Below are 230,686 nucleotides of genomic sequence, written 5' to 3' on the forward strand. Positions count from 1 at the left end.
CAGGCATGTTGCGCTCCAGAGAGCTGTTGTCCATGCAGAGTGAGATTGAAGAGGGCACAGAGGAGCAATTGCCGGAAGGACCTCTTGGTCTGGAATTCAGTCAGGTGCACTTCAGTTATAACCAGGATAAACCGGTATTGCAGGACATTACTTTTGCCATTAAGCCTGGTGAACGTCTAGGAATCATCGGTCGCACAGGTAGCGGTAAATCGAGTCTTAGTCGTGTTCTTCTCCGGCTGTACAATCTGGATCGGGGTACGATCCGTGTGGGTGGAACGGATATCACAAAGCTTTCATTACAAGCGCTCTATCGCAGGGTGGGAATGGTGACACAGGATGTGCAGTTGTTTGATGGCACACTGCGTGATAACCTGACCCTGTTCAATGGAGATGTATCGGATCAGATGATCAAGGAGACGACGGATCGCCTTGGACTTAGCCAATGGATTAATTCACAACCAGAAGGACTTAATACGTATTTGGCTGCAGGCGGAGCTTCATTGTCGGCAGGGGAAGCACAGTTATTTGCCTTAACCCGCGTATTCCTGACCGAACCGAGTCTGGTTATTCTGGATGAGCCTTCATCGCGTCTAGATGCTGCGACCGAAGGTATGTTGCAATCTGCAATTGACCAGTTAATGAAACAATCCACAGGAGTGATTATTGCTCACCGACTGGCTACGCTGGAGAAAGTTGACCGGATTATGGTGCTCGGTGATGGGAAGGTACTGGAGTTTGGAGCGAGAGAAGAACTTGCCAGTAACCCTGCATCTCACTATGCCAGACTGCTGATTACAGGCAGAGAGGAGGAATTGGCATGACTGTAGCAGGATTTATAGGCCGTTTGTTTCGATTCAGGCCTTTGTTATTTGTAATCAACGGAATGTTATGGTGTATATTTCATTCCTTGCCGCTAGCCATTGGTATTGGAATGCAATGGTTTTTTGATCGCACAACAGTGGGCTCCAATGACTACATGTGGCTTGCTGTGCCGCTTATCTTTATTGCTTTGGTCCGAATGGCACGGGTGGGCACATTTTTTGTAGCCTTCTATGCATGGGTTACGTATCTGTATCATGTTCAGGCGATTTTACGAACCAACATGCTCGCAGCGATCATGCGCTGGCCTGGGCGTAATCTTCCGGCTTCACCAGGGGAGGCGATGAGTCGCTTTCGGGATGATGTCGATGAAGTCGTCGAGTATGTAGAATCATGGGTGGACTTCTGGGGACGGCTCGTATTTGCTGTTGTGTCCATCGTCATTATGGCGAACATTAATTGGCAGATCACATTGGTTGCCGTGCTGCCATTGGTGGTCGTTACCTTACTTAACAACCTGTCCGGAAATCGGGCTCGGAAGTATGCACAGGTTAATCGTGAAGCGACTGGGCGAATTACCAGTTTTATTGCGGAAACGTTTGGAGCAGTGCAAGCCCTGAAACTGGGTCAGGCCGAAGAGAATGTCTCTTCACGTTTCAACCAGTTGAATGAAGATCGTCGCCAGGCTGCACTTCGAGACAATCTGTTCAAGCAGTGGATGAGATCGATGAATCAGCATGTTCTAAGTATCTGTACCGGATTGATTCTACTGATGTGTGCAGCTGAGATGAAAGCAGGGAATTTTACCGTAGGTGATTTTGCCTTATTCACCAGTTATCTGGCCAATATCGGATTTAGCATTTCACTGTTTGGTTATATGGTGTTTCAGCACAAAAGGCTCAAGGTATCCTATGATCGTATGCGTAAGCTATTCCGCCCAGGGGAAGAAGACCAGATCATGGATTCGAGGGAAATCTATCTGTATGAAGATCCGCCGGAACTTGTAAGTGAACAGAGGGACCCTAAGGAGAAGTTGCAATCTCTTGAGGTGAATAAGCTGACTTATCAATATCCGAATTCTGAAAATGGCATAGAAGAGATCAGTTTTCGTCTGAAACGCGGACAATTTCTTGTGATTACGGGACGGATCGGATCAGGTAAATCAACGCTTGTACGAACACTTCTTGGACTGTTACCCAAACAAAAAGGGGACATTCACTGGAATGGAGCGGCTGTTGATCCAGCCACATTCCTGATGCCGCCTAGAGCCGCGTATACCCCTCAAGTGCCAAGATTGTTCAGTGATACGTTGAAAGAAAATATCGTCCAGGGCAAACAGGGTAACACCGAGCAAGCCCTTGAAAAAGCCATTCGTCTGGCTGTGATGGAGAAGGATATCAAACATCTGGATCAGGGGCTTGAGACCCCGGTTGGTCCCAGAGGGGTGATGCTGTCAGGCGGGCAGATTCAGCGCGCGGCCACAGGACGCATGTTAATGACGGAGGCGGACCTGTTTATCTTTGATGACCTGTCCAGTGCACTGGATGTGGAGACAGAACAACAAGTATGGGAAGGGCTGTTCCAAGAGCCGGATGTCACCTGCATCGCAGTTTCTCACCGCAGGGCAGCACTTTCCAAAGCAGATCACATTATCGTGATGAAAGATGGACGCATTGAAGCCGAGGGAAGTTTGGCCGAATTGCTTGCCACCAATGAAGAGATGCAGCTGCTGTGGCAAGGGGAACAAACCCCCGCCAAAGTTGGATAGCTTTGAAAATTTAGAAAAGATAATAAAAAAACAAAAAAGCCTTACAGACGCTCCTTGAAAGAGGACAGTCTGTAAGGCTTTTTATCGTTATAACGAGTGGAAAGATGGAATATTTTTATCTCATCATCTGAGCAATCAAGGAATACGCAATGATGACCAGGAAGATAATAGTGATATGGTTAATGGAGAAGATAAACATCCGTTTGGACCATTTCTCTGTTTCTTTCTTGTCAAAGGTAGCCACACTGAGAATGAGCCAAGCCAAGCTAACCAGAAATGCCACAATAGCGACAAATGGACTCATCGGCCAGAATAAAAAGCTGGAGATCAGTAACAGTACCAGATACACATTTGTCTGAATGTATGTCCGTCTGATGCCTTTAACAACGGGTAGCATGGGAACACCAGCAGCTTTGTATTCGTCAAAACGACGAATCGCAATCCCGTAGAAGTGAGGCATTTGCCATAAGAGCATCGTAACGACCAATGCCCAGATCTCAAAATGACCCAGTTCCGGTGAAATGGCTGCCCAACCGATGAGTGGAGGCACAGCACCCGAAAGACTTCCCACTTCCGTGTTGTAGATCGTTGTACGTTTGGTCCACATCGTGTAAGGGAACACGTAAAGCAACAGACCCAAAATACCAAATACAGCAGCGGATGGGGAAGCGATGTACAACATGATGCCCCCGATGATGGTGATTGCAATACCGAGAATTAGACCCGACTTGGTATCTACGCGTCCCGTAACGGTAGGACGTTTCTTCGTACGTTCCATGATCGCATCAATATCACGATCATACAAGTTGTTAAACACCCCTGCAGCTCCAATAATGAGAGAAGATCCAATAAAGGAAAGGATGATTGGTACAATATTAGCTAAGATTGAAGCATCAAATACATATAAAGCCAAACTTAAACCCGCAAACATGGCGATCAGGTTGGACTTGATGATTCCGATTTTGATCGTATCGAAGAATACTTTCGGAATCGAGCTATACTCCAGGCTGATATTGGTCTGTGAACCATTGTTCAATGTTTTCAAGAACTCACTTCCTATATCTATACTTGTATATTATGTCGCTATTATACCATTCAATACACTATGTGATTTAATTAACGTTTTAGTATTTAAAATAATGTCATTTGATTGTGAACAATTTAAAAACAAGGTTGTTTTTAATTGTTAAATAATTATTTCTGTGTTACAGGAGAGAAATCAAAAATCCGAGTATAACAGTGATCCAAAGTTTGTTCTGTCATTGTAGTGTAAGTGTAAATAATCTTTTATTCAACTCACACAGGCTGGATTGAAGAAGGTAGTTAAAGATATATGTTGCAAAATGGTTAGGTTTTGTTTATTGTAGATATAAGATATCTTTAATAGTCTTGTTTAAAATGTGTTCTTGTAAATCTCCGATATTACTTTCTTAAGAGAAAGCGGAGGTTATTTTTAAAACTTAATTAGAGATATTAAATGTCTGGAAAGGGTGTATAGTATGAGTAATATGAATCAACTCTTGGATGTACTTATTATTGGTGGAGGACCAGCGGGGCTTAATGCAGCTCTAGTACTTGGCAGGGCCCGCAAGAACGTTGTGGTCATTGATGATGAGACACCGCGTAACTGGGTTACAAGGGAGACTCATGGGTTTGTGACAAGAGATGGGGCAAGTCCACGTGAATTCCGGAAAGCTGCCAAAGATCAGATTGCAGCGTATCCCTCAGTTCAATTTGCATCCGATACGGCAACTGCGATAACAGGTAGCGATGGTGATTTTGTAGTTAAGACTACTCAGGGGGCAAGTTATCGCACGAAAAAGATTTTGTTTGCGGTAGGCAAGAAAGACCTTCCCTTGGATATTAACGGATTAACAGAAGTTTACGGTAAAAGTGCGTTTGTGTGTCCATATTGTGATGGATGGGAGTTAAGAGACCAAGCGCTGGTCATCATCGTTAGTGGAGTTAACGCATTACATATGGCAAAAGTCATATCCGGCTGGACAGAACGTTATACGATCTGTACGAATGGATCAGATTCCTTAACCGATGAGCACCGTGAAGAGCTGAAGCAGCATCATGTTACTGTATTCGATGCACCGATTCAATCCATTAATTCTGAAGAAGGGATGGTACAGCAAGTTGTACTAAATGACGGTACAGCGATTCCTTGCACAGGAGTTTTCTTCCAACCGAAACTGTTTACCGGATCAGAACTGCCAAAGGCCATCGGTTGTGAAATTACAGAATCAGGAACGGTTATAGTTGATGCTTCAGGCAAAACATCTGTAGCGGGTGTATACAGTGCTGGTGATGTAGCATCCGAGATATATCAGGCAATCACGGCTGCGTCTCTGGGGGCATTGTCTGCGGTAAGCATTAATAATGAATTGAATTTCGAGAAGTGGGATGAGTCAAGACATCATTAGAATACATTAAAAAGCGTCATAGAATCATAACGTCATTGGTTCATACAGTAGGGGATTGCATATGCATTCCTCTATTTGTTGTTATTCAATTTAAACGTTGAACGGTTCAATTAAAAGTAATTCAGCCGGAAGAAAATTTGATATTAAATCAATTATGGTTTATTGTATTATCAAATGATACATATTACTATCATTTATATAATCTTCAAAGGAGAGATCACTTATGAATGAAAGCAGAGCAGCCATCATATGGCTAACGAATACCTTGCTCCACGGCGTAGAGATAAGAGGTGATCATCATGAGTGATGCAACTTACATTCCACAGCCCAAAATGTATGGGCCACTTGGCAATCTGCCCTTAATTGATAAAGATAAACCCACGCTGTCGCTAGGCGTTCTGGCTGAACAGCATGGACCGATATATCGACTTACCGTTCCCGGTTATTCCGGTTTAATCGTATCTGGACCAGATCTTGTCGCTGAGTTGTGCGATGTGTCCCGGTTTGACAAATATGTATACAATGAACTCGAAAATGTACGTGCCTTTGGAGGCGATGGTTTATTTACAAGCAGAACATCGGAGCCCAATTGGAAAAAGGCCCACAACATTCTGCTTCCCACCTTCAGCAAACAGGCCATGAAAGGTTATCATCCGATGATGGTTGATATTGCCGAACAGTTGATCAACAAATGGGCACGCCTCAATTCCAACGATACGATTGATGTTGCGGACGATATGACACGCCTTACGTTGGATACCATTGGACTATGTGGATTCAATTATCGATTTAACAGTTTTTACAGACAGGATCACAGTCCTTTTATTGAAAGCATGGTTCGGGCATTAAATGAAGCTATGCAAAAGAGCTCACGTTTGAAAATTCAGAATCTGCTTATGGTGAAAACCAAACGACAGTTCCAAGCGGATATTCAGACGATGTTCTCTCTGGTAGATCAGATTATAGAGGAACGTAAAGCGAGTTCAGCACCCGAAGAGGTCGACTTGCTCGCACGTATGTTGAATGGCAAAGATCCGGAGACTGGCGAAATGTTGGATGATGAGAACATCCGTTATCAGATTATTACGTTTCTCATTGCCGGACATGAAACCACGAGTGGTCTATTATCTTTTGCTCTTTACTTTCTACTGAAAAATCCGGAATCGCTTCAAAAGGCGTATGACGAGGTGGATCAGATATTGGTCAGTGACTCACCGCAGTACGAGGAAATTCTTCAGCTTCCATACATTCGCATGATTCTCAGTGAATCGTTACGTCTCTGGCCAACCGCTCCGGGATTTGACGTATATGCGAAAGAAGACACCGTCATAGGTGGCAAATACCCCTTGAAGAAAGGCGAAAGTTGCAGTATTCTCCTGCCCCAGCTACACCGTGACAGAGAGGCATGGGGAGAGGATGCAGAGCTTTTCCGTCCAGAGCGATTTGAAGATACGGCGAAAGTGCCTCATCATGCGTATAAACCTTTTGGTAATGGGGAGAGAGCGTGTATCGGGATGCAGTTTGCTTTATATGAAGCAACACTTGTGCTTGGCATGGTCCTTAAACATTTTGAACTGATCGATTATAGCAACTATGAGTTGGATGTTAAACAGACGCTGACATTGAAGCCGGGAGACTTCCGGATTCAGGTGAAAGCCCGCGTGGCTTCGCAAACAAGGAATAAGTCGACGGTATCTGCGAAAGAGAAACCTGCTCCTGTTGTTCATAAAAATGTAGCAAGTGATAGCCAGACGAGAGAAATGTTGTCCGTTGAAGCAGACGGTAACCCATCGCTCCTGGTGTTATATGGTTCCAATCTGGGAACGGCAGAAGGCATTGCCCGAGAGCTTGCGGAGAAAGGCCATTCTTATGGAATCCCAAGTGAAGCAGCCCCTCTGAATGAGTGGGTTGGCCGCATTCCCCGCCAAGGTGTCGTTCTCATCGTCACTGCTTCGTATAACGGAAAACCTCCGCAAAATGCTACGGCATTTGTAGAATGGTTAAAGGGAGCAGAGTCAGAGGAAGCAAGGGATGTAAATTATACCGTTCTGGGCTGTGGAGATCGGAGTTGGTCCGGGACGTACCAGAGCATTCCTCGATTAATAGATGAGAGGCTTGAAGAATTGGGAGGTAAAAGACTGTTATCCCGTGGAGAAGCCGATGCTGGAGGTGATATGGAGAAACAAGTCGAGGCGTGGCAGCAGATGTTGTGGCCACAGGTGTTGAGTGTCTTGGGGATTAGCGAGGAAGCAATCAAATCCTCCAAGCCAAGCGCCAGCAGACTTCAAATGGAGTTTGTCCGCGAGAAAACGGATAGGCCACTTGCACGAACTTATGATGCCAGCTATGCCACGGTTGTAGTTAATAAAGAGCTTCAGGCGCTGGGAAGTGGAAGAAGCACACGTCACATCGAAGTGTTATTGCCTGAAGGCATGAGTTATAGAGAAGGTGACCATCTCGGCGTGTTGCCTAGTAATCAGAAGCAGAATGTGGATCGGATACTCAGTCGGTTCGGACTACGTGGGGATACTCCGATCCAATTAACTTCGGACGTCAGCCATCTTACACACCTACCACTGAACAGACCCGTCAAGATTCATGAGTTGCTCGCTTATTGTGTGGAATTGCAGACACCAGTCTCCAGAACACAGTTGCAGGAGTTAGCTAATCATACGGTATGTCCACCTCATAAGCGTGAACTGGAAGGTATGTTGGACGAAAACAGCTACAGGGATGATATTCTTGCCAATCGTATCACCATGTTGGACCTGCTAGAAAAGTATGAGGCGTGTGAGCTGCCATTCGAAAGGTTCCTTGAACTATTGCCTCCGCTTAAGCCCAGATATTATTCAATATCCAGCTCGCCAAGCCTGAATTTCGAGCAAGCGAGTATAACCGTATCGGTAGTAAGAGAACCTGCATGGAGTGGTAAGGGCGAATATCTGGGAGTTGCTTCATCGTACCTTGCCGGTTGTCCATCCGGAGAACGTATTCTGATGTTTGTACGTACGCCGGAATCCGAATTTTGTTTGCCGAAAGAGGCTGACGTACCCATGATCATGGTGGGACCGGGGACGGGTGTTGCGCCGTTCAGAGGTTTCCTTCAGGCGAGAGCGGTCATGAAACAGAGAGGTTTGCCACTGAGTGATGCGCATTTGTTCTTTGGTTGCAGGAATGATTCAGATTTCATATATCGTCAAGAGCTTGAACAATACGAGCGAGAAGGGATCGTTAAACTACACACTGCTTTTTCTCGTGCGGATGGCAAGCCCAAAACGTATGTACAGCATCTGATGAAGGAGAATTCCGAACAGTTGATTCACATGCTGATGAGCAAAGGAAAACTCTACGTATGCGGGGATGGAAGCCAGATGGCCCCTGCGGTAGAAGAGACTTTGCAACAAGCGTATCAGAAGGTGCAGGGAGCAACGGTGCAGCAAGCGAAGGACTGGCTCATTCAGCTTCAGGCCGAAGGACGCTACGTGCAAGACGTGTGGGCAGGTAATAAACGAACAGGTGAAACTCCTAAAACTGTGCATGAGGAGGTACATTAAGACGGAGATGACTCCAATATCTACTAATATACAGTCCTTAATATACTCAAGCTAACAAACAGCCGCTTAATCTGGAGCTTTGTCTCCAAATTAGCGGCTGTTATCATGATCTGACCATGAGCCGTCGCTCGGTTCATTTTCTCACTCCTGAACTGTTAGCGTTTACATTAAAATTTGAAATAAAAATGATTGACAGTCCTTATCTGAACGAGTTTAATTATATAGACCGATTGTTATAATTATTTGAAGGAAGTGGCTTTCGTTGAGTGAAAAGTCTAATGCTAGAGAGTCTATTGTCAGCACAGCAGCGAGACTGTTTTTTTCACAAGGATATCATGCGACCGGTCTGAATCAGATCATCAAAGAGAGTAGTACGCCGAAAGGGTCGTTGTATCATTATTTCCCGCAAGGCAAGGAAGAGCTCGCGCACGAGTGTATTCAAAAAGCCAATGAACATATCTTGCAGACATTTGAGAAAACATTTGCAGCCCACGACAATACGGGGGATGCCATTCAGAGATTTATTCATGATTTGGCTCATGAAACAGAAGCAGCCGGGTTTACCGGATTTCTGCCATTCAGCTTCTGGGCAGCTGTGGAGACATCGTGTATTAGTCAGCAGTTGCGTATTGCATGTCAGGGTGTATTTGCAGATTGGCAGGATGTCATTAAGAAACATCTGATTCTGGATGGCGTTGGTGAAGAGAAGGCGCGGGAGACGGCACTTCTGATCATTTCTTTGATGGAGGGAGCACTGATTATCAGCCTGACGAATCAGGATAAACAGCCTCTGCTGACGGCTGCTGAGTATTTGTCGGTTGTGACGAAGAACGCCAAACAGATTCAATAATTTATACCAAGAGACAGAGAAAAAGAAAGTTTGATACGTTTGAGGAGGATGGGATCGTGGAGGTTTCCATGAAGGCTGATTCTGCACAGAATCAACAAGAAACAAAGCAATACAAGGTATTTCCGATTTTGTTCGCAATGCTGCTGAGCGGCTTTATTGGTCTGTTTGGAGAAACGGCATTAAACGTGGCATTGACGCCACTTATGGCTCTACTGGAAGTAGGTCCTACAACGATTCAATGGTTAACTACAGGTTACTTGCTTGTGTTGGGAATCCTGGTACCGGTATCCGGTATGCTGTTGCAGTGGTTTACCACAAGACAGTTGTTTACAACATCTTTGATTTTCTCGATTGCAGGAACATTTGTTGCTGCACTTGCACCTAGCTTCGAAATTCTGTTAGTGGCACGGGTACTGCAGGCGATAGGTACAGCGCTCTTGTTGCCACTGATGTTTAACACCATATTGGTTATTTTCCCGATTGAAAAACGTGGTGCTGCCATGGGATTGATTGGTTTGGTTATCATGTTTGCACCAGCAAGTGGTCCGAGTATCTCCGGTCTGATTCTGGCTAATCTGAGCTGGCATTGGATTTTCTGGATCTCCTTGCCGTTCTTCATTATCTCACTGGTATGCGGCTTGTTGTTCTTGCCAAATATTTCGAAATTGACCAAGCCCAAAATTGACGTACTGTCCATTATCCTTTCTACCCTTGGTTTTGGTGGTATCGTATACGGCTTCAGTAGTGCAGGGGGACATGGAGAAACTGGCGGAGGCTGGACGAGTCCGGTCGTTGTTGCCACTCTCGTTATTGGTGTGTTGTCCTTGCTGTTATTCAGTATCCGTCAGTTGAGAATGAAACAGCCAATGATGGATTTGCGAGCGTTCAAATATCCGATGTTTACGATTGGCTTGATCCTGATATTCATCTGTATGATGATGATGCTGTCATCCATGCTGATCCTGCCAATGTATCTGCAACAAGGTATGGCCGTTACAGCGTTAACTGCCGGACTGGTTCTATTGCCGGGTAGTCTGCTGAATGGTTTACTGTCTCCGGTCATGGGCCGACTGTTTGACAAGTTTGGTCCGAAGTGGCTTGTGATTATTGGTCTGGCTGTCGTAACGGTTGTACTCTTCATGTACACTGGAATTACACCTACAACAACACTGGCCAAAATTATTACGCTGCATGTGTTCATGATGGTCGGAATCTCGATGATTATGATGCCTGCACAGACGAATGGTCTGAACCAATTGCCACGTGAGTATTATCCTCACGGTACTGCTATCATGAATACGTTGCAACAGGTATCCGGAGCGATCGGTACGGCTGTTGCGGTAAGTATACTGAGCGCAGGACAATCCCGCTTTTTGAGCGGAGTGGCGAACCCGGAAAGTCCAGAAAATCAACTGGCAGGTTTCACGTCAGGTGTACAGAATGCGTTTGTATTCGCATTAGTTCTGTCGATTATCGGTCTGATTACTTCACTCTTCGTGAAACGGGTCAAAGTAGGATCAACGCCAGGACAACAAGGTCCTATGCATTAATCCATTAACTAACAATAATAATTAGATATTGTATAAGAGCGATGTATCCTTAACTTTAGGGACGCATCGCTTTTTTGCGTATTTATTCTATCTTTTTTGGTGTTGACGTGAAACGGGTTACAGCCTTTAGAGTAAAAATGTAGCCGGAATACAGTGGTTCAAAGAATGAATTTCAGAGCAAATACTTCATGTTCCGGCAAAATTGTATATGTTCATACTAATATAAAAGGGTAATATAGAATGTAATAGTACAATTTTTAACCAATTCGAAAACGGTTTATATTTTATTTTTAATCAAGGAGACTTCATTATGATCATCATCAATCCCATTGGTAATAACATTGAACAGATGCTGTTGCACTACGAAAAAAACGGCCATCTCACTCTACAGGCATCGCTTATTAGTAATAGCTCGGTTGTATATAGATTGCAAGACTATTGTCTCAAGGTATATGCTTCACGGGCAAGATTGGATGGGGAGATGGAAAGTGAGGCACTTAGGGCATTGCAGAGTAATCCTTATGCACCCAAATTGTATGCGTATTCACCAGGTGAGTACACCCTGACAGAGTGGATTGAAGCATTCAAACTGAAAGAGTACCGTGTAACCTATGGACACATTCCTCCCAACTTGATATACGATATGTTTACGACGGAACTTCAGCAGATTCATGCTGGATATTGGGACTGGGATGTCATCCGATATGAGAATTTGCTCTGGACCAAGACAGGTGATGTGAAGAGAACGAACTTTTGGTTGTGTGAGCCTGTAAACTCCAGACGTGAGAACTTATATAACCAGGTCATTCGAAGAATTGATAACATCTACAATGGCGATCGAACCGAAATGGAGGCGATGAAACAATACTTTTATCGTCACCAGTTGACTTCATTAGAGATCGAACAAGCTTTCAGCGATTTCAGGTCCCAACGGCCAAGACTGGCGATAGCACAATAAATCACATAAAAGAAACCCAAAAGATATTAGAGAATCTTTGGGGTTTCTTTTATGATATAACATAGCCTTACTTTAGCAGGGTGTACGTTACTTCTTCACCAGGGCCAATATCTCATCCGCAACGAGGTCAGGGCGATATTGATGGATGTAATGATCGGTATCTTTAATGGTTACCTGTTTAGAATCATCTGACCAAGATTTGAATTCTACTTGGGATTTATCCCATTCGGGTTCACTTGCACCAAGGTAATCAGCCGTCAGTATGGTGAGTGGAAACGGTAAGGTTTGCTTGTGATCTACAACCACTTTGGCATTGGCAGCTATTTCACGTAATTCATCCAACGTGTTCACATTACCATAGTTGTGCAACAACGCAGTTGTATCCAATTTTTTCAGATCATCGGGTACAAGTTTCAGTTCATTACGATTGGCATTAGAAGTTTTGACAACCATGTCAGATTGCATGGAGAGGCGGAATAGTCCGGTTTGGATACGGAATTTATTCGCAAAACCACCAATTGTGTCTGCCAAAGAGTCATCGTCATTCGAATAATATTCGGGGCTTCCGCCATCAATCATGACGATACCCTTGACGAGATCCGGGTATTTTTGTGCGAAACGGATGGTTTCCAGCGAGCCGAGCGAATGTCCAACTAATACATAAGGTGGTTTCTGTCCGGATACCTGCAACAACTCGTGTAATTCTTCAGCTACGGTATCGACATCACGTTTTTTATCGGTCTGATCACTATACCCATAGCCAAATCGGTCATATATAGCGAATTTTGTGTTTGGAGCAAGCTTTTCATATAATGGATAATAATCTACATAGGGATTAGCGGTCCCCCAGCCAGAGGCGAGTACGACTGTTACATCGCCTTCTCCACCAGTATATAGATGCATATTGTCTCCATGGACTTCGTACAGCTTACCAGGGGGGACGAGTGTTTTGGCATCCTGCCTTAAACCCACTTGTTGGTAGATCACGCCAGTACCCAGAAGCAACAGAACTATCGCCAGGTCAAATATCAAAAACTTAACTAATCTTTTGCGCCATTTCTTCATGTTCTCTCACATACTCTCCATGTATTTTCTCTATCATATGTGCCCAATCTTATAGGAGAGAAAACAGAGTCTTAATTCTATCTTAATTAGCCGAAAATTGAATATCAACGGCCAATGAATTAATATATAGCTACGATATGAATAGTTCTCATTCAAATATTGAACCTAGATTGATTATATAGAACAGAAGGTATGTATAATGACAAAATACGAAAATCAGCTCCCGACATCAGCAGGCATGAACTTCAAGTCCCTGATCAGCATATTGAGAGATTCCATGCGTGGCAATGTAGAGCGGAGGCCAGTGGGCGTAATGCCTATGGAGATATGTGAACCTGCTGAAACCTTCAGTGCATCCGATAATCCACAGGTTACATGGTTCGGACATTCGGCTTTTTTACTCGAAATTGAAGGGCACAGATTGCTCTTTGATCCGATGCTGGGCAATCGTCCATCACCCGTATCCTGGGTGGGTACCAAACGTTACAGCACCAATCTACCGATTCAACCGGAGGATTTCCCAACGCTGGATGCAATCATTATATCGCATGACCATTATGATCATCTGGATTATGACTCCATTCGCAGATTGAAGGATAAAACAAAGCGATTTATCGTACCGTTTGGGGTACGTCGTCGTCTGATTCAACTGGGTGTGCCTTCGGAACAGATTACCGAACATAACTGGTGGGATGAGTTATCGTTCAAAGGTTTAACATTCGCTTGCACGCCAGCAAGACATTTCTCTGGCAGAGGATTATTCGACCGTAATTCTACCTTGTGGTGTTCGTGGGTTATCGCTGGACAACATACGAAGGTGTTCTTTAGTGGGGACAGCGGATACGGTCCTCATTTCAAGGAAATTGGCAGTAAATATGGTCCATTTGACCTGACCTTGATGGAGTGTGGGCAATATGACGAGCGTTGGTCCAATATTCACATGATGCCGGAAGAAACAGTGCAAGCACACTTGGATGTAGGGGGTAAGTTGCTTATTCCGATTCATTGGGCCGCATTTACGCTTGCCTATCATGCCTGGAATGAACCAGTCGAACGGATTACGAAGGCTGCACATGCTTTGAACGTAAAGATTGCAACTCCCAAAATCGGCGAGAAGGTTGTGCTTCATACGGAGGATTATCCTACACATCCATGGTGGAGACCGGAATTAGGATAAAAAAATAAAAGCGTTCAGCTCATTGAATGAGTGGACGCTTTTTCTATTGCATTTTACATCAGTATTGATAGTGCACTGTAAATTAACAACATACCCATGACGATATTAACAGGACGCTCGTATCTTAATAAAAAGCTCTGGAATAACATGCCACCGAACGCCCAGGTCATATTGGCACTAATACCGATGAAGGTGAGTAGCAAGGAAAATACAATTAAATGAACATGGGACTGCCCAAGAGGCAGAACAAAAACGGATATGGCAGTAAGCCCATACAGAATGACTTTGGGATTGATGAATTGCAGGGTGAACCCAAATAGAAATGAATAATGATTAACCTTGTTTTCTTGCGAATCTGCAGGTTTACTTCGCATGATTTTGAGAGCCAGATAGAGCATATACACACACCCTAACACGTTCAATACGGGTGCGATCCTGGGAATATATTGATGAAGAATAAGGTTGAAATAACTGGACAGAAACATAATAAGCAGGCAACCGGTTGCAACTCCACTAATAAAAGGAAGGGTCTTGAGGAACCCCTGATTTCTGGCATGCGTCATGGAAATGATGTTGTTGGGTCCGGGTGTAAATGAAGCAATGATGGCATAGGTCACTAAAGGTATAATGTTCATGGTTCCTCCACGTCTTCTTAGTTGTGTGATATAATGACCTGAAATGTACGTTATAGCGTACGGTCTTTATTATTGTACAACATGTGCGTTATATAGCACAACAAAATTATGAAATGAGGAGGATGGATTTTTGAAAAACATTAATAGTATTCTTGCTCAGAACCTGAAACAGCTTAGGGAACAAAGAAAACTCAGTCTGGACAAGGTCGCCGAAATGTCTGGTATTAGCAAGACTATGCTTGGTCAGATTGAACGTGGTGAATCCAATCCATCCATTGCAACCGTATGGAAGATTGCTAATGGCCTGAAAACTTCCTTTACTGCTTTGATTCACGAGCCGAAGTCAGATACAACCGTTGTAACGGGGGATGATATTCAAGTATTGATGGAGGATGAGGGAAGGGTTCGGATTTATCCGCATTTTCCTTTTGAAGAAGGACGCCGCTTTGAAATATATATGATGGAGATGGACCCCAAGTCTGAGTTGAAAGCTGAACCGCATATCGAAGGTACGGAAGAGTTTATTACGGTCTTTGAAGGTGAAGTTACGATTAGAGTAGGGGCGGAAGATTATACGGTGAGTTCAGGGGAGTCGATCCGTTTTGGAGCGGACAAGCCTCACGCCTACGTTAACTCCGGTGCTAAGACGAACAAATTCAACATGGTCATTCATTATTCGAAGTGAGATGCAAAGATCCATCTGTGAATGTAACGAACGATGAACGAATAAATGCATACATTATTCGAAGTGAAAATAAAGCAGCCTGATGTAACGAACTGCAACTCCCATGTTAGTCGTGTCTCACAAAGGGTTCAGTTCAAAACATTGGCTGCTTTATTGATGTGTGCACTATGGAGCCCCCAACCTCTAGCGAAGGGGACTCTAACTTATGGTTTTTCTTTGGCCTGACGCTGTATTTCCTTGGCTGTTAATGCTTTATCATACACTCTTACGTTATCCAGACTGCCTTTGTAGAACGGATCAGACGCATAACGACTCTTGCCTACATAAGCTTCCGTTACCTGCAGATCTTTCGGGTTAAAAGTCATCTCAGAGCTGCTTGCAACCGATGTACCATTCACATACAGAGTACCCAAATCACCCTGAAGTGTTACAGCGACATGAACCCACTCTTTGGAAGGCAGTGGATTTGCTGCAATCAGGCTCTGATCCCGTCCCTCATTATGAATGGTGAATTGTAATGCTTCATTATGCTGGGAGGGCGTGAGGAACATATGTCTCGTTAAACCATTTCCAAAGTCGAAAATACGCTGCCAGGACCCGCCGCCATCCCAATTGACCCAGGCGCTAAACGTGAAATCCGTGGTATCTGTAATGAGTCCAGGTAACTGAATGTAACTGTCTACCCCATTGAATGTAGCAGCCTGATTTTTGCCACTTGCAGCAGAACTGACCACGTTAAAGGCTTGTCCGTGATATCCATTTTTACTGGAATCCTTTGCGACTTTGGCAAGTTTTTTGTGTTCAAAAGTATACTCCCCGAGCAACGGGCTTACCGCTTGCTGTGGAATGATAACGTTAAACGTTTTGGAGTTTACCGCAGTTCCTTTACGAATCGTTGCGGTTAATTTCACTTTGGCATCACCCTTACCAGCGCGTGGTCGCTGCACTACACCTGTAGAGGATAGAGCCGAAGTGTTGGAGCTTTTCCACGTAATGTCTGCATCACTTGTTCCCTTTACAGGCAGAGACAGATTGAAGAACACGTGATCCGTATTGCTAATGCTCAGGTCCTTTTTCACCGCATCTACAATGTCCTGATCACTCCGTTCAACACCTTGACTTCCCCAGATGGCTATCCCGGTGGAGGAGAGGGCGCTAAAGGTCAGAACCGTACTTTGAGATTCCGAATTCCATTCATGTGTGAAAACGCCTTTGTACACAACGTTATTCGATGTGATCTGAACCTTGTTGTCTGCGCCAAGACTCCATGTTCCTGTCACGGCACCATGAATCTGCCCATCTGCCGTGAACTGAACGGTCTGGGATGGCTTGATGTCCGCCGTGATGTCCTTACCATGATTCACCCATTGGTACTGACCAGCGATCTCCTGAGTTGTCAGTTGCGTGGTATCCTCTCCCAAAGCCGCATAGCGATATGGAGAAACAACGGGCCAACCATCTGCATTCATATGCATCTCATGCACGCGAACTTCGTGCTCTTCGCCACGCCCTGGAAAGCGGGTATGGAAGATGAGAAATTGTTTGCCAGTCTCCGGATCAACATAAGCAGAGTTATGCCCTGGCGATACATAGCCGCTACCTAGGCCTGTGCCCGGATCACCGATCTGTCTCTCGAACAGGAAGTTCCCCATCAATTTGACTCCGAATGGCTCAATAGAACGATCATCAAACAACGGTTTATCCTTGTCCGCTTTAACGTTGATCATATCGTTTCCTTCCGCATCGAGGAAAGGTCCATCCGGTGTTTGGGAGCGGGCTACGCGAATGTTATATCCTCCATCAGCACCTAGTCCACCGTAAGACAGGTACAGATAATAATAATCGGTTTCGGGACTGTAGAGCATATAAGGGGCTTCAATACGACTATGATTGCCTCCGGTCAGCTTCTTGCCGTAACCTTGATTCGGCAGTGGTTTACCTGTCGTTGCATCCATCTCCAGAATGAAAATCCCTCCGGAATAAGAGCCATACACCATCCATAACTTGCCGTTTTTATCATAAAAGACATCCGGATCGACCACATTGGGATGAATCGTTGCATCGTAAATGGTACCATCCTCACTGATCTGATCCCACATGCCGGATTTCAACAGAATGCCTTGATCCTTATAAGGGCCTTCGATATTGTCTGCGACAGCAATGCCGAGCGCTGATCGCGGAGAGTCCCCTTTACAAGCATTGTAGTACATATAAAATTTGCCGTCCGCCAATTGAATGACATCTGCTGCCCATAACGTATCCGTCTGCGCCCACTCCAACGCTTCAGCGAATTCCTTGGTTACATTGGGGACAACAGGATTGTTATCTGTAACGCCGGAGGCGACCAGATCCCAGTTCAAAAAGTCTTTGGACTTAGCTACTTGCAGGTGTGAACCAAAAATATAAAACGTATCATCCACCTTAATGACAGAAGGGTCATGAACGGAAACATTTTTAAATGTTGGAGCAGGATTAGCGATAGGTGTGGTGGAACTCTGCGAGTTACCCACGGTTGCCCCTGAACCATTTGCGAACACCGAGACTGGCGCCAAAGTTGTTGCAGTAAGTAAAGTGGTGCTTAGTACAGAAATGTTAAGTACGCGAACCCAATAACGTTTCATACGTTTCCCCTTTCCTATTTCCCGGAATGAAAAATCAACCGATACTTGGCAACACACGATAAAAGGTTCGGCAGACCTCCTTTGAGTATTTCATTATATCAAGCGCTTTCATTTGTTATATTATCAATTGATTTATATGTTTGTAAACCATAAATGTAATGTTTATAAGACTAAAATGAATAAATAAAGAGAGACGGGAAGAGCCAATAAAGGTCATTACATTTAAATAAACCAGTTGTCTTTCTCAAATTTAGGATTGAAATGGGGAGCGATGATGCGATATTATTACGTTTAAGAAATGTATTTAACTATTTATCAATCATTTTATATTAATGCGAATTAAAAGCGTGAACCGACAATTCTCAACTACATAGGAGGTAAGAACATGAGCACATATCGAAATCAATTAATTGCACAATACACGTTTGAAGATAACGTTAAGATCGGGAAGGACAGCTCCGGTAAGGGCCATGATGGTATAACCAAAGGCGAGATCCCGCCTGTGATATCCGAATTGAAAGGCAGAACGGCGGTGACTTTCAACGGGGGAGCGAATGGAACTTCTTATCTGCAATTACCCTCGAATCTGCTTCGTGATGTAAGCGATAACACGGGAATCACGATTGCCACATGGGTGTTTCTCGGCAAGGGGGCTAATGTGTGGGAACGCATTTTTGACTTTGGTAAAGGGGAGAAGGGGCCGTATTTGTTTCTGACACGTCAGCTCTTGGGAACGTTATATGCCGGCGATAATCTGGTTGTCCACCCAAGTGGAGGAGTTGCAAGTGGAGAATGGCTGCATATTGCGCTCTCCGTGGCAGGTAGCCAAGGGGGAACGTTGAGCAGTGCGGGTCCAATTGTGTATGTGAACGGGGAGAAGGCCGCAGACGGCTCGATCAGTCAGACGTCGAGTGGCAATTATGCCAAACTGCGCGAATGGTTTGATTCGTTCACTGATCCTGAGAATTATAGCCAGAATTATATTGGACGCTCCCAGTATGCAGCGGATGTGGATTTTGCAGGTTCTTTATCCGACTTTCGGATCTATGGGTCAGCGCTCACCATGGATGAAGTCATTGAAGTGATGTGTGAATCGCTGACAGATGAAGCGATTGTGAAGCTTGCGGCGGACAAGTACTTGTCCTTCCCCAACCGAATCATCACCAAGGATGTATCATTACCTGCAGACTTGCTGGGTGGTAAAGTGTCTGTTGAATGGAGCTCCAGTAAGCCGGAAGTCTTGTCCGAGAGCGGAGAAGTTCAGGTGATCACATCGGCACAAGAGGTTACGCTCCGTGCGCTTCTGAACAGAGGTGATCGTAAGCTGAGCCAAAGCTTTGACGTGTCTGTTGTGCCAGCCCATCTCCCGCCTTATACGGTCACCATCCATGGAGATCAGAAGGTGGCTGACATCAGTGAAGTCATGTATGGGCTTTTCTATGAGGATATTAACAACGCGGCAGATGGCGGAATCTATGCAGAGCTTGTTCAGAATCGATCATTTGAGTCTTTTGCATTTGATACATACTCGCATGACTCTGGAGAATGTGGCTGTTCGACAGGACGAAATCGTGAACCTTTGTTTGCCTGGTCAGGCGACACCGAGAAAATGCGCGTACAGCATACGGATGGACTAAACGTTCACTTTAACGTGGAAGACCCTGAAGTAAATGCTTATTATGTAACGGTTCAGGATGGGGCTACGATTCGGAATCGTGGATTCTCAGACTCCAACCAGCATTGTGCCATGTCCATCAAGCAGGGTGAATCATATGACTTTACCGTATGGGCAAAAGCAGAATTGGCAGGAACGATCACTGTTCAATTGCAGGATGGAAGTGACACTTCCATCAGTGATTCGGTAACGCTGCATGTTGAAGGCGGGAACACATGGAAGAAATACGGTTTGTCTCTGATCGGAACGGAGACTGTACTTGGTCAACTGGCACTTACGTTTGCAGGTGACATCTCCATCGATATGGTGTCCCTAGTCCCTCAGAATGTATGGGGAGCTGATCCGACAGAAGAGGGAATATCGGCTACGGCACATGCTAACTACACAGGTAACCCGAACTATCGATTGAGAAAAGATCTAATCCAGGCACTCGCAGATCTGCATCCGAAGTTCTTGCGTTTTCCGGGAGGATGTATCTCGGAGGGATCTTTTATCTGGGATAACGTATATGACTGGAAGGATTCTGTGGGTCCGGTTGAGCTCCGCAAAGAGAATTATAATGTCTGGGGTTACATGATGACGATGGGCCTCGGTTATATGGAGTACTTCCAACTGGCGGAAGATCTGAATGCCGCTCCAGTTCCAGTCATGGCTTGCGGTGTGTTGTGTCAGGCACGCTCGGATTATGCTCACCCTGCGGGTGGCGCTTTAAGAGATTATTATATCCGCAACTTTACAGATCTGATTGACTTTGCGCTCAGTACAGACTTTGAACACAACGAATGGGCAGCGGTACGAAGCGAGATGGGACATCCTGAACCGTTTGATCTTCGTTATCTGGGCGTAGGCAATGAGAACTGGGGCACTGAATTTTTTGCCAACTTTGAAGTATTCAAACGTTCAATAGATGACTACATGAAACGGAACTATCCTGATCATGAGTTGCACATTATCTCGACGGTTGGTGCTCAGGCGGATGATGATGCGTACCAGGAAGGATGGAAATTCCTCAGCGGAAACCTCACCGGATCAGCTCAGGTTGCTTTTGCAGATGGTGCTGAGGTGATTGAGGAGACCGTAACCTGGTATGAGAATCAGGACAATTATATGGACACCATTGCAGATGAGCACTACTACCGCTCCAATGAATATTTACTGAATAACGTAGATCGCTACAACTATTATGACCGGGCTTATCTTGAAGACGGAAGTATCGATTGGAAAGAAACATCCAAAGTATTTGTTGGAGAATATGCTTCCACGGACAAAAACACGCTGGCAGGAGCGGTCGCAGAAGCTGCGATCATGACTGGATTTGAAAATAACGCGGACGTTGTGCGTTTGGCTGCCTATGCGCCATTGTTCAACAAAGTACTAACGGACGGTACTTACCGCTGGACGCCAGACTGCATCTGGTTTGATGATGAAACCGTGTGGTATACACCGAATTACTATGTACAGCAGCTTTTTGCAAAATATGTAGGGGATCAGGTGCTTGAGACTTCATTCTCCACCTATAGCAAAGGCAAACCGTTGAATCTCATTCCTCGTGGAGGTATCGAGATTGCAACGGGTCATGCAGACATCGTGGTGAAACGAGTTACAGTGACGTCCAATGTGGATGGCAGTTTGATGTTTGATGAAGATTTCAGGGAACGTACAGAGCCTAGTGAGGCATGGAGACAGATTCCCGGATCGGAAGGATATGCGTTAACCGCAGGAAAAGGACTCATTTTGAAGGCACAATCAAGTGGATTGAATGGATTGTATCTGCTGAATGACGAATGGACCAATTACAAAGTTCACGTTGAGGCTGAAAGAATTTCAGGTGAGGATGGTTTTTACATCGGTGTGGGACTGACGGATATCTCGCCTGAGAACAAGGATGTCATTGAGTACGCAATTAGTTACGGCGGGAACGCAACAGGCGTGAAGGTGTACAAACAAGGGATTGAGGGTTATACACTGGGAGACTATTCATCCAGCTCGGCAGCAGGTAACCTGAGAGCGGCCAACTATGAACCACTCGAGAATGGAACCCATTATACAATCACGGTTAACTATGGTGGAGATACAGGAAAGAATCTGGTTTGCTCCTATACAGACGGACGTAATACCAGCAAGGTTCTGGATTACAAGCTGGAAGCTTACAACCGGGAAGTATTCCACTCTGTTACGAAGGACGCAGGGCATGTGTATGTGAAACTGGTCAATGCAGATGGTGTGGATAAATCAACCCGGATTTGCCTTCAGGATCTGAAGGTTAATGCTTCAGCCAGACTGATCACACTTACTGGAGAAGATCATTTGGTGCATATTCCGAATGTGAATCAGAAGAATGATGAGAAAGTGGTTCCCCAAGAACAGGAGATTACACTGTCGGATACATCGGTGGTCGTTAACTTAACAGCTCATTCAGTGAATGTATTGGTGATGGATATTCTGAATTAAATTCATATCGTGAACAAGAGACCGCGTTTATCGCGGTTTTTTGGCGTTCCAGGGGTGAGAGTCAACAAAAGATACCCAAAGTAAATAGCCCACACTATTGCCGTGATCTGGCTGCTCCTATAATAAATGTTGAAGGAGGAGTCAGCTTATGCGTTCCAACTACAAACAATTTATCCGAAACGTTCCGCTTCATCTCATGATTCTGCCTGGCCTGCTCATTATTATTGTATTCGGTTACATTCCGATGGCGGGGCTCTCTATTGCCTTTCAGAATTTCTCTCCCATTGCCGGATTCAAAAATATGAATTGGGTGGGTTTGGACAATTTCAGGTACCTGTTCGATCTGCCGGGGTTCTCGCAGGTTGTATGGAATACGGTATTTATATCAACGATGAAAATTGTGTCCGGCTTGGTAATTCCCGTACTTGTGGCCTTATTGCTCAATGAGGTTCGCAAGACAGGATTTAAACGAACGATCCAGACCGTGATCTATATGCCTCATTTTTTCTCCTGGGTTATTCTGGCGGGAATCATCGTGGATGTGTTATCTCCAAGCACCGGTATCGTTAATATGTTGCTGAAAGCCGTAGGGATTGACCCAATTCAATTCCTGGCCAGTAACGAGTGGTTCCCTTACATACTTGTCATCACAGACCAATGGAAAGAGTTCGGATTCGGGACCATTATCTATCTGGCTGCCCTCACGAATATTGATAAATCTCTGTATGAGGCCTCTGTTATGGATGGTGCGGGAAGATGGAAACAGACATGGCATATTACACTGCCAGGCATTCGCCCGATCGTGATTTTGATGGTAACGCTTAGTCTGGGAAACGTACTTAATGGTGGCTTTGACCAAGTGTTCAACCTCTATAACCCATTGGTATATGAATCAGGAGATATCCTGGATACGATGATCTACCGGATCGGATTGCAGGATGCACAGTATTCCGTATCGACAGCGTTGGGTCTAATCAAATCCGTCGTGTCTTTCATTTTTATCGGACTTGGTTATTTCTTGGCCTATCGGTTCGCGAATTATCGGATATTCTAGAAAGGAGGCAGAGTCATGCACCATGCTTCAAGAGCCTATCGGTGGTTCCTAGGGTTTAACTACGTCATCCTGACGATTCTTGCCTTGTTGTGCCTGTTCCCGATTGTGAATATATTAGCGATTTCATTTAGTTCGAGTGATGCGGTCAAAGCGGGCAGTGTCACATTCTGGCCTGTGGATTTCACATTGTCTTCTTATCAATACATTCTGGAAAATCAGCAATTCCTGAACTCATTCGGTACAAGCCTTCTTCGTGTAGTTCTGGGAGTTACGACCAATCTGATCTTTACCATTCTCGTAGCTTATCCGCTCTCCAAAGAGGCTGCCAAATTCCGTTCAAGAACGTTCTATGCCTGGATATTCGTATTCACCATGTTATTCAGTGGAGGACTGATTCCGGGTTATCTGGTGGTTAAGGAAGCGGGGTTGCTGGATTCCATCTGGGCTTTGATACTGCCAGGCGCTGTTCCGATCTTTAATGTACTTTTAATGCTTAACTTCTTCCGAGGACTGCCGAAGGAGCTTGAAGAAGCTTCCTGGATGGATGGGGCGGGACATTTTCGCACCCTATGCAGCATTTATCTTCCGATCTCTCTGCCAAGTATCGCGACCATTACGTTGTTCGCCATGGTGGGTCACTGGAATGCCTGGTTCGATGGCATGATCTACATGAAGAGTCCGGAAGGTTATCCGCTGGCCACATATCTTCAGTCCATGTTACAGCAGGTGACGATGATTCAGAGCGAGATGATGACGCTGGAGGATGCGACGCTCTTAAGTCAGGTATCGGATAGAACCACTCAAGCTTCCCAGATCTTTTTGTCCGTTATTCCGATCCTGCTTGTGTATCCGTTCCTGCAGCGGTATTTCGTTCATGGGCTTGTCGTTGGAAGTGTAAAGGGATAAGATCGGTAGGAGGAAAACCGATCGATGGAAGGAGCCGATTTCTGGCTCCTTTTTTGCTATTGAGGAGAGAGCGTGAGGAGAGGAGGAGGGGAATATTGCGAATCATCCGGGGGAGATGGAGAGAGTCATCCATTGTTGTCAAACTGATGATTGCTTTTGTACTGGTCATTCTACCCTTGTATGGGATAAGCATTATGATTACGCAACTTAGCTCCAAACAAATGCAGACGGAGGTGGAGAAGGCACATGAGTCCAAATTGTACTTCTACCATAATCATCTGCAATTCGAATTGGAACGAATGAGTGCGCTGGTTACCGAGTTTTCATTTGATGAAACCATGTCCACGCTAAGTACACGAGCCGCGATTATGAGCAGGTATGAAGTCATGTCCAGTCTGAACAATATCCACAATAAGCTGGGTCAGATCATGGTGACAAGTCCCTACATTAGTGATGTGGTGTACTATGTTCCTGCTCTGCACAAACGGGTCAGTGCTGCGGACGGGATTCGGGACGTAGAGGATAACGAGTGGCAGAATCTGCTCGCCACGATGGGGAATCTAAATGGCGAATTATCACATTTCAATAACGATCTCTATTTCCTGAAAAGTAATCCATATAACATGAACCATGAGGAACCACCCAATTTCATATTAGGGATACGCTTGTCTGCTGAAGAACTGAAACATCGTTTGCAGCAGCTATCGGAAACGGGCGAAAGTGAGATTACACTGAGTTTTGGTGAACAACAACATGTAGTGATCTCTTCTTCAGACCAGCCAGCACCTGTTAAACCGATTCGAACTGTTTCGCCTGAACCGTCCGAGTCCATGCAAGTTACGAAGTTTCAATCTGATCCATATCTCTATTATTCATTACATGATAAGGATCACTCGTTCACGCTGATAGCCACTATACCGCAAGATGTGCTGAGGGCACCGCTGGAACAATACAACGTATGGTTATGGATGGTGACCTTCATGTCGGTTGTGATCATTGTTGTCTTCTCGTTTTCAATCTACAGATCGATTCACCAACCGCTAGCGGTACTCATTCGAGGATTCAGGATGGCAGAGCAGGGCCAGACAAGCGTACATATTCCTTCATCCAGAAGGGATGAATTCGGCTATTTGTACTCTCGATTCAACCATATGATAGAGCGCTTACATATTTTGATCGATGAGAATTATGTTGCACGGATTCGAACAAGTGAAGCGGAACTTAAACATCTACAATCCCAGATTCAACCTCATTTTTTATACAACAGTCTGTTCAGCATCAAGCAGATGGCAGAGGTGGAGAATGTGGAGCTCATTCAGGAATTCACCGACTACCTGGGTCAATATTTCAGGTATATGTCTCGGGATTCTCATACGGAGGTATCGTTGGGGGCTGAGATTGACCATGCGCTGGTCTATGCATCAATTCAGAAAATCCGATTTGGTTCGAGGATTCAATTGGAATTAGAGGATCTGGATGCGAGGTACAAAATGATTTCGATTCCCAGAGTTATTATCCAGCCGATCGTGGAAAATGTGTTCGAGCATGCACTAGCCAAGCGTAGTCAGGGAGGCATTTTACAGCTTTCATACCAACAGGAGCAGGGTTACTTGTCCATTCGTATTGAGGATGATGGGGATCAGTTATCAGACGAAACCTTGAATTACCTGCAATCTGCCTTTGAGGAAATTGAGCGGAAACATGGAAACGAAGAGATAACCGGACTCATGAATGTGAATCAGCGATTAAGAATCAAATTCGGGGCCGCCTATGGTCTTACAGCGCAGCGAAGTGAGTTCGGTGGGTTGTGCATTATAGTGAAGATTCCATGGAAAGGGGAGTAGTGTTATGCAGCGGATGCTTATTGTAGATGATGAACCCGTTATTTTAGATGGACTGTATGCTTTCTTTCAAAAGGCGAACTTTCAGGATATGGAGATTATTAAAGCATACTCTGCCTTTGAAGCCATCGATTGGCTGAACTCGGTCAAGATTGATATTGTACTCAGTGACATCTGTATGCCTGGTATGGATGGCATGCAATTGATTGAGCAGATTATGGATCGGTGGCCACGATGCAAAGTTCTCTTGCTGACCGGTCATAACGAATTCGATTATGCACACCAAGCCATCCGAAATCCGTGCGTTGTTGATTACCTGTTAAAAACAGAGGGAATGAATCACATTCGGGCTGCGGTAGAACGGGCGTTAACACAGATCTCGGAAGAGAATGATTTTCGCTACCAAGCTGCCTGGTTTCGCAGTAAATTGCCACGAGCACTGCCCCAGTTACAGCGTCAATTGCTACTGGATGTGCTTAAGCGAACGGATAGACATGATATTGTTTCACTTCAAGAAGAGCTGGATGCTGTGCAGTTACCTTTCGAATCCGATCAACTCGTTATTCCTGTGATCATCCGGGTAGAGGAGTGGAACAACTATCAATCTCAGGCGGATCGCAGTCTCATCCGTTATGCCGTTGCCAATGTTGCGGAGGAGCTGCTGCAAGACAAGGCTAAGGTGAGGGCGATTGATCTGGACACTCAGGTCATCGCGTGTTTTATTCAATCGCAAGAGACATATCCGTCACACGTATCTGATACACAAGGGGAACGAGGGAGTCAGCTGGATAACTGCCTTCGTTTTGTCTATGGCACTTTGGAGTCTGTGCAGCAATCCTGTGCGGACTGCTTGAACCTGTCTGTATCCATCATGGTCAGCGAGCAGGCGGTAGAGTGGAGCAGGGTTAATCAGGCAATCGGGCAGTTACGCCTGTCGATTCATGAGAGTCCCGGGCTTGGGATGGAGAAGCTGCTGCGTGTAAATATCCAGGATGAATTGCCCGACACCCCTAGCATTATGAATCAACAGGGTGTGGTAACACTGCATCTGGATCAGATCAAACAGCGAATAACCGCCGGGGATCGGGAATGGATGGAGCCTTTCCATAAATGGACCGAGGCTGCGAAGGAGGGACTTCCAGATCCGTTCTTCCGCATGAAAACGTATACGGGTGCAGCCAATGTGCTCATTGAAGTTCTGCACGAACTGGGATTGTATGAGTCAGCAATGGAAGAAATATCGTTGTCTCGAATGCTGCATTTTGACATCCATACCGCATGGACCGATCTGGTCATCTTTTATCAATCGGCATACGAATGGATGATCTCCAAACGAAGCGATGCCCGCCTGAATGACCAATCACAGATTCTGATCACGATCCATCATTATATCAAGCACCATCTCGAGGACGACCTCTCACTCACACGGATCGCACAGGAAGTTTCTCTTAACCCTTCTTATCTGTCGCGTTGGTACAAACGGATTACCGGCAAAGGCATATCCGACTATATCCATGACCGTAGAGTGGAGCGAAGCAAAGAGTTGCTTCTGGGTTCTTCCTGCAAGATGCATGAAATATCGGCGAAAGTTGGATTTAGTGATCAGCATTATTTTTATCGTTTCTTCAAAAAAGCGACAGGTTGCACCCCTCAAGAGTATCGGGATCAGAAAAGTTAGATGATATCTCAAATGGTAAATCAAAGATACCAGATGTCAACGGGATACACTCGAAGTGATAGCGCTTTCTTTATAAAATGAAATTATACCTCACGGGAGGAGAAAAAAGGGGGATTCGCATGAATATATCATTCAAGAAGTTCTCATTATTAACATTAACCATGGTACTGGCCACCACACTTGCTGCCTGTTCATCCGGTGCGGGAAGTGCCGATAATGAAGCTGAGTCGAACACACAGCAGGATGCGGGAGGACCACTTACGAAATATGACCCACCCATTAAATTGACTTCCACCATGAATGAAACGGGGAAAGAATCGCTTGCCCAAGGAGATACACACGCCAATAACATCTGGACCAGAGGTTACAAGGATGAACTTGGTATTGATGTAACGTACGAATGGATTGTTCCTGATGCTAATTATAACGATAAGATGAATGTCACGCTGGCGAGTGGTGATCTGCCGGATGTACTGAAAGTGAGTGCTGTTCAATTCGAACAACTGCATGAAGCGGGAATGCTGGAGGATCTGACCGAAGTATATGACAAGTATGCATCCGAACTGGTGAAGGAGTTCATGTCTGCTGAAGATGGAGCAGGTCTGAAGCCGGTAACGAAGGATGGCAAAATATACGCCATGGTGAGTTTCCCAGGCTCGCTGGATTCCTCGGATATGATCTGGATTCGTCAGGATTGGTTAAAAAAGGTTGGTCTTGAAGCGCCCAAATCCATGCAGGATGTCATCCAGATTGCGGAAGCCTTTACCTTCGAAGATCCAGACGGAAATGGCAAAGATGATACGTATGGCATTGCCTTGAACAAGGATTTGCCTATCAATGCGTTCTTGCTCGGCTATCATGGTTATCTCGAAACCTGGATTAAGGATGCTTCAGGTCAAGTCGTGAACGGAACGATCCAAGCGGAAGTGAAAGAAGGATTGCGTGAGCTTCAGACTCTGTATCAGAAGGGTGTGCTTGATCCCGAATTTGGCGTGAAGGATTTTGCTAAAATGATGGAGGATGTGAATGCGGGCAAATCAGGCATGTTTTTCCTGCCACAATGGGCACCTTTTCAGGTTAGCAGCATGATTAAAAAAGACAAAAACATCGACTGGATGGCTTACCCGGTTCAATCAATTGATGATCAACCAGCCAAAACACAGAATCATCTTAGTCTGGGCGGTATATTTGCCGTTCGTAAAGGCTACGAGCACCCGGAAGCGCTAATCAAGTTGCTCAATTTCCAGGCTGAAAAAATGTTCGGTGAGTCTGCCAAGGAAGAACGGGCTGCTTATTTGAATGGACTGACAGGTCTTGGTTTTCATAATGCAACGGTCTCCAACCTGCCAGCCAACAAAAATGTGAAGGCACAGGATGAAGTAGAGCAGGCGCTCAAAACAGGAGATACGTCCGGATTGGAACTTGAAGCGAAGCTGTTCTATGACGATATTATGGATTATCGAAATGGGAATCTCGACAAGTGGCATATGGAGCGTATCTTTGGCCCAGAGAGTTCACAAGGTGTGATTAAATATTATCGAGATAATGACCTCATTGTCATGAATGAATTCATCTATGCACCGACGAGAACAATGAATACGAAGCAAGCTACACTGGATAAACTGAGAGCCGAGACATTTCTGAAAATCATCTATGGTAACTTGTCGATTGACGAGTTTGATAATTTCGTAGCCAATTGGAAGAAACTTGGCGGGGATCAGATCACACAAGAAGTGAATGATACCATCGCAGCTAACCAATAGAAGATTGATTATATAATCAAGAATGAAAAATGAAAAAATGGTGCGCTCTCTAAAGGGAGGCACCATTTTTTGATGCTGATCATTTGCGTTTCAATAACAGAACTCCGCTGATTTCTGACGTTTTGTAGCGGTATACCACTTTGAATCCAATATCATTGTCCAGCAAGCAGTTCAGTGCATTGATCAACCGTGCACCAGGAACCAGTGTGAAAGTACATGGAGACGTATTACCAATTACACGTACACTTTGGATTCTGCGCGCAGAACCGGGAATGAGCGGATTTCTAGACCAATAGATTAATACCAGATCCGGTTGTGGAACAGCATTGACACGAGCCATACTAATCATCTCTTTTCTATTAAAGGTTCTTAATAGTAGATGAAAAGTAGGGGAAAGGGTGTTAGACGGAAGACATGATGTTTAATAAATAGACTCTACTTATTCGTTGAGTGCTGTTTGGAAGGCAACTTGTCCCCTGGCGTTCCCTTGCCGTTGTTTTTATTGTGACGGGCTTTTTCGGCATTTTCGTTAACTTTTTTCACAAAATCTTGAGTACTTTCCATTTTAAATTACAGCTCCTTCCACAAGCAAAATGTGTATTCACGATTGTTAATATAACCACTGGAAAGTGATTTTATTTTGGGGACATCGCTAAATTTAATTTTGATTCCACATTCCTAGGTCAGTTGGGACATACTGGACATGGGAAGTTCATGCGTCTAAACTAGATAGATCAGACACACTAAGAAGGGATGCGCCGATCCAAACCATGTTGCAGAAATTCGGATTTACACAATATGAAAGTCAGGTATACGAGGCTATATTTGCCCAGGATGAACCGCTTGATGCCACATCGATTGTAAATTACTCCAACGTTCCCAAAGCCAAAATCTATGAAGTGCTCAATCGCCTGATCGACAAGGGAACGGTGCTGACAACGATGGATGGGAAGAAAAAACTATATATGGCTGTGGATCTTCAGTCCATTATTCATAAGATTAAAGCTGATTTTGAGAAAGATATTGAGGAATTGAAGAGTTACAAAATCAAACGTACATTCACCGATGAACATATCTGGACGTTAAAAGATGAGTCGTCCATCGCATCGAATATCGAACAGCTGATCGAGGAAGCAGATTCATCGATTCTTTTTCTGGCCTGGAATGAGCGAATGGAGAAATATCGTGAACTGCTGGAGCAGAAGGAAAAGCAGGGCGTGTACGTTGAAGTGCTTGCCGTTGGGGGAATGGAGACATCCTTAAACCGGATATACTCGTTGATTCCATTGCTTGATGCGCCAGAACCTTCACAGCTGCTTATTGTGGATCATGCGTATTTGCTGTTTGCCGGTGTGGAGCACGATTCATGGCGAGCGATCAAGACGATGTCCAAACCGATTGTCAAAGCGATGACTGATTATTTCTACCATGATGTTGCCCTTACTCAGATTACCAAAAAATACGGTGACCAACTGTTACAGGATGCTGAAATCGAGAAACTGCTCACCAGGTTGATCTATTAAAACTATTCTCTCGGAGGATAGTTTTTTTTGTTATATCTTTGTTTGAAAACAATCATGAAAATAACTATTGAAACTTTCATTCTTATGGGTTACTATCGTAGTTGTAACTTTTTGAGGAGGATTCAAAAATGAATAAGAAAGTATATGTGCTCGCTATCGCAGCATTTGTGGTCGGAACCGTTGAACTGATCTTGGGCGGAATTCTGGACCTGATTGCTACGGATCTTCATCTTTCCCTGGCCAAAGCGGGGTATTTAATCTCTATTTTCTCACTTGTCTATGCGTTGTCTGCACCGATTTTATTAAATATGACGGCCAGATTCGAGCGTAAAAAGGTATATATGTGTACGCTGTTTGTTTTTCTGATCAGTAATCTGATCTCTGCATTTAGTTCCAGTTTTTATATGCTGATGGCGGGCAGAGCGCTCGGAGCCGCCACAGGCTCACTTATTTTTGTACTCTCCCTGACCCTTGCAGCTCGCATTGTGGAACCACAATATAAAGGGCGCGCCGTGGGGATCATTACGATGGGAGGCAGTGCCTCACTCATCTTGGGCGTGCCTCTTGGCATTTTTGTAGGTAACTTGGCAGGCTGGCGTGAGGTGTTTATGTTGATCGCTATTCTCACAGCAGTGGTCATGGTAGCCATTTGGATTGCGATGGATCGTGTGCAGCCTATTCCTGCTGTATCCCTGAAGAAACAGCTTACGGCTCTGTGGAATCCAAAAATGTTGGCAATCCATGCTACGACTTTGCTTGTGCTTGCGGGTCATTTGACTTTATATGCGTATTTCACGCCATTCTTGCAAGAAACGCTGGGTGCCAGTGCGACGATGGTCACCTTTATCTATATGATGTTTGGAATCGCCGCTGTTGCAGGTGGAGGAATCGGGGGCATGTTATCCGATCGTCTGCATCCTGCTAAAGCCATTATCATTGTGCTGATTCCCTTTATCGTGAGTATGGCTGTCATTCCGTTCAGTGTGGGATTGCCTTTGATCGCCTTCTTGTTATTGTTAAGCATCTGGAGTGCACTGAGTTGGACCGTTACGCCTGTGCAGAATAGTCTCATTATCAAAACTTCGCCGGAAACAGCCGAAACGCTAATCAGCACCAACTCAGGTATTGCACATGCAGGTATTGCACTGGGTACTTATATCGGTGGCATGGTAATTGATCATTCATCGATTCTGAACACCGGATGGGTTGGTTCTGTTCTGATTCTGCTTGGTTTGGTGTCTGCCATCTATGCCATTAGCGTTAAGGAAAAAACCGTTCAGGCGGTTGCTTAGAATAAAGAAACTAGACAAAAAGCTTGAACCTCTGCATTCCCATAGTCTAATGGGTGTAGAGGTTTTTTTATTGTTGATACGCTAGAGTATGGTCAGTAGAATGAACTATTTTTATATCGAGCAAAACTTGCTTTATTCATCCTAATCTATATAATTAAAAGAGTTTTTAAAAGTATTATTTAATGTTGAATTACATGATGTGTATTGAGGGAGCGGTGATCATGACTACGAAGACGGAAAAACAAAAAATGCTGGATGGCGAGCTGTACATGGCTTCGGATCTTCAATTGTCTGAGGACAGAGAGTATGCAAGGAAAATGACGCGGACGTTCAATCAAACGACGGAAACGGACGGTGAGCTTCGCACCAAGTTATTGAAGGAACTGTTGGGATCTACAGGTGAACATCTGGGCATGGAACCTAATATTCATGTGGATTATGGATATAACATTCATGTAGGCAATCATTTTTATAGCAATTTTAACTGTACGATATTAGATGTGTGTGAAGTTCGTATTGGAGACCATTGCTTAATGGGGCCAGATGTACATATCTATACGGCTACTCATCCACTCCATCCGCATGAACGCAATACGGGTGCAGAATACGGCAAGCCAGTCACGATTGGCAATAATGTATGGATTGGTGGCAGAGCCGTTATTAACCCGGGGGTTACCATTGGAGACAACGTGGTCATTGCTTCCGGGTCTGTGGTTACAAAGGATGTTCCGGATAATATGATTGTGGGCGGTAATCCTGCTAGAATTATTAGAGAGATTGAGCTTTAATTTATTTTAGATAGAAGATGGGAAGTGCTTACGAAATGATGACTGAAAAAGAAAAATCCCAATTGGGGCTCTTGTATAACGCCAATTATGATCAAGAGTTAATTGAAGAGCGTTTACATGCCAAAGGACTTTGTTACGATTATAACCAGCTCCATCCAGGCAAGATCAATGAAAGAGAAGCGTTAATCAAGAAACTGCTGGGAAAAACGACCGACCGTTTCCTGATTGAACAGCCATTTGTATGTGATTACGGCTATAATATTGAAATTGGTGAGAACTTCTATAGCAATCATAATATTGTCATGCTGGATGGAGGCAAAATCAGTTTTGGAGATAACGTTTTTGTTGCGCCAAATTGCGGATTTTATACAGCAGGCCACCCTTATGATGTTGAGCAGCGCAATGAAGGTCTGGAGATCGTTGGACCCATCACGGTGGGCAATAATGTGTGGATCGGTGGCGGTGTGACAGTTCTTGCCGGTGTGACGATTGGAGATAATACGATCATCGGTGCAGGGAGCGTAGTGACCAAGAGTATACCGTCTGGTGTGATTGCTGCGGGTAATCCTTGCAGGGTCATTCGCAAGATAACGGAAGAAGACAAAACAAAGTACAGCAGAGATGTAGTAAAGTGTCGAGGGACAAGAACATATTCCCATTGAAGTCGCTATTTTAGCGGCTTTTTTTATGTTATCGGTACAAGAACATGTTCCTATTTCCGATTAGACATATAACTAATCTTTATTTTCCCCTTAATTCATTAAACTAACGGAATCGATAGCGTTATAAAACAAAAAAAGCAGTCGATTTACGAGATCGGTTGCTTTTTTCAACTAACGGCCATTTCTCGTGAAAAGATCGGGTACATAGAAGGAGCACTTATTTTCTTAAATGGAAACGATGGTATGCGTTATGTTAATCTGTCTAATAGTGGACACCATTCAGAGAGAGGGATGTTACTTGAGAAGAAACTTATTATACATCGAAGATAATGAGAAGATAGGCAAATTGGTAAAGGAGGAATTAGAACAGCGAGGCTTTTCGGTTCAATGGTTACTTAGTGGTGAGGGAGCTGAAAAAGATGTACATCAGTATGAAGTCGTTATTTTGGATATCATGTTACCTGGCTTAGACGGATTTACTGTGGGAAAACGATTAAAAAAGGCAGCTCCTGATGTTCCGATATTGCTGTTGTCTGCTCGAACATCGATTGATGATAAGGTAGATGGTTTACAATTTGCCGATGACTATGTAACGAAACCATTCCATACAGATGAATTAGTTGCAAGATTAGAAGTACTGATCCGGCGAAGTGGCGGAATACATTCCAAACGCATTTCATTAGGAAATCATATTGAAGTAGATCTAGGAGTCAAAATGATATTTGATAAACGCACAGGTGAAGAAATTATATTGACAGGGAAACAACATCGAATATTAATGTACTTCTTACGCCACCCTAATCAAGTTCTGCCAAAAGAACAAATCTATGAGGCTATTTGGGAAGAAGCTTATATTACTGGTGATAAAACATTAATGGTACATATCCGTCGGCTGCGTCAGAAGTTGGAACGTAATCCAAATTCCCCGGAGATTATAGAAACGTTGAAGGGAATAGGATATCGGGTGAAAATATGAGACAGAATAGGTCATTATTTCGCCGTTTTCTAAAAGTACATTTTCTATTTATCTTTTTTCCTCCCATAGTGCTTATTTTCTTCAGTGCGTTTGTTGGGTTTGCGGGTAGTATCCATGAAGAAGATCTGAATACGTTGAATTTATTTTATATCACTGTTCTATTATTTAGTTTTATCATGGTTGCATTTGTTGTTTTGTCTTGGTTGTTCTTCTTGAAACTTCGCAAACGTCTCACCTACTTACAAGAATTCATGTCGTTTTCAGCTACAAATCACTCATTTCCTAAACCAATATCGGTTCAGAGTGATCGCATGGATGAAATAGACCAGTTAGGGAGTTCCTTTAATTGGATGATTCAGCAGCTTGAGGACAGCCGCAAGCGGGAAAATGAAGAGGAATCATTAAGACATCGGCTCATCGCGAATTTATCTCACGACTTACGAACGCCACTTACTATTTTGAGAGGACATGTCACCAGGTTAAATGAGGAATCAATTAGTTTGGAAGGACAAAACTCATTAACGGAAATGAACCATACAATTACAAGAGTCGGAGAGCTAATGGATGATTTACTTTCTTATACCTTGATTACATCAGGGAAACATCCTTTTCATCCGACTTCAACAGATATTGGACGCTTAGTAAGAGCATCAGTTGCTGCGTGGTATCCTGCATTTGAAGAACAAGCAATTCGGATCGATGTTGATTTACCGGCAGAGAAGACTTTTTATTGGGAAGTAGATCCTAAATGGATGACACGAGTTCTGGATAACTTATTTCAGAATGTTCTTCGGCATGCAGCAAAGGGGGAATATGCAAACATTGTAGTTGATATAGAAAATGAACAGATTATTATTGAAGACAGAGGTCCGGGTATGAATAACTCATCCGATGAGCGCGGAGTGGGGATTGGCTTATCGGCTTCAAAATATATGTTGAAAAAAATGAAGTTGAAAGCTGTCTTTACATCCAATAAAAATGGCACAAGAATAGCTATTGGCAGGGCTTAACCTAAAGTTAACCCAGAAGTAAACAACATGATATCCGAGATGCAACTTTGCTTCTTTATAATTACAACCATAACAGAAGGGATGTGTTATGGTTGATTACCATTAATAACTTAGTCAAACACCGAGGAACCCAAAAAATCTTATCAGGTATCAGTTTCAAAGCCAGACCAGGTAGAGTCACCGGTTTTTTAGGTCCAAATGGGGCAGGGAAAAGTTCTACACTTCGTATCCTGCTTGGATTAGATCGTGCCTCCTCAGGGAGTGCACTAATTAATGAAAAGCCATTTGCAGAATTACATAATCCTTTAGTAACTGTAGGCGCTGCAATGGATGGATCGGGAGCTCATGGCATGCGAACAGGACGGGCGCACTTACGTTGGATTGCTCGTGCCGCAGGCTTGCCTCTCTCACGTGTCGAGGAAGTTTTGGAAATAGTAGGTCTTACTACTGCGGCGGGCAAAAGAGTCGGGAGTTATTCACTTGGTATGGGGAAAAGACTTGGGATGGCAGCTGCACTACTTGGCGATCCAAAAATATTGATTTTGGACGAACCCGTAAACGGGCTCGACCCGGAAGGGATTCGCTGGATTCGGACATTTTTACGTGAACGTGCCGCGTCTGGAAACACCGTGTTACTATCCAGTCATCTAATGGGAGAGCTTGCAGAGACGGTTGATGATGTGGTGATTATTAAGCATGGGAAAATCGTTGCAGATGGAACATTGGAAGAAGTCATAGGTACCCATTCCACGCTAGAGGAATCCTTTTTTGCCCTGACATCTGAACGTGCAGGGAATGCTCTATGAGAGCAATCAACGCTGAACTGTCTAAATTACTTTCCCTGCCGGGCATTTGGCTTGCTCTTTTTATTGGAGCATTTGCTCCAGCGATCTTTGCTGCATTGGATAGTCTAACACAAAAAGCGGACATTATAGCTGGAATCAGCACACGCCTAGCGGAAGTCGGCTATATTGGATTAGGTTTTGGGGTACAAGGAGTCATCATCCTTGGTGTGCTTGCTGTAAGCAGTGAGTATTTGACAGAGAGCAGTGAATCTGGTGGAGGACAACAGATGACAACCAGTTTATCTGTTGTTTCATCCCGACTTTATGTTTTGTTGGCAAAAGGAGGCGCCGTGACAGTAATTAGCGCATTGCTTTGTATGGTTGCTATTATAATAATGGTGCCAACAACGCATCTTATTCTTGATGAATATGCTCCTGCATTTGAATGGTCCAGACTGTTCGGTGCCCTTTGTTACTGGATATTTACCGCTCTTTTAGCAGTTGGGTTCACTGTTCTAACTAAAAATAGCGTTATACCTCTTGCTGTGCTCATGATCAACTCATCCATCGTATCATTTAGTGTTCTGCTTTCTAAGATTACGACGTTGGCGATGTACTTACCCGATCGGGCTGGCATTGATATGTTTATGTCTATGAGTGACAGATTCCACACTCCGTTCATAGGCGGTTTAGTCATGTTTGCTTGGGTATTTGTTCTCTTCATTATTGCAGCTATTGTATTCTATAGGAGGGACGTTGCAGCATGAGTGTCTCTTCTAGTAAAAAGATAACACCAATTCTCAGTGCTGAACTGGGCAAACTCGTTACATTACCATGGATATGGTTCACTCTTACGGGAGCGTTCATTATCAATTTAGTTCTAGCTGTAGCGTTTACTTCTATTGGCCAACAAGGGGCTGCAGGAACTCAAAGGATGGTGGATACAGGACTTGCGTCTATGGGATATCTTCAAGCAGGGTTCATTATTCTTGGAATCTTAACAACTTGTTCGGAGTATACCGGCGGACAGATTCGAACCACTTTAACTGTGACACCTTGGCGTGGGTTTCAATTATCCGCGAAGCTTCTGGCATTGGCTATTATAGCTATTCCCGCGGCGTTTATTATGGTTGCATCAGGTGTGCTATATGCTTTTGTTATGACGAGAGACACAAAAGTGATTGAGATGAACACATTAATTAAAACATTAGTAGGTGCAACAGGCTATTTAACAATGACTAGTCTTCTCAGTGCAGCTATAGGTGCTTTAATTAGACGAACGACTCCTGTACTAGTCATTCTGCTTGGGTATTATTTTGTTGTCAGTCCATTGGCAAGAAATTATCTGCCAGGTATTAAACATGTTTTTCCGGATACGGCAGGATATTATATGTATAGGTCGCTTTCCTCTGATGAAATGAATGTCCTTACACCAATGCAAGGGACAGGCATTTCAATGTTATGGACACTGATCTTTATTATATTTTCTGTTGTATTATACCGTAAGCGAGATGCCTAAGCGATCAATGGTCAGAGATAATCATAAAACAAAGGTAACCAAAAACTTGTTGTTGTATAATCATGGTAAACACAGATATGTGAGGAGAGAGTTTGCACAGAAAAAGGTTTTTTTAAGGATGCTGAAGAGGTCATAGCAAGAATAAGTAATTATGTAACTTTTGCTGCGTTTGGTATCGTGTGTTTTTACAAGAGGAATGGAAGTCAAGAATCAAAATGAAGAATGATTTAAGCAATAATCGAGATGGAGGTGAAATTGTCCAGTAGCTACCGTTCGAATTAATCATAGCCCAAAAACTAGACGTTAAAGATAGCACGATGAATGTGTCAACAGTAAATCATTACGCTAACGGGAAACGATAGCTCTATAATACAAAGAAAGCAGCTGATTAATGTGATCAGCTGCTTTTGTACAGAATAGTTAAGTACCCATCACGACACAGTTGGAAATCGAAGGATATTTAAAGTCGATTTCAATTGTCCAAGGCAAGAACATTGTGTCATCGCGGATTAAATTGTTATCTAAATATTATCTTGAGATAAATTATGTGGTGGGATGAGGCTCAAATCATTCTCTGAAGGCAAAATCTCCGTTCCACTTCTGAATAGAGTGGGAACTTCAAACTGTCGAGTGGGATATTTAATCTGTTTCATTAAGCTAATAGCAGGTTAGCTTACCTAAATGTAAGTCAAGAGGGAACAGAACTTGTTCTCTTTATCGATTAGATAAATGTCAAAACAAAAAAATCATTTACTTAAAAAAACATATAGTGAAGAATATCATTATCATATTAGCCATTGAGAATACCCGATGTTTATCATCGGGTATTTTTAATAAAATCCCCAGACAGAAAACATGCCAAGGTATCGTATAACCGACACTTTTCATGTGATATGTCTGAGGGATAGAAGAAGGTATCTGTTACATTTGCTTAAAAAACCTTAACGCTGCAAACTTTTCCCGTTACTGCTGATCACTTCTTTGTACCAATGGAAGGATTTCTTGCGATAACGTTCGAGTGTTCCTGATCCATCGTCATGACGATCAACATAGATATAGCCATAACGTTTTTTCAACTGGGCAGAAGACGCACTGACAACATCAATACAACCCCATGATGTATAACCCATAATTTCAACGCCATCTTCAATAGCTTCACCAACTTGAACCAGATGATCATTCAGATACTGGATTCGGTAGTCATCTTCAACTGTTTTCTCGCCGTCCGCACCCGTGATCAACTCATCAACAGCACCAAGACCATTCTCTACAATAAACAGTGGTTTTTGATAACGGTCATAGAACATGTTAAGCACATAACGCAATCCTTGCGGGTCAATCTGCCATCCCCATTCACTTGCTGGTAAGTAAGGGTTAGGTATACCCCCAAGAAGGTTACCTTCACCTGCGATTTGTTTCTCCGGGTCTGCTGTCTGACAGATACTCATGTAATAACTGAAAGAGATAAAGTCTACTGTATTCAGCAACATTTCCTCGTCGCCAGCTTCCATCTGAATCTCGATTCCATTTTCACGGAAGTAACGTTTCATATAACCAGGGTAGCGACCTCTTACGTGTACATCACCGAAGAAATAGTTGCTATGTTCGAATTCCATGACTTTGATCATATCGTCTGGATTTGGTGTCAGCGGATAGGTAGGCATACTGAGCATCATACAACCAATCTGTGCCGTAGGAATGATCTCATGACAGAGTTTCACAGCGGAAGCACTGGCTACAAACTCATGATGGATCGCTTGATACAGATCTTGCTTGCTAAGCTTCTCCTTAGGCGTGTAGATGCCTCCACTCATGAAGGGTGCTTCAAGAATCGAATTGATTTCGTTAAAGGTAAGCCAGTATTTTACTTTATTCTTATAACGTTTAAATACGGCAGTTACATAACGCTCATAGAATCCAACCATTTTTCGGTTAACCCAGCCGTCGTATTCTTTGGACAAGTGAAGAGGTGTCTCATAGTGGGATAGTGTAACCAGTGGTTCGATCCCGTATTTGTGACACTCGTCAAACAGATCATCGTAGAATTGAAGACCTTCTTCATTTGGTTCCAGCTCGTCCCCTTTTGGGAAAATCCGGGACCAGGCGATGGAAGTACGGAATACCTTGAAGCCCATCTCGGCAAACAGTTTCACATCTTCCTTGTAGCGATGATACAGATCGATACCGATCAGTTTCATGTTATCTTCGGTTGGTTCTTCCGTGATTGGTCCCATGATACCTTTGGGAGCTACATCCTGAGTAGATAATCCTTTGCCGCCTTGATTGTATGCACCTTCAGCCTGGTTGGCTGCAATTGCGCCACCCCACAGGAAATTTTCCGGGAATTGATAAGTATGATTTTGAGAGTTGCTCATGTGTATCGCTCCATTCATCAAATTGATATTAAGAGGTTGTTCATATATGACATAAAAAAAGCTTAAACGTTGTAACGGGTTACACGTCAAGTTTTACTTTTGACCCAGATTTGATGCATACTATTATTCTATAGTTCGTTAGCAAGAAGGGAGCCTCCGATGTCCAAGTTTGATGAAATTATGAAGCGGTCCGGTTACTCAAAAGCGACAGTGTCACGAGTGATTAATCATTCTCCGCATGTTAGTGATGAAGCAAGACAGATCATAACGGATATTATGAAACAGTTGAATTATATTCCCAACCGGAATGCGATATCGTTATCTACAGGGCAAACAAAGCAGATTGGAATTGTGACCTCTACCACAGGTGAGATCATTCTTACATTCATGAATCAATTCATTGATACAGCCATGGATTTTGGGTTTCAGACGATTATCTATACATCCCGTGGAGATCCGGAGATTGAATTGCAGGCGTTCGAAGATCTGCGCAGTAAACGAGTCGATGGGCTAGTTATTATTGCTTGTGTCAATGATCCTCGGAAATTAAAAGCTTATATGGAGTATGGGCCCATTGTCTCCTGGCAGCGAATGGGAAATGACGAGATTCCGTCTGTTGCGATGGATCAGGCAGAAGGGTATAAGTTAGCTCTGGAGCATCTGGTATCAAGAGGATACACTCGAATTGCGAATGCATTTGGCAGGGCTGAAAGTTTGAATACCCAGAGCCGACGTGAAGCCTATGAATCTTTCATGAAGAGCAGAGGGTTGCATGTGTGGACTGAAGCATATCAATATTCCGTATTTAGCTCCTCCAATGGCGAAGAAGCGATGGGAAGAATGGCTGAGGGGCCAGAACTTCCACAGGCCGTATTATGTTCAAATGATTATGCAGCCATCGGCATTCTGAGTGAAGCACGCAGACGGAATATTCAGGTACCGGAACAACTCGCCATTGTAGGGTTTGATGATATCGAGCTTTCCCGTGTCCTCGGGATCACGACCATACACAATCCGATTGCGGAGCAAGCCACCCAGGCTTTCCATCACTTGTGGGCTGTATTGGGTAAAACAGAGTTGAAGACAGAGCAGCTGACATACCAGCTGATTGAGCGTGAGACAACTTGAATCCATAAGACCTGATGTGGGAATCTGATTTTATGGATTCAATAATTATTCAAATCTGAAGCATCTTCAAATCGGAGTCATACGTTATACTAAATATGAGCTTCAGAACGACATATTTGTAGGGAGATGTGGCGTGAGGTTTTTGTATCATGTTACAAGTTACATATTTCACAAATGATTAGCAGGAAAGGTGAGAATGGACTTTATGAAAACAGTGACAGGCCGATTCAGAATTGCGGGCATATGGGAGGGCGTATCCTTACTTTTATTGATTTTTATTGCTATGCCTCTGAAATATTTTGCAGATATCTCTTCCGCTGTAGCCGTAATGGGCATGATTCATGGTATTTTATTTCCTTTGTATCTTATTGCACTAGTGCATTTGGCTCTGGTCAAAAAGTGGAAGATAACACGCTGGTTAATGGGTGGACTCGCCGGTCTACTGCCGTTTGGAACTTTTGTATTCGAATCTTATCTTCGAAAGAGAGATTGGAAATAAAAATCAATAAGAATAAATGAAAGCAGGCGACTAATTCAGATGTTATCCGAATTGTCGCCTGTTACTTTCTGTACAAGTTCTACTTTACTGTACCTTGCTGACGATCGGACAATAAGCTGACTCCAATATCGCCTGAGGCATTCGACACAGGTGTATACGCCGAGAAGGAAGTAACAACAACCAGGGCAGTGAACAGAAATAAGAATGATTTTTTCATACCATAACCTCTTTCATATGGGGATATATTCCATTTTATTCTAACGCACATAGGCTATACTTGAAAAGAAAAAGTTTAAATGAGCAAGCTATTGAATGATCGAAAGGGTTGAGCTTCTATGAAAGATATTCATGAGTTAACATCCATAGAAATGGTTGAAGAAGTTATTCAACAACATGAATTGGTTTTTTTGTATGTATCTCGTCCAGAGTGCAGTGTATGTCACGCTTTACTCCCCAAGATCAGGGCGTTGCTGGAACCTTATCCATCAATATACCTCGGTCACATTAATGCTAACGACGTGGAAGAAGTTGCATCCAAGTTTCTTATTTTTACCGTTCCAACAATGATCATGCTTGTGGAGCAGAAGGAATATATTCGAGCAGATCGTTTTGTTCGCTTGGAACGTCTGGAAGAGCAGCTGCAACAGATTCACTCCATGTATATCCAGGATGAGGAATAGAAAGCTAAAGCTTCATGAACGGCGGCTCATACATGAGCCGTTTTTTTGCGCCCGCAGTGGCCTATAGCTATGAATAAAGTACATGATGCCTGAACTCGCAAATTAAAGTGTTGCCATGAAAACGGTTTTATGATAATTTAAACATTATAAAAACGTTTTTATAGTAAAGGAACAAAACTTATGGCAAAGATAACGATTAAAGATGTAGCAAGGGAAGCGGGCGTATCCATATCTACGGTCTCCAACGCCTTGAATGGTGTGGATGTCTTGAACCCGGAGACAAAATCACATGTTCTTAAGGTGGCAGAACGTTTAAATTATGTGCCCAATCTGAATGGCAAGCTGTTGAAGTCCGGTCAAACCAAAATGCTCGGTTTTTTCACTACAAGTGTATCGGGTCCGTATTTCTATAAGCTGGTTGAGTCAATGTCTCGCGAATGTGATCGTCTTGGGTATGGTTTGAATGTATTTGTGACCAAGGATAAACACGTTATTATGAGTAATATTTTGGGTCGGCGGGTGGATGGTGTCATTATCTACGAAGAGCTTCGGATTGATGAGCAAGATATTATCGCCATGGAGAAAGACAAGATCAAGGCGGTTTTTCTGGATCGGGTCTATCAGAGCGATACGATGGGAAGTGTCATTTTTGACTCGTACGTGGCGGCTTATGAAGCTACCAAGTATTTAATTGGGCTGGGGCACAAGAAAATTGCTTATATTTCGGGCGTGGACACGATGTTTGACAGTGTGCAGCGTAGAGACGGCTATCTGGTTGCCTTGCGTGAATACCAGCTTCCAGTCGATGAAGATTACATTATACAAGGGTATTTTGAGGAGGAGAGCACGTATAGTGCGATAAAATCTTTTCTTCATTTACACCCCGGCAAGCGGCCTGATGCATTCCTTGCAGGGAATGACTTGAGTGCAATTGGCTGTATGCATGCGTTGAAGTCTGAGGGTTTTGAAGTGCCTCAAGATGTTAGTGTCGTGGGTTTTGACGATATTGATATCGCACAGTATTTTTCTCCACCGCTTACAACGGTAAGAAATCAAATTGCAAGACAGGGTATCCTGGCAATCAATCAACTGGTGGGTATGATTAAGGAGAAAGAACAAGGGGCTGCACAGAAATTGGCGGGTGAGCTGGTGGTTAGAGGTTCAAGCCATGTGAAGATCGACCGGAAAGACTACCGTACATAAGTTGACTCAGCTTCTTCTCCGGTCTTTTTTTTACATAAATAAAAACAAAGGGGTTTTTTATGTCGAAAAATAAAAACGTTTTTATAAACATGTATGCATGATGGAGGGGAGTAAAAAACGTGGATAAATTAGCCGTAGAGACTTCAACCGGTAAAAATGCGATCAGTCCCAATGGGAAAAAGCCCATCGGACAACGGATTAAAGAATTCATAGTCGATTATCGGAGACAATGGGAGATTCAATCGATGATTATCCCTGGCATTATCTTTATGATTATTTTCTGTTATATTCCGATTTACGGTTTGACGATTGCCTTCAAAAATTACACGGTCATTGATACGCTCGCTACCGCTCCTTGGGTAGGGCTGGATAATTTCAGAATCATTTTGTCAGACAAATACTTCTGGGATGCGGTCGTGAATACGCTGGGGATCAGTTTTTTGAAATTAGGTATCGGGTTTGTCATTCCCATCATTCTCGCAATCATGATCTACGAGTTAAACAGCGGACGATTCAAGAAGTTTGTGCAAACGGTTTCATATTTACCTCACTTTTTGTCCTGGATCGTACTTGGGGGAATGCTGATTACCTGGTTTTCGACAACGGGCTTATTTAATCAGTTGTTACTTAGCCTGGGAGTGATCTCGCAACCGCAGAACATCTTGCTGGATGCAGGAAAGTATTGGTGGATTGCTACGTTATCGGATATTTGGAAAGAAGCAGGTTGGGGAACGATTCTGTATCTGGCGATCATGGCAAAGATTGATCCTACGTATTATGAAGCGGCCAAAATTGATGGTGCAAGCCGTCTCAGACAGATCTGGAATATCACATTGCCTAATATGAGATCAATCATCAGCCTAAATCTGATTCTAACTGTAAGCGGTTTATTGGGGTCGAATCTGGATCAGACCCTGGTTCTCATGAACTCTCAGAACCGCGACAAAGCGGAAGTCATCAATTCGTACGTCTATCGTATGGGGATGTCTCAGGGTGACTTTTCATATGCAACGGCCGTTGGCTTGGGTGTCTCAATCATCTCTGTCATTCTACTCGTCACGGCGAACAAAATCACAAGCAAATTAAACGATAATCAATCTGTGTTGTAGAAGGAGGCATCCCGCGTGAATGGAAAGGTGGCAAAAGAAGATCTCGATAGTCGGATCTTTGATACCTTAAATATGATTTTGTTAATCATCTGTACGATCGTTATTCTGGTTCCGCTCTGGAATGTCATCATCTCTTCCTTTAGCTCAGGCAAAGCGTTGGCGGAAGGTGGGTTCATCTTCTGGTCACCGGAATTCTCGCTGGAGAATTACAGAGCTGTATTCAATGATCAGGGCATCTGGCAGGCCTTCTTCATATCGGTGTCCAAAACAACAATCGGCGTTGTTACACATGTGTTCTTTTGTGCCATGGTTGGTTATGGTCTGAGCAAAAAGTACATAAGAGGCCGTAAATTATACGTTGCCATGGGTGTTATTACCATGTTCTTCTCGGGCGGCATGATCCCGACATATCTGTTAATCAAATCACTTGGCCTGCTTAACAGCTTCTGGGTGTACATTATCCCGGCGTTGTTCAGCTTCTATGATGTCGTGATTCTGATGAATTTCTTCCGGAATGTCCCGGATTCTCTGGAAGAATCGGCCAAGATTGACGGCGCAGGGGATTGGCATATTTTCCTGAAAATATTCATTCCACTCTCCATGCCTGCCATGGCTACAATTGCGCTATTTAATGGGGTGGGGCAATGGAACGACTTCATGACAACCAAGTTATATATTACCGATCAGTCACTGTATCCACTCCAGATGATGTTGTACGAGATTATCGTACAGTCACAGACACAATCCATGCAAAATGTCGGGGGTTCAGCTGTTATTGAAACAACGACCAAAGGCGTGCAGTTAGCCACCATTGTCATTACAACACTCCCTATCGTGCTGATCTATCCCATCGTTCAGAGATACTTTATCTCGGGAATGATGCTCGGAGCAGTCAAGGAATAGGAGCAACAAATACCCCATTTTGAGGAGGAACAAAAATATGTTGAAGTTGAACAAGACATCAGGCAAAAAAGGGATTAAATTGCTCGCAACACTGCTCACAGCCGTAATTATGATTACAGGTTGCAGCGGTGGATCGGGGGGCTCCAGTGAAGGGAACTGGGTATCCATTGAAGATCGTTATACGGTTGACCCGGAAAAGCCAGCTTGGCAGTTGGATAAAAAGGAAGAGGCTACCGACCTGACCTGGTACGTCAATGCAGACTGGTGGAACACTGATTTTGGCAAGGACATTGTTACCAAGAAAATCAAAGAGGATCTGAACATCAATATCAAATTCATTACGGGTGATGATACCAAGTTAAATACCTTTTTCGCCGGTGGAGATATGCCTGACTTGTTGACGGTCTTTGACTCGAATTCTCCAGTGGTGCAAAAAGCTGCAACCTGGGCGATGCCGCTGAACGATCTGGCGGAAAAATATGATCCTTACTTCAATAAAGTTGCGGCTGCCGATACATTGAACTGGTTCCAATTGGCGGATGGTAAAACCTATGGTTACCCGAACTATTCCAATACACAAGAGGATTATGATAGCGGTAACATTCCTGCCAAAACAGCATTTATCATTCGTAAAGATGTGTACGAAGCTTTGGGTAGTCCGGTCATTGGAACGCCAGAAGAATTCCAGAGTGTGATGAAACGAATTAAGCAAGAGTTCCCTGCGCTGATTCCGTTTGGATTCAACTCCATTGGTGAAGGAACAGGTTCACTAGGGGATACGTTACAAGATTTCATCGGCGTTCCGTTGGAGACCGAATCAGGAGAATTCTATGATCGTAATCTGGATGAAGATTACCTCACGTGGTTGAAAACATTGAACACCGTGTATAGAGACGGCAATATCAGTGATGACAGTTTTGCCGATGATGGAACCGCTTTTGAAGAAAAAGTGAAGTCCGGTAAATATGCGACGATGCTGCTTGACGGTACACCTCAACAAGGAGGAAACCTGCAAATCTACATGAGTGCGAATCCAGGCAAAGAATATGTTGCTATCGATGGACCGCAGAGCACCAAAGGTAATGCACCAACATTGAATCAATCCGGAATAACCGGGTGGATGATCAATTTCATTTCCAAGGATTGTAAAGATCCGGCTAAGGCCATTCAGATATTCACATACTTGCTGAGTGAAGAGGGACAGACGCTTATGAATTACGGGATCGAGGGGGAAACCTACCAAACCAAAGCCGACGGTAGTGTAGAATTGCTGCCAGCAGTGAAAGACATGCAACTGAATAACGCAGATCAATTCAAAAAGGATTATCGGATGGGCGAGTTTATGTTCTTCGGTCATGACCGCCACAAAGCACTCAGTGCAGATGCTTTTCCGGAAGCGATTAAACAGATGCAGGAGTGGGGCAAAGGCAAGCTGAAACCACACTTCATTCTGGAGAATATTAGCCCGGATCAAGGTACACCTGAAGCTCGTGCGTTGTCAGCAATCAATACGAAGTGGAATACAACATTGGTCAGTATGGTACGTTCCAAAGATGATGCCTCGTATGACAATGCACTGGCTTCTTACAAGTCATTTTTAGGTGAGAACCGTTGGGAAGAGATTGTGAAGGTACGCAGTGAAAAGATGAAATTGAACAAAGAGAAATTAGGAATTCAATAATAGAAATACAAAGGAGAATCCTATGACTACATTTAAAATGTACAAATCTACGGGTGAAGAAGATTTATTCGTATCTCTATCCCAAGAGCAATTGAAACCACTGGATGCTGATAAGGAAACAACGACCATCCATCTGGATGATCAGCTAACGTATCAGGAGATGGACGGATTTGGTGCTTCTTTTACCGATTCTTCCGCCTATCTGATTAATCAAATCTTGAATGAGGAACAGCGGGATGAGGTCATGACCCGGCTGTTCCATCCAGAGAAAGGGATTGGGCTGTCAGTCATCCGTAATCCGATGGGCGCTTCGGACTATGCGAGAACGGTATATAGTTATAACGATATGCCCGAACAGCAGACGGACCCGGAATTAACCCAATTTAGTATTGCACATGATGAAGGGGACGTTATTCCTTTAACGCAAAAGGCGTTGGCATTGAACCCTGAACTGAAGCTATTTGCTTCACCATGGAGTGCACCGGGATGGATGAAAACGAGCGGATCCATGATCACCGGACAGCTGAAGGCTGAATGGTATTCCGTTTATGCTGAATATTTCGTGAAATACATTCAAGCATATGGCAAGCATGGATTACCGATCCATGCCATTACACCACAGAATGAGGCCCTCTATGAACCCGGGCACTATCCTGGTATGTTGATGCCAGCCGAGGCCCAAGCAGATTTTATCAAAAATCATCTCAAACCAGCCTTTGTGCAAAACGATATTCAAACCAAGATTCTCTGTTACGATCACAACTGGGATCAACCGGACTATCCCCTGACTGTACTTGAACAAGCGGGAGAGGAAGTGGATGGCGTAGCCTGGCATTGGTACGGGGGCGATGCTTCTGCTCAAACGAAGGTTTATGAAGCTTTTGCAGGTAAAGAAGTGCATTTCACTGAAGGTTCGGGTGGAGAGTGGATCCCGCCATTTGAGCAAGCCTTCTCGAATGTGATGCGAACGGGAATTCAGATTCTTCGCAATTACAGCAAGTCCTTTGTACTTTGGAATATGGCACTTGATGAGAACAACGGGCCGACCGTTCCGGGATTTGGCCGCAGTACGTGTCGTGGGATCGTACAGGTGAATCAGCAAACAAAGGAACTTACGTATACACTTGATTATTATGCTCTGGCTCATTTCAGTGTTGTGATCCGCCCGAAGGCTGTTCGGATCGAATCAACATCCAGTGATGATGGAATTTGTTCTGTGGCTTTTAAAAATGCCGATGGTTCCGTAGCTTTAGTCCTCTTCAATGATGGGGAGAAAACGGGCAACATACAGGTTAAGCTGCGCGACGATGTATTGATGAAGTTCCAGCTGGAAAGCAAGAGTGTCTTGTCCGTATTGATCACAGATTTATAAAAGGATGGAGTTATAACCAGGCTTCATCAGAAAAGAAACCAAAAGAAGCGATATCCGGAGTGTACACGGATATCGCTTCTTTTGGTGAAACTCATCTGATTCAGGGTTATCTTATACGGGTTGAATGGCGAGATGGGGTGTTCCGCTACTTTCATCAACGAACAGTATATATTGATTGCCAGCAGTCCCTGTTAAGACCAGGCCAGGTTGACCTGCAACACCAGGATTGTAATATCTGAGTTGTTGCAAAACGGGTAGGGAGAGTGGAAGAGTAGGTTGATTGAGTGCCATTAATTGTGTAGCGGCCTTAACACTATCTCCAGCTTCAATCACTCCGCCTACACCCAAATGGTTGACAATCGAGGAGCTGGCGTTGATTTGAAGGCTGCCTGTTATGGTCTGACTGCCATTGACGTTTAGATCGACACCAACGGTTTGATTACCATTAACTTGCAGATCTTGGTTAATGGTCTGATTACCGGTTACAAGGATGCTATCAAAAGTTGGCAAAGATATCATCTCCTATATAGTATTCTTATATTCTATGAGGACAAGATCTGGAATGATCCGGGTGGCCACACATTATATAGCTGGGATAAAGCCCCTTTTGCAAAAAAAGAGTTAGCGAAACACTATTTCGTGCATATTGTAGGCAGAGAATGTTTTCGCATGGAACAGGAGGGTTTGTTATCCGAAAGAAGTCAAGAACGCAGGTTAAGTCCGCGAAAAAGAAACGTTCAGTTCATGATACGAACCGTTTATTCCTGAGACAGATGAATGTGGTTCTGAACAGGAAACTCAAATCCATGCGTAAACATATGGAAGTACAGCATTTGGAACTGAATCAGCAATGGCTGAAAATGATGCAGGTGGGAAGCATACCCGCCCGAGAAGTGCCAAAAGTGATCTATAAGGAGTTAAATGTGCTTCTTATTACTCCTTGTAATGACCGAGAAATGTCATCACATTGTGTCCTGATCGAACAGAGTCTGAAACATCTCGTGAGAAATGTGAATGAGATTAAATATATCGAATCCGTGTCAGCCTGTTTGTCTTCCTATGATGTTGACCTGATTATGGTTATCGGAAGCGGAGAAAACTTGCCGGATGAGAATATTACAGCATTAAGGACATCCACCGTGAAAAAGGCCATCTGGTTGTCTGCCGATCAACAAGTGAACCAAAGCGAAACTATTCTACCGATTTTTGATCACGTGTTTACACAACAATCAACCCAAATAAGCGATGATCAGCATCATATGGGAAGCACTGGTAGTCATGAACTGTTCATGCCGCCTGATCCACATATATTCTGTCCGCAAGCTGTTCCCCCGGAGTACGAATCGGATGTTTATATCATCGGGGATGCAGAACCGGATGACATCGTCACCGCTGTTGCCAAATCGGGTCTTTTGGATAACAAAAAGGTTCGGGTAGATGGAAAGGGTTGGGCACAGATCGGGGATTTCGATCCTGTTCATACGAATGAAGCTCGTCAGATGTTATATAACGGAAGCAAACTGGTTATTCATCGTGGCGAATCAATCAAAAACGTGATGGAAATTGCCGCATGTGGGACGTTTCAACTCATAGGACCATCTGTGAATCAGAGCAACGTGATTGACCTTAGTAATTTTCAACAATACAACTCTTGTGAAGAACTCACTCAGAAGTTTGAACATTACTGGCAGAGTGTTGATGCAAGGAGACTGGCCGCTAGCCATGCTCTGGCATACATGAAATATAATCAATCCCATCTACAAAAAACATTGCGACTGCTGGATATCATTTTCATATAAATCATCCCAAAAATCACAGGAGCGTAGGCTGCATCATGTTGCTGCATTGGAGGAGTTCTGATTGAAGGTAATTGCTCTGCATCTGCCCCAATTTCACCGGATTGAGGAGAACGACCGATGGTGGGGGGACGGTTTTACCGAATGGACGAATGTAAAAAAAGCCGCGCCTTTATATTCGGGTCATCATCAGCCTAAACAGCCATTTCAGGGGAAATATTATGACCTTTCCGATCCAGATGTACGAAAGTGGCAAGCGGAAACGGCTAAACAGCATGGCATTTATGGATTTTGTTATTATCATTATTGGTTCAAAGGCAAGCGTTTGCTGGAAAAACCAGTGAATGAAATTTTGGATAGTGGGGAGCCTGATTTTCCTTTTTGCTTGTCCTGGGCCAATGAGACATGGACAAGAAAATGGGATGGGCAAGAATCCGATATTCTCATGGCCCAGAACTATGGGGATCGAGAGGATTGGGAAGAACATTTTAATTATCTGGTAAAAGTATTTAAGGACAAACGATATATTCGAGTGGAAGGTAAGCCATTATTTCTGATCTATCGACCAGCCAGTATTCCGCAATGTGAGGAAATGATTCAGTTTTGGCGTGAATTGGCTTTGAAACATGGCCTGAAAGGGATTCAATTTGTGCAGACCATTGGTGGATTCCCTACATTTAATGGTCAGATCTTTGATGCGAGTATGGAATTTGAACCGCATTATACGTTTGCACATGGACATATGAATGGAATATGGATCGAAATGAACATCAAGGGACAGCAGCATATTGCTGTGAATTACGACAAGGTATGGTCCTCCATTCTCGAACGAACACCACACCGTAACGGAGAAATTGTCTATCCAGGTGCTTTTGTCAATTGGGATAATACACCGCGGAGAGGTGTTGACGGACAGAGTACGCTCGGGGCCACCCCAGAGAAGTTTGGGCTGTATCTATCCAGACAGATGGAACGAGCGAGGACGCTGTACAAAAGTGAATATCTTTTTGTTAATGCCTGGAATGAGTGGGCGGAAGGGGCATATCTTGAGCCGGATCAAAACTATGGTTATGCTTATTTGAGCGAACTCAAGAAAGTAACTCAGCATGAATCGAACAGAAACAAGTCTATAGGAGGGAGTTCCGAATGAGGGAACTCTCTCTCTGCTTTGAGCTTATTTATAGACCATGTTTCGTTGTAAGTACCGTTTTTTGTTTGCGGTACTCCGTTGGAGTTAACCCTGTATGCTTTTTGAACTGTCTGGAGAAATAATACAAATCACTGAAACCGAGATGCTCGGCGATGGCAGTTATTGTGTTTGGGGTACAGGCCAGCAACTCCTTGGCCTTATCAATTTTTTTGCCAGTAATATAGAGGATCGGAGGAACTCCGATCTGCTGCTTGAAGAATCGAATGAAATAATTTGGATGCATATAGGCGATCTGGGCCAGATCCTGAACCGAAATATTCTCTTCGATGTTGGAATCAATATAAGCCAGAATGGTGGACAGTTTCTCCATGACAGGCACGTTAATAAAAGAGATCTGATCCAGATCCAGATTCATTAGATAGTGGGATAGTAACTCGGTCAGTTTGCTCTTGGCCATCATATGGGCATAGACTTCATCGGATTTTGCATATGTAAGGATACTGCTGAAGATTGCTTGAATCAACTCAGGTTGATCTATCGTACAGATGTGTGGGAATTTCAGAATTTGGAACAGATTGATTCCCCCAACCTTTGCGCTAAAGTGACACCAATATTTGAGAAAAGGACGGTCATTAATGGCAGAGTAAGACTGTTTGATCCCCTCTGGCATTAAAATAAGCTGATTAGGTGTAGGGTAATACTCCTCATCCCCAATTTTGAGCCAACCTTCACCTTCGCATATGAAATAAAACTTGCTGTAATCGGGCGTGTAATCCAGATCCCGCCAATCCGTATCGCACCGATTGTAATTGACCATAAATAATTCGACTTGGAGATTGGACAGGTAGTTCGTAAGCAAAGTTTGGTGATTCATACTTTTCATCTCCATACAAGGTTATTATTGTCCATCTAAAAGTTAGTGTTCTGCATGTCTATCCTTCGGTCGTAGCACTACAATACAACTACAGACAATAACAGAAGGGATGAGAACATCTCATGGACAAAAACGAATATTTGCAACATATTGAAGCAACGATTGAGAGCGGTAAATTCAAGGACAACTGGAGTTCGCTTAGCACCTTCCAAGTACCCGAATGGTACCCAAAAGCGAAATTCGGCATATTCATTCACTGGGGGCTATATTCTGTACCAGCCTATGATAGCGAATGGTATTCGCGAAATATGTACATACAAGGGACCAAAGCTTATGAACATCACCTTGAGGTGTATGGACCTCATAAGGACTTTGGATATAAAGACTTCATTCCGATGTTTCGTGCAGAGAAGTTTGATGCAGATGAATGGGCAACATTATTCAAACAGGCTGGAGCCAGATATGTTATGCCTGTGGCTGAGCACCATGATGGTTTTCAGATGTATAAAAGCTCTATCTCTCACTATAACACATATGAAATGGGCCCCAAACGGGATCTTCTGGGTGAGATGAAGGTTGCATACGAGAAGCAGGGGCTAACATTATGCGTGTCGTCTCACCGCGCCGAGCACTGGTTCTTCATGTCTCACGGGAAGGAGTTTGATTCAGATATTAAGGAACCCCTGGAGCGTGGGGATTTCTATTGGCCTGCCATGCCTGAACCCAAGGATCACTTCGACTTGTATGACTCACCTCCAACCGAGGAGTATCTGGAGGACTGGTTGATTCGCTGCTGTGAACTGGTTGATCAATACCAGCCAAAGGTCTTTTATTTTGATTGGTGGATTCAAACGGTTGCGTTCAAACCCTATCTTAAAAAATTTGCTGCCTATTATTATAACAAAGGCGAAGAATGGGGTGTGCCTGTAGCTATCAATTATAAACATGAGGCCTACATGTTTGGTAGTGCCGTTCCGGATGTGGAGCGGGGACAGTTCGCTGAGCTCAAGCCCTATTTTTGGCAAACGGATACAGCTGTCGCTAAAAACTCATGGTGTTATACGGAAAATAATAACTATAAAACGGCTGAGGAGATCATTCGGGATCTCGTCGATATTGTAAGCAAAAACGGAAACTTACTGCTGAACATTGGACCCAAAGCAGACGGCAGCATACCGAATGAAGATCGCGACATTTTGCTGAGCATCGGCAAGTGGCTGGAAGTGAATGGGGAAGCGATCTATGACACGTCATTCTGGCGTACGTTTGGCGAGGGTCCGACAGAGGTGAAGGAAGGGCAATTCACGGATGGGGATACGAAGATATTTACGAGTGAAGATATACGGTTTACGTTAAAAGAAAGCAGTCTGTATGCCACGGTTCTTGCCTATCCAGATAACGGGGTGGTGCAGATTAAATCCCTGAAGGAAAATTCTCATCATTTTCAAGGGGTCATTCAAGATATTCAGGTACTTGGCTATGAAGAACAGCCAAAATGGGAGAGAACAGCGGACGCACTGACGATCACAACGACAACTGTGAAAAGTAATGCGCCTATTGTTTTCAAAATTAAATTGGACTAATCAACAAAGATAAATAAATACTGTAAATATAAAAAGGGCGCATCCAGGGGTATTGTACTCATCGGATAGCGCTCTTTTGGTTGGGCTATACATAGGGCTGACTTCCATGCAAAATCCTCTCCATGATAATGGAGGTTCCTCCAAGCTGAAAACTGTAATTCGGAAATTTACTTATATAATAATCACGAAATTCTTGCTTGCTAATATACTGATATCATCAAACCAGTGATGTTCGCCTGTAATGGATTGATTGAGACTCACTAAGGAGGATCTGCAAAAAGATGAAACCAAAGAAACGCATCAGATATGGTTGGAGCGGATTTAAGAAAAAAAAAGCTGAGGACTGTGACCATCCCCAAGAGCAGCACAAAGAACACCATCACGAGCACCATCATAACCACCACAATCATCATCACAATAACCACCATCATAAGTGTTTTGACAAAGAAGCCGAATTCCTTCTCAAATTAATTGGTGAGTTGAAGGGAGCAATTGTACAGGTTTTTGCCAATCCCACGCCTCACAATGTTTCACTTCTGATTGAGGTACTGCGTAAATTACTGGCTCTGGTTCATTGCTCGGATTTGAAAAAGGGAACCAAGGCAGATCTCGAAGCGATCTTGGAGCTTACCATTGTATCTGCAGAGGCCGTTCCATTTTCTCCGATCAGTGTGGGAACCAATTTGCAACAATTGCTGGATGTGCTCCTATCTGTCATTTTACAGGGGAATATCGATTCGGCTGAGAAAGATCAACTGGTCATTTTGATCCGGGCGACCGAATTGGCAATCACAACAGGGCTTAGAAACATAGGCAGTCAAGGTCCGGCAGGACCTGCAGGACCAGCGGGTCCTCAGGGCGTACCTGGTCCACAAGGCCCGGCTGGCGCTGCTGGTGCTCAGGGTGGTGTAGGTCCAGCTGGTACACCGGGAGCTGCTGGTGCCCAGGGACCAGCAGGTGCAATAGGTGTTACTGGAGCAACGGGTGCGGCAGGCCCAGCAGGTGGCGCAACAGGAGCGACAGGTGCAACGGGGAGTACAGGAGCTGTTGGGGCAGCTGGCGTTACAGGAGCAACAGGTGATCCTGGCGTAGCAGGAGCCACCGGAGTCACAGGGAATACGGGTGTAGCTGGACTTGCGGGAGTCACCGGGGCTACCGGGGCAACGGGTGTGACAGGAGATACGGGTGCAGCCGGAATTGCAGGGGTAACCGGGGCTACCGGCGCAACTGGGATTGCGGGAGTAACTGGCAGCACTGGTGTTACTGGGGCTACGGGTTCAGGAGCCATTATACCGTTTGCTTCTGGCGGACCCGCCATATTAACAACGATTCTTGGTGGACTGGTCGGAACGACAAGCCTTATCGGTTTCGGCAGCTCGGCAACAGGAGTCAGCATTCTGGGTGGCACGATTGATTTAACAGGAACGATTGTCGGACCACTCATTAACTTTGCGTTCTCTGTTCCACGGGATGGCGTTATAACTTCGATTGCTGCCTATTTCAGTACCACAGCAGCCTTGGCCTTGGTTGGTTCAACGGTGACCATCACTGCGCAATTATTCAGTTCACCTACTCCTGATAATGCATTTACTGCGGTTCCGGGGGCGGTCGTTACACTGGCACCTCCACTCACCGGTATTATTGCATTGGGTAGTATCTCCAATGGCATAACAACCGGATTGACTATACCTGTGACTGCACAGACACGTCTGCTGCTGGTGTTCTCGGCAACGGCAGCCGGACTCACACTTGTGAATACGGTTGTCGGGTATGCAAGTGGCGGTGTGAACATTACATGATGAGATATAAATTTTGATCTGAGGCCGACTCAATCGTTTCTATAAAAATCACAAAGTAACCCCATGACTCATATGAGCCATGGGGTTAGAACTTTTTATAAATAATTGTGATATCTATTACTACCAATCATTAGTAGTAAATGTCATAGCTTCCACCATAACCATTGGGTGAGTAAGCTACAATTTTATGATAACCATACAAGTTCTCAAGAGTGATGCTTTTCGTTCCATAATCAGACACGATTACTCTTCCATCTCCCTTCAGGGTTCCACTCATATCTTCAACTTTAAACACATATTCCCCTGTTGTAAGAGGGTTAAACCTAAAGGTGACTTTTCCACTCAAGTAAATATCGGTACTATATCCACCATTGAAATATTCTCTTAAGGGATTTGGGGCAAAAATATTAATTTCTTGTGCTTGGGACTGTTGTTGTGTCTGAACTTCCTGGGAGGAAGGGTTAGTTAGCGTAAGAGCTTCATCAGCGAATACCGCTGGAACAGATGCTAAAAGCATCGCCATGGAAGAAAGAGCTGCAATTGCTGTTTTTGATATTTTTTCACAATCAAACATCTCCTTTTGGTATATAAAATTTAAATTAGATTAGAGTTCGTACTGTTCACAAAAAGACAAAAGATCAATAGAGCAGTAGCTTTCCTCACAGTCATTTCCTAGGATGAGAGTGAGGTTGATCTGGCGCCAAATGTATGTTACAAGATAATCCTACATTTAATTCCAAATATATACAATACAGTTTTCATGATTTTCTGTACTATTTTTGTTAAATATATACTTTATTCATATATAGTTCACAAATTAACATTTATAAGCTCAGACGATTACGGAGAGGGAATACACGATTCGAACACGCCATAAACGAAAATTGACACAGTAGGATGAGCCTCTGCTTTGCCACTTTGTTTGAATAGTAACCTTGAACATCAAGTCGTAGTTTCATAGAACTACTACATTTGTTCATTAAGCGAAATGAAATACATAAATGCGAAATGAGAGTATGAATACGTAAGCGACATGAGACACATAAAAGCATTAAATAGACTTATTTTCTATATTTTTCAATAAAGTGCTTGTATATATCGAATAATGATTTTATACTATACCAATAAAATCCAATTAAATTCCTAATCGACTATTATATGTAATTAAAATGTTTAACTACTCACTCGAATCACGATCGAAAGTCATATCCACCACTCCTTAGCAAGCGTTCTGCTAACGCTCCAGATTACCCTTCCACATGAATGCTTATAGACATTCACTCTCATTGCATTATTCAAACACCCAAACTATTCACTCACATGGTTTAATCCGATTCAATCAATCTCCTAAACTTCCAAGTAAAAAATCATAGACTGATCTGTTATCTCTTCTGACTCATATTGTTCCCTAACCAGACCTGTAAAGGAGGTGAGGCTTTATGTGAAATCCAGGGTATCTATTTCGTACGCAATAAAGGTTATTATACCGTTTTATTCTGCAGAGAAGGGCACATGTACCAGACTAAATTAAAAAACCGGGTAAAAGGAGTGGAAAAGTTTGATAAAGATTAATCGGTTACGCAAGCCCATCTCCATGGGGCTCTCGCTTCTCCTTGCATTTTCGATCATTCATCCGGTTTCAGCTGAAAACTCCACATCATCCAAATTGGATATGAAATCTGGACTTGCCAAAGTTACGGAGTCCAAAGTAAACGCCAAGCTGACCAAAGAATTTGATGGTAGTGAATATGTGACCTATCTGGTGAAAATGAAGGAACAGGTGGATACAGCAGCAGTCTCCAAACAGGCCCTTGAAAAGGCGACCATCGCCAAACAAACGGCTTCAGCCACAAAGCTGTCCGTTCGTAATTCGGTCGTCAGCTCTCTGCGAGAAACGGCCTCGCGTACACAATATCCATTGGAAACTTATCTGGAAAAGGAAGTTGACCTGGGTAAGGTCAAAGAATATAAAAGCTATTTTATTGTCAATTCATTGGCAGTAACGAGTACCAAAGAAGTCATGGAACAGATTGCGCTGCTGCCTGAGGTGGAGAAGATTCTACCGAATGAGACACGATACTTACAGAAAGCCGAAGTGAGTAAAGAACCGGTGAATGCGGCATCAGGCAAAGATGTTGTCCAAACGCCAACTAAAGACTCTTCAGTCGGAGTCAAAGACAAAGAGCCTGCTGCAAAGGACAAGCTTGCAACAGAGAACGTGGAATGGAACTTGGATTACATCAATGCGCCAGCGGTGTGGGATCGGGGCATCGATGGAACAGGGATTGTTGTTGCCAATCTGGACAGTGGTGTGGATTATACCCACCCGGCGCTTCGCAGCAAATGGCGGGGACTGGATGCTTCAGGCAATATCGTTGATCCCGAACTAAGCTGGTATGACCCGCACAGTAATGCTTCCCTCCCTGCGGACGGAGACGGGCATGGTACGCACACGATGGGTACGATGGTTGGCTCGGAAGCAGATGGCACCAATCAGATCGGGGTTGCTCCCGGTGCGAAATGGATTGGTGTGCGGATATTCAATCCGGAAACAACGGATGCCATTATTCTCGATGGCGGACAATGGTTGATCGCTCCGGTGGATGCGGAAGGTAATCTGCATCCTGAACTTGCACCGGATGTCGTTAACAACTCGTGGGGCGGAGGCGCAGGATTGGATGAATGGTTCCGTCCTATGGTCCAAGCTTGGCGTGATGCTCAGATTTTCCCGGAATTCTCCGCAGGAAATGTGAGACTGGGTAACCCGGGCGGACCTGGTTCTGTTGCTAACCCAGCCAACTATCCTGAAAGTTTTGCTACAGGAGCAACCGATATCAACGGAAATCTGGCTTCGTTCTCCCTGCTGGGCCCATCCCCGTATGGTGAGATCAAACCGGAAGTATCTGCACCTGGTGTGAATATCCGTTCATCAGTTCCGGGCGGAGTATATGAGGGAGGCTGGAACGGAACATCCATGGCAGGCCCGCATACAACTGCCCTTGCTGCACTGCTGCTTCAGGCCAATCATTCCCTTACGGTGGATCAGCTGGAGCAGATCATTACAGATACAGCCACGCCGAGAACGGATAGTCAGTATCCGACATCTCCTAATAACGGCTACGGTCACGGCATTATTAATGCCCTTGATGCTGTGGGTTCTGTACTCGAAGGGATCGGCACAGTATCCGGCAGAGTGGTTACGGCCGGAGATGATCTGGAAGAGCCAGTACTGGCACATACCCCTGTTAATTCTGCCTTTACAGGCATCGATATACCATTAACCGCTCATGTGACAGATAACGTCGCAGTAGTCTCCGTCGAGGCTTTTGCCAAAACGACAGGCACCAACCAGTACGTCTATCTGCCGATGAACCGGATTGCTGGAGATAACAAAGATGGGACATATACAGCGACAATCCCTGCTTTTCTTATTGAACCGCAAGGTGTGGAGTATTATATCCGCGTGAACGACTACGGCAACAACGGATTCGAAAGTCAGGTATATAAAGTGGCTGTCTCCAATGGTGTTCAGCCAGGATATCTTCAGGATTTTGAAGAAGATCAACTGGGCTTCACCACTGGTGGGACCGGAAGTACTTGGGTATGGGGAGCACCAACCAGTGGTCCTGGAAGTGCATACTCCGGTGACAAGGTGATTGCAACCAATCTGCAAGGAACTTATGTGGCGAATAGCAATGCATATCTGCTTGCGCCGCCTATTGATCTAACCGAGAGTCCAGAAGGGGCGTTATTATCCTTCAAGCACTGGTATGACCTGGAGAATAACATCGACTTCGGCAAGGTATACATCGCTTCCGAGGATAGCGATTATGTGTTCCAAGAACTGTTAACCTTCACGGGTACAGGTGGCAATTGGAAGACACAATATGTGGATCTTCGCGAATACGCGGGACAGCAGGTGTTCATCAAATTCAATCTGACGAGCGATAATTCATTGCAAAAGGCTGGCTGGTACATTGATGATTTCGCTGTAGAAGAACTGGATGAGATTGCTCCGGGCGCTCCTGCCGGATTGTCTGCGACGGCCGATATTCTTGGTAATGTAGCCTTGAGCTGGACGGGTCCGAGCGATGAGGATCTCGAATCCTATGTGGTATATCGCTCCACAACCGCAGGTGCAGGTTATGAATCGATTGGAACTGCAACAGGAACAACGTTTACAGATACGGCTACGGTGACAGATTCGACGTATTACTATACCGTTGCCGCACTTGATTATAGTGGCAATGAAAGCGACAAATCGAATGAGGTCTCCATTACAGTAGAGGTGCCTCAGGATATCTACATCGATCATTTCGATGGCAGTGATGATAATGGCTGGACTCATTCAGGAACCAAAGATGAGTGGGAACGCGGTATTCCGGTAACGGGACCTGCCAGCGCGGTTTCTCCACCGAATGTTTGGGCGACTGATCTCGACAATACGTACGAGAGTGGCTCCAACTATTCACTCGTATCTCCGGTCATTGATTTGACGGATGTGTCCGAAGGAACACTCACGTTTAATCATTGGTACGAGATTGAGAGTGGATACGACTACGGCTATGTGGAAGTCACCAAGGATGGTGGAACCACATGGTCAGAACTGGGCAAATTCTCACATAGTACAAACGGTAAACAATGGACACCGGTATTTTATGATCTGGATGCACTTACCGGTAATGAAGTTCAATTCCGATTCCGCCTGACCTCAGATAACAGTGTTGTGAAGACAGGCTGGTTCATTGATGATTTCCGTGTACTGGGAGTTGCTGCGGAGACGGTAACGGAGGACAGTGCGGTTGTGCTTAACAATGACAAACCAAAACCGTCCTATGATAATCCATGGTACAAAATTTCGCGGACAGACAAAGCGGAATTTAACAAAACGAAACAGCAATTACCGGAGGTTGAAAAACCAGGAACAGGTTCGGTTAATCCACAAAGCCTGCCTGCAAGTGCAACGGTTACCGTACTGGAAACCGGACGTTCGGTGAAGACAGATCCAGCTACAGGCAAGTATACTTTCACACACGTAGCAGGTGATTACACGTTAAAAGCTGAAGCATATGGATATTATCCTCGAACTCAGCAGGTAACGATCACGGATGGCAATGGTGCCAAAGCCAACTTTAATCTGGAGGCAATCCCGCATGGACAGATTGAAGGTGTAGTAACGGATGAGCGGACAGGACAACCACTGGCTGATGCTTCTGTTCTCGTGGTGGAAGATGCCAATGTAGGTGAAATTCGCACAGGTTCAGATGGCAGCTTCGATATTCAGGTATTGGAAGGAAGTTATACCCTGTCCATCCGGGCTACTGATTATTACAGTAAAACCGTTACTGTTACTGTCCCTGGTAATGGTACGGCTGAGGCAAATGTTGCCTTGAAACCATTCATCGGTTTCCCTGGGGAAATTGCTTATGATGATGGAACAGCAGAGAACGCACGAGCTTTTAACGCTGCGGATAACGCTTGGGCGGTTCGAATGACACCAGAGCTGGAGACCGCTCAACTGACAGGTGCATCGTTCCGATTCTGGAACACCGAATGGCCTGTACCTGGAGGTACAGCGTTCCAATATGCCGTATATGATGCATCGGGTGCGGGTGGAGCTCCAGGACGACAGCTGGCTGGACCATTTGACGGTACTGCACTTCGTAACGATCAATGGACAACCGTTGAATTCCCAGAACCGGTCATTGTAACGGGTGACTTCTATATCGTGTATGTGCAGAGTGTAGCCGGAACAAGTGCTCCGGGACTCGCTACCGATGAGAATGGTACGAATGCTGGTCGAAGCTGGCAGCGTGTAAGCGGAGCATGGAGTACTTCACCGGTAGAAGAAGGCAATTACATGATTCGTGCAGTCGTGAGATATCCGGTAAATGCACCTGTGCTCACAGTACCTGCAAACACGTATACGAATCAATCGACCTTCACTGTGTCGGGAACGTCTCCGGCATCTGGAGCTCAGATCAAGATCTACAACGGCAAGGATCTGGCTGGCACTACAACGGTGGTAAATGGGAAGTTCTCATACGGTGTGAAGCTCCGTTCTGGCATTAATGCGATTACTGCGGAGGCAGTGGTAGACGGTAAAACAACGGACCGTTCACTCCCCGTAGTCATTATTCTGGATCAGACCAAACCACAATTGACGATTCTCACGCCAGCTCAAGGGGATCGCATCAATGCAGAAGTGGTTCATGTAACGGGTAATGTCGTAGAACAATTCCTCGATAAGGTAACCGTTAACGGACAAACCGTACAAGTGGGTAAAGACAGAAGTTTCAGTCACCGTGTATTGGTCAATGAAGGCGAGAACACAATTACCATTACAGCAACCGATATCGCTGGTAACAAAACAACCGTAACCCGCACCGTCTATGTGGAAACGGCGTTGCCAGAACTTACGAATATTACTCCGGCTGAGGATGTTCGAATCACATCAGGGGAGAGTGTTACCGTTTCATTTGATAGTAAACCTGGTCTGCAAGCATCTTTCCGTATTCAGTTACCTTTGAATCTGAATGCCCAAGGGGCAGGAGAGATTCCATTGGTGGAGACTGAACCTGGTCGTTATACGGGTACGTACACAACACCTTTGTCCCTTGTTCTGGATGGTGGAGTCATTGTGATTCGCGCTCAGGATGCAGCAGGCAACAAAGTAGAGGCGGAAGCAGCTGGACGATTGTTCGTCAGCGCAGCACAAGAACAATCCGTTCCAGAACCAGATTCGAGCCCTGAAGAGACTGAAACAGAAGTAGGTCCACCGTCCGCTGAGGGTCTGCAACCTTAATTATGCAAAGTGTGACATTGACGATAACTTCATTTTGACCATCTAAGCAAGAAGCCGATAAGCGGAGGTATCCGGGCTTGTCGGCTTTTTGTTGTCTTGATTCACATCTGACGCCTAAGATTACTCGGCTATGGTTATTTACACCAAATAAATTTAATAATAAACTTTTGGAAATGAAGCATCCATTGGAATGCTTTTTATTTTGCTCTCACATGTCAGCAGGTGAGTTGTCTCCTTTCTTCACATTAATGATATAACATGATATATTAGGATGTAGAACATGAGAAGTATGGGTATTTATGGAGGTGCTTGTATTGGGGAAAGACTCGGCATCCAAGCCGATGTATGAACAGATCTTTGAATCCTTGCGCGAACGGATACAGCTTCATCAATATCAAGTGGGTGAGCGTGTTCCTTCCGAGAAAGAATTATGTGATGAATTCGGAGTTAGCCGGATTACAACTAAAAAAGCACTTGAGATGCTGGCGAGTGAACAATTAATTGTTCGTCAGCCGGGACGGGGTTCTTTTGTAGCCGACACAGCAGATATGTTACAAGAAAGACCTAACAGACCTGCTCCACGTGCTGCGATCAAAGATCCAGAAAAGAAGCTGCTCATTGGTCTGGTCATCACTAACTTCAGTGACATGTATGGTACAGAACTGTTATATGGGATGGAAGAAGCTTCGCGAGAGCATGATTGTTTTCTCGTACTTAGACGTTCCTTCGGGATTCCCGAGCAGGAGGAACAGAGCATTCAGGAACTGCTGGAACTGGGTGTGGACGGATTGATTATTTTCCCGGCACAGGGTGAATATTTCAGCGATGAGATTCTTAAACTGGTCGTTAACAAATTCCCGTTTGTCCTGATTGACCGGTACTTGAAAGGCATTCCGGCTTCATCTGTCAGTACGGATAATGTAGGCGCGGCGCGAGAAGGGACGAATTATCTGTTCGATCTCGGTCACCGACACATCGCTTTTCTGACGCAGCCTCCAGCGAACACTACACCGATCGAAGAACGAATTGAAGGCATTATTGAGGCTCACAATGATCAAGGAGTTCTGGTGAACAGGGAACTGTGGTTAGAATCTTTTCTTTCGACACTGCCAAGTGTGTTCGATCCTCAAGTCGAGGTCCGTGATGTGGAGACATTGGTGGAACATTTACAGAAATATCCCCAGATTACTGCACTCTTTGCTGCGGAGTATCATATTGCTTTACTTGCAGAACAGGCAGCGGATCGGCTTGGTCTGAGAATCCCGGAAGATATGTCCATCATTTGCTTTGACAGTCCAAACGCTGCCGAAGGAAGCCGTGTAACCCATATGAGACAAAGCCAGTTTGATATGGGAAAACAGGCATTCGAGATGGTGCTTCAAAGTATGCAGAACAACGAAATGACAGTGAACAGAGTTGTTTTACCTGCCCGATTGGTGAAGGGTAAGTCAACGAGTATGGTGAAACAAAAGGGTTAATTATAACAACTTAATATTCATTGTGTTCAATCAGGGGCTTCGTATAAACGAGGCCTCTTTTTGGTGCGGATAAAATGGGGAGAATTGCTTTAAATGGTATATTATTTGGTGTCGTTAAATTAAAATAACATGCTAATATACAAATAAATATATTGACATAACATTATATTCGTTTTAGGATGATGAAAGCGGTTAACAAACTGGATTACATAAGGAGGACAACATGCTGACACCCAGAGATGATCAAGAAATTTCCCCCTCGATATACGACATGATTGATCAGGTTAACAAACGTATGCCGGACCATCCGGAACTCAACCAAATGTTCAAAAATTGTTTTACCAATACGATGGCAACCACAATTCAGCGCAAAGAAGATGGAACAACTTTTGTGATTACGGGAGATATTCCTGCCATGTGGTTACGTGATTCTGCCGCTCAGGTCAGACCTTATCTGCTTCTCGCTTCAGAGGATGAAGATATTGCCGACATGATCGCTGGACTGGTTGAACGTCAACTGAAATATATTCTCCTAGACCCTTATGCAAACGCTTTTAATGAGACGGAGAGTGGAAAAGGACATCAGGAAGACCTGACGCAGATGAATGATTGGATCTGGGAACGGAAGTATGAGATCGACTCACTGGCTTATCCGATTCAGCTCAGTTATCTCTTGTGGAAGAACACGGGAAGAACAACTCAATTCAATGATACGTTCCGTAAAGCAACCCAGATCATCATGCAGTTATGGCAAGTGGAGCAACATCATGAGACGAAATCACCCTACACGTTCCAACGTCTGGATGCTCCCGAAACCGATACGCTCAGCCGAGAAGGGCGAGGTACTGAAACAGCTTACACAGGCATGACCTGGTCGGGATTCCGTCCCAGTGACGATCGTTGTGAATATGGTTATCTGATTCCTTCCAATATGTTCGCTGTTGTGGCGCTTCGATATGTACAGGAAATTGCTGAAGCTGTGTTCGAGGATGAAACGCTGGCAACGAATGCTCAGCAGTTGGAGGGACAGATCAACAAAGGTATTCAGGATTATGGCACCGTTGAACATCCGGAATATGGAACCATATATGCGTACGAAACGGATGGGAAAGGCAATCACAATCTGATGGATGATGCCAATGTGCCTAGTCTGCTGTCTTTACCTTATCTCGGATATGTGGAGGAGAACGACGAGGTGTATCAGAATACACGCCGTTTCATTTTATCCACGCACAACCCGTATTTTTATGAGGGAACAGCAGCAGCGGGAATCGGTAGTCCGCATACACCGGAAGGGTACATCTGGCATATCGCTTTATCGATGCAGGGGCTGACTACAGAGGATCGCAATGAAAAACTACGATTGCTTCAGCTCATCCATAAGACGGATGCGGATACCGGACTGACCCATGAAGGTTTTTCGGCCAACAATCCACATGAATATACACGTCCATGGTTTTCATGGTCCAACATGCTCTTTAGTGAACTGATTATGGATTATTGCGGATTCCGCGTACAGAAATAGATAGGGAAGCAAGAGATAACCTGCGAGTACATCATAACGTTCGGAGTTCGTTGAATTCCGACAAGAGGAGAGCGAATCATGAGAAAAATATCATTGAAAATGCCGGTAGCAGCAGTTATGACATCCTTGCTCATTCTTACTACAGCCTGTTCGGGCGGAAGCTCAAGCACAGGCACGACCAGTGACGGCAAGAAGGAAGTAACTGTATCGTTCCGTTCTTCAGGATCTGAAGATACACTTACGAAATTCTTCCAATCAGGTTTGGTGGATCAATTCGAGAAAGAAAACCCGGATATCAAAATCAACATTGCGCCTGTACTGGCAAGTGAAGGCGATTATACGTCCAAAATGGTTCTGCAAATGAAATCCCCGGATACGGCACCAGATGTCATTGCCGAAGATACGTCCATTATCAAATCCGATGCTGCTGCGGGATATCTGGAGCCGCTGGATTCACAGGTTCAGGGATGGTCCGATTGGGAAGAACACATCATCGACAACCTGAAGGCAGGAGTTACAGGTGAAGACGGCAAGGTGTACGGCGTTCCGGCTACCTCGGATACACGCGGAATCTGGTACAACAAGGAACTGTTTCAACAGGCGGGACTTGAAGTTCCGTTCAAACCTGCAAGTTGGGCAGAAGTACTTGAAGCAGCACGTACGATCAAGCAAAAACTGCCGGGTGTGACGCCACTTAATATGATCGTGGGCAAAGCAAACGGTGAAGGTGTCACCATGCAAACACTGGAAATGTTGCTCTATGGTACGACGGACACGCTGTATAACGACACCAGCAAGAAATGGGTCGTGAACAGCCCGGGGCTGCTGGATTCCTTCAAATTCATAGATCAAGTTTTTAACACGGATAAAACAGGTCCAACCATGCAGGTTGCCCTGAATGGACAAGCTGGCAGTATTGCATTCCAGCAACAGTTCCCGCAAGACAAACTGGCGATGGCTGTAGATGGTAGCTGGGCAGGTTCGACATGGGCCGAGAACGGTGCTGCTCCAATCGCCAACGTTGAAGAAAAAATAGGTTTTGCACCATTCCCGACACAAAATGGGGAAGAACCTGGAGCAACTACGATGTCTGGAGGATGGGCTTGGTCTGTTCCTGCACAAGCGAAAAACAAGGAAGAAGCTTGGAAATTTATCGAGTTTCTGATGAATAAGGAAAATGCGACTGCTCGTGTAGTGGCGGAAGGCAGCCTCAGCCCACGTAATGATTCCACAGAAGTTGAGGGTTATACGGATCGTCCATATACCAAAGAAGCACAGGAACTTTTGAATGTGGCCCACTTCCGTCCAGCGAACGATCAATATGCAGCGGTATCCGCACAATTGCAAAGCATTGTTGAGAGTATTGCCTCTGGCAAGCTGACGCCGGAAGAGGGAGTTACGCAATTGAAGGACAACGTATCCCGTTCCCTTGGCGCGGACAGCATCGAAGAGAAATAAGGATATCGATATATTCGGAGGGGGAGGCACAATCTCCCCTTTTTCCGGTTCGAATGGAGAGTGACTTATGAAAAGGAAAGCACCAGGCTCATTTCTATTTCTAATGCCTTCCGTACTGTTATTGCTTGTGTTTTTCATTGTTCCCATCATTCTGACGATCTGTTTTGCCTTTACGAATATGGCTCTGACCGGGGCGGCAGCCAAGAGTTTGGAGTTTGTCGGATTCCAGAATTTCATTAATATGTTCCATGATCCGGACTTCCGGATTAGTGTTTGGCGCACGCTGGTTTTTCTCATCTTCTCCGCAGTGATTGGTCAGGTATTGCTTGGGTTCATTCTGGCTCTTCTAATGAAGGAGAAAAATGTGACCTTCCGCCGGGTCATTGGCATCATCGTCATTGCCGGTTGGGTGACACCCGAGATTGTTGTGGCATTCTGTATGGTCGCCTTTTTCAGTGACAATGGTTCATTGAATCAGATCCTCGGCTGGTTTGGAGCGAATCCAGTCTCCTGGTTGTTCAGTTTCCCTATGGTGAGTGTCATTATCGCGAATATCTGGCACGGCACAGCCTTTTCAATGATGGTCTATCAGTCGGCACTGGATGATATCCCGAAGGAAGTTGAAGAAGCTGCGATTATTGACAGTGCCACCGGGTTCCAGATTGTCAGACACATTACGATTCCAATGGTAAAAGGGTCCATCGTGACCAACATGATGTTGGTTACTCTACAGACACTGGGTGTTTTCACGCTGATCTATACGATGACCGGTGGTGGCCCGGGTACTTCGACACAAACCTTGCCGATCTTCATGTACAATCAGGCCTTTGTGAACTATCAGTTTGGATACGGCACAGCCATATCTCTGGTTCTGTTGTTCATCGGTATTGTCGCCAGCCTGTTCTACATGCGATCCATGAAAGTGAAAGTGTAACCATGAAGGAGGTTCGATCCCTATGGTCAAACATGGGCTTCAACGCAAAATCCAGTACGGGATTCTAGTTTTTCTAGGGCTCTGTTTTTTATTGCCGCTGCTCTGGATCATTCTGGCTTCATTTGACCCGAACGCGCAACAGGGTATCAAAATGCCCAGTACCTGGACCATTCAAAATTTCAAGGATGTACTCGGGGATTCGAGCAATCTTCGTTCATTCGGTGTAGGCCTGATTCTGTCGGGAGGGCAAGCGATATTGGTTGTTCTGGTATCGGTTCTTGCTGCTTATCCATTATCCCGTTATGAAATGAGATTCAAAAAAAGCTTCCTGTTATCCATTTTGTTCATGACAGCTCTTCCGATTACTGCCGTGATGGTTCCGGTATTTCAAATGTTTCTGTTCTTCAAAATGCAAAATAGCATCATTGCCACGATGCTGTTCCTGACTGCATCCTCACTTCCTTACGGCATCTGGATGATGAAAAACTTCATGGATTCGGTGCCAATCGATTTGGAAGAATCGGCATGGATTGACGGAGCGTCCGTGTGGAGTAGTTTGAGACGAATCGTGGCGCCATTGATGTTGCCTGGTATTGCAACGATAGCGATATTTACGTTTTCGGGAAGTTGGGGCAACTTCTTCGTGCCATACATCCTGCTCCAGACACCGGAGAAACTTCCGGCATCGGTCACGATTTATCAATTTTTCGGCAGCCACGGTATGGTTGAATACGGCAGGTTGGCTGCATTTTCACTACTTTATACAATGCCTTCGGTTGTGCTATATATCTTCTCCCAGCGTTACATGTCCAAAGGATTCAGCATGGGCGGAGCAACCAAAGGTTAATGACAGGAGGTACGCAACATGACAACCAAAAAGACGGCACATCTCATCTCGCATACCCATTGGGACCGCGAATGGTATATGCCTTATGAACACCATCATGTACTGCTTATTGAGCTGATGGATAAACTGCTGGATACGCTCGATCAGGACCCGGAATATCGCTATTTCCATCTGGATGGGCAGACGATTATTCGTGAAGATTATTTGCAGGTTCGGCCCGAACAACAGGAGAGGCTCGATCGTTATATTCGTGAAGGACGCATTCATTTTGGTCCATGGTATGTGTTACAGGATGAGTTTCTGACCAGCAGCGAGGCCAACTTGCGTAATCTGCTCATCGGTCATCGTGATGCTCGACCCTTGGGTGTGGTATCCAAGACGGGATACTTCCCAGACTCGTTTGGAAATATGGGACAAGCACCGCAGATTCTGCAACAGGCGGATATTCATAACGCGATCTTTGGACGCGGGGTAAAGCCTACCGGATTCAATAATGCCGTGGTTGATGCGGATAGTTACGAATCTCCCTATTCCGAGATGATCTGGCGTTCGCCGGATGGTTCGGAAGTGCTCGGCATTTTGTTCGCGAATTGGTACTGCAATGGGATGGAGGTTCCGGTTGATTCGGAGAAAGCCCGAGCCTATTGGGATAAAAATCTGGCGGATGCCGAGAAGTTTGCCTCGACTCCACATCTGTTGTTCATGAATGGTTGTGATCATCAGCCGATCCAGACGGATCTGCCCGAGGCTTTACGTACGGCGGCTGCGTTGTATCCTGATGTAGAATTTATCCACTCCAATTTTGACGATTACATTGAGGCGGTTACGAAGGAAGTGCCTGAGCATCTGGCGACCATTGAGGGCGAGCTTCGCAGTCAGCATACGGATGGTTGGGGAACACTGGTGAATACGGCATCTGCCAGGGTTTATCTGAAACAGTTGAATCAGCAGGGGCAGATGTTGCTTGAAAAAGTAGCCGAACCACTCGCCGCCATGGCCCATATAGCCGGGGTAAAGGATTATCCGCACCATCTGTTGTCACATGCATGGAAGATGCTGATGCAGAACCACCCGCATGATAGCATCTGTGGGTGCAGTGTCGATGGAGTTCACCGTGAGATGGTGACCCGCTTTGCCAAGAGCAGACAACTTGCAGAGAAGTTGGTTTCCCAGAGTGCGCAGGCGATTGCTGAGTCCATTCATGTGCAACCTGCTGAGGCTTGGGGAGAGGAAGCGGTGCCGTTTACCGTGTTCAACACGAGTGGTTGGAATCGAAATGGAATCATTGAGATGGACCTGATTGTGGACAAAGCATTTTTCCCGGAAGGTCCTAACCCTCAGGCGCTTGCGCAGAAGGTGGAGAAAGATGCACTGCCAGTGTATCAGCTGGTCGATTCGGATGGACGCACATACTCGGCAGAAATCAAGGATCTGGGTGCGCATTTTGGCTATGAACTTCCGAAGGATCGTTTCCGACAGCCTTATATGGCTCGTAAAGTAAGAGTGACTTTCCAGGTGGTGGATGTACCTTCGCTGGGATATAAGACGTATGCTCTCATTCCAGTCGAGAAGCAAGCAGAGATTGCTGAAGTGCCCGATAAGAGTGAACTCATCCAGGTTCAGGGAATGATGATGGAGAACGGTCAATTGCGGGTGACGGTTGAAGAGAATGGTACGGCAACGATTGAAGATAAGGTCTCAGGTGCTGTATACCAGGGATTGAATTCATATGAGAATACCGGTGATATCGGCAATGAATATGTCTACCGTCAACCCGAGGGAGAGACAACGCTGACCACGGAGCATCTGAAGGCGGACCTGCGGATTGTGGAGCAGTCTCCGTATCGGGCAGTTATGCAAAGTGTATTACGCTGGGATATTCCTGCTGGAGCAGATGAACTGTTCGAGCTGGAGAAGCGCCAAATGGTTCCTTTTACAGAACGGAAGGCACAGCGAGTCGAGAACACTGTTCCCTTGGTGATTACGACAACGTATACGTTGGAAGCGGGCAGTAATATAGTCAAGGTAAAATCTGACTTTAACAATCAGGCCAAGGATCATCGACTGCGTGCATTATTTCCATCCGGACTGGTGACAGAGGAGCATTATGCAGATTCCATCTTTGAAATTGCCAAACGTTCCAATACACCGGCAAAGGAATGGGTGAATCCAAGTAATGCACAGCATCAGCAAGCGTTTGTACATGTGACCGATGGTGATCATGGCTTGATGATTGCAAACAAAGGGCTGAATGAATACGAGATTTTACAGCATGAAGAGGGCAGTACGATTGCAGTTACGCTGCTGCGTGCCTCTTCGGAACTGGGAGATTGGGGTGTGTTTGAAACACCGGAAGCCCAATGTCTGGGACCTCAGAGTGTGGAATATGCGATTATTCCATTTGCGGGCGATGCTGCACAGTCAGGTGCATGTGCATCCGCATACGTGTATCCGATTCCGTGGACGACTGTACAGCAAGGGGCACTTGCGTATACATTTGAGCGAGAAAGTCATGCCGGTGCCGATGGGAAAAAGGTTGAACTGCCTCTGTCGAAGCAATGGCTGGCATGGAATGCACAAGGTTCGTCACTAGCCTTCTCCACATTGAAGATCGCAGAGGAAACCGGAGATTTGATTGCTCGCTGGTATAATCTAAACTCCGAACCCGTTGAGTTGAACGTGCAAACTGGATTCGAAACTGCCTCCGTTTATGAGAGCGATGTGCTGGAACGGGTTAAGGGCAAGTTGGAGGGGCATAGCCAGACGGTATCGGGGTACAAGATTGTTACACAAGGGTATACGTTACGTTGAGTTGATTATTGAACATCATAACTATAGAAACCTCCTGTTCACGGTAGCGTGGACAGGGGGTTTTTGTTAGTCAAACATTGTCTTATTGAAGGCTATAGTAACTTTATTGCACGGTACAAGTTCTTTTTATCCAATAAAATAATTAATTTCCAATATAGAAAAATGTGGTATTATTGTGCTAGTTTGTTGTAATGGAGGTAGACCTAATGATCTATATTTTATTTGTATTCATCGTTGTAGTGATTATTACACTTAGCCTTTGGGTTCTGAGTTTAGCACGTAAACAAAAGAAATCAGTGCTGCTTTTTGAGGAGAATTACGACTTAAAAGCCATTACTATCGCAGATATAGACAGGATGGAGGATGGCTCTGGCTTCGAGATGTACTTGTACAGATTGTTAATTGAGTTGGGTTATTCAGGGGTCTATAAAACGTTAGGAAGTCGCGATTTTGGTGCTGACGTAGTTTTCACTGATCGGGAAGGTGTTAGAAATGTCATTCAAGCAAAACGATACTCAACAGAGTATCCAGTTGGCATCAGCGCTGTACAAGAGGTGTTTTCTTGCATGAGATATTATAAGGCTAAGAAAGCAATCGTAATTACTTCATCCCACTTCACAGAGTCGTGTGAGACATTAGCTGGTATTAACTTTGTAAAGTTGATTGATCGAACTGACTTAATTCATGTGATTGAGGCTTTTAGAGACGGTGATATGATTGAGGCGCGTGATATTATTGAAGCGGAACCGAGGATGATCCTTGAATCCTGGTCGGAAGCGAATAGCAATACGCTACATGAGGTTCGAAAAGATTACAAGGCAGAAAAGTATGTGAAAAAAGTGATGAGTAAGTGAAAACAGATAGCATAGTATTCAGTAGAAAAATGATTGATTCCGTTGACTGTTCATACATAACCTAAGTGGGAAGAGGGGGTTCAATTTTAGTGAAAAAAATGAGCTGGATTGCTTTGATTTTAGTCCTGATTTTGTACTTTGTTTCGATGTACTCACTATATTCTCATATGAATAATAAATGGCTAGTTAGTCCTCCTAACTATGTAATTCTAATTCTTTCTATTTTAGGACTTGCTCTAGCCATACTCGGTTTTAAAGATACATCGAACAAGTCTACGAAGGTAAGAAGTTGGATCTCAACGGTTCTATCCTTAGCATTGATCTTCATCCTTTTGGGTGCTTTGTCATTTACATCGATATTTTCTGGGTACAAACAATTACTTACGACTACACATTCACCAGATAAGCACTATACTATAAGTTTCTATAAAACTGATGCTGGAGCCATGGGATCGTTTGGCGTTATGGGGGAATTAAAAGGCCCACTTTGGTTTAAAAGAGTATTTTATTATGAGGGAAAGACGGATCAGGTAGACTTGGAATGGGTTGATAACCATACAATTTCAATTAATGATCAAAAAGTTAATTTATTAAATGGTGAAACTGTACGCCGTAGCCCTTAATTTTATAAGATTTTTTTCTTAACTGATAGCTAAAGTGAAATTCCTTTAAGGAGTTTCGCTTTTTTTGCGTTTCGAGAAAAAGATGGATAGAAGAGAAAGTGATCATCATCAGGAATCCTTTGAGGTTTTTTATGAATGAATAGAAGGAGTTTAACATGTCGCAATTTTATACATTTATTGTCGTGAGTTTCTATTAAAAATAGATTAAGTCTGTGATAACTTATAGATAAATGTCAGAATATTATATAAGATGAATGTAACATTTACACGCAAACGAAGAGTGCAGAACCAATCTGTAGAAGCGAAGCGTTCGCCTTTATCCCCGGATTTTCTCCATTAAGAAAGGATTCAAAAAATACGGGGATAACAGTGATCGTAAGATGGTACTGCAATCGGAGTGGCTGAGTGTAAATTTTACAGATTCACCTTATATCCTATGGAGGTAAGACAACAGTGACCATTCGAATTGGAAAAATTAGCTTGTGGCATGTTCACGCATGGGATTACATCAAGCAGGCACAGGAACATGAGGATACAGTCATCGCCGCTGTGTGGGATGAAGATGCTAAGCGCGGACAGGAAGCGGCTGAACGTTTAAACGTACCATTCTATGCTTCACTCGAAGATATGCTGGCCAAGGATGACATCGATGCCGTTATTGTAGATGCGCCAACCCGCATTCACGAAGAAGTGATCACCGCTGCTGCAAAAGTAGGTAAACACATTTTCACGGAGAAAGTTATTGCGTCGACACAGGCGGAATCCAACAGAATCCTTAATGAGGTAAAGGCAAACAAGGTCAAGATGACAGTCTCCTTACCGCGTCTGAATGCAGGATATACGCTAACGATACAGGATGTGCTTAACCAAGGATTACTTGGTAAAATAACTTATGTAAGAGCGCGTTTATCGCATGATGGAGCGATTTCGAACTGGTTGCCTGAACACTTCTATAATCTGAAGGATTGTCAGGGCGGTGCACTCATTGATCTGGGTTGCCATCCAATGTATCTCGCCAAACTGTTTCTTGGTCAGGAAGTAACTGCGGTTAACGCCAACTTCGGATATATTACAGGCAAAGAAGTGGAAGATAATGCCGTTGCAACCTTGTTTACGGATTCTGGAGCAGTCGGCGTTGTTGAAGCCGGTTTTGTGAACAGCCATTCTCCATTTACGATTGAGGTTCATGGTACGGAAGGTACACTTCTGTACGGAACACCCGAAGAAAAGTTATTGATTCGCACGAAAGCAGCACAGGGACAATATGATGACTGGACTGAACTTCCTTTGGTAGACCAAAGAGAAAGCGCATTCAATCAATGGGTTGCACATATACAGAATGATACGGATGCAACTGAAAACGTGCAGATCGCTATGGAGCTGACCCGTTTGATGGAAGCAGCGAATCTCTCTGCCAAAGAAGGGCGCAGAATCACTCTGAATGAGTTGCAGGGTTAGGTTTACTTAAGGAGGTGTGCAATCTTGAGCCTGTATCCTTATGAGAAAATGCTTGAACGGCAGGATCTCCTGGAGAGACTGGATATTTCAATGGTTTGGGGACATTATGAGATTCGCGTGATGCGATTTCATCTGACTTCTTTTCCAGCGGGCCGAGTTGTGGATTTCCATAATCATGCAGAGTTTGAGTTTCATTTTATCCCAAGAGGTAAAGGTAAAGTTATTCTGGATGATCAGACACATGCACTCTCGGAAGGTATGCTGTATTTGACTGGACCGGGTGTCGTTCATTATCAGGAGGCTGATGCCAAAGAGGACATGGATGAATTATGTCTTCATGTGGATATCGTTCACAAGCCAAGAGAACATGTTGATCCCTGGGAAGCAGCAGAATCCGAGGAAACGATGGAAAAGCTGAGAACGCTTCCGCTTAATCCGGTGAATGATTATCATCGGGCAATGCATTGTTTTTTGGAAGCCTACGAGGCATGTGATCTAAAATTGTTAGGTTATTATACATCGATCAAGCAACTGGTTATCAGCATATTACTCAAAACCGTGCGAGCATACGACACCGGGGGGAATCGACCGGAAGCCCCTGTGCGGGATATGTCGGTTTATCGCTATGAGTATGCAGTGCAGTATATGGAGGCGAATCACCCTTCAGTGGTCACACTGGAGCATGTAGCTGAGAAACTTCATATTAGCAGCAGACAATTGCAGCGAATCTTCTACCAAGTACAGCCGGAGATGCCGTTCAGCCGTGTACTGGAGGATATTCGTCTGCGCGCCGTGTGCCGCAATCTGGAGGAAAGTAACGTATCCATTGAACAGATCGCACTTGCTTCAGGATTCAATAATGCCAACTATTTGCATGCTGTATTTCGCAAACGTCTGGGGATGACCCCGTCGGCTTTTCGCAAAATGAAACAACCAATACTTAAGTGAGGGTGAATATATATGAGTAAAGTATATCGTATCGGAATTATTGGCTGTGGTGGAATCGCGAATGGTAAACATCTGCCGAGTCTGAGTAAACTGGATAATGTTGAACTGGTGGCTTTCTGTGATATCGTTCAGGAACGTGCGAATGAAGCCAAACAGAAATATGGCACTACTGAAGCCGAAGTCTACACGGATTATCAGGAATTGCTCAAGGATGAGTCTTTGGACATTGTGCATGTACTTACCCCGAATATTTCTCATGCCGAGATTTCTATTGCTGCCCTGGAAGCGGGGAAACATGTCATGTGTGAAAAGCCAATGGCGAAGACATCTGCTGAAGCACAGCTCATGCTGGAAGCGGCAGAACGTACCGGCAAAAAACTGACTATCGGATACAACAACCGTTTCAGAGAAGACAGTCAGTATTTGAAGAAGGTGTGCGAAGCAGGTGACCTGGGTAATATTTATTTTGCCAAAGCACATGCGATTAGACGTAGAGCAGTACCAACATGGGGTGTTTTCCTGGATGAGGAGAAACAAGGTGGCGGCCCATTGATTGACATTGGTACGCACGCACTTGATCTGACGCTCTGGATGATGGATAACTATCAACCAAAAGTTGTGCTGGGTACGACCTATCATGAGCTTTCACAACGTGAAAATGCGGCCAATGCCTGGGGCCCGTGGGACCCAAAACAATTCTCCGTAGAAGACTCGGCCTTTGGCATGATTGTGATGGAGAATGGGGCAACGATCATGCTGGAATCCAGTTGGGCACTGAACTCACTGGATGTGGATGAGGCGAAATGTAGCTTGAGCGGTAGCGAAGCGGGTGCGGATATGAAGAACGGACTGCGCATCAATGGTGAGAAATTCAGCCGTCTATACACCAATGAGATTGAACTGAGTGCAGGCGGGGTAGCTTTCTACGATGGTAAGAGCGAGAGCGCACCGGATGTTGAGATGAGAAAGTGGATTGAAGCGATTGAGAACGATCAGGAGCCGGTGGTCACACCGAAACAAGCGCTGGTTGTATCTCAGATCTTGGAAGCACTCTATGAATCTGCTCGCACAGGCAAGGCTGTATACCTGAATAACGCTAGCGAAGCATAGAAAAGGCTTAAAACAATAGATTAGAGAACCCTTTGTCCTGTTATTTGGGGCAGAGGGTTTTTGGTGTTTTGGATACTAGGGCGTATCTGAAAACTCCGAAGGAAGCAGATTTTGCCGAATTTTCGTTCCAAGCCAGGAAGTTTTCCGCAGGCGTGCCGGGGCACGTCAAGGGAAAGTGACGCAGCAGGGGGCGAAAAGGCGGTAAAAGATGCACTTCAGCGAGTTTTGAGACACGCCCTAGCTATTGGTCCATACCAGACTCTATTTCGGCACATATGATGAGAGAAAAATGAGCTGAAAAGAGGGTATGTCTTGACTAAACACAGAACGGGTCATGGTGTTTCCATTGTTGTATGTACCAATCGGCCACAATTTTTTGACAACATCCTGCAAAATTACAATCGGCAACGTTATAAAAGCAAAGAGCTGATCATTGTCCTGAATCATGACAGTATGAATCTGGCATTATACCAAAACCGGGTTCGGAATCTTGCCAATGTTCATGTATATCAAGTTCCGGAGAGCATTTCCCTAGGACAAAGCCTGAACGCTGGCATGACAAGGGCACGCTTTTCGTTGATTGCCAAATTTGATGATGATGACTACTATTCGCCGTATTATTTAACAGAGCAGGTGAGAGAACTTAGACGGACCAAAAGTGATATTGTGGGTAAACATTCGTGCCTCGTCTATTTGGGCGCATCCAAGACATTGTTGGTCAGATCTCCTGCTGAAAAAAATAAACCGGTTGAATTTGTTCAAGGGGGCACTATTTTATTCAAAAGAGAGATCTTGAAAAAAGTCCGCTTCACGGACCGTTCCATAGGGGAAGATGTGACCTTCCTGAGACAATGCAGAAAAAGAGGATTCAAAGCGTACGCGACCTCTCCTTACAATTATGTCTATCACCGCAGACAGAACAAAAAGAGTCATACCTGGAGAGCGGATGACAGCTTTTACCTGAGGGGAAGCAAAAAACTTGCGGTTACAGAGGATTTCAGACCCTTTGCCAATAAGAAGTTATAGAGGAGAATAACGAAAGCGAAGATGCATCTGCTGCGTGTAGATGCGTCTTTTTTGTGCCAAAATGCTTCAATTTGGAGGTGGTTAGAAAAAAAATATGAATTTACTTGAAAAAAAGTATTGCATATAAGTTTAGTCGGAATTATATTAATGGTATAAGGTCTAGACCATATACAGATCGGAGTGTTTAGATGTCCAGTACGTTTTCATTTCGTTTTGAGAAAGTATCTACCAAAAAGGTTAGTGAATTCATTAGGGAACAACTGGAAGAAGCCATTATTTTGAAAGAATTAATGAGTGAAGAACAGCTTCCAGCCGAGCGAGATCTGGCAGAGATTTTTAACGTAAGCCGGATTACCGTTCGTGAGGCACTCTCTTCACTGGAAGAGAAAGGCTTGATTGAGAAAAGGGTGGGTGCCAAAGGCGGAACATTTGTACTGCCTCTGACAGCCAATTCGCATAAACGGACCAGAGAAGAAATTAAACGGGATTGGTCACAGATGCTGAAGGTGTTCGAATATCGAACCATCATCGAGCCAGAGGGAGCTTTTCTCGCTGCTGAGCGGATCACCGCAGGCGAACTGGAGTTGCTTGAGGGTTACATGGAGCAAAGTATAGAGCCAGACTGCACAAGGGAATGGTTCAGGGCGCTGGATGTGAAATTTCATCTAACCATCTCCAAGGCTTCGGGGAATCCATACTGCGAGAGAGCCGTCAGACAGATCCGGACGAAAATTAATCCGGCGCTTGACTTGATGCCTTATGATGACCGGATACGTACCGTCAACCACGGTGTACATATGGAGATTCTTGAAGCATTGAAAGCCCATGATAGCACTAAGTCTAAGGAGACGATGAAAAGGCATATCGAATTCTCAGCGGATGCAATCTATGCCCGTTTGGTTTCTGAATCGGACAAAAATGAAGGGAATGACAGCAAATGAATCGTTCAGAACTAATACAGCTGGCTCAGCCACTACAAGCCCAGTTAAGTGCTTGGCGCAGAGATTTACATGAGCATCCGGAGATCGGTTATGAGGAGCATCGCACATCTGCTATCGTAGCTGAGCATCTGGAAAGCCTGGGGTTGGAAGTTACACGCAATGTCGGACAGACCGGGGTTACAGGCCTGCTTCGCGGAGAGACCGACGGACCAACCTTTGCTTTGCGTGCAGACATGGATGCCTTGCCAATCCAGGATCAGAAAGCGGTGGAATACCGTTCGCAAGTAGAAGGCAAAGCGCATCTGTGTGGGCATGACGCTCACACCTCCATCCTGATGGGAGCCGCCCAACTGCTTACTGGTCTTGGAAGACCGAAGTCAGGCAACATCAAATTTATTTTCCAGCCAGCAGAAGAGGGACTTGCAGGTGCAAGAGCCATGATCCAGGACGGCGTTCTGGAGAATCCAAAGGTTGATGCCATCGCAGGATTACACATGACACCTGGACAGGACACGGGAACCTTGGGCGTAAGTCAGGGCGTTGCTTTTGCATCAGCTGATCCCTTGATTATCAAGGTGTTTGGCAAGGGTGGCCACGCAGCTCGTCCGCATGAGGGTATTGATGCAATCGCGGTATCCGCTCAGGTCATCACCGCATTGCAAAATATCGTCAGTCGGATGGTTGATCCACTTGAACCGGCAGTAGTCACGATTGGCAAAATCACGGGAGGTTATATGGGAACAGCCATCGCCCCCGAAGTGGAGATGATCGGTACGGTTCGAACACTCTCACCTGCCATTCGTGAGCGGATGCCAGCTTTGATCGAGCAGGTTGTTAAAGGGGTCTGTGATTCATTCGGAGCTGGGTGCGAAGTTGTCTACGGCGATGGATACCCTGTTGTCGTGAATGATCTCGGCATGGTTGACCTGCTAACAGAGACTTGTGATCAGGTTAATGCGGAGAAGGGATGGACTTATATCAAACCCTCCACAGGGGGCGAGGATTTCGCGTTTTATTGTGAACAGATTCCGGGTGTGTTTTTCAGACTAGGATCTGGGAATGATGAGGAACGTACTCGTTATCCACTCCACCATCCCATGTTTGATCTTGATGAGACAGCGATGCCTTATGGTGTGGGCATGTTGTCTGCAGTAGCACTTGAATTTTTGGCACGGAATACAACTTCTGAGGGGGAGCAATCACAATGAAAAAAAGACAATGGACAGGATTGTGGATCACGTTACTGGCAGTCGTAATGGTACTCAGCGCTTGCGGAGGAAAATCGACAAGCACAAATGATGGTTCCGCAACAGAAGGAACGGGCAGTGGAAGCGCAAGTACAACACTGACCGTTGCTGCGGCAACCGATATTGAGAGTTTCGATCCGCACAACAACAACAACACTTCCAGTGAGGCGGTTCTGGTCAACGTTTTTGATTATCTGATCAAAAATGACAGTGAACAGAAAAAAGTTGCGGGACTTGCGACATCATGGGATCAAGTCGATGATACAACGTGGAGATTTAAGCTGCGTGAAGGTGTTACCTTCCACAATGGCGATCCATTCACTTCAGCAGATGTAAAATACACGCTGGAGCGCGTAGCCAAGGACGAGACACTGAAACAAAACAGTTATTTCAAAAATATCGTAGAAGTTAAAGTGGTGGATGACTATACCGTAGATATCATCACAGATGGTCCAGATCCGTTGCTCCTGAACCGTCTGTCCAAAATGGGAGCAGGCATTCTGCCAGCAAAATATATTGCGGATAAAGGATTCGATGCTTTCCTGAAACAACCAGTAGGCACAGGCCCTTATAAGTTCAGTAAATGGACCAAAGATGATCGTGTGGAACTAGTAAAAAACGAGAACTACTTTGACGGTGAACCAAAATGGAATGAAGTGGTATTCCGCGTTATTCCTGAAGCCTCCACACGTGTATCCGAATTGCTTGCTGGTGGTGTAGATGTGGCGTCTTCCATTCCCTCCACTGACATTGCCCGGATCGAAGGCGAAGCAGATAAGAAGATTGTCAAAGCGCCAATCCAGCGTGTGCTTCAGTTGATATTCCGTCAGACAGAAGGTAGCATCACAGCTGATCCGAAAGTACGTGAAGCGATTGACCTGGCTATCGACAAACAAGGGATCGTGGACAGCATTGCCGGCGGAGCAGGTATCGTAACCCGCACATCCGTAACACCAGGCAACTTCGGTGCTGATCCTTCATTGTACAAAACATCACTTTATGATCAAGCAAAAGCCAAACAGTTGCTGCAAGAAGCTGGCTATGCGGAAGGTGAAGCCGAGATGACTATCTCCGTTTCCGCACAATACAAAGAACAGGCTGAAGTTGTTGCAGCAATGCTGGAACAAGCCGGATTCAAAATCAATCTGGATGTCCTGGAAGCAAGTGCATTCAGTGAACGTTACAGCTCCAAATCATTCAAAGAAATCTTCATGATTGGTATTGGTAACTCCTTGTTCGATGCTTCGAATAACTACAATCGTTATATGTTGGAAGAAGCAAAAGGCGAGTCGGATTACAACAACCCTGAAGTAGAGAAACTGCTTCAATCGGCATTGGTGAACATGGACCCTGCGTCTCGTGAGAAAGAGTATCAGCAAGTACAACAGATCTTCTCTGAAGAACGCCCAGCCGTATATCTGTACCAAATGGAAGGTGTCTACGGAACAAATGCTAAAGTGAACTTCGCGCCACGCAGTGACGAGATGTTCTATGCTGACGAGATTACACCTGTTGCACAGTAACATCGGGTATAACAACCGGTCATTGAAAAGATAGGCCGTGAACGGCAGGGACTGGATAACCATGTTCCTGCCGTTCTTTTTTAAAAGGGAGGTGAACAAGGAATGGGCAAATACGTACTTAAGTCACTACTGCAGATCATTCCGGTGCTGTTCATTGTTTCATTAATTGTGTTCATTTTGGTTCGAGTCACCGGTGATCCGGTTGCGCTAATGTTGCCTGAAACGGCTACCGCTGAAGATCGTGCTGTCTTGACGCAGGCACTTGGTTTGGACCAGCCTTTATATACGCAATACGTGAAGTTTCTGGGCAGTGCGATACAGGGAGACTTTGGTCAATCTTTTCGCTACAATCAGCCTGCGTTAGAGCTTGTGCTGGAGAGATTGCCTGCCAGCTTTGAACTGGCTGTAGCCGCCATGTTTTTTGCTGTACTTATGGCTGTGCCACTTGGAGTCATTTCAGCTGTCAAACGCAATACGTTTACCGATCTCATTATTTCAGGAATATCCGTCATTGGTAAGGCGATGCCAAACTTCTGGATGGGGATTATGCTTATCCTCTTGTTCTCCGTCATGCTGGGCGTATTGCCGGTATCCGGTCGCGGAGGATTGTCACATCTGATCTTGCCGGCCTTTACACTTGGTGTTGGACTGGCTGCGCAGATGACCCGACTGATTCGCTCCAGCATGCTGGAGATTCTCAACCAGGACTATATTCGAACAGCTCGTAGCAAGGGGCTTGGCCGGATGGTTGTCATTGTAAAACATGCATTTCGGAACGGATTGATTCCGGTCGTGACAATTATGAGTTTGCAGTTTACAAGTCTGATCGGGGGCACTTTGATTACGGAAACGGTATTCTCCTGGCCTGGACTGGGTCAGTTGCTGGTCGTTGCAGTCAACACACATGATATGGCGATTGTACAGGCAGCGGTGTTTGTCATTGCCTTTATCGTTGTAGTAATCAACATCTTGACGGATGTAGCTTACAGGCTACTTGATCCGCGCATCAAATACGACTAGAAGGAGGTGCAATCATATGACAGGCAGCAATGAAATGCCAATTCCGGGTACAGAACAGGAACAAGACAATGGGCGTGCACCAACGGGATTTCGTTATATCTGGCAACAACTGATCATCAGCAAGACCGGAATGTTTGGTGCTGTGCTTGTATTGTTGGTTGTGTTAATTGCCATAGGTGCACCTCTATTGACAAGTCATGATCCGGCAGCGGTGAATCCGCTGGGCCGACTTAAACCACCAGCATGGCTTGAGGGCGGAACGGCCGAATACTGGCTGGGCACCGATAATCTCGGCAGAGACATGTGGAGTCGAATTGTATATGGTGCCCGAGTTTCCTTAATCGTGGGGATGGGTGCCGTGATTGTGTCAGGAATTATTGGCGCGATTCTGGGGCTGGTATCCGGATTCTACGGGAAATGGCTGGATGCTGTTATCATGCGTGTAGGTGATGCATTCATGGCGATTCCAACCATTCTGTTCATGCTTGTTGTGATGGCAATTGTTGGCCCGGGTATTACAACGTTGATCTTTGTCATCGGGGTGACGAACTGGGTTCCATTCACCCGTGTGGTAAGAAGTGAGGTTCTTAGTATCAAAGAGCGTGATTTTGTTCATGCGGCCAGATCGATTGGCGCGAAGAATGGAAGATTGATTCTGAAACACATTCTGCCGAATATCCTTTCATCTTTTATCGTCATCTGCGGTATGAATGTCGGCACAACGATTATTATGGAAGCTTCACTCAGTTTCCTGGGCCTGGGTATCAAACCACCTGATGTATCCTGGGGAGGGATGCTCAGTGATGGCAGACAATACGTTGCTACAAGCTGGTGGGTCGCTACATTCCCGGGACTAGCGATCACATTTACCGTACTCGGTGTTATTTTCCTTGGAGATTGGCTGCGTGATGTGCTTGATCCACGTACGGAGACAACCCATAAATAAACGGAGAAGGGAGCCATCATTATGAATCAAAGACCAATTATGCCGGAGGATCTGAGTCACTACCGTTGGATAAGTCAGCCGGTGATCAGTCCTAACGGACAAGTGGCTTATGTGGAACAGACCATAGATCAGGATAAAAACGAATATAATACACAAATTCGAGGGATTTCGCTCGATGGTGATGAAGATATTGCACTTTCGGATGGAACAAAAGATTCCTCACCTGCTTGGTCGCCGGATGGCACACAGCTCACATTCATTCGCTCAGTGGATGGTGGCAAAGGACTATGGACGCTCCATTCAGATCAAAAAGAGCCGGTCATGCTGATATCTCCCGCACGTAAAATATTGAGTTATATCTGGTCGCCGAACGGGCAGTACATTGCGTTTACCAGCAAAGTACAACCGGAGGACCAACAGAAGAAAGCAGACGTCCAACAGGAGTCTGTACCTGAGCTGCGAGGTAAAGTCTTCGAGCGTACAACGCCGAAGGCGGAAGGGGCTGGCTGGTGGGACGGTCAATACAGCCAGTTGTTTATATATGAGATCAAAAGCGGGGAAATCACGCAGGTGACTTCCGGGCTATGGAATATCAGCGCTCCGGCGTGGTCGCCAGATAGCCAGCAGCTTTCTTTCATTTCGAAGCAAGTAGAGGACGAGGAGCTTGATGCGGATCTGCTTTACTTTACCGATATATACAGCGTTCGATTGGGAGAGAGTGATCTGTTCAAAGTGACGGATTCCAGTCTGGCGATAAGCCAATTCTCCTATTCGTCCGACGGGCAACAGCTGATCCTGATCGCCAGTGATCGTGAGTATGGAAGCGGGAGCCACAACAGCTTATACGCTGTTCCCGTTCATCGAGGTATACCCAGGCCAATCGCACCTCAATTAGATATGCAGATTGGTAACGCGGCGCTTGGAGATATGAAGTCCGCAGGTGCGTCACCTTCTCCTATCTCGGATGCCCATCATCCGGAACGCGGTGTATTCGTACTTGGAACACATAACGGGAATGTGGACGTGTACCGTATTCAAGAAGATGGGGCGTGTCAATCCGTTACGGGCGCTGGTGAAAAGGATGTGTATCAGTATACCTTAACGTCAGATGGTACATCGCTGGTTATCGCTGCGTTGACAGATGAACACCCTGGAGAGTTATATCGCGTGGATATCGACAGTGGTGAAATGTTCAGACTCACCCGCAGAAATGATGAATTCTTGGCTGAATTAGCTGTTAATGTGCCTCTACGTGTAGAGTTTAAGTCTTCCGATGGATGGCCGCTTCAAGGTTGGTTAGCCACACCGGCAATACGTGACACCAATGGGAAACTGCCACTGATTTTGCAGATTCATGGTGGACCCCACGCGATGTATACGGGTACATACAGTCATGAAATGCAGACACTCGTTGCGCAAGGGTACGCTGTGCTGTGGATCAATCCTCGCGGAAGTATGGGATACGGTCAGGAGTTTGCCAGAGCTTGCCGTGGCGACTTTGCCGGAGGTGATTACCGGGATCTGATGGAAGCTGTTGATTATGCCCTGGCTACATACGATTTCCTTGATGCTTCACGTCTGGGTGTGGCAGGTGGCAGTTATGGAGGAGTGATGACCAACTGGATTGTAGCGCATACCCACTGTTTCAAGGCGGCTGTAACCCAGCGTTGTATCTCCAACTGGTTGTCCATGTATGGGACGAGTGATATCGGAATTTCCTATGTCGAGGGAGTCATTGGTGGTAATCCGGCGGAAAACGCTGAATTCCTGTGGTCCCGTTCACCTCTTGCCCATGCACATCACATTGAGACGCCACTTCTGATCATGCACGGAGAGCAGGACTATCGGACACCGATTGCGCAAGCGGAGGAATTATATACTACGCTAAAACGATATGGCAAAAAGACCAAACTGATTCGTTATCCAGGTTCCAACCACAGTTTGCTGAAAAGCGGTAAACCTTCACTTCGGATCGATAGCTTCCAACAGGTGAATGCCTGGTTCAATCAGTACCTCGGGAATGAGGAGGGCGAGCAATGAGTCGAACTCAGCTGTCCATTCCTGTAGGGCTTCTTGTAGAGAATGTTCTGACAAGTGGGGAACCAAAAGAAGTGATTATTGAATGTTTACAACGTCGAGACTATTCCCGTTTGTTGCCTCTGGTTAAGGAATCCGCGATGGATTTTGATGAAAGACTACAGACAGCAGATGATATCGGAGACGATTGGGAAAAGGCGATACGTCAAGGTTATGAGTTCAAGTTTTTGCATATTAACGGGTTGAAACGATTGCTCGATTTCCGGTTTGACCGTAAGGTGGATCGGGATTACGTTCAAGATGAGTTGTCTCTGAAGAATATTCGTTTGACCGCACAAGAGATTGAACTGCTACAATCGTTAATTGGCAGGCAGTGGATCGTGCAAGCAGAAGAAACAGAGGCAGCAGAAGAAGGTAGCAAAGAGAGTGGGATATCCTCCCGCATTCCTGTCCGTATTCAATTGAAGTTCCCTTAATATGGACCAAGAAGAAACCGCGATGATCGCGGTTTTTTTGCTATGTACAGGTAGAAATGAGGATGACTCAATTCAAAAGTTGAAATCGGACTCTGCATGATTTATATTTATATTAAATGATATTATTATCTATCAAAAATGCGGGTATAAAGAGGGGGACCTAGGATGTCCATTCAAAATGTTTTGGGAAAAATTCAAATATCGGATGATGTGATCTCCAAAATTGTCGGCAAGATCGCAAATACTACCAGTGAGATTTCCTCCATGTCGACAGGACTTATAGAGGGCATCACCAAAAAGTGGAGCGGGAAAAGTCTACAAAATGGCATAGATATCCGCAAGGTAGAATCAAGACTGGAGATAAACGTAAAGGTTGTCGTTTGTTATGGAACAAAAGTGCATGAAGTCTGCAGGGAATTGCAAAACAATGTGAGATTACATGTGGAACAGCTGACCGGATTAACCATTGATACGGTGAATGTGATCGTTGAGGGGTTATCATTCAACCAACCTGCTACGAGGTTTTAGTCCAATTTCAGCTACCTAGAGGAGTGACAGCGATGAATAAGATTTCCATAACAAAAGCCAGTCCACAATCATTAGTCGGCGGGCAACTAAATCAGATGGCACTTGAATATATGGCCTATTCGCTTGCAGGTACCAAGGATAAAGGCATTATAGAGAAAACTTTTAACAAGTTATGGCGTTCGAATCAGAACCGATTCAGTCACCAGTACGCTTATGAAGCCAAAAAGGATAACCAAACGCTGGGCATGATCATGTGTTATCCGACTACTATAATGAACAAACTTGCTTTGCCAACGTTCTCCAAGCTGTTTGAACTTCGGAAATGGAGCTTGATTAAGTATAATCTCCAACACTGGAAAGAGTTCTACTCCATGGTGACATTAAAAGAAGCGGAGAACGACGAGTACCACATCGGAACATTGGCTACGTTGCCTGAAAGCAGAGGACTTGGTGTAGGGACACAGCTCATTCATTTTGCTGAGGAGCAAGCTATAACACAAGGTCTGTCCAAATCTTCACTTACGGTTAAAAAGGAAAACCTACTAGCTATTAAACTCTACGAGCGTTTGGGATACCAGAGAGTAGGAGAAATCAATAAACCTTCGTTATCCCTGTACAGGATGTCCAAAAAACTGGTGTAATGCTTTCTGATAGGGATAAAACAAGCAGCTAACTGGAGAGTTTCATATATATAAGCCCACATTGGAACAGTTAAAAGTGTGAGCTGGAGGGGCGCTTTATGCGTTCCTTTTTTAGTTTTCAGATTTTACTCATAAAAAAAGTAACTTGACTTTTGCGGGTATTTAAGCAGGTACTTGACAGGGGTGTGGTATAGTATAAAAAGTTCTTTTAATGAAGAAAGACGGAGAAATATACAATGTGGGGTGTAACCAGTGTATCAATATAAGGATCAGGAATATGAAGCAGTACATTTTGAGGGACGTGACCTGCGCTATGGAGAACTCATAAGTTGTGTTTTCAAGCAGTGTACATTTATGAACGCTTCTATGGAAGAAATCGAAACGAGTAACTGTCGTTTTATCGAGTGTGACTTCAAAGGGGCTTCCATGAATGGTTCGATTCATACGGAATCGGCTTTTGAAAATTGCACCTTCGGTGGTGCAAATCTCTTTGCTTCCAAATTCAGCTCCTGCAAGATGACAGGCTCAGACTTTTCAGGTGCGCAAATGGATGGCATCACACTAAGTCACGGCGATTGGTCCTACACAAATCTGAGACATACACGATTGGGGAAACAGGATCTGCGAGGAATTCGTTTCTTCGAGGCTGACTTTACGGATACGGATTTCACCAAAGCAGATTTGAGAGACTGTGATCTTACCCGAGTTGTATTAAGTAGAGCCAAGCTTCAAGGGGCCGATCTTAGAGGGGCTAACCTGGAAGGCATCGATCTGAAATCACTGGATATCAAAGGTGTACGTTTGGATCGCGAACAAGCCGTTCTGTTTGTACGCTCGTATGGTGCGAAAGTAGACTAAGTTGAGTTGAACATACACAGCATGAAGCCGCCCTTAAGGCGGCTTTTTTGACGTTAAAGCTTTCCCATTCAAGCAAATTGGCAGGAATAAGAGATCTAAACAAGAAGTAGTTAACATAAGTTTCAACTAAAAGGAGGTTATCATGACCGTCACATTAATTATTTTTGTTGCTGTTATTGTCTTTGGGCTTACAACAGGCACGATCACTACGATTATGGCATTTAAACTGCTACGTAACAATAAAGAGAAACATCACCTTCGCAAGAGCATTCTGCTGGACGGAATTCCAACAGAAGCAATAATTCATGATATTGTACAGACATCATCCAGTATGGATGGAAGGCCTGGCGTGCGATTGGATTTGACTGTAACCCAAGTTGACGGCCGCACCTTCCCAACAATTGTAGAGACTTATATTCCAATCACACATATTCCCCATTTTCAGAAAGGAAATGTCATTAACGTAAGATACATTGCGATGGGGAATGAACGAAAAGTTGAGGTAGAGGATGCCTACCTTCCGTGAGGTGCCGCATGGTGGTAAGCTTCGGTTATCAGGCATATCAAAAACCATTACCTGAAACAACTCAGGTAGTGGTTTTTGATGTGAATTTAATTGAGTTAATCCTCTTCTTTTGACATATTTCGTATATACCTCGCTTTGTTTCATGAAATGAATTTGATTACGTTTTAACGCTGTGCTTTGGGGCTCGTTTCAACCGCACAGCAAGCCAACTCATAATCAGAGCAGCAATGAACAGAAATACGGTCACACCTGCAATGACAACAAAGAAGGATTGGTCAAATGCAGCAAAGGCGGCATTTTTGAGCGATTCAGCAGACGCAGCAGGCAAGCTTTCGGCAGCGATAAGCGCTTCATCCAAACTGTCTTTCGCATTGGCTGGCACACTAATTCCCACAGGAATCTTCATAGCGAGTGTGTAGAAAAGAGTCGACATGCTGCCGATGATCGCAATACCGGATGCTCCGCCCAGCTCATAACCCACTTCCTCAATGGAAGCGGCCATGCCCGCTTTGTGTGGTGGGGCATAACTCATAATGGAATGTGATGCAGCGGTCATCCCTGATCCAAGACCTGCACCAAGCAGTGCCAAGCCGATAATCTGCCCAGTGAACCCAGCATTGAAATACATCAGATACGTCCCCATGCCAAGGGCAGCGATGAAGAGAGTGAAGCTTTTGATATATACAACATCCACACGGTGCATAATGGCCCCCGTAACAGGTCCGGCAATGAGTGCTGCAACAGGTATGGATACGGTGAATAGTCCAGCCTGAAGCGGTGACATGCCTTCCACCAGCTGAAGCCGCTGAGTGACCATATATTGCACACCCATTTGTGCAAACAAGCCAACCAGTGCGGTAATAAAGCCGGTGCTGAATCTTGGGATTTTGAATAAGGACAGATCCAGCAGTGGATTGGGACTGTTATTCTGACGGCGAATAAAGATGATCAGGGACAGAACACCGATCACAGCAGCAATGATAGCGAGTGTGAGAGATCCTTCGCGTCTTGTGAATTCCTTAATAGAATAGATAATTCCGACCATGGCAATCATGATCTGAATGGAACTGGTGAAGTCCCACTTTTTCGAGGTATCCCCTTGATGTTTAGGGATCATTTTCAAGGCGAATACAAACGCGATAATGGCTATGGGCAGGTTAATCAGAAACACAGAGCCCCACCAGAAATGTTGAAGTAGCAGTCCACCAACAATCGGTCCCAATCCAGCACCACCTGATGCAATGGAACCCCAGATGCCGATTGCCAGTGCGAGTTCTCGCTCATTCGTAAACGTAACTCTGATAATCGACAATGTCGCTGGCATCATCATGGAGGCACCTACGGCTAGAAGAATTCTGCTCATGACCAGCATAGCCGGTACTGGAGAAAAGGCAGCAGCAAGAGAAGCAGCAGAAAAGACGAGCAAGCCCAGGGTGAATATTTTTTTATGACCAAGACGGTCCCCGAGTGTTCCCATTGCAGGAAGAAGACCCGCCATGACAAGGGAGTAACCGTTCAGAATCCATAATTTCTCCGAAGCAGATGCACCGAGATCATAGGTCAAGCTGGGTAGGGCTGTGTACAAGATGGTCATATCCATCACAATGAGTAATAGTGCACTTGAGACAATAACAAGAATCATCCAACGTTTGAATTTAGACATGTTTCCCTCCGACGATATGAATAACTTACAATTCAAGACTAAACTATCGGGTAACCCTATAGTCAAACTTTTCTTTACACACTATAATGCATTTATATTGATAAAACTTAGACTACATATGTACATGGAGGGCCATAGATGGCTGGACATCACGCACAACATTTTACCACCAGTGAATTTGCCAAGATCTGCGGAGTGACCAAACATACCTTGTTTCATTATGACGAGATTGGGCTGTTAAAGCCTGAATATACCAATGCCAAGGGCTACCGCTATTATGGTATGCAACAAACGTATGTGCTGGATGTCATACATGTGCTGAAGAAGGCAGGAAGCTCACTCCAAGAGATTAAGTCGTTTATTCAAAATCAGAATACACCATTGTTAATTGAGCTGTTTGAACAGAAATTAAAGGCACTTGAATTGGAGCAACAACGAATCAAACGTATGCAAAAGCTGCTAAGTGGTGCCATTGAAATGACGAAACAAGCCACGGATGCTTCTCCTGAAGGGCTGCATATCGAACAATGTGAGCTGGAGTATTTTATTGCTGTACAACTGGAGCAAGGGGATGGGGATAAGGAATTCTTCCGTAAGTTCATTGAATACAGGACCCATTGTGATGAACAGATGATCGACTATGAGTTTCCGGTATGGACGATCTTAACTCAGGAGCACTATGAGGCAGGAGAATACTATCCGGATTACTTTGGCAACAAAATAAAAGCTCCCATTCCAGGGGAAACGATATGGATTAAGCCAAAAGGGATGTATGCCGTCATGAATCATCGAGGTTCATACGAAAGCATGCCGGAGACGTATTCCCTCATGAAAGAGGAGATAGAAAAAGAGGGACTGCAAGTCTGTGGACATGTGTATGCACTGGACCTGCTCACTTATTTTGCAGAAAGTAACCCCGATGAGTACATCATCAAAATTTACGTAGAGGTGTGTAAGCCAGAAAACACAATGGTTTAACGGTACGAGGATGGAAGATGAGATCGAGGCTACACTGTCTTGACCCATATCGTATTCCATGTTAAGTTTTCTGTATTAAATTTTGAACTTTCAAAGGGGGGATAGAGTCATGACTGAATTAGAGGTTGTGGATGTTTATGTGGACCTGTCAACAAACATGAACAGTGGCATGGTTCACAATATGACTAATCAGAATCCGGCACTTTGTCCTCCTATGCATAGATCTACTTGGCGCTGAGTGGTTTATCGCCAGGTTTCTTTATTGTATAAGCGAATCTAAATTCTGATTATGTTCAAATATTAAAGTGAGGGAATCCATGCCATGTTCTATGGTGAAATCCCGTCAGTTTACTTTTATATTTCACATAAAAAGGATGATATGCATGTCTTTAATCAACGTTACCAACCTGACCTTTGCTTATGAAGGCAGTTACGATAATATATTTGAAAATGTTAGTTTTCAGTTGGACTCCGATTGGAAATTGGGTTTTACCGGAAGGAACGGCAGAGGCAAAACGACTTTCCTCAATCTGTTGCTTGGCAAATATGAATACAGCGGACATATCTCTGCGAATGTTAGCTTTGAATACTTTCCTTTCCAGGTAGAAAATAAGGGAGCCATGACCGTTGATGTCATCAGCGAGATTCATCCTGAATATCTACACTGGCAAGTTGTGCGGGAGTTTAACCTGTTAAAAGTGTCAGAAGATGTGTTGTATCGGCCTTTTGATACGTTATCCAACGGAGAACAAACAAAGGTGATGCTGGCTGCTTTGTTCCTGAAGGATAATCGGTTTCTGCTCATTGATGAACCTACCAATCATCTTGATCTTCATGCAAGACAAATTGTCAGTAATTATCTTGGCAGCAAGAGTGGATTTATTTTGGTATCTCACGATCGGGCGTTTCTGGATCACAGCGTGGACCATATCCTTTCCATCAATAAAAGTAACATCGAGATTCAGAAAGGCAATTTCTCCGCTTGGTGGGAAAATAAAAGAAGGCAAGATCAGTTTGAACTTGCGAGTAATGAGAAATTAATAAAGGATATCAAGCGTTTATCCGATTCAGCCAAACGGACCGGTGGATGGTCGCATGAAGTTGAAAAAACCAAAAATGGTACGAGAAATTCCGGTTCCAAGGTGGATAAAGGATATATTGGGCACAAGGCTGCCAAAATGATGAAACGTTCCAAAAATATCGAACAAAGGCAGCAATCTGCGATTCAAGAGAAATCCAAACTTCTCAAAAACATCGAGAGTGCAGAACGTTTACAGATTCATCAGCTGGATTTTCACAAGCAGGAACTTGTTGAATTGGAACATGTGTCGATATCATACGGCTCCAATACGGTGTGTAAGAATGTCAGTATCACGGTTGAAAACGGGGGTCGTATTGCCCTGTACGGTAAAAATGGATCTGGCAAATCAAGCATTCTTAAACTGATCTGTGGTGAAGATATCCCTTATACAGGTCTTTTCCGAAAGGATCATCAGCTTAAAATCTCGTATGTGTCGCAGGACACGTCCGATCTCGGAGGGCATTTATCTGAGTATGCGGCCACACAGGGGATTGATGAAAGCCTGTTTAAATCGATACTTCGAAAGTTGGATTTTTCCAGACTGCAATTGGAGAAAGATATCTCAACGTTTAGCGCAGGTCAAAAAAAGAAAGTGCTCATCGCTAAAAGTCTTAGTGAGAAAGCTCATCTGCATATTTGGGATGAACCACTCAACTTTGTAGATGTCATTTCACGTATGCAGATCGAAGACTTATTGCTGGAATACTCGCCAACCCTGCTTTTTGTAGAGCATGATCGTGAATTTTGTGCAAATATTGCAACGAGAATCATCGAACTATAAGTACGTATGAGATAAAAGATGACCATGTTAAGAGCCGCCAAATGGCGGCTTTTAGTATTACTCGTGAGGAAGTATGCTATAATTTTATAATCTCATCCAATCATTTGATGGATGACTAGATCAATTGTAGACTAATTCGCCAAGAGGTGTAATACCAATGAAAAAGGAAATGACAACAATCAAACAAACCAGGCTCCATTCCATTTTGGACGAGGCCACCAAATTGCTGATTGAAAAACCGAATGCTTCCATGAATGAAATTGCGGAATCTGCAAAAATCGGAATCGCTACGTTACATCGATACGTGGAAAGCCGCGAACAGCTTATGGTATATCTCGGATTACGCGCAATCGAGGTGGTCAGTGAGACCATGAAAGAAATCCAACTGGATGAGGAGCATTGTGAAAAGTACATACCTGAGCTGATCGAGGCGCTGATTCCATTAGGCGACAAAATTTATTTTCTGGCTCATGACACCACCATTAACTATAATCCCGAGATTGAGGGAGCAGATCTGAAACTGAGAGAACCTGTATTACACGCGGTCGGTCTGTTACAACAGAAAGGTTATTTCCGCTCCGATCTCGATAAAACCTGGATTGTCGATGTGTTGTATTCCATCATGTTCCTGACGTGGCAGCAGGTTGTAAGTGGTCATATCGCGAGAAAAGCAGCCCCTGCGCTTGTGGTGGATACGTTTTATCATGGATTTAAGCAGAGATGAAAATAGGGGTGAGATTAACTCAACAGCATCAGCTCGTTACTCGATGACCAAATGATTTCATAAAGTCGCTAATTTAGCGGCTTTTTTTGCTTGTTTACATGTATATAGACCTGTTCAAGCAGAGACATTGAACTAATCTATTCTAGGTATCCGAGAACTTAGCAAAACCAACTATAAACAAAATGAACGATTACATAACATTATTTGTCTTATTAATGAGAACACGGCAAAGGGGGGGATAGAATGACTGACAGAGAAATTTTTGAATTGTACAAAGAGCAAGTTTATTACTTCTGTTATTATCTGATGAAGAATCAAGCAGATGCCGAGGACATTTGCCAAGAAGTATTTGTCAAAGTTATTTTGGCTGACAGAACTAAGGTAAGGAATATGAAATCATGGATATTGCGAATTGCTTCAAATGAGTGTCATAACGTTATGAGAAGACGGAAATCTGGATGGTTGAAAGAAATGCGGCATTATTTGTTGTCCAAATCCCAGAGTTATAACCCTGTGGAAGAGGGTGTGTACCATAGGGAAACAAAAGAAGAGCTACGAGGATTATATAGTGGGCTTCCTGACAAGATTAGGATGGTTGTTGTCCTTCGATTTATCAATGATTTGACTGTACCTGAGATATCTAAAGTTATGAACATACCTGAAGGGACTGCAAAATCCAGATTAAACAAAGGGTTAAAACTTCTCAATAAAATGGTTGAACCTCAACTAAAGGAGATGAGTAATAATGAATCAGTATTCTAATAAGGAAAAAAACATATCTCCTCCGGATTATGACTTGATGTGGACAACCATTGAAAAAGAAGCACATAAACGACGAGTCAATCTGAATTCTTCACAAAAGCCTGCTGGATATCGAGCTAAAGCAATTCCTATAAGCATCATTTTTACTTTTTTCTTACTTGTTGCTATTCCTGTATTCGCCAGTATGACGATTGATTGGGATCGAATCGGAGGCCGGGGCGTTGCAAGCGCAATAAATAATGGTATCGGTCAGCAATATGATCTTCAGTCCGCTAGTTCAGGTGTGACAATGAATTTAAGCGGTGTTGTAACAGATGGAGAAAAAATGAAAATGCTCATATCTCTGGACACATCAATCGATCTTTCTCCATATAGTGAATTTGCGACTGAGGAAAATACTATAATAGGAGAATCCGATGCGAGAGCGAACGTATATGGTTATTTGGGGCACGATCCTGATAGTCAGAAACTCATTGGGATCTATGAAACAGCTGATACTTTAAAAGGTGGTACCAAAGAGTTTACATTCGAAGCAAAGAATCTTATCCTTTATCGGGATAGGGATATTTTCCTGAAATCTAATCAACATACTGGAGAATCAATGGTTACTGGTGTTTCACAGTTTCCGGCGATTCATATTGAATCGGTTAGACATGCAGATAATCAAACGGTCATCCGTTATAAAGTCGAGGTAGCAGCATCAGATTTGGAAAGCGTCAAACCTCACTTGAGAGTTCATACCGGGTCCCAGGTTGTAGATGCTATTCCGACCATCTTGCCTAACGAAGAAAAAGGATTGTTGATTGAACAGGTATTTGATATATCGGAAGCGGATTGGGCGAATGCGAACCTTCATTTCAATTATGTTGAAGCAGCAAAACGATTGACAGGTACTTGGAAATTCGATTTTGTCGCAAATGGGAAAAAAGCAAGTGAGGCGATATATACGAAAAAACTGTATACCAATCCTGAATTCCAAGCAAAAACCGGTGTTACTTTAGATCAACTTGTGATTACTCCATTGAATCTTCAGATTTTAATTGATGAAGAAGGTTCATATACAGAAGGTATTGTTCAATATAAATCGATTCAGATGATTATAGATGATAAAACAATCACAGGGGTGCAAGCCACGAAAGGGGGGCGTTCTGAAAATAATCAGCAATTGTTTGATTTTGAATCTCCTGAGTGGTATCAAAACTGGTCTGATGTTCCAATGAAACTCATCTTAAAAGATGCCATTGTTCAGAAACGAGATACAACTAAAAACTGGATTCATTTAAATGAACCCAAGAAACAAAAGCAATACACCAAACTCACTGTCGATGGACTTGAAATACAATTTTCTTATTATAGGGATGGGGAGAAATTAATTGTAGAGTCATATTCCCAAACGCCTAGTTTCAGAGGTATTAACCAAACAATGCTTCGGATCAATGGCAAAGAAGTCGTTCCTGAAATTAACCCCCAAGGGATGACACCTGCAAAAATTCATATAGATACCTACAAAGATATTCCATTTGATGGACATATTGAACTGAATCCGGGCATCTATAAATACAGCGATCCGGACAAAAATGTAGAGATTCAACTGTAGATAAAGTAATTCATAATTTGAGCTTGATGAACAATATAACACCTTCAGAGAGAATCCGTTACATGAGGAACGGAGACTCTTTGAGGGTGTTTTTTTGCGTTCACAAAAGCGTTTCTCAGTGCGCAAGCTGCAAAAACTTGATTTTCTCACATATTCAAATATTAACAGAGTTCAGAATTTAAGATTTTCAGTTTACAAAAAATGATATAAATTTCTAGTAGATTCAAATCATTACCAAATAAAGACAAAATATTCAAGTGAGGGGGCCGGACAGAAACACCAGCAATTGTGCAGTTCGAATCAGCTTATGTACTCATTCCATCAACCCAAATCAGGAGGGATTCCATGCTTTACACCATTATTGTGCCAGTCAACCAGGACTATAACATTTTGAACCTGTTCACAGATTCGCTACTCCGGACGGTAAGCCCATCCACTCAGATTATTTTCATCAACGATGGTTCCGGCTCAGCAGTCTTTCAACATCTGGATAAACTGAAGCAAGAAGTAAGAGAAGGTGTGACCATCGAGATTCTTCAGCATGATTTTCCACTCGGTTGCGCCGTCTCGATTAATAGCGCACTGAGCCTAGCCAAGGGAGAGTACATTTTCTTCCTGGATTCTGACACCATTCTTCAACCGAACTGGCAACCGATGATGAAAGAGACACTGGATAGCGATATTACGATTGGCATGATTGGGGGCGTTCTGTTGTATCCGCAAACAGGAGGCGTGCAGCATTGCGGCATTGCTTTTGCGGACACCATCGGCCGACACCTGTTCCTGAACGCATCTCCTGATGATATCCCAAAAGAAACCTTCTCTGTTCAACTGGTGGTGTTTGCCATGTTTGGCATGAAGCGGGAGGTGTATGAGACCATCGGCAACCTCGATGAGAAATTCTTTAACGGATACGAGGACTTTGATTATCAGATGCGGGCACGAGCTGCCGGATACGATACAGTCATTAATCCGAATATTCAAGCATATCACTGGGAACGCAGCAGCGGCATTCACCGCAACTTCAACCGGAAGAACAATCTGGCACGATTCTGGAAAAAGTGGGGCGGTCAAATCGAGGCTGATGTGTGGCCATTCGTTTTCAGTCATCTGAAAGCACAGCTGGAAAGCCAAGAGGAATACCAGCATCTGCCGATTGTCGGGATTGACCTTGCCGAGGTTCGAAGTGATGCCGATACATTCTGGAACAAGCTGGAGGAAGCCGAATTTGCAAATGTAGCCGAAGTACGGGACTATTCAAACCGCTTTAATTCCAACGGGGCCATCTGGCTGCCACAGGTACTGGGCAAGGAATTGATTCATAGTGAGAACCGGTTACTGTTTTTGGTGGACAATTTCGCCCGTTTGCTGGAGAACCGCTACTGGATTGAGATGAGACATGCTCATCGAGCCAAGGATCTGATCATCGATCTGTATGGCAATGTGATCACGATGGATCGCATATACGATGGATGCTGGCCTGGAACCAAAGTTCGGTAATTCACTCACAACGAAAATAAACAGGGAGGTACTTAAGGTGAAAGAAAAAGAGAGCACGCTCGATCGTGCCGTACGATTTACCCGGAATCTGGAGTGGTTGGAACAAGTCGAAAAGGTAATTCCGAGCGGATGCAGCACTTTAGCCAAAGCACCTGAACGTTTATTTCCCGGGCATACACCCGTATGTTGTGCAGAGGCTTACAAATCCCGATTTACAGATATCGACGGGAATGAATGGCTGGATTGCGAAATGGCCATGGGTACGGCGCCATGGGGCCATGCCAGACATGAAGTCCAACTAACCGTCATTCACCAGTTGAAAAAAGGGACAAGCTTTTCTTTACCTGCCGACATCGAGCTTGAATGTGCCGAGTTGATTCTGGAGCGGTTCGAGGGGCGTTATCCATCGCTGCGCTTCACCAAGAGTGGTGCCGATGCAGTGAGTGGGGCCGTGCGTCTGGCCCGTGCCGCTAGTGGCAAAAGCAAGGTTATTGCGACAGCTTATCATGGGTGGCACGACTGGTCTGCCTACGGTTATTATGGTGGCCAGACAAAAGAACGTGGCATACCGGTGGATATCGAGCGTTCAACGATCTGGGTTAACAAGCCTACTACGGAGCGAATTGAGGCTCAGATTACCGCGTCTCCCGAGGATATCGCATGTATTGTTCTATGCCCCAACGAGTGGAAAAAGGACGCGCTGGAGCAAGCCGTAAACCTATGTCGGTCTCTGGACATCATTATCATATTCGATGAGGTAACTTCCGGTATTCGAATGGGCAAGCAGGCTACAGCAGGAGAATATGACATCTGGCCTGATCTGCTCTGTATCTCTAAAGGTATGGCCAACGGTTTACCGCTCGCAGCGGTTATGGGGCCTGAGCACTTGATGTCTTTGTCAGGACAGGTCAGATTCAGTAATGCCCATTCCAGTGAAACGACAGCGCTCGCAGCAGCCATTGCCTGTGAACGATTAATGAAAAATGCGAAAGTATGGCCGACTTGGCGTGATCCGGCAACCCGGATCATGGATCGTCTGGAATCTGAACTTGTATTACTCGGATTGACGGATCAATTGGAAGTGAGAGGGACGTATGCAAGCTTCTGCATTCAATCCCTGGCTGAAGATAACTTCCAGACAGACCCTTTCCGCGAGTTCATGGTGAAGAGAATGGCTCACTTCGGCATTTTCACCAAGGGTTACTTTATTTTCTCTGATGCCCATACACGGGAAGAATTGCTGTGGGTCGAGGAAGCGCTGCTACAGATCCTGTCAGACTGGAAAGAGATTCAGAAGCAGGAACATCTTCATGCGATGCAACTTTCGAAAACGTTTGAAGCTTAATCCATAGATCATAATCGACAATCGACTAGGAGGAATTATTCAATGAAAGCACTCGTATATCAGGATCTCAAACAGGTGACTTACCAGGAGATTGAGGAGCCAACCATTCAAAAGCCAAACCAGGTAAAAATTAAAATTTATGGTTCCGGCATCTGCGGGACAGATCTGAATATTGTCAAAGGCAAAGTGCCAGCAAATAAAGGAACGATCATTGGTCATGAAGGTGTAGGCACAGTGGTTGAGGTGGGCGACGACGTTCGTGGTTTCAAGATCGGTGATCGAGTATTGGTTGATCCCACGCAATCTTGCGGTACCTGCTCATACTGCCGTGAGGGTCTGTTCATCTACTGCGAGAATTTTGATGACTATCAAGTAGGGATGACGACGCACGGAACCTTTGCTGAATATTTTGTTGGGGACGAAAAGTATATCTATGCCATTCCGGATTCCATGAGTTGGGAAACGGCCATGATGATCGAACCACTGGGATGTGTACTTCAGACGTTCATGAAAGCAGGGACTAAGCCAAGTGACTCTGTACTGGTCCTCGGTTCTGGAGCAATCGGTTCCCTGTGTCAGCTAGTTAGCAAACGATTGGCAAGGCTTACCGTAGGCACGGAAGTTGATCCATACCGCAAAGAGTTCGCTTCAGGGATCGCGGATCATGTGTTCTATCCTCATGATCTGACACTGGATAAAGTATACGAGATCAATAATAACAAAAAGTTTGATATTGTAGTGGACGCGGTTGGTAACCAGCTTCATGTAGGATTTGAGCTGATTGCCAAAGGCGGCAAAATTATTCCTATGGGATATGACGACAGCTATGAGGTGACGTTCAAATCAACAGCCGTGATTAATGATGGTATTAGTATCATCGGTGCAGTTGCTAATCACTCGATGATCAGTACGGCACTGAAATTTGCCCAAAGCATTCCGGAACTGGAACAGATGGTGACAGCCAAGGAACTGCTAAGTGATTATGAACAGGCCTTTAATGGAACGATTGGTTATGACATGCATACTGGAGAGAAGTTACCGATGAATTCGGTCAAAACAGCTCTTATCCTATAAGCATGTAGACATTAGCGGGTTTGCCGCTGCGAGAAGTTTGAATTCGCAGCGGTGAAAACCGCAGAAGGAAGGGATATCGATTGAAATTGCTTCAAGATTTGCCGAAGAATCCACGCTACTCCATTTTACTTGAACCGGTATGGGCCATTCCGGGCACGATCGTTCTCTTTTACGCTCCTTTATATATGAAGGAAGCCGGACTTTCGGACATAGAAATCGGTTTAATCAATTCGGTGAATCTTTATTTTGCCTTTATCTTTCAATTGTTTGCAGGTTCCATTACGAATAAGCTGGGTCGGAAACGAACAACGCTGATCTTTGATCTGCTTGCCTGGAGTGTTCCCATGTTCATCTGGGCCTTCTCCCAGAACTTCTGGCTGTTCCTGATCGCTTATTTACTGAATGCAACATCCAAGTTTGTAACGGTCGCCTTTAACTGTCTGATCATAGAGGATGTGGAGGAACACAAACGATCGAAGGTGTTTGCCATTCTCAACATGATTATTACAGGGGCTGGGGTACTCACGCCGATTGCCGGGGTGGTCATTGCTGATTATGGTATTGTGCCTACACTCGCCACTATTTACTTTGTCGGAGGCATCCTCATGACCGCCATGTTTTTCATTCGTAACCGATACACGGATGAGACCGAGGTCGGCAAGGAACTTATGGGATTGCATAGTAAAACCCGCGTGCTTCAGAGCTTGGGTTCCAGTCTGCGCCTGTTTGGAAAATCGTTCTACAAACGGAGACTTTTTCCGATTATTCTGATCACGGTGTTATCCAATCTGATTTTACAGCTGAATTTCTTCCAGGTCATTTTCTTCAAGGAACAGTTGAAATTTGATGACCGTGTTATTTCGTTTATCCCAGTAGTGACTGCGGTAACCGTCATGCTGCTCTATCTGGTCATCATTCCGCGATTGAAAAGGCGTTCGGAAGAAAAGTATGTTGGTTTTTCCATCGTGCTTAGCACGGCCGGAGCCATTCTGTTTCTGTTGATCCCTGTGGGGAATATAGGGATGTTGTTTCTCACGCTAATCGTGCTCGCTGCGGGTAACTTCATTTTGCAGACGTACCGGGATTCCCTGCTGATGAACCGATTGGGTACGCATGAGAAAGCCGATATGTTCTCGGCCGTGCAGACCGTCATGACGCTTACAGCCATTCCATCCGGTTACCTGACGGGCCTGCTCTACCATCACAATCCAACACTGTTATTCAGCGTCATTCTTGGTCTATATGTTGTACTCATGGTCATTATGTTTTTCCTGCCAGATCCACAAAAGCACTCCCAAGTGCTGGAGACTTACAAAAATATGTAGAAAAAGGGGTTTACTGTATCTGGAGCGAATATGTAGTACAGAAAAAAACTAGTAAATGCATGTTCAAAAAGAGCGGTTTTCAGTACCAAGAAGATGGGATGAAGCTAGAAATGGAGTAGCGGAGCGTAGGAAAACTACGTGAGCAACGGACATTTCGGCTGAATGCCATATTCGATGCTGATGATGCCACTAGGCATCCTTCGTAATCAAAAGCGGACTTTTTGAACAACCTCTAGAACATATTTTAACTTGGGAGGCTGCTAACAAATGACTAACGTAATGACAACAGAAGCGCGGAAGCAATGGAGCTGGATGAACGAACCCGAAAGCTGGTCCTATACCGATCAGGGAGGTGTGCTGGTGGAAGCGAAGGCGGACACCGACTTTTTCCAAGACCCTGCGGGCAAGCACATTCGTGCAACCGCACCATTTCTGTCCATGCCTGTGCCTGGCGATTTCGAAATCACAACCCAATTAACCGTTGATATGAAAAATCAATATGATTCCGGATGCCTGATGGTGATGGCGGATGATCGTAACTGGTGCAAAATTTGTTTTGAATATGATGGAAAAGCGCCTACCATCGTGTCGGTGGTGACACGTGATGGTTCATCCGATGATTGTAATTCGGTTGAAGTCTCCGTGCCTAATCCCTATCTGCGTATACGCAAAGTAGAGGGTTGCATATCATTCTTTTATTCACCTGATGGGGATGAGTGGAAACTAATTCGTTATTTCGGCATGCCGATACAAGGGGAACTTCGAGCTGGATTAGTTGTTCAGTCGCCAACTGGAACGGGCTGTACGTGTCACTTTTTATCGGTGAACGTTACTCATCCGGACTTGACCGCACGTTTCTAATCCGCTCCCCTGGCCGATCACTGGAGGGAGAACAGGTTCATGGTAAAAGCATTTATATTTGATTTTGATGGACTCATTGTTGATACAGAGACACCTTGGTATTATGCGTTTCGCGATATTTATGAAGAGCACGGAGTGGAACTTGGTCTGGAGCTATGGTCGAAAAATGTGGGGACATCCTTTGAGGAATTTCATCCATTTCTGTATCTGGAGCAAGCGCTCCAAAAAAAGATAGATCATGATCATATCAAATTGCTCTCTGAACAAAAATACGAAGTCTATTTGGGACAGGCCGCCATTCTTCCAGGGGTGTATGAATTGCTTCAGTCTGCGAGGGAAAAGGGGATTCAGCTTGCGGTTGCTTCCAGCTCCACACGGGACTGGGTGCATGGTTACTTGCAGAAATTAGACATTTTAGATTATTTCACAGTCGTTCATACATCCGAGGATGTGAAGCGAGTGAAACCGGACCCTGAATTGTACCTTCTTGCTCTCCAGAGTCTTGGGATCGAGGCTTCCGAAGCGATTGTGTTCGAAGACTCACCTAATGGCTTGAAGGCAGCCAATGCAGCAGGTATTCGGTGTATCATCGTACCTAACGAGGTAACGCGTGGTCTGGAATTCGCCATGCATGAACTGCGGTTATCCTCGCTGGCCGAGATCGATATGGAGGCGCTTTAATCCAGATACTGCTTGCGTAGCTCGATAGGGGAGATCCCTTCGTATTTTTTGAACACTGACCCAAAGTAACTGGCACTGTTGAAACCAACAGCTTTGGCTATTTCATGAGCGGTCGTAGCGTTATTTTCGATGAGCATTTCCTTGGCTTTCAACAACCGATATCGCATCAGATACTCCAATGGAGTCATTTGAAATTCTTTTTTGAATATCCGATTGAGGTGCTGCTCGGTAACGTCCATCTGCTCAGCCAACAAGGGGAGAGAAATATCCTCATGATAATTTTGTTTGATAAAAGTAATGAGTTCATCCAATCTTAATCGGGCATCAGAACGTTCGTAAGCACTATAGCGTTCACCTTCAATGGTTAATCTGACCAAAAGCATGTACAGTAATGCGGATACGTGCCAGATCTGATCCTTGTGCCGGGACTGCAGCGCCAACGTAATTTCACGCAACAGGATATGAAGCATTCCATCCGGCTTGAAGGCGCGCAGCTCCCCGATCTGCAAGGTATGCAAGAACCGTGGCAATAAATAGCCATTGAAAGACAGACAATCAAATCGTAATGAATCACTCAGATTGTGGTAACGGTAGGTTACCTCCGGGAACAAAATGAGAGCGGTCCCTTTTTTGATCGAAAATTCATGATTCTTTGCTGCGATTCGCCCTGTTCCTCCGATGCACTGTACAATGCTGTAATCCCGCGAATGGTCGCTCCAATTCATCAATTCATCAACGGTCAACTGGTTTTGCCCTGTAATCATGAGCGGCATATCGGTATCCAGCGGATTCCCCATACTAGGTTTCGGCATCGTCGTGTTATTCCTCTTTTCGTTAAAGGATCATGTGCGTAAGTGGCGTGGTTACAGCGTTAAAAGAAACCTAGAAAGAATTATATTACATAAATGGAATAATTTTAATTGAATGACAGGTAATATATAAAACGTTTTCATATAAATGCTTCAACGATTATTAATTGGATGAATGAGTATGAACTGTAGTCTGATCAGCCTCTATTTATGGATCTAAAAGTACGCCTGCCTTGCCAACAGAATGCGAAACGGTATACGCTATAACGAATGAGTGATTAAGGAAAGGGATGCAAACATGAAGAAAGTCATCGTAGTCGGATCGGGTATTCTGGGGGCATCAACAGCCTATCAATTAGCCAAACATGGCGCAGAGGTCATCATCGTAGATCGAAAAGATATAGGACAGGCAACGGATGCAGCTGCCGGTATCATCTGTCCATGGCTGTCACAGCGTCGCAATCAGGACTGGTATCAGCTCGCCAAGGCTGGTGCGCGGTTCTATCCGGGCATCATAGCGGAGCTTAAAGCCGAAGGAGAAACGGAAACCGGTTATGCTCAAGTGGGCGCGCTTAGTATTCATACGGACGTGGACAAAATCAACAAGATGGAAGAGCGGGCCCATCTTCGCAAAACAGATGCACCGGAGATTGGTGACATTACACCTCTTGATGAAAAAGAAACCCGTGAACGTTTTCCATTGCTGGATGAACGTTATCAATCGGTACATATCAGTGGTGCTGCACGTATAGATGGAAGGGCGCTGCGCGATGCATTGATCCGGTCTGCACAGCGAAATGGAGCGGAAGTGATCCATGGAGACGCCACGCTTCAATTCGAAGCGGATCGGGTCATTGGTGTGAGTGTTAATGATCAGCGTTTCCTGGCAGATGAAGTCGTTGTCTGTGCAGGTGCATGGGCCAACGAACTGCTGAAGCCACTCGGCATACACTTTAAAGTGCATTATCAAAAGGCACAAATTATGCATCTACATGTCACGGATGGGGAGGATACAGGCCGCTGGCCTGTGATCATGCCACCTTCTGATCAATATCTGCTGGCCTTTGATCAACAGAAGATCGTGATTGGTGCCACTCATGAAAATGATGTGGAGGGTTATGATACAAGAGTAACTGCAGGGGGCATGCAGGAAGTTTTGAATAAAGGTCTGGAACTGGCGCCGGGGCTAGCCAATAGCACATTCCAGGAGGTAAGAGTTGGGTTCCGTCCGTTCACACCTGGCTTTCTGCCAGTAATGGGGGCTGTCCCAGGCTGGCAAGGTCTGATTACCGCGAATGGACTTGGAGCCTCTGGATTGACCATGGGTCCTTTTATCGGGAGTCAACTGGCGAAACTAGCTCTCGGCATGGAGCTGGATATCGATATTGAGCCCTACACTGTTGGCAAAGCAATGGATGAAATTGAAAGAGGTGAGTCATGACATATTCACAACGTGTATCCGATGGAGCGAACTCGTCCGACATCATATATTTGGAGCATCAGATCGGTACGACAAAAGAAAAACTGCGAATGGCTTTGGAGAAACAAGAAACATACAAAAGCGAATTGTCGGAATTGAAGTCATCACCAATCAGGAATGCATCCGAAGACAATTCTGAAGAGCAAGTCTTAATGGAGAAGGCAAGCCAAACGAAGAACTTGATTGAAACCCTGTCTGAACAACTGGAGCAACTACAGGAAGCATTGGCGAAACTAGGCGATTGATCGGCTCGTATGGCTTATCTCACTGAGACATCGACAGAAATAATATACGATACGTATAAAACGAAAACCCCTTATATTAAGGGGTTTTTCTGATTTAGTTCAAATGGTTTATATCAATAAATGAACGAATGGTATAAAATGGAATCAGGTGCTGAACTGTCAATTCAGGTACCCATGTAACCAATCACGAAACTATGCTGAGAGGTGGATTCCAAATGTATAAAGAAGTGATACGTGTTGAGGACATCACGGGGTTTCAGTCGAGATCTGAAGAGTTTTTCCCACTTCACTGGTTTCGAAAAATGCTGTCTGAGCAACCAGTGTACTATCACGAAGATACAGACACATGGAATGTGTTCAGATACGATGATGTGAAGCAGGTTCTCAGTAATCATGAGTATTTTTCGGCCGAAGGAACCCGGACGACCATTGCCGTTGGAGCAAAGAACAATGAAGGCACACCTCCAGACAAATTAAACATATCAAGTATCGATCCTCCCCGTCATCAAAAAAGTCGTTCGTTGTTATCCGCTGCTTTTACACCGCGTAGTCTGAAAAACTGGGAGCCACGAATTCGCAACATTGCAGAGCAGCTGGTAGCCGATATTGAGCCAAATACGACGATTGATATTGTTCAAGCGTTGGCCGCTCCGCTACCTTCGATGGTTATGGCCGATCTGCTTGGCATCCCTCTTACAGACAGCCATCGCTTCAAGAACTGGGTAGATATTCTGTTTCAACCCATCAATCCCAAGACGGCTGAGGAGAGTGAACTGAAAAAGCAAACTGCAGCTCAAGAGTATTATCAATTCCTGTATCCTATTGTGGTTCATAAACGGACTCATCCTGGTGAGGATATCATTACGGACCTGTTAAATGTCGATGTTGAAGGTGAGAAGTTCACGGAGGATGAGGTTGTTCGCACGACCATGCTTCTGCTTGGAGCCGGTATAGAGACAACGAGTCATATGGTTTCAAATACGTTCTATTCCTTCCTCTACGATGACCCGAGCTTGTATGGCCAACTCAGGCAGAACCCCGAATGGGTTCCGCTCGCAGTGGAAGAAATGCTTCGTTATAGGTTCCATAATGCCAAGCGGCATCGGACAGTAAAGCAGGATAATCAACTGCTCGGAGTGGATTTGAAAAAAGGAGATGTTGTCATCTCCTGGATGAGTGCAGCCAATATGGATGAGCAGATGTTTGAAGACCCCTTTGAGCTGAATATTCATCGTCGTAATAACAAAAGACATCTTACCTTTGGTAATGGCCCACACTTTTGTCTAGGGGCCCCGCTGGCAAGAATGGAACTAAGCATTGCCTTGACAGCATTTGTGGAGAAGATTGCTCGGATTGAACCGGTGGAGTCCTTTGATCTGGAGAATAATCTGGCCACTTCAGCTCCGGGACAGTCATTGACCCATCTGCCAGTGAAGATCGTTGCAGAGTGAGAAGGAATCATACGGGACACAACCTAAAAAGCGGCAGACCAGACGTAAACGTCTTGATCTGCCGCTTTGTTATGCAAGCAAGTATGAGGCTGGACACCTTAATTTGAATTCATAGAAACTTTTTGTCTTACCACCTGTTTGATTTCTTCCTCTTTGGCTTGTTTGGTGCGTTTGATAAAGAAGGAAAGGACCAATCCCACAACAGCGATACCGATGATAACAACATAAGCATCATTGATACCCTGGATCATGGATTCTGTAGCAAGCTGTTTTTGACTGAGACCATTGGCTGCACCAGTCGCCATCATATCCTGTACGTGCGCTGTTGTACGGGAGGTCATGACACTTACGAGTAATGAAGTACCTACAGCACCAGCCACTTGTCTGACGGTGTTGGAGATAGCTGTACCGTGTGCACCAAGTCTTGGTGGCAGTTGGTTAAGTCCCGCAGTCTGAATCGGCATCATGAGCAGAGCCATACCAATTCGGCGGCCGGTAGACATTAATACCAGGTAACCATAACTGGTTGAATCCGTTAAGTCGATGAAACCAATTGTTGTCACGATGGTGATCACCATCCCGATAACAGCGAGCCATTTCGCTCCAAATCGGTCAAACAATTTTCCGGCTACTGGCATCAGGAAGCCCATGACAAGAGCACCCGGAAGGAGTAATAATCCGGACTCCAGTGCAGTGTAACCACGTGCGTTCTGGAGATACAAGGGAAGCAACATCATGTCAGCATACATGATCATTGTAATCGCGATACTAATGACCGTGGTCAAGGAGAACATGTTGTATTTGAATGCCCGCAGATCAAGCAGCGGAGTTTCAGAAACGAGCTGTCTCCATGTAAACAGGGCAAGAGAAACAATTCCAGCCCCAATGCAGATAAGAACTTCTGCACTTGACCATCCCAGACTTCCTGCTCTGCTGAAACCATAGAGCAATGCGCCAAATCCGATCGTGGAGAGCACCACACTGATTGTGTCGAACTTTGTGTTGACCCGTTCGGATACATTCTTCAGGTATACAAACGCAAAAGCAATGACAATAAGAGTTAATGGAATCATGCCGTAGAACATCGTTTGCCAAGAGTAGTTCTCGAGGATATAACCGGCAAGGGTAGGCCCGATTGCAGGGGCAAAAATGATGGCAAAACCAACCATACCCATTGCAGATCCTCGTTTTTCAGGAGCAAACAAGGTCAAAATAACGTGCATTAAGAGCGGCATGATAATGCCAGCACCCGCTGCCTGAATCATACGTCCTGTCAGCAGTGTGCCAAAGTTATCTGCAAGAGCAGATACGATAGTACCAATCAGGAAAATAAACATGGAAGCTTGGAATAATTGCTTGGTTGAAAAGCGTTGCATGAAGTAGGCCGTGATCGGGATAAGCACCCCGTTCACCAGCATGTAACCTGTCGTTAACCATTGTGCTGTTGCGGCGGAGATGTTAAAATCACCCATCAGTTCCGGTGTAGCGACACTCATGATCGTTTGATTCAACGTTGCAAGGAAGGCTCCCAAAATCATGATAAACAGGATGGGGCCTTTCTTTACGGATAATTCTTCTTGTACTCTAGCCTGACTCAATCCTTTTCATCCTTTCAATCCACACGTGACTAAATTTACAACGTGTTGTATAGTTTACATTGTATTTATTGAATTATATACATATTCGGACAGATTACAATTTACGTTATGACGTGTTTTCGTCGTTTATTTTACAAATAAAATGAATTTGTTGTGTAAATCAAAAATAAACGACTGTTTGTTTAAAATTGTAATGTTTAAAATTTGATGGGAGGGATACACGTGAAAGACGAGAAGAAATCAGCCGTGGACCCAAGAATATTGCGAACACGTCAGTTAATTCGAGGTGCATTTGTTGAATTGCTGCAGGAAATGGATATTGAGAAGTTGTCAGTCAACAAAATTGCCGAACGAGCGACGATCAATCGGGTAACCTTCTACCTGCACTATCGTGATATTACGGATATGATGGAGAAGATGGCGGATGAGATGATTGAGAATATTGAACGGATCGTGGATGAATATGCCCCTCATTTTGAGAAACAAAGAACGGAAGAGGCTTGGCCTGTTCTAGTCAAGTTACTGGAGCATTTTGCAGAGAACGCCTCGTTCTATCAAGTGGTTCTTGCTACAAAGCGCACACCGATTTTTACCGAACGACTGCTTAAATTGTTGAGTACGCTGGTCAAAGCCAAAATTGATCGGGTAGAGATGGAAGATGAACTCGAAGAATCCGGCATTCACAAAGAAATCGCAATATGGTACGGTTCTTCGGCTCTGATTGGAACCATCGTTGCCTGGTTGCGTAATGATATGCCATATTCCCCGCATTTTCTGGCGAAACAATTCTCGTTGATCCGCTCGTACTCTTATAATGACCTGATATAATCATGCTACAATTGCACCTAACGTTAATAGAGGAGGAATAATGTGATGAAATATAGTGCAGAACGTATCTATGTGAGATTTTGGAATGTGGATGATGCCGCATTGCTTCTGGATCTACAGGTTCGCAACCGTGGGGAAATAGAGAACATATCAGCAAGTGATCGGGACGAGTCTTTCTACAGCTTGGAAGGGCAAAGGTCACTCATTGAGAGCTGGAACAAGAAGAGAGAAGAAGGAAATCGCTATTCTTTTGGTATTTTCTACATACAACGGATGAACTCGTCGGTGAAATTTCTTTGTTCGAGATCATACTGGATTCTACCCCAAAATGGATCGTTGGTTATATGACGGATACTCTGCATCAAGGAAAAGGATATATGAGCGAAGCCCTGCAATGTGTACTGGAATTTGCCAAACACGAAACTGAAATTACTCGAATCGAAGCTGGCGCTGTACCCGATAATACAGGTTCCATTCGTGTCCTTCAAAAAGCAGGATTCAAGGAGAATGGGTCACAGCCTGTGCCAATCCAGGGAACGTTGAAAGAACATACGATGTTTGCTGTGGATATACTATAAGCAAGATGTTTTAATATTTACTATACAAGTTGGACTATATATTTAAACGTAACGGAGAGGACAGAAAAAACATATGGCTACTATACTCGTTGCAGACGACGATGCGAACATTCGTGAACTCGTCTGTCTATTTCTCAAAAACGATGGATTCACAACAGTGGAAGCTGCGGACGGTAAGGAAGCTCTCACTATATATGGCGAAACTCCAGTGGATCTGGTCGTCCTTGATATTATGATGCCTGTCATGGATGGTTGGGCACTGTGCAAAGAACTCCGAAGAGCCAATCCCGACCTCCCGTTACTCATGCTGACGGCGAGAGGAGAGACTTGGGAGAAGGTGAAAGGATTCGAACTGGGTACGGATGATTATTTGACCAAACCGTTTGATCCATTAGAGCTGACCGCTCGTGTCCGAGCATTACTGAAACGATACAAAATCGGCTCCACACACACAATCCAGTTTGGCAACGTCATTCTGGACCGTCAGACGTATAAGGTGATGAGAGGTGCAGAGTCGCTTACGTTACCACTTAAGGAGTTCGAATTGCTGTATAAGCTTGCTGGAACACCAGGACAAGTCTATACACGTGAGCAATTAATCGATCAGATATGGGGTATTGATTACGCGGGAGATGATCGAACAATAGACGTACATATTAAACGCCTGCGCGAACGATTCGCCACTACACCTGATTTTCGGATTGAAACGGTGCGTGGGCTAGGGTACAGACTTGAGGTCTATGAATGATCAGATCCTTATATATTCGTGTTGTTCTGACCTTTCTGGTGTCAGTCATCACAGGCACGATTATTTCATTTTTTATGTCAACCTGGATATTCGAAGATCAATTGAATGAAAATGCTCAAATTAACATACGCAACTTTGGCCAGGACGTTGTGCAGATTTATAAGACGCTGCCTGCTGATGAAGCAGAATCATTCGTTAGTAGAATGAAGCAACTTGATTCGTATCATATTCGAATTTATGATGCAACGGGCAAGTTCCAGTCTTATGGGAAGCTTAACGAACATAAATCATCCCCCGTATCGACGGATCAACTCAAGAAGGTGTTAAACGGAGGGGTTGTGCAGGACACACCTAAAGGTATCGCTACCGTTCTTTTGGGGCTACCGATCAAGACGGAAACGGGTACAAGAGCGATGTTTCTAGAAACACTCTCACCGCCCTCAGCCTCTTTTGTGGTCCAGTTTGGCTTGATTTTTGCAAGCTGTTCCTTGATTGTAGGAAGTTTGTTGATTGTGGTTGCTTCTGTATATCTGGTTAGACCGATCAAAAAATTGACCAAAGCGACCAAACGGATTGCAGCTGGAGACTTCAACGTCAAGCTGAACATTAAACAAACGACGGAGATTGGTACATTGGCCCGCAGCTTTGAAGAAATGATGCATGATCTTCAGCAGTTGGAGCAGATGCGCAGGGAATTCGTTACCAATGTTTCGCATGAGGTTCAGTCTCCGCTCACCTCGATATCCGGTTACGCTTCGGCACTGAAGCAAGTAAATCTCTCAGAACAAGAACGAAACCGTTACCTGGATATTATCATCTCAGAAGCAAAAAGAATGTCCAAAATGAGCGATAGCCTGCTGAAGCTGAGTTTGCTTGAATCGCAGTCACAGCAACTACGGCTCACCACCTTAAGCCTTGATGAACAGATCAGGCGGGTCATCGTGGCGCTTCAGCCGCAATGGTCTGGGCGCAACATTCATTTCGAGCTTGATTTGGAGAACGTGAAGGTTACGGCTGATCACGATCAGTTAAATCAGGTATGGACAAACATCATCGGAAATAGCATCAAGTTTTCCAAGGATGGCGGTATGATTAAAGTCAGTATCGAAGAGGACTTCAAAAATGTGACTGTTCGAATATCCGACACGGGCATTGGAATTCCCCTGGAAGATCAGAAGCGTATATTCGACCGTTTTTTCAAGGCAGATCGTTCCCACAGCCGCAAATATGACGGGAGTGGTATGGGACTTGCTATCGTTAAACAGATCGTCTCCCTTCATCAGGGTGACATCCAAGTGGAAAGCGAACCTGGTCAAGGCACGACCTTTATGATTACGTTGCCCATCCATCCACCAACGGATAGTTAGGCTCACAGGTTAGGCCAATGAATAGAATATCCATCGGATTATCTAAACCGAATGTTCATGTCCTATGTAACATGCAAGCTTCCTTGTATGTTACATAGGACATTTTTTTTGCTTGTTCATACTCCGTTCATATTCCGGTCATGGGGAGTACATCTTTCTTGATTAGGATTTCTTAAGCGGCCTGCCAGGCCAATATAAAGATGAGGATAGGAGCAGATGAATGTGAATCTACAAGCAGACAGAGGAGTCCAGAGTAAAAGCAAAACCAAGAAAGTGTTAAGCATTTTGTTTAAAGTACTTTGCGCAATCATTATAGCAATCTTACTTTTTGCAGCTATCGTATATACCGTCAATAAAATCAGCAGTTATTCGGAGCAAAAAAGAATGGAACCGTATGGTCAACATGTATCCGTAGACGGAAAAAATATGAATGTGTTCATTCAAGGCGAAGGCGAGGAAACGATTGTGCTTCTGCCTGGTTTTGGAACAGCGGCACCAGCGCTTGATTTTAAACCTCTTATCTCCGAGTTATCTCCATATTATAAAGTTGTCGTTGTTGAGCCCTTTGGTTACGGATTGAGTGATCAGACCAAAAAGGAACGCAGCACAGCAAATATCGTCAGTGAAATTCATGAAGCGTTACAGCGTCTACATATTGATCGTTATATCCTCATGGGTCATTCCATTTCGGGGATCTATAGCCTGGATTACGTGAACAAGTATGCAGATGAAATAAGTGCATATGTTGGGCTGGATAGCAGTGTTCCAGCGATAAGTGAACAGAAGATTGATTCATCAGATACACAACCGATTAAATGGTTCCGCAACTTGGGTTTCGCCCGAGTGCAACTGAAACTGAGTGCTGACCCTTATGATGGACTGCCTTATGATGAGCAAACGAAAGAACAATTGAACATTTTGATACGCAAAAATATGTATAATACCACGCAATTAAATGAGGCAGAAAGTATGTATTCCAACTTTAAAACATCTGAACAACTAACTTTCCCTGTTAATCTTCCAGTTCTTTTCTTTGTTCAAAAGAATCATCCGGCAGCAGACAATTGGGTTCCGGAACACGAGAAGTTAATAGAGAACTCTGTGCGTGGTGAAGTGGTGCTGCTGGAAGCAAATCATTATTTGTATCGTTCCCATCCCAAAGAAATTGCTGAAAAATTCAGGGGATTTATGACGCAGCAGTAAATATAAATGAATTGGCTTGTTCATATTCAGTTCATATTGACGTCACGGGGAGTACATTTTCATTGGATAAGATTTCATTAGCAGCAAAAAAGACAATCGAACTATCAGTTCAAGACAGGAGAAGATAACACTGACGACGCAGCCAGCGGAAAAGAAAACAAAGAATAGATCAAAGGCCAAAAAAGTGAGAAACATGATACTGAAAATAGTAGGAGCAATCGTAATCGCCATTATTCTATTTCTAGGTATTGTTTATATCACCAATGTGATCAGTAGTAATTCAGAGGCCAAGAAAATCGATTCCTATGGTCAGCATGTATCTGTAGACGGGAAAAATATGAATGTACTCATTCAAGGTGAAGGCAAGGAAACGATTGTACTTCTGCCTGGTTTTGGAACAGCAGCACCAGCGCTTGATTTTAAACTGCTCATTGACGAACTATCACCATATTACAAAGTTGTGGCGGTTGAGCCATTCGGGTATGGGTTAAGTGATGCTACTGAAAAAGAACGAACCACAGAGAATATCGTAAGTGAAGTTCATGAAGCTCTGCAGCAACTCGATATTCATCAGTACATGCTCATGGGTCACTCCATTGCAGGCATTTATGGCATTGATTATGTGAACAAATATCCGGATGAGGTCACGGCATTTGTCGGAATTGATAGCAGTGTTTCAACACAACCGGGTATGGATGCCAAATTACCTACTAAAACGTTCGCATTTCTTAAAAAATCAGGTCTCCAAAGATTGGTGGTCAAATTTAGTAGTGACCCCTATGCTGGACTCGCATTTGATAAACATACCGTAGAGCAGATGAACATGCTGTCGAATAAAAACTCGAACAGTTCCACGACTTTGAATGAAATGGACCATATTGCTTCCAATTTTAAAGGAGCCCAAGGATTAACCTTCCCTAAAAACCTTCCACTTCTTCTCTTTGTACAAGCGAATAATGAAGGTGTAGAAGGATGGATACCGCTGCATGAAGGGCAGATCAAAGATTCAGTACATGGGAAAGTAATCACCATGGATGGCGAACATTACTTGCACCATACGTTATTCAAAGAAATAGCAAAAGATGTTAGAGCATTCATGAACGAAGCGAAATAATAATTCTGTAAAAGTCCGTGATGAGAGAGAGGAATTCAATTGAGATTATTTGAGATACTGTTAGTTCTATCCTGTTTCGCGTTACTCATAGACCTACTATTTATTAAAAGAAGTGCAAAGAAAATAGGTTTGGGTTTGGGTATAGGAAGTAGCGTTATATTATTAGTTCAATTGTTTGTTGAGGGATACAGATGGCAGTTGCTTTTGGTATATATCATGACGGCTCTATTCATAATCATCGTTTTATTCAGACATTCCGATAAGATGGCGAATCTTAAAATAGGGAAGTTCTTGAAATATAGTTTATCTTCCTTAATCGTCATTCTGCTTGTTGGTTCTACCGTCTTGTCTGTATACTTACCTGTTTTTAATCTGCCGAAGCTTGATGGTCCAGAGAAGGTGGGTACTCAAACATTTCATTTAACAGACCAGAACAGAGACGAAATCTTCACTGAAGATCAAAGCGATAAGAGAGAACTAATGGTTCAAGTTTGGTACCCAACTGAAAACAGCAATAATAACAAGCGTGACACGCTGTTTCCAAAAGATAAAGAAATGTTCAAAAAGTATATTCAGAGCTTCTCTAATTCTTTAAAACTGCCCGAATTTTTGCTCGACTACTTGAAGTATAGTCAAACCAACTCTTATGAAAATGTTGAAATATTACCTTCTACAAGTCCTTATCCCGTGGTACTACTATCTCATGGTATGGGAACCAGTAGAGTTCTACATGTATCACAGGCCGAGAATCTGGCAAGTCATGGGTATATCGTGGTCACCATCGATCATACGTATAGCACCTTTGCTACTCTTTTTCCAGATGGCCGTGTAACGGATTATAAAAAAAGCACGACTACACTAGATGAACGTACAAAAACAGGGAGTATATGGACGAAAGATGTGGAGTTTGTAATCGATCAAATCGAAAAGCTGAATTCAGGTGCAATCGAAAGTCAGTTTAAAGGGAAAATCGATCTAGATCACATCGGCGCGATGGGGCATTCTTTTGGGGGTGCAACCGCGTTTAATGCAACGTATTTAGATCAGAGAATCAAGGCCGGGGTTAATATGGATGGGTCACTATATGAAGTGGAAAATAGAGATGATATAAACAAGCCGTTTATGTTCATCCGATCGGGAAGTTTTGAAGACTGGTTCGCCAACTTTGAAATAGATAGAAATTCGGATGATGAAGTAACTAAATCTCTTTCAGATGAGCTGCACATTATGAAAAATGTTATGAATCATGGGGGAAAAGTGATCTATGTAGAAGGAACCCAGCACTTCAATTTCACGGACCTTCAGTTCTATTCAGAGCTGGTTAAACTGTCCGGTATCACAGGAGATATCAATGGTAAAAGAGGATCAAACATCGTAAATCAATATGTACTCGATTTCTTTAATAAGCAATTGAAAGGAACGGGCGGAGATCTCATTCAGGGACCAAACGACTTGTATCCGGAGGTGAAATTTGTAGACCCAGAAGAAATCAAATAACCAAAACACTTAAAATTCAGGAGATGATGTGAATGGGACGACAAAAGGGAAAACGCATTTCAATCGCCGTGTTAATGCTGGCATTAACGATGTTAGCTCCAATGTCTGTAATGGCTGCGCCTACTACAAGTAGCAGTGATCTTACGTATGAACCAACCAAGAAAACCGTGATGGAGAAAGCCAAGTTACTCACCGAGAAACATGGAATCACAAGTCTGCAATATGCCCTTATCGATGGTGGAGAGATTGTGGTGTCCGGTCAGACGGGCAAAAACGATAAAAACAACAAGGTGCCTCTTACGCCGGATACGATCTATGGCATAGGATCAACGAGTAAAATGTTCCTCACAGCTTCTGTTATGAAGTTAGTTGACGAAGGCAAGGTGGATTTGGATCTGCCTGTTGTGAACTATATACCTGATTTTCAGATGAAAGATCATCGCTACAAACAAATCACACCACGCATGCTGTTGAATCATTCTTCCGGTCTGCTGGGAGGCACGGGCAGTAATGCCACATTGTATGGGGATAATGATACGTACTCACATGATACGTTTCTGGACCAATTGGCAAGTCAAAACCTGAAGGCAGATCCCGGCGAGTTCTCGGTGTATAGTAACGATGGGTTTACGTTATCCGAGATTATGGTTGAACGTGTTAGCGGCATGAGTTTTACAGCTTTTATACACCAATATTTTACGGAACCTTTGGACATGAAACATACCAAAACACCACAGGATGTGGTTGACACGGCAGCAATGGCGGGAATCTATTCTCCTATGTATGAGGGTCAGCTTCCACAAGAGAATTATAATGTTATCGCTACTGGAGGCATTTATTCCACCGCTGAAGATCTTGCGAAGTTTTCACAAATCTTCACGGGAGAGGTCCAAGGCATTCTTACCGATAAGTCTGTAGAAGCCATGGCGCAAGAAGAATACAAAAAAGGCATGTGGCCAGAGGGTGGCGATACGTCTATATCTTACGGATTAGGGTGGGATAGTGTAAATCTGTACCCATTCAGTGAATATGGTATCAAGGCAGTAACAAAAGGTGGAGATACCATATCGTATCACTCATCATTAGTCGTACTGCCGGAATATAATCTGGCTGCAGCCGTTACCTCATCAGGTGGGACAAGTGCCAAAGATCAGTTCATTGCGAGTGAATTATTACTCAGCGCACTTGAGGAAAAGGGCATTATTACAGAACGGAAGCCGGAAAAATCGTTTGGTGTTCCAGTGAAGGCAGATATACCTAAAGAAATAGCCACGAATGCAGGTATATATGGCGGCAATAATTCGGTTAAGAAGATCGAAATGAATACTGCTGGACAAATGACTGTATCCACACCTTCAGCTCCAAGTGATCCGGTTCAAAAATACACCTATACAGCAGATGGTACTTTTGTTAACGATGAAGGCACGGAAAAGTTGAAATTTGTTAAGGAGAAGAATGGAAGGACTTATCTGTGGTATCGATCTTATATATCCTTACCAGGACTTGGACAATTGGCTTTCTCCGAATATAAAATGGAAAAGCTGGAAGCCAATGAATTATCCCAGGATATTACGGCCTCATGGGAGCAGCGTGAAGGTAAAAAATATTACCTTCTGAATGAGAAATATACATCAACGGTTTATCTCAATTCGGTACCAATTCTCCCTATTCATTTGGACAAAGAGACGCCTGGGTATGTATCCAATACTAAGATTATTGGAGCAAACGAAGCAGTCACGGAGCTGCAAATCCCTGGCCTGGCTGGACGTGATACAAAGGAGATTTATTTTGCTAAAAAGAACGGAGTAGAGTACATTACAGCCGTTGGTAGCATATACGCCAGTGAGGAAATGGTACAACCACTCTATTCGGGTAAACAATCTCTAGCAACGATTCAAGCAGATGGATATGCCAGATGGTTTTCGTTACCAGCAACGGTGAAAGGAAAAGTCATGACGGTTAAAATGCCTGCAACTGGCGCCTTTGCCGTATATGATCAGAAGGGGATTTGTATTAATCACACCGTAGTCAGCGGTGTGAACGAGGTTGTTTTACCAGAGAACGGCCGCATTGTATTTGCAGGTGAGGTTGGTTCCAAGTTCGAAATTTCATTGAAATAGACGAGTTCTAGTAAGGTAGCAAGAACATGAACAGAAAAAAGTTGCAGAATGGTATTATCCCTCTAAGTAGACAGCCGGCTATATAGTCGACTGTCTTTCAGTTAAACTAAGGGGCAGATTAACGCTAAAGTCTCTCAGGATTAGTATGCTTATGTAAAAGAAGTATTTTCATGAATTCTCACATGTAAATAAATACAAATTCGACTTCGTTTAATCCATTTTGTATATATATTTTTAATAGTATATTGAGGTAAATGTAGTGATTATTCACTTTGAGAAATCCGAAGTGGCTTTGTCGGTATTATTTTATTGCTTCATGAGGATTGCAAAACCATAGAAATATGGGAGTTTAAAACAGATGTTGTGCCGTAGTTAGTTTTATGAGAGGAAGGTATAGGGTGAGTATTTATTACGCTTCAAGCAAAGAGGATATCACTAAGGATGCACTCCAAGAGTTATTTCTTTCGGTAGAATGGGAGTCTGGTAAGTATCCAAACGAGCTTTTACAAGCAATCGTAGGGTCTCATTCAATTGTTACCGCTTGGGAAGGAGGAAAGCTTGTCGGTTTAATAAATGCTTTGTCAGATGGTGTTTTAACGGTATATTTTCATTATATGCTTATTAATCCGAGTTATCAGAGTATAGGTATAGGTAAGGAAATGATGAATATAATGCTTGATCGATATAAAGAGTGCAAAACAAAAGTATTAATTTCTTATCCTCATGCAGTGGATTTCTATAATAAATTTGGCTTTAATACGGAGGATGGAGCTACACCAATGTTTATCTCAGAGTTGATATGATTGAGCTAACATGATAGGTTAATTTAACGAAACTAAGAAGGCAGCCGAACAATGTAATCGGCTGCTTTTGTTCAATTTAACTATAATTAGTTTGTCACTTCAGTTAGAATTCTTCACTCTTGCTTAACTGAAGAATTATTCTTTTTTAGGGGAGTGGAAACGATGCCTACGATATTAGTTGCTGACGACGATGCGAACATTCGCAAACTTGTCTGTTTATTTTTGCGCAACGACGGATTTACAACCATCAACGCCGCAGACGGAAAGGAAGCCCTGGCTATCTATACCTCCACGCCAGTCGATTTGGTCATTCTTGATATTATGATGCCGGTCATGGACGGTTGGGCATTATGTGAGGAACTTCGAAGAGCCAATCCGGATCTTCCGTTACTAATGTTGACGGCAAGAAACGAGACCTGGGAGAAAGTACAAGCATTTCAGCTTGGGACAGATGACTATATGACGAAGCCATTCGATCCGCTTGAGTTGATGGCTCGCGTCAAGGCACTGTTGAAACGATACCGTATAGGTTTAACGCAGACCATCCAGTTAGGCAACGTCATCCTGAACCGGCAGACTTATAAGGTCATGAGGGGTACAGAGTCGTTCACCTTGCCGCTTAAGGAGTTCGAATTATTGTATAAGCTTGCTGGATTACCGGGACAAGTCTATACGCGGGAGCAAATAATCCAGCAAGTTTGGGGGATTAATTATACTGGCGATGATCGAACGATAGACGTGCATATTAAACGTCTACGCGAACGTTTTGCGGCTATCTCCGATTTTCGTATTGAAACGGTGCGCGGGCTTGGCTACCGGCTTGAGGTGCAGGAGTGATCGGTTCCTTGTATACACGCGTTGTCCTGACCTTTCTGGTCTCTGTGATCGGGGGCATAATCCTTTCTTTTCTTGCTACAACCTGGATATTTCAAGATAAATTAAACGAAAACTTACAAGGCTCCTTGCTTGACTTTGGCCAGGATATCGTACGCATCTACGAGACATTGCCTCTACGCGAAGCAGAAATGTTTATAAGTGAAATGAAACAACTCAATTCCTATCACATTCGAATCTATAAAGCAACGGATCAATTCCAATCCTACGGAGAGCTTAAAGGACAACATCCTTTCCCAGTGACGACGGAACAAGTGAAGAAAGTGCTGGATGGGGAAAGGGTCCAAGTCAATGGGATCGATACGTTCTTCTTGGGATTGCCGATAAAAACTGAAATGGGAAGCAAAGCAATGTTTGTAGAGCCCCTCACTTCCTCTTCCACCTCATTTCTCATCAAGTTTGTTGTAACTTTTATGATTTGTTCGTTAATAGCAGGAAGCCTATTGATACTAATTGCGGCTATGTTTCTGGTGAGACCGATCAAAAAGCTGACAGAAGCGACCCGGCTTATAGCTGCCGGAGATTTCAATGTCAAGCTTAATATTAAACAAAAGGGTGAGATAGGTACTCTGGCTCGTAGTTTCGAAGAAATGATGCACGATCTAAAGCAGCTTGAGCAGATGCGCAGGGAATTCGTAGCAAACGTGTCCCATGAAGTTCAGTCTCCGCTCACTTCCATTTCCGGTTTTGCTATAGCGCTCAAGCAGGTAGACCTCCCGGATGACGAAAGAAGCGATTATCTCGATATTATCATCACTGAAACTGCACGAATGTCCAAAATAAGTGATAGTCTGCTAAAGCTGAGTTTGCTTGAATCTCAATCATTGCAAATGCGGCTCGCCACGCTCAGTCTGGATGAACAGATCAGACAAGTAATCGTCGCTATTCAACCCCAATGGTCGGCCCGTAACATTCAGTTCGATCTTGATTTGCAGCCCACCAAAATCACGGCCGATCATGACCAGTTAAATCAGGTGTGGATCAATATTTTCGGCAATGCCATCAAATTTTCCGAAGATGGTGCCCGAATTAACGTCACGATCAAACAGAATATCAAGAACGTGACGATCCGCATATCGGATTCGGGTATTGGTATTCTCCCGGAAGACCAAAAGCGTATATTTGACCGCTTCTTTAAAGCTGATCGTTCCCACAGTCAGAAATATGAAGGAAGCGGTATGGGACTAGCTATTGTAAAGCAGATCGTCTCGCTTCATCAAGGGGACATCCGGGTGGAGAGCGAATATGGACGAGGAACGACCTTCATAGTCATCTTGCCAATCACAACACCCACAGAGTGATTGGATTTCATGCCTTCTCAAAGCTATGACGCCCTGTATAAACCTCCTTGCGTATGATGATGCAAACTTTTTTTGCCTGTTCATCCTCCGTTCATGCTGCGGTCATTAGGGGGACATCTTGGTTTGTTATATTGTCTTTAGCGCCCACGTTAAGGTGGCTTAACACAATGATGAAGACAGGAGTAGATGCAAGAATGAAACCAAGAGAGGTAACAAAACTGAAGATAAGTGTGAGGGCAGCAAAAAAGAGAAATACTATAGCTGCTGTGACTCTCATGCTGACGATACTTGCCCCAATGTCTGCAATGGCCGCACCGGCTTCCATGAACAACAGCAAACTTACGTATGAGACAACAAAGAAAGCCGTGATCGAAAAAGCCAAATTACTGACCGAGACATATGGTACGACGAGTCTGCAATATGCGCTCATCGATGGTGGAGAGATTGTGGTGTCCGGTCAGACGGGCAAGAACGATATAAACGACAAGGTACCTCTTACTTCTAACACCGTCTATGGCATTGGTTCAACCAGTAAAATGATGCTTACAGCCGCTGTAATGAAGCTGGTTGACGAAGGCAAGATTGATTTGGATGCGCCTGTTGTGAACTATATGCCTGACTTTAAAATGAAAGATAGCCGATACAAACAGATCACACCCCGTATGTTGCTGAATCATTCCTCCGGTCTTCTGGGCACCTCAACCAGCAATGCCACATTGTACGGAGATAATGACACGTATTCACATGATACGTTTCTGGAGCAATTGGCGAATCAAAACCTGAAAGCAGATCCCGGCGAATACTCAGTCTACAGCAACGATGGCTTTACGTTAGCCGAAATTCTGGTCGAAAGAGTGAGCGGCATCGGTTATACCGCATTTATACACAAGTATTTCACGGAGCCTTTGGATATGAAACAGACCAAAACACCACAGGATGTGGTTAATCCGTCAGACATGGCAGCAATCTATTCCCCTTTTTATGAGGGACCACTTCCAAAAGAGAATTATAATATCATCGGTACTGGAGGTCTGTATTCCACCGCTGAAGATCTGGTCAAATTTTCAAGAATCTTCACGGGAGAAGTTGATGGTATTCTTTCCAGTAAGTCTGTAGAAGCTATGGCGCAAGAAGAGTATAAAAGAGGCATGTGGCCAGAGGATAGCGATACGCTGATGTCTTACGGGTTGGGGTGGGATAGTGTGAACTTGTTCCCATTCAACGAATACGGCATTAAGGCCGTTATGAAAGGTGGAGATACTTTATCTTATCAGTCCTCATTAGTGGTACTTCCGGAATACAATATGGCTGCAGCCGTTATCTCTTCAGGCGGGTCAAGCTTAACCAATCATTTTATTGCCAATGAATTATTACTCAGCGCACTTGAGGAAAAGGGCGTTATTAAAGAACGGAAGCCGGAAAAATCATTTGGCGTACCTGTGAAGGCAAATATGCCTAAAGGAATATCCAAATATGCAGGTATATATGGCGGCAATAATTCGGTTATGAAGATCAAAATAAATACGGCTGGAAAAATGACTGTATCTTCACTTACAGCTCCGAGTAATCCGGCTCAAGAATACACCTATACAGCGGATGGTACTTTTGTTAATAACGAAGGTACAGACAAGTTGAAATTCGTTGTGGAGAAAAATGGGAAAACCTACTTGTGGTCACGATCTTATATATCCGTTCCAGGACTCGGACAGCTGGCTTTCTCAGAATATAATGGGGAGAAGCTTGAAGCCAATAAATTATCCAAGGAGATTAACGCTGCATGGGCAAAGCGCGATGGTAAAAAATATTATCTGGTGAATGAGAAATACACATCAATGCTCTATCTTAATGCTACATCGATCCTGCCTATTCAGTTGAATAAAGAGAATCCGGGGTATATGTCCAATAATAAGATTATTGGAGCCAACGAAGCAGCCAATCAATTGCAGATTCCGGGTACTGCCGGACGTGATACGATGGACATTCATTTCTCCAAAAAGAACGGAGGAGAGTATCTTACATTTTCAGGTTATGTATACGCTAGTGAGGAAATGGTGAAACCAATCTATTCGGGTAAACGATCCGCAACAACCATTCAAGCAGATGGATATGCCAAATGGTTTTCGGTACCAGCTACTGCGAAAGGAAAAGTCATGACAGTGAAGTTGCCTGAAAATGGAGCCTTTGCTGTCTATGACCAGACCGGAATTTGTATTAATCACAGCGTGGTCAGCCGTAAGAATAATGTTGTTTTACCAGAAAACGGCCGTATTGTATTTGCAGGTGAGGTTGGTTCCAAATTCGAAATTTCATTAAAAAAATAAAATGAATGGATTTCCAAACGGCTGAACACCAAACGAACTCAACAGGAGAGAACCATCATGATGAAAAAAATATTAATCATTTTGCTCAAAATATTCGGAGCCATCGTTATCGCTTTTGCATTATTTATTGCCACTGTTTTTATTGTTAATGTATTTAGCAACAAATCGGAAGAAGGGAAAATAAATCCCTATGGTCAGTTTGTAGCAGTTGACGGGAAAAACATGAATGTGTTGATTCAAGGAACAGGCAAAGAAACGGTGGTATTGCTTCCTGGATACGGAACACCTGCCCCAGCCCTTGATTTCAAACCGCTTATCGATGAGTTATCTCCATTTTACAAAGTTGTTGTCATTGAGCCTTTCGGTTATGGATTAAGTGACATTACTGAAAAAGAGCGTACCACTGAAAATATGGTTAGTGAAATTCATGAAGCGTTACAGCAACTTGGTATTCATAATTACACGCTTATGGCTCACTCGATTTCAGGGATATACGGCCTGGATTATGTGAATAAATATCCAAACGAAGTAAGTTCATTTGTCGGAATTGAGAGCAGTGTCCCAACGCAGGGAGGTAATGATGATCCATTTCCAACCGAAACGTACAAACTGCTTAAAAAATCAGGATTCTACCGATTGTTAATGAAACTGGCCCCTGATCAACTGATTGCACCCGATGTTGATGATGTGACCAGAGAACAAATTAGAATACTTTCACTCAAAAATACGTTTAATCCGAACAACCTGAATGAAGGTGAAAACTTTGGTCCTAATTTCAAAGCAGCTGAGAACCTGTCCTTCCCCAAAGATCTTCCTGTGATTTTCTTCTTACAAGCGAATGATACGGAAACAGAAGGCTGGATACCCTTGCATGAAGAGCAAGTCAAAGATTCTGTACATGGAAAAGTGATGACATTTGAGGGAGAACATTATTTGCATCACACCCGATCCAAAGAAATGGTTCAAGAATATAGAAAGTTTATGAGTGAGATAAAATAGTGTCGCCAACAAAAGAAGTCGCGAAATCGCGGCTTTTTTTTGTTAAGGAGATGGTGATATACATACTTCGTTATCTATTGGAAAATTTAGGTTGACACTTCTTTTTGTCGCGTATACAATCGTATACATGAACACGTTGTATACATATGTATACACGTAATGGGGGTGGCACAAATGAGAGATCGTCCTATCGAAGAGATGGATGGAAGTGTACGTCAAGGTGAGCGTCCGAGACGTGATATGAGTGACAATGAGCAACGTGGTGAACGTTCCAGACGTGGAAGGGGTCATGGTGAACATGAGGGAAAACGGGGCCGTGGTGCGCAGACATTCCGTCGTGGCCGAATTCTTGTATTTCTGGAACAAATGCAGAATCGGAGAACAACGCTTGTCCGACAACTTGGACAGGAGGAGTATGAACATATTCGCCTGATAATCAGTGGGGAGTTGAAAGCCATTGATCAGGTCATCGATGAGTATGTCCATCTTTTCGAGCTGCAAAATGAAGATGTAAACCCCAATAAGGATCTGGAGAGTGAGAGTGAATAAGTATGATTCGTCGTTTTTTTTCGTATTATCGTCCCTATAAAAAACTGTTTTTGATTGATTTTGGATGCGCTGTACTCGCAGGTCTTCTGGAGTTGGCTTTCCCCCTTGCCGTCAGCAAATTCATTAATGAATTGTTGCCAGGTCAGGATTGGCCTCTCATTATGCTTGCCTGTGTTGTGCTGTTATCCATCTATGCACTTAATACCGTATTGAACTATGTAGTTACATATTGGGGACATATGCTGGGCATTAACATTGAGACCAACATGCGTGAGAAGATGTTCGCTCACTTGCAGAAGCTGTCCTTCCGGTTCTTTGATAATCGTAAAACAGGCCACTTAATTGGTCATCTTACGAATGATCTGAATGATATCGGCGAGGTTGCTCACCATGGACCTGAAGATGTATTCATCGCAGTAATGACATTAATCGGATCGTTCTGGCTGATGGCTAACATTAATCTGGAGCTTGCGCTGCTTACCTTTATCATTATCCCAATAATGGCTTGGGTGATTATCGTATTTGGTGGTCGGATGACAAAGACGTATCGGCGACTTTTCGGAGATGTCGGCAATTTCAATGCGCGTATTGAAGACAACGTCGGGGGTATGCGTGTTGTGCAATCGTTCGCCAACGAAGAACATGAGAAAGAACTTTTTGCAGTGGACAATCAGAATTTCCGTAAAACCAAACTGCTTGCCTACAAAACGATGGCAAAAAGTATCTCGGTCAGTTATATGATGATGCGACTGGTTACTGTGTTTGTCATGATCAGCGGGGCTTGGTTTTATATCGATGGCAGAATCAATATGGGTGACTTTATGGCCTTTCTGCTCCTGTCCAATATCTTCTTCCGCCCGATCGAGAAAATCAATGCCGTCATTGAAAGTTATCCAAAGGGTATCGCTGGTTTCAAGCGTTATCTGGAGATCATTGATACAGAACCTGAGATTGCGGATAGCAAAAACGCCGTTGAATTCGAAAGTGTGAAGGGTGATATTCGCTTCGAGAACGTCTCGTTCGGATATGAATCCAGTCGGCGAATTCTAAGTGATATCAGTCTGTCTGTTCGACCAGGGGAAACGGTTGCTTTTGTTGGTCCTTCGGGTGCAGGCAAAACGACGATCTGTAGCCTGCTGCCCAGATTCTACGAGGTAGAAGAGGGACGTATCACTGTGGATGGCGTCGACATTCGTAACGTTAAGCTTCAATCCTTGCGCAAGCATATCGGAATCGTTCAACAGGATGTATTTTTGTTCTCGGGTACCATTAAGGAGAATATTTCTTATGGTGATCTGAGTGCAACGGATGAACAAATCTGGGATGCCGCCCGTCGTGCCTCATTGGAGGAACTGATTCTCACGTTGCCTGATGGCATGGATACGGTCATTGGCGAGCGTGGAGTCAAGCTATCCGGAGGACAGAAGCAACGGTTATCTATTGCTCGTATGTTCTTGAAAAATCCACCCATTCTTATTCTGGATGAGGCAACCTCTGCGCTGGATACGGAAACGGAAGCACTGATCCAGCAATCACTCGCTGAATTGTCGGTGGGCAGAACTACACTTGTGATTGCACACAGACTGACAACTATCAAGAATGCAGATCGAATTATCGTAGTAAACACAGATGGTATCGCTGAGCAGGGTAACCACGAGGAATTGGTCGCCGCTGGAGGGATATACAGCCGTCTTCATCAGGTGCAATATAGTCACTCTTAATCCATGTAAATTGAACAAAAAATAATTACACTCGTCACTCCGATGACAGAACAACCTTGCCGCGCATATGCGTGGCTTTTTTTATTGATTGGATATTAAAAATGAAGTTATAAAATGCTATGCAAAATATAATGTTGACAACGTCCACTAACGTGATTATTATAATGTTGACAATGTCCACTAAAAAGGAGGGTTTGACATCGACTCTCAGTACATAAATCCAGATATACTGGCTGACATGCGACGTTTTAACCGTTTTTATACCAACATACTTGGTGTACTCGATAAGCATATTCTTGGAACAGGGTATTCGTTTGCAGAAGTACGAGTCATTATTGAGATTGGGATTCGGGGAGAGAGCATTGCAAACAATCTGGTAGATACACTGACCATTGATCGCAGTTACATGAGCCGAATTGTGAACAAGCTGTCCAAGGAAGGACTGCTGGTGAAAGTGGATTCTGCGGCCGACAGCCGGGTCAGTCTGATTCGTCTGACAGCCAAGGGTGAGGAACTGTATGCCCAATTGAATGACCGATCCGATCAACAGATCCTGAAGCTGATGCAAGAATTGAATGAAGAAGAGATTCAAGAGGTATACACCTCCATGATGAACATACAAGAGAAGTTGAACAAGAAGGCAGGAGAGACAACACGATGATACGATTTGAATGTGATTATAACGAAGGTGCGCATGAACGCATTTTACAAAGACTGATGGAAACCAATCTGGAACAGACGAGCGGGTATGGCACGGATGGACACTGCGAACGGGCGAGAATGCTTATTCGTCAGGCTTGTGACAATGAGCAAGCTGATGTTCATTTCCTGGTTGGTGGTACACAGACAAATACAACGGTGATTGCCTCTATTTTGCGTCCATATCAAGGTGTGATTGCTGCGTCCTCGGGACACATTGCGGTTCATGAAACCGGAGCTATTGAAGCTACGGGACATAAGGTACTCACAGTTCCAAGCGAGGACGGAAAGATCACGCCTGAGCAGGTTAGAGCAGTCTACGATGCGCACATGAATGAGTCGTCGCCGGAACACTGTGTTCAACCAGGAATGGTTTACATATCCCAACCAACGGAGAATGGAACGATGTACAGCAAGGCAGAACTGCAAGCATTGCATACAGTGAGCAGAGCATGTGGTCTTCCGTTTTTCGTGGATGGAGCACGTCTTGGATATGCACTCGCTTCACGCGCTTGCGATATGACACTTGCTGATCTTGCACGCTTGTGTGATGTGTTTTACATCGGGGGAACCAAGATTGGCGCATTGATGGGAGAAGCGGTTGTTATCCTGAATGATGCACTGAAACCAGATTTTCGTTATATGATCAAACAAAAAGGTGGCCTGCTTGCCAAAGGCAGATTGCTGGGTATCCAATTCGAAACGTTGTTCGAAGATGGTCTGTACCTCGATATTTCTCGCCATGCCGTAGATATGGCCTTGAGAATTCATGATTCACTCGAACAGCACGGGGTACGTTTCCTGTACGACTCACCAACCAACCAGCAGTTTCCGATTCTGCCTGATCGTTTGCTTGAGAAATTACGCGGCGGTTATACGTTCACCTTCTGGGAAAAGGTTGACGATACACACAGTGCGGTGCGGTTCTGCACCAGCTGGGCAACTCGTCAAGAGAATGTGGATGCACTGACTCGTGATATCGCTCAATTATTGCACGAAGAGATCCACGTGCCAGAACGGGTCGAAGCATTGGTCTAATCTTGTTCATTAATTAAGGAGAACAGCTCCGATTTCCTTTCATAAATACGAGTATTTTGAAAATTCCAAAAGATATTACGCAGAAATTTTGATACTGAAAAAAGGACAACTCATTGTGGTTGTCCTTTTTTGGTTTGCCTTTTGTGTGATAGTTGTGAGATAGAGAGTGAATACTCGGTTACTCACTCAAGGCCATGTCATATTTCTCTTTCAGCCGTCGGATATCGGCTCTTGGCGGCGCACCGAACATGCGTGCATATTCGCGGCTAAATTGAGAAGCACTCTCGTAACCAACCCGGAACGCTACATCTGCCGCGTCAGCAGATTCGGCCATCAGAAGTCGCCGGGCTTCCTGTAATCTTAATTGTTTCTGGAATTGTAATGGGCTCATAGCTGTGATCTCTTTGAAGTGACGATGGAATGAAGAGACGCTCATGCTGGCGGTCTCAGCCAGATCTTCAATGCGAAATGGCTGTTCCCAATGATGAACGATGTACTCAATCGCTTCTCTGATCCGATAAGTGCTGCTACCGTCAACCGCAATCTGCGCCAGTTCTCCTCCGTAAGGTCCTTGAAGGAGGCGGAACAGGATTTCTTTAACGTACAACGGAGCCAGAAACGGTATCTCTCCCGGCGTATCCAGCAATCGAACAAGTCGGAGTACAGCGTCCTGAATGGACGATTCCATCTGACCTACAAACATGGCTCGTCTGGCGTTTTCGTTGAATGTTACCTTGATATTGCATTCGTTAAGTACTTCGAGAATTTGGTTCGGTGTGAATTCGAGTTTGAGACTTAAGTAGGGTGCATCGGCGGATGCCTTGATAATCTGCCCGATGACCGGAAGATTCATGGAAGCAATCAGGTAATTGGAAGAGGGCCTGATAGGATCAGGCAATCAATTAAGACGATTGATATACCGCTTGCAGCCCATGACTCGGCATACTAAGAGTATGTTAACAGAGCCAAGCGATTAAAGTTTATTCGAAAAGTTGGTGAGTAAGGTGATGAAGTGGTTATCAAACCATGTGAGGCAAATTTTGATTGACAGGCTCGAATCACAGATCAAGTATGAAGAAAATTCTGTACATCGAGAGATATACTTCACATGCTGGTTAGAGCTAGTTACCGTAGAGGTCGAGACAACATCAGTTTACAGAACAAATTCAAGGAGAGTATGAAATATGGAATATGTGGGCTAACAAAATCTCAGTTGATCCGAATTCTTAATGTTAAAGTCGCCATTCGGCGGCTTTTTTTTATAGTGATCTGATGAGTGAATTGACAGTTCTCTTATATTGAAGTTATTATAGATACATTAGATCCTTAATTGAGAAGGAGATTATAATCTATGAATAACGGACATTCATCCGGTCAAGTGAACGAATCATCGAGTGGTCATTCCGCTCCTTTTGCTACGTTACAGGGCACACCTATCTTATCATTGCTCCAGCCATCCCAAGGTGAACGTATTCTTGATGTAGGTTGCGGTAATGGCGAACTGACAGCCAAAATTGCAGCCGCAGGAGCGCTGCCAACAGGTATAGATTTTTCAGAAGAGACGATTAGGCAAGCTAAACAGAAATACCCTGATATGAATATTCAAGTAGCAAATGCTTGTCATTATCGGACAGAAGAACCGTTTGATGCGGTCTTCTCTCATGCCGTTCTGCATTGGATAAAGGATGCTCCAGCTGTAGTACAATCAATACAGTTAGCGCTCAAGAGGGGCGGGCGATTCGTGGTTGAGTTTGCTGCAAATGGTAACACGGCTATATTAATTACAGCGGTACAGGAAGAACTGGATGCCCGTGGATACAAATGGGAAGGACGGAATCCGTGGTATCACCCGACCATTGGCGAATATGCTAATCTTCTGGAGCAACACGGATTTCGAGTTAGTCTGGCTCAGCATGTGGATCAATTTACCCCGTTCAAGCCAGGTGCCAGAAAGTGGTTGACCAGCTTCGCGGAGTATTTATTCAGTGGTATCACACCTGCGGAACAGGATGTTATTATGGAAGCAGTTGAGAAAAAAGTACAGCCACAACTGATGCGGGATGGACAGTGGTATCTGGACAGAAGCCGACTGCGAGTTGTAGCTATTAAGGAATAGGGGAATACGGGATGAAAATGGACAAACCCAAGATTCAGGAGCAGTTGCTCGAACCGGAAACGATTGCATTCCTGGAATCCAAAGTGGAGTACAAACACAAACTGATCGAGAACATTACATTGGATCAACAGGAAGCGAGTAAGGTTTCCTTTGAAAATGTTGTATTTAGACATGTGACCATCTCGGAGTCTACCTTGGAACAATTTGAATTCACAGATGTTCGCTTTGAACACTGCGACTTCTCCAATGTCAATCTCTCAAGTGCCTTCATGCACCGGATCGAATGGCATAACTGCAAGTTTGTCGGAACGGATTTTTCCAATAGCCGATTGCAAAATGTCAGTTTCCTTCATGGTCTAGGCGACTACAGCAATTTCCGTTTTGCCCATCTGAAACAGGTCTCCTTCTCGGAATGTACATTGATTGGTGCGGACTTTGCCTATCTGGCACTGCAAAAAATGGAGTTCAGTCAATGTAACATCGACCAAGCTTCCTTAACGGGGACCAAAATGAAGGATTTGGATCTTAGCGATTGCGAATTTGACTCCTTGGTGCTGACCATGGAAGATCTCAACGGTTGTGTGATTTCACCACATCAAGCCGCCACATTTGTAGGATTAATGGGTTTGATTATCAAATAAATGGCGTGATCACACTTACGGGGTTGCCAAGATAGTGGAAGTGTGTATAATTGGAGACACATTAGAATAAAAACAGGTTTTCTAGGGTTCCGCGATGGATATGTCGGTCTGGTCCGAGAGAAAACCCGCAACCTGTTGGTTGTGCCACGGAGGGATAAAAGCCTGGGAGATGAACTGCTACATGCAGTTTGTTTCCCGGGCTTTTTTTGTTTTTTCGCTAATGTACCTTACGGGTTGTACAAAAAATGTAGTAGAGAAGGAGTGTTACAAGAATGAATAAAACGTGGATGTCGGTTGTAATTGCTACGTTGTTTGAAGTGGGTTGGGTCATTGGATTGAAACATGCCAGTGGTCTGCTGGAATGGGGGTTTACGTTGGTTGCAATTATCATTAGTTTCTCCTTGATGATTGCAGCTTCGCGGACACTGCCTGTGGGAACCGTGTATGCAGTATTTGTTGGCCTGGGTACCGCTGGTACGGTACTTGCAGAGATTGTTCTGTTTAATGCGACTGTTCAAACCGGAAAAATGGTACTCATTGGTGTACTTTTACTCGGCGTGATTGGTCTTAAAATGCTTAGCAAAGAGAAGAATAAGGAGGTGCAGCTATAATGAACTGGGTATTTCTTATCTTGGCAGGTATATTTGAGATGATCGGAGTGCTGATGATAAACAAGTTGCACAAAGACCGTAATCTCATTTCACTGGTTCTATTGGTAGGCGGGTTTGGTTTAAGCTTCCTGTTCCTGTCCATTGCAATGGAAACTCTTCCGATGGGGACAGCATATGCCGTATGGACGGGAATCGGGGCCTCCGGTGGTGCCATTCTGGGCATGGTGTTTTATGGAGAACCTCGAAATGCCCTTCGAATTCTGTTTATCGCTATGGTGCTCGGATCGGCAGTTGGTCTTAAATTGGTCAGTTAAACAAAGTGATTTTAAAAAGATAATGTACAAATTACGTTTTTAATGGTATCCTTATACGTTACGTGTGAAATAAAAGATGCGTCATATTGATAGATGTGCGTAAATGAAGGAGACAACATGACATTTAAGGACTTAAATATTATCCCCTCTATTATGGAAGGGTTAAGCAAAGCAAACTATACTAATCCTACCCCTATACAGGAACAGGCCATACCAGCTGTATTAGCTGGCAGAGATCTGCTGGGATGTGCACAGACAGGAACAGGCAAGACGGCAGCATTTTCAGTGCCGATCATTCAATTATTAAGCGAAAGATCCAAAGGGCAAGGATCGAAGTCCGCACGACATATTCGCTCATTAATTTTGACACCAACACGAGAACTGGCGATTCAGATCGCGGATAACATCAAGGTATATAGCCGGTATACGGACATTCGTTGTACGGCAATCGTTGGCGGCGTTTCGCAAAAAGTGCAAGAGCGTGCGTTGAATCAAGGTGCAGATATTATTATCGCGACACCTGGCAGATTGAACGATCTGATTAACCAGAAACGTATTGATCTGAAGATGGTTGAGATTCTCGTTTTGGATGAAGCAGACCGGATGTTGGACATGGGCTTCATTCATGACGTGAAAAGAATCATTGCCAAAATGCCGAACAAAAAGCAGACGCTGTTCTTCTCAGCTACGATGCCTCCTGAAATCACCAAAATGGTTAAAACCCTGCTGGTTGATCCAGTCAAAGTAGAAATCACACCGGTATCTTCAACGGTAGACCGCATTGAGCAGTCTATTTATTTGTTGGAGAACGGCAAGAAGCAACATATGTTGAACCAAATTTTGGAGGATAAATCCATCGTCACGGCATTGGTGTTCACACGCACGAAGCGCGGCGCTGACCGGGTTACACGTGATTTGGCCAAAGCGAATGTTACGGCACAGGCTATTCATGGCAACAAGTCTCAGAACGAGAGACAACGGGCACTGAACAACTTCAAGAGTGGTGCAACACGTGTATTAGTTGCGACGGATATCGCGGCAAGAGGAATTGACGTAGAGGAACTTTCACATGTCATTAACTTTAACCTGCCTAACATTCCGGAAACGTATGTTCACCGTATTGGACGTACAGGGCGAGCTGGCAAAAGCGGGATGGCCATATCGTTCTGCGAGAAGGATGAACTTCCATTCCTGAAGGATATCGAGAAAGTAATCAAAAAGACGATTCCTGAAGTGAAAGGTCATCCGTATCCAATGACAGGTGTACCTGTGTTTGATAAAACTAGCAAAGCATCAGGCAGTAAACCTTCGTTCAACAAATCGGCTGCAGGCAAACCGGCGAAGTCCAAAGCTAACCCGGCACGCAAGCCCAAATCCGAATGGTTTGCCAAGAGTGGTAAATCAAACAGTAGTCGTTCAAACGACGGTAGACCCAATAGCAGTAGATCAAACAGCAGTAGCAGTAAATCTAACCATGGCTCATTCAGCCGCAGCAGCAAAACTAGGAATGATAGAGCCAATTAAGATCTAAATAAATCCAGATAAAACCTTCTCCATTCATTTGGAGGAGGTTTTATTATGTGCTTTTATGTGTAACGAGCTTATTTACATACGAACTTACATTCGGTATCATTATATCGTCTACTGGTGAAAGGGAGGTACTGACTTGAAGGATACGATGATTGAATACAGTTTGAGCAAGAAAGGTGCGACCAAGGATTATCCATTTGGGCCTGATCCAGTCGCGATTAAGGTTGCGGGTAAGATGTTCGCGCTTATTTTTGAAAACAAAGAAAAGAACTGTCGTTTAAACTTAAAATGTGACCCCATTATTGCAGAGAACCTGAGAGAGCAGCATGAAGCAGTTCAACCGGGATATCATATGAACAAAAAACACTGGAATACCATTACGCTGGATGGTTCATTGTCCGATGAAGATATCTATGTCATGATCGATCACTCGTATGATATGGTTGTCAAATCCCTTCCAAAAAGCGTTCGGGAATCTTTGGCCGAATGAGGAGAACGTATACCACTTTCTCTACACCTCATTCATCATGTTATTGACATTTAAGAGGTAGGTGAAAAGGCTAATGGTCTGCTTCTCTAACAGAATGAATATCCTATGAAAATGAAGACATATTTGAAGTCCATTTGGTTCCATTACCTTGGAAATAAACAAGATCGAACGGCCTTGTTTAATGTGGCTTCCCTTGTTATCAATGCGGTAACAGGGATAGGCAAGTTAATCCTGGGCATATATCTGCTTTCGGGATGGTTCATTACAAATGCAGTATATTATCTGATTCTGTGTGTGGCAAAAGGCCAAGTGCTCCATAAATATACAGTTACCAAGAGGATGGACTCTCCCGAAGAAAGATATAGATTGGAGCTTACGGTATATAAGCGCGGAGGTCTGTTCCTGTGTTTACTAGGCGTGTCCTATTCGATGGTCTGCCTGCGAATGTATCTAATCGACGATGCCTTCATATATGAGGGTAACATCGTGTATATCGTATCTACAGTTGCTTTTACCAAGCTGGTTTTTGCCGTGTATGGTACCTGGGCGAACCGTCATCTCCATAACCCGATCATATCTACATTGAAAATGATTAACTTCACCGATGCGATGGTATCCATCGTGGTGACCCAAGCGACGTTACTTACCATGCAAGGCTCACCTCTTGCATTAAAAACCAGTAGCTTGTTTGGCATGGGGTGCAGCGTTTTATTTTGTTTGATGGGGGTCTGGATGATGTTCCACAAAAAAAAGGAAACAAGCACGGACCCAAACCAATCTCCTGGCACTGAATGTTAACGTTGAAGCATTAAGAGCAGGGGAAGGTAATTTTGGTTGACGTTTCAGCATGTTGATCAATACATATCAAATGAATTGCACATGACGGAATAGACAAGTGTCATCTATACTTAAAGTGACAACGGAAGAAGGCGTATTGGCAATCCACTAAAGGAGTGATATCTATGGATCAACAACAACAATTGGCAATGGTACAACGTATGCGTCAAAATGTCGTCGGTACAGGTGCAGCTCTTCAACCCAGTTCCACGTATGCGGTCACAGTAAAAGAAGTCATGATTCCTACAACTAAAGGGGATACACGTGTACTTGTGTATACACCGGATAGGGAGCATTCCGCGCCTCTGCCGGTCTTCTTTAATATGCATGGGGGTGGTTTCATCTTGGGACAAGCAGAGATGGATGATCCATGGTGTCGCTTGATTGCTGATCGATCTGATTGTGTGGTCGTTAATATCGATTACAGTCTTGCACCAGAGCACAAGTTCCCAACGGCGGTTCATGAATGTTACGACGTTGTACAGTGGGTCCAGGCCAACCCGCAATCCTTCTCGGTTAACCCGTCTCTATTCGCTATTGGGGGACATAGCGCTGGTGGTAATCTTGCTGCAGCAGTGTGTTTACTGAATCAGCAACGAGGTAGCGAGCTGCCAATTGTTCTACAAATTATGGATTATGCCGTATTGGATGTGGCTACAGATCCGGCCGAGAAACCGAGTTTTGCAGAAGCCATTCCAGCCGATATCGCCAGAACGTTCAATGCTATGTACCTTGAAACATCAGAAGAGGCGCAAGACCCGTTGGCTTCACCTGTGCTTGCAACATCAGTAGAGGGACTTCCAGAAGCATTGATCATTACCGCGGAGAAAGATTCACTGGCCCAAGAAGCAAGAACATATGCAGCAAGGCTGGAAGCAAGCGGTGTGAAGGTGACACTTAAGGAGTATAAGGGAGCCGCTCATGGATTTACGCATTTTGGCGATCTCCAGATGGCTGAGGATGCCTGGTACCTGGTGAGTGACAAGATCAGAGAAGCATTTTCCAAATAAACAGAACAAATAAACAGAATCAGAATGACGCTTAGAAGGAATATAGTTAACTTGGAGTCGCCTAATGGCGGCTTTTTTCGTTCATTGGTGTGATTGCTTCAATGGCTTGGCGAAACCAAGCTTCTGAGCTTGCGGATGTGTTAATAAACTAGATTAGGAGCCTTATTGAGATTATAACGATATCGTTAAGGGTAAGAGTTGTTAAATTAGAGGAAATAATGACCAATACCAGGAGGTTTATTATGAACCAATATAACAGTCCATCCGATATCGCGATTCTTGGCATGGGAACGGCTCTACCTGCTCACCCCGTAGCACAGTCAGATATTGCAGAACTAATCGCTTCTTCTCTTCAGGATCGGCCAGATTTGGCCCGTTTTGCCAGACGAATATTCAAGTCCTGTGGTGTTGAAACACGATATACCGTGGAACCGAGCTATCTGGGTTCACTCGAAGAATGCCGTTATCTGCCCTCTGGTGAGCGATCAGACATCCCGACAACCGAAGAACGAATGAATACATACAAGCGAGAGGCGCTTCCGCTCGGGGTTGAGGCTGCAGAGAAAGCCCTGGAGGATTCAGGCGTATCTCCAAAGAGCATCACACATATCATCACGGTCAGCTGCACAGGTCAATATCTGCCGGGTCTTGATGTTATGCTCATCCGTCATTTGGGTTTGTCTGCCCGAGTTAATCGACTGCCGCTAATCTTTCAGGGTTGTGCCGCAGGGCTGAAAGCCGTTCAGATGGCACGAGATGTGGTGCAGGGAGCTCCCGGATCACAGGTCCTTGTGGTCTGTGTAGAGTTGTGCACCATTCATTTTCAGCCCGTACAAGATCGGGAAGCGCTGTTTGCAGCTTCATTCTTCGGAGACGCTGCTTCTTCTTGTGTAGTGGGCACACCAGAATCTCAGCACAAGAATGTTTTGAGTCTGGGAACGGGTTATTCTGTGCTTCTTCCGGATTCGACTGAAGATATGACCTGGGAGGTGGGGAATCTGGGGTATGACCTGTATCTATCCCCTCGTATTCCGAAGCTGTTAGGTGTTCATCTGGAAGAGGAACTGCGTCTCTTATTGCAAAGTGAACAGCTTCCTGAACTATGGGCCATTCATCCGGGAGGACGCGGGATTGTGGACTCTGTGCAGAATGTAATGAAGTTGCGAGACGAGCAAACGAAGTATAGCAGGGATGTCCTCAGAACGTATGGTAACTTATCTTCCAATACCATTCTGTTTGTACTGAACGCGATGCGTGAGGACATGAAGGCACAGGGTCAATCCTCCACAGATGGTGTAGCCATGGCATTTGGACCGGGACTCACCGCAGAGTTGATGAAATTCACTTATGTCCCCTCATTATCTTCAGTGATGGAGGAGCACGATCATGTCCTTTTTTAGAACATTGTCCATTCGAGCCAAGGAAGATGAACTGATGGATGACTTCTCTCTGGGAGGGGAGGAGCTGCGTGAAGCGCTTAGACATCTGAGACGTCTTAACAAAATATTTGCAGCACCTGGCCCAACTCTGGCTGGTGTAGAGAAGTTGTGGAACTCAGTCGGTAAGCCGAATAAGCTGACCTTGCTGGATGTGGGGGCAGGTTCAGGAGATGTGAACCAGAAACTACTGCAATGGGCAGATCGTCAGGGTGTTCAGCTGGAAATTACGTTGGTTGATCTGACGGAAGAAGCGTGTGATGAAGCGAGACAACTATTCCGTGACGAATCCCGAGTCCGGGTACAACGTGCCGATCTTACACAACTGCCGGATGCTTCAGCAGATATTGTGACAGGTTCCCAGTTTGTACATCATTTTGACGGAGATCAGCTGGTCGATATGGTTTCTCATATGCTAAGAGCATCCAGATACGGTGTCGTTATTAATGATATTCACCGCCACCCCGTATCCTATAAGGCGGTCTGGATTACTACACGGATGATCTCGCGCAATCGTTATATTCGTCATGATGGGCCTCTTTCCGTAGCCAAAGGTTTTACAGGGAGGGATTGGAAGGAACTTAAACAACGTCTCAATCATGATACGATGACCTATGAATGGAAGCCCTTATTCCGTTATTCTGTTGTAATTCCCACGAAAGGCAGGTGATCTTACGTGTCGAAATCGATAGATGTGATTGTCATCGGAGCCGGAATTGCCGGCAGTACATGTGCAATGCAACTGGCAGGGAAAGGACATCGGACCCTTCTGCTGGATCGCCAGGAGTTCCCGCGGCACAAAACCTGCGGTGAGTTCATGTCACCCGAAACCAAGGAGATGTTAGAAGTTCTGGACATTCACCTACTGGACCAGTCGAAGAAACCTAGCACGATGGATCATGCCAAAATCGTTATGCCACAAGGCGGAGTGATCGAAGCACCGCTGCCGGGATTCGCATATGGCATAAGTCGATATGAGCTGGACCAGATTTTGCATCAGAAGGCTCTGGAGGCCGGAGCCCAGATTGTGACCAAAGCGACCTTAACGAGCATCGAGCAGCTTGAGGATGCCAGTTATGAGGTTCAGGTGAAACAGGGAGATGAGCGGATCAGCTACAGAGCCAAAGCCGTTATCGGGGCACATGGGACCAAAAAGCCGCGCGGGATGGCTTCCGCACCTGATCTGCGGGACCAAACCGTATACGTTGGCGTTAAGTCCCACTTCAGCGGGATAGAGATTCCCGCACGGGTAGAGTTATATTTTTGCGAGGGTGGTTACGTGGGCATTTCTCCGATTGAGGATGGTATTGTGAATGTCGCCGCATTGTTGACACTGGATACCGTCCAGGGAAGTGGCAAGTCTGTAAACGATATTTTACAGGCGGCATCCCTGACAAACGTGAGCTTGGCAGCCCGTTTAGCCGAGGGAAAACCTGTAGATGGAACGCAAGTGTCGATTGCGCCCTTGCATCTGTCCAACGTTCCTGAGCCGTGGTCCCAATATCCGCATATTGGGGATGCCATGCTGATGATACCACCCTTATGTGGAGACGGAATGTCCATTGCTCTTCGCTCCTCACTCCTGTGTGCAAGGTGGACTGACAAGTACCTGCAAGGTGACATTGAACATGCCGATTGGCAGAGTAATTACACGCTGGAAGCAAGCCGGGAATTCACTCAATTGCTCAGACGCGCAAGAAGAATTCAAAAGCTGGCTTTTGCCAAAACCAATAAATTCTATCCTGGTCTGGCTCGGATGATCCCCGGTCTAGCCGCTTATGTTGTGAAGGCCACACGGCTATCCGAGATGAACGCAGCGCGCTAACAGGCTGAATGTTTGCTCAATACTTATGCGAAAGAGGTTGCTGACGGCGGCCTCTTTTTTGGCGTACAAGCATTAATTTTGTGGAGACAGTTTGGAAATTCGGGAAATGCTCGTATAATAGAATCTAATGTAATGATAGAGAGTTAATTCAGATGAAATGTCGGGAGGCACTATTTAAGATGAACTATTCATTTTCCAATCGTATCGCAGCACTGCAACCATCCATTATTCGTGAGATTCTGAAGGCTTCTTCGGGGCAAAATGTGATTCCATTCTCCGCGGGAAATCCTGCTCCGGAAACCTTTCCTATTGAGGCGATTCGCACATTCACTCAATCCATTCTGGAGCATGACCCCGTCACAGCTCTGCAATATGGGATTACGGAAGGATATGTTCCCCTCAGGGAAGCATTGACTCAACATTTGAAGACAGGTTTTGATACAGGTAAACCATCCGATCAATTGTTCATTGTATCTGGAGCGCAGCAGGGGATTGAACTGGCCTGTAAAGTATTCTGTAATGAAGGGGACACGATCATCTGTGAGAGCCCGAGCTTTATTGGTTCCCTGAACTCCTTCCGGGCATCTGGTGCAAAGCTTGCAGGTGTTCCGATGGAGATGGACGGTATGGATATCGAGAAGCTGGAACAGGCGCTGCAAACGGAGCCTAATGTGAAAATGATCTACGTGATCCCAAGTTTCCAGAATCCTACCGGTGTAACAACGAGTCTTGCAAAACGTAAGGCCATATACGAGCTGGCTAAGAAGTATGGCGTTATGATTTTGGAAGATAACCCGTACGGAGAACTTCGATTCAATGGAGACGATGTGCCAACCATCAAGTCTATGGATGATGAGGGTCTGGTCATCTATGTTGGATCATTCTCCAAAATTTTGTCGGCAGGACTGCGCGTTGGTTTTGTACAAGCGCCCCATGAAGTCGTGGAGAAGATGGTTGTTGCCAAACAGGGAGAAGACGTACATACGGCCATGCTTCCACAGATTCTGGCATATAAGTTCATGACAGAGTATGATTACGCGGGGCACATTAACAGCATTCGTGAGGTCTATCGGAGAAAAGCAACATTGATGATGGACAAGCTGCAAGAGCATATGGGTGAGTCCATTACCTATACCCAACCGGATGGTGGACTGTTCCTCTGGTGTGATCTGCCAGCACATGTGCCAATGCTTGATTATGCCAAGACAGCGGCAGCACAAGGGGTTGCGGTTGTACCGGGAAATGCATTCCTGGTGAACGAGCAAGACCCTTGTAATGCCATCAGACTTAATTTCTCAACCCCTTCAGACGAACAGATTGTCAAGGGTGTAGAGATTTTGGGGCAGGTATTGAAAGGATATAACGCTTAAAAATGCTTCAATGTGATATATCTACGAAAAGCCGCCAATTGGCGGCTTTTTTGAGCTTTTTCTCAGCCTTAATTATCGATTAAAGCACTTAATTCTGCCTGAAATACCTTTTGATTCTTCTGATTGAAAGTACTCAGCAGCACGGTAACAATCCCATTTCCTTTTCGTCTGGGAGTCAGCCCAATGACTTCTGCAATGACATGAAGTTCATCATCCGGAAAGACCGGTTTCAGGAATTGAATGTTATTCATTCCAGTGCCCGCCACGACATGCTCTCCATAGACCCCAACCTCAATCCATAATTTAAAGGAGATATTCATCGTTTGCATGCCAGAAGCAATTAAACTGCCGAATCGGCCTTGTTTGGCCTTTTCCTCATCCAAATGCATGTACTGTGGATCATAGATTGTGGCAAACTCAATAATATCACTCTTGGATAATGCCAAAGATGTGGTTTCGTAACGCTGACCTATTACATATTCATTAAATCTCATGAAGGCACCTCGGTTTCTTTAATATGTTTTATCGTAGTTGATGTTTTGCTAAGAGACATGACTGGACTGACGTGTTAAAATGCTAGTGAACTATCCCGTGTGTATTGCTGTGTTACTGCCATAATGAACTAAACAGATGAAACTGTTTTTGAGGAGTATATATGATGACAACGATTAAAGATGTAGCCAAGATGGCTGGTGTAGCCAGTTCGACCGTATCTTGCGTACTCAACGATAAAGGGAATGTAAGTGAGCCGACAAGACTTCGAGTGCTTGAGGCAGCGAGTCAACTCAATTATGTTAGGCATGGTCCTGCATCGGAATTAAAACGAAATAGTACACAAACCATTGGTATTATTGTCCATGACATGTCCAGCCCGTATTTCTCGGATTTGGTGAACGGAATAGAAACCGTCGTTATGAGTCATGGATACGATATGATCGTATGTAGTTCGTTGGGTGGAGAGAAGTCGACAGCCCATCGTTACATTCGTGAACGAAGAATTGACGGAGCTATTGTTATTGCTCAGAATATTCAAGATCAGTTGCTGATTGAAGCATCTGAAGCAGGGTTTCCGATTGTTGTCATGGATCGGGATCTGGATGCTCAACATATTGTAAAGGTTTTGATGAGTGATACGCAAGGTGGTTACTTGGCTACCCGTTATCTGATCGATAAAGGGCATCGGACTATAGCTTATATTAGTGGCCCATCACAATCGGAATGTAATCTCCATCGTTATCAAGGTTATTTGAAAGCCTTGAAGGAGGCAGGCATTGAAGAGAACCCCGAATGGAAAATTGGCGGACAATACATGAAGCAAGATGGGTACGATGCAGCCAAGAAACTGCTTGAAGGAGAGTTGCCATCCGCTGTATTTTTTGCAAATGATGAGATGGCGATCGGCGGCTTGGAAGCCTTCAGGGAGCATGATATCTCAATACCTGAGCAGTTATCCGTAATTGGCTTTGACAATATACCTGCATCTCAGTACATGAATCCACCTCTAACCACATTTCGTCAGCCGAAGAGGGATGCAGGCCAGCTTGCAGGTCATGTTCTCTTCCAACTGCTGAATGGAGAGAGCGTAGAGACGTTATATACACTGGACATCCAATGCGTGGAACGTGATTCTGTTCGGCTCCTCAACCTGAGTTGAGGAGTTTTTTTGCATTCTATAGAATTTTAAATTCTTAAAAAGAAAGGAGAGTAGCCATTAATGCATAATATAAAGATGAGGAGTATTTTGCATTGGAAATAAATGGAGGTTGATACGATGGGCGTACCCACTTTTTTGGAGACAGGCCATATGCAAGAAGGTTTTCCCATTCGGGTAATTCATACAGGAAATCAGTTCAATTATGCTGCACACTGGCATGATGAGGTTGAACTGGTTCTCGTCAATGGTAAGAGCGCCAGAATTGGCGTGAACGACCACGTGTGTGAGTTAGAAAAGGGGGATGTGTTACTGATCAAACCAGGGGATGTGCACTGCTTTTTGCCGGGGACCGAACATTTGACCATTATTTTGTTCCGACTCGAATTATTAACCGGGAGTTTCACGACCGAAGCCGAAATTCAGGATCTCGGACAACTTTTCAACAAAACAACAGTTATTCCCTCGAATACGGGAAGTCAGAGCAATCTGACTCTATATATAGATGACATCATTACCGAGAAGAAAAATCAGAAGCCGGGATACCGATGGTTAATGGTATCTAGGTTGTATGATCTCATCATACTTTTATTACGTACCAAAGTACCGGTTACCACCGATGAATCTTCATCTTCAGGATGGGCATGTACTTCTTCCAAAAAATTTGAATTCCTTGAATCGGTCTGTGAATACCTGGAGGAGCACTATGCTGAGCCCATTAAGCTGGAACAGGTGGCAGAACATATTAAATTCAGCAAGTTCCATGTCTGCAAGCTGTTTAAAGAGATCAAGGGAGTAACACTGATGGAATACTTGAATCATTTTCGAATTATCAAGTCCGAGTGGGCTTTATTGTTCCGTCAGGATACGATTCTGGAGATTGCGATCGGACATGGATTTAACAATGTTAACTCCTATAATCGTCTTTTTAAAAAATATAATGACTGTACACCCTCCGAATTTCGTAAGAAACATCGTACGAATATCACAAAATATGGAGGGTAATGCACAATATTTGTGGAGAAAGCCCTCTCCAAAATCAATATACTCTAATAAATTGTAAGCGTTTCCTTTTTGAAGGAGGGGGCCTATGAAGAAGTGGTTTAAGCCAACTATTGTATTTGTATGTGCAGCGATGTTGTTAGCTGGTTGTCAGTTCAGTCCATCGAGTCAAACCAAGCAACAGGAGATTACTGTGTGGAGTTTTACGGATGAAGCAGGGTACGCTATCGAGAAATTCGAACAGAAATATCCTGACATCAAAGTGAACTTTGTCAACATCCCTGGTAATTTCTATATCACCAAGCTGAAATCTGCGCTACAGACAACCTCGAAGGCTCCAGATGTATTTATGATTGAAAATGCGAATATTCGAGAGCTGATTGACGTTCCATATCTGGAGAATTTATCAGCTTCGCCGTATAACGCCAATGAACTTATCCAGGAACAATATGCTTTTGTTCAGGCCAATGAACAGGACAGTGAGGGAAATGTCAGAGCGATAGGTTATCAGGGAACACCAGGGGGCATCTACTATCGTCGGGATCTGGCGAAGAAATATCTGGGCACCGATGATCCTGAGAAGGTGGGTTCACAGATCGATACATGGGAGAAGATCTTCGAGATTGGAGAGAAGGTACAGCAACTTAGCGGGAATAAAGTACATGCATTGGCGAATTGGAATGCTATATCGAATTCATATGATGGTATACCTTGGGTGAAGGACGGCAAACTTGTCATCGATCCAACGTACTTGGAAGTGCTTGATCTTGTACGTGAAGCACGTGAGCGGAATGTACTTGCCGAGTATGAAGATGGAAGTGCCGGTTACGCTGCATCCATGCAAAAAGGAGAGGTCATGTTTTATCCCGGGGCAACCTGGGGTTTGCAATATACGTTCAAGGCAAACGCTCCGGATACCGAAGGCATGTGGGGCTTAGCCCAGGGACCGTCAGCCTTTAGTTCAGGTGGAACCTACATCGCGATGTACAGTAAAAGTGAGAAAAAGGATTTGGCCTGGAAGTTTATTGAGTTCTATAATTTTGACCACGATTTTCTATCCGAGTTAGCGAAAGAACAGGATTATTTCACCAGCAACATGGTTGTGAATGATGAACTTGCCCCGTCTCTCTCATCATCTTATTTGGGAGGACAAAAGCATTTCGAGTTTTTCTCGGAGGCTGCAAAACGGGTACCTGTATACGAACGCACCAAATATGATGCCACGATTAACAATGATATCTACAAGATTGTACTCCAGTTATATCTCAACAAGGACATTCAGACCAAGGAAGAAGTCGTAAAGCGAATCAAACGTGATGTCACCTTGAGATTTCCGGAGCTGGAAGTGGATTAGTAAGCGAATGAATATACACATCCGATGATAACTGGGGGGATAGAACATGTTTGCCAAAACGATTCGCAAGGACCATTACGGCTACTATTTCATTGCTCCGTTTTTTATTATTTTCACCACTTTTGGGCTGTATCCCATTTTATATTCCCTCTACATCAGTTTCACCAACTTTGATGGGATCACGACACCTGACTTTGTAGGGATCGGTAACTACGTTGCCGTATTACAAGATCCGTTGTTCTACAAAACCTTGTTTAATACGTTATTCATCTGGGGCGTATCTGTAGTTCCACAGCTCACAATCTCACTTGTGTTGGCTTTTATCTTGAATGATAAGCTGCTCAAAGGACGGGACTTTTTCAGAGCCGTATACTTTTTTCCCAACATCGTTACGGCGGCATCACTTGGATTGCTTGTGAGCTTGATTTTTGACTGGCAGTCTGGCGGACTGAATCATTTTTTGGTGCAGACCGGTATAATACAAGATCCAATTAACTGGAAAAATGATCCCTGGTTTATGCGTCTGATTGTATCATCCATTTTGTTTTTTCAATACTTCGGCTATTCCATGGTCATCTACCTTGCAGGTCTTCAGGGCATTGATCCTTCATTGCTGGAAGCTGCACAGATGGATGGCGCGAAAAAGAAACATATTTTCATTCATATTATCGTGCCGATGCTCCGTCCAATTATTCTGTTTCAGATGATTACATCTATTATTGGGGGCATCCAGATTTTCGATCAGCCATTTACACTAACCAACGGCAATGGCGGTCCTGACCGAGCAGCCATGACGAGCATTATGTATCTCTATAATGTAGCATTTCAGAGCACACGATTTGGTTACGGCGCTGCCATCGCATTTTGCCTGTTTATTATCATCATATTGTTGTCCGTTGCATCCTTCATCATGACCAAGCGGAAGAGCCGTTCATAGGGAGGGGAGTTCTTATGCAAACTGCAAAATCAGTTGAACAACCAAATGCGGCGATTCAGCAATATGCCAATACAAGGGGCCTGACGGCAGGTAAAATCATCATCTATCTGTTGCTGACAGGTCTTGCCGTGCTCTGCATTATTCCATTTTATCTGATGCTTATCTATTCCACACATAACAATGCAACGATTGCTTCAACGTTCACATTTCTTCCCGGATCATTCTTGATTGATAACTATCTGAACATGGTATCCAAAATCAACATATGGCGTGGGTTTGCCAACAGCATATTTATTGCCGGAACATCGACCGTATTATCTCTGTATATTGGGGCCTTAACTGCGTATGGATTTGCCAAATTTAAATTCAAAGGACGAAACGGATTGTTCCTGTTTTTGTTAGCAACCATGATGGTACCGGGTCAACTGGCTTTGATTGGCGTATATCGACTATTCAGCATGATGGGACTTCTGGATAGTTATGCCGCAATTATTTTGCCTGCTGCAGCTAACGCGTTTAATGTATTTTTTATCAAACAGTTCATGGAGAGCAGTATCCCGGATGAAATTATTGAATCTGCGCGGGTGGACAGTGCCGGTGAGTTCCGGACGTTCAATCAGATTGTACTGCCTATTCTGGGGCCGGCAATCGCCGCCCTTGGCATATTCACGTTTATCGGATCATGGAATAATTTCCTAACACCGCTGGTGCTATTTTTCTCCCTGGATAAATATCCACTTCCGGTATTGGTTGCGCTAGTGCAGGGGTACTATGGGATGGATTATGGACTCTTGTATTTGGGTGTAGCGATCTCAATCCTGCCTATTATCATTGTATTCTCTATATTTTCCAAACAGATTATTGGGAGTGTTGCTTTGGGTGCTGTGAAAGGATAGCGATCAATAGAAAATAGGGAATTTCAAAGAGCAAGATCAACGAATTCATAGGAATGCAATAGCGTTCTATATCATCAGAGTCGCTCATGAGGGCGGCTTTTTTGGCATTCTATATTTTGCGTATATATCCTATCTGATATGTAAAGGATACCTTTAACTGAGAATATCTGGACGGAGCGTTTACGGAAAGGGGAGGCGTCATGGACACATCAGCAATAACACAACAGGACCTGCCATTAACCGGACAACTTGTTATTGATCAAGAAATGTTACGCTCCGTTTTTGCGGGTTGCTCGGACGTTGTATTTCATACATTCCAAACGGCGTGTCTTACTTCAGCGTTATGCGTATATTGTGTTGGTGTATGCGATACGGAGCGGCTGGAGAGACAGGTACTAACGCCCCTTCAGGAAATGGGGATCAAAGCTGCGCATGTTCCGCTAGCTTCTGTTAAGCAAGTTGAAACGACTACTCAGGCAGTACAGGCCATATTTGAAGGAGAAGCTCTGTTACTACTGGATGGTTCAATAGGCGGAACAACATACCCACTATACCAAGCTGCAAATCGTTCAACGGAGGAACCGTTAGCTGAATCGACCGTGCGTGGTGCAAGGGATGGGTTCACAGAGTCGTTGACCATGAATATGTCTTTACTGCGCAAACGTCTCAAGACACCTGCATTGAAGATTCATACACGTAACATGGGAGAACGTACAAACACCAGTATTTCACTTGTATACATGGAGGGGATTATTGACCCCAAACTTGTTAAGGAAGTGCAGACACGACTTGCCGATTTAAAGCTCCAAGACGTACTGGAGAGTCAATACATTGAAGAAGGGATTATCGATGAGCGATATTCACCATTTCCACAGATGATTGCGACGGAGCGCCCGGATGTCGTTGTTTCCAACTTGCTGGAAGGTCGGTTTGCTATTCTCGTTGACGGAACGCCGTTTACCCTTATCGCGCCAGTAACCATTTTTTCCATGTTACAATCCCCTGAAGATTATTATCAAAATGTGTTCATGAGTGTTTTTGTACGCTGGCTGCGATACATTTTTTTTGTTTTATCCATGCTGCTTCCATCGGCTTATGTAGCGATTACGACGTTTCATCAGGAGATGATTCCTACCGTATTACTTCTCAGTATTGCTCGGGCGAGAGAAGAGATCCCTTTTCCTGCCCTGGTGGAAGCACTTATTATGGAAATTGCCTTTGAAGCATTGCGTGAGGCTGGCGTCCGATTGCCCAAGCAGGTCGGATCAGCGGTCAGTATTGTGGGGGCCTTAATTATTGGGCAAGCGGCGACGAGTGCCGGAATTGTCTCAGCCCCCATGATTATCATTGTAGCGATTACCGGTATCGCTTCTTTCATGATCCCTCGCTATGCTGCCAGCATCGCGACTCGTCTACTACGGTTTCCCATGATGTTTCTGGCGGGAACGCTGGGACTCACGGGTGTCATGTTAGGAGTCATCTTGGTTGTCATTCATCTAAGCAGTCTTCGTTCATTTGGAACACCTTATCTCTCACCGGTAGCACCTACGATGGCTAAGGAACTTAAGGATGTATGGTGGCGTCCATCCCCAAGGAACAAACCACACTAGAACAATCTACATTCGAGCAAACAAGGGAGCGGGATTACATATGTTGACTGACAAAGGGAAAATATCGGTGACTCAATTGGCATTTATGGTCTTTCCCGCCATTCTCGCGACGGCTATCTTATCTGTGCCTGGAATTACAATGCACTATGCAGGACATGACATGTGGATGACCCCGATTATAGGTTCTATCGTTGGACTGGCTGCTATTGGTATTTCCGTTGGACTTGATCGTCTGTACCCTGGAAAAACACTCATTCAATCCAGCGTATTGATTATTGGTCGGATTCCAGGCAAGTTATTCGGTCTGATATATATCGCTTTTTTGCCCCACCTGACGGGCTTGATTATTCGGGAATACGGTGAATTCATTGTCAATAATGCACTTCCGCGTACACCTTTGTTTGTTGTGATGGGGACGATGGTTGTTGTATGTGCGATTAATGTCAGACTTGGGATTGAAGTTGTCGGACGAACCGCTCAGGTGTTTGTTACCCTGCTGATCGTTCTGCTGGCTTTGATCTTTATATTGTTGATTGGTGAACTGAATCCTGCCGAGCTGTTTCCTTTTATGGAGAAGGGTCCAATTCCCATTATTACGGGGGCTGCTGCACCTGCTGCATGGTTTAGTGAATATATCGTGTTGGCTTTTCTGCTACCTTATGTGAATGAAAAAAAAAGAATAACCCGGGTCATGCTGGGTTCCCTTGTATTTACAACAACTGCGATGACAGTTACCAATCTGTTTTGCCTGTTTTTAATTGGTGATTTGACGGATACATTTGTATTTCCGGTCATGATCGCAGCAAGATACATAACCATTGCGGACTTTCTGCAACATATCGAATCCCTTATTATTGCCATCTGGATTTTCGGTATTTTCGTTAAAATTTCCGTTTTTTTATATATCTTTGCTACATCAACCGCGGAATGGTTTGGTTTGCGGGACTACAAACCTGTGGTTGCGCCACTTTCGTTCCTGTGCATGGTATTTGCTTACTGGGTTGTGTCCGGTGGATCCGGTATTTCCAGTTTGGTTAGCGCTTCAGCCAACTTGTATACGATCAGCATTTTATTAATCCTTCCGGCTATGATCTACGGTGTCGCATGGCTGAAGAAAGGGTGGGCACATTTTCGGAAGAATCGAGCGAACACCTGATTGATGGGGGAGGAGCACTTGCGAATATATAGAGTACTACTAATGCCAATATTGTGTTGTGTGCTTTTAAGTGGATGCTGGGATCGTATCGAGATAAACGATTTGGCTATCGTGCTGGCTACAGGGATAGATTATGAAGATGGCAAAGTACAATTGACTTCACAGATTTTCATTCCGCGGAAGGCGAGTGCAGGAGATAGCAGTGGGAGTGGAGGCAGTCCAAGCGGGGTAACAATGATTCGAACAGCGGAAGGACGTACAATTGCCGAGGCATTGAATCGGTTACAACGTAAAGTTCCCCGGAATATGTTCTGGGGCCACTGCGAAGTCATAATCATCAGTGAGCAAGCCGGCAAACGCGGTATCCGCGAGTATATCGATTTTTTCCTGCGTTACCCTCAGTTCAGGGAGCATGCATATGTCTTTTCCAGCGAAAAGGCTGCGAAAGATATCCTTGCGTTACTTGATCCACTGGAGCGAAGTTCTGCTGAATCGCTACGTGAGATGGCCAATCTGAAGTTAGGTACACGTGTTACTGCGCTTGAACTGGCTAAATCTATTGAAGGTCCGAGCAGTTCAGCCATTTTGTCTCGCATGTTAATCTTACCCCCGGAGCCCGATCAGGATAAACTGACGACTACGCCATATGTGAAAGGTCTGAGTATGTATAAGAAGGATCGTTATGTCAAGACGGTCAAAGAACCACTAAGCGTAGGTGTATTACTACTTGCAAAAGAACTGAACAGCATTATCATGCCCGTTGAGTTTGAGCCGTTAAAGGGTTCTTTTTCGATAAGACTCATTGAAAATAAAACCTCCTTGAAGCCGCGAATTGTAAACAAACAGTGGAGTATGAAGGTCGACATCCAAACCAGGGGAGAAGTGGTGTTAAATACGACGGATGCAAATCTGACGGATCCCGCTGTATTAACTAAACTGGAAAAGGAATGGTCGGCTAAACTCACATCTTTGGCTCATGATGCTTTAGACATGTCCCAGAAAGAGCTGCGCTCCGATTTCTTCAAATTCGCAGTTGAATTCCGCAGATATTACCCGCATCAATGGAAAGCGCAGGAGAAGAACTGGGAAACCATCTATCCTGATATGGACGTGGAAGTCAACGTAGATGCACATGTAGTACGTACCGGAAAATCAACAGGACCACAGGGGATACCTAATGAGGACGAAAGTTGAACAGAATCGGCTCCTGTACAAGCCTGGAAGAGAGGTGATTGCATGAAACTAGGCTCAATCCTTGGAATATTGATGCTGGCGACTGCGATAGTGTATGGAGAGTGGAAGAGCAGCAAAGAGAAGCGAGCCAGAATAGTGAGCGCGGGAATTACCGCTGTGGCGGCAGTGCTTGGGATCATTCTTCTCTTTCAGCCCCGTTTGCCTGGTCCTACCCAGTTTGTGAAGCTTATATTTGGAAGTGTGGATAAATTTATAAAGTAAGATGATGGGAAAAAGAAGGACCAAGTCTCTGCGTACCAGAGGCGAGGTCCTTCTTTTAGTTAAGTGAGTAGTGAGTTGCATCCAGTCAGAATGTTTACTCTTTAATCACAGAAGCATTCACTGCATCTTCCATTTTCGTATTGTAGGAACGGAACAGACCCAGACGCCAGAACGCGGCTCCTTTGAGGTCATAACGTTTGGCGAGACCCAGCTTATCATCAACAGAGGACGGCGTTTCACTGCTTAGACTGATACCGAGCAGAAGTTTACTCTTTGGGACACCGGCCTGTATGGCTAATTGAATTGCCTGATCTACAAGACTATTTGGCTCAGGTACCTGAGATTTGGTGCCAACCGGATTATACTGATAGGCCATAATGATAAGATCATCTGCAATAGAGGCAAGTGTCTTGTAATCATAACCTTTATAAGCACTATTTAGCGGTGGTACCGCCAGAGATAAGGCTGTCTCCTGGGGCAAGGAACTTTTTAATTGTTTCACGTAAGCATTGAGCAGCTTCTGTTGTTCTACTACATCCAGTTTAAAGCCCAGTCCTTCAAAATCCAGAACAACTCCGTCAAAACCATGCTCTGTGACAGTAGCAGTTATACCTTCAATCGATTTCTGCCGCAGGCTCTTGTCGCTCAGAACTTTGGTCAGTTCTCCGTTTCCATCCAAGGCATACACCATGAGCTGTGGTTGGATCTGTTGATCTGCTGCATCAGCAACGATGGACTGCGGTGTAATATCACCCGCAGCAGCAGGGAGGCGGTACTCTTCTCCTTGGAGCGTAAACTGACCTTCACGATCAATGCGGCTCCAGCCAAAGGCTACGGAATTCATGGAAGAAATAAGGTCCTTTTCTTGAAAGGATTGCAATGCATAGAAGGCTCTCAGGTGCATCTCGCGTTGTGGGGAGACAAGGGAGACCGTCTTGGTTGCTTGATTCCAGCTTACTTGTGCACCGAATTGGTTACTGAACGAACTTAGTGGAATAAGTACGCGGCCCTCCCGCTGAACGGGTGCTGCTGCGAGTGTAACTTTTTTTCCATTTACGGTCGCTGTGGTGCTGCCAACTTGTAATAGTACCTCGGTAGTTTGTCCTTTCACAGTGTTCGTCGCTTTTACAGTCTGTGATTTGCTGTTCCAGGTAATATCAATACCTAGGGCTTCACCGACTGTCCGAAACGGAACGTAAGTGACACCTCTATCAATACGTGGAGCTGCATCAAATGTCAGGGGAACATCATCCAATTGAACTGAGATGGCCGGGGCAACATAGGCTCCACCGATATTGGGGGTACTTCCAAGGATAGAGAGAGCAATTACAGTAACCGCGGCGATTTTTCCTACACGTTTAATAAGCATCGTATGTCTCCTCCAACTTTGTACATAATAGTAGATTCTTGCTTTAAAAGTAATCTAGTAATCTAGCATATGTAGCATAACAAAATTTTCATATCGTTCCAATATAAGAGTCGAAGTTTAGTCATATTGGCAGCAAGAATCGTAATATACTTTACTATACATCGCGGAAGGAGTGTGCTTTTTGCCAAACTCTACGGGTTTTATTTACAATCCAACTTCGGGTGAGACCCAATCCACTCAGCTCATAGTGACATGCATTAATGATTCCCTCAATGTACCTGTCAATATTGAGCTGGAAGTGTTCAGATGGGACACCACTCAAGCTGCGCGCATACCTATTGGTCATGATCTTTTTGAATTACTTCCCCAAGCGACGAGAAGCTTAATCTATCCACTAATCAATGCGGCGTTTTACGAGGTGCAAAGTGATTATTTCAGTGCTACAAGTACGGTCATTCATGTATACGGTGTTAACTCAACAGGTCAGATCATTCAGCGTGTGCTTCAATCGGAGATGACATTAATTGACCGTTTCACAAATATCCCTTAAACGAAAAGAGGTGAGCAGATGGTAGTTGTGAATATTACTGGAGCTTTGGCAGGCAGTCAATTTGAACCCTCAATTGCAGTTAATACGCTGAACCCGAGTATCATGTGTGTAGTTGCTGTGGATACCAGTACAGGACCAACATTGACTGGCTTCTATCGGTCCATTGATGGAGGCAGTACCTGGTCGACCACTGTACTTCCTCAACCAGCAGGATATTCAGGAGCGGAAGCACCAACAATTGACTATACGTTTCCCAATACCTTCATCGTTACCGTTCACTTGTTTAACGGGATCAATGATGGGACAATTGCAAGTTATACCTCATTTGATGATGGATTAACGTGGCAGCCACCAGTTATCGTACAGGCGGGTTTCGGAACCATTGTTCATAATGATGAGCCTTTCATTGCCGTAGACCGTTCTCCAGGTAGCCCATATCGAGGCAATGCATATGTCGGTTATACTCCGCTTGCTACAACTTCTTCCGCTATATTTACGCAAAGGTCGCTCTCGCAGGGGATCTCCTGGGAGCCGCCTGATCGACAGTCGAATCCCCGAGGAATACATGATCGGGCCGCGCTGGCTGTTGGATTCTCAGGTCAAGTCTATGCGGGATATATCATTACGGGTCCTGCTAGTCCCTCTGCACTATTGCGCATCTCATACGATGGGGGAATCACCTATCAGCCTCTTCTTGAGAGACAGGCGACGTTCATCTCATCCGTTGTGCCAGCTCCTTCGCCTTTACCTGTACCGAATTACGCTTTTAGGGTACAGACCAACCTAAGTCTGGGAGCAGATATTTCCGTTGGACCTAACAGTGGAACTGTGTATGCCGTTTGGAATGATGCACGTGCCGGATATACCGATGTTTTACTCTGCGAATCTCCGGATGGCCTTCTGTGGTCAGATCCCATCAGTATTACAGGCGCGCCCCCGGGTACGCAGAATTTTTTCCCGTCGATAAGCGTATCACCCTTTGCTGGGACGATCCGGGTTATTTATTACAGCAATCGGATTGACGGGTTCCTGCTAGACGTTTTTGTTGCAGAATCTTTTGATGGCGGTGCCAGTTTCACCGACCGACGTATCACAACTACATCCTTTAATCCAAATGGCAACTCTCCGATGCCCACAGTACTGATTGGAGACTATATTACTGCGGCTACAGTTAGTCCGGATAATCTGGCAGCGGTGTGGATGGCTACAACGCCACCTACGGGTAAGCTGGATGTTTATTTCGGAAATTAATTCAAATTAAATGGAACACCCCCATACCTTAATCGTTATGAACAAACAGATTAAGCGTATGGGGGTAGAGGTATTCATGCTAATCGGAAACGACAAATCCGTCGAAACTCTCGGGGCCAACCCGAACCGTTCCGAGCAGGTTAGTACTGATAAATGCGGAGTAGGTTAATTGTGGTACGATCGGAATGTTAAAGTCACTAGCAGAGAAGACAATCACTTCAGGGTTAAGCAGACCGTTCAGACCATACGTGTAGTTTCCGGAGTAAACGATCGGATCGGTTGCAACAGTGCCTCTTACAATAATAATTCTCACTTGAAATAGAGCAAGCGGTAATTGTACCGTTATAGTTCCTTTTAGGGAGACTCTCAGGTTGGTTCCCGCTCCAGCTGTTTGCAGACCAATCTGGGCAAATAACTGAGGTGTGTTAATCACTGGAATCGGTATGGAAATGGAATTAAACAACGCAGCATTTTGCGATGATCTTGCATCCAGAAATTGTGTCAACGTATATACCTCCTATCCGTTCAGATAGAATAATATATTCATCATTCAGATTTTCGCATGGACGGAGGGTGCAACGCTGGAAATATTAAAGACAAACCGACTGCCCATAGGACTGGACTCTTTAAGCCATACAATGCCACCCATTAATTCAGCGAGTTGTTTACAGATGGACAAGCCCAGCCCCGCTCCGCCATACTTTCCTGAATTACCATGAATCTGGGAATAGGATTTGAACAACAGATCCTGACGATCCTGCGGGATACCGATGCCCGTATCTCTTATCTCGTAGGATGCATGGAGAGTACCTTTTGTATCAGCAGATACCTCAGTAGAGATGCATACTTCCCCTTTTTCCGTAAATTTAAGTGCATTTCCAACGAGATTGATTAGAATCTGACGAACTTTGTGCTGATCGCCCATAAGTATCAGATGATCAGTAATATTATATTCTGCGTACAACCTAATTCCTTTTTTCTGTGCTTCAGAAGAGAATAATTGTAATACATGTTCAACTGTTTCAGTGACACTATAGGGCTTGATCTCCAGAGAGATCGCACCAGCTTCTGCTTTGGAGTAGTCCAGAATCTGATCCATCATCGACAGAAGGCTGGCGCCACTTGACTCAATGACATTAACATATAACGATTGATCCTCACTCAGCCTGGTAGATTGCAACAGATTGGCCATTGCAAGAACACCATTCATTGGCGTCCGGATTTCATGGCTGAGAACGGCCAGCAAATTTTTCTTTTCTTCAAGCACTTTTGCAGCGGTCTCTTCCGCCTGTTTTAATTGTTGCAGAGTTGTTTCCATCTCAAGAAGACTCGTGAAAAAGGAAGACAAGGAGAGAAGCAGATCCACGTCCTTTTGTTGATAGGAATAGAAATCCTGATCAAATGAGCAAAGGGAGCCGTAGATTTCTCCGTTCTCATTATGTATAGGCACACCAACAAATGAACACCCACCTACGAATTCGGTTGCGTCCATATGTCTGGTTAATGGATGTGTTAGATTATTATTGATTACTAACGGGCCTTGGGAATGTTCAGTCACAAGTGCACAGTATGACTCGGCGTTATCAACGACCAGCCCCTCACCCAGAATGAGTTTGTCACGATTATATACGTTCAGAACCTTGGTGGATAGATGATCCAACTGGGCAATACAAAACGTGTTTGCAGGAATTAACCTGCTTGCCGTGTCCATGACATTAGCAGCCGAATCATATAATTTATGTGAGACAAGGGATAGTACATCAATGAATTCTGTTTTTAACATATTGATTTGACTCCTCCTGATTGTAGAAATTCGTTGTGCACTGTATTCAGTATATATGAATTTGAAGAATCGATCATGTATGGTTTTGACAGTGGAAGACGGAAATGAGAAAATATAATGCTGTGCAACATGTATATATTAATAAAGTTTTGGAGGCAAATCAATGAATCAGCGTTTTCGAATTACCCGATCCATGCAAGATAGTAATGCCGAACAATCCATCTCGCTGGAAGAGTGCAAACTCTACTTCGAATCCCAACCCGATTTTACCTATTCACCGGTTCTTAACATTGTAGGAGCAGAGAGCACCATGACCATTGAGGGGGACTTTTTTATGTGGGACCTTGAGGGTGCACAGATTGCTTTTCGTTTGTACATGGGGGATCTGTATGTAGCTATTTCTAACGAAGCTATTGTACCCAAAATGATTGAGATTGCAACAGATCTACGTGCAGATATCGTTGAAGGGTAAGAAGTAGAGAACTAGAGTTTAATAAAATGTAATGATGTTATTTGTAGTATACTTTAGACATCCCTGTAAAAATGAGACTAAAGATTCATTTATATTCCATATGTTAGATTGTAATATATGGAATATAAAACATTTTACAGGAGGGTAATGAAGTGAAAAAGACCAAATTAATGCTTGTTGTATTCATGAGTATGATCCTTGCCTTATCAATAACTGGAATAGGATCGAGTTCAAAGGCTTCTGCAGCTACGGCACGTACACCCATTGTATTGGTACATGGATTGACCGGTTCAGATAGCAATTTTACAGCAATTGAGAGTTATTTGCGTAGTCAAGGGTGGACAAGAGACGAATTATTCGCGATTGACCTTCCTAGCAAACAAGGAAACCAGCTGTTGAACTCCGCAGCAATTAGTCGATTCGTAGATGATGTTCTGCGCCAAACGGGTCATACAAAAGTCAATATTATAGCTCATAGCATGGGTGGAGCTAATAGTCTCTATTACATACTTAACCGTGGAGGCGCTTCCAAAGTGGATAAGTTGATTACCCTTGGCGGGGCTAATCGATTGACCACAACGACAGCTCCGAGTGGAATAAAGGTGACCTCGATCTATTCCACCAGTGACACGATTGTGTCCCCGGTACTTTCCCGGTTGAACGGGGCGAACAACGTTTCGGTTTCCCTCGTATCCCATATCGGTCTGCTGTTTAACTCGCGGGTGAATGCCCTGATCAAAACTGCGTTGAATGAGTAGCTGAACATACAAAATGTGCATTCTTTCATAATATTCTGAATGATTGACTTGAACACGACTGACCATTCATGGTTAGTCGTGTTTTCGTATTACCCGGAAATGGCTCGCTGAGGTAAGTTTCAAAAATAGGTACATCCATTCTATAATTAGAAATCAGAATAAAAATGGAACAAGTTAAAGGAGTCTGTATACATGCAACCTCAACCGAATGATCGGATTAAAGTTCATCCAGGCTTTTGGGCTGGATTACATCAATTAGGGATTGGTGCTGATGACATCGCTCGTACAGCACAACTATCTCTTGAGACAATAAATAAACCTGTAGTGACCCAATCTCAATACTTCGCAATCTGGCAGGCCTACTCTGATCTCAATGGGGACACCGCCGAGGGCATCATCAAACTTGCAACCGGATATGAAATATCGAAGTATCCTCCACCTGTTCTGGCGATGTACCATGCTCGTGATTATCGTGATGCGTTGAATCGCATGGTGCGTTACAAGCAAATGTGTCCTCCCGAGAGTTTGCAGATTACCGAAGCAGGAGAGGAATGTATCATTGAACTAGGATGGTTACATAAGGAGCAACCAGGTCCGCCATTACTGGTCGGTATTACGCTGGCATTTCTGATCGAACTTGGACGGAGTGGCACAGGACAACCTTTGACTGCCAAAAGGGTTGAGTTCTCCCAACCGATGGGTGACGTAGCCACCCTTGAGGCTTACTTCGGCTGCCGAGTTGATACGAATTCTAACCATAATCGGCTGACGCTAGAACGGAAAGATCTGAGTCTTCCATTTCTATCGTATAACGAGGAGTTACTGGAGATTCTGACCCCGGCACTGGATCGGTCGCTGGACGAACAAGAGAGCAATCGTTCGATTACTGAAGTGGTCAAATGGATTATGAAACGCAGCCTCACAGGAAAGCGCCCTGACATCCAGACGGTCGCCAAAGAGCTTCGCATGAGTGATCGTACTTTGCAGCGGCGACTGACGGAGGAGAACACAAACTTCAAGCAATTATTAACCGAGGCCAGACGTGAGCAGGCTCGAGCGTACCTTGCAGATCCTTCACTTGATATCAAAGAAGTGGCATTTCTGGTTGGATATGAAGATCAGAATTCATTCTATCGTGCTTTCAAGACCTGGGAAGGGGATACACCTTCAAATTGGCGTGTAAGGCAATAACTCTGGCGCAAAGTGCTAGTTACTAGGCCCCTCAGACTGCGTAATATTATATCTATCCGGTGTATGAAGCTGTTGGCAATGTTCAAGAAGTAGCTGCCGGATAGTTGTAATCATGAAGGAGAAATGCAGGATGGATATGGGACTAAAAGAGAAAACAGCCTTAGTTACAGGATCGACAAAAGGGATCGGCAAAGCGATTGCTATAGCACTCGCTCGAGAAGGTGTTCATGTTCTGATTAATGGACGTAATGATGAAGAGGTGGAACAAACCGTTCGTGAAATCAAGTCCACTTTTCCGGAGACCTCTCCGCAAAAGGCTACCGCTGATCTTGTGGATCTGGCGCAACGCCAAGCTTTATTCGAGAAATTTCCTGAAGTTGATATATTAATCAATAACATGGGGATATATGAAATCATGAGTTATGAAGACATAAATGATGAAGTGTGGGAGAAATATTTCCGTACTAATGTGCTTGCTGCCAATGGCTTGTCCCAATTTTATTTACCTAAAATGGTGAAGAACAATGACGGACGTATTATTTTCATTGCAAGTGAAGAAGCCCTTATGCCTTCAGGCCAGATGCCTCAGTATTGCATGACCAAGTCAATGCTGCTGTCATTATCCAAAAGTTTGTCCAAACTGACAGCAGGAACCGAGGTTACGATCAATACGATCCTGCCAGGTCCAACACTGTCCGAAAACGTACAAGAAATCATTGAGGGCATATACCCTGATGAGGCACTGACTTTTGAGGAAAAAGAGAAAGACTTTATGAAGAGTAATCTGCCACAGTCCGAATTACAGCGATTCATCAAGCCAAGTGAAATAGGCAGACTCGCTGCATTTGTATGTAGCCCATATGCTTCAGCCTTCAGAGGCTCTCCCATCCGGATGGACGGGGGCATGGTTCCCACCATATTTTAAAATTGTTCAGGATACAGGATATCTATCCATAAGATGTCGCCAGCATTGGCGACTTTTTTATTTGTAAATGATCTATGCGAGGGGCGTCAATCGAGTTTATAATACAGGTATGATTTTCGAAAACGATTTCTGTTCATTGGAAGCGATTACTTTTATCGATTATATGAATCTAAAAGGGGACACTATCATGATAGAAGCAATAAATCTGGAAGGCATATGGAAACTCCAACTTGATGAACATAAGGTAGAACGTGGTCTGAATTTCTCAGACGTTATTACATTGCCAAATACTACATCTCATGCGGCCAAGGGCAAGAAAAACGAGAATGTGTTAATCGGTGCGCTGACGGATGAGTACTTATTTGAGGGTTATGCCTGGTTTTCAAGAGAGATTGAAATTCCCGAACACTTGGCTGGAAAATGTTGCTTCTTGCATCTGGAACGAACACGAGTAACCACAGTTTGGATCGATGGGGTGGAATGCGGAACACAAAACAGTCTGAACACACCTCACCGTTACGAGATTGAGGCAGGGCTAACCGCTGGGACTCATACCATTACCATTCGTGTGGACAATACCAATTATCCAACCAAAGGTGGTCACCTTACATCCGAAGACACGCAGACGAATTGGAACGGCATCACCGGGAAATTGGAACTTCAATTTTTCGAGCGTGTTTTCCTGGATAATGTTCAGGTCTATCCCGATCTTGCGACTCGTTCTTTCGATATCAAGGCAGCACTTGTTGGTGACCTGCAAGAAGTACGAATCGTGGTTTCAGCTGTTGCAGTCAGTGCAGATCCGGTGTATACGACCGAGGAACAGATTTTCGCCCCGGATTCGCAGGAAATCCAGCTGACGTACAAGATTGGTGAAGATGCGATGTTATGGAGTGATGATGAACCTAACCTGTACCAACTTCATATTCATCTGCAAGATCAGGACGGCGAAGTGCTGGATTCCACCGAAGTATGGACGGGATTACGGGAATTCCGGGCTGCCGGAGACAAATTCACCATTAATGGTCGCAAAACGTTTCTTCGAGGCAAACATGACGGGCTGATCTTTCCGCTCACCGGATACGCGCCAACAGATGTGGATGAATGGGTTCGTATTCTCGCTATCTCCAAGTCCTACGGTATCAATCACTACCGTTTCCATACCTGTTGTCCTCCGGAGGCTGCTTTTATTGCAGCGGATCTGCTCGGCATCTACATGGAGCCTGAGCTTCCGTTCTGGGGAACCATTACGGATGAATCTTCGGATGGGCATAATCAAGCCGAGCAGGATTACTTGATTAGCGAAGGATTTGCGATGCTGCGTGCTTTTGGTAATCATCCTTCGTTTGTCATGATGTCCATGGGGAATGAACTATGGGGAAGCAAGGACAGATTGAATTCGATCCTGAAGGCATACAAAGCATATGATCATCGTCATCTATACACCGAAGGTTCGAATAACTTTCAGTTTGTGCCGGACATTCTGGAGGAAAGTGAATTCTTCTGCGGGGTTCGTTTCTCCAAAGAGCGCCTGTTCAGAGGTTCATATGCGATGTGTGATGCTCCGCTCGGTCACGTGCAGACCGACCTGCCAAATACATTGAAAGATTACGATTCAAACATTGTACCTGAGCAAGGCAGCGATGCTGACCTTTCTGGTCAGACTGGGGACAAAGAGATTCAGATTCAGTATGGGACAGGTTCCAAAACAGTGCAGGCCGAAGCTGGAAGTGACCAACTTGTCTCACACGTACCAATCATCTCGCATGAAATTGGACAGTACGCCACGTTTCCTAATTTCGAAGAGATCAACAAGTATACGGGTTCTCTCAAAGCCAAGAATTTCGAAGTGTTTCGAGAGCGTCTGAATGCCAAAGGACTGGGACATCTGGCGGAAGCATACTTCAGAGCTTCTGGTAAACTCGCGGTCGCATGTTACAAGGAAGAACTGGAAGCTGCTTTTCGTTCGCAGCAACTAGCCGGGTTCCAGCTGCTGGATCTCCAGGATTTCAGTGGTCAGGGAACAGCGCTGGTGGGTGTACTGGACGCATTCATGGATTCCAAAGGCATGATTACACCGGAGGAGTGGAGAACGTTTTGTTCCGACGCTGTGTTGTTGGCGAGATTCTCCAAATATAATTATCAAGCGGGTGAATTGTTCGAAGCACGCATTGAACTAAGTTACTTCCGCAGACAGGCATTGGACGGACGTCATCTGAAGTGGGAAATTCAAAGCGAGCAGATCGAAGGAAGCGTCCTATTGGAAGGGAAAGCAGACCTGCCTGCGACCCATGGAGAACATTATGTGAATGTCGCGGATCTCAGCATTCGCATTCCTGAAGTCTCCAATATGACCAAAGTGGAGCTTAGACTGTCCATTCCGGGCACGGATATCCGTAAGTCTTACGACCTGTGGATCTACCCGAGTCAGGAGGAAGTGGACCTGAGCGGTTTGAATCTATTTACCGAACTCTCGGAACAGGCGTTGGCGCTGCTTGAGCAGGGCGAGGATATTTTACTTTTCCCGAATCCCAATCAGCTTCAACACGCGATCCAAGGTTTCTATAGCACCGATTTCTGGTCTTACCCTATGTTCCGATCCATCTCGGAGAATATGAAAAGAGAAGTTCCTGTGGGCACAATGGGCTTGTTAATTCAACAGGATCATCCGGCCTTCGAACATTTTGTCACAGAGGAGCACTCAACTTATCCGTGGTGGAGCATCGTGTCCGAGTCGTCATCGATCATCTTGGATGAGTTGGATAAAGACTTGAATCCGATCGTGCAGACCATTGATAATTTTGAGCGAAACCACAAGCTCGGCCTGTTGATGGAGTGTCGGGTCCGGAAGGGGAGAGTGCTGATGGGAGCGCTGAATCTGGAGCGTCTGATGACTACATTGGAGGGCAGACAGTTGTTATACAGCTTCCAGCGTTATGTACAAAGTTCCGCTTACCAGCCAGTTGCACGTCTGGAAGTAGAGGAACTTCGCAAGTTGTTTAACTAAGATGTAGGGAGAAGAAGTGTCAGGTTTCCCTTAATTATGCCAATGAGCCCCTTCCGCGAATGGAAGGGGCTATAAGACATGCAGATTGAATCGGTTCATTCTCCCATTAAACGTTAGATGAACCTGCACTTTTTAGGATTACATTCCAATCTTCTTCTTCAAAAAGTATGTTGTCTTTATCCTCTGTTACTCCGATCCGGACCTCAAGGATCACCATCCTGGTTTCAGACAGAATAGAAAAGAGACTTTCCTTGGTAATCACGAACTGATTGCCCATACTCACTTGCATGACCTTTCCGTTGACAAGCACTTGCCCACTGCCTGCAAGCACGGTCCATGCTCTACACCCAGTTCTATGCCAGTTCAACCCGATATGTTTGCCCGGTAGAACCGTTATGTTTAATGTGGTTACAGTTGTATTCTCATCGTCTAACGAACTCTCAATGACACGATAACTGCCCCAGGTTGCTTCACCGTACATCGGTTTTAATGGCAAGTTACCCAATTGAGCTTTAATTTCATTTGAATTATTTTTGTTGGCAATGAGAATGCCATCCGGACTTGCGGCAGCGATAATACCTGGCACACCAATGACTTGGATGGGGTAGGGAAGCTCGTTAATAATATAGGAATCGGAGGAAGAACCCGAGATTCCACCGTGTCCGATTACATGGGTATCTAACTGTGCGCACAGCGTATCCCAGCTTCCGATATCCTGCCATACTCCCTTATAAGGCAGGACTACGGCCCGCTGCGCCTTTTCTGCAACATGCTTGTCAAAACTCCGTTCAGGCAACGCTTCATACAGGGACGACAATTGATCATAATGAACCGGAAGCCCCATTTTTTTAATATGGGATATCATAAACGCGACAGTGAACGCGTACACACCGCAGTTCCATAGTGCCCCACGTTGTAGCAGCGTTTCAGCAATGGAGGCTTCGGGTTTTTCTATAAATTGTGTTATGGGCGCATAAGCATTACGTTCTTCGCCACCCGGCAGGATGTATCCATACTGTTCTGAAGCATGTGTAGGCCTTGTCCCAATTAAAGCGATTTCGGCTTGAGAATGTTTCAATATGTCCGGCAGTAATTGGAAGTTGCTGAAAAAATCTTCACCTGCGAACACATCAGCTGGCGCGATACAGATCACATCGTCATCTTTGGCCATTCGGAAGGATTGCAGATATAACGTCGCTAAGGCCGCCGCAGTAAAAGTGCCTCGTTTATAAGGTTCCCCAATGACTGGTATTTTGCCTTGAGTATGTCGTGCCGTAATATTAGCCTGATCCTGATGTGAAATAATGAGCGTTGAATCCGTTAGGGATGAACTGTCAAGCTGGCGGCATACTCTGCTGATCATGGATTCCCTACCTCCAGCGGGTGATGGAAGTATATCTATGAACAGCTTGGAGCGAAGCTCATTGGATAACGGCCAGAGCCTTTTGCCAGAGCCGCCGCACAGCAGTACGATATGCATGGGCTTCCTCCTTAAGCTCAGGGAGCTTTACTATAGATTTTCCGTTTATGAAAGGAAAGAGAACGATATTTAAGAGCCAGATTGCGGATTTGTTGCTCTTTTAACGAAGAAGCGTTCACATTCAGACTTTTATTCTTGGAACTTCTAAGGACCATGCTGCCTGGGTTTTTCGTATACATAAAATTGGCATACGTTTCATACTCGGAGAAACCAAACTGTTTCTTCTTATTGATATTAGATATGATCGCTTTGTACCATGGCAGCTTATGAACCGCTTCAATTTTCTGTTTTAAGGCAGCGAGTTTCGATTTGTCGAACAGCATATAATGGGTGACAAAAGAGCGGGGACGCGGAGCTTTCATGCCTAACAACTTGCGGTAGGTATTGAAATATTCCGGCTGGCTCCAGTCACGGCAGTAAAAGACTGTTTTGCCTTCTACAAGAAATGAATGAGGTTTAATCAGTACGGTATCTGCATCCATGACTAGAAAGTACTTTGCCTTCACAATGGAATCTCCGTTCATTTTGAGCAGCTGCTGATATAACCAGCCTGACCGATTCCATCGGGAGGACTGGTAGTGTATGTCGTTTTTGGTTATAGGCAGGACGGATCGCTCATTAACAAAAATGCAGTTTTTAAGGGAACAGAGTTTTCTGATCTTGGTGCTGACCGGAGAAACAATATATATGCTTCCAATGGGATGTTTTACATAACGGCGAATGTTATCGATGACGAGGGGTAGGGTAGCCAAATCTTTCTCGATCGCTGGTATAAGAACATCAATCTTAGGCGCATTGTTCAACCGGATTCCAGGCTGGACAGACATCTTCTCAACTCCTTGCACAAATCGTGATGACTCATTATATGGTATGTGTGCAAAAGTGTTTTGGTCAGGGCATGTGCAAATATACATTTTTACGAATAGGGGCTTTTGTTGAGGGTTCCTTTATCGGTATTACATATAATGCTTGCAGGATCTTGATCAAACAGCAGGCTTTGATGCGGTTGCTGAAGGGAGAGTTTACGACATGGGAGTTGATAAGTTGCAGCCGTTAAGAAGCAAGTGGTTAAAAACAAAATTGATCATTAATAATGAATTAATTAAACCGTTCATCCCCGACACACAGAAATATAACAAGACGAATCTGAAATCCATGATCAACAAATATGGAATGGTCTATGTCAAACCCGAGAGAGGTACTTTCGGGATGGGTGTTATTAAGGCAGAGAGGGAAAGTCAGCAACATTTTGTCTATCAGATCGAGCAAAAACGTCTGACGTTTGACAGTTTTGAATCGTTTTATAACAGTCTGACTCGTCTGGTGAATAAAAGAAGTTATCTGATTCAGAGAGGAATCCATCTGCTTAAGCACAATAACAGACGTTTTGACATTCGAGTCATGATACAGCTAAGCCCAACCAAACATTGGGAAGCTACCGGAATCATCGGGCGACTGGGTCATCCAAAGAAAATCGTAACCAATTATCATAGTGGTGGTACACCGATGGATATTCACAAGCTGCTAAAATCACATGCATCCACAAAACGCAGGAATGAACTGGTTCAAGAGATGAATGAGCTTAGCCTGCGCATAGCTCGTCATATGAAAAAAAAGTACCCGCATCTTAAGCAAATCGGTGTAGATATCGGCCTTGACCACAGTCTGAAACCCTGGATTATTGAAGTAAATGTCAAACCTGACCCATATATATTCAATCAATTAAAGGACAAGACGATGTATCGCAAGGTAATACGATATTACCGTCATGCTGTGCCCAAAAAAACAAAATAACAGACCGGACTTTTCATAGGAATGGCTGGAGAAGGTTACAAGCTCAAGAGTCGCCAATGTGGCGACTTTTTTTGTTGATCTGCGTTTTAGGGTCGGAATAATGCATTTCATCCCAATTCGACTCCGAAACCTATGTTAAAATAGTATATTCGAGAGTGAAATTCAGAGTCGATGTCGATGAAAGGCGGATGTTCCCCCATGTTCAATATTGCAATCTGTGATGATGAGGAGCAGCAACGAGAACGTGTGAAATCCATGCTGGTCTCCTTATCTCTAAAAACCAATTTTGATTTTCAAATTAGCCTATTCACATCTGGTGAACAACTGCTCTCACACTACAGAGAGGTTGGGGATACATTCAATATTCTCATCTTGGATGTGGAGATGGGCGGAATGAACGGGATTCAGACCGCTAAAGAGATCAGGAACATGAAGTTTCTGGATGTACAGATTATGTTTCTGACCAGTTACCCGGAATATATGGTGGAGAGCTTTGATGTCATCACCTTTCAATATCTGATCAAGCCAATCCAGCCGCAAGTTTTCGAGGAAAAGATGATTAAGCTGTGTCAATATTTTCAGGCATTGGACAAAAAGTATGTACTAATCAAATCAGACTATGATGAACTGCTGCTGAAATATGATGATATTCTCTGGATTGAGGTCGTCAAAAGTTTAACGATCAAGAACAAGTTGAATTTTGTTACACAGGAAAATGTACATGAGACCAAAGGCATTTTATCCAGTTATGCTACCGGTTTGAAAGACCATGGTTTCTTGCAGATTCATCGCTCGATTATCATCAACCTGATGCATGTTCAGAAGTTTTCCGGTACCCAAGTCGTCATGTTGAATGGAATGGAACTGCCCATAGGCCGATCCAAAGTCAAAGAAGTCAAAGATGCCTACACCAAATATATGATCATGAGGATTCAATGATATGGGTACCTATATGATCTTTTCCATCATCTTTGTGACCTTACTTATGGCATTTCAGGCGAATTTTTATTTTGATTCTGTGTTGGGCAAGTCCCGACGAAAGCCGCGCAGAGCGATCTATTTCATGGTATTTGTCATGTTGGGTTATTTTTATTTGGTCTCTTCCTTCTCTGATATCGTTTCTACTGCTGTTGCTCTACTGTTAATCTTCAGTCTGGCACAGTCCTATGAAGTGGAGTTCAAAATCAAGCTTGTTTTTACTATCCTGTATGCGGTTCTGATTACAATGGCAAATACGATAGCTGTATATATTCTCGGAGTTTTGGAATCCACAGAATTCATCTCATGGGAACAGTTCAACGGAGAAAACCACTGGATTCTCTCCAAAGTGATGCTGGTTGGTTGCAGTATCATGTTTATTGTTATTCAAATTGTACGTCTAGTGGCTAAACGCAGAAGTTTTGCCGTGCATTATCGTTATTATGTGCTGTTTCTCATCGTACCCATTATTACGATCTATCAGATCAATGTGGCCTCCATATATAGTGAAAAAAACATATTCTACGTCTTTTCCGTACTAGGCTCGCTATTTCTCAACGTGTTCATTGTATATGTATTCGACAACATGGTGGAAAAGGTACAGCTTGCGCATGAAAATACCCAGTTACAGCGTCAGATGGACTACCAGGATGCCAACTATGAGAAGACCGTTCACAGTTTCAAAAACATTAAATCCATCATCCATGATATCAATCAGCAATTTCTGTATATTGATGAATGTATCCAGCGTAACGAACTGGCAGCGGCAGGTGACCATATTAAGTCTACATTAAATACCATTGAAGGTGCGTACCAGCGGGTGAACTCCGGCAATCTGGTCATTGATGCACTCGTTACAAATACCTTGGCTATGGGGCAGGCAAACGGGATCAAAATCGACACCAAAATCCAGCTCCACTCACAACATATTCAGATCGATCGGTACGATCTGTGTGTGGTGCTGGGTAACATGCTCGATAACGCAATTGAGGCCTCCAAGAAGGTTAGACAGGCTGAGGATCGATATATCCTGATTGCCATTCACTCCACATCATCTACACTGGTCATCCAGATTATGAATCATGTGGAGCAACCGATCGTTGACTTGAAAAGTGACAAGCCCAATCCGGAGTACCATGGGATCGGTCTAACCAATATATCGCGAATGTGCGAGAAATATGGTGGACATATGAGTATTGAGCATCAGCATCGGAAATTTAACAACATGGTCGTGCTTCCGTTCCACACCGACAATCCCTGAACCTGCCGTTCAGGGGTTGTTTTTTTCCATTCAGGGTCCGTTTGCGTTTGATCAGTCTCTTCCCGGATATGATGAATTCATTCATAAGAACATTTGAGGGAGGACATATGATGAAGAAACTAATTAGTCTTTTATGTACAGCGGTGCTTGTAATTACACCGCTGGCAGATGTCAGAGCAGAGGCGAATAACAGCGGTACGATTGAGGCACGGGCGGAGCAGATCGCCAAGGAGATGGTGCAAAACTACGGTGTCACCAGTGTGCAATATGCGATCATGGATGAAGGGGAATATATTTTATCAGATAGTGTCGGACTGCACGATAAGGCATCACAGAAGCCAATAGACAAGGATAGCATGTATGGCATAGGCTCGGTTAGCAAAATGGTTGTTACGGCAGCCGCCATGAAGCTGGTCGATTCCGGTAAAGTAGATCTGGATGAGCCGCTTACTTCGTATATCAAGGACTTTAAAATGGCAGATGCGCGCTATACTCAAATCACACCGCGCATGTTGATGAATCATTCATCCGGTCTTTACGGTACACATTATGGAAACAGCATGTTGTTTGAAGATAATGACACCCGCAATCATGATGAGTTATTGCTCAAACTTCAGTCCGAAAAACTGAAATCCAAACCTGGCGCATACTCCGTCTACGCCAATGACGGTTTTCAATTGCTTGAAATCCTGGTTGAACGGGTGAGTGGATTAAGCTACAGCGAATATATCGCCAAGTTTATCAGCCAGCCGTTGAAGTTGGAATCAACGAAGACACCACTAGATTCCTTTGACAGAGCGCAATTATCCGAAACCTATTGGCCTACACTTGAGATGAAGATGCCTACCGAAAATGCAAACATTATCGGCACAGGCGGAGTGTACTCTACCGCAGAAGAATTGAGTCAATTCGGAGAGGTTTTAATGGGGAACAGACCGGATATTCTGTCCGAATCTGCTGTGAAGGCCATGCAATCTCATGAATATCGTAAGGGCATATGGGTATCTGATGAGCAAAATACGATCAATTATGGCTTGGGATGGGATTCGGTTGATCTTGCACCTTTCAGCGATTATGGGGTTACCGCGCTTGCCAAAGGCGGGGATACCATGTTGTACCACGCCGTGTTAATCACTATACCCGAACATGATATTTCAATGGCGGTTCTATCATCTGGCGGATCTTCCATCTACAATCAGATGTTTGCCAGCAAAGTGCTGCTGGAAGTTCTGGCGGATCAAGGCATCATCGACAAGGTTAAACCCGATCAGACCTTCTCGTCACCCGACAAAGTGAAGATGCCAACAGAATTAAGCGCGTACTCCGGTCTCTATGGTACGGTAGGAGAGACATTGGATATAACGATTAAGGATGGTGAGATGCAACTGCCAGCCTTGTTGGGTGGAATTATTCCAGAGCAGAAATATGTGTACACAGGCGACGAACATTTTACAAGTGCGGATGGCAGTGTGAAAGCTAGTTTTGTGAAGGAACGTAATGACAAGGTGTATGTTAAAGTTCAAGGCATGATAACGTTACCCGGCATAGGTCAAACGGTAATGAACACGTATGATTATCAAAAACTGGATCATAATGCGCTTGACGCAGCAACGAAAGAGAAATGGACAGCTCGTGACGGCTTGAAATATTACGCATTGGATGAAAAAATAACATCGATCTTTTATCTGCTTCCATCGATGCTGATCAAGAACCTGTCTGTTGACGCCAAAAATGGCTATGCTAATGGCACGCAAATCATGGATGCAAACAACGCAGAGAATATCGCCGAGATTCCTGTAATGAACGGAAGAGACGCGTTTGATCTGCAATTTTACACAAAGAATGGCGCCGAGATTCTTCTCCAGGATGGGCAGGAATACATTGCCGAGGATGCGATTACTCCCATCTTTGGTGGAAAAAAAGGAATTACGACTATTCCGGCAAACGGTCAAGCCCGGTGGTATGCGATCGACGACCGATCGGGTAACAAATCCATCACGGTGGATTCTCCGAAGACCGGAGGTTATGCAGTGTATAATGATAAAGGGGAAATGGTTGACTTCTCTGTAGCAACCAATCAGGAATCGACGAAACTCCCGAAAAGTGGTTTTATCGTTTTTGGTGGGGACTCCGGTGATGTATTCCAGATTCAACTAAAGTAAAGCAGAAACTTCATTAATGAGTCACGTTCGCAACTTATCTCCGAAAAAATACAGTTATCAAGAAGTCGCCTGGTGGCGGCTTTTTTGATATTTTCTTTGAATAATTTAACAATCCGGTAACTATTTTGACCTATCACGCGTTATGTTTATGTAGTTATATCTCAGGATTTTAATAACAGGAGGAATTCGTTTACCATGGTCAATATACATAAACGTCAAATGAATAAGGAATGGAAAAGAAGAGCAGGAAGACCCATCATTGCAGGCATTACTGCCGGAATGCTGATGGTTCACGGCGTTATCGGCGTGTTGCCATCGCAGGCACATGCTGAAGCATCGGATGTATCCATCCGTAACTGGTATTCGTATCAACGAATCACTGTACCTGAACTGAAACCTTCTTGGACAGCGAAAGTAGATAACTATCTGAATATGAACGAGACGTATGTTGGAGTTAATGCCATCGCAGAAGAAGGCAAAGTATTCACGTTTGCTGGATCGAAGTTGATTGCACTTGATGCGACAACAGGTAAACGGTTGTGGACTTACGACAAAGACCTGACTCCTTATATTACCTATCAAAGCGGGATTCTCTACGGACTGACCATTGATCACAAGCCATATGCCTTGAATGCGAAGACAGGCAAAGCAAAATGGCAGTCAGGCACATCCACCTGGATTGATACGTATAACCGTACGGAAGCTCTGATTCCAACGGTGGATACCCTCTACGTGATTAAGGGGAGTACAACGTTTGCACTGGATATCCAGTCAGGCAAACTGCGCTGGGAAGCAGATGAACCATTAGGTGAAGGTAATGGTACTGAGTATCTGAGAGAATCTAATGGTGTGGTGCTGAGAACCTTTTTTGTCCAAGGGGCACTTACATCCTTACAGCTTAATGCATATGACAAGAAAACGGGCAAGAAGCTATGGGGTCATTTTGGTCAGGGGGAAGCTATTCAGATCAAAGACGGTCTTGTATACTCAGCGGACTACTATTCTTCGATGTTGGAACATGACGAATCTTCACCAGAACGCAAATGGAAAGTGAATGCGTACAACTTGAAGACCGGTGTGTTAAAAGGAAGTCAGGAGTATAAGTGGACCATGCCGGGGGATCCACCGTATGTGAATGGGTATGGAGGGATATTTTCCAATAAAGACAAACTATACATTCTACAAGGGGATAAGATAGCGGAGTATTCGTTGACCTCAACCAAGCTGGGTCCCGCGCCACTTCGAACTTTTCAGCGCCCTTACGGAGAAAATATGGTGTGGCTTGGCATTACACAGGAAAGGTTGATCTTCAAAAACGGAAACACGGGAGAACTTACAGGCATCAAGCTGGCTAATAGTCAAGAGGTCCAGTGGCATGGTGATGCCCCCGTTTCTCAGATTGATGTTTACGGCAAAGGGATGTATCGAGCACAACGTAACGGCACACTGCTTGTCCTCAACATGATGTCGGGTCAGTCGGTCTTCCGCGTCTCCACCGGTGGAGATCTGCATAACACGACGTTAAAGACAAACGGAATGATCATCATCCAAACCGAAGGCAAACTTCTCGGCGTTAAGCTGCCAGCATCGCTGAAATAAGTGATTTAAGATGAAAAATATGTGAGAAGACTGGATTACGGCATAGCTTGCTTATAATCCGGTCTTTTTTTATTTTTGCGCATAAAACACTGCAAAGTCCAAGTATTTTTACATGCAATCTGCCACACGAAACCCCGCTTCCTCCAACGACATCAATTGATCCTCCAGCGTGGCATTGATATCCACCTTGCGTCTTTCGATCGATGCCGAGGTGTCTGTATCAAGGGTTCTTCCCTGACCCTAGGGAAATACTGATTATGGATAACTTCATAGGTTGGACCTATGGATTCCGAGTCTCTGCTATGGGTAATAACATGTAAGCACAGAATATAGACAGGGGGAATGAACCTGATGTTTCAACCACGTTCTATTATGATGAGTATCTCGTTAATCGTTATAGTTCTAACGCTTGCAGCTTGCTCTGGTAGTAATGAACCTTTGCCTAGCCCTCAACCATCAATGCCAGTAGGTGAACCTGCTCCAGCACCTTCAACAGAAAATGAACAACCATCTGAAACAGATGGAACAGAAGAAGCAAATGAAACGGAGCGTCCACAGACCTCAAGTTTTGAAATGTTGACCGCAGATGGCAATCAATCACTAGAGGCGACCTTGCAACAAGGAGAAGGATTTTCCTTGTACGTATTCGAGAAATTCACATTTGATGCTGCTCAAGGCCGTCTGTCACTGACTAGTAACGCTGACTATTATGTGGATATTGAACCACTGCCTTCGGATTATAATCTGGCAGAACTGGAGACAGCGGGTAAAGAAGAATTAGAAAAAAACGGTAAGGTATCTGATTATAGTGGAGAACTGGTAGAACACCCGCTTGGTCATGCCGAGCTTTATCTTCAGGCCTCTGGTGAAGAAGGCATTAGCGATTATATGGTCTGGAAATCAGAAGAAGAGGAAGCATTTTTATTCCGTCTTCATAATCCAAAAGGAGAAGAGGCCTCTGATTTCGCCAGTCCGGTCCTTGTTTCGTTATCCACCGTTCAGGGTGATTCGTAACTTGGATGACTATAATCATTTCAACGAAAGTCGCCAACTGGCGGCTTTTTTTACTTTTGCAGTTTGCACGGAGAAGTTGCAGGTGATGTATTCACTTCCATTTGACTTAGAGTACGCTCTAGGGTGTAGACTTTGAAAAAGTAGAAATATTACTAAGGAGATGAACAGAATGACACAGGAAAATAATACTAGAACTTTACAACATAAAATGGACTCTGGCTTCAACCATAATAGTACAGCGGAGGATGTATTGAGGGATCTGGACTTGTCCGGACAGCTTGCTATTGTAACGGGTGGATATTCCGGCCTGGGGTTGGAGACGACACGTGCGCTTGTTAATGCGGGAGCCCGTGTAGTGGTGACTGCACGTCGTCCAGCGGTTGCGAAGGAAGCACTTTCGGGTCTGGAAGGTGTTGAAATAGATGAATTGGACCTCGCTGATTTATCCAGCGTTCGTGCTTTTGCGGAGCGGTTTCTGGCGAGTGATCGGAACATTGATATGCTGATTCTTAATGCGGGCATCATGGCTTGCCCGGAGACGCGGGTTGGTCCTGGCTGGGAAGCTCAATTTGCAACAAATCATCTGGGCCACTTTGCCCTGACTAATCTGTTATGGCCAGCACTTGCAAGTCAGGGGGGAGCACGTGTTGTTTCCTTGGCATCAGCGGGACATCATTTCTCACCGATTCGTTGGGATGACATCCACTTTGAACATGGATATGAGAAATTCCCTGCCTATGGACAGTCCAAAACAGCAACGATTTTATTCAGCGTTGAGCTGGATCGTCGAGGTGCAGAGCACGGCGTACGGGCTTTCTCAGTTCATCCAGGCGGAATTATGACACCACTACAGCGTCATATGCCAAAAGAGGAAATGATTGCTCTGGGCTGGATTGATGAATCTGGACAAGTGGCCAACCCTGCGTTCAAAACACCTGAGCAGGGGGCAGCGACGCAGGTCTGGGCAGCAACCTCTCCTCAGCTTGAGGGAAAAGGCGGTGTCTACTGCGAGGATTGTGACATCAGTGAAATGGCTCCTGAGGATGGAGGTTTCTATGGGGTTAAAAAGTATGCCATCGACCCTGAGCAAGCTTTTCGTTTATGGGAGCTATCAGCCAAGCTGACTCAAACAGACATAGAACTCTCATAATCATGTAGTTGCGGCAACAGAGCAACAGCTTGCTTCCATGCAGGAACTCACGGAAAAGTTCAAAATCTAAAGAGAATGTGATTAATTATAATGAAAACAACATAATTTCAAACAAAATCTCCTATTTAGCATATAATAAAGAAGAAGCATCTCATTTTCGCGATGGTGCAATCATTTCTTTATGAATTCAGGGAGAGAAAATCATGAATATTTTTGAGCATCAGATACCTTTGGAAAAAGTGAAATTCAATGAACCACTAAAAAATCACACGTTTATTAAAATAGGTGGCAACGCAGATATTCTCATCCATCCAACAACGATAGACGAAATCACTAAAATCGTGGAAATTGCCAACTTACATCAGTTACCTCTGACGGTCATTGGAAAAGGCTCAAACGTCATTATTAAAGACGGGGGCATCCGGGGAGTAACGATTTCTCTTAGCCACTTCGATCAAATTAAAGTGAATGAGGACAGCATGATTGCGCAAAGCGGCGTTGATATCATTGAGGTATCCAGACTTGCTTTGGAGCATAGCTTGACCGGTTTGGAGTTTGCTTGTGGCATTCCTGGTAGCACGGGGGGCGCACTTTACATGAATGCGGGTGCTTATGGCGGTCAGATCGCCGATGTTGTGGAACGTGCGACTGTGATCACCAAAGACGGCGCAGTGTTGGAGATTCCGCGAGAAGAGATGAAGTTTGGTTATCGAAATAGTCTCTTCAAGATGGATCACTATATCATACTGGAGGCCGAATTCGGGCTCGAAAAAGGAAACAAGGAAGATATTGCAAGCAAAATGAAGGAATTAACGTTCCTAAGAGAATCCAAGCAGCCGCTTGAATTCCCCTCTTGTGGAAGTGTATTTAAACGACCCGAAGGACATTTTGCCGGTAAACTGATTCAGGATTGTAACTTGCAGGGCACTCGCATCGGAGGCGCTGAAATCTCCATGAAGCATGCAGGTTTCATCGTAAATGTGGATCACGCTACTGCCCAGGATTATATGGATCTGATCCAATTTATTCAGAAGAAAGTATATGATACGTTCCAAGTTGAATTGGAAACCGAAGTAATCTTTCTGGGAGAATAGCTTCGATGAATGACTTGAAAGGTCGCCAATGGCGGCCTTTTTTGATTGTCCGAATTATATTTAAACAAGAACTAATATGCTAATTATGGTAATATCAGAGTGATTGTATTTAATACTTCATCGTTATCATAAGGAGTGTACATGGAGATGTTCAAGCGTAACAGGAGAATTTTGCTAATCACTGCAATGGTAATTTTACTATCGCCCCTGTCAATCTTGGCATATATGTATATGAATGAACGAGCTGGCGGGCTAGCCGATCAACGGATATCCAAAGTTTGGGGATTGAATGAACCTATACATATTCCTATAGCGAACAGTCCTCAAGGGGCCGTTCAAGAATTTAGAGGTGAATCTTATACCTCCCAATTCATTCATCAGGAGGCTGTGGACGGGGGCATGATTTTGTTTACACAAAAAAAGGGTCGGGAAAATAACAGTAATCTTCAGATGGAGTATACCCGCAAGAACATTTTCGGATGGAAATGGGTATGGGGTGGAGGATATTCCATTAATGAATCAGTTGAATCCAAGTTTGCGTTGAATTATATGAGCATACCGAAATTAGAAAAAGTCTCGGCCCCGTTACCGATGTTATTTGGTGACATCATAGACTCCACTATCAAACGTGTAACTGTTGAAATCAAGCAAAATGGAAAGCCCGAAACTTTCGATGCGAAGCTGGTTGAGGCAGGTGAGAACCAACAAATCTGGTATGCATTCCTGCCTTCATCAGCTACTCCTCCTTATACAATCAAAGCATATGATGAAAAGGAGAGCCTCTTAATCAACAAAGACATTGAAGAGGCAGATGGCTTTGGCTCATTTTTTATTGAATAATCTCAAATAGAACTCCAGTAAAAAACAGCGGCATTCGAAGACTTTAGGTACGAGTCTAAGATTGTTGCTGTTTTACGGTTAGAGAATAAATAGTTACCTGGACTTTGGATCATCTGCGGTTCGATTGGCCTTCACATATTTGAGCTGCGCAACGATGATGACACTGATGATGACCAGCAGGAACCACGAACTAATTTTGCTAAAGCTAACCAGTTGCCAGGCATCATGCTGATCAGGGTATTTCCAGGCATTGAAAAATGTAGCGATGTTCTCAGCAGTCCAAATGAAGAAACCAACAATGATAAAAGCAAGCGATAAGGGCATTCGATAGGTCGTTGCTCTTACCCGGTAAATAATCCAGGTTTTCCAGAAGACAATAAATACAAGCGCCGTCAGCCACCAGCGAAAATCGGGCATAAAATGATGAGTGAAAAAGTTAATATAGATGGCTGCTCCGAGCAGCATCGAAGGTGCAAAACCAGGCCATCCGGTCATGTCCATCCGCAGTCTTCGCCACACCTGACACATAAAACTGGCTACACTTGCATACATGAATCCACTATAAAGAGGGACACCCAGGATTTTGCTGTATGCTTGCTCAGGGTATGACCATGATCCCATCCATACTTTATAGATTTCTAGCACCAGGCCAATAATGTGAAATACACAGATGACCTTGATTTCATCCTTGGTTTCCAAGCCGCTTCGATACATTAGGTACTGCACAGCAAGCAATACGAGCAGAATGGCATCATATCGATGAAGGTAAGGAATAGGAACTACGCTGGACAGTGCCAGTGTTCCAAAGATCGCTACGGGAAATATGCAACTCATGGCCTGATGATAGCCAAAATGAAGTAGTTGTATTAGAGATTTCAAGTCGAGTTAAACTCCTTTCCAAACATGTTGGAGCAAGATTCATTTAAAATTTAAGGTTCTTCATCACGGGCGTTTTTGCCTACACTTCATAATATAGATATGATCGATGAATAAAAAGAGAAAAAACCACGCAAATCTGTTCTTGTTTTCAAACTGGAATCATCATGAGAGGGCTCTATGTGAGGTCGACAGGGTCACTCCATGTATATTCTCTTGTGTGGTTATGTTAAAATGAAGTTCGTACAATTACATTAGATAAGGAGGCCGCTATGCAACCGATTAAACCTCAAGACATTCAGCTCCGGATCAATAATCTTGCTGATCAGGACTTATACGTACATCTAGAACTTACGTCAGGTGCTTACGCACAACACATGGACAGTACAAAACATCCAGCATCGGCATTCATTACTAATGCGGCCATACGATATACGCAGGGGTCCATTTCAGGTACAGGTCCATACCGTGTTGGTCTGAAAACAACGCAGGGATGGCTTTACGCCGAAGGACTTACACATATTGATGAGCAGGAACAAGAAAGACTGATTCTCGCCGGTCACGACAGCCAAGGTAAACTAGTTGTGGCGTTACAATTAAGCCGAGAGATGTTCTGATGAAAGCGGAGGATTGAATAACCATGAATACTACACACAACGAGCATGAGCGCATCTTGGTGGTATATCCACATCCAGATGATGAAGCTTTCTCTGTATCGGGAACGTTAGCCAAATACATAGATGGCGGTGCCCATGTAACCTATGCTTGTCTAACACTTGGCGAGATGGGGCGCAATATGGGGATTCCTCCATTTGCCAACCGAGTGACGTTGCCTGGCATCCGTAAACAGGAACTCATCGAAGCTTCTGAAGCGATTGGTATTCAGGACTTGAGAATGCTGGGTTTCCACGATAAAATGCTGGAGTTCGAAGATCCACAGTTACTGGAAGACACCATCATGTCGCTACTTAAAGAGTTGAACCCTACGCTGGTCATAACGTTCTATCCGGGGTACAGTGTTCATCCCGATCATGATGCAACGGGAGCCGCTGTTATACGTACAATCACTAAACTTCCTGTGGATGAACGTCCGATTGTTCATTGCGTTGCGTTCGCTAATAATCAGGAACAGTACATTGGCAAACCGGATGTATTTGTTGACGTATCCGAATTTTTGGATCGAAAAATGGCGTCCATTCGTGCCCATCGTTCACAATTCCAGGCAGCAGAGCTTGTAGGAAATCGTGAGCTGAATAATGAAGAAATCAAGAAACGTTTTGGCAGAGAAACATTTTGGACCTATCCATTTGAATAATATATTACTTAGAAGTCGCCTATATGGCGGCTTTTTTTGATTCACATCACAATATCGACACAAAAATGGAGCGTCTATAGCCTAATTGAGCTATATGGAATAAATATCATTTTAAGTACACTATGATCAGGATTGTGATAACGCTTCATTTATTACTTTGCTTCAATGGATGAGGAACATGGAGAGTTGATTTTAAGTGGAATGGAGGGATGGTGTGTACAACCAACGTATATTTTGGATTAACGTAAGACCCGTTGAATACATTGCCACAGCAATAAGCAACTGTAACAAGAAGCCGGAATTGCGCGGTTTGAATTATGAGTAATCCTTGGGCAGGCTTGAGTGTATTCAACAGTTGTAAGAAGAGTCGGGTTACGGGTTTCATTTTTCTAATCGGAATGATGATGCTCCTACTATCCCTTCCGCACGGTGCAGTCATGGCCTCTTCCGGACATCGTGATCTCATTCCCCTTCAGCCTATGATTGACCGTTCTGCACCTGGAGAAGTCATTGAACTTGCATCAGGTCGTTATTCTGGACCCGTGACGATTGACAAAAACATCACCATTCAGGGTGATCCTACGGTCATAGTTGTTAATGCGGAAGCCACCTCTACGATAATGATTCGCTCGGATGGGGTGAAATTGAGCGGTTTTACAATTGAACATGATACGAATGAACAGACTGCAGCGATTCAGGTTGAAGGGAAAAACAGTGAAATCACGGATCTGCATATTCAGACCCAGGGGTATGGGATGATCATCCGGAATTCGAGTCAGGCAACGATTCAGCGGAACAACATTACGTGGGCCGGGTCTGATTCTGCTTCCAGTGGCCAGAAGGGCAATGGCATTGATCTGTACAACTCCCATGATAGCTTCATTGAAGCCAATGAGATCACCGGCATGAGGGATGGAATCTATCTGGAGAACAGTCGCAAGTCTATCGTGCAAAATAACAGGCTGTTACATACGAGGTATGGCATCCATTGCATGTATATTGACGGCTCTTCTGTCATGGATAATACCGGAGAAGAGAACATGACAGGTGCCATGATTATGGGCGTCAAGAATACGGTCATATCGGGTAATTCTTTTCGCAAACAGAGTACCAATGTTCACTCCCAAGGGATTTTGTTGTATGACGTGCATCAATCCTCAATTCACAACAATGTGGTGGAGGGTAATCGTGTCGGCATGAATATTGCAGAGTCATCGGGCAATGAGATCCATGACAATGCGGTGCTTCGGAATTTTGTTGGCATACAGCTTGTTCTGGCAGAAGCTAATGAGTTTACACGTAACCAATTGGTGTCTAATGTCATTGAAGCTTCGGCGCTGGATAGCCCGAATAATGTCCTGATGGAGAACTACTGGGACTCCTTTCAGGGGCTCGATCTGAATCGGGATGGGATCAGTGAAATATCCTATGCTATCAATCCTTTTTATGAGCAACTGGTCAGTCGAAATTCAGCGTATCAGCTCTTTTTCCAATCACCGGGTATGGTCTTTCTGAGTGAGTTGTTTACAGAAGGCAGAGAACAATGGACTACCGACAAATCGCCACGAATGAGCATGGATACGGAATCTGATCTGCACATGTCAGTAGAAAGTGCTACAGATTCCAATGTGGTGTGGTTGTTCGGGTTAATTCTGTTGGGTATGGCAACTTTTATAATCATCTATATGGGGGTATTACGAAAATGAACAAAAGCTTGAACAGAAGATGGACATTCCTCATGGTACTTATGTTTGGCATGGTGCTGTTAACCGCTTGCGGAACAAAATACGCGGCATTGCCGATCAATGAAGACGTGGATATCTGTGCGATCTGTAAAATGCAGGTGAAGGACGATGCATATGCAACACAGCTCACTACGAAAGACGGCCAAAATTACAAGTTCGATGATATCGGCTGCATGAACCAGTGGAAAACAGAAAATGGCACAGATAACATCGGCATGGACTATGTACGTGACTATAATGACAAGGAATGGATTGAATACAGCAAAGCCACGTATGTATACGACGCTTCATTGCGTACGCCTATGGCCTATGGAATTCTTAATTTTAAGGACAAGCCCTCGGCTGAAGCTTTCATCGCAGAGCAAGGTGTTGGAACCATTATGACCGCTGAGGATCTTGCCTCCCATGACTGGAAACAGAACACAGAGAATATGGACATGATGGGTGAACATGGGCATGATGAGCACGGACATGGTGAAGAAGGAGACGGTAATGAGATGCATCAGGAAGGTGAGATGAAAGAAGAGTCAGGCCACTAAGTATGACAATAGAAAATGGTGATCAATGATGTCAGATATGATACAGATTGCAAGACGAGAAGTGAAAATGGGATTTCGCAATCCTTGGGCGTATTCGTTTCTGATCCTTTTTTGCACATTTAGCTTAAGCTTGTTACTTCTGAATTCGCAGAATCTGGTTGAAGGATATTCGGGCACAACAGGTTCGATGTTGAATCTCATTCTTTACCTCTTACCATTAATGACGCTGTTCCTCGGTTCCTTCTCACTAACATCCGAAAAGGAAGACGGTAGCTGGCAACTGCTGTCCACGTATCCCATTGGCACGATGTCTTTTATTGTGGGCAAGTATCTTGGGCTGTCGATTGTTTTAATTACCATTGTTGCGTTTGGATACGGCCTGATGGGGGTTATTAGCGGAGTAATCGGGAATCCACTGGATGCCGTGACATATCTTCTCTTTCTGGCATTTTCTTGTGGACTGGTGTTGTTATTCCTGACGTTGGCGCTATTTATCGGTTCGTTGTCGCGCAATCGGTGGCAGGCGTTAACCATATCCGTGACCGTATGGTTTTTCGCAGTCATTGGATGGCCGACCTTATTGCTCTCTGTGCTGGGACTGATGCCTTATCTATGGGTGAAACCGCTGCTGATTATACTAACGCTCATCAATCCGGCCGAGCTGGTGCGATTGTTTGTAGTCATCAAACTGGGAGGCGGCTCCATTCTTGGACCAGAATATTATCGATGGGTGGAGTGGGTGCAACAACCAAGTGGCAGTTGGATCTTCATCGGGATATGCCTATTCTGGATTGCCTTCTCTGTCCTAGCGGTATACGCGATCTGGGAGAGGGGGCGTTCTCATGGATAAAGTGGGACTCGAAGTGATGGGATTGTGCAAATCCATTAAAAAGCAACCAATTGTTGAGGATATCTCCTTTCGCATTACTTCAGGCCAAGTGCTTGCCCTCTGTGGAGGGAATGGTGCAGGAAAGAGCACGGTACTGCGTATGATCGCAGGAATTCTTCGGCCTACCTCCGGTGAGGTTGCGGTGAACAATGTGCGATGGTTGAAGGAGCGCAAGCGTTATTCAGAGCAGATTGGATATATGCCGGACGATTATCAATTTAATCAAGGACTGAGTGCGGAGGAAATGCTTCTGTTCTGGGCTTCTCTGAGGAAAGTTCCCAAGGAGAGAGTACAGGAAGTACTGACCATGGTAGGTTTGGAGGATCAAAAGAAAAACCGGGTTACGACCTTCTCCAAAGGCATGCGCCAACGTGTGTTATTCGCCCAGGCTGTGCTGTCGAAACCTCCACTGCTCATCATGGATGAGCCAACGAATGGATTGGACCCATTCTGGATGCAGGAATTAACTCAGCTACTCAAGGGCATCAAACAGGAAGGCCACATGGTCGTGTTCTCGACCCATCAGCTGGAGATCGCAGACGATATTGCGGATCAGGTGATATTCATGAACCATGGACGTAATGTTGGAGAGGGCTCTACTCACGACTTTTGTGATCAATTCGGTTCGCTCCATGCAGCATTTCATCAAAGTCTTGGTTTAAAGTGAAGGTGAGTTTATTGCAGAAGAAGAGTTTTAAAAGTAGACGTACACTTACAATTTTGATTGGTGTGATCGCATTGTTAGTTGGTACATGGGCTATTTTCGAAAATGTATCGACACCCGAATCTCAGCGAGGTAACGCCATTGAAGCTGGTGCCGTGGCCCCTGAGTTCACAGCGGTTAATTCAGAAGGCGAACAAGTCAGACTGTCCGATTATCGGGGCAAAGCCGTGATGATTAACTTTTGGGCTTCATGGTGCACACCTTGTGTAAGGGAGATGCCGCTCGTTCACCAGATTGCTCAGGACTATCAGAATGACGTGGAAACCCTGTTTGTTAACGTGGGGGAATCGAAGGGCACGATTCGTGAGTTTATGGATAAGCAGGCATTTGATTTCCCGGTGATCATTGACGTGACAGGCAACATATCAGGCATGTATCTGATTACAGGTTTACCGGCAACGATGGTTATTGATAAGGACGGAGAGTTCCGTCATATATTGCTCGGTGAACTGACCGAAGATACACCATTGCAGCAATGGCTGAAAGATAGTATCTAGTTGTAAGCGTTGGATGGTGAGAAAAGGGGCAGGAACGCCAGAGATCGCCATGTTACAAGTGAAATGAATTTGCGTTAAAAGTAACTACAAAAAGTAACCAGATAAAAAGCCGGACACCCATTTAACGAAGGGGTGTCCGGCTTTACTTTTGAAGTTATGCTGCTTCGCAGCCGATTACAATACAGCAGCTGAAGCGTGATTGTTACGAGCGATTCTGGTTGCGTCAACCATGTTACGCAGAGAAGCTACCGTTTCTTCCTGTCCACGGGTTTTTAATCCGCAGTCCGGGTTAATCCAGAACAGCTTCGGATCAAGAACACGCAGGGCACGTTCAATCATGCTGCTCATTTCATCCACACTCGGAACTCTTGGGCTATGGATATCATATACGCCAAGACCGATACCGAGCTCATACGTATTTTCTTCAAAACTATGAATCAGTTCACCGTGACTACGGGATGTCTCAATGGAGATAACATCCGCATCCATAGCTTCAATGGAATCAATCATGTCATGGAATTCGCAATAGCACATATGCGTATGGATTTGAGTCGTTTCATGCACCGTGCACGTGGAGATACGGAACGCTTTGACTGCCCAAGCCAGGTAATCGGCTTGTTCATTTTCTTTCAGCGGAAGCCCTTCACGAACAGCTGGCTCGTCAACCTGGATCATACCAATGCCTGCCTGTTCAAGTGCTTCGACTTCCTGTCTCAACGCATACGCCAATTGATAGGCAATCTGCTCACGAGCAATGTCTTCGCGTACGAATGACCAGTTCATGATGGTAATCGGGCCAGTCAGCATGCCTTTAACAGGACGCTCTGTCTGCGATTGAGCATATTTCGTTTCTTCGACAGTCATTTCACCCGTAAATGCAACATCACCGAAGATAATAGGTGGCTTCACGCAACGTGAACCATATGATTGTACCCATCCAAACTGTGTAAAGGCAAAGCCGGCCAGCTTCTCGCCAAAGAATTCAACCATGTCGGTACGCTCAAACTCACCATGTACCAATACGTCAATTCCGATCTCTTCCTGAATCTTAATCCAGATATCAATCTGCTCCCGGATGAAGGCAGCATACTGTTCGTTGTTCAACTCACCCTTGCGCCACAACTGACGTGCTTTTCTGACTTCGGCAGATTGTGGGAAACTACCAATCGTTGTTGTCGGGAAGAGTGGCAATTGCCATTTGGCCTGTTGAGCTTCATGACGCTCTGCAAAAGGACGGGAGCGCTCCGGCTGTTGAACACTGATGGAAGCAACGGCTTTCTGTACAGCGGTACGGTTTCGATCTTCGGATTGCTGAAGCGCTTGAAGGGTAAGCTCTGCTTCGTCTATTTTGGCGGTAATCTCTGCACTTGGTGAAGATAAGGCTGTAGTCAAAAGAACAATCTCATCCAGCTTTTCATCTGCAAATGCAAGTGCATTTTTCAGTTCAGATGAAAGTTTTGCCTCACGGTCTGTGGTTACTGGCACATGCAGCAGGCTGCAAGATGATTGCACGATGATACGTTCAGGTGTCACGAACTCAGTTAATTCATTCAGCAAATTCAGTTTTGTCTGAAGGGAAGCTTTCCAGATCCCACGTCCATCAATAATACCTGCACCGAGCACTTTGTCTGCCGGGAAACCGGATGTCCGAATAGATTGTGTGTTACCAGAGAGTCCGTGTACAAAATCAAGTCCTACACCTTGAACTGGCAGTGCAACAATGTCGTTGTAGTTTTCAACAGATTCAAAGTACGTTTGCAGCATGATATTCAGGCCTGGAACGGCTGCTGCAAATGTTTCATATATTTTATTCAGACGCTGTACGTCTTCATCGCTTAATTTGGTTACCAGAATAGGTTCGTCGACCTGCACCCACTGAACGCCTTCGCTAGCAAGTTCCTGAAGCAATTGAGTATAGAGTGGAAGCAAGCGGTCCAACCAAGCGTCTGTCTCGGATTTATCATAGCCTTTGGAGAGCTTTAGGAAGGTTAACGGTCCAACAATAACCGGCTTGCCTTCAATGCCGAGTTTTTCTTTTGCTTCACGATAAGCGACAAGTGGCTTGTTCTCCGTCAGAGTTGGGGAAGCCCCGTCCAGTTCAGGTACAATGTAGTGATAGTTCGTGTTGAACCATTTGGTCATTTCGCTTGCTGCGGCATCTTTTGTTCCCCGAGCAATACCATAATATACGGACAACGGAACGGAACCACCATCATAAGCAAATCGTTTAGGGATAATGCCAAACATCACAGCTGTATCCAGGATATGATCATAATAGCTAAAGTCATTCACTGGAATGATGTCGATGCCTTTTGCTTGTTGCTTGCGCAAATGATCGATGCGGATCTCTTGCAAACGTGCGTGAAATTCTGTTTCCTCCAGCTTACCTGCCCAGAACGCTTCCAACGCTTTCTTCCATTCCCGATCAGCACCAATACGCGGATATCCCAATACACTACTTTTTGTCATCGTTTAAAACCCCTCTGCTTTTATGTTACACAAAATTTATCACAGATCCGGAGTTATAATGTAATTCCATTAAATTATACCTAGTTATAGCCTGAGGCTATATCCAAAGGTGTGTGCTATATAAGTTGAACTAACGAGTATTTACACTTGCCACTCCGATGACAGAATAACCTTCCAACTCAGCTAAGGATAAATAATAGATCATAATCATATTTTGTATGCTTTTGCATTCACTCGGAATAATAGAAATTAAAAAAGGTTGATGAGTATGGGATTTCAAAAACGACTTTTTCACTTTATACTTGCAACAACATTAATGATAAATAGTATTTCCCTATACACAGATGTTACATATGCAGATCCTGAGAGCGAACAGGAAGAAAACTATAAGCCATTAGCACTTACGATGCTCAACCCATACATTTACCATGAGATTACCAACTATTATCAGGCAAATCATATGCCGGTCCCTAGCTATGGGCTATATGATATCCATGTATTGGAACTTAAAAGGCGCACAAAAGGTGGTTATAATTTTCGAACGGTTCTGGAAGTCAGAACGTTTTACGGTCCACATAACCCGCCATATGGGAAAGAGATCATTACGTTTGAAATAGACCCCACTAATGTTACAATGGTGAGCTATGTTCATACGAATGATTGAAAGGAAGGCGGTACGCATGAATCTGTATCATATCCAGTCCACCGTGCACGGAATCAACAGAGTAACATCCTTTTTGGAAGACAATTATATTGGTATTGCTTGGTCAGGTACAGGGGATCTGGAGCAAACGCCCCGGGAACTATGGAAGGAACTGTTGGTTCAACACTATCCCTTGGATGAAGCAGAATTGGCGAGCACACTCGCGACATTACATATGTTTGGTAACCTCATGCAGGATGGAGATTATGTATTAATTAGCGATGATGAATGGACGTATGTTGGGGATATCGGGGATTATTATTACGACGATTCCGCTGGCACAGAAAACGACTTGATCTGTCACCGTCGGGGAGTTACATGGTTGGGTCGTATTCCTCTCGCTGAGCTGAATGACAAAGTGCAGGCACTGCAAAATGATTCAGCCATCCTTGCGAAGTTTGAGTATCCCATATCACAAGCACAGCTGGATCGAGGTCTTGCAGTCAGTATAACAGCCGAAGCAACGCACTCTCTCTCAACAGGGGTAGATGAAGCCACGATTCAGACAGCTCTCCAGGTGCTGAGAGAAGCGTTACACAGTGAAGAAGAAGAGTTGCGAATTCGTGCGGCTACAGCCATTTTGCAGTATGCCAAACAATAGGAAGACTATGCATAATTATAGAGAATTATAGTGGCATATACAGGATTTATTCGCTAAACAACCAATTGAAATATTATTAAGAAGCAGAGCGTTCGCCTACAAGCTTTCTGCAAGAAAGCTACATCGGAAGCATGCGCTATCCTCGGATTTCCCCTTTTAAAGACGGAATAAAAAAATCTGGGGATAACAGCGATCGGAAGGTTGTTCTGTCATCGGAGTGTCCAGTGTAAATATTCGTTAGTTCATTTTATATAGCTCTGAGATCTGTTCATTTATATTCCTATGACTTAGTCCACCGTGATAACAAACCACAGATGAAATGTCGAGTTCGATATACTTTTTCAAAGAGATTCGAGCAGTCTCTGTATCCAGCGTAGTAGGTTCATGAATGCCTCCAAGCATGCCGTCTACACTGTACATTGAATCTCCGGCGATGAGCGTCTTGCTGTCCATCAAATATAGACTGATATGACCTGGCGTATGACCAGGTGTATGAATAACGCGAATTCCACCGCAAAACGGCAGTTCCTGACCATCAGTAACCGTTTCATCTATTTTTCCCATTGGAGGATGTTCAAGGTGAGCATCTTTGAGAAGAGGGAGCTGCCCCTCAATATATGGTTTATCCAGCTCATGCGCATATATCTTGACTTGTGAGCCACACTCCTGCAAAATCTCGGGAAGACACCCGATATGGTCCACATCCTGATGCGTCAAAATCACTGCTTTCAGTTGGCTGATCGGCACACCAATCTTTTCGAGTGCGATACACAAATCGTCATATTGTCCAGGGAATCCGGTATCAATTAACACAACCATTTCTTCATCCCATATCAGCACAGGGTGAATTATATTCCCCTCAAAATCAAGCTGAAGCATCGTTATTCCTTTTGAAATTTCCATAATATCAGACCTCCGAGAGTTGAAATTCATATACATCGTTGCTCGTTATATTTCTTATGTAAACGAATAAAGACTGCAAAAAGATACGTTCGGTTGCTTATAGAAATATTCAATGAATGGGGGAATTGACGCTTGGTGTTGGGAATGATAATTTAGATATATCATTTAAACCAATAAGTCCAATAAGATAAAGGGGGTATGTGGGATGACACATATCGTGCATGCAGCAGCTGAAGATATTCGGAGCGAGGATTCGCTACTATTGATCAAGGAACTGAGTGAAGAACTCGGTTTGTTATATGGTGGTGATGGAACTGCAGGATTTCAACTGTCAGACGTTGAGGTGCCCCGTGCGGCTTTTATCGTTGCCAGGATCGACGGGTATCCGGTTGGTTGCGGAGCACTTAGACCCCTTGATGAAACATCTGTAGAAGTTAAACGCATGTATACACGCAATGGTTACCGCCGTAAGGGGATTGCCCAGGCTATATTGGCCGAGGCAGAGCGTCTTGCGAACGAACTTGGTTATACCAATCTGAAACTGCAAACAGGTCCCTTGCAACCAGAAGCTGCAGCGCTGTATGAGCGTGTAGGGTATTATCGAATTCCTGTTTTCAGTGGCAATTGGGACAGAGTGTTGGCCTATCAGAAAGATCTGGTACACGAAAAAGTATAATTCTACGAATCACAGCTTTTATTTACTGAACGGACAGAGGAACACAAGATAAAAGTAAAAAAGTCGCCGATTGGCGACTTTTTGCATTTTAACATACTCCATTTACTCCAATTATCTCATCTGAAAATATAGACAAAAGCGTTCAATCCGTTGCGCTATTATTGATCGAAGGTTCCTGATGTTGAACACCCCATTCGCATAGTCCTTCCAAAACGGGCAATAACGTTTCAGCTTTGGCTGTCAGACGGTACTCGACTTTAGGAGGGACTTGAGGGTACTCTTTCCGTTCGACCATACCATCTGCTTCCAATTCTTTGAGCTGTGAACTCAGCGTTTTATACGTGATAGCGCCGATCTGTCTTTTAAGTTCATTGAAGCGGACAGGCTGGTTATCAGCGAGAAGATACATAATCACCATTTTCCATTTGCCACCAATGACAGACAACGTATATCCAAAAGGGGTATCTTGAATGTTTTTAACTTTACCGTGGTATTCAGCCATACTCATCATTTACACTATCCTTCCGGGTAGTACCTATCATAAAAGACCGTACTATTTATTTGTTTGGGCTCAGTTTATACTAACCTTACTTTGAAGTAAAGGGGATTTACGATGACTCAAAAAACAATACGTCTGCTTATGCCACAATGGCAAGGTGGAGATAATCCAAACTACTCATTTGGAGCGGAGTTGCTTGCATGGCTTGCACCTGACAATGATCAACCTCTCATTCATGTTCCTGTTGAGGCTTATGATGGAACATCTCTGGTAAGCGAGAACGGGATAAAAGGCAGAGCACCGCTACTTCAGCAATTGCAGGCTGCCCAGCATATTATTCAAGCTCACCAGCCCGATCGCATTGTCATGTTTGGCGGTGACTGTTTGGTTGAACAAGCCCCGTTTGCTTATTTAAATGAACGATATGGCGGAGAACTTGGTTTGATATGGATTGATGCACATGGTGATCTGGTTAGATACGAGGGCTATGACAACGGTCATACTTTACCGCTTGGGAACCTTCTTGGGGAAGGCGATCCGGAGTTTGCCAAACATGTGAGTGTCCCTTTGAAGCCCGAACATGTCTTCATGGCCGGGTTGACAACCCCCACGGAACAGGAAACCGAAGTGATTCAAAGATTGGGTATCCGAACGGCTGGAACTGAAGAATTAACCCATGGCATGGATTCGATTAAGAAGTGGATTAAAGAGATTGGTATCAAACATCTGGCAATTCACCTTGATCTGGATGTGCTTGATCCTAACATGTTCCGTTCATTGTTATTCGCTAAACCAGGGGAACCTTATGTTTTTTCACCAGCGGGAACCATGCAAATACTTCACTTGCTTCGTCTGATCAAAGAACTGTCTGAAGAAACAGATGTAGTTGGATTAGGGATAACTGAGCATATGCCGTGGGATGCCATTAACTTGAAGAATTTGCTTGGAGAAATACCTATCCTGAACCAGTGATATAGGTAATAAGTCACCAGAATATATCAGAATACTGATATAAGGAGTCAAAATATAGGAAGATTACAGATAAAAATATCAATATTATTATATGGGTGGTTCGACGAGAATCAGAAATTAAACAAACTGAGGAGAGACACCCAGATGGTCACGTTATTGTTAATCATTATTTATCTCGCATTTATAGGGCTGGGATTACCTGATGCTTTACTTGGCAGTGCCTGGTCCGTTATGAAAAACGATATACATGCGACAACAGAAATGGCTGGTTACATATCGCTAATCATTTCATTTAGTACAGTAGTGTCCAGTCTAACGGCCAGCCGATTGTTACACCGGTTCGGAACGGGTAAAGTCACAGTATTCAGTATCCTCTCAACAACGATCGCGCTGTTGGGATTCTCATTCTCTGAGAATTTTGTGTTTTTACTGATTCTGGCGATCCCTCTCGGCTTAGGTGCAGGTTCGGTGGATGCGGCACTAAGTAATTATGTAGCCTTGCATTTCAAGGCCAAGCATATGAACTGGTTGCATTGTTTCTGGGGAATTGGCGCAGTGACAGGCCCACTCGTTATGGCATATTGGCTGAATCAAGCAAACAACTGGCGTGCAGGATACGTTACTGTGGCGTTGATTTTGCTTGGGATCGTGGTGGTCTTATTATCAACTTTGTCTCTATGGAAGATTTTTGAGAAGGGAAGAGTAGAGGGTTCAGGCGATGAGAAGAAACGCGTAAGCAACCGTGAGGCCATACGTATCCCCGGCGTGAAAATGTCGATGATTGCGATGCTCTGTTACAACGGTTCCGAAACTGCTGCCGGTCTGTGGATGGCTTCTTTCTTCATTGTTAGCAAAGGAGTTTCTCCAGGCACTGCCGCAGCACTATCCTCTCTATTTTTCATTGGCATTATCTTGGGACGTGTAATCTCAGGTTTTCTTTCGACTCATGTATCCAGCAAAAATCTCATCAGATATGGTGGAATCGTCGGATGCTTCGGATTAGTTATCCTGGTTATGCCGATTCCTTACTGGATTGCCGCAGGGGCTTTATCTATCGTGGGATTGGGCGGAGCACCGATCTATCCGAGTATTGTTCATGCGACACCGGAACGCTTCGGTGAGAAGGCATCCCCAAGTGTAATTGGACTTGAAATGGCCAGTGCCTATACAGGTTCAACACTCATCCCGTTAGGTATGGGACTTATAGCCAGCCAATGGGGAATGTCAATGGTACCCCTGATCCTGCTGATTCTGTTCAGTGTTATGTTCGCGGCTACAGAGCTGGTTAACAGAAGCAACAAGGCTACGCGCCTGACCGTCTAGCTCTTGCTATAGGTCATTAAGGTTCTGCCACTATACAACAAAGGAACAACCATCGCTGGTTGTTCCTTTTGGTGTGTGGACTATTTTTTATAAGAAGATCAGTAACAATGTTCCTGCAGCAAAACAGTAATACGAAAAGTATTTCAGATTGCCTTTGGCCATAATGCCCATAAACCATCTCATGGAGAAATACGTGACAAAGAGTGTCGTGATGAATGCGATCAGATAAGGGATAGCCAGTTGTGATCGATTCGGATCATTGGCAATGTCGGATACCCCCATGATAAGTCCGCCAATACTGATGGGAATGTACAGCATAAAGGAGAACTTCAAAGCTGTTTCCTGTTTCATGCCAACAGCGATGGACGCAATTACAGTTGCCCCTGAGCGGCTAATGCCCGGAATAAGAGCGACCGCCTGAGCCAGACCTACCAACAATGCATCTTTCGTAGACAGATCTCCGTCTTGCTTGCGACCACGAAGATTACGAATAAGCCACAAGGCAACCCCGGTGATTAATAGTGCGATGGAAACGGTATATACGGATGAGAAAATTTCTTCAATCCGATCTTTGAACAGGACCGCAACGACAGCAGCAGGGATCGTACCAATAATTATGTATAAGCAAAACATGAAGTCTGCTCGATATTCTTCTTTACGAGTACGCAGGTAACCTAATGCACCAATAATCAACTTTTTGATATCTTCCCGGAAAATAAAAATAATAGCGATAAGTGATGCTGTGTTTGTTAAAATCTCAAATGACAATCCATTCTGCTTGATGCCCATAAGTTTCTGGGCGATGATCAGATGACCGCTTGAGGAGACGGGGATTGGCTCCGTCGCACCTTGAACAATACCTAAAAACAAATACTTTAACCACAATATAATCTCTTCCATGTTGTCCTCCTTGATTACGTTTCATTGGCTTTTCAAAACTCTCTTTTTTAAAAAAAGTGAATGGTTTACTCTATTGATGATAGCTGTTTAACTTGGTGACTTGCAAGTTAGAGTTCATAGAGGGGGTGAAGTAAACATAGCTTGTCAAATCCTGCATAGCATGATATCGTTGATAACGATTATCAATATCAACGAAAAGGTGGGTTTATTTTGCGTAAACAGATAAAATCAATATGGATCATGATGGCACTTATCTTGCTGATTGTACTTAGTGCATGTGGTCAGTCTGCGACGACCAATAGTACAACCGGGGACAGCACGAATGCGGCTACGGAGACAGAAACCAAGACGGACTCGGATTCAGCTTCTTCCGCTGATAAAGCGGCAACTGCCGAAGAGGAACTTGTTACATATCAATCGGATGCAGGCGAAGTACAGGTACCGAAGAATCCTAAGCGCATTATTGATTTGACATCATTTTCGACAGGCTACTTTGTTGCCCTGGATGCACCGGTAGTCGGCGCTTTATCAGGAGCGATGAACAACAAATATATCAAGGATCAACTTGCAGCAGCGGGCACCAGTGATCTGGGTCAAGAGCCTACACCAGAGAAACTAATCAGTTTAAAACCTGACTTATTTATCGTGTACACTGGAACAGAGGGCATCGACAAGCTGGAGCAGATTGCGCCTGTTGTACAGATTGCATATGGTAAGCGCAATTTCAAGGATCTAATGCTTGAAATGGGTAAGCTCACCAATAGAGAAGACGCAGCGAAAGCTTGGAATGCTAAATGGGAAGCGAAGATCAACGAACTGAAGCCCAAGGTTCAGGAAGCTGTAGGCGATCGTACCGTTTCCATACTGAATCCATACGCCAAAGGATTATTTGTATTTGGTCATAACTATGGTCGAGGTGGTGAAATTATTTACGGGGAGTTTGATCTCAAGGCACCAGCCAAGGCCCAAGCTGAAGCGATTGACAGCGGAACTGGATGGGCTTCAATCTCCATGGAACTATTACCGGAGTATGCGGGGGATATCATCTTCACCAGCCCGTGGTCGGGAGATACAACCGATCCCAAGATCGTATATGACAATACATTATGGAAGAACTTGCCTGCGGTGAAGGCAAATCATGTGTTCCAGCTTGATCCGACTTCAGACTCGTACAACGATCCGTTAACGTTGGAAGGTCAGCTTCAATTTATTTCCGATAGCCTGCTTACCGCGAAGTAAGATTAGACTGCATAAATGGTAATACTGGAGCATTTCTAAACGTCGGTACAAGACGGGGAAATGCTCTTCTTATGAGCTTAGGATGTTATATACGTCGAACTTGGATGGGTTTTGACCAATGTAATTAAGCTTGATACAATAGGATAACAGCTGATGAAAATTAAATATCAAGTGGGGTGATCTAGATTGCAGCAAAAGAGTGAACGTTTGAATGTTTGGTTGGCTTTCTCTAACATTCATACCCATCTGAACGAGAAGCTGGAACAAGCTCTGCTTCAACAATATGACTTATCTTTGAAGGAATTTTATGTGTTAAACTTCATATATAATGCGGAGGGTAAGGAATTACGCCTACAGCAACTTCAAGAACTAGTAGGCTTGAGCCAAAGTGCTACTTCCAGGCTCGTCGTTAGGATGGAAGCCAAAGACTGTGGGGCTCTGGAAAGACATGCATGTGAAGATGACCGGCGTGGCATTTACACTCGAATTACGGAGCTTGGAGAGAATAAATATAAGAAAGCACTTCAAACGTTTAATCAGGTCTTGCAAACTGAATTGGAACAGGATGGATTTGAGACTCGATTAGAGAACCTCACTAAAGAATTGTTCTAAGGCTAGGGTGAATATAGGGTAATGTAGTCATTTACCCTATAAGAAGACTTGACACTCATTAATATATCCGTTAAATTAAATGCATGCGCATGAATTTAATATGGATGCGGTGATTTTGTATAAAGGAGGTATTGAACATGAGGGTGTTCGTCGTGGGATCAAATGGACAGATTGGTCAACAACTTATTCATCTTTTGAAGAATAGTGAAGAACACACCGTTCTTGCCATGGTACGAAAACAAGAACAGGTAGATTCATTTGCAGCACAGGGTGTGGAAACGGTTCTTGCCGACTTGGAAGGTACGGTTGACTCACTTGTAGCTGCTGCAACGGGTTGTGATGCCATTGTATTTGCGGCTGGTTCTGGCGGTACAACGGGATATGATAAAACACTCCTGATTGATCTGGATGGTGCCGGGAAAACCATTGAAGCGGCTCAAAAAGCGGGTATTGATCGATTTATCATGGTGAGTGCGATCCAAGCCAATAATCGTGAGAACTGGCATGATAACATCCTTCCATATTATGTAGCGAAACACTATGCTGATAAATTGTTAGAGATCAGTGGATTAACATATACCATTATACGTCCAGGGATTCTAATGAATGAACCGGGAACAGGTAAAGTTACTGTTGCTGAGAATATAACAACCGGTAACATTGCTCGTGAAGATGTGGCTCATGTAATTTTGGCCAGTTTGAGTGAGAAGAATACGTACAAACGTTCATTTGATCTAATCGCTGGTGAGGATACAATATCTGAGGCATTGAGTGGGCTCTGATCCGAAACAAAATTTTCAACGATATCTGATGAGTTAAGAGAGGGCTATACAATGATTATGTTGATGCTTTTGACCTTCATATTAGGTATCTTCATCGTTGTACGTCAATTTTGGCCAGTGCGCAATCTTGAATATATAGATTATCAAGTATTTCTCAGACAAGAGCGTGATTTTCGGCAGTATAAAGTGATCGATATTCGAGATGCGACGGATTATATGGTTAATCCTACTCCGGATACGATTAACATCTCATTGGGGCGCCTTGCTTTCACATGGGAAAAATACCTTCTTCGAGAAGATAACGTAATTATAATGTCACCTGGTATGCTTCAATCCAAAAAGGCTGTTCGTATTTTGCGAAAGCATGGATTTGAATGTCTTTATGTGATGAAGTAAAAGATATATGTGAGTTCCAAATCATACGGAGTTATTAATTGTAGGCATTGATTCGATGCTTGCGCATGCATTTTTGTTATTCATGATTCATGAAAAGGGGAGTTTTATTTTGATGACAGATTTGTTTAGTCCATATTCTTTTAAAAGCCTAGAGCTTAAAAACCGTGTTGTAATGGCTCCAATGTGCCAATATTCAGTTGAGCAAAAAGATGGTATTGCAACAGATTGGCATTATATGCACTACGTTAGTCGTGCCGTGGGAGGAACAGGTCTCATTATCATTGAAATGACAGATGTGGAGCCTGATGGCCGAATCTCAGATTATGATCTTGGGTTATGGTCAGATGAACAGATCCCGGCTCTGAAGCGGATCGTAGATGCGTGTCACAGTTATGGTGCCAAGGTCGGTATCCAGATTGCTCATGCGGGCCGCAAAGCAGAAGATGCTGAGGTTCCAGTTGCTCCGTCCGCGATCGCCTTTGATGAGAATTCCAAGCAACCTCGAGCGCTTACAACGGACGAAGTAAAAGGAATGGTTGAGAAATTCCGTAGTGCAGTAGCGCGTGCTGTGAAAGCTGGTTTTGATGCGATTGAGCTTCATGGCGCACATGGATATCTGATTCATCAGTTCCATTCTCCACTAACAAACAAGCGAGAAGACGAATATGGTCAAGATTTAACGTTATTCGGCCGGGAGATCATTCAGGCTGCAAAGGCAGAGATGCCCGAGGATATGCCCTTGATGATGCGTATTTCAGCCAAAGAATACGTCGAAGGTGGCTATGGCATTAACGAAAGTTCTGAGTTTGCCAAGGCTTATAAAGAGGCAGGTGTTGACGTATTTGACATCTCATCTGGTGGCGAGGGACCTATTGGTGCATCGGGCAGACCAGGAACTCACGCAGCTTATCAAGTACCTCTCGCTAAAGCAATCAAAGAAGCTCTTGATGTGCCTGTGATTGCTGTTGGAAGGCTGGATGATCCGAAATTGGCGAATGCAGTCATCGGAAATGAAGAAGCTGATCTCGTTGCAGTTGGCAGAGGTCTGTTAAGAAATCCTTACTGGGCCTTGGAAGCTGCGTCTGCTTTGCGCAAGACAACGGACGTTCCAAAACAATATACAACTGGTTTTTAATGTATTAATAATTTAACGATTAAATGATCTTCATTAATACAGAAATAAGAAAGGACTCCTCTAATAAAACAGAAGGAGTCCTTTTTGAGGTTAAACTAGACAAGGTAAAGGAACGATATTAGCCAGTAACCAGTCAAGAGATGGTAGTCGGCTCATCGCTTCCGCCTCTCAAGCGTTTAATATCTTCTCTGGGCGGAAATCCGAACATGCGAGAATATTCACGGCTGAATTGGGAAGGGCTCTCGTAACCTACCTGAAATGCTACATCTGCTGCATCGGTGGACTTGGATAATAACAAGCGGCGCGCTTCTTGCAGCCTCAATTGTTTTTGAAACTGAATCGGACTCATGGCAGTCACTTCTTTAAAGTGTCTGTGTAGCGAGGCAGTACTCATATTTGCCAAATCCGCCAATTCCTCAACCCGAAAATTTTGCTCAGAGTGATTCATAATATATTCAATAACGTTTCTGATTCGATAGGTATGGCTGCCTTCCATGGTAGCTTGTTCTAGTGCAATCCCATGTGGGCCTTTCAGAACTTTATAGAGAATTTCCTTTTTGAACAAAGGTGCGAGTAGTGGGATATCTTCCGAATGATCTTCCAACAAACGTGCTAATCTGACGACTGCATCCAGCAGAGACGGCTCAGCTTGGCTGACAAACATCGCACGTCTCGTTGTTTTCCGCGGTCTTGCTGGGAAATCGGAATGGTTCAATACCTCCAGAATCTCACTGGATGTGAATTCAAGCTTCAGGGCCAGATAGGGAGCCTCAGACGAGGCTTGAATTACTTGTCCACTAACCGGCAAGTCAACGGTTGCCACGATATAACTTCCTGGACCATACCGGAAACGATCCTGTCCCAGCAGGACCTCTTTTTCACCCTGAACGATAATGCAAAAGGATGGTTCATTCACTCTAAATATAGGTTCAGTAACGACCGATTCACGGATTAGAAATAATGAAGGGATTGCCGTAGGATGTACCCCATCCTTGTCAGAATAACGATCAATGAGTGTGGCTAATTCGTTTTGTTGTTCATGTATTTGATCAGACATGCAAAGTTCTCCTTTTTTCCTCACAACATAATAATCACATTCTATCGTATATTGACCGAAGGCGGTAGAAAACGGATAGGAATAGGAAAATATTTGATGTGAATGGATAAGACATTCTGATTGCTGGTTACATAATCACAAGTACACAGGTCATGATATACAACAAGTACAGAAGATATACACTTACGGTTCAGCTAATACATGATCAGGTGAGAATGAGAAGGGTATCTGCATCTTTTATTTACTGATCGTTCCCGATGTGTTAGATTGATTTTGGGAGGGAAGTCGAATGGCTAGAAGTAAAGAGTTTGAAGTGAACGAAGTATTGGATAAAGCAATGAAGATCTTCTGGGAACAAGGTTACGAGAAAACGTCGATGAGTGACCTGGTTGAGCATATGGGAATTCATCGCAGAAGTATATATGATACATTTGACGACAAACATTCGCTGTTTTTGCAGGCAATGGATCGTTACAGAGGTAAGGTCAGCACCACATTACTTGCAGAAATCAAGGCATCCAAGACGGCAGTGGAAGCACTGCATAAAATCTTCGAAGTTATGATCAGTGAAGTAGAGGATACGCCATCGGGATGCTTAATCGTGAACTCCGCCGTAGAGCTAGGCACACGCGATCCGGACGTGGATACGCGATCTCTTGATTCATTTAATGAAGCAGAGCAGATGTTTGAGCAACTCATTCAATGGGGGCAGCGGGAGGGAGAATTCTCCTCTGATCATGATGCGAAGGAAATGGCAGAGTACCTGCACAATATTTCTGTCGGCATCAGAGCCATGGCAAGAACCTCGACGGATAAGGAAAAATTAAACCGGATTATCCATGTAACGATGAAACTTTTGGAAAAATGATGAGTAGAGACATACCCAAAAAAGTAGCTTGAAATCCGTTAGAGGACTTCAAGCTACTTTTTTTTGTGCGCTAATTTTAGAAAATAGAAAGCATGAACCATCAATTGGTGATGGCATTTTCCATCGATTTAATTTTATGAATCTCTTCGGTCCCAGCCTCCAAAGCTGTTTCGTAGTAGGAGCGTTTGTGCTCGATGACTTCCATGGTTCTTCTTAGTTCCTCCATTTGCGCTTCCACAATAGCTTTTCGCTCCGTAAACATGTCATATCTTTGCTTCAGCGAGGAGTCCCCTTCAGAGCACCATTCAATGAAGTCTTTAATGTCTTTAATAGGCATGCCGGTCAGCTTCAGACATTGGATGATCTTTAGAAAGTCAATGTCGGAGTCTTTGAACAAACGTGTTCCACTTGTGGTACGTTCCACAAAAGGCATGAGTCCTTCCTTGTCGTAGTAACGCAATGTATATACCGTAAGGTCTAATTTTTTGGCAACTTCACCGATTGAATAGGTCATTTTCATAAAATTCCTTTCTACTGGGGCTAGACTTCGAGTTAACTCTAGGATGATCAGAGTGAATTCTACCATGCTGCATACAACATGTCAAAGTACGTTGGAGATAAAAAAAGTAAGATAAACATTTGACCTAGAGTTAACTAGAGGGAGTAAGATTATTTTGAACTTTAAATTACTAGGAGGTTATCCCATTGATTATAGCTAAAGCCAGAGCCGTTGACGGACCAGACCAACAATTCAGAAGTGCTGAAATTAAACGACGTGATCTGGATACTAATGATGTATTAATTGAGATTAAATATGCTGGTATCTGCCATTCTGACATCCATACTGCCCACGGTGAATGGGGCCCTGTGAATTATCCACTTGTTCCTGGACACGAGATTGCCGGGATTGTAACCGATGTAGGAACAGGGGTCTCCAAATATAAAGTCGGTGATCGAGTAGGAGTCGGATGTATGGTTGACTCTTGTGGCGAGTGTGATAACTGCCGCAAAGGTGAAGAGCAATACTGTCTCAAAGGAAATATTCCTACTTACGCTGGTGTAGACAAATACGGTGAGCCTACGCAAGGTGGATATTCAACTCACATTGTTGTCGTAGAGGATTTCATCGTGCGCATCCCTGATAACATTACACTTGATGCTGCTGCACCTTTGCTGTGTGCCGGTATTACGACGTATTCACCACTTCATCACTGGGGAGCTGGCCCAGGTAAGAAGGTTGCCGTTGTAGGTATGGGTGGTCTAGGTCATATGGCTGTCAAAATTGCACATGCGATGGGTGCCGAAGTAACGGTTCTCTCCCAATCCTTGAGCAAAAAAGAAGATGGACTGCAATTTGGTGCAGATCACTACTTTGCCACAAGTGAACCGGAAACATTCGAGAAACTTGCAGGCACATTTGATCTGATGATTAACACGGTAAGTGCGAATATTGACATTAACGCTTATTTCTCACTGCTCACACTGGATGGTACTCTGGTGAACGTGGGTGCTCCTGCAGAGCCTTTAGCTGTTAACGTATTTTCTCTTATCGGCCATCGCCGTTCATTCGCGGGTTCCATGATTGGTGGCATTCGTGAGACACAGGAAATGCTTGATTTCTGTGCAGAACATGATATTGCACCTAACATTGAGGTCATCTCCGCTGACCAGATTGACGAAGCTTACAAACGTGTACTGGCTTCCGACGTGAAATATCGCTTTGTTATTGATATCAGCACCATGTAATTGTGAAGTGTGCAATAGTGATAGTTAAAGATAGAAAAAAGCAGCTGCCGCCAAGGTCAGCTGCTTTTTGCTTTTCAGTTTGTTAATTGCTGATCATTCTACAACCCGTGCTCTTTTCGCAACGAACAGAAGATACCTGCGTCTAATAACTAGTGAAGTAAACATGAAAGGAGTGGAATGAGAAAGATGACAGTATCATTTTCACATCAGCCTGAAGGGTACGAATGTCCATTTTGTCGTATTTGGGGTATCGAGCGACCTGATCAGGGAACAAAACAAAGGGATATCATCTATCAGAATGAAATGGTAACGGCATTTATAGCGGGCAAATGGTGGCCAAACAACAAAGGACATGTTCTTATTGTTCCGAATCAACATTTCGAGAACATCTTTGAACTCCCTGCGGATTACGCTGTTGAAATTCACCTCGCGGCTCAGCTTACAGCATTTGCAATGAAAAGTACATATGAATGTGATGGGATTTCGACACGGCAACATAATGAACCTGCTGGCAATCAAGACGTCTGGCATTATCATCTCCATGTTTACCCTAGATACGTAAATGATCAACTTTATCTGACAAACGGTTCGCAGTCCGATCCAGATGAACGCGCTTTCTATGCGGATAAGTTGCGTTCTTGGATAAAGGAAAACATTTAAGGTCTAGAAGGAGATGAATCTGAGACCCTATGTTATATTTGATCAGAAGTAAGCTACATTAGGATATTCTTTGTAACGAAAAAATCATAAGATAAGAGAAGGGCTGTGCCAGTATTGAAAGGTAAGATATCTAAAAGGTTGATAGCAATTTTCGTAGTTTTCACATTGTATTTAGCCAGTACAAATCAGATGTACGCAGAATTCACCGAATTAAGCTTAGAGGAGCACGGAGGGCTACAGCAAGACTGGGTACATACTCTTCCTAAAGAATTTAATTATCTGAACTTTGAACTAGGATACAATCCTCAAGACAGTATTAACCATGCTGCTCAGCTTGTCATGCTAAACCCGGGTACTTTGTCTGGTAATAACTTCGGCCTATACACGATAAATAATAAGACAGGGAAAATTGCCTGGGCGTACGACATAAAAAATAAAGTGAAAAATTTTTACCCTTTGAATCACGCTTGGTTCTACAACGAGAGCGGCAGTATATTCTATCAGTATTCTACGAATCACGGGAAAACATTTAACATTCTTAGTTTGGATTCGAAAGGAAAGCGTTTATTCGAGAAGAAGGATTTAAGTTTCTCAAATATCTATCCTTATAAAAACGGAATTGTTCTACAACAAACAGATTATCTTAAAAATCAGTCTCGTTTTATCACATTAAATTCCAAAGGAATAACGACAAGCGAAACTGTGTTAGGTTATAAAACTGAAGTACTGACTTCTGGTTATGTACTCCATTTTGTAGGTGAGAATAAAATCGAGGTTTTCAAAGATGTAACCTCTTTGAAAAATCCATTATTTACATTTAACTCCAAAAAGTTTGGTGGATTCTACGTTGCGGGTTATCATCAATTAAGTGGCGGTACATTAATTGTAGAATATGCAAGATCCAATTCATATGGTGGACAGAAATTAATGGCTTATGGAGTTAATGGTAAACTCAAATGGGAAACCGTGCTTGATAGAAACATGAACATTTCTATGCATTCAACCGGAAGTAAACTATTAATCGATAACAAATCTGAACACAGTATCACTTTATATGATCATAACTTCAAAAAGCTGTTTTCTCGTGCGTATGAAGGAGAGCTTAATTTTAATGGTTTAATGAGATCCTATCGAAACGATAGCTATATTGAGTATACAAGCTTTGGAACCATTAATGACAAATGGGGAGAGAGGTATACCTTAATGAAAGATAATGGAGACATAATACTTAGTAAATACTTTGTTTTAGATGATGTGCATAAGAGTAACTTTGCTTATGACTCGTCCGAAAATGTGGTCTATCGCACCATGGTTAGCGACTACCGATATAATCTGATTAAATACAAGGTAACTAAATAGTAGTTGTAGTACCGTTGATAATAACAATCAACGGTTTTTTTTATATTCTATGAAGGTTCAATATTTATTTGGATGAAGGTATGCAGTTCAATCCTGTTTTAAACATTGTAAAAAAACTATTAAGAGTCATTGTTATCACATATTCTTTTTGCATTAAAGCAACCGACAGGTGTTTATGAATTTGATATTCATGATAGAATGAGTTTGAATTGGACAATATAAGTAGTATATTTCATGATATAGGGGGGAACTAATGGAGACCTTTGCAGAATTTATAGCACGCATCGATAACCCGGAACACCATGCACGAACGGAAGAAGTTTTGAACTGGGTCACTGAAAAATTCCCGAATTTAAAACAAAAAATAGCCTGGAATCAACCGATGTTTACCGACCATGAGACCTTTATTATTGGCTTTAGTGTATCCAAGCAACACTTGGCTGTTGCTCCCGAGAAGGCAGGAATTAATCGTTTTTCGGAAGAGATCACACAGGCGGGTTATGATCACACCAAAGAGTTGGTGCGGATGAAGTGGAAACAGGAGATTGATTTTTCGTTACTTGAGAGAATGATTGAGTTCAATATAGCGGATAAGGCAGAATGTTCAACATTCTGGCGCAAATAAATCGCGATATAAAAAGAAGACCCCCAACTTCCGGATACGGAAAGAGGAGGTCTTCTATATTTTAAGCAAAAGCGATTATTGAGCACCTACTACAGGGTGAGGTACATAGGGTTCTTCAAGGAATGAGACGTCTTCTGAGGTCAACTTAACAGAAAGAGCACCTACCGCATCTTCCAGATGCGATATTTTGGTGGCACCGATAATTGGTGCCGCTACAGTGTCTTTTTGTAGCAACCAGGCAAGTGCAATGTGTGTGCGAGGGACACCGTATTTTTCTGCAATGGATGCAACTCGTTCAACAACAAGCCGATCCGCATCACTTGTTGCATTGTACTTGGATTTCTGAATTTTGTCTGTCTCGGATCGAAGTGTTGATACGGACCAGTCACGGGTTAACCTGCCTGAAGCAAGAGGACTGTAGGGAGTCACACCAATCTTTTCTTCCTTGCATAAAGGCAACATTTCTCGTTCCTCTTCACGGTAGATGAGATTCAGGTGGTTTTGCATGGAGACAAACTTGGTCCAACCATTTTTCTCTGCTACATGTAATGCTTTTTGGAACTGCCATGCAAACATGGCCGAAGCGCCAATATATCTCACTTTACCGGACTTCACCACATCATGTAAGGCTTCCATGGTTTCTTCAATAGGCGTATTGTAGTCCCAACGATGAATGATATAGAGATCCACATAATCGGTTTCCAATCGTTTCAGGCTTTTATCAATCTCACTCAGGATGGCTTTTCTGGAAAGACCAGAACCGTTGGGTCCTTGATGCATTTGTCCGTGTACTTTGGTTGCAATGACAACCTCATCCCGATTGGCATAATCTTTTAACGCCCGACCAAGATACTCCTCGCTTGTACCCAGAGAGTATACATTCGCTGTATCGAAGAAATTAATGCCTAGATCCAGCGCTTTCTTTATCACCGGGCGAGAATTTTCTTCATTCAGTACCCATTCATGAACCCATTTACTGGCATCCCCAAATCCCATACATCCCAGGCAAAATCGAGATACGTCCAAGCCTGTATTACCAAGTTTAGTATATTCCATGTCATGTTCAAATCCTTTCTAATGTTTATTATTGCCACCTATAGGGTGATCTATATACACATTATTATGTCATAACGAAGGGAACAACCTGTACCACATTTCTATCAAAGTTTTGCCTAATCCTATCAGAATCTCTGAATTTGAATCAGTTGAGTCCATTAAAGTTCTCATATAAAAAGAACAAGCCATTCGTTTCTCTGGTTGGAGATTCAAATGGCTTGTTCATAAAATATTATTTAATCATTGTTTGATGAATCCAATCGCTTATTTTGGTTAATTTAAGATTGGCTTTGATATTATCATCCAACTCTTGATACCGTGGAAGAAGATCTGTATGTCCATCAATCCATTGGTACAATCCTTTAAGACCTGCTGCTGTCTCACTTCCCAACAAAGGCTGAATCGCTGCTTCAAAATGATCAAAAGGAAGAGACATGAAGCTGATCTTTTCACCTAATACAGCACTGAATTGTTCCGCTAATTGTGTACCTGTCAGGGCTTCTAATCCGGGGGCTGGGATAATGCTTCCTGCCAATTCCGAATGAGTCAAGGCATAATAGTGGAATTGAGCTGCATCGTTTAAGCTAATCCAGGAGATCGGCTTGTCTGCTGGTACCGGGTAGGCCAAAACGCCATTGTTCAGTATTCCGGGAATCAGGAAGTTTTCCAAGTATACAATGGGTTCCACAATGATATATGGAAGACCACTTTGCTGCAATTCGTGGATAACTTCACGTTTCAATTCAATTCCTTTGGAATGGGTGATAGGGTCAGGAACATAGGTACCTGTGTTAACTACAATCAATTTAACGTTTGCCTGTATAGCAGCATCAATTGCATTTTTGGTATATTGTCTGATCTTATCCGGATTGAACTCCACCGGCAGGTTCAGGAAGACTTTACTTACACCTTCATGCGCCGTATGGAGCTGTTCCACATCTGATAGATCCCCGATGAAAGCTTCAATGTTTTGTTCCTTCAGTGTGTTGGCTGTTGCCTCATTTCGAGTAATCGTGCGAACCTCACAACCGTGTTGAACGAGTAATTGAGCGACAGCGCCGCCTTGGGCGCCCGATGCCCCATATACTAAAAATCGATCATTTTGTGTCATAGTGGTCAATAACTTCCTTTCAATATGTGATTGGAATGAATGAGTTAACACTCAGCAATGACCTCAGCATAACGGATTTAGGATAGGAGCGTAAGTACGCACATTAATGATATAGAGTATCCCTTAGGATACTATGGGAAGGCGTTTTACATATGTTTCGATCCCCAATCACCTAGCTGAAACAAGATCGAAGTCAGGCTTTGTCCTTTTTCTGTAAGGGAATATTCGACTTTAGGCGGAACTACAGGGTGGGTAACACGGTTTATCAAACCAGCTTCTTCAAGTTCTCGTAATTGCCTGGTTAATGTGCGATGCGTAATGGGGTCCAGCATTTTCTGTAATTCATTGAATCGAATTGTTGAATGGCGGATGAGACGATTTATAATTAATAACTTCCATTTCCCACCAATCATATTGACTGCAAACTCAACAGGACAACGGTCCTCCACAGGTTCTATATTCATATTTATGTATCCCTCCCAAAAGCATCAACTCATGTTTCATGTTTCGTTCATTTTATCGAATTTATAAAGGGGTGTATAGCTTACAGCGCATTCAGGATATGAACCATGCCCAGGACACAAAAAAAGATGCCCCTAGTGTAGCTCGAGGGACACCTTATATTATATAAATTATTGTTCAACTCAGACAGAACGAAAAAAAGCATTGAACGTGAAAAAAAGCCATGATATAATCTATAGCGCAATTGACATTTATATTGAATGTAAAGGGTGAATCATTATTTATCCTAATTTAATTTTACATCCGACATTCCGATTTGTCAATGCTCTTTTTTTTGGCCCTAATAAATGGAAAAGGGAGTGGACTCATTCATGGATAAAACAGTGAAATGGAAGTTGGAAGAGGAAAGACTAGTTCAGGTGAGGAACAAACTTCAGGCACGACTCGACGAGTTAGAACCGAAGGTTGCCGGACTGCATGAACAGGCTGCCGAAATTCGTAAACGGTTCTGGGAAGAAGTGACGATTAATACGGGTTCGTACACGGATTTTGAAGATGCATTCTATACCATTAATCAGCAGTCGAGAGTGTTGGCCGAGAGGGAGCGCGGGCACAAGCTGTTAACACAACAATGGAAAAATACAAAGAGACTGCTTCCAACGCCGTATTTTGGCCGTTTCGACTATAAGGAAAAAGGCATGACATTGACTGAACAGATCTACATCGGTGTATCATCCTTCATGGATGAAGATGGATTGAACTTTCTAATCTATGACTGGCGTACGCCAATTGCGAGTCTGTACTATGATCACTCTCCCGGGCCAGCAAGTTATGACACACCTTCAGGACGAATCGACGGAAAGATGGAGCTCAAGCGTCAATTCCAGATTCAACATGGGCAGCTTCATAGCATGTTTGATTCAACTGAGACGATTGGTGACGAACTGTTGCAGCAAGTGCTCGCCAAGGGTGCAGACTCACAAATGAAGAGTATTGTAGCAACTATCCAGAAGGAACAAAACGCCATCATCCGTGATGACCGAAGCCGAATGCTTATCGTTCAGGGGGCAGCTGGCAGTGGCAAGACGTCGGCTGCGTTACAGCGAGTCGCTTACTTACTATATAAACACCGCCAGACAGTTAAAGCAGATCAGATTGTACTTTTCTCGCCGAATCCGATGTTTACCAGTTATATCTCGACCGTACTCCCGGAACTTGGCGAAGAGAACATGCAGCAGACAACTTTCCAGGAATATCTGAATTATTGGCTGGATTCCTCCTTCCGACCAGAGGATGCCTTTGATCAGATTGAATATGTGCTGACAGCTCAGAATGATCCGGGATATGAAGCTCGTCTGGAGGCGATTAAGTACAAAGCTTCCGAGACATTCCTTGAAGTGCTCCAAAACTACGGTAAGTGGCTGGGGCGGGAGGGCATGCAGTTTAACGGGATTCAATTTCGGGGACGTGAATTCATCACTGCGGACCGAATTAAGACTCAATTCTACAGTTTGGATCAAAATCTTACCTTGTCCAACCGCATTCTTCTTTTGCAGGAATGGTTGCTGAGAGAACTCGTTTCGCTGGAACGTCTGGAACGGGAAGCAGACTGGGTTCAGGAGGAGTTGAATTATCTGGACACAGATGATTATGTGGAAGCTTTCCGCATGTTGCACAAAGAAAAGCCTGTGTTTGATGTGGCGGAAAAATATGCAGCCCGTGAGAACGGAAATAACAAGGCAGTGCAAGATGAGGGTGCCTTTAACTTTGGAGTGCGGGAAGAGGAGTTGCTTCGTCAGAAATTGGTGAAAGACATGTTTAAACCTTTAAGAAAGAGTGTGCGGAAATTTCAGTTCGTGGATGTGAAAGGGATATATGAACAACTATTTGTAGATGAAGCCGCTTATCGGGAACAAACGAATGGGGCAATCCCCCCACAGCACTGGCCTGAGATTTGTAAACAGACCAAGGCCATGATCCTTCAGAACAAGCTGTTCCATGAGGATGCTACTCCGTATTTATATGTAAAAGAGATGATCGAAGGCGTCCGGACGAACACAGAGATTCGTTATGTCTTTGTCGATGAAGGCCAGGATTATTCGGCGTTTCAATACGAATATCTCAAGAAACTGTTTCCTCGTGCCCGCATGACGGTGCTGGGGGATTTCGGGCAAGCGATCTTTATGCAGGCTACGGATTTGGCAGCATCCAACTCGCCACTGGTTCACCTTTACGGAGAAGGTGAAACTACTTTGATACGGCTCGTACGCAGTTATCGTTCAACCAAAGAGATTGTTGAATTCACGAGACAGATGTTACCAGGGGGAGAAGAGATTAGACCGTTTGAAAGGGGAGATCAGAAGCCTCTTTTAACAGGATTGAAGGACGAAAAGCTGCGTGGTGCGCAGATTCTCGCAGACATCGCCGCGCTTAAGGCGGAGGGGTTCGATTCCATCGCTGTGATTACGAAAACCGCGGCTGAAAGCCGTGACGCCTATGAAAGGTTGCAAAGTCAAGGCGGCGAAGGGTTGCAGCTCATAACAAAGGACACACAGATTTTTGAAAAAGGAATCATGGTTATTCCTGTGTATCTCGCCAAAGGCGTTGAGTTCGATGCTGTCCTGGTCTATGATGCTTCACCCGTTGCTTACAGCCAGGAATATGATCGCAAGCTTCTGTATACGGCATGCACACGGGCCATGCACCGACTTCATCTATATACTGTTAGTGACTGGTCACCATTTGTGCAGGCGTTACCTGCGAATCTGTATGACATAAAATCATAATCCATATGTAAATCCGTTCTCAATGAAGGACCAAAGAAAGATGCTCGGAGCCTTATTTCAAAGGTTATCGGGCATCTTTTTTTTATAAAAGAAATGAATCATAAAAGTTATTCTTTACTGATCGTTCCCGATGTGATAGATTGTTATTAGAGATTATGAGAATGATCGTTCCCATAACAACTCGAAAATGAATACATTCTCAATGAGAGGGAGTAATAATAAATGAATATTTCCAAACAAGTTGCTATTGTAAGTGGGGCTAATCGAGGGTTGGGTAAGGAACTTGCTCTTGAACTGCTGGCGAGGGGAACCAAAGTGTATGCTGGGGCACGAAACCCTGAATCCATTGATCTGCCCGGGGCTATTCCACTGCAACTCGATATTACGGATCCACAATCTGTCATGGCTGCAGCTGAGGTAGCTAGTGATGTAACCCTTCTAATTAATAATGCTGGTTCCGCTACGGGTGCTTCTCTGCTCAGAGGTGAGCTGAACGATATTCACTTGGAATTCAATACACATGTATTCGGTACGCTTTCAATGATTCGTGCGTTTGCACCGGTAATAGAGAAGAATGGGGGCGGTTCGATACTGAATATCCTGTCTGCTCTATCTTGGCTCAGCCTTGGTAACTCAGGTGCATATTCAGCTGCAAAATCCGCTCAGTGGGGAATTACGAATGCATTACGTCTCGAATTAGCCCCTAAGAACGTTAGCGTTGCCGGATTGCACGTGGCGTTCATGGATACGGATATGACGGCAGGTATCGATGCGCCAAAAACGAGCCCAACGGATATTGCCAAAATTGCAATAGATTCCATCGAAGCGGATCTCTACGAGATTATTGCTGATGATACCAGTCGGAATGTACAACAGGGTCTTGCTGGTGGTGTTGCTGCCCTTTACCCGCAATTGTTTCAAAAATAGAGAGGTGTAGATGCATTTTCTCGTTATAAATAAAACAACCCCCACCAGATCTGGTGGGGGTTAAGTCTGTCATGAATTCTCTAATTCCATTCCTTCAAGAACCGTGAGAATATAAGGTTTAACCTTTAACTGCACCGGCAGTAAGGCCGCTGACAATATATTTTTGCCCGAATAGATACAGGATGAATACAGGCAGTGAAGTAAGCACAAGATTGGCGAAGATCAGGTTCCAGTCCCGGCTATATTTGCCGTAGAAATTGTAGATCGACAGTGGCATCGTCCATGTGGAACTGTCTGTCAGGAAGTACACCGGAATTGTAATGTCATTCCAGACGGACATGAACACCATGATCGCTACCGTTGCGTTAACGGGCAGGATGAGCGGTGTGACGATGCGGAAGAACACCCCGAACACACTTGCTCCTTCCAGAAATGCCACTTCGTCCAGCGCTCGTGGAATGGTTTTGATGAATCCACTATACAAGAATACACTGAAGGCTGTATTTAACGCGGCGTAGATCAGGATGACACTTGTGATGCTGCCGTAGAATCCCAATCCCTGTACAACCCGTATGGTCGTAATAATCGACATTGGCGCAATCAGTCCCATGAAGAAATACATGTAGATCGTGCCGGATAGTTTGGTTTCCCGACGTGCCAAAATGAATGCCGCTGCCGAAGAGGCAACGATATTAATGATGGAAGATACGCCAGTAATCAAAATGCTGTTGAAGAACGCTCGCGACAGACCACCTTCCTGGAAGACACGAACATAGTTCGAGAACTGCCATGTTTCCGGGAAACTCAGGGAGAAGCTAAGCACTTCGGCGCTAGTTTTGAATGAACCAAAGATCAGAATGACAAGCGGCAACAGAACGATAAGAGAGGCCAGAATCAGGAAACCTTCCACGATATAGTTGCGGATGGCGAGTTTGCGTGTATAGCCCATGTTATTCCGTAACCTCCTTACGCCGCATGAAGATCAATAGCGGAATAGCAATAATGGTAACGACCACGAAGAGAAGTGTGTTGACCGCGGTACCAAGTCCCCAGTTGCCTTCGCCGAAAGATCGCAGAATGATTGTACCTACGACCTGGGAAGCGTTACCCGGGCCACCACCGGTCATGACATATACTTCGGAGAATACTTTGAGTCCACCGATCAATGTCAGCATCAGGTTAATGTTAATCGCGGGCAGCAAGAGTGGTAGTGTGATCTTGAAAAAACTTCTCCACGAACTTGCGCCATCAATCTTGGCTGCTTCGTAATACTCTTGAGAAATGGACTGCAGGCCCGCCAGATAAATGGCCATCTGGAACCCGGCACTCTGCCAGATTGAGACGATGGCAATCGTCCAGATCACAATCGATGGGTTGGTCAGCCAAGCTTGGCTTAATGAATGTAATCCTACAGATTCCAACAAATTGTTGATTGTACCTTCGGTACGCAACATGGGAGTGAACAGAATGCTGATCACAAGGATGCTGAGAATAGAAGGGGAGTAGAAGATCGCGCGTAGCAGGTTCTTTGTTCTTAATCGCATGTTAAGTCCTACGGCCAGCAATAGGCCGATGACATTTTTGCCAACGACGGTGACGATTGCAAATATCGCCGTGTTTTTCAGCGCCAGAATAAGCGTCTTGTCCGAGAAAATTTTCTGGAAATTATCCCACCCGATGAACTTCAGCTCCAGCCGATCCAGCCGCCAATCCGTGAATGAGTAATAGAAAGCGGCGAGAGCAGGCACAACGAAAAAGATGGAGTAGATAATCAGTGCGGGAAATATCATGTAATACGAGTACAGATTTTTAGTCCTTTTCATGTCTCACACTCCGTTATAGCCAGGCAGCATAACGGTCGATCCTGTTATGCTGCCTTATATTTCACTCTTTAAAAACCTTCTACACCTTTATCCTGCATCAGCTGACTGAACTTCTCGTCCCAGGATTTCAGTACTTCTTCCGGTGACAAACCACCCGCGAATTGATCCTGTAACAACCGATACAGTTCGCTGCGATCAACCAGCATGTATGCATCCGTTGTCAGCACGGTTTTCTTCGGCGTAATATAATTGTCTACAATATCCTGTTTGTAAGCTGGCAGTTCCGGTGTAGTAACGTCACTGAAATTGGATACGTATCCTTTGGAGTCGACGATCTGTTGTGCGACATCCTTGGAAGCGATATAGTCCAGGAACTGTTTGGCTTCATCCAGATGTTTGGATTTCTTCGGAATGAACAGTTGTCCGCCCAGTGGACTTGCACCCAGACCGGCATTATCCGACGATGGAATCGGGAATACGCCCAGTTCCATATTTGGATCTTGCTCGGCCACGCCTTCAATTAACCAATCGCCCATAAACATCATGGCCACTTCCTTGTTCAGGAATTTACCTACGGCCATGTCATAGCTGTCGCTAAGCACATCCGTGTTGGTGTAACCTTTGGTGTAAATTTCATATTGTTGTTCCAGGAATGTTTTGAATTCCGGGATATCAGACCATTTTTTCTTGTTGCTGTTCAACTCATCAAAAAACGTCGGTTCATTTTTGGCTACAAAATCGGCAAAAGCTGCAGCAGGCCAGATGTTGGCAGCCCAGGCATCTTTGTAAGGCATGAATACAGGTGTAATGCCACTCGCTTTGATTTTTTCACAGATCGCCAGGAATTCTTCGTAGTTGGTTGGAATCGACAACCCGAGTTCTTCAAAGATTTGTTTGTTATAAACGACCCCTTGCATCCCCGTATCTTGGCTGACATGGAAGCTGTAGAGATGGCCACCAGAAGAGAGGACGTCTTTGTTCACAATTCTGCTTGCCCAAGGCTCGTTATCCAGAATCTCGAAGTTACGTTCAAGGTTCAGGTCTGTGACTGCGCTCGCCAGATTGTACTGAATAATGTCAGGCGTTTCATCTACAGCCAGTTTGGTTTGCAGTACAGTTGTCGTTTGTTCCGCTGGAATCAGCTGCAAATTGACACGAATGTTCGTTTGTTTTTCGAATGCATCGAGAATGTCCTGCTGGATGAAAGCAGAGTCCTGAGAACTTTTAGAGATTGCCAGCTCCAATGTGACTTTGCCACTCTTGCTGTCCCCGCCAGCAGCTGTGCCGGAATCCGTACCTCCTGATCCACAAGCCGTTAATGAGACCGATAATAAACTGGCCAGAATAATGGAAAACACCTTTTTTCTTTTTATTGTTTTCAATGCAAATCCCCCTCTGAAACGTGTAGTGAATCCGTTTACAAGTCCGATTATAGATTCTTTTCTCGCCCCGGTACATGTCTGTGCTTGAACGTTGATGTGTAAAATCCTGAACTTGAAATCGCTATCATTTCATGAAATACCGTGATAGAGTAGACATGAATATAAGGGATTTCACATCATGTCAGAACAGGAGGGCATCTCTGAGAATGGCAAAGCTCATACATAAAGCAACTCAATTCAGTTTGCAGACAAAGGTGTTTTTGACATTTCTGGCTCTGCTTTTGTTTGTGCTGGGCTGTTTTATCGTGTATGTAAATGTGATCGTTGTCCGCCCGCTCAAACTGAAAACAGAGCAGGATACGCTCGTTACAGCTACGAAGGTAAGAGAGCAAGTTGATCTATACGTAGAACAACAGAACCAGATGTCGCAGCGAATATTATCCAGCAAAAATATATTTGCAGCCATGGACAAGAGCTCCTCAGCTCATAGTAACTATGAAAGACTGAAGCAAATTCGGATCATCAAAGACATCATGTTTCAGGCCATCGGGCCGAGCATGAATATCAAGGACATGTCCATCTACGACAATCACGGGGTTCTCCTGACATCATATCTGGGTTCGGGTAATCCTCCCGCAATCCTGAACACCATGATGGAGAGTAGTCAGGTCGGACGAGATTGGACGGAAAGTGGTTTTGTTCTGCTGCGTCAAGACGATACGATCTCATTTGTGCGCACGATCAATGATCAGAACGGCAAGGTGTACGGTTATCTTAGCATCCAGATGGAACAGGCCTATATACAGAACCTAACAGAGGGTATTACCGCTGGCGAAGTCTATATTCTGAATGAACAAGGCGAGCAGATGACAGGTTCGGAAGCGGGTGTGACATTTACCAATTGGACAAAGCCTGCATCAGACGAGGGACTGGATGTGGACAAAAACGACAATTATATCACGCATTCCACTTCACCCAGTACAGGCTGGATCACGTATATCATAACGCCCAAAAAATCTGTTCTAGGCTCGATCCATTCGGTTCAGACGATGTCCATTCTGCTGATTACAGCACTGATGCTGGTTTCATTTGTGTATATCTTCCTGTCGACACGTAACCTGCTGCTGCCTATCCGCAAGCTACGCGGTCAGATCTGGCGCATGAACTACAGCAATATGAATCTGAAAGTGGATGAAACGCCGAAGAATAACGATCTCTTATTACTTAACGAAGCCTTTCAGGATCTGATGGAGAGGCTGCAGCAATCCATTGACCGGGAAAAATCGGCGCTTCATGAAGAAGTAAAGGCGCGTAATTCGGCGCTGCAAGCCCAGATTGCACCTCATTTTATTCATAATGTTCTATACCTGATCAGTATTGCCGCCCAAGAGGGGAAGACCAAAGTTGTATCGGATATGTGCAAACATCTTTCGGACAGTCTGCGTTATATTGTCTCTTCACCATACGCGCATGTGACTTTGGCTGAGGAGCTTCAACATACGAGACATTATCTGTCCCTTGTACAACAAAAGTACGAAGAGGATCTGGAGTGGGACATCTGTGCTGATGAGCTGGCGAACGATATCCGATTGCCGCGGTTGGTCATTCAGCCGTTTGTGGAAAACTGCATTGAACATGCCTTTGCCAACACCACGCCGCCTTGGCGTATCCAGATTACCGTGAAGCAATATAACGGATTATGGGCTTTGGAGATCAAAGATAACGGAGAGGGCTTTCCACCGGATAAGATCCAGGAGATTTTAGCCAATATTCAGGCATCGGGTTCCGGAATGAACCAGACTGCTGATCGTGGAACAGCCCTTGGTAACATGGGGATTATCAATAGTGTCAATCGACTCAAACTAATGTATAACAACCGGCTTTTTATTAATATATTTAACAATCATGCGGAAGAGCAACATGGAGCAACGATTCAAATCATCGGCTCACTGACGAGAGATTTTTACTAGCAAGGGGGTATAGGCGATGTATAACGTTATGATCGTTGAGGATAGCAAACCGATATTACGTAATATTAAAATGCTCTTGGAAACGCTGAGCTTCCCGATTCGTGTAGCGGCTACGGCAACGAATGGCGAGGAAGCCTTGGCAGCGATAAAGCAGTCACCGATTGATCTGCTGTTGACCGATATACGAATGCCGAAAATGGACGGACTGTCCCTGATTGAGCAAGCCAAAATTGCCAACCCGGATCTGAAGGTCATCTTGATTAGCGGTTACAGCGATTTTGAATACACAAGAAAAGCATTGAACCTGCAAGTGTTTGACTATTTGTTAAAACCCGTCGAGCGAGAGGCGCTTGAAGAAGTCATGAGTCGGGTAATTGACCAACTTGATCAACAGATGTCCAAGGAACTGCTGGATTTGCAGGAAATCATTCATCCCCAATGTGAGATTACGTCGAAACAAGGGGAGGAGTTTCCGCCTTTATTCAGCCAGATGATGATCATTATGAGCAGACAGCCTTTTACCGCAGGGCATGAACGTTGGGTGCAGGTGGAACTTGAGGGTTTAGTGCAGGATTTTTTTGCATTCCATCCTTGTCGTGTTTACACCAGTCAAACTTCATATCAATTTATCGCTTTTGTCAACAAGAGTGCACTTGAGGTGTACTCTTCCGTACATGAATGTCTTGAATCGATGCGACGGCATTTGGTTGCGCATGACATCGATGCAATCATTGGAGGACAACTTCTATTCGCTGAGTCTGGTAATCTGCCGGAGCTCTATCACCGAATGTCGTCCATTTTGTCTGAGCAGCAACGGTTGAAACAAGGAATAGTGTTGGATACCGGGAATCCGGTGTCGATGGCCAGATCTGAGACAGGCTGTCTGGATCCGCTGCAGGAATCAGCTTTTGTACAGATGATACAGGCTCGGCAGAAAGAACGGTTTGCTTTTAAGTTATCCGAATTGCTGAATCGATGGGCAGAGGAAAATGTACATATGACCGAGGTGGAGCGGTTTATTGGATTGATTGTAGACACGTTTGCTCATCTGTACGAGGAACAGGGGTCGGGCATGAGATTGGGTCTGGAGCTTCGGTCAAGACAATTCGCCCAGGCACAGTCCTATGCCGATTTTTGCCGGGAACTGGCGGAATGGACGGGACAGTGCTTCGATATGCTGCAATCCCACGTTCGAAAAAGCAAGGCGATCCTGTTTGAACAGATTGACGATTACGTAAAACTAAATAAATACTCTCAATTATCTATCAACGACATTGCCATGAAGTTTCACGTTAGCCCGTCGTACGTCAGCAGAGTGATCAAAAATGCAACACAAATTACGTTTGTCCAGTATTACACCCGGCTTCGCATTCAGGAGGCCTGCAGACTGATGGAAAGTCAACCCGACATGAAGTTTAAGGAGGTTTCCGATGTACTGTCATTTAGCGACCAGCACTATTTCTCGAAGGTGTTCAAAGAGTATACGGGGCTAAGTCCTACGGATTATAAACAACAGATGTCTGGTATAAAGACCCAATCATAGTTAACAAACCCTTTTTATTTATGTTATAATACTAAACAAATACGGCTTGTTACTGAATTCATTCAGGCAATACCTATGTATATACATGCTCAAAGTTTCTTTGGGTGTGCATATATATGGGTTTCTTTGCGTTTACTGGCCGATTAGTTCTACCAAAAATGAATAAAGAGAGGAAGATTGAACTTGAAAAAGGAAAGTGAAAAAAGGTCATTTTATAAGAAAGGAGGAGCCGTTTTACGATTAATGAGCACTCGACTCATTGCAGCTTTCCTTGCGGTACTTATCATCCCGACTGCACTTATCGGATATTTTTCATATGATAGTGCCAAAGATCAGGTACAACAAAAAATGACGGATCCCATCAATACCATATTAACGATGACCGGACAGCATATTAACAATCTGGTGGGGGAAAAAGTAGCATTATTGAGTTATATCGACAGTATGTATGGCTCCGACCCCAGTCAGGCGAACAATGAAGCACTACAAGTAGGAATCGACCAGTTAGCTGATACATACCCTGATATTCTTGCCATAACCGTAGGCAACGACCAAGGCAGTGTTATATCTTCTCCAGCAATAGAGGATGCAACATACGATCCACGCAGCACAGAATGGTATGCCAATGGTGAAAGTAACAATGGATCACTCTATTTTTCGAGTATTATGAATGATCCGGCATCCGGGAAGATTTATGTAGAGATTTCAAAAGCTCTTTCAGATGAACATGGTGTAGCAAGTATTAAACTTGATCTGGAGCCATTAGCAAAAGCGTTATCATATGTCGATGTAGGAGGCAATGGAAGTCTGATTGTAGTGGACTCCAATCGAACGATTGCAGCTTGGTCCGGTGCGATTGCAAAAGGTGGAGGAGGAGAGCTCGGCGGAGCACTTATTGAGGGAATTCCAGTCCATCCTAATACGGCTTCAAGTTCCGATGAACCGATGGCATTTTCCCAATTTGTTAGAACGGATCTGGCGTATGATCTGGAGGTATATAACGGTGTTAATGCTTTGACGGGTTGGAATGTCATTGCTTTGATGGGCCATGAAGATTTTATCGCCGCAGCGAAACCCATCATGATATCGAGTCTAACGGTCATTGTTATATCTGTATTGATTGCCGGTGTAATTATTTTCTTCATTCTGAGATCTTTTATCGTACCTATGCAAAAACTGCGAAAGGCCACCCGCAGCGTAAGCGAAGGGAATCTGTCCGAACGGGTTAATCTGAAAACCGAAAACGAATTTGGTATTTTGGCAAATGATTTTGACCAAATGACCATCTCCCTTCAATCGGTGGTTGCTGAACTTCACCAGACGTCATCGTTGTTAAGTCACTCTTCCCAGATGATTCAGGAAAGTACAGAACAAACCACCCAATCGGTTCAACATGTGGCTGAAACCATGCAACAGACTGCGGAATCAGCTATCGTTGGGGCGGAGAATTCGGAACAAACCGCGAATGCCGTAGAAGAGATGGCGAGAGGCATCAGTACAATTGCAGAATCTGCGAGTGCGATTGTGGATTCGGCTGAAGAGACGGAGCGCGCTGTTGCTAACGGTGGGAAAACGATAAACCAGGTCGGAGAACAAATGGAACACATTCTCGGAGCTGTTGAAGAAACCTCGGCATTGATTAATGAGCTGTCCAGTCTCTCCGCCGAAGCTAATCGAATGAATGAAGCGATTGCGGATATCTCTCGGCAAACCAATCTTCTGTCACTGAATGCCTCTATTGAAGCATCAAGAGCAGGAGAACACGGCAAAGGTTTTGCTGTCGTTGCAGGCGAGGTACGAACGTTATCGATGCAATCCAAACAAAGTGCGGACGAGATTGGCGCTACCATTGGTAAAATGCTTGATTTGATTGCCAAATCCACATCTCTTATGAATGATAAAGTTCGTAATCAAGTCGGTGAAGGAATGCGGATCAGCCAAGAAGCTTCGGCAACCATATCGAACATTGAACAATATACAACGCATATCGTGGATCAAATTCAGGATATTTCCGCTGTCTCAGAACAGTTGTCAGCCAGTACGGAAGAAGTCTCGGCTACCGTTGCCGCGATGAATCATATCTCTAAAGTGTCGGCTGATAGTGCTCAGACAACTTCAGCAGCAGCCCAAGAACAAATGGCGGCGATGCAGGAGATATCGGCATCATCTGCACAGCTATCCAAAACAGCTGAGAATATGCAAGAATTGGTTCGCCGGTTTAAGCTCTAAAGTAGAAGTAAATAAATGTGTAAAGAAACATGTAAAGAGATATATAAAGCACCAGGCGCTCCCCCAATGGAGCGCCTTTTTGCATTTAGAGAGATTAGTAAGAATGTGACGCCTCATCCCCGAACATATCCTTTTGATTCTTTTTTCGGAAACTTCGTGGTGATTCACCAACCGTTTTGGTAAATAAAATCGTAAAGTAATTAGGGTTATCATAACCGACCAGTTTAGCGATCTCCCATATTTTTTTGTTGGTTGAGACTAATAATCGGGTGGCTTCACCCATTCTTCGTTGAATCAGGTAATGATAAGGAGAAGTGCCAAAGTGATTTTTATACATATGAATTAAGTAATAAAAATCGATATGAAATTGATCTGCCAATTCTTTGAGTTTAATGTTCTGCCGATAGTTGGTATCCAAATAGTCTTTAATGCTCTCAGCAAGGGTATTGCTCTCAACGATCTCCCCACTAGGAAGCTGTTGACGGGACTGCCGATCGATGATCAGAAGTATTGCTTTCAGGACATGCCCAGAAATCGACTCGTATCCATGTTCCCGGATTGAAAATTCATTGAAGAGAGTCTGCATTAACGAATGGAGCTCATCGGAATATCGGTTGGCTCGAATGATCGGATTGTTAGAGGGAGGAATGACCCAATCCTCAAGGGTCTGGGTGCCTTCTGCAAAACGAAAGCCGCAATAAAAGGTGGATAACGGGAATTCAGGATTGGACTTCTCCTCGTGAAGAGTACCCTTGTTATAAATGAGCATGTCCCCTTTTTGAGCCCAGTGTTTGGTACCGTCAATGGTGAACAATCCTTTGCCTTCAGTTACGTAGATAATCTCATGCAGATCGTCATGTTTATGCGTCGGAAAACTCCAATGGGGATTGTCGGCCAGTTTTCCTACATAAATAATGGTGCAATCTCGATTTGGATGCCGTTGGCCGAATTCGTGGTGTGTATTCATCTATGTCTTCCCTTCAGAATCAGTAATGAAAGTCTGTGTTGAAATGACAACATATATAATGTTTTGCAATAAAACCACAACAACCTTGATTGTCGCCATGGTATATCTGACAGTACAATTTCACTATCCAAAATGTACTATATATCGAAAGTGAAGGGATGGGAAAGCAGAAAATACATGAATTAATGATCGTAGACAGAATTGAAGCGCTTGCAACAATAGAAAGGATTAGTGAGTATTGATTTATGACTAGAAATAGAGAGAACCTACTTATTTTAACGCTTACGCTTGTTAGCTTTGTACTGGGAACAACCGAGTATGTCATCGTGGGTGTGTTGAAGGAAATTGAAAGTTACATGAAAGTATCACTTGCTGCCGCGGGTATGCTTGTCTCCGGTTTTGCGATTGCATACGCAGTGGGTACACCATTTGCTGTGGCCTTCTTGGCCAAAATATCCAGAAGGAGTTCCATATTGATTGGATTTGCAATCGTGTTAGCTTTAAATCTATTGACCGTGTTCTCAACAACGTTCTCTTCTCTGATGGCCATTCGCATCGTGTCGGCCATTGCTTGTGGACTTACGATATCACTTTCGATCTCGATCGTAAGCGACGCAGTGAACCGGGAGCGAAGAGGGGAAGCTATCGCCTGGATTTTGGGCGGATTTTCAATCGCAAATGTGCTAGGTGTTCCGCTCGGTACATTTATCGGACAACATCTAAGCTGGTCCATGACGTTTGTTGTTACAGCATGCATAGGTTTTGTGCCGCTGGTATTCATGTTTCGTATTCTGCCACGCCAAACAACAACGATTGCAGGTTCGTTCAGTGATCAGATGTCTCTCTTTTTAAAACCACGGATATTGCTGGCCTGTCTGATCCCTGTACTGGGAAACAGCTGTATTTTCGTCGTTTTTACGTACATTACGCCACTCCTGAGTGAGACGATGGGTGTGCCAGTACAATGGATTAGTGCAATACTCCTGATCTATGGCGCCTGCAGCATCCTGAGTAACTGGATTGGTGCCAAAATAGCCAAGGGTGATTTCCTACCCAAGCTCAAGGGGCTTTTCGTTATCCAAGCGATCCTCTTCCTGGGCATGAGTTTTACCGTTTCCAATCTGTGGATCGGCTTGGCATTCCTGTTTCTGATTGGATGTGTGTCATCCTCCATGAGTGCCGCTTCCCAGTTATATTTGTTTGATGTGTCTGGAGCGATCGCGCCGGGGTCCAAAGCATTTGCATCTACACTCCTGCCTGTGGCAGCCAATGTGGGTATAGCGTTAGGCTCCGGCGTCGGGGGAATTGCCGTTAATATGGGTGGTGTCCAGTGGGTGCCTCCAGTTGCTGTGATGCTTGCCTTACTGGCTTTTGTCATAACCCTGATATGCCAGCGTTCCATCCAATTGAATTCAGACGAAGCAACCACTGTAAAAGCAGCTTAGATGAGATGCTGTCTAGACTAAACTCATGAATGCATATATATGGTATTTGAACTACAAACAAAGTCGCTGTTATAGCGGCTTTGTTTGTTTTTTTAGTTTTCCAGCATTCCGGATGAAACGGGTTCGTAGATGATAGAGGTAGGATAATGCAATAATTCAGTGAATTTATATATGAAGAGATCTGATAAAATGAATGAAAAGCTGGGAGGTAAAGCTATGAAAAAGCCCATGATCGGTGTACTGCCTTTGTATGATACTGACAAAAAAAGTTACTGGATGCTTCCAGATTATATGAACGCCATAGAAGGAGCAGGTGGGATTCCAATTATGCTGCCTTTGACAACGGATACCGAGATCATAGCAACGCTGGCTAATCAGTTCGATGGGTTCCTGTTCACCGGGGGACATGATCTCAATCCTGAGCTGTATCATGAGCTTGCAGAGGTTACCTGTGGAGAGTTATGTATTGAACGCGATATGATGGAGTCGATATTATTACAAAAAGTAATTGAGATTGATAAGCCTGCTTTTGGCATATGCCGTGGACTACAGCTATTTAAAGTTATGTTGGGTGGAACGTTATATCAAGACATTCCGACTAGCCTTCAACTTCATGGGAACAAGATCGTTAATCATAAGCAAAGTCCGCCGTATATGGATCTTGTACATGATGTACATATTGAGAAAAATAATATCCTATACGATATTTTGCAAACCGATACGATAAAAGTGAACAGCTACCACCATCAGGGAATCAAAATGTTATCGGATAAGTTAACTGCTGTGGCCGTCGCTGAAGATGGACTCGTTGAATCCGTGGTCATGCCAAACCGCTCGTTTGTTTTGGCTGTGCAGTGGCATCCAGAGTACAGCTATAAAGTAGATGACTACAGTCAGAAGTTATTTTCGGCGTTTGTTAATGCTGCTAAATCCCCACGCTATACTATCCATATTGAAGACATCACCGCATAAAATGTGAAAAAGAAAAAAAGACCTCCTGTTTATAAAAACAGAGGAGGTCTTTGTATTGGTTAATGCAGTCGTAATAGTAATCATGGTATCGCCGTTCTATTGGCAGAATTATTTTGATCCAGACTTCGTGTTGGCATGCTCTTCAGCATTCAGGGAAGCAATCAGCTTCTCGCCTTCAACATCCAGGTTTGGTAGAATGCGATCCAGCCATTTTGGAAGTGCCCAAGCTTTGTCTCCGAAAATAGCCATGATGGCAGGGACCAAGCCCATACGGATGATAAAAGCATCAATCAGAATGCCTACCGCCAAAGTGAAACCAATCTGCTTGATCATGACATCGTCAGTGAATATAAATCCTGCAAATACAGAGACCATAATCACTGCTGCGGCAACAACCACACGACTTACCTGATTGTACCCATGAACAACGGATTCGGTCCCGCGATGACCATGCACATAGGATTCCCGCATGGAGCTCACAAGGAAGACTTGATAGTCCATCGCCAGGCCATACAGGATACCTGTTACGATGATCGGCATAAAGCTCAGCAACGGGCCGCCGGTATCGAAACCAAAGAGCGAATGCAGCCAGCCCCATTGGAATACAGCAGTGGTGATCCCGAATGTAGCCAGGATACTAAGCAGGAAGCCAATTGTTGCTTTGATGGGAACGATGATCGAACGGAATACGAGTAACAGAATGATCAGTGACAACAGGATAATAATGCCTACATAAATAGGGAACACCTGCGCCAGTTTGGCGGACATATCGATGTTAACAGCTGTGAGTCCAGTAACTCCGAGTTTCACATCATAGGTCTGTGCGATGCCGGAATCAGCCGAGCGCAGATCAGTGACCAGTGTTTTAGTGAGATTATCGTTAGGACCCGTTTTTGGAATGAGACTGAAAATAGCTAAATCTTCTGTCATCCCAAGCGGTGTGACTTGTGCAACGTTATTCTGACCTTGAAGTTCCATCACCAGACCGCCCAAGAGTTGCGGTGTAACTTTTGCGGAAGACTGATTAGGCTCTGCGACCAGAATAAGGGGTCCGTTGAATCCTTCTCCGAAGCCTTCGGAGATGGCATCATAACTTTGTCTTGCAGTTGTATCCAGATTCGCTGAGGAAGCGCCGGGGATACCCATTTCCATTTTGGTGATCGGCGTCGCGGCAAAACCAAGAATGACGATGATGGCGATAATGGTAGCCCAACGATTTTTGATAACGAATTTCACCCATCTGTTCGCGACTCCGTGGTTAGTGGCTTTAGGATGTTTCGCGCTTTTCTCACGAGCTTTGGCGGAACAGATGCGTTCTCCTACCAATCCCAGTAAAGCCGGCAACAGGGTTAAAGCAACAAATACGTTGATGAGCACGGTGGCAGCTGCGACTAAAGCCATCGTAGACAAGAATGTAAGACCGATGACAAGCATACCGCACAGTGCAATAATGACGGTTAATCCGGCAAAAAATACTGCGCTACCCGATGTACCAATGGCTCTGGCCGTTGCTTCTTTTGCGCTCAAGCCTTGATCAATGATCATTCGACGCTGGCGATTAACAATGAAGAGCGCATAGTCGATTCCAACAGCCAATCCAACCATTAGAGCTAGAACGGAAGTGACACTAGGCATTTCGATGAATTTGGAGATGGAGAACGCACCACCAACTCCAATGGCAACTCCTAGGAGTGCAGTGATCAGAGGCAGACCTGCTGCAACAACGGAGCCAAGGGTGATCAGCAATACAATGACAGCAATGACCAGTCCAACAATCTCTGCCGAGCCGACTCCAATCGATACCGTTTTGAGCGTTTCGCCCGGCAACACCTTAATATTGGTTCCTTGCTCTACCGTCATAATGGACTGAATAACGGAATCAAATACATCCTGTGTTATGGCAGACTGTTCAATTGTAAATTGGAACTGGAACAGTGCAATGCTGCCGTCCGAAGAGATCAGCATTCCAGGTACAGGAACACCATCCACCATCAAAGGTCCATAGGGAGGAGGCGTGGTTGTTGCGGATTGCGCCATATCAGTAGCCTGAGCATTCTGAGCCATCTCCGCCTGAGCACCCGAATTACCCGCTTCAGCTGCATAGTCCGCAGGGTTAATGACTTTGTCTAATCCGTAAACTTCATTAACACCTTTCATCATGGCCGCCAAACGTTCAGGCGTATCCAAACGCTCGTTGTCTGGAGCTTTGAAGACAACACTTCCTTGACCGCCGGAGGCGGCAGGCAGTTCTTTTGCCAATTGATCCAGAACCTTCTGTGACTCTGTGCCTTCAATCTTCATTTCGGAACTGATGTGAATACCATTGATGCTGATCATGGAGATGACAATTCCCAGAATTAAAACCCAGCCAATGATGAAATAGGCAGGTTTGCTAAAAGCGGTTTTCCCCACTCTGTATAATAATGTAGACATTTCTCTATTTTACACTCCTCTATGATGAATGTGGATGGTTGGCATGTTCAAATCCTGCCCGTAAATGATTAAACGTGGTTTCCAAAAATTGATCGAATGTTAAAACACCGGGCTTGGTATCTTCAGTAATGACTTGTCCGGGCAGTAACACATTGAGTCTTCCATCAATTAATGGCAGTATTGTTCCATATAGTGCGTTGATCAAAAGATAAGTATAGATCTCGTCATACTTCCCGTTAGATAAGTCTAATAAGGTATCTTGTGCCTGCGTCTGCATCCGATGCATGGCTCCAAGGTAATGCGGTTCAAGCACGGGATAGGTCTGGGATAGCGATAGTAGCTGATGAAGTCTTCCTATTAGTTCTGTTGTAAGCTGCATCTTGATCAGGTTATACAGTACGTCAAGCAAGGAGACGTTGTCGGGCAATTCGGTAAGCAACTCTTCGAGTTCCGTTGTATTCTGAACGGATATTGCGCCTCTGGCTACTGCCTCTTCCTTACATGTGAAGTAGTTTGCAAATGTTCTGCGGGAACAACCCACCTGATGCACGATATCTTCGACCGTAAAGCCATCAAGCCCATGTTCAAGGGTAAGTTCAAATGCAGCACTAGCAAGTGCTTTTTCAGTTGCTTCTTTCTTCAAATGTCGCAAGTTTCGTTTGATCATTATTCTCCGCTTATGCGTTCACCTCCAACACCAATGACTATGGTTTAAATCTTTTAAGAAGAGCACACTTACTTAATATGCACTTTGTGAGGTTTATCATAACAAACAAGTTGCCCATTGTGCAAATTTACTCATTGTGCAATTATTTTATATGACAGCTATACTGCGAATCAATGCTTCAACTCCTGAGGAATGAATGTTAAAATCAATAGAAAAACTTGGGGCGATAACGAGATATGAGTAGTCGTAAACAAAGTTTATTGGAAACAGCACTTGCACTATTTTTAGAGTACAGCTATGCAAATACAACAATCCAGATGATCTTGGATCAATCGGGTGTATCCAAAGGCACATTCTACAAATTCTTCAGTTCCAAAGAAGACTGTTTATATTCTATTATTGATCAGCGTATGCAAGAGGATGTTTTCATTCGTAAAGAGCTTGAACAAAATCACTATACATCGGATTATGACCTGCTCGTAGATCAGATTGCGATTCCTATGTCTGTACCTAATAAAGAGCGAGTATGGGAATTATATTGGACGGGTTTTTATTCCGGGGAGATCAACTCAGCCAAACTGGCTACAGTTCACCTAAAATGGCTGTCCACACGCTTGATTCAGGTTTACGGGAACGATATTAGCTTATATGCCAACGAAGGGGCCATATTGTGCTACGGCATATTACATCAGATTGCCAACACATCAAGAAGTCTAAATACGCAAAAACCGGTATGGAGCGAAGTGGTTCCCAAAGTATTAACGTACATTGAAGTGATCCTAAGAACAATGCATCAGAGAAATGAACATATTTTCGACTTTCAGTCTCTCTATTTCCTGAATGCCGATGAGCGTAACCATGATATGGGTCTGGACATCGATAATATATTGATCGAATTTGATGAGTTCAACAACCGTGTACAAAAATCCAAGGAATCTGCATCATTCAAGCAACTTTCGAAGGGGCTCTTAGCGCTATTACAAGATCAAGAGGATTTAAATATTCCTGTAATCGAAGTGGTGCTGCAAGCGTTTCACAAAGAGTACAAATCTAGTGCGTTTCAATCTGAAGCCAATAGACTGACCGAAGCCTGTTGGTGGTATTTGGAACTAGTGAAGCAACGTAATTAATATGGGGGTTGGCTCGTAGCCGACCTCTTTTTTTGTTTTTTTATGTCTCTGGTTATTATTAATATACTATTAGTATATTGATAATTTGTTGTTATAACAGTTGTTTTTTGCTGTTCAAACTATGAGATTTGAAATTAAATATACGAGTAGTATATAATCGGAATGAACATATATTTCCATAGATTTGAATAACTTCACTTCGAAAGGAAGATTTATATGAATAACTCGAATAACCAGACATCAGAAAAAGTAGAATTTAATTTGTTTAGCGAAGAAAATAGTAAAGATCCATTTGCCATGTTTGCACAGATGCGTGCCAAAGGTTCCGTTGTCCCTATTCCTAATCCAATGGGTGGAGCAGGGCAAACCTGGATTGTAACTCGGATGGACGTCGCCATGGAAGTGCTGAAAGATCACTCTCGATTTACGGTAGATATGAACTCTATTGATAGTGGCAATGATATTCGAAAGAATCTCTCAGGTGAGCTTGGTTCATCGGAACCCCAGACCTTTTTTACCGGAAAGTCGATGCTCTTTGTTGATGAACCGGATCACCGAAGACTGCGTAGCCTGGTTTCCAAAGCGTTCACGCCAAGATATATGGAAAGCCTGCGTCCACGCGTCCAGGAATTGCCGATGAGTTGATTGACCAATTCGAAGGAAAAGGAGAGATGGATCTTGTAAAAGACTATGCCTATCCTTTCCCAATCAACGTTATTTCCGAGATGTTGGGTATACCTCAGGAAGACCGACCTCAGATCCATGTATGGTCTGAAGCCATTGCAAAAGGTCTTGGTTTTGGTAAACAGGACCCTGCCGTTGCGCAGCACTTGCGATCATTCGCAGAGTACACCTCACAGCTTGTGGCGAACAAACGAATAGAACCTTCAGATGACCTCATCAGTCAATTGATTGCGATTGAGGAAGAGGGGGATCGACTGAATGAAGATGAATTAATATCCATGATCACGTTATTGATATTTGCTGGACATGAGACTACTTCCAATCTGATTGCAACTGGTTCTTATCTTCTTCTGACCCATCCCGAACAACTGGAACAACTGAAACAAGATCTGAACCTGGTTCCTTCTGCGGTGGAGGAGTTGCTACGATATAACGGACCCGCGACTTCCTCAGGTCCTCGTTATGCAACACAGGACACGGAGCTCGATGGACAATTGATTCAAAAGGGAGATGTTGTGATTCCCCTTCTGAAATCAGCGAATCGGGACGAGCAGCAGTTCACTGACCCCGAAGAGTTGGATATCGAACGCAAAATAAAACGGCATTTGGCCTTTGGACACGGCATTCATATGTGTCTTGGCGCTCCGCTTGCTCGTGTAGAAGGGGACGTGGCGTTTACTACGCTTTTACGTCGGCTACCGGATATTCAGCTCAGTATTCCTCAGGAAGAGATTCATTGGCACTCTGCTTTGTCATCCCAGGGATTGGCAACATTGCCCGTAAAATTTTAATAGATAAACTTAGTGTAACCCATTGGAGTATGACGAATTTTCGTCATACTCTTTATTTGTATAGATGATAGAATGGAATGAACAAGAAACATATTAATGGATTGAACACTGCTTAATGTAAAAGATAAAGTGGGGTACATAATTTTTGTGGTGGAGGTAAACCTTATGAATAAAGATGAACAATTCATGCATAAAGCCATTGAGATTGCTCTGCAAGCTCGCAAAGAAGGAAACGAACCATTCGGCCCATGATCAATTAGCGGAAATTGCTGGCGGCAACATCATGATCTCGTGTGAAGAAGTATTCGACAAAAGTCCTCAAAAGCCTGAAGTAACAGGGAAATTACTTAACACAGAAGGCTTAAAAGTTTTCGAAGGATATCAATTTCATTCCAACGCGTAATCAGATCAAAAAATTAATTTTAAATTATTGCTTGATTTTTTTTTCGACGTCTGATAGTGTAAGACCTGTGATTTTGGGAAGTTAATTTATCAATATGAATTAGAGCTTTCCAGCAGATAATTTTGACCACTTCACCAGGAAGTTAAGGCCATACGGACAGCCGGGTCAAACGCCGATTGGCAACTTATGTTGCTTTATTGATTGAGTTCAAAGCTCAAATTTTATAAGTTGGTTACTTTACAACCAGTGCAATTGCACATCAACTTGTGAAACGGTCAATAAGAGTGGTAAAGGCGAATTATTTGCTATATAGACTCTGATCCAATATTGATATACATGAAGAAGCTTTCCGCCAAAGGAGTTCTTGTGAACTTTTTTGGTCATGGAGACTTCACGTCTTTTTTATGATGTATATCGATAAGCAAGTGTGATGATGCGCGATTGCGAGCATTTTTCACCTTGCTTTTTTTGTTGTCTTGTTGTCACCGTATTAAACCAATTTAAAAAAATACATATTGGGATAGGAGAATGTAAAATGGGAAAAGCACTAATCATCGGCGCCGGCGGCGTTGCTTCCGTGGCAGTACACAAATGCGTTCAAAACAGCGAAGTTTTTGAGGAAATCTGCATCGCGAGTCGTACAAAATCCAAATGTGATGAACTCAAAGCCAAGCTGGACGGCGGAAAAACAAAAATTACAACAGCACAAGTTGATGCTGACAATGTTGACGAACTGATCGCTCTGATCAACGAAGTTAAACCGGATATCGTTATGAACCTTGCTTTGCCGTATCAAGATCTGACAATCATGGATGCTTGTCTTGCAACTAAAACAAATTACATGGACACAGCGAACTATGAGCCACATGATACAGCGAAGTTTGAATACAGCTGGCAATGGGATTACAAAGAGCGTTTTGAACAAGCAGGCATCACTGCATTGCTCGGTAGTGGATTTGACCCAGGTGTGACTGGCGTATTCTCCGCTTATGCCCTGAAGCACTACTTTGACGAAATTGAGTACATCGACATCCTGGACTGCAACGGCGGCGACCATGGCTATCCGTTCGCAACCAACTTCAACCCTGAGATCAACATTCGCGAAGTATCTGCGAACGGAAAATATTGGGAAAATGGTGAATGGATCGAAACGAAGCCGATGGAAATCAAACGTGTCTACGACTTCAAAGAAGTTGGCGAGAAAGACATGTACCTGTTGTATCATGAGGAACTGGAATCTTTGGCAAAAAACATGCCAGGTCTGAAACGTATCCGTTTCTTCATGACATTTGGTCAAAGCTACCTGACTCACTTGAAAGCTCTTGAAAATGTAGGCATGACTTCAATCGAGCCTATTGAATATGAAGGTAAACAAATTATTCCACTGCAATTCCTGAAAGCAGTACTGCCTGATCCAGCATCCCTTGGACCACGTACTGTAGGTAAAACAAACATCGGTTGTATTTTCAAAGGTAAAAAAGACGGAAAAGACAAAACATATTATGTTTACAATATCTGTGATCACCAAGAATGTTATAAAGAAGTGGGTTCCCAAGCGATCTCTTACACAACAGGCGTTCCAGCAATGATCGGTGCAGCAATGGTCATGACAGGCAAATGGAACAAACCAGGCGTGTATAATGTAGAAGAGTTCAACCCAGATCCATTCATGGAAGAGTTGAACAAATGGGGTCTCCCATGGGTAGAAGACTTCAACCCGGTACTCGTTGATGAGCTGCCAGAAGAAGTTAAAGAATCGGAGCTTGTTCGCTAAAATGCGGTTCGAGCAATTACCGACACCATGTTTTGTTGTTGACGAGGCGCTTATTGAGAAAAACCTGAAAATCCTGAACGGTGTTATGCAGCGTACAGGTGCCAAAATCGTGCTGGCTCAAAAAGCATTCTCCATGACTGCGATGTATCCGCTGATTGGAGAATACCTGAGCGGTGCAACGGCAAGCGGTTTGTATGAAGCGCGTCTGGGCCATGAGGAAATGGGCAAAGAGAATCATGTCTTTGCTCCAGCATACCGCGCAGAAGAGATCGACGAGATTATCTCCATCTGCGACCACATTATTTTCAACTCATTTTCGCAGCTTGCAAAATTCAAGAATAAGGCGCTTCAAGCTGGCCGTAAGGTCGGCTTGCGCGTCAACCCTGAATGCTCCACCCAAGAAGGACATGAGATCTACGATCCGTGTTCTCCAGGTTCGCGTTTTGGCGCGAAACTGGAGGATTTCGATGCAGACTTGTTGGAAGGCGTCTCCGGACTTCACTTCCACACACTGTGTCAGCAAAACTCCGATGATCTGGAGACTACGCTGAATGCAGTGGTCGAGAAGTTCGGACAATGGTTGCCACAAATGGAATGGATCAACTTCGGCGGTGGGCACCATATCACACGTGAAGATTATGATATTCCAAGACTGGAAGCATGCATCAAGCGTATGCAGAACGACTATGGTCTGGAAGTATATCTGGAGCCGGGAGAAGCTGTTGCGCTGAATGCGGGTTATCTGGTGACTTCTGTGCTGGACTTCCATAAAAACGGTATGGACATTGCCATTCTGGATACTTCAGCTACATGCCATATGCCGGATGTGCTGGAAATGCCATATCGCCCGCCGCTGATCGGTTCGGGAGAAGTGGGCGAGAAGGCTCATCTGTATCGCTTAGGTGGACAAACCTGTCTATCTGGTGACGTAATTGGGGATTATTCATTCGACCAGCCTTTGCAAGAAGGCGACCGTCTGGTATTCGAGGACATGGCGATTTACTCCATGGTGAAAACCAATACGTTCAACGGCATGCCGCTTCCAGCGATTGCAGTCAAAAGAAAAGACGGCAATTGCGAAGTTGTTCGCGAATTCGGATATCAGGATTTCAAAATGAGGCTGGCATAATTACTTCATTATATAGTAAGTATTAATATAGAATTGAAAATAAATACAAAGAAGGGAACCTGGAGACAGGTTCCCTTTTTAACGTTAACTGATGTTTAACGATTAGATTTAATGATGTTTATCAGTGAGGTTAGGTGAATGTTTACCGGTATTGAGCCGACTTAGCTTCGACTTCAGTTTTCGGGTTAATTTTTCGGTTTAGAGGCTGCTCGTGCAGCGTAGGGAAAAATCGGTTCTCTTAGTTCAAAATCATACGTCAACCCATCCACAATGCCGACTACACTTTCACTGTCATACAACTCTAGCAAAAATCCAGCCATTTGTTCCGCCGTATGGAACTTGGGAACTCTGCCTTCATATTCAAACTCGTCTACATTAAAGGAATGTTTCGCAAACTCAGTCTCGGTTGCAGCCGGTGCGAGAACTTTGGCTTGCATCGCTGCGTTCTTACCTTTTAACTCTTGCGCAAGTCCTTCGGTAAAGGCACTTACATAGAACTTGGTTGCGCAGTAGGTTACTGCATCGGCTACAATCGTATATCCACCACCAGAGGAGATATTAATGATCTGTGTGCCATCAACATCTGCATAATCACGTACATACAGGGAAGAAAGAATCGTAAGAGCTTCTATATTTAGATGAAGCATCTGTTCAATCTTGGGCAGATGTTGTTCGCCCACGGAAGCAAAATTTCCGAATCCGGCGTTGTTAATCCACGTCTCAATGGAGTAAGCCTGAAGACTCTCATAGAATTCATGCACATTAGCGGCAATGGACAAATCCACTGTACGAATGACAACATCCAGAGCAGGATTGATTTCAGCTACTTTTGCTTTTAACTTGTTCAATTCATCGGTTCTGCGCGCTGCCAGAATTATATTTTTGCCACGAGTTGCAAAAGCTAAAGCCGCTTCATATCCAATGCCTGAACTGGCACCGGTAATCACTGTATATTTCATGGGAATTCCTCCTGGATCTGATTTCATTTTTTATTGTGATGTGACCACGAGTTGATTATACTGATTAGAGCTTACTCTAAGTCAAGCGGGAAAATGGAGGGGAGGTTAACCATGCATACCATTGGTGAAGTGGCAGAATTACTCCATATCAGTGCACATACGTTGCGTTATTATGAGAAGGAACAGATTGTAACTCCTCTCCGAGATGCCAGTGGAGACAGGCGATACAACGAGTCACACCTGAAGTGGCTGCAATTTGTGATCAAATTAAAAGAGACTCAAATGCCCATTGCTATTATTAAGAAATATGCGTCCTTGTTTCAGGAAGGGGAGCATACGGCGGCGGATCGTTTAAAGCTGCTGGAGGAGCATAAAGAGTCGATTCAAAAACAGATGCACATACTTAACACAGCAGATGAGATGCTTGAGCATAAAATTTCGTCGTATCGAACGCTCATCGGACTATGAAGTAA

200 protein-coding genes, 1 pseudogene and 1 riboswitch (1 of these 202 only partly in view) are annotated in these 230,686 nt (G+C 44.2%); of the genes and pseudogenes, 163 read left to right on the forward strand and 38 right to left on the reverse strand.

Annotated elements, in window-relative coordinates; genetic code table 11:
• On the forward strand, window positions 1-821 hold the 3' portion of the coding sequence (locus MKY01_RS13995; RefSeq protein WP_339286704.1) for an ABC transporter ATP-binding protein. Its footprint begins 925 nt before the window's first position; only the last 821 of its 1,746 coding nucleotides appear in the window; its start codon lies off the left edge, out of view; the stop codon is at window positions 819-821.
• On the forward strand, window positions 818-2,587 hold the full coding sequence (locus MKY01_RS14000) for an ABC transporter ATP-binding protein (RefSeq protein WP_127545785.1): 1,770 nt from the start codon (window positions 818-820) through the stop codon (window positions 2,585-2,587). Before MKY01_RS13995 ends, MKY01_RS14000 begins: the two co-directional genes overlap by 4 nt.
• Window positions 2,588-2,702: 115 nt before the next feature.
• On the opposite strand, the gene cyoE is transcribed toward MKY01_RS14000, so the two are convergent.
• The gene (cyoE, locus tag MKY01_RS14005; protein WP_036608378.1) at window positions 2,703-3,632 is read right to left on the reverse strand and encodes a heme o synthase; all 930 of its coding nucleotides are present in this window, start codon (window positions 3,630-3,632) and stop codon (window positions 2,703-2,705) included.
• Window positions 3,633-4,095: 463 nt separating this feature from the next.
• Here cyoE and MKY01_RS14010 point away from each other — a divergent pair, with 463 nt between their 5' ends.
• The 5 genes from MKY01_RS14010 to MKY01_RS14030 all read left to right on the forward strand — a co-directional run bounded on the left by MKY01_RS14010 (window position 4,096) and on the right by MKY01_RS14030 (window position 11,928).
• A complete protein-coding gene (locus MKY01_RS14010) occupies window positions 4,096-5,016 on the forward strand; it encodes an NAD(P)/FAD-dependent oxidoreductase (RefSeq protein WP_339287165.1) in 921 nt (306 codons plus the stop codon).
• A 299-nt stretch (window positions 5,017-5,315) separates the two neighbouring features.
• Complete coding sequence (locus MKY01_RS14015; protein WP_127545788.1) at window positions 5,316-8,570, forward strand: cytochrome P450; 3,255 nt, start codon at window positions 5,316-5,318, stop codon at window positions 8,568-8,570.
• Window positions 8,571-8,832: 262 nt separating this feature from the next.
• Window positions 8,833-9,420 (forward strand): TetR/AcrR family transcriptional regulator, encoded by a 588-nt coding sequence (locus MKY01_RS14020; RefSeq protein WP_047842796.1) that lies wholly within the window; start codon window positions 8,833-8,835, stop codon window positions 9,418-9,420.
• A 68-nt stretch (window positions 9,421-9,488) separates the two neighbouring features.
• Complete coding sequence (locus MKY01_RS14025) at window positions 9,489-10,970, forward strand: DHA2 family efflux MFS transporter permease subunit (RefSeq protein ID WP_047844296.1); 1,482 nt, start codon at window positions 9,489-9,491, stop codon at window positions 10,968-10,970.
• A 310-nt stretch (window positions 10,971-11,280) separates the two neighbouring features.
• On the forward strand, window positions 11,281-11,928 hold the full coding sequence (locus tag MKY01_RS14030) for a hypothetical protein (protein ID WP_339286706.1): 648 nt from the start codon (window positions 11,281-11,283) through the stop codon (window positions 11,926-11,928).
• An 87-nt stretch (window positions 11,929-12,015) separates the two neighbouring features.
• On the opposite strand, the gene MKY01_RS14035 is transcribed toward MKY01_RS14030, so the two are convergent.
• On the reverse strand, window positions 12,016-12,993 hold the full coding sequence (locus tag MKY01_RS14035; protein ID WP_339286708.1) for an alpha/beta hydrolase: 978 nt from the start codon (window positions 12,991-12,993) through the stop codon (window positions 12,016-12,018).
• A gap of 199 nt (window positions 12,994-13,192) precedes the next feature.
• On the opposite strand from MKY01_RS14035, the gene MKY01_RS14040 reads away from it, so the two are divergent.
• The gene (locus tag MKY01_RS14040; RefSeq protein WP_315371569.1) at window positions 13,193-14,170 is read left to right on the forward strand and encodes an MBL fold metallo-hydrolase; all 978 of its coding nucleotides are present in this window, start codon (window positions 13,193-13,195) and stop codon (window positions 14,168-14,170) included.
• Between the two features lie 53 nt (window positions 14,171-14,223).
• On the opposite strand, the gene MKY01_RS14045 is transcribed toward MKY01_RS14040, so the two are convergent.
• On the reverse strand, window positions 14,224-14,805 hold the full coding sequence (locus tag MKY01_RS14045) for a LysE family transporter (protein ID WP_076249454.1): 582 nt from the start codon (window positions 14,803-14,805) through the stop codon (window positions 14,224-14,226).
• Between the two features lie 130 nt (window positions 14,806-14,935).
• On the opposite strand from MKY01_RS14045, the gene MKY01_RS14050 reads away from it, so the two are divergent.
• The gene (locus tag MKY01_RS14050) at window positions 14,936-15,490 is read left to right on the forward strand and encodes an XRE family transcriptional regulator (RefSeq protein WP_036608360.1); all 555 of its coding nucleotides are present in this window, start codon (window positions 14,936-14,938) and stop codon (window positions 15,488-15,490) included.
• Between the two features lie 203 nt (window positions 15,491-15,693).
• Here MKY01_RS14050 and MKY01_RS14055 read toward each other — a convergent pair whose 3' ends face one another.
• Complete coding sequence (locus MKY01_RS14055) at window positions 15,694-18,111, reverse strand: family 43 glycosylhydrolase (protein ID WP_282321574.1); 2,418 nt, start codon at window positions 18,109-18,111, stop codon at window positions 15,694-15,696.
• 385 nt (window positions 18,112-18,496) lie between these two features.
• Here MKY01_RS14055 and MKY01_RS14060 point away from each other — a divergent pair, with 385 nt between their 5' ends.
• From MKY01_RS14060 to MKY01_RS14085, 6 genes are all read left to right on the forward strand, one after another.
• Window positions 18,497-22,237 carry an alpha-L-arabinofuranosidase C-terminal domain-containing protein gene (locus MKY01_RS14060; protein WP_282321573.1) on the forward strand — a complete coding sequence of 1,247 codons (3,741 nt, stop codon included), beginning with the start codon at window positions 18,497-18,499 and terminating at the stop codon, window positions 22,235-22,237.
• Window positions 22,238-22,385: 148 nt separating this feature from the next.
• Entirely contained in the window at window positions 22,386-23,291 is a 906-nt protein-coding gene (locus tag MKY01_RS14065; RefSeq protein ID WP_047842804.1) for an ABC transporter permease subunit, read from the forward strand.
• A 15-nt stretch (window positions 23,292-23,306) separates the two neighbouring features.
• Complete coding sequence (locus MKY01_RS14070) at window positions 23,307-24,197, forward strand: carbohydrate ABC transporter permease (RefSeq protein ID WP_127545810.1); 891 nt, start codon at window positions 23,307-23,309, stop codon at window positions 24,195-24,197.
• A 95-nt stretch (window positions 24,198-24,292) separates the two neighbouring features.
• Window positions 24,293-26,041 carry a histidine kinase gene (locus tag MKY01_RS14075; RefSeq protein ID WP_282321572.1) on the forward strand — a complete coding sequence of 583 codons (1,749 nt, stop codon included), beginning with the start codon at window positions 24,293-24,295 and terminating at the stop codon, window positions 26,039-26,041.
• 4 nt (window positions 26,042-26,045) lie between these two features.
• Window positions 26,046-27,716, forward strand: a complete 1,671-nt coding sequence (locus tag MKY01_RS14080) for a response regulator (RefSeq protein ID WP_282321571.1) — start codon at window positions 26,046-26,048, stop codon at window positions 27,714-27,716.
• A gap of 119 nt (window positions 27,717-27,835) precedes the next feature.
• Window positions 27,836-29,479, forward strand: coding sequence for an extracellular solute-binding protein (locus MKY01_RS14085; RefSeq protein WP_282321570.1), 1,644 nt, complete (start codon window positions 27,836-27,838; stop codon window positions 29,477-29,479).
• A gap of 79 nt (window positions 29,480-29,558) precedes the next feature.
• Here MKY01_RS14085 and MKY01_RS14090 read toward each other — a convergent pair whose 3' ends face one another.
• Both MKY01_RS14090 and MKY01_RS14095 read right to left on the reverse strand, forming a co-directional pair.
• A complete protein-coding gene (locus MKY01_RS14090) occupies window positions 29,559-29,819 on the reverse strand; it encodes a hypothetical protein (RefSeq protein WP_047842808.1) in 261 nt (86 codons plus the stop codon).
• Between the two features lie 95 nt (window positions 29,820-29,914).
• Window positions 29,915-30,043, reverse strand: a complete 129-nt coding sequence (locus MKY01_RS14095; protein ID WP_047842809.1) for a DUF4023 family protein — start codon at window positions 30,041-30,043, stop codon at window positions 29,915-29,917.
• Window positions 30,044-30,249: 206 nt separating this feature from the next.
• Here MKY01_RS14095 and MKY01_RS14100 point away from each other — a divergent pair, with 206 nt between their 5' ends.
• From MKY01_RS14100 to MKY01_RS14140, 9 genes are all read left to right on the forward strand, one after another.
• Window positions 30,250-31,002: a helix-turn-helix domain-containing protein gene (locus MKY01_RS14100; protein WP_036670754.1), complete on the forward strand. Its 753-nt coding sequence runs from the start codon at window positions 30,250-30,252 to the stop codon at window positions 31,000-31,002.
• Window positions 31,003-31,130: 128 nt separating this feature from the next.
• A complete protein-coding gene (locus MKY01_RS14105; protein ID WP_036608348.1) occupies window positions 31,131-32,294 on the forward strand; it encodes an MFS transporter in 1,164 nt (387 codons plus the stop codon).
• Between the two features lie 221 nt (window positions 32,295-32,515).
• Window positions 32,516-33,082 (forward strand): sugar O-acetyltransferase, encoded by a 567-nt coding sequence (locus MKY01_RS14110; RefSeq protein ID WP_036670756.1) that lies wholly within the window; start codon window positions 32,516-32,518, stop codon window positions 33,080-33,082.
• Window positions 33,083-33,120: 38 nt separating this feature from the next.
• Entirely contained in the window at window positions 33,121-33,744 is a 624-nt protein-coding gene (locus MKY01_RS14115; protein ID WP_282322180.1) for a sugar O-acetyltransferase, read from the forward strand.
• A gap of 298 nt (window positions 33,745-34,042) precedes the next feature.
• A complete protein-coding gene (locus MKY01_RS14120) occupies window positions 34,043-34,720 on the forward strand; it encodes a response regulator transcription factor (protein WP_339286716.1) in 678 nt (225 codons plus the stop codon).
• Complete coding sequence (locus MKY01_RS14125; RefSeq protein ID WP_282321567.1) at window positions 34,717-35,730, forward strand: HAMP domain-containing sensor histidine kinase; 1,014 nt, start codon at window positions 34,717-34,719, stop codon at window positions 35,728-35,730. Before MKY01_RS14120 ends, MKY01_RS14125 begins: the two co-directional genes overlap by 4 nt.
• A 92-nt stretch (window positions 35,731-35,822) precedes the next feature.
• The gene (locus MKY01_RS14130; protein WP_282321566.1) at window positions 35,823-36,536 is read left to right on the forward strand and encodes an ATP-binding cassette domain-containing protein; all 714 of its coding nucleotides are present in this window, start codon (window positions 35,823-35,825) and stop codon (window positions 36,534-36,536) included.
• Window positions 36,533-37,282, forward strand: a complete 750-nt coding sequence (locus MKY01_RS14135) for an ABC transporter permease (RefSeq protein ID WP_282321565.1) — start codon at window positions 36,533-36,535, stop codon at window positions 37,280-37,282. The genes MKY01_RS14130 and MKY01_RS14135 overlap by 4 nt, the downstream gene beginning before the upstream one ends.
• Complete coding sequence (locus MKY01_RS14140; protein ID WP_282321564.1) at window positions 37,279-38,034, forward strand: ABC transporter permease; 756 nt, start codon at window positions 37,279-37,281, stop codon at window positions 38,032-38,034. The genes MKY01_RS14135 and MKY01_RS14140 overlap by 4 nt, the downstream gene beginning before the upstream one ends.
• Before the next feature lie 941 nt (window positions 38,035-38,975).
• Here MKY01_RS14140 and MKY01_RS14145 read toward each other — a convergent pair.
• A complete protein-coding gene (locus MKY01_RS14145) occupies window positions 38,976-40,409 on the reverse strand; it encodes a glycoside hydrolase family 1 protein (RefSeq protein ID WP_282321563.1) in 1,434 nt (477 codons plus the stop codon).
• A gap of 159 nt (window positions 40,410-40,568) precedes the next feature.
• On the opposite strand from MKY01_RS14145, the gene MKY01_RS14150 reads away from it, so the two are divergent.
• On the forward strand, window positions 40,569-41,537 hold the full coding sequence (locus MKY01_RS14150) for a LacI family DNA-binding transcriptional regulator (protein WP_282321562.1): 969 nt from the start codon (window positions 40,569-40,571) through the stop codon (window positions 41,535-41,537).
• Window positions 41,538-41,733: 196 nt separating this feature from the next.
• Window positions 41,734-42,036, forward strand: a complete 303-nt coding sequence (locus MKY01_RS14155; protein ID WP_306068467.1) for a DUF3817 domain-containing protein — start codon at window positions 41,734-41,736, stop codon at window positions 42,034-42,036.
• A gap of 79 nt (window positions 42,037-42,115) precedes the next feature.
• Here MKY01_RS14155 and MKY01_RS14160 read toward each other — a convergent pair whose 3' ends face one another.
• A complete protein-coding gene (locus MKY01_RS14160; protein WP_017688678.1) occupies window positions 42,116-42,253 on the reverse strand; it encodes a hypothetical protein in 138 nt (45 codons plus the stop codon).
• 118 nt (window positions 42,254-42,371) lie between these two features.
• Between MKY01_RS14160 and MKY01_RS14165 the strand changes: the two genes are divergently transcribed.
• The 6 genes from MKY01_RS14165 to MKY01_RS14190 all read left to right on the forward strand — a co-directional run bounded on the left by MKY01_RS14165 (window position 42,372) and on the right by MKY01_RS14190 (window position 48,984).
• Window positions 42,372-42,716 (forward strand): thioredoxin family protein, encoded by a 345-nt coding sequence (locus MKY01_RS14165; RefSeq protein WP_036670761.1) that lies wholly within the window; start codon window positions 42,372-42,374, stop codon window positions 42,714-42,716.
• A gap of 180 nt (window positions 42,717-42,896) precedes the next feature.
• On the forward strand, window positions 42,897-43,919 hold the full coding sequence (locus MKY01_RS14170; RefSeq protein WP_339286722.1) for a LacI family DNA-binding transcriptional regulator: 1,023 nt from the start codon (window positions 42,897-42,899) through the stop codon (window positions 43,917-43,919).
• 119 nt (window positions 43,920-44,038) lie between these two features.
• Window positions 44,039-45,028 carry an ABC transporter permease subunit gene (locus MKY01_RS14175; protein WP_206099103.1) on the forward strand — a complete coding sequence of 330 codons (990 nt, stop codon included), beginning with the start codon at window positions 44,039-44,041 and terminating at the stop codon, window positions 45,026-45,028.
• A 15-nt stretch (window positions 45,029-45,043) separates the two neighbouring features.
• Window positions 45,044-45,931, forward strand: coding sequence for a carbohydrate ABC transporter permease (locus MKY01_RS14180; protein WP_017688674.1), 888 nt, complete (start codon window positions 45,044-45,046; stop codon window positions 45,929-45,931).
• A 37-nt stretch (window positions 45,932-45,968) separates the two neighbouring features.
• A complete protein-coding gene (locus tag MKY01_RS14185) occupies window positions 45,969-47,612 on the forward strand; it encodes a sugar ABC transporter substrate-binding protein (protein WP_339286723.1) in 1,644 nt (547 codons plus the stop codon).
• 22 nt (window positions 47,613-47,634) lie between these two features.
• Complete coding sequence (locus MKY01_RS14190) at window positions 47,635-48,984, forward strand: glycoside hydrolase family 30 beta sandwich domain-containing protein (RefSeq protein WP_339286725.1); 1,350 nt, start codon at window positions 47,635-47,637, stop codon at window positions 48,982-48,984.
• Window positions 48,985-49,095: 111 nt separating this feature from the next.
• Here MKY01_RS14190 and MKY01_RS14195 read toward each other — a convergent pair whose 3' ends face one another.
• Window positions 49,096-49,503, reverse strand: coding sequence for a hypothetical protein (locus MKY01_RS14195; protein ID WP_235200735.1), 408 nt, complete (start codon window positions 49,501-49,503; stop codon window positions 49,096-49,098).
• A gap of 287 nt (window positions 49,504-49,790) precedes the next feature.
• Here MKY01_RS14195 and MKY01_RS14200 point away from each other — a divergent pair, with 287 nt between their 5' ends.
• Window positions 49,791-50,783 carry a hypothetical protein gene (locus MKY01_RS14200; RefSeq protein WP_339286727.1) on the forward strand — a complete coding sequence of 331 codons (993 nt, stop codon included), beginning with the start codon at window positions 49,791-49,793 and terminating at the stop codon, window positions 50,781-50,783.
• Between the two features lie 61 nt (window positions 50,784-50,844).
• Window positions 50,845-51,930 (forward strand): glycoside hydrolase family 99-like domain-containing protein, encoded by a 1,086-nt coding sequence (locus MKY01_RS14205; protein ID WP_339286728.1) that lies wholly within the window; start codon window positions 50,845-50,847, stop codon window positions 51,928-51,930.
• Window positions 51,931-51,958: 28 nt separating this feature from the next.
• Here MKY01_RS14205 and MKY01_RS14210 read toward each other — a convergent pair whose 3' ends face one another.
• Window positions 51,959-52,804 (reverse strand): AraC family transcriptional regulator, encoded by an 846-nt coding sequence (locus MKY01_RS14210; protein WP_339286729.1) that lies wholly within the window; start codon window positions 52,802-52,804, stop codon window positions 51,959-51,961.
• Between the two features lie 122 nt (window positions 52,805-52,926).
• On the opposite strand from MKY01_RS14210, the gene MKY01_RS14215 reads away from it, so the two are divergent.
• Window positions 52,927-54,387, forward strand: coding sequence for an alpha-L-fucosidase (locus MKY01_RS14215; protein WP_339286731.1), 1,461 nt, complete (start codon window positions 52,927-52,929; stop codon window positions 54,385-54,387).
• Between the two features lie 281 nt (window positions 54,388-54,668).
• Entirely contained in the window at window positions 54,669-56,186 is a 1,518-nt protein-coding gene (locus MKY01_RS14220) for an exosporium glycoprotein BclB-related protein (protein WP_339286732.1), read from the forward strand.
• Between the two features lie 130 nt (window positions 56,187-56,316).
• On the opposite strand, the gene MKY01_RS14225 is transcribed toward MKY01_RS14220, so the two are convergent.
• Window positions 56,317-56,760 (reverse strand): hypothetical protein, encoded by a 444-nt coding sequence (locus tag MKY01_RS14225; RefSeq protein WP_339286734.1) that lies wholly within the window; start codon window positions 56,758-56,760, stop codon window positions 56,317-56,319.
• Window positions 56,761-57,744: 984 nt separating this feature from the next.
• On the opposite strand from MKY01_RS14225, the gene MKY01_RS14230 reads away from it, so the two are divergent.
• The 24 genes from MKY01_RS14230 (at window position 57,745) to MKY01_RS14345 (ending at window position 88,806) form a co-directional block, all read left to right on the forward strand.
• On the forward strand, window positions 57,745-62,991 hold the full coding sequence (locus MKY01_RS14230) for a S8 family serine peptidase (protein ID WP_339286736.1): 5,247 nt from the start codon (window positions 57,745-57,747) through the stop codon (window positions 62,989-62,991).
• 305 nt (window positions 62,992-63,296) lie between these two features.
• Window positions 63,297-64,469 carry a GntR family transcriptional regulator gene (locus MKY01_RS14235; RefSeq protein WP_339287168.1) on the forward strand — a complete coding sequence of 391 codons (1,173 nt, stop codon included), beginning with the start codon at window positions 63,297-63,299 and terminating at the stop codon, window positions 64,467-64,469.
• A 223-nt stretch (window positions 64,470-64,692) separates the two neighbouring features.
• Window positions 64,693-65,994, forward strand: a complete 1,302-nt coding sequence (locus MKY01_RS14240) for a glycoside hydrolase family 125 protein (protein WP_339286738.1) — start codon at window positions 64,693-64,695, stop codon at window positions 65,992-65,994.
• Window positions 65,995-66,072: 78 nt separating this feature from the next.
• Window positions 66,073-67,452 (forward strand): extracellular solute-binding protein, encoded by a 1,380-nt coding sequence (locus MKY01_RS14245; protein WP_315372530.1) that lies wholly within the window; start codon window positions 66,073-66,075, stop codon window positions 67,450-67,452.
• A 67-nt stretch (window positions 67,453-67,519) separates the two neighbouring features.
• Complete coding sequence (locus tag MKY01_RS14250; protein ID WP_101314027.1) at window positions 67,520-68,386, forward strand: sugar ABC transporter permease; 867 nt, start codon at window positions 67,520-67,522, stop codon at window positions 68,384-68,386.
• 22 nt (window positions 68,387-68,408) lie between these two features.
• Window positions 68,409-69,233, forward strand: coding sequence for a carbohydrate ABC transporter permease (locus tag MKY01_RS14255; RefSeq protein WP_036608291.1), 825 nt, complete (start codon window positions 68,409-68,411; stop codon window positions 69,231-69,233).
• An 18-nt stretch (window positions 69,234-69,251) separates the two neighbouring features.
• Window positions 69,252-72,044 (forward strand): alpha-mannosidase, encoded by a 2,793-nt coding sequence (locus MKY01_RS14260; RefSeq protein ID WP_339286739.1) that lies wholly within the window; start codon window positions 69,252-69,254, stop codon window positions 72,042-72,044.
• Window positions 72,045-72,250: 206 nt separating this feature from the next.
• Entirely contained in the window at window positions 72,251-72,898 is a 648-nt protein-coding gene (locus MKY01_RS14265; RefSeq protein WP_339286741.1) for a restriction endonuclease, read from the forward strand.
• Window positions 72,899-72,996: 98 nt separating this feature from the next.
• Entirely contained in the window at window positions 72,997-73,521 is a 525-nt protein-coding gene (locus MKY01_RS14270; protein ID WP_339287170.1) for a DUF5412 family protein, read from the forward strand.
• Window positions 73,522-73,974: 453 nt separating this feature from the next.
• Complete coding sequence (locus tag MKY01_RS14275; RefSeq protein WP_339286743.1) at window positions 73,975-74,979, forward strand: Gfo/Idh/MocA family oxidoreductase; 1,005 nt, start codon at window positions 73,975-73,977, stop codon at window positions 74,977-74,979.
• Between the two features lie 24 nt (window positions 74,980-75,003).
• The gene (locus MKY01_RS14280; protein WP_339286744.1) at window positions 75,004-75,927 is read left to right on the forward strand and encodes an AraC family transcriptional regulator; all 924 of its coding nucleotides are present in this window, start codon (window positions 75,004-75,006) and stop codon (window positions 75,925-75,927) included.
• A gap of 12 nt (window positions 75,928-75,939) precedes the next feature.
• The gene (locus tag MKY01_RS14285; protein WP_339286745.1) at window positions 75,940-77,037 is read left to right on the forward strand and encodes a Gfo/Idh/MocA family oxidoreductase; all 1,098 of its coding nucleotides are present in this window, start codon (window positions 75,940-75,942) and stop codon (window positions 77,035-77,037) included.
• Between the two features lie 312 nt (window positions 77,038-77,349).
• Window positions 77,350-78,063, forward strand: a complete 714-nt coding sequence (locus MKY01_RS14290; protein WP_339286747.1) for a glycosyltransferase family A protein — start codon at window positions 77,350-77,352, stop codon at window positions 78,061-78,063.
• 188 nt (window positions 78,064-78,251) lie between these two features.
• Window positions 78,252-79,004 (forward strand): FadR/GntR family transcriptional regulator, encoded by a 753-nt coding sequence (locus MKY01_RS14295; RefSeq protein ID WP_127545888.1) that lies wholly within the window; start codon window positions 78,252-78,254, stop codon window positions 79,002-79,004.
• Window positions 79,001-80,212 (forward strand): M20 family metallopeptidase, encoded by a 1,212-nt coding sequence (locus MKY01_RS14300; protein WP_282321539.1) that lies wholly within the window; start codon window positions 79,001-79,003, stop codon window positions 80,210-80,212. Before MKY01_RS14295 ends, MKY01_RS14300 begins: the two co-directional genes overlap by 4 nt.
• A complete protein-coding gene (locus MKY01_RS14305) occupies window positions 80,209-81,774 on the forward strand; it encodes an ABC transporter substrate-binding protein (protein ID WP_127545891.1) in 1,566 nt (521 codons plus the stop codon). The genes MKY01_RS14300 and MKY01_RS14305 overlap by 4 nt, the downstream gene beginning before the upstream one ends.
• 102 nt (window positions 81,775-81,876) lie before the next feature.
• Window positions 81,877-82,794 carry an ABC transporter permease gene (locus MKY01_RS14310; protein WP_017688654.1) on the forward strand — a complete coding sequence of 306 codons (918 nt, stop codon included), beginning with the start codon at window positions 81,877-81,879 and terminating at the stop codon, window positions 82,792-82,794.
• Window positions 82,795-82,810: 16 nt separating this feature from the next.
• The gene (locus MKY01_RS14315; RefSeq protein ID WP_036670788.1) at window positions 82,811-83,740 is read left to right on the forward strand and encodes an ABC transporter permease; all 930 of its coding nucleotides are present in this window, start codon (window positions 82,811-82,813) and stop codon (window positions 83,738-83,740) included.
• Window positions 83,741-83,761: 21 nt separating this feature from the next.
• A complete protein-coding gene (locus tag MKY01_RS14320; RefSeq protein ID WP_339286750.1) occupies window positions 83,762-85,780 on the forward strand; it encodes a S9 family peptidase in 2,019 nt (672 codons plus the stop codon).
• A complete protein-coding gene (locus MKY01_RS14325; protein WP_339286751.1) occupies window positions 85,777-86,253 on the forward strand; it encodes a hypothetical protein in 477 nt (158 codons plus the stop codon). Before MKY01_RS14320 ends, MKY01_RS14325 begins: the two co-directional genes overlap by 4 nt.
• A gap of 165 nt (window positions 86,254-86,418) precedes the next feature.
• Window positions 86,419-86,781, forward strand: coding sequence for an Asp23/Gls24 family envelope stress response protein (locus MKY01_RS14330; RefSeq protein ID WP_101314033.1), 363 nt, complete (start codon window positions 86,419-86,421; stop codon window positions 86,779-86,781).
• Between the two features lie 32 nt (window positions 86,782-86,813).
• Window positions 86,814-87,422 carry an N-acetyltransferase gene (locus MKY01_RS14335; protein WP_339286752.1) on the forward strand — a complete coding sequence of 203 codons (609 nt, stop codon included), beginning with the start codon at window positions 86,814-86,816 and terminating at the stop codon, window positions 87,420-87,422.
• 252 nt (window positions 87,423-87,674) lie between these two features.
• Window positions 87,675-88,280, forward strand: a complete 606-nt coding sequence (locus MKY01_RS14340; protein ID WP_036608249.1) for a pentapeptide repeat-containing protein — start codon at window positions 87,675-87,677, stop codon at window positions 88,278-88,280.
• 142 nt (window positions 88,281-88,422) lie between these two features.
• The gene (locus MKY01_RS14345; RefSeq protein ID WP_127545903.1) at window positions 88,423-88,806 is read left to right on the forward strand and encodes a hypothetical protein; all 384 of its coding nucleotides are present in this window, start codon (window positions 88,423-88,425) and stop codon (window positions 88,804-88,806) included.
• A 157-nt stretch (window positions 88,807-88,963) separates the two neighbouring features.
• Here MKY01_RS14345 and MKY01_RS14350 read toward each other — a convergent pair whose 3' ends face one another.
• Window positions 88,964-90,469 (reverse strand): MFS transporter, encoded by a 1,506-nt coding sequence (locus MKY01_RS14350; protein ID WP_339286755.1) that lies wholly within the window; start codon window positions 90,467-90,469, stop codon window positions 88,964-88,966.
• 138 nt (window positions 90,470-90,607) lie between these two features.
• Here MKY01_RS14350 and MKY01_RS14355 point away from each other — a divergent pair, with 138 nt between their 5' ends.
• The 11 genes from MKY01_RS14355 to MKY01_RS14405 all read left to right on the forward strand — a co-directional run bounded on the left by MKY01_RS14355 (window position 90,608) and on the right by MKY01_RS14405 (window position 103,178).
• Window positions 90,608-91,447, forward strand: coding sequence for a MerR family transcriptional regulator (locus MKY01_RS14355; RefSeq protein ID WP_282321534.1), 840 nt, complete (start codon window positions 90,608-90,610; stop codon window positions 91,445-91,447).
• A 383-nt stretch (window positions 91,448-91,830) separates the two neighbouring features.
• Window positions 91,831-93,309, forward strand: a complete 1,479-nt coding sequence (gene abc-f, locus MKY01_RS14360) for an ABC-F type ribosomal protection protein (protein ID WP_339286758.1) — start codon at window positions 91,831-91,833, stop codon at window positions 93,307-93,309.
• Between the two features lie 157 nt (window positions 93,310-93,466).
• Window positions 93,467-94,033 carry a helix-turn-helix domain-containing protein gene (locus MKY01_RS14365; protein ID WP_036608234.1) on the forward strand — a complete coding sequence of 189 codons (567 nt, stop codon included), beginning with the start codon at window positions 93,467-93,469 and terminating at the stop codon, window positions 94,031-94,033.
• A gap of 243 nt (window positions 94,034-94,276) precedes the next feature.
• A complete protein-coding gene (locus MKY01_RS14370; RefSeq protein ID WP_101314039.1) occupies window positions 94,277-94,795 on the forward strand; it encodes an RNA polymerase sigma factor in 519 nt (172 codons plus the stop codon).
• Entirely contained in the window at window positions 94,779-96,392 is a 1,614-nt protein-coding gene (locus tag MKY01_RS14375) for a DUF4179 domain-containing protein (RefSeq protein ID WP_339286760.1), read from the forward strand. The genes MKY01_RS14370 and MKY01_RS14375 overlap by 17 nt, the downstream gene beginning before the upstream one ends.
• 345 nt (window positions 96,393-96,737) lie before the next feature.
• On the forward strand, window positions 96,738-97,892 hold the full coding sequence (locus MKY01_RS14380) for a glycosyltransferase (protein ID WP_076249421.1): 1,155 nt from the start codon (window positions 96,738-96,740) through the stop codon (window positions 97,890-97,892).
• Between the two features lie 37 nt (window positions 97,893-97,929).
• On the forward strand, window positions 97,930-99,237 hold the full coding sequence (locus MKY01_RS14385) for an aminotransferase class III-fold pyridoxal phosphate-dependent enzyme (protein ID WP_253508203.1): 1,308 nt from the start codon (window positions 97,930-97,932) through the stop codon (window positions 99,235-99,237).
• A gap of 42 nt (window positions 99,238-99,279) precedes the next feature.
• Complete coding sequence (locus tag MKY01_RS14390; protein WP_253508205.1) at window positions 99,280-100,311, forward strand: alcohol dehydrogenase catalytic domain-containing protein; 1,032 nt, start codon at window positions 99,280-99,282, stop codon at window positions 100,309-100,311.
• 80 nt (window positions 100,312-100,391) lie between these two features.
• The gene (locus tag MKY01_RS14395) at window positions 100,392-101,636 is read left to right on the forward strand and encodes an MFS transporter (protein WP_253508207.1); all 1,245 of its coding nucleotides are present in this window, start codon (window positions 100,392-100,394) and stop codon (window positions 101,634-101,636) included.
• Window positions 101,637-101,903: 267 nt separating this feature from the next.
• Window positions 101,904-102,497: a DUF1349 domain-containing protein gene (locus MKY01_RS14400; RefSeq protein WP_127548319.1), complete on the forward strand. Its 594-nt coding sequence runs from the start codon at window positions 101,904-101,906 to the stop codon at window positions 102,495-102,497.
• 39 nt (window positions 102,498-102,536) lie between these two features.
• Window positions 102,537-103,178, forward strand: coding sequence for an HAD family hydrolase (locus tag MKY01_RS14405; RefSeq protein ID WP_339286763.1), 642 nt, complete (start codon window positions 102,537-102,539; stop codon window positions 103,176-103,178).
• On the opposite strand, the gene MKY01_RS14410 is transcribed toward MKY01_RS14405, so the two are convergent.
• Complete coding sequence (locus tag MKY01_RS14410; protein WP_339286765.1) at window positions 103,175-103,990, reverse strand: AraC family transcriptional regulator; 816 nt, start codon at window positions 103,988-103,990, stop codon at window positions 103,175-103,177. The two genes, MKY01_RS14405 and MKY01_RS14410, sit on opposite strands and share 4 nt — an antisense overlap.
• A 295-nt stretch (window positions 103,991-104,285) precedes the next feature.
• On the opposite strand from MKY01_RS14410, the gene MKY01_RS14415 reads away from it, so the two are divergent.
• The 3 genes from MKY01_RS14415 (at window position 104,286) to MKY01_RS14425 (ending at window position 107,163) form a co-directional block, all read left to right on the forward strand.
• Window positions 104,286-105,428: an FAD-binding oxidoreductase gene (locus MKY01_RS14415; protein WP_339286767.1), complete on the forward strand. Its 1,143-nt coding sequence runs from the start codon at window positions 104,286-104,288 to the stop codon at window positions 105,426-105,428.
• A complete protein-coding gene (locus MKY01_RS14420; RefSeq protein WP_253508215.1) occupies window positions 105,425-105,712 on the forward strand; it encodes a hypothetical protein in 288 nt (95 codons plus the stop codon). The genes MKY01_RS14415 and MKY01_RS14420 overlap by 4 nt, the downstream gene beginning before the upstream one ends.
• Before the next feature lie 215 nt (window positions 105,713-105,927).
• Complete coding sequence (locus MKY01_RS14425; protein ID WP_315371142.1) at window positions 105,928-107,163, forward strand: cytochrome P450; 1,236 nt, start codon at window positions 105,928-105,930, stop codon at window positions 107,161-107,163.
• Window positions 107,164-107,261: 98 nt separating this feature from the next.
• Here MKY01_RS14425 and MKY01_RS14430 read toward each other — a convergent pair whose 3' ends face one another.
• On the reverse strand, window positions 107,262-108,701 hold the full coding sequence (locus MKY01_RS14430) for a DHA2 family efflux MFS transporter permease subunit (protein ID WP_237175774.1): 1,440 nt from the start codon (window positions 108,699-108,701) through the stop codon (window positions 107,262-107,264).
• Between the two features lie 282 nt (window positions 108,702-108,983).
• On the opposite strand from MKY01_RS14430, the gene MKY01_RS14435 reads away from it, so the two are divergent.
• From MKY01_RS14435 to MKY01_RS14520, 18 genes are all read left to right on the forward strand, one after another.
• Window positions 108,984-109,589, forward strand: a complete 606-nt coding sequence (locus tag MKY01_RS14435; RefSeq protein ID WP_047842851.1) for a TetR/AcrR family transcriptional regulator — start codon at window positions 108,984-108,986, stop codon at window positions 109,587-109,589.
• Between the two features lie 45 nt (window positions 109,590-109,634).
• A complete protein-coding gene (locus MKY01_RS14440) occupies window positions 109,635-109,937 on the forward strand; it encodes a hypothetical protein (protein WP_339286770.1) in 303 nt (100 codons plus the stop codon).
• Window positions 109,880-110,167 (forward strand): GNAT family N-acetyltransferase, encoded by a 288-nt coding sequence (locus MKY01_RS14445; protein WP_339287172.1) that lies wholly within the window; start codon window positions 109,880-109,882, stop codon window positions 110,165-110,167. Before MKY01_RS14440 ends, MKY01_RS14445 begins: the two co-directional genes overlap by 58 nt.
• A 73-nt stretch (window positions 110,168-110,240) precedes the next feature.
• Complete coding sequence (locus MKY01_RS14450) at window positions 110,241-110,915, forward strand: response regulator transcription factor (protein ID WP_282321525.1); 675 nt, start codon at window positions 110,241-110,243, stop codon at window positions 110,913-110,915.
• On the forward strand, window positions 110,912-112,282 hold the full coding sequence (locus MKY01_RS14455) for a HAMP domain-containing sensor histidine kinase (protein ID WP_127548329.1): 1,371 nt from the start codon (window positions 110,912-110,914) through the stop codon (window positions 112,280-112,282). Before MKY01_RS14450 ends, MKY01_RS14455 begins: the two co-directional genes overlap by 4 nt.
• Before the next feature lie 222 nt (window positions 112,283-112,504).
• Entirely contained in the window at window positions 112,505-113,485 is a 981-nt protein-coding gene (locus MKY01_RS14460; RefSeq protein WP_339286771.1) for an alpha/beta hydrolase, read from the forward strand.
• A gap of 193 nt (window positions 113,486-113,678) precedes the next feature.
• Window positions 113,679-114,599, forward strand: a complete 921-nt coding sequence (locus tag MKY01_RS14465; RefSeq protein ID WP_339286773.1) for an alpha/beta hydrolase — start codon at window positions 113,679-113,681, stop codon at window positions 114,597-114,599.
• 39 nt (window positions 114,600-114,638) lie between these two features.
• Window positions 114,639-116,096 carry an alpha/beta fold hydrolase gene (locus MKY01_RS14470; RefSeq protein WP_339286774.1) on the forward strand — a complete coding sequence of 486 codons (1,458 nt, stop codon included), beginning with the start codon at window positions 114,639-114,641 and terminating at the stop codon, window positions 116,094-116,096.
• A 32-nt stretch (window positions 116,097-116,128) separates the two neighbouring features.
• Window positions 116,129-118,216: a serine hydrolase domain-containing protein gene (locus tag MKY01_RS14475; RefSeq protein WP_339286775.1), complete on the forward strand. Its 2,088-nt coding sequence runs from the start codon at window positions 116,129-116,131 to the stop codon at window positions 118,214-118,216.
• A 398-nt stretch (window positions 118,217-118,614) separates the two neighbouring features.
• A complete protein-coding gene (locus tag MKY01_RS14480) occupies window positions 118,615-119,019 on the forward strand; it encodes a GNAT family N-acetyltransferase (protein WP_339286776.1) in 405 nt (134 codons plus the stop codon).
• A 162-nt stretch (window positions 119,020-119,181) separates the two neighbouring features.
• The gene (locus tag MKY01_RS14485) at window positions 119,182-119,856 is read left to right on the forward strand and encodes a response regulator transcription factor (protein WP_047842858.1); all 675 of its coding nucleotides are present in this window, start codon (window positions 119,182-119,184) and stop codon (window positions 119,854-119,856) included.
• Window positions 119,853-121,214, forward strand: coding sequence for a HAMP domain-containing sensor histidine kinase (locus MKY01_RS14490; RefSeq protein ID WP_339286778.1), 1,362 nt, complete (start codon window positions 119,853-119,855; stop codon window positions 121,212-121,214). Before MKY01_RS14485 ends, MKY01_RS14490 begins: the two co-directional genes overlap by 4 nt.
• A gap of 194 nt (window positions 121,215-121,408) precedes the next feature.
• On the forward strand, window positions 121,409-123,535 hold the full coding sequence (locus tag MKY01_RS14495; RefSeq protein WP_339287173.1) for a serine hydrolase domain-containing protein: 2,127 nt from the start codon (window positions 121,409-121,411) through the stop codon (window positions 123,533-123,535).
• Window positions 123,536-123,592: 57 nt separating this feature from the next.
• A complete protein-coding gene (locus MKY01_RS14500; RefSeq protein ID WP_127548341.1) occupies window positions 123,593-124,534 on the forward strand; it encodes an alpha/beta hydrolase in 942 nt (313 codons plus the stop codon).
• A gap of 174 nt (window positions 124,535-124,708) precedes the next feature.
• Window positions 124,709-125,083 (forward strand): hypothetical protein, encoded by a 375-nt coding sequence (locus MKY01_RS14505; protein WP_339286780.1) that lies wholly within the window; start codon window positions 124,709-124,711, stop codon window positions 125,081-125,083.
• A 2-nt stretch (window positions 125,084-125,085) separates the two neighbouring features.
• Window positions 125,086-126,804, forward strand: coding sequence for an ABC transporter ATP-binding protein (locus MKY01_RS14510; RefSeq protein ID WP_339286781.1), 1,719 nt, complete (start codon window positions 125,086-125,088; stop codon window positions 126,802-126,804).
• Between the two features lie 238 nt (window positions 126,805-127,042).
• The gene (locus MKY01_RS14515; RefSeq protein WP_036670809.1) at window positions 127,043-127,465 is read left to right on the forward strand and encodes a MarR family winged helix-turn-helix transcriptional regulator; all 423 of its coding nucleotides are present in this window, start codon (window positions 127,043-127,045) and stop codon (window positions 127,463-127,465) included.
• On the forward strand, window positions 127,462-128,541 hold the full coding sequence (locus tag MKY01_RS14520) for a low specificity L-threonine aldolase (protein ID WP_339286783.1): 1,080 nt from the start codon (window positions 127,462-127,464) through the stop codon (window positions 128,539-128,541). The genes MKY01_RS14515 and MKY01_RS14520 overlap by 4 nt, the downstream gene beginning before the upstream one ends.
• Window positions 128,542-128,719: 178 nt before the next feature.
• On the opposite strand, the pseudogene MKY01_RS14525 reads toward MKY01_RS14520, so the two are convergent.
• Window positions 128,720-129,415 (reverse strand): annotated as a pseudogene (locus tag MKY01_RS14525) (AraC family transcriptional regulator); the annotation flags it as partial.
• Between the two features lie 477 nt (window positions 129,416-129,892).
• Here MKY01_RS14525 and MKY01_RS14530 point away from each other — a divergent pair.
• The 12 genes from MKY01_RS14530 to MKY01_RS14585 all read left to right on the forward strand — a co-directional run bounded on the left by MKY01_RS14530 (window position 129,893) and on the right by MKY01_RS14585 (window position 140,721).
• Window positions 129,893-130,657, forward strand: a complete 765-nt coding sequence (locus MKY01_RS14530; RefSeq protein WP_339286785.1) for a methyltransferase domain-containing protein — start codon at window positions 129,893-129,895, stop codon at window positions 130,655-130,657.
• Between the two features lie 11 nt (window positions 130,658-130,668).
• On the forward strand, window positions 130,669-131,298 hold the full coding sequence (locus MKY01_RS14535) for a pentapeptide repeat-containing protein (protein ID WP_339286787.1): 630 nt from the start codon (window positions 130,669-130,671) through the stop codon (window positions 131,296-131,298).
• A 70-nt stretch (window positions 131,299-131,368) separates the two neighbouring features.
• Window positions 131,369-131,469, forward strand: a riboswitch (guanidine-I (ykkC/yxkD leader).
• A 101-nt stretch (window positions 131,470-131,570) separates the two neighbouring features.
• On the forward strand, window positions 131,571-131,909 hold the full coding sequence (locus tag MKY01_RS14540) for a multidrug efflux SMR transporter (RefSeq protein ID WP_339286789.1): 339 nt from the start codon (window positions 131,571-131,573) through the stop codon (window positions 131,907-131,909).
• Window positions 131,909-132,223 carry a multidrug efflux SMR transporter gene (locus MKY01_RS14545; protein ID WP_036670814.1) on the forward strand — a complete coding sequence of 105 codons (315 nt, stop codon included), beginning with the start codon at window positions 131,909-131,911 and terminating at the stop codon, window positions 132,221-132,223. Before MKY01_RS14540 ends, MKY01_RS14545 begins: the two co-directional genes overlap by 1 nt.
• A gap of 117 nt (window positions 132,224-132,340) precedes the next feature.
• The gene (locus MKY01_RS14550; RefSeq protein WP_036608186.1) at window positions 132,341-133,747 is read left to right on the forward strand and encodes a DEAD/DEAH box helicase; all 1,407 of its coding nucleotides are present in this window, start codon (window positions 132,341-132,343) and stop codon (window positions 133,745-133,747) included.
• A gap of 142 nt (window positions 133,748-133,889) precedes the next feature.
• The gene (locus MKY01_RS14555; RefSeq protein ID WP_339286790.1) at window positions 133,890-134,243 is read left to right on the forward strand and encodes an MmcQ/YjbR family DNA-binding protein; all 354 of its coding nucleotides are present in this window, start codon (window positions 133,890-133,892) and stop codon (window positions 134,241-134,243) included.
• A gap of 105 nt (window positions 134,244-134,348) precedes the next feature.
• A complete protein-coding gene (locus MKY01_RS14560) occupies window positions 134,349-135,041 on the forward strand; it encodes a hypothetical protein (protein WP_315371708.1) in 693 nt (230 codons plus the stop codon).
• Window positions 135,042-135,205: 164 nt separating this feature from the next.
• Window positions 135,206-136,090 (forward strand): alpha/beta hydrolase, encoded by an 885-nt coding sequence (locus MKY01_RS14565; protein ID WP_339286791.1) that lies wholly within the window; start codon window positions 135,206-135,208, stop codon window positions 136,088-136,090.
• A 242-nt stretch (window positions 136,091-136,332) separates the two neighbouring features.
• Window positions 136,333-137,490, forward strand: a complete 1,158-nt coding sequence (locus tag MKY01_RS14570) for a type III polyketide synthase (protein ID WP_127548353.1) — start codon at window positions 136,333-136,335, stop codon at window positions 137,488-137,490.
• The gene (locus MKY01_RS14575) at window positions 137,477-138,196 is read left to right on the forward strand and encodes a methyltransferase domain-containing protein (RefSeq protein WP_127548355.1); all 720 of its coding nucleotides are present in this window, start codon (window positions 137,477-137,479) and stop codon (window positions 138,194-138,196) included. The genes MKY01_RS14570 and MKY01_RS14575 overlap by 14 nt, the downstream gene beginning before the upstream one ends.
• 6 nt (window positions 138,197-138,202) lie before the next feature.
• Complete coding sequence (locus tag MKY01_RS14580; protein WP_315371617.1) at window positions 138,203-139,351, forward strand: FAD-dependent oxidoreductase; 1,149 nt, start codon at window positions 138,203-138,205, stop codon at window positions 139,349-139,351.
• A gap of 179 nt (window positions 139,352-139,530) precedes the next feature.
• A complete protein-coding gene (locus tag MKY01_RS14585; RefSeq protein WP_076317962.1) occupies window positions 139,531-140,721 on the forward strand; it encodes a PLP-dependent aminotransferase family protein in 1,191 nt (396 codons plus the stop codon).
• A 68-nt stretch (window positions 140,722-140,789) separates the two neighbouring features.
• Here the strand turns inward: MKY01_RS14585 and MKY01_RS14590 are convergent, their stop codons facing one another.
• Entirely contained in the window at window positions 140,790-141,215 is a 426-nt protein-coding gene (locus tag MKY01_RS14590) for a MaoC family dehydratase (RefSeq protein ID WP_315371619.1), read from the reverse strand.
• A gap of 161 nt (window positions 141,216-141,376) precedes the next feature.
• Between MKY01_RS14590 and MKY01_RS14595 the strand changes: the two genes are divergently transcribed.
• The 9 genes from MKY01_RS14595 to MKY01_RS14635 all read left to right on the forward strand — a co-directional run bounded on the left by MKY01_RS14595 (window position 141,377) and on the right by MKY01_RS14635 (window position 150,782).
• Window positions 141,377-142,375, forward strand: coding sequence for a LacI family DNA-binding transcriptional regulator (locus tag MKY01_RS14595; RefSeq protein WP_315371620.1), 999 nt, complete (start codon window positions 141,377-141,379; stop codon window positions 142,373-142,375).
• 117 nt (window positions 142,376-142,492) lie between these two features.
• Complete coding sequence (locus MKY01_RS14600; RefSeq protein WP_282321508.1) at window positions 142,493-143,377, forward strand: AraC family transcriptional regulator; 885 nt, start codon at window positions 142,493-142,495, stop codon at window positions 143,375-143,377.
• A gap of 85 nt (window positions 143,378-143,462) precedes the next feature.
• A complete protein-coding gene (locus MKY01_RS14605; protein ID WP_036608163.1) occupies window positions 143,463-144,728 on the forward strand; it encodes an extracellular solute-binding protein in 1,266 nt (421 codons plus the stop codon).
• A gap of 46 nt (window positions 144,729-144,774) precedes the next feature.
• Window positions 144,775-145,665 (forward strand): sugar ABC transporter permease, encoded by an 891-nt coding sequence (locus MKY01_RS14610; RefSeq protein ID WP_036608160.1) that lies wholly within the window; start codon window positions 144,775-144,777, stop codon window positions 145,663-145,665.
• A 14-nt stretch (window positions 145,666-145,679) separates the two neighbouring features.
• Window positions 145,680-146,561, forward strand: a complete 882-nt coding sequence (locus MKY01_RS14615) for a carbohydrate ABC transporter permease (RefSeq protein ID WP_081745887.1) — start codon at window positions 145,680-145,682, stop codon at window positions 146,559-146,561.
• 200 nt (window positions 146,562-146,761) lie between these two features.
• Window positions 146,762-148,171, forward strand: coding sequence for a spore germination protein (locus MKY01_RS14620; protein ID WP_127548361.1), 1,410 nt, complete (start codon window positions 146,762-146,764; stop codon window positions 148,169-148,171).
• A gap of 40 nt (window positions 148,172-148,211) precedes the next feature.
• Window positions 148,212-149,327, forward strand: a complete 1,116-nt coding sequence (locus tag MKY01_RS14625) for an endospore germination permease (protein WP_339286793.1) — start codon at window positions 148,212-148,214, stop codon at window positions 149,325-149,327.
• An 18-nt stretch (window positions 149,328-149,345) separates the two neighbouring features.
• Window positions 149,346-150,521, forward strand: a complete 1,176-nt coding sequence (locus MKY01_RS14630; RefSeq protein WP_164783279.1) for a Ger(x)C family spore germination protein — start codon at window positions 149,346-149,348, stop codon at window positions 150,519-150,521.
• A gap of 42 nt (window positions 150,522-150,563) precedes the next feature.
• Window positions 150,564-150,782, forward strand: a complete 219-nt coding sequence (locus tag MKY01_RS14635; RefSeq protein ID WP_127548367.1) for a hypothetical protein — start codon at window positions 150,564-150,566, stop codon at window positions 150,780-150,782.
• 94 nt (window positions 150,783-150,876) lie between these two features.
• Here MKY01_RS14635 and MKY01_RS14640 read toward each other — a convergent pair whose 3' ends face one another.
• The gene (locus MKY01_RS14640; protein ID WP_339286795.1) at window positions 150,877-152,151 is read right to left on the reverse strand and encodes a stalk domain-containing protein; all 1,275 of its coding nucleotides are present in this window, start codon (window positions 152,149-152,151) and stop codon (window positions 150,877-150,879) included.
• A 181-nt stretch (window positions 152,152-152,332) separates the two neighbouring features.
• Here MKY01_RS14640 and MKY01_RS14645 point away from each other — a divergent pair, with 181 nt between their 5' ends.
• Window positions 152,333-152,701: a hypothetical protein gene (locus MKY01_RS14645; RefSeq protein ID WP_339286797.1), complete on the forward strand. Its 369-nt coding sequence runs from the start codon at window positions 152,333-152,335 to the stop codon at window positions 152,699-152,701.
• An 18-nt stretch (window positions 152,702-152,719) separates the two neighbouring features.
• The gene (locus MKY01_RS14650; RefSeq protein ID WP_174806460.1) at window positions 152,720-153,952 is read left to right on the forward strand and encodes a sialidase family protein; all 1,233 of its coding nucleotides are present in this window, start codon (window positions 152,720-152,722) and stop codon (window positions 153,950-153,952) included.
• A gap of 79 nt (window positions 153,953-154,031) precedes the next feature.
• Here the strand turns inward: MKY01_RS14650 and MKY01_RS14655 are convergent, their stop codons facing one another.
• Complete coding sequence (locus tag MKY01_RS14655; protein WP_127548373.1) at window positions 154,032-154,457, reverse strand: hypothetical protein; 426 nt, start codon at window positions 154,455-154,457, stop codon at window positions 154,032-154,034.
• A gap of 45 nt (window positions 154,458-154,502) precedes the next feature.
• Entirely contained in the window at window positions 154,503-155,735 is a 1,233-nt protein-coding gene (locus tag MKY01_RS14660; RefSeq protein WP_315371860.1) for an ATP-binding protein, read from the reverse strand.
• A 163-nt stretch (window positions 155,736-155,898) separates the two neighbouring features.
• On the opposite strand from MKY01_RS14660, the gene MKY01_RS14665 reads away from it, so the two are divergent.
• The 5 genes from MKY01_RS14665 to MKY01_RS14685 all read left to right on the forward strand — a co-directional run bounded on the left by MKY01_RS14665 (window position 155,899) and on the right by MKY01_RS14685 (window position 162,088).
• A complete protein-coding gene (locus MKY01_RS14665; RefSeq protein WP_036608134.1) occupies window positions 155,899-156,207 on the forward strand; it encodes a hypothetical protein in 309 nt (102 codons plus the stop codon).
• Between the two features lie 170 nt (window positions 156,208-156,377).
• Window positions 156,378-156,965, forward strand: coding sequence for an alpha/beta fold hydrolase (locus MKY01_RS14670; RefSeq protein WP_076318164.1), 588 nt, complete (start codon window positions 156,378-156,380; stop codon window positions 156,963-156,965).
• A 192-nt stretch (window positions 156,966-157,157) separates the two neighbouring features.
• Complete coding sequence (locus tag MKY01_RS14675; RefSeq protein WP_315371861.1) at window positions 157,158-158,156, forward strand: helix-turn-helix domain-containing protein; 999 nt, start codon at window positions 157,158-157,160, stop codon at window positions 158,154-158,156.
• 130 nt (window positions 158,157-158,286) lie between these two features.
• Window positions 158,287-159,081, forward strand: a complete 795-nt coding sequence (locus MKY01_RS14680; protein ID WP_101313690.1) for an SDR family NAD(P)-dependent oxidoreductase — start codon at window positions 158,287-158,289, stop codon at window positions 159,079-159,081.
• A gap of 187 nt (window positions 159,082-159,268) precedes the next feature.
• Complete coding sequence (locus MKY01_RS14685) at window positions 159,269-162,088, forward strand: glycoside hydrolase family 2 TIM barrel-domain containing protein (RefSeq protein WP_339286800.1); 2,820 nt, start codon at window positions 159,269-159,271, stop codon at window positions 162,086-162,088.
• Window positions 162,089-162,194: 106 nt separating this feature from the next.
• On the opposite strand, the gene MKY01_RS14690 is transcribed toward MKY01_RS14685, so the two are convergent.
• Both MKY01_RS14690 and MKY01_RS14695 read right to left on the reverse strand, forming a co-directional pair.
• Window positions 162,195-163,568, reverse strand: a complete 1,374-nt coding sequence (locus MKY01_RS14690; RefSeq protein ID WP_339286802.1) for a sugar phosphate nucleotidyltransferase — start codon at window positions 163,566-163,568, stop codon at window positions 162,195-162,197.
• Between the two features lie 17 nt (window positions 163,569-163,585).
• Window positions 163,586-164,395, reverse strand: coding sequence for a DUF6492 family protein (locus MKY01_RS14695; protein WP_047842887.1), 810 nt, complete (start codon window positions 164,393-164,395; stop codon window positions 163,586-163,588).
• A 202-nt stretch (window positions 164,396-164,597) separates the two neighbouring features.
• Here MKY01_RS14695 and MKY01_RS14700 point away from each other — a divergent pair, with 202 nt between their 5' ends.
• The 9 genes from MKY01_RS14700 (at window position 164,598) to MKY01_RS14740 (ending at window position 175,460) form a co-directional block, all read left to right on the forward strand.
• Window positions 164,598-165,362, forward strand: coding sequence for a YheC/YheD family protein (locus tag MKY01_RS14700; RefSeq protein ID WP_339286804.1), 765 nt, complete (start codon window positions 164,598-164,600; stop codon window positions 165,360-165,362).
• Between the two features lie 198 nt (window positions 165,363-165,560).
• Window positions 165,561-166,301 carry a LytTR family DNA-binding domain-containing protein gene (locus MKY01_RS14705; RefSeq protein WP_339286805.1) on the forward strand — a complete coding sequence of 247 codons (741 nt, stop codon included), beginning with the start codon at window positions 165,561-165,563 and terminating at the stop codon, window positions 166,299-166,301.
• A 1-nt stretch (window position 166,302) separates the two neighbouring features.
• Complete coding sequence (locus MKY01_RS14710; RefSeq protein ID WP_339286806.1) at window positions 166,303-167,601, forward strand: GHKL domain-containing protein; 1,299 nt, start codon at window positions 166,303-166,305, stop codon at window positions 167,599-167,601.
• Between the two features lie 110 nt (window positions 167,602-167,711).
• Entirely contained in the window at window positions 167,712-169,763 is a 2,052-nt protein-coding gene (locus MKY01_RS14715) for a serine hydrolase domain-containing protein (protein WP_339287174.1), read from the forward strand.
• Between the two features lie 195 nt (window positions 169,764-169,958).
• The gene (locus MKY01_RS14720; RefSeq protein WP_339286808.1) at window positions 169,959-171,362 is read left to right on the forward strand and encodes a PQQ-binding-like beta-propeller repeat protein; all 1,404 of its coding nucleotides are present in this window, start codon (window positions 169,959-169,961) and stop codon (window positions 171,360-171,362) included.
• 351 nt (window positions 171,363-171,713) lie between these two features.
• Window positions 171,714-172,376: a hypothetical protein gene (locus tag MKY01_RS14725; RefSeq protein WP_339286810.1), complete on the forward strand. Its 663-nt coding sequence runs from the start codon at window positions 171,714-171,716 to the stop codon at window positions 172,374-172,376.
• 169 nt (window positions 172,377-172,545) lie between these two features.
• On the forward strand, window positions 172,546-173,526 hold the full coding sequence (locus MKY01_RS14730; RefSeq protein WP_282321489.1) for an SDR family NAD(P)-dependent oxidoreductase: 981 nt from the start codon (window positions 172,546-172,548) through the stop codon (window positions 173,524-173,526).
• A gap of 203 nt (window positions 173,527-173,729) precedes the next feature.
• On the forward strand, window positions 173,730-174,620 hold the full coding sequence (gene murB / locus MKY01_RS14735) for a UDP-N-acetylmuramate dehydrogenase (RefSeq protein ID WP_339286811.1): 891 nt from the start codon (window positions 173,730-173,732) through the stop codon (window positions 174,618-174,620).
• Between the two features lie 147 nt (window positions 174,621-174,767).
• Entirely contained in the window at window positions 174,768-175,460 is a 693-nt protein-coding gene (locus tag MKY01_RS14740) for a hypothetical protein (RefSeq protein WP_339286813.1), read from the forward strand.
• 93 nt (window positions 175,461-175,553) lie between these two features.
• Here MKY01_RS14740 and MKY01_RS14745 read toward each other — a convergent pair whose 3' ends face one another.
• Complete coding sequence (locus MKY01_RS14745; RefSeq protein WP_253508295.1) at window positions 175,554-176,339, reverse strand: DUF817 domain-containing protein; 786 nt, start codon at window positions 176,337-176,339, stop codon at window positions 175,554-175,556.
• Window positions 176,340-176,608: 269 nt separating this feature from the next.
• Here MKY01_RS14745 and MKY01_RS14750 point away from each other — a divergent pair, with 269 nt between their 5' ends.
• The 7 genes from MKY01_RS14750 (at window position 176,609) to MKY01_RS14780 (ending at window position 182,045) form a co-directional block, all read left to right on the forward strand.
• Window positions 176,609-176,953 (forward strand): YojF family protein, encoded by a 345-nt coding sequence (locus tag MKY01_RS14750; RefSeq protein WP_017688572.1) that lies wholly within the window; start codon window positions 176,609-176,611, stop codon window positions 176,951-176,953.
• Window positions 176,954-176,976: 23 nt separating this feature from the next.
• Entirely contained in the window at window positions 176,977-177,651 is a 675-nt protein-coding gene (gene bshB2 / locus MKY01_RS14755) for a bacillithiol biosynthesis deacetylase BshB2 (RefSeq protein ID WP_036670850.1), read from the forward strand.
• Window positions 177,652-177,968: 317 nt separating this feature from the next.
• On the forward strand, window positions 177,969-179,357 hold the full coding sequence (locus MKY01_RS14760) for a NosD domain-containing protein (protein ID WP_339286815.1): 1,389 nt from the start codon (window positions 177,969-177,971) through the stop codon (window positions 179,355-179,357).
• Window positions 179,354-179,935 (forward strand): nitrous oxide reductase accessory protein NosL, encoded by a 582-nt coding sequence (locus tag MKY01_RS14765; protein WP_051447067.1) that lies wholly within the window; start codon window positions 179,354-179,356, stop codon window positions 179,933-179,935. Before MKY01_RS14760 ends, MKY01_RS14765 begins: the two co-directional genes overlap by 4 nt.
• Window positions 179,936-179,963: 28 nt before the next feature.
• Entirely contained in the window at window positions 179,964-180,785 is an 822-nt protein-coding gene (locus MKY01_RS14770) for an ABC transporter permease (RefSeq protein ID WP_036608083.1), read from the forward strand.
• On the forward strand, window positions 180,778-181,491 hold the full coding sequence (locus tag MKY01_RS14775) for an ABC transporter ATP-binding protein (RefSeq protein WP_036670852.1): 714 nt from the start codon (window positions 180,778-180,780) through the stop codon (window positions 181,489-181,491). The genes MKY01_RS14770 and MKY01_RS14775 overlap by 8 nt, the downstream gene beginning before the upstream one ends.
• 2 nt (window positions 181,492-181,493) lie before the next feature.
• Entirely contained in the window at window positions 181,494-182,045 is a 552-nt protein-coding gene (locus tag MKY01_RS14780; protein ID WP_339286817.1) for a redoxin domain-containing protein, read from the forward strand.
• A gap of 174 nt (window positions 182,046-182,219) precedes the next feature.
• On the opposite strand, the gene metE is transcribed toward MKY01_RS14780, so the two are convergent.
• Entirely contained in the window at window positions 182,220-184,514 is a 2,295-nt protein-coding gene (gene metE, locus MKY01_RS14785; RefSeq protein ID WP_339286818.1) for a 5-methyltetrahydropteroyltriglutamate--homocysteine S-methyltransferase, read from the reverse strand.
• A 680-nt stretch (window positions 184,515-185,194) separates the two neighbouring features.
• Between metE and MKY01_RS14790 the strand changes: the two genes are divergently transcribed.
• Window positions 185,195-185,818, forward strand: a complete 624-nt coding sequence (locus MKY01_RS14790) for a hypothetical protein (protein WP_339286819.1) — start codon at window positions 185,195-185,197, stop codon at window positions 185,816-185,818.
• 237 nt (window positions 185,819-186,055) lie between these two features.
• Here MKY01_RS14790 and MKY01_RS14795 read toward each other — a convergent pair whose 3' ends face one another.
• A complete protein-coding gene (locus tag MKY01_RS14795; RefSeq protein ID WP_339286820.1) occupies window positions 186,056-186,721 on the reverse strand; it encodes an MBL fold metallo-hydrolase in 666 nt (221 codons plus the stop codon).
• A 205-nt stretch (window positions 186,722-186,926) separates the two neighbouring features.
• Between MKY01_RS14795 and MKY01_RS14800 the strand changes: the two genes are divergently transcribed.
• The gene (locus tag MKY01_RS14800) at window positions 186,927-187,397 is read left to right on the forward strand and encodes a GNAT family N-acetyltransferase (RefSeq protein ID WP_051449730.1); all 471 of its coding nucleotides are present in this window, start codon (window positions 186,927-186,929) and stop codon (window positions 187,395-187,397) included.
• A 142-nt stretch (window positions 187,398-187,539) separates the two neighbouring features.
• Here MKY01_RS14800 and MKY01_RS14805 read toward each other — a convergent pair whose 3' ends face one another.
• Entirely contained in the window at window positions 187,540-187,905 is a 366-nt protein-coding gene (locus tag MKY01_RS14805) for a helix-turn-helix domain-containing protein (protein ID WP_026081085.1), read from the reverse strand.
• Between the two features lie 105 nt (window positions 187,906-188,010).
• Between MKY01_RS14805 and MKY01_RS14810 the strand changes: the two genes are divergently transcribed.
• Complete coding sequence (locus MKY01_RS14810) at window positions 188,011-188,868, forward strand: arginase family protein (RefSeq protein ID WP_339286822.1); 858 nt, start codon at window positions 188,011-188,013, stop codon at window positions 188,866-188,868.
• Between the two features lie 144 nt (window positions 188,869-189,012).
• Window positions 189,013-190,191 carry an MFS transporter gene (locus MKY01_RS14815; RefSeq protein ID WP_339286823.1) on the forward strand — a complete coding sequence of 393 codons (1,179 nt, stop codon included), beginning with the start codon at window positions 189,013-189,015 and terminating at the stop codon, window positions 190,189-190,191.
• Between the two features lie 87 nt (window positions 190,192-190,278).
• On the opposite strand, the gene MKY01_RS14820 is transcribed toward MKY01_RS14815, so the two are convergent.
• Window positions 190,279-191,091: an undecaprenyl-diphosphate phosphatase gene (locus tag MKY01_RS14820; RefSeq protein ID WP_036608062.1), complete on the reverse strand. Its 813-nt coding sequence runs from the start codon at window positions 191,089-191,091 to the stop codon at window positions 190,279-190,281.
• Window positions 191,092-191,301: 210 nt separating this feature from the next.
• On the opposite strand from MKY01_RS14820, the gene MKY01_RS14825 reads away from it, so the two are divergent.
• From MKY01_RS14825 to MKY01_RS14845, 5 genes are all read left to right on the forward strand, one after another.
• Window positions 191,302-192,330 (forward strand): ABC transporter substrate-binding protein, encoded by a 1,029-nt coding sequence (locus MKY01_RS14825; protein ID WP_083677359.1) that lies wholly within the window; start codon window positions 191,302-191,304, stop codon window positions 192,328-192,330.
• A gap of 186 nt (window positions 192,331-192,516) precedes the next feature.
• Window positions 192,517-192,942, forward strand: coding sequence for a MarR family transcriptional regulator (locus MKY01_RS14830; protein WP_017688556.1), 426 nt, complete (start codon window positions 192,517-192,519; stop codon window positions 192,940-192,942).
• Window positions 192,943-193,079: 137 nt separating this feature from the next.
• A complete protein-coding gene (locus tag MKY01_RS14835; protein ID WP_339286824.1) occupies window positions 193,080-193,724 on the forward strand; it encodes an SDR family oxidoreductase in 645 nt (214 codons plus the stop codon).
• Window positions 193,725-193,775: 51 nt separating this feature from the next.
• Window positions 193,776-194,120, forward strand: coding sequence for a rhodanese-like domain-containing protein (locus MKY01_RS14840; RefSeq protein WP_127548424.1), 345 nt, complete (start codon window positions 193,776-193,778; stop codon window positions 194,118-194,120).
• A 112-nt stretch (window positions 194,121-194,232) separates the two neighbouring features.
• Window positions 194,233-195,255 (forward strand): NADH:flavin oxidoreductase/NADH oxidase, encoded by a 1,023-nt coding sequence (locus MKY01_RS14845; RefSeq protein ID WP_315373191.1) that lies wholly within the window; start codon window positions 194,233-194,235, stop codon window positions 195,253-195,255.
• A 133-nt stretch (window positions 195,256-195,388) separates the two neighbouring features.
• Here the strand turns inward: MKY01_RS14845 and MKY01_RS14850 are convergent, their stop codons facing one another.
• Entirely contained in the window at window positions 195,389-196,312 is a 924-nt protein-coding gene (locus MKY01_RS14850) for an AraC family transcriptional regulator (RefSeq protein ID WP_127548429.1), read from the reverse strand.
• Between the two features lie 289 nt (window positions 196,313-196,601).
• Here MKY01_RS14850 and MKY01_RS14855 point away from each other — a divergent pair, with 289 nt between their 5' ends.
• On the forward strand, window positions 196,602-197,180 hold the full coding sequence (locus MKY01_RS14855) for a TetR/AcrR family transcriptional regulator (RefSeq protein WP_036608044.1): 579 nt from the start codon (window positions 196,602-196,604) through the stop codon (window positions 197,178-197,180).
• A 100-nt stretch (window positions 197,181-197,280) separates the two neighbouring features.
• Here MKY01_RS14855 and MKY01_RS14860 read toward each other — a convergent pair whose 3' ends face one another.
• On the reverse strand, window positions 197,281-197,700 hold the full coding sequence (locus tag MKY01_RS14860; RefSeq protein ID WP_339286825.1) for a MerR family transcriptional regulator: 420 nt from the start codon (window positions 197,698-197,700) through the stop codon (window positions 197,281-197,283).
• A gap of 185 nt (window positions 197,701-197,885) precedes the next feature.
• Between MKY01_RS14860 and MKY01_RS14865 the strand changes: the two genes are divergently transcribed.
• The 4 genes from MKY01_RS14865 to MKY01_RS14880 all read left to right on the forward strand — a co-directional run bounded on the left by MKY01_RS14865 (window position 197,886) and on the right by MKY01_RS14880 (window position 201,570).
• On the forward strand, window positions 197,886-198,926 hold the full coding sequence (locus tag MKY01_RS14865) for an NAD(P)-dependent alcohol dehydrogenase (protein WP_339286827.1): 1,041 nt from the start codon (window positions 197,886-197,888) through the stop codon (window positions 198,924-198,926).
• 186 nt (window positions 198,927-199,112) lie between these two features.
• On the forward strand, window positions 199,113-199,586 hold the full coding sequence (locus MKY01_RS14870; protein WP_127548433.1) for an HIT family protein: 474 nt from the start codon (window positions 199,113-199,115) through the stop codon (window positions 199,584-199,586).
• A 105-nt stretch (window positions 199,587-199,691) separates the two neighbouring features.
• Entirely contained in the window at window positions 199,692-200,945 is a 1,254-nt protein-coding gene (locus tag MKY01_RS14875; RefSeq protein WP_339286829.1) for a hypothetical protein, read from the forward strand.
• A 253-nt stretch (window positions 200,946-201,198) separates the two neighbouring features.
• On the forward strand, window positions 201,199-201,570 hold the full coding sequence (locus MKY01_RS14880) for an iron chaperone (protein ID WP_339286831.1): 372 nt from the start codon (window positions 201,199-201,201) through the stop codon (window positions 201,568-201,570).
• A gap of 75 nt (window positions 201,571-201,645) precedes the next feature.
• On the opposite strand, the gene MKY01_RS14885 is transcribed toward MKY01_RS14880, so the two are convergent.
• The 3 genes from MKY01_RS14885 to MKY01_RS14895 all read right to left on the reverse strand — a co-directional run bounded on the left by MKY01_RS14885 (window position 201,646) and on the right by MKY01_RS14895 (window position 204,201).
• Complete coding sequence (locus MKY01_RS14885; RefSeq protein ID WP_036608033.1) at window positions 201,646-202,626, reverse strand: aldo/keto reductase; 981 nt, start codon at window positions 202,624-202,626, stop codon at window positions 201,646-201,648.
• A gap of 232 nt (window positions 202,627-202,858) precedes the next feature.
• Window positions 202,859-203,737 (reverse strand): NmrA family NAD(P)-binding protein, encoded by an 879-nt coding sequence (locus tag MKY01_RS14890; protein WP_339286833.1) that lies wholly within the window; start codon window positions 203,735-203,737, stop codon window positions 202,859-202,861.
• 146 nt (window positions 203,738-203,883) lie between these two features.
• Window positions 203,884-204,201 carry a helix-turn-helix domain-containing protein gene (locus MKY01_RS14895; protein ID WP_017688544.1) on the reverse strand — a complete coding sequence of 106 codons (318 nt, stop codon included), beginning with the start codon at window positions 204,199-204,201 and terminating at the stop codon, window positions 203,884-203,886.
• A 369-nt stretch (window positions 204,202-204,570) separates the two neighbouring features.
• Here MKY01_RS14895 and helD point away from each other — a divergent pair, with 369 nt between their 5' ends.
• Window positions 204,571-206,985 (forward strand): RNA polymerase recycling motor HelD, encoded by a 2,415-nt coding sequence (gene helD / locus MKY01_RS14900; RefSeq protein ID WP_315372826.1) that lies wholly within the window; start codon window positions 204,571-204,573, stop codon window positions 206,983-206,985.
• A 222-nt stretch (window positions 206,986-207,207) separates the two neighbouring features.
• Window positions 207,208-207,912 carry an SDR family oxidoreductase gene (locus MKY01_RS14905; RefSeq protein WP_076317917.1) on the forward strand — a complete coding sequence of 235 codons (705 nt, stop codon included), beginning with the start codon at window positions 207,208-207,210 and terminating at the stop codon, window positions 207,910-207,912.
• Window positions 207,913-208,030: 118 nt separating this feature from the next.
• Here MKY01_RS14905 and MKY01_RS14910 read toward each other — a convergent pair whose 3' ends face one another.
• From MKY01_RS14910 to MKY01_RS14920, 3 genes are all read right to left on the reverse strand, one after another.
• A complete protein-coding gene (locus MKY01_RS14910; protein WP_017688542.1) occupies window positions 208,031-208,861 on the reverse strand; it encodes a carbohydrate ABC transporter permease in 831 nt (276 codons plus the stop codon).
• 1 nt (window position 208,862) lies between these two features.
• Window positions 208,863-209,735, reverse strand: coding sequence for a sugar ABC transporter permease (locus MKY01_RS14915; RefSeq protein WP_036670879.1), 873 nt, complete (start codon window positions 209,733-209,735; stop codon window positions 208,863-208,865).
• A gap of 68 nt (window positions 209,736-209,803) precedes the next feature.
• Window positions 209,804-211,117 (reverse strand): ABC transporter substrate-binding protein, encoded by a 1,314-nt coding sequence (locus MKY01_RS14920; RefSeq protein ID WP_315373297.1) that lies wholly within the window; start codon window positions 211,115-211,117, stop codon window positions 209,804-209,806.
• Window positions 211,118-211,323: 206 nt separating this feature from the next.
• On the opposite strand from MKY01_RS14920, the gene MKY01_RS14925 reads away from it, so the two are divergent.
• The 3 genes from MKY01_RS14925 to MKY01_RS14935 all read left to right on the forward strand — a co-directional run bounded on the left by MKY01_RS14925 (window position 211,324) and on the right by MKY01_RS14935 (window position 216,859).
• Window positions 211,324-213,087: a histidine kinase gene (locus MKY01_RS14925; protein WP_339286835.1), complete on the forward strand. Its 1,764-nt coding sequence runs from the start codon at window positions 211,324-211,326 to the stop codon at window positions 213,085-213,087.
• A gap of 16 nt (window positions 213,088-213,103) precedes the next feature.
• The gene (locus MKY01_RS14930; protein WP_339286837.1) at window positions 213,104-214,630 is read left to right on the forward strand and encodes a response regulator; all 1,527 of its coding nucleotides are present in this window, start codon (window positions 213,104-213,106) and stop codon (window positions 214,628-214,630) included.
• A gap of 243 nt (window positions 214,631-214,873) precedes the next feature.
• On the forward strand, window positions 214,874-216,859 hold the full coding sequence (locus MKY01_RS14935) for a methyl-accepting chemotaxis protein (protein WP_339286838.1): 1,986 nt from the start codon (window positions 214,874-214,876) through the stop codon (window positions 216,857-216,859).
• A 94-nt stretch (window positions 216,860-216,953) separates the two neighbouring features.
• Here MKY01_RS14935 and MKY01_RS14940 read toward each other — a convergent pair whose 3' ends face one another.
• Entirely contained in the window at window positions 216,954-217,826 is an 873-nt protein-coding gene (locus tag MKY01_RS14940) for an AraC family transcriptional regulator (protein WP_315371186.1), read from the reverse strand.
• Between the two features lie 245 nt (window positions 217,827-218,071).
• On the opposite strand from MKY01_RS14940, the gene MKY01_RS14945 reads away from it, so the two are divergent.
• Entirely contained in the window at window positions 218,072-219,271 is a 1,200-nt protein-coding gene (locus tag MKY01_RS14945; protein WP_339286840.1) for an MFS transporter, read from the forward strand.
• 216 nt (window positions 219,272-219,487) lie between these two features.
• Window positions 219,488-220,243 carry a gamma-glutamyl-gamma-aminobutyrate hydrolase family protein gene (locus tag MKY01_RS14950; RefSeq protein WP_339286841.1) on the forward strand — a complete coding sequence of 252 codons (756 nt, stop codon included), beginning with the start codon at window positions 219,488-219,490 and terminating at the stop codon, window positions 220,241-220,243.
• A gap of 108 nt (window positions 220,244-220,351) precedes the next feature.
• Here MKY01_RS14950 and MKY01_RS14955 read toward each other — a convergent pair whose 3' ends face one another.
• Both MKY01_RS14955 and MKY01_RS14960 read right to left on the reverse strand, forming a co-directional pair.
• Window positions 220,352-222,676, reverse strand: coding sequence for an MMPL family transporter (locus tag MKY01_RS14955; RefSeq protein WP_339286842.1), 2,325 nt, complete (start codon window positions 222,674-222,676; stop codon window positions 220,352-220,354).
• Window positions 222,677-222,695: 19 nt separating this feature from the next.
• Window positions 222,696-223,343 carry a TetR/AcrR family transcriptional regulator gene (locus tag MKY01_RS14960; protein ID WP_076253018.1) on the reverse strand — a complete coding sequence of 216 codons (648 nt, stop codon included), beginning with the start codon at window positions 223,341-223,343 and terminating at the stop codon, window positions 222,696-222,698.
• 236 nt (window positions 223,344-223,579) lie between these two features.
• Here MKY01_RS14960 and MKY01_RS14965 point away from each other — a divergent pair, with 236 nt between their 5' ends.
• The 5 genes from MKY01_RS14965 (at window position 223,580) to nspC (ending at window position 229,254) form a co-directional block, all read left to right on the forward strand.
• A complete protein-coding gene (locus MKY01_RS14965) occupies window positions 223,580-224,473 on the forward strand; it encodes a TetR/AcrR family transcriptional regulator (protein WP_339286844.1) in 894 nt (297 codons plus the stop codon).
• A 216-nt stretch (window positions 224,474-224,689) separates the two neighbouring features.
• Complete coding sequence (locus MKY01_RS14970; RefSeq protein ID WP_339286845.1) at window positions 224,690-225,118, forward strand: hypothetical protein; 429 nt, start codon at window positions 224,690-224,692, stop codon at window positions 225,116-225,118.
• Window positions 225,119-225,144: 26 nt separating this feature from the next.
• Window positions 225,145-225,948, forward strand: a complete 804-nt coding sequence (locus tag MKY01_RS14975) for a cytochrome P450 (RefSeq protein WP_339286847.1) — start codon at window positions 225,145-225,147, stop codon at window positions 225,946-225,948.
• Window positions 225,949-226,886: 938 nt separating this feature from the next.
• A complete protein-coding gene (locus MKY01_RS14980) occupies window positions 226,887-228,125 on the forward strand; it encodes a saccharopine dehydrogenase family protein (protein ID WP_036616010.1) in 1,239 nt (412 codons plus the stop codon).
• A gap of 1 nt (window position 228,126) precedes the next feature.
• On the forward strand, window positions 228,127-229,254 hold the full coding sequence (nspC, locus tag MKY01_RS14985) for a carboxynorspermidine decarboxylase (protein ID WP_339286849.1): 1,128 nt from the start codon (window positions 228,127-228,129) through the stop codon (window positions 229,252-229,254).
• Window positions 229,255-229,439: 185 nt separating this feature from the next.
• On the opposite strand, the gene MKY01_RS14990 is transcribed toward nspC, so the two are convergent.
• Window positions 229,440-230,213, reverse strand: a complete 774-nt coding sequence (locus tag MKY01_RS14990) for an SDR family NAD(P)-dependent oxidoreductase (RefSeq protein ID WP_282321465.1) — start codon at window positions 230,211-230,213, stop codon at window positions 229,440-229,442.
• A 111-nt stretch (window positions 230,214-230,324) separates the two neighbouring features.
• Between MKY01_RS14990 and MKY01_RS14995 the strand changes: the two genes are divergently transcribed.
• Window positions 230,325-230,681 (forward strand): MerR family transcriptional regulator, encoded by a 357-nt coding sequence (locus MKY01_RS14995; RefSeq protein WP_282321464.1) that lies wholly within the window; start codon window positions 230,325-230,327, stop codon window positions 230,679-230,681.
• The last annotated feature ends 5 nt before the right edge of the window (window positions 230,682-230,686 follow it).

Source organism: Paenibacillus sp. FSL R5-0486 (assembly GCF_037975155.1).
GTDB lineage: Bacteria > Bacillota > Bacilli > Paenibacillales > Paenibacillaceae > Paenibacillus > Paenibacillus amylolyticus.

Excerpts from the sequence above, each read along its gene's own strand:
- MKY01_RS14990 (WP_282321465.1), bottom strand. The coding sequence starts at position 230,213 with ATGAAATATACAGTGATTACCGGTGCCAGTTCAGGCATTGGATATGAA.
- MKY01_RS14640 (WP_339286795.1), bottom strand. The coding sequence starts at position 152,151 with ATGCTTATTAAACGTGTAGGAAAAATCGCCGCGGTTACTGTAATTGCT.
- MKY01_RS14690 (WP_339286802.1), bottom strand. The coding sequence starts at position 163,568 with ATGCATATCGTACTGCTGTGCGGCGGCTCTGGCAAAAGGCTCTGGCCG.
- MKY01_RS14955 (WP_339286842.1), bottom strand. The coding sequence starts at position 222,676 with ATGTCTACATTATTATACAGAGTGGGGAAAACCGCTTTTAGCAAACCT.
- MKY01_RS14805 (WP_026081085.1), bottom strand. The coding sequence starts at position 187,905 with ATGAGTATGGCTGAATACCACGGTAAAGTTAAAAACATTCAAGATACC.
- MKY01_RS14030 (WP_339286706.1), top strand. The coding sequence starts at position 11,281 with ATGATCATCATCAATCCCATTGGTAATAACATTGAACAGATGCTGTTG.
- MKY01_RS14245 (WP_315372530.1), top strand. The coding sequence starts at position 66,073 with ATGAGAAAAATATCATTGAAAATGCCGGTAGCAGCAGTTATGACATCC.
- MKY01_RS14585 (WP_076317962.1), top strand. The coding sequence starts at position 139,531 with ATGAACTATTCATTTTCCAATCGTATCGCAGCACTGCAACCATCCATT.
- MKY01_RS14815 (WP_339286823.1), top strand. The coding sequence starts at position 189,013 with ATGGTCACGTTATTGTTAATCATTATTTATCTCGCATTTATAGGGCTG.
- MKY01_RS14035 (WP_339286708.1), bottom strand. The coding sequence starts at position 12,993 with ATGAAGAAATGGCGCAAAAGATTAGTTAAGTTTTTGATATTTGACCTG.
- MKY01_RS14045 (WP_076249454.1), bottom strand. The coding sequence starts at position 14,805 with ATGAACATTATACCTTTAGTGACCTATGCCATCATTGCTTCATTTACA.
- MKY01_RS14880 (WP_339286831.1), top strand. The coding sequence starts at position 201,199 with ATGGAGACCTTTGCAGAATTTATAGCACGCATCGATAACCCGGAACAC.
- MKY01_RS14330 (WP_101314033.1), top strand. The coding sequence starts at position 86,419 with ATGTCCATTCAAAATGTTTTGGGAAAAATTCAAATATCGGATGATGTG.
- MKY01_RS14765 (WP_051447067.1), top strand. The coding sequence starts at position 179,354 with ATGAACAAAAGCTTGAACAGAAGATGGACATTCCTCATGGTACTTATG.
- MKY01_RS14190 (WP_339286725.1), top strand. The coding sequence starts at position 47,635 with ATGACTACATTTAAAATGTACAAATCTACGGGTGAAGAAGATTTATTC.
- MKY01_RS14820 (WP_036608062.1), bottom strand. The coding sequence starts at position 191,091 with ATGGAAGAGATTATATTGTGGTTAAAGTATTTGTTTTTAGGTATTGTT.
- MKY01_RS14025 (WP_047844296.1), top strand. The coding sequence starts at position 9,489 with ATGAAGGCTGATTCTGCACAGAATCAACAAGAAACAAAGCAATACAAG.
- MKY01_RS14325 (WP_339286751.1), top strand. The coding sequence starts at position 85,777 with ATGAGTCGAACTCAGCTGTCCATTCCTGTAGGGCTTCTTGTAGAGAAT.
- MKY01_RS14790 (WP_339286819.1), top strand. The coding sequence starts at position 185,195 with ATGAATCTGTATCATATCCAGTCCACCGTGCACGGAATCAACAGAGTA.
- MKY01_RS14495 (WP_339287173.1), top strand. The coding sequence starts at position 121,409 with ATGAAACCAAGAGAGGTAACAAAACTGAAGATAAGTGTGAGGGCAGCA.
- MKY01_RS14015 (WP_127545788.1), top strand. The coding sequence starts at position 5,316 with ATGAGTGATGCAACTTACATTCCACAGCCCAAAATGTATGGGCCACTT.
- MKY01_RS14850 (WP_127548429.1), bottom strand. The coding sequence starts at position 196,312 with ATGTCTGATCAAATACATGAACAACAAAACGAATTAGCCACACTCATT.
- MKY01_RS14115 (WP_282322180.1), top strand. The coding sequence starts at position 33,121 with ATGACTGAAAAAGAAAAATCCCAATTGGGGCTCTTGTATAACGCCAAT.
- MKY01_RS14185 (WP_339286723.1), top strand. The coding sequence starts at position 45,969 with ATGTTGAAGTTGAACAAGACATCAGGCAAAAAAGGGATTAAATTGCTC.
- MKY01_RS14455 (WP_127548329.1), top strand. The coding sequence starts at position 110,912 with ATGATCAGATCCTTATATATTCGTGTTGTTCTGACCTTTCTGGTGTCA.
- MKY01_RS14295 (WP_127545888.1), top strand. The coding sequence starts at position 78,252 with ATGTCCAGTACGTTTTCATTTCGTTTTGAGAAAGTATCTACCAAAAAG.
- MKY01_RS14540 (WP_339286789.1), top strand. The coding sequence starts at position 131,571 with ATGAATAAAACGTGGATGTCGGTTGTAATTGCTACGTTGTTTGAAGTG.
- MKY01_RS14080 (WP_282321571.1), top strand. The coding sequence starts at position 26,046 with ATGCAGCGGATGCTTATTGTAGATGATGAACCCGTTATTTTAGATGGA.
- MKY01_RS14715 (WP_339287174.1), top strand. The coding sequence starts at position 167,712 with ATGAAGAAACTAATTAGTCTTTTATGTACAGCGGTGCTTGTAATTACA.
- MKY01_RS14595 (WP_315371620.1), top strand. The coding sequence starts at position 141,377 with ATGATGACAACGATTAAAGATGTAGCCAAGATGGCTGGTGTAGCCAGT.
- MKY01_RS14845 (WP_315373191.1), top strand. The coding sequence starts at position 194,233 with ATGACAGATTTGTTTAGTCCATATTCTTTTAAAAGCCTAGAGCTTAAA.
- MKY01_RS14730 (WP_282321489.1), top strand. The coding sequence starts at position 172,546 with ATGACACAGGAAAATAATACTAGAACTTTACAACATAAAATGGACTCT.
- MKY01_RS14350 (WP_339286755.1), bottom strand. The coding sequence starts at position 90,469 with ATGTCTAAATTCAAACGTTGGATGATTCTTGTTATTGTCTCAAGTGCA.
- MKY01_RS14835 (WP_339286824.1), top strand. The coding sequence starts at position 193,080 with ATGAGGGTGTTCGTCGTGGGATCAAATGGACAGATTGGTCAACAACTT.
- MKY01_RS14510 (WP_339286781.1), top strand. The coding sequence starts at position 125,086 with ATGATTCGTCGTTTTTTTTCGTATTATCGTCCCTATAAAAAACTGTTT.
- MKY01_RS14705 (WP_339286805.1), top strand. The coding sequence starts at position 165,561 with ATGTTCAATATTGCAATCTGTGATGATGAGGAGCAGCAACGAGAACGT.
- MKY01_RS14535 (WP_339286787.1), top strand. The coding sequence starts at position 130,669 with ATGAAAATGGACAAACCCAAGATTCAGGAGCAGTTGCTCGAACCGGAA.
- MKY01_RS14600 (WP_282321508.1), top strand. The coding sequence starts at position 142,493 with ATGGGCGTACCCACTTTTTTGGAGACAGGCCATATGCAAGAAGGTTTT.
- MKY01_RS14240 (WP_339286738.1), top strand. The coding sequence starts at position 64,693 with ATGCTGACACCCAGAGATGATCAAGAAATTTCCCCCTCGATATACGAC.
- MKY01_RS14520 (WP_339286783.1), top strand. The coding sequence starts at position 127,462 with ATGATACGATTTGAATGTGATTATAACGAAGGTGCGCATGAACGCATT.
- MKY01_RS14265 (WP_339286741.1), top strand. The coding sequence starts at position 72,251 with ATGATCTATATTTTATTTGTATTCATCGTTGTAGTGATTATTACACTT.
- MKY01_RS14855 (WP_036608044.1), top strand. The coding sequence starts at position 196,602 with ATGGCTAGAAGTAAAGAGTTTGAAGTGAACGAAGTATTGGATAAAGCA.
- MKY01_RS14685 (WP_339286800.1), top strand. The coding sequence starts at position 159,269 with ATGATAGAAGCAATAAATCTGGAAGGCATATGGAAACTCCAACTTGAT.
- MKY01_RS14285 (WP_339286745.1), top strand. The coding sequence starts at position 75,940 with ATGAGTAAAGTATATCGTATCGGAATTATTGGCTGTGGTGGAATCGCG.
- MKY01_RS14625 (WP_339286793.1), top strand. The coding sequence starts at position 148,212 with ATGTTGACTGACAAAGGGAAAATATCGGTGACTCAATTGGCATTTATG.
- MKY01_RS14300 (WP_282321539.1), top strand. The coding sequence starts at position 79,001 with ATGAATCGTTCAGAACTAATACAGCTGGCTCAGCCACTACAAGCCCAG.
- MKY01_RS14980 (WP_036616010.1), top strand. The coding sequence starts at position 226,887 with ATGGGAAAAGCACTAATCATCGGCGCCGGCGGCGTTGCTTCCGTGGCA.
- MKY01_RS14750 (WP_017688572.1), top strand. The coding sequence starts at position 176,609 with ATGCAACCGATTAAACCTCAAGACATTCAGCTCCGGATCAATAATCTT.
- MKY01_RS14945 (WP_339286840.1), top strand. The coding sequence starts at position 218,072 with ATGACTAGAAATAGAGAGAACCTACTTATTTTAACGCTTACGCTTGTT.
- MKY01_RS14995 (WP_282321464.1), top strand. The coding sequence starts at position 230,325 with ATGCATACCATTGGTGAAGTGGCAGAATTACTCCATATCAGTGCACAT.
- MKY01_RS14960 (WP_076253018.1), bottom strand. The coding sequence starts at position 223,343 with ATGATCAAACGAAACTTGCGACATTTGAAGAAAGAAGCAACTGAAAAA.
- MKY01_RS14345 (WP_127545903.1), top strand. The coding sequence starts at position 88,423 with ATGACCGTCACATTAATTATTTTTGTTGCTGTTATTGTCTTTGGGCTT.
- MKY01_RS14140 (WP_282321564.1), top strand. The coding sequence starts at position 37,279 with ATGAGTGTCTCTTCTAGTAAAAAGATAACACCAATTCTCAGTGCTGAA.
- MKY01_RS14615 (WP_081745887.1), top strand. The coding sequence starts at position 145,680 with ATGCAAACTGCAAAATCAGTTGAACAACCAAATGCGGCGATTCAGCAA.
- MKY01_RS14910 (WP_017688542.1), bottom strand. The coding sequence starts at position 208,861 with ATGGGCTATACACGCAAACTCGCCATCCGCAACTATATCGTGGAAGGT.
- MKY01_RS14040 (WP_315371569.1), top strand. The coding sequence starts at position 13,193 with ATGACAAAATACGAAAATCAGCTCCCGACATCAGCAGGCATGAACTTC.
- MKY01_RS14475 (WP_339286775.1), top strand. The coding sequence starts at position 116,129 with ATGGGACGACAAAAGGGAAAACGCATTTCAATCGCCGTGTTAATGCTG.
- MKY01_RS14200 (WP_339286727.1), top strand. The coding sequence starts at position 49,791 with ATGCGTAAACATATGGAAGTACAGCATTTGGAACTGAATCAGCAATGG.
- MKY01_RS14635 (WP_127548367.1), top strand. The coding sequence starts at position 150,564 with ATGAAACTAGGCTCAATCCTTGGAATATTGATGCTGGCGACTGCGATA.
- MKY01_RS14390 (WP_253508205.1), top strand. The coding sequence starts at position 99,280 with ATGAAAGCACTCGTATATCAGGATCTCAAACAGGTGACTTACCAGGAG.
- MKY01_RS14155 (WP_306068467.1), top strand. The coding sequence starts at position 41,734 with ATGGACTTTATGAAAACAGTGACAGGCCGATTCAGAATTGCGGGCATA.
- MKY01_RS14320 (WP_339286750.1), top strand. The coding sequence starts at position 83,762 with ATGAATCAAAGACCAATTATGCCGGAGGATCTGAGTCACTACCGTTGG.
- MKY01_RS14800 (WP_051449730.1), top strand. The coding sequence starts at position 186,927 with ATGACACATATCGTGCATGCAGCAGCTGAAGATATTCGGAGCGAGGAT.
- MKY01_RS14795 (WP_339286820.1), bottom strand. The coding sequence starts at position 186,721 with ATGGAAATTTCAAAAGGAATAACGATGCTTCAGCTTGATTTTGAGGGG.
- MKY01_RS14110 (WP_036670756.1), top strand. The coding sequence starts at position 32,516 with ATGACTACGAAGACGGAAAAACAAAAAATGCTGGATGGCGAGCTGTAC.
- MKY01_RS14895 (WP_017688544.1), bottom strand. The coding sequence starts at position 204,201 with ATGAATATAGAACCTGTGGAGGACCGTTGTCCTGTTGAGTTTGCAGTC.
- MKY01_RS14505 (WP_339286780.1), top strand. The coding sequence starts at position 124,709 with ATGAGAGATCGTCCTATCGAAGAGATGGATGGAAGTGTACGTCAAGGT.
- MKY01_RS14100 (WP_036670754.1), top strand. The coding sequence starts at position 30,250 with ATGTTGCAGAAATTCGGATTTACACAATATGAAAGTCAGGTATACGAG.
- MKY01_RS14195 (WP_235200735.1), bottom strand. The coding sequence starts at position 49,503 with ATGATATCTTTGCCAACTTTTGATAGCATCCTTGTAACCGGTAATCAG.
- MKY01_RS14610 (WP_036608160.1), top strand. The coding sequence starts at position 144,775 with ATGTTTGCCAAAACGATTCGCAAGGACCATTACGGCTACTATTTCATT.
- MKY01_RS14125 (WP_282321567.1), top strand. The coding sequence starts at position 34,717 with ATGAGACAGAATAGGTCATTATTTCGCCGTTTTCTAAAAGTACATTTT.
- MKY01_RS14145 (WP_282321563.1), bottom strand. The coding sequence starts at position 40,409 with ATGAGCAACTCTCAAAATCATACTTATCAATTCCCGGAAAATTTCCTG.
- metE (WP_339286818.1), bottom strand. The coding sequence starts at position 184,514 with ATGACAAAAAGTAGTGTATTGGGATATCCGCGTATTGGTGCTGATCGG.
- MKY01_RS14530 (WP_339286785.1), top strand. The coding sequence starts at position 129,893 with ATGAATAACGGACATTCATCCGGTCAAGTGAACGAATCATCGAGTGGT.
- MKY01_RS14415 (WP_339286767.1), top strand. The coding sequence starts at position 104,286 with ATGAAGAAAGTCATCGTAGTCGGATCGGGTATTCTGGGGGCATCAACA.
- MKY01_RS14500 (WP_127548341.1), top strand. The coding sequence starts at position 123,593 with ATGATGAAAAAAATATTAATCATTTTGCTCAAAATATTCGGAGCCATC.
- MKY01_RS14740 (WP_339286813.1), top strand. The coding sequence starts at position 174,768 with ATGTTCAAGCGTAACAGGAGAATTTTGCTAATCACTGCAATGGTAATT.
- MKY01_RS14590 (WP_315371619.1), bottom strand. The coding sequence starts at position 141,215 with ATGAGATTTAATGAATATGTAATAGGTCAGCGTTACGAAACCACATCT.
- MKY01_RS14560 (WP_315371708.1), top strand. The coding sequence starts at position 134,349 with ATGAAAATGAAGACATATTTGAAGTCCATTTGGTTCCATTACCTTGGA.
- MKY01_RS14420 (WP_253508215.1), top strand. The coding sequence starts at position 105,425 with ATGACATATTCACAACGTGTATCCGATGGAGCGAACTCGTCCGACATC.
- MKY01_RS14150 (WP_282321562.1), top strand. The coding sequence starts at position 40,569 with ATGTCCAAGTTTGATGAAATTATGAAGCGGTCCGGTTACTCAAAAGCG.
- MKY01_RS14410 (WP_339286765.1), bottom strand. The coding sequence starts at position 103,990 with ATGCCGAAACCTAGTATGGGGAATCCGCTGGATACCGATATGCCGCTC.
- MKY01_RS14450 (WP_282321525.1), top strand. The coding sequence starts at position 110,241 with ATGGCTACTATACTCGTTGCAGACGACGATGCGAACATTCGTGAACTC.
- MKY01_RS14670 (WP_076318164.1), top strand. The coding sequence starts at position 156,378 with ATGCTTGTTGTATTCATGAGTATGATCCTTGCCTTATCAATAACTGGA.
- MKY01_RS14950 (WP_339286841.1), top strand. The coding sequence starts at position 219,488 with ATGAAAAAGCCCATGATCGGTGTACTGCCTTTGTATGATACTGACAAA.
- MKY01_RS14890 (WP_339286833.1), bottom strand. The coding sequence starts at position 203,737 with ATGACACAAAATGATCGATTTTTAGTATATGGGGCATCGGGCGCCCAA.
- MKY01_RS14335 (WP_339286752.1), top strand. The coding sequence starts at position 86,814 with ATGAATAAGATTTCCATAACAAAAGCCAGTCCACAATCATTAGTCGGC.
- abc-f (WP_339286758.1), top strand. The coding sequence starts at position 91,831 with ATGTCTTTAATCAACGTTACCAACCTGACCTTTGCTTATGAAGGCAGT.
- MKY01_RS14135 (WP_282321565.1), top strand. The coding sequence starts at position 36,533 with ATGAGAGCAATCAACGCTGAACTGTCTAAATTACTTTCCCTGCCGGGC.
- MKY01_RS14375 (WP_339286760.1), top strand. The coding sequence starts at position 94,779 with ATGAATCAGTATTCTAATAAGGAAAAAAACATATCTCCTCCGGATTAT.
- MKY01_RS14465 (WP_339286773.1), top strand. The coding sequence starts at position 113,679 with ATGATACTGAAAATAGTAGGAGCAATCGTAATCGCCATTATTCTATTT.
- MKY01_RS14365 (WP_036608234.1), top strand. The coding sequence starts at position 93,467 with ATGAAAAAGGAAATGACAACAATCAAACAAACCAGGCTCCATTCCATT.
- MKY01_RS14440 (WP_339286770.1), top strand. The coding sequence starts at position 109,635 with ATGAAATATAGTGCAGAACGTATCTATGTGAGATTTTGGAATGTGGAT.
- MKY01_RS14430 (WP_237175774.1), bottom strand. The coding sequence starts at position 108,701 with ATGATTTTGGGAGCCTTCCTTGCAACGTTGAATCAAACGATCATGAGT.
- MKY01_RS14915 (WP_036670879.1), bottom strand. The coding sequence starts at position 209,735 with ATGAAAAGGACTAAAAATCTGTACTCGTATTACATGATATTTCCCGCA.
- MKY01_RS14665 (WP_036608134.1), top strand. The coding sequence starts at position 155,899 with ATGAATCAGCGTTTTCGAATTACCCGATCCATGCAAGATAGTAATGCC.
- MKY01_RS14215 (WP_339286731.1), top strand. The coding sequence starts at position 52,927 with ATGGACAAAAACGAATATTTGCAACATATTGAAGCAACGATTGAGAGC.
- MKY01_RS14660 (WP_315371860.1), bottom strand. The coding sequence starts at position 155,735 with ATGTTAAAAACAGAATTCATTGATGTACTATCCCTTGTCTCACATAAA.
- MKY01_RS14170 (WP_339286722.1), top strand. The coding sequence starts at position 42,897 with ATGGCAAAGATAACGATTAAAGATGTAGCAAGGGAAGCGGGCGTATCC.
- MKY01_RS14270 (WP_339287170.1), top strand. The coding sequence starts at position 72,997 with ATGAGCTGGATTGCTTTGATTTTAGTCCTGATTTTGTACTTTGTTTCG.
- MKY01_RS14930 (WP_339286837.1), top strand. The coding sequence starts at position 213,104 with ATGTATAACGTTATGATCGTTGAGGATAGCAAACCGATATTACGTAAT.
- MKY01_RS14565 (WP_339286791.1), top strand. The coding sequence starts at position 135,206 with ATGGATCAACAACAACAATTGGCAATGGTACAACGTATGCGTCAAAAT.
- MKY01_RS14975 (WP_339286847.1), top strand. The coding sequence starts at position 225,145 with ATGGATCTTGTAAAAGACTATGCCTATCCTTTCCCAATCAACGTTATT.
- MKY01_RS14885 (WP_036608033.1), bottom strand. The coding sequence starts at position 202,626 with ATGGAATATACTAAACTTGGTAATACAGGCTTGGACGTATCTCGATTT.
- MKY01_RS14095 (WP_047842809.1), bottom strand. The coding sequence starts at position 30,043 with ATGGAAAGTACTCAAGATTTTGTGAAAAAAGTTAACGAAAATGCCGAA.
- MKY01_RS14770 (WP_036608083.1), top strand. The coding sequence starts at position 179,964 with ATGTCAGATATGATACAGATTGCAAGACGAGAAGTGAAAATGGGATTT.
- nspC (WP_339286849.1), top strand. The coding sequence starts at position 228,127 with ATGCGGTTCGAGCAATTACCGACACCATGTTTTGTTGTTGACGAGGCG.
- MKY01_RS14355 (WP_282321534.1), top strand. The coding sequence starts at position 90,608 with ATGGCTGGACATCACGCACAACATTTTACCACCAGTGAATTTGCCAAG.
- MKY01_RS14160 (WP_017688678.1), bottom strand. The coding sequence starts at position 42,253 with ATGAAAAAATCATTCTTATTTCTGTTCACTGCCCTGGTTGTTGTTACT.
- MKY01_RS14925 (WP_339286835.1), top strand. The coding sequence starts at position 211,324 with ATGGCAAAGCTCATACATAAAGCAACTCAATTCAGTTTGCAGACAAAG.
- MKY01_RS14380 (WP_076249421.1), top strand. The coding sequence starts at position 96,738 with ATGCTTTACACCATTATTGTGCCAGTCAACCAGGACTATAACATTTTG.
- MKY01_RS14305 (WP_127545891.1), top strand. The coding sequence starts at position 80,209 with ATGAAAAAAAGACAATGGACAGGATTGTGGATCACGTTACTGGCAGTC.
- MKY01_RS14545 (WP_036670814.1), top strand. The coding sequence starts at position 131,909 with ATGAACTGGGTATTTCTTATCTTGGCAGGTATATTTGAGATGATCGGA.
- MKY01_RS14710 (WP_339286806.1), top strand. The coding sequence starts at position 166,303 with ATGGGTACCTATATGATCTTTTCCATCATCTTTGTGACCTTACTTATG.
- MKY01_RS14940 (WP_315371186.1), bottom strand. The coding sequence starts at position 217,826 with ATGAATACACACCACGAATTCGGCCAACGGCATCCAAATCGAGATTGC.
- MKY01_RS14255 (WP_036608291.1), top strand. The coding sequence starts at position 68,409 with ATGGTCAAACATGGGCTTCAACGCAAAATCCAGTACGGGATTCTAGTT.
- MKY01_RS14065 (WP_047842804.1), top strand. The coding sequence starts at position 22,386 with ATGCGTTCCAACTACAAACAATTTATCCGAAACGTTCCGCTTCATCTC.
- MKY01_RS14775 (WP_036670852.1), top strand. The coding sequence starts at position 180,778 with ATGGATAAAGTGGGACTCGAAGTGATGGGATTGTGCAAATCCATTAAA.
- MKY01_RS14250 (WP_101314027.1), top strand. The coding sequence starts at position 67,520 with ATGAAAAGGAAAGCACCAGGCTCATTTCTATTTCTAATGCCTTCCGTA.
- MKY01_RS14425 (WP_315371142.1), top strand. The coding sequence starts at position 105,928 with ATGTATAAAGAAGTGATACGTGTTGAGGACATCACGGGGTTTCAGTCG.
- MKY01_RS14935 (WP_339286838.1), top strand. The coding sequence starts at position 214,874 with ATGAGCACTCGACTCATTGCAGCTTTCCTTGCGGTACTTATCATCCCG.
- MKY01_RS14620 (WP_127548361.1), top strand. The coding sequence starts at position 146,762 with ATGGACACATCAGCAATAACACAACAGGACCTGCCATTAACCGGACAA.
- MKY01_RS14055 (WP_282321574.1), bottom strand. The coding sequence starts at position 18,111 with ATGAAACGTTATTGGGTTCGCGTACTTAACATTTCTGTACTAAGCACC.
- MKY01_RS14970 (WP_339286845.1), top strand. The coding sequence starts at position 224,690 with ATGAATAACTCGAATAACCAGACATCAGAAAAAGTAGAATTTAATTTG.
- MKY01_RS14010 (WP_339287165.1), top strand. The coding sequence starts at position 4,096 with ATGAATCAACTCTTGGATGTACTTATTATTGGTGGAGGACCAGCGGGG.
- MKY01_RS14725 (WP_339286810.1), top strand. The coding sequence starts at position 171,714 with ATGTTTCAACCACGTTCTATTATGATGAGTATCTCGTTAATCGTTATA.
- MKY01_RS14485 (WP_047842858.1), top strand. The coding sequence starts at position 119,182 with ATGCCTACGATATTAGTTGCTGACGACGATGCGAACATTCGCAAACTT.
- MKY01_RS14105 (WP_036608348.1), top strand. The coding sequence starts at position 31,131 with ATGAATAAGAAAGTATATGTGCTCGCTATCGCAGCATTTGTGGTCGGA.
- MKY01_RS14400 (WP_127548319.1), top strand. The coding sequence starts at position 101,904 with ATGACTAACGTAATGACAACAGAAGCGCGGAAGCAATGGAGCTGGATG.
- MKY01_RS14570 (WP_127548353.1), top strand. The coding sequence starts at position 136,333 with ATGAACCAATATAACAGTCCATCCGATATCGCGATTCTTGGCATGGGA.
- MKY01_RS14575 (WP_127548355.1), top strand. The coding sequence starts at position 137,477 with ATGTCCTTTTTTAGAACATTGTCCATTCGAGCCAAGGAAGATGAACTG.
- MKY01_RS14550 (WP_036608186.1), top strand. The coding sequence starts at position 132,341 with ATGACATTTAAGGACTTAAATATTATCCCCTCTATTATGGAAGGGTTA.
- MKY01_RS14070 (WP_127545810.1), top strand. The coding sequence starts at position 23,307 with ATGCACCATGCTTCAAGAGCCTATCGGTGGTTCCTAGGGTTTAACTAC.
- bshB2 (WP_036670850.1), top strand. The coding sequence starts at position 176,977 with ATGAATACTACACACAACGAGCATGAGCGCATCTTGGTGGTATATCCA.
- MKY01_RS14225 (WP_339286734.1), bottom strand. The coding sequence starts at position 56,760 with ATGTTTGATTGTGAAAAAATATCAAAAACAGCAATTGCAGCTCTTTCT.
- MKY01_RS14605 (WP_036608163.1), top strand. The coding sequence starts at position 143,463 with ATGAAGAAGTGGTTTAAGCCAACTATTGTATTTGTATGTGCAGCGATG.
- MKY01_RS14085 (WP_282321570.1), top strand. The coding sequence starts at position 27,836 with ATGAATATATCATTCAAGAAGTTCTCATTATTAACATTAACCATGGTA.
- MKY01_RS14405 (WP_339286763.1), top strand. The coding sequence starts at position 102,537 with ATGGTAAAAGCATTTATATTTGATTTTGATGGACTCATTGTTGATACA.
- MKY01_RS14675 (WP_315371861.1), top strand. The coding sequence starts at position 157,158 with ATGCAACCTCAACCGAATGATCGGATTAAAGTTCATCCAGGCTTTTGG.
- MKY01_RS14515 (WP_036670809.1), top strand. The coding sequence starts at position 127,043 with ATGCGACGTTTTAACCGTTTTTATACCAACATACTTGGTGTACTCGAT.
- MKY01_RS14760 (WP_339286815.1), top strand. The coding sequence starts at position 177,969 with ATGAGTAATCCTTGGGCAGGCTTGAGTGTATTCAACAGTTGTAAGAAG.
- MKY01_RS14090 (WP_047842808.1), bottom strand. The coding sequence starts at position 29,819 with ATGGCTCGTGTCAATGCTGTTCCACAACCGGATCTGGTATTAATCTAT.
- MKY01_RS14000 (WP_127545785.1), top strand. The coding sequence starts at position 818 with ATGACTGTAGCAGGATTTATAGGCCGTTTGTTTCGATTCAGGCCTTTG.
- MKY01_RS14210 (WP_339286729.1), bottom strand. The coding sequence starts at position 52,804 with ATGAATCACCAAACTTTGCTTACGAACTACCTGTCCAATCTCCAAGTC.
- MKY01_RS14315 (WP_036670788.1), top strand. The coding sequence starts at position 82,811 with ATGACAGGCAGCAATGAAATGCCAATTCCGGGTACAGAACAGGAACAA.
- MKY01_RS14860 (WP_339286825.1), bottom strand. The coding sequence starts at position 197,700 with ATGAAAATGACCTATTCAATCGGTGAAGTTGCCAAAAAATTAGACCTT.
- MKY01_RS14905 (WP_076317917.1), top strand. The coding sequence starts at position 207,208 with ATGAATATTTCCAAACAAGTTGCTATTGTAAGTGGGGCTAATCGAGGG.
- MKY01_RS14220 (WP_339286732.1), top strand. The coding sequence starts at position 54,669 with ATGAAACCAAAGAAACGCATCAGATATGGTTGGAGCGGATTTAAGAAA.
- MKY01_RS14060 (WP_282321573.1), top strand. The coding sequence starts at position 18,497 with ATGAGCACATATCGAAATCAATTAATTGCACAATACACGTTTGAAGAT.
- MKY01_RS14310 (WP_017688654.1), top strand. The coding sequence starts at position 81,877 with ATGGGCAAATACGTACTTAAGTCACTACTGCAGATCATTCCGGTGCTG.
- MKY01_RS14650 (WP_174806460.1), top strand. The coding sequence starts at position 152,720 with ATGGTAGTTGTGAATATTACTGGAGCTTTGGCAGGCAGTCAATTTGAA.
- MKY01_RS14720 (WP_339286808.1), top strand. The coding sequence starts at position 169,959 with ATGGTCAATATACATAAACGTCAAATGAATAAGGAATGGAAAAGAAGA.
- MKY01_RS14840 (WP_127548424.1), top strand. The coding sequence starts at position 193,776 with ATGATTATGTTGATGCTTTTGACCTTCATATTAGGTATCTTCATCGTT.
- MKY01_RS14165 (WP_036670761.1), top strand. The coding sequence starts at position 42,372 with ATGAAAGATATTCATGAGTTAACATCCATAGAAATGGTTGAAGAAGTT.
- MKY01_RS14370 (WP_101314039.1), top strand. The coding sequence starts at position 94,277 with ATGACTGACAGAGAAATTTTTGAATTGTACAAAGAGCAAGTTTATTAC.
- MKY01_RS14810 (WP_339286822.1), top strand. The coding sequence starts at position 188,011 with ATGACTCAAAAAACAATACGTCTGCTTATGCCACAATGGCAAGGTGGA.
- MKY01_RS14700 (WP_339286804.1), top strand. The coding sequence starts at position 164,598 with ATGGGAGTTGATAAGTTGCAGCCGTTAAGAAGCAAGTGGTTAAAAACA.
- MKY01_RS14695 (WP_047842887.1), bottom strand. The coding sequence starts at position 164,395 with ATGTCTGTCCAGCCTGGAATCCGGTTGAACAATGCGCCTAAGATTGAT.
- MKY01_RS14965 (WP_339286844.1), top strand. The coding sequence starts at position 223,580 with ATGAGTAGTCGTAAACAAAGTTTATTGGAAACAGCACTTGCACTATTT.
- MKY01_RS14680 (WP_101313690.1), top strand. The coding sequence starts at position 158,287 with ATGGATATGGGACTAAAAGAGAAAACAGCCTTAGTTACAGGATCGACA.
- helD (WP_315372826.1), top strand. The coding sequence starts at position 204,571 with ATGGATAAAACAGTGAAATGGAAGTTGGAAGAGGAAAGACTAGTTCAG.
- MKY01_RS14260 (WP_339286739.1), top strand. The coding sequence starts at position 69,252 with ATGACAACCAAAAAGACGGCACATCTCATCTCGCATACCCATTGGGAC.
- murB (WP_339286811.1), top strand. The coding sequence starts at position 173,730 with ATGAATATTTTTGAGCATCAGATACCTTTGGAAAAAGTGAAATTCAAT.
- MKY01_RS14870 (WP_127548433.1), top strand. The coding sequence starts at position 199,113 with ATGACAGTATCATTTTCACATCAGCCTGAAGGGTACGAATGTCCATTT.